Origin of the sequence: Variovorax atrisoli, assembly GCF_014195185.1 — a bacterium.
Lineage (GTDB): Bacteria > Pseudomonadota > Gammaproteobacteria > Burkholderiales > Burkholderiaceae_C > Variovorax > Variovorax atrisoli.
The window spans coordinates 166,887-388,746 of the sequence record NZ_JACIBG010000007.1 but is presented as its reverse complement, the minus strand read 5'-3'; the positions used below and the strand labels follow the sequence as shown (position 1 = coordinate 388,746).

Below are 221,860 nucleotides of genomic sequence, written 5' to 3'. Positions count from 1 at the left end.
CGAGCCCGTAGCGCTCCCGCATCGCGGCGATGCGCGCCGCGCCGGCCTTGCGGTCAAGCACGCCGCGCACCTGGCCGAGCAGCAGGTTGTCGAGCACCGTCATGTCGGGCACGAGGCTGAAGTGCTGGTGGACCATCGCGATGCCGTGCGAAAGGGCATCCGCCGGCGAGCGCGGGCGAAACGTCTCGCCGGCCAGCGTCATCTCGCCCGCGTCCGCGGCGTGCACGCCGAAGACGAGATTGCACAGCGTGGACTTGCCGGCGCCGTTCTCGCCCAGCAGGCAGTGGACCTCGCCGGGATGGAGCGCCAGCGAGACGTCCTGCAGCGCCTGCAGCGCGCCGAAGCGCTTGGACAGCCCCTCCAGCTTCAGCAGCGGCGCGGCGACCGGGGCTGCGGCAAGCCCCGGGCCGCCGTCGCTGATGCCGTCATGGAGGCCGATGGCTTGGCGCTCGTGCATCAGCCCTCCAGCACCTTGATCTTGCCGGACAGGATGTCCTTCTTGATCTGCTCGAGCTTGGCCTTCTGTTCGTCGGTCGCCCCGCAGATGACCATGTCCGACGCGTTCGGCCCCATGGCCAGTCCGAAGGGCTTGTAGCCGGCCTTCCAGGTACCGCCGACGGCCTCCTTGATGGCGTACTGCACCTGGTAGCCGACGCCGGTGATGCTGTAGGCGGGATAGAGCGGATCGGTGCCGCAGCGGTTGGTGTAGCTGCCGATGATCTTCGTGCCCTTCTCCTTGGCCGCCTGCTCCATGCCGCGCAGGCCGAGGTTCAGGATGTGATAGTGCACGTCGGCGCCCTGCGCGATGGCCGCCAGCGTGGCTTCCTTGGCCTTGGCCACGTTGTCGAAGTCGCCGGTGTAGTTCTCGAAGTACTTGATGCCGGGCTTGATGTACCTGGCGCCGTTGCCGAACTCCTTGCCGGCGTTGACGATGGACGGGATCTCCATGCCGCCCACGTAGCTCACCGCGCCGTTCTTCGAGAGCATCGCAGCGGCGGCGCCCGCGACGAAGGCGATCTCGGCCTGCTTGACGTCGTAGCCGGCCACGTTGGCCGTCTCCTCGGCCTTGTTGCCGCCGACGATCGAGAAGTGCGTCTTGGGGAAGCGCTTGGCCACCTTGAGCACGGCCGCCTGGGTCTGGCCGCCGACGCCGATCACGAGCGCGTTCTTGCTGGCCAGGTTGGTCAGCGCCTGCTCCATGTCGGCGTAGTTGATGTTCTCGATCATCTGCACCTTGATCCTGGCACCGTACTCCTTCTGTGCGGCCACGAGGCCGTCGTAGCCGGACTCCATCCATCCCTTGTCCGACTTGGAACCGGGAATGAGGATGCCGACCGCGATCGGATCGGCGGCCGAGGCCGGCAGGCTCAGCACGAGGGTGGTGAAGGCGCTGACGCCTGCGAGGACGGCGGCGCGGCGGGAGAGGGACGGAATCTGCATGGCATGCCTTTCGCTAGTTGGAGGGTTAAGTAACTAATCAATTACTTACCGACAACGCATCGCAATAACAGTGCCAGTGAATTCGCCGATTTTTTGCCGCATATCGGTGCGGCGACCGCAACGAATGCACCAGCCTGCGGCGATGCGCCCTTCGCCCGCACACCACCGGAGCCTTTGATGAAACGCCACCCCTATCTTCCCGATGCCCGGCCCGACGGCGCCCTGGGCCTGGGCCAGCAGTACTACTGGGTCGCCAGCGAGCGCGAGGTCGACATGTCCGTGGAGCCGCCCGCGCCGCTGCGCGCCCGGGTGCAGGCGCAGCCGCAGAACGTGGTGCTCGACCTGCGCCGCACGGCCATCGTCATCATCGACCTGCAGAACGACTTCTGCACCGAGGGCGGATGGGTCGACCACATCGGCGGCAACTACGCGGCGGACCGCACGCCGATCGCGCCGCTGCAGAAGCTGCTGCCCGGGCTGCGCCGTGCCGGCGTGCCGGTCGTCTGGGTCAACTGGGGCAACCGCCCGGACCTGGCCAACATGCCGCCCAACCAGATCCATCTGTACAAGAACAGCGGCACGGGCGTCGGCCTGGGCGACCCGCTGCCCGGCGGCAAGGGCCACGTGCTGCAGAAGGACTCGTGGGCCGCGGCCATCGTGGACGAGCTCGCACCGCACGAGGGCGACTTCCTGGTCGACAAGCACCGCATCAGCGGCTTCTGGGACACGCCGCTGGACAGCATCCTGCGCAACCTCGGGGTGCGCAGCATCCTCTTCGCGGGCTGCAACACCGACCAGTGCGTGCTGCACACGCTCACCGACGCCAACTTCCTGGGCTACGGCTGCGTGATGCTGAGCGACTGCTGCGCCACGAGCTCGCCGGACTTCTGCACCGAGGCGACGATCTGGAACGTCAAGAAGTGCTTCGGCTTCGTGACCGACTCGGCCGCCGTGCTCGCGGCGCTGCCCGCCTGATGCACACGGCGACAGCGCACGGATCGGGCGGCTGGATGCCCGGCCCCCGCTGCGAGCGGCCCGCCACCGGCAATGGCGCGCTGAATGGGGTGCGCCTGGGCGTGAAGGACCTGATCGACATCGCAGGCGCAGTCACCGGCGGCGGTAACCCGGACTGGGCCGCCAGCCACGCGCCGGCCGTGCACGACGCGCCCTGCGTGGCCGCGCTGCGTGGCGCAGGCGCGCGGGTCGTCGGCAAGACGATCAGCGACGAACTCGCCTTCAGCCTGGAGGGCGAGAACGCCCACTACGGCACGCCGCGCCATCCGCGCGACCCCGATCGGCTGCCCGGTGGGTCGTCCAGCGGCAGCGCCGCCGCGGTCGCATGGGCGGAGGTCGACCTGGCGCTGGGCACCGACACGGGCGGCTCGGTGCGCGTGCCGGCGGCGTTCTGCGGGGTCGCCGCGATGCGGCCCACGCACGGCCGGATCCCGCTCGACGGGGTTTTACCCTTCGCACCGAGCTACGACACGGTGGGGTGGTTCGCGCGCGATGCCGACCTGCTGCGCCGCGCCGGGCAGGCGCTGCTCGGCACCGAAGCCCGCATCGGCGGCGACCGGTCCGCGCCGCCCCTGCGCCTGTGCGTGGCCACGGACGCACTGGCGCTGGCGGAGCCCGCGGTGCGCGAGCCGCTGGCCGCGTGGGCCCGCCTGATGCGCATCGACAGCGAGCGCAGCGCCTATGGCGGCGGCGACTGGCGCGACTGGTTCGAAGCCTATGCCGTGCTCCAGGGCCTGGAGATCCAGGCCCACGTCGGCCCGTGGATCCACCGACGGCGGCCGCGTTTCGGCGCCGCCATCGCGCCACGCTTCGAGGCGGCACTGGCGCTCGATGCCGCGCAGGGAACGCGCTGGAGCGACTGGCGCGCGCAGGCCGCCGCGCGGCTGGCGCAGAGGATGGACCCCGACGAGGCATGGCTGATTCCCGCCGCACCCTGCCTTGCGCTGTCGCGCCGGGCCGATGCGGCTCAGCGCGACGCCTTCTACGAGCGCGCACTGGCGCTCGGCGCGGTGGCCGGCCATGCGGGCCTGCCGCAGGTGGTGTTTCCGCTGCCGGCTGCCGAGGGCCTGCCGCCTTGCGCATCCTTCATCTCGGCCAGGGGCAATGACGAACGGCTGCTCGAACTTGCCGCGACACTAGCGCCTGCATTCCCATCCACACCATGAGCAAACTTTCCCCACGGCAGGCGCCGGCCCAGGAGACGATCGCGCGGCGCGACGCCGCACTCACGCGCGCGAAGCTCCTGGAAGCCGCGATCGACGAGTTCTCGAACGAGGGCTACAGCGGCGCGCGCACCGAACGCATCGCACGGCTCGCCGGCACGAACATCCGCATGCTGTACCACTACTTCGGGAGCAAGGACGACCTGTACGTCGCCGTGCTCGAAGCGGTGATGGCCGACCTGCGGCACGAAGAACTCCGGCTGGACCCTGAGGCCGAGGAGCCGCTGACCGGCCTGCTGCACATCGCCGATTTCGTGGACCACCACTTCGCGACGCACCCGCGGCTGCGCAAGCTGCTGGCCTTCGAGAACCTCAACGAGGCGCGGCATCTCGCGCGCTCGAACCGGATCCCGGAGATGTCGTCGCCGGTGATCGCGCTGATCCGCCGCCTGCTCGTGCGCGGGGTGGCGGCCGGCGTCGTGCGCAGCGGCATCGATGCGCTGCACCTGTACGTGGCGATGGTGAGCCTGTCGTACTACGGCCGCGCCCATGCGTTCACGCTGTCGCGCATCTTCAACAAGGACCTGCAGGCCGCGGCCTGGCAGAAGGCGCACCAGAAGATGACCCGCCAGATGGTGGCGGCCTTCCTGACGCAGGCGCCATGAACGAACTTCCGCATGACTGCTTCCATGTCCGCTGAGCCCGCACACCAGCCCGCCGCCCCTGCTTCGGCCACCTCCCGGCGAGGCATGGTGACGAGCCCCCATCCGCTGGCCAGTGCGGCGGGCCTGGAGGTGCTGGCCGACGGCGGCAACGCCATCGAGGCCGCCATCGCCATGGCGGCGGTGCTGTGCGTCGTGTGCCCGCACTTCACCGGGCTCGGAGGCGACGGCTTCTGGCTCATCGCGCAGCCCGGTGCGCCGGTGCGCGGCATCTCCGGCATCGGGCAGGCCGCCGCAGCACTTCCGCCGCTGGCGGGGCCGGTCCCGCTGCGCGGCGGCGCGTCGGCATTGACCACGGCCGCGGCGGTGGACAGCTGGGCCCGGGCCTTCGACATCTCGGCGCGCGACTGGCAGGGCCGCCAGCGCTGGGCCTCGCTGCTGTCTCGCGCGATCGAGCATGCGCAGGAGGGCTTCGCCGTGTCGGCCTCGCAGCGCTTCTGGCACGAGATGCGGGCCGCGGAGGCGCAGCACTGGCACGGCTTCGACGCGGCGTTTCCCACCGGCTCTTTGCAACAGCAGCAGCAGCAACAGCCCGGGCTTGCACGCACGCTGTCGCGGCTCGCATCCCAGGGCCCGCGCGAGTTCTACGAAGGCGAAGTCGCGCACCGTCTCGCGGCCGGCCTGCAGGCCGCGGGTTCGCCGCTCACGCTGGACGACATGCGAAACACCCGCGCCCGGGAAGTGACGCCGCTGGCCGTGCCCTACCGCGGCGGCACGCTGCTGAGCCTGCCGCCGCCGACGCAGGGCTTCGCCACGCTGGAAGCCATGGGCATCCTCGGCGAGCAGGATTTCTCCGGCATCGCCGAAGGCAGTGCCGAGCACTTCCACCGGATGGTCGAGGCGATCAAGCTCGCCTTCGTCGACCGCGACCGCTTCCTCGCCGACCCCGATTTCGCCGAGGTGCCCGTGCAGCGGCTGCTCGACGCCGCCTACATTCGCCAGCAGGCGGCGCGGGCGCAGGCCGACGCACGGGCGATGCCCTGGCCCCAGCGGTTCCGCCAGGGCGACACCGTGTTCTTCGCGGCCGCGGATGCCTCCGGCCGCGGAGCGGGCGTGCTGCAGAGCATCTACTACGACTGGGGCAGCGGCGTCGTGGCCGGCGACACCGGCGTGCTGTGGCACAACCGCGGCGCGGCCTTCCACCACGATGCGAGCCATCCCAATGGGCTGCGCGGCGGCAAGCGGCCCTTCCACACGCTGAACCCCATCGCCTTCATGCGCGACGGGCGGCCCGAGCTGTTGCTGGGCACGCAGGGGGCGGACGGACAGCCGCAGACGCTGGTGGCGCTGCTCACGCGGCTGATCGACTTCGGCCTGGACCCCGCGCAGGCGCTGGCACGGCCCCGGTTCCTGCTCGGGCGGACCTTCTCCGACAGCCGCGACAGCCTGAAGCTGGAGGAGGACGTGGGAGCGCAGGTCATGGCAGCGCTGGCCGCGCGCGGCCACGAGATCGCGCCCATCGCCGCGCACAGCCCGCTGGCAGGGCTGCCCGGCGTGATCCGCTTCGAAGCCGACGGCAGCCTGGCGGGCGCGCACGACCCTCGCGGTGATGGGGTCGCACTGGGTCTCTGAATGCCGGGCTGCCGGCAGCCCGGCCCTCAGGCCTTCTTCGCCCAGGCGCTGCACCACCCCTTGGCGTTGACCTGCTTGCCGGGGAAGAGCGCGCAGTTGCCCTGCGGGTCGGTCGGCTTCGATTGCCACAGCGCGCAGCCGTTGCACAGCTGGGCGTTGTCGTGCTTCGGGAATTTCTTCGCGTCGGCCCTGGCCGAATCCGCGACATAGCCGAGCGCCACGGCCTGCGGGTCCTTCTCGTCGAGCTGGGCCTGCGCGAACGCACCGGAGGCGCAGGCGGCGGCGCCCGTCGCGGCGAGGGTCAGGATGAAGATGCGGCGGCTGGATGTCATCGTGGAACTTTCGTCGTGTGTGGAACGGGTGCAAGGCCGTCCGGCGCGGCGCTGCGCTCATTCAGCCCCGCCAGCACGAGAACGCCCGTGGCCAGCAGCGTGGCGATGCAGAACCCGACGACCTGCAGGATTGGGTTCGATGTGATGTTGTTCATGGGACGACCTCGCGTTGGATGTCTGGACTGGCCTGCGCTCATTCTTGAGCGGCCTGCTGCATGCGGCCTTGCGCAGGATCAACCGCGTGAATCGCGCGCGGGCCGACGGGCGCGGGCGATGCGTCGACCGGCCCCACCTCGTACAGCAGCTGCCCGTGGATGCCGGCCAGCGAGATCGCGCCGGTCAGCACCGCGACGAGGCTGGGCGCGCAAAGCAGCGGCAGCTGCTCGATGGCGGCCCAGCGGAATGCGTCCATCTCGGGGCGCCGCCGTCCTGAACGGTCGGTGTAGAAGCTGGAGCACACGCAGGTCTTCGCCTCGAAGTGATTCACCAACACCGCGAAGAGCCAGAGGTCCTTGTTGCTGCGGTAGCGAAAGCGTCCGAGCTCCCTCAGCTGCCGCGGCACGAGCCGCAGGCCGCATTCCTCGGCGGCCTCCCGCGCGGCCGCCTGCGCGCCGGGCTCCTCCCCTTCCCTCATGCCCTTGGGAATGTCCCAGTAGCGGCTGCCGCTCGCGTGGCAGAGCAGCAACCGGGCCGCCGCATCGAAGACGAGGACGCCGCAGCTGATCGATCGTTCCATCGCGAGAGCCTCAGGGGGTCGGCACGGCGGCTTCGCCTGCGCGCCTGGCCATCGGCGCACGCGCAGCGCTTCGCGGCAGGATCGCCACATAGCTTCGGGCCGAGCCGCGCACGACGAGCAGCGCGACCGTGTCGCTCTCGGCGACGGAGCGGATCGCCGCATCGAAGTCCGCGAGGCTGGCCACTTCCACGTCGTTGACCGCGATCAGCATGTCGCCGTATCGCAGCCCCGCGAGCTGCGCCGAGCCCGAGACCGACTGCACATAGAGCCCGGGCGATGGCAGGCTGATGCCCAGCACGCCCTTGCGCTCGGCGAGTTCCAGCCCGAAGCGCGTTTCCTGCGCGAAGGTGCGCCCGGCCGGCCGCGGCGGGTCGTCGGGCGGGTTCTCGAGCACGCCCACTTGCACCGTCAACGGCGCGCTGTGGCGCCAGATCTTCAGCGCGACGCGGCTGCCCTTGCGGGCGGCGGCCACGCGGTTCTGGATGTCGGCATAGCCCATCGGGGCATCGGCGTCGACGGCCAGCACCACGTCGCCGCTGCGCAGCCCTGCCTCCGCGGCCGGGCTGTCCGCGTCCACGCGCACCACCAGCGCACCCTGCGCGGCGGCGAGGCCGAAGGCCGGCGCCAGGTCGGCCGTCAGGGGTTGGGTGCGCACGCCGATGTGGCCCCGCCTCACGTGCCCCGTCGCGCGGAGTTCGTCGGCGACGCGCATCGCCGTATCGATCGGCAGGCTGAACGACACGCCGAAATATCCGCCGCCGGGCGAGTAGATCATCGAGTTCATGCCCACCACCTCGCCCCGCTCGTCGAACAGCGGCCCGCCCGAGTTGCCGGGGTTGAGCGCCACGTCGGTCTGGATCAGCGGCACGCCGCTTCCTCCGGGCATGTAGCGCGGATTGGCGCTCACCACGCCCGCCGTCACGCTGCGCTCGAACCCGAAGGGCGCTCCCATCGCCGCGACCCACTCGCCGGGGCACAGCACGCTGCCGCGCCCCAGCGCGACGACCGGCAGGCTGCGCGCCGACACCTTGAGCAGCGCGACATCGCTGAGGCGGTCGGCTCCGGCCACCTCGGCATCGAAGCGGCGCTGGTCGGCGGTGACGACGGAAATCGACCGGGCGCCGGCCACCGCGTGCGCGCTGGTCAGGATGTATCCGTCGCTGCCGATGATGAAGCCAGAGGCGAAGCCGCGGCTCCAGCCCCGGTCCCACGACATGGGCGAGCGGCCTTCGCCGGCGACCGGCCGCTCGCCGCCGGCTTCCGTGACCAGGATGCTCACCACCGCGGGCGATTGCCGCGCGGCCGCGGCCGCGAAGTCGGCGGCCTGCGACACCGACGGCCCCCGTTCCAGGCAGGAGGGCGACTGCGCCCCTGCCTCCACGGCAAACGCGAGCGTGAATGCGAATGCGCCGACGGCCAGCGCGAACGAGCCCCGCGCCAGGGCGACGGCTTTCATCAACGCACCAGCAGCACCGGCACCGTGCACGCAGCCAGCACCTTGGTGGCCACCGAACCCAGCACCAGGTTCGTCAGAGCGCCATGGCCGCGCGAGCCCATCATCACGAGATCGAACCGCCCCTTCTGCGCGAACGCGGCGATCTCCTCGGCGGGATGGCCGATGCGGTGTTCGAAGCGCGCCTCGATGCCGTTCCTGGTCAGCATGCCGCGCACCGGTTCGAGCACCATCCGCGCATCGTCCTCATAGTAGCCGTGCACGATCTCCGGCCCCGCGAACGCGGCGGCGCGATGCGGCACCGGCAGCACCACGTGGAAGACGGTGAATTCGTGGCCAGCGCCCGCCCACTCCTTGTGCGACGCCAGGTAGCTCAGCATGCGGGCGGTGTAGTCGCTGCCATCGACGGCAAGCAGGATCTTCATGATGGTTCCTTCAGCAGGGGGCATCCCCGATGCACGAATGCTCGCCGTGAAGGGTTCGCCTGCCCTTGATGCAGCGCAAGGCGATGCGGGCCTGCACTGCCTACATTGGCTCGACATCCATGCAGCAGAGGCCAACATGAGCAATGTCCTGGTGATCGTCTACTCCTACACCGGCACCTCCCGGCGCGTCGCGGAACTCCTTTGCAGCCAGCAGAACTGGCCGCTCGCGAGCATCACCGAGGTGCAGCCGCGCGCGGGCGGCCTCGGCAGCCTGCGCTGCGTGATCGATTCCCTCCTGCGGCGGCGCCCCGCCATCCGCTACGACGGCCCGCCGCCCACCGACTTCGATGCCGTGGTGCTGGTGTCGCCGATCTGGTTGCTGCAGCTCGCCAGCCCGATGCGCGCGTTCGTCGCGCGCCAGCGCGGCCGGCTTCCGGACGTTGCCGTGCTCTCGGTCATGGGCGGGCAGGGAGCACCGAACGCGGCGGCCGAAATCGCCCGGATCCTCGACCGCGCGCCGATCCTGAGTTCCTCGGTCACGATGCGCGAAGTGGACGACGGCAGCTGCGCCGCCAGGCTGCAGGCCTTCGGCACTGCCGTGCGCGATGCTGAAGCCTCGCACGATGTGGTTCGTCCCGTCACGCTGTCGCCGCAGTCGAGCTGAAGCAGGATCCGGATCGACCTGACCATGTTCGCCAATCGCCTCGCCTGGGCACTCGCTGCCGGCGCGTGCCTGCTGTGCGCATGCGCCGCGCCCGTCCCGACGCCCGGCCCTGCACCCGCGGACCTGCCCGCGTCGATGCCGCCCCCCAAGGCGCGCGTGGAGGCCACCTCTGGCGCGAGCGATTTCTCGTCGCTGCTCGCCAGCCGCAGCCGGTCGGTGGTCGACATCAGCACCCTGCGCATCGGACGCGACCTGAATCCGGAAGACATCGAGCTCGAGATCGCCCCCGAGCACGATTTCGCCGACCGCCTCGCATGGCCCCTGCCCGCGAGCGCACGCATCAGCCAGGTCCGTGACCTCGCTTCGGGCCTGATCATCCGCAGCGACGGCCTGATCCTCACCAGCGCGCACGTCGTCACGAACATCGACGAAGTGCAGGTCCAGCTGGACGATGGCCGCCGTTTCACGGCGAGCGTGGCCGGCGTGGACCGGCGCACCGACGTCGCACTGGTGAAGATCGATGCGACCGACCTGCCCGTGGCCGTGATCGGCGATTCCTCGTCGCTTGCGCCCGGCGACTGGGTGGCCGCGGTCAGTTCGCCCTTCGGCTTCCACGGCAGCGTGACCGCCGGCGTGGTGAGTGCCGTCGGGCGCGTCATGGCAGGTGCCGGCGAGATCCCGTTCATCCAGACCGATGTCGCGATCAATCCGGGCAGCTCGGGCAGTCCGCTGTTCAACAGCCGTGCGGAGGTGGTGGGCATCAACTCGATGATCTACAGCGGCAGCGGCGGCTACATGGGGCTGTCCTTCGCCGTGCCGATCAACCTGTCGATGCGCATCGCCGGCGAGCTGCAGGCGCATGGCAGCGTGCGCCGGGCCTACCTGGGTGCCGAGTTCCAGGAAATGACGCCCGCGCTGGCCCAGTCCTTCGGCCTGCCGGCCCCGACCGGCGCCCTGGTGGTCCGCGTCGAACCCGGCAGCCCGGCGCAGGCCGCCGGCCTCGTGCAGGGAGACGCCGTGCTCGCACTCGACGGTCGACCCGTCGAGCGGTTCGCCGACCTCCCGCAGCAGATCACGCAACGCCCACCCGGCAGCCGGATGCAGCTGCAGGTATGGCGCCAGGGCGCCCCCCGGATGCTGCGCGCGACGCTGGCGGTGCAGCCCGCCACGGCCGGCACCTCCTTCACCGCTGCACCCTCCGAATGGAACGACGGCCTGGGCCTGAGCCTCGGCGAGCTTTCTCCCGCCCAGCGGCTGCAGCTCCACGTTGACAGCGGCCTGATGGTGCGCGAGGCCGGCGGCCTCGCCCGCAGCGAAGGCATCCGGGCGGGCGACGTGGTCGTGGCCGTGAACACGACGAAGCTCTATCGCGTCGAGGACCTCGGGCAGGCGCTCGCCCACGTGCCGGGCGGGAACACGGTCGCGCTGCTGGTCATGCGCGACCGCCGGCTCGCCTACGTGGCGGTGCGCCTCCCCGCTTCGCGCCGGGGTCGCTCATGACCGCATGCCGCAGCCGGGAAACGTCGCGCGCATCCCATCCGCAATTCATTCACCGCAAGGACCCCGACCATGAAACACCTCGATGCCACCGACCGCCGCACCCTCCATCGGCAACTCGAGTCGATGAAGCGGCAGGTTCTCGATGAACTCCGCGCCTCGGCCCCCACGGCCGAACTGCTGTCCGCCGACGGCGGCCGCGAAGTGACGACCCATGCCGACGACGCCGAAGCGGAGCGCGCGGCCGACGTGCACCTGGCCGAGATCGAGATCGACCGCACCCGGCTGGAAGAGATCGAGCTCGCGCTCTCGCGCCTGTCGGACGGCCGCTACGGCGTCTGCGAGGACTGCCGCGCCGAGATTCCGCGCGCCCGGCTGTTCGCGCAGCCCACGGCGATCCGTTGCGCGGCCTGCCAGGCGGCCATCGAATCGCATCAGCGCCGCTGAAGCGGCGACCGGGCAGGCTGCCTCACCGCTCCTCGCCCGCCTTCTTCCCCTTTCCCTTCCTCGCCTTCCTGCCCTTGGCCTTGGCCTTGGGCTCGGACGAGGCCTTCGACTCCTTGACCTGCTGGCGATCCGTCGGGTGCAGCAGGGTCTTCTCGACATTTCCGGTCGATGCCTTGTCGCGCGCAAAGCTCACGACCCGGTACACCGAGCGCGTGGCCGCGCCGCTGCCCAGGTTGCAGATCACCGTGTCGTTGCCGCCCTCGCTCACGAACTCTGGCGCCTCGTGTTCGAGCCAGTCGTGGTTCTCGATGGTCGTTTCGATCCGGCACTCGCCGGGCACCACGATGCCGAGCCGGTGCAGGAACTCGCGTGGCCGGCCGAGGTAGGTCCGGAACTCGGCGGGCGAGCATTGCCAGAAGTGCATGTGGAAGGGTTCGTCCCGGATCACCTTGGACCGGGCGGAGAGATCGACGATCTTGATCGGCATGTTGCGCTCCGATGGGGTTGGGATGGCTTGAAACGGCAAGACGTCGGAAGCGTAGAAGCACCCCGTCGGCGCGACCTTGACGCTGCGCAAGGCGATCTGCGCGCGGCACAGCAGACTTCAGCGCGGCGCCCGCAATCCCCGGGGCGCGTTTCCCCAAAGGAGCTGGAGTGACCCGCCCACACAATGAATTCGACCGCCTGCTTCACGCTGCCTGGGGCCGGCTCGGCGGCGGCATGTCGCCGGCGGCGCTGATGCTGGCGTGGTCCGACTGGGCCATCCATTTCGCGACCCAGCCCGGGCGTGGCGCCAGCCTGGCGCTGCACCAGGCCCTGCCCTGCGCGCAGGCGCAGGCGCACGACCCAAGGCTGACCGGGGACGACTGGGCGCCGTGGCCCTTCTGCGCCTACCGCGAGGCCTTCGAAGCTGTCGGACGGCGGCTGCTCGAATTGGTTGGCGATGTGCCCGGCGTGGACCGGCACCACGGCCAGCTGGTGGCCTTCACCGTGCGGCAATGGCTCGAGATGGTGTCGCCGGCCAACTTCCCCGCGACCCATCCGCAGGTGCTGAAGAAGACCGCAGCCACCGCGGGCATGAACCTGTTCACCGGCGCACTGCAAGGCACGCAGGACCTGTTGCGAGGCGCTCTCGGGATGCCGCCGGACGGCGCGGAAAAGTTCAGGCCGGGGCACGAGGTGGCGCTCACGCCGGGCAAGGTCATCATGCGCAACGAGCTCGTCGAACTCATCCAGTACGCGCCTGCGACGCCGACAGTGCATGCAGAGCCGGTGCTGGTCATCAGCGCCTGGATCATGAAGTACTACGTGCTGGATCTCTCGCCACACAACTCGCTGATCCGCTACCTCGTCGGGCAGGGCCACACGGTATTCGCCGTCTCCTGGAAGAACCCCGATGCCTCGGACGCAGGCTTCGGGATGGACGACTACCTGCGGCTGGGCATCCGCGCCAGTCTCGACGCCATCGAGACCGTGATGCCCGGCCACCGCGTGCATGCGCTCGGCTACTGCCTCGGCGGCACGCTGATGGCCATCGCGACGGCGGCAATGGCGCGCGACCGGGACGACCGCCTCGCCTCGCTCTCGCTGCTGGCCGCGCAGACCGACTTCACCGAGCCCGGCGAGATCGGCCTGTTCATCGACGAGAGCCAGCTCGCCTTCCTGGAGAACATCATGGCGCACCAGGGTTTCCTCGGCGCTGCACAGATGGCAGCGGCCTTCCAGTCGTTGCGCCCCGGCGAACTGATCTGGGCGCCATGGGTGCGCACCTGGCTGCTCGGCGAACGCCCGGCGCTGAACGACCTGATGGCATGGAACGCGGACGGCACGCGCATGCCCTACCGCATGCACGCCGACTACCTGCGCAGCCTCTTCCTCGACAACGCGCTGGCCGAGGGCCACTACCTCGTCGACGGCCGGCCGGTATCGCTTGGCGACATCGACCTGCCTGTCTTCCTGCTCGGCACCCGCACGGACCACGTCGCGCCCTGGCGCTCCGTCTACAAGTTCAGCCTGCTGTGCGACGCCGAGCTGAGCTTCGTGCTCACCGAAGGCGGGCACAACGCGGGCATCGTGAGCGAACCCGGGCATGCGCACCGCAGCTTTCGCATGCTGCACCGGCCCAGGCATGGCGCGTACGTCGCGCCCGACGAGTTCCTCGACCGCTCGCGCGAAGTCGATGGGTCGTGGTGGCCCGCATTCCAGCAATGGCTCGCGGCGCGCTCGGGCCCCAGGCGCCGCCCGCCCACGATGGGCGCGCCGCGCCGCGGGCTCGCTGCGCTGTGCGATGCGCCCGGCACCTACGTGCTGGTGCGATGAGCAGCAGAGAAGAAGGCCGGAGAAATGGATGGAAAGGGCGGCCGGCCCTACAGCGCCGGCCCCAGCCCGATGGGCGCGGGCACGATGTTGACGATGCGGGTGAACAGCGCGTTGTATTCCAGGTCGGGCACGTGGCCGGTCATCGGGTCGCGGTTCTGCGCGAAAGCTTCGTCCAGGTCGCGCCAGTCGTCTTCGGTCAGCACCCGCTCGGCCAAGGGCAGAATCTCGCGCTCCTCCAGCGCCATGTGATCGAGGTAGAAGTCGACGTATTCGCCGACGGTCTTCTCGAACTCCTCGCGCCGCGGCTCGCCCAGCATCTCGAAGGCGAGCAGCGCGTGCTCCACGTTGCGGATCCGGCGTTCGCCCCTGGCATGGTCGCTGTCGAGCCTGTCGAGCAGTTCCCGCGAGATCGGCGTCCTGGCGCGCAGCTTGGGAAACAACAGCTCGGTCTCCTTGCGGTGGTGGCGCTTCTCCGGAAACTCGTCCACGTAGAACAGCATGGCCCTGAGCGTCGCGAAATCGGGCAGCGTGCCCTTCCTGCGGTGCTGCTCGAGCAGCATGACGATGGATCGGAGCATGGCGGCGAGCGCGGCGTGCTCCTGCCGGATGATGCGGACGGTGGCGTGGGGCATGAGAGTGTTCCTGTGCATGCTCCGAGGGTCGCGCTTTCGCCGCGCAAGGGCTTGTTCCATATCAAGTCCGGCCTGCCGCGGGTCCGTCCCTTGATCGACGTCAAGCCGCGTCGAACGTACGTCCGGATACTGGAGCAACCTCAACCAACAAGCCGGAGTCGTGCCATGTACCAGCGGATTCTTGTTCCCATCGACGGCAGTTCCACCTCCAGCCGCGGGCTGGCGGAAGCCATTCAGCTGGCCAAGCTCACGGGCGGGCGCCTGCGCCTGGTGCATGTGATCGACGAACTCTCGTTCGCGCTGACCATGGATGCCTACGCAGGCTATGCGGGCAACTGGTCGGAAGAGCTTCATGCCAACGCAAGGAAGCTGCTCGAGGAGGGCCAGAACCAGGCTTCCCAGGAAGGTGTCGAAGTCGATGCGATGGTGCTCGACAGCTTCAAGCGCAGCGTGCACGACCAGGTCATCTCCCAGGCGCAATCCTGGAAGGCCGACCTGATCGTGATCGGCACCCACGGCCGCCGGGGGCTCGGTCGCTGGGTCATGGGCAGCAGCGCGGAACACATCCTGCGCCTGTCGCCCGTGCCGGTGCTGCTGGTGCGCGCGCCCGAGAGTGCGAAGGCCGAGCACGAAAGGTTCAAGCTGCCCAGCGGAGAGCTGGCCAGCCAGTGAAGGGTCACCAGCCGAAGCCCGCCGAGCGCCATTGCGCCAGCAGCTGCGCGATGTCGACAGCCTCTTCGGTGGACACCTCTATCGCGGCCCGGCGTTCGTCCGCATCCAGCGGCTCGTGCGTGGCCAGCTGGCGCTCCAGCACGGCCAGCCCGGCTTCCGATGCGTCGGCGCCCGCGGCCTCCCGCTCGGTCACGCGGTGGCGCAGCGTGGCCGGCGTGGCGCTGCAGTCCAGGATCGAGAAGGGCACGCGCAGTTCCGTGGCCAGGGCCTCGAAGCTGCGCCGCTCCGCGCTGCGCAGGAACGCCGCGTCGACGATCGCCGGGTAGCCCGCGAGCAGGGCATCGCGGGCGCAGGCACGCAGCCTCTCGAAGGTCCGGCGGGTCGCCTCCGCGCCATAGATGTCCAGCCCTGCGGCGGCGGAGCGCTCCATCGGTGCGAGGCTGAAGAGGCGCTTTCGCTCCACGTCGGAGCGCACCCTCACGGCGCCGGCGGCGCACAGGAGCTGCCGGGCCACGCTGGACTTTCCTGAACCCGAGAAGCCGTGCGTGATCAGCAGCCGCGGGCCCGCTTCCGATGGCGCGGCCAGCTGCCGCGCGCATGCAAGGTAGTCGGGCCCCTTCCTCCTTGCGTCCGGATCGCCCGGCTCACCAGGTTCGCCTGGCATGAGGCCGGACGCCATAGCCCGAACCAGCGCCCTGTAGACCTCGTAGAACCGAAGCACCTGCAATCCCGCGTAGTCGCCGCTGTGCTGCAGCCATGCATCGAGGAAGCGGAACGCGAGCTCGCCATGGCCGTGGGCCTTCAGGTCCATAGCGAGGAAAGCGACGTCGCTCATGACGTCGATCCACCGCAGGGCCGGGTCGAACTCGATGCAGTCGAAGGGCGTGAGCGCGCCGTCGACCAGCACCACGTTGGCCAGGTGCAGGTCGCCATGGCATTCGCGCACGGCACCGGCCTGCTGCCGGGCGATCCAGGCCATGCGCAGCGCGTGGCCCTGGTCCTCGATCCAGCGGCCGATCTCGGCCAGCGATGCGGCACGAGCGCCCTCGTCCTTGCGGCCTTCGCCTTCGTGCACCTGGGCGCGCAGGGAGGCCAGCACCTCGGCCGCCGCCCGGACGATCGCATCGGGCGCGCCGAAGCCCGAGACAGGCGCCGCGCGCGGCGCCTGTCCATGCAGGCCGGCCAGCCGCTGTGCGAAGCCATCGAGCAACCGGGGCTCCAGCGCGTCCGCCGCCACCAGGTTGCGCAGCAGCGCGGACTCGCCGAAGCGCCGCATGCGCACCACATGGTCGATCGGCATGCCGCCGCCGCCGATGTGCGGCGACTCCGGGGTGCCGCAAACGGGCGCCACGTCGATGTAGAGCGACGGCGCGAAGCGCTGGTTCAGGCGCAGTTCCTCCTCGCAGAAGTGCCTGCGCGACTCCGGCGTGCCGAAATCGAGGAACGGCAGCCGCACCGGCTTCTTGAGCTTCAAGGCCTGCGTGGGCGTCAGCAGCACCCATGAAATGTGCGTCTCGACCAGCGCCACGGGCTGTCCGGTCTCGCGCTGCAGCTGCGCGCGCAGGGCGTCGATCAATGTGGTGTCCATGGGGCGGCTTCAGCCGGGTGGAGCCCGAAAGGGGATGACGGGGTGCAGGCGCAGTGCCGGAAGACCCCGCAGACCCCCGACTCAGTGCGCCATCAGCACGGGCACGGTCATCTGCGACAGGATCTGGCGCGTCACACCGCCCAGTATCCGCTCGCGAAGGCGCGAATGGCTGTAGGCGCCCATCACGAGGAGGTCGGCGCCGAAGTCGGACACCCGAGAAAGCAAGGCGTCCGCAATGCCGATCTCCGTGACTTCGGATTCGGCCCGCGCCTGCACGCCGTGGCGCTGCAGGAACTGGATCATGTCGTGGATCAGCAGGCGCTGCGCGCCGTCCTCGTCGCGCGGATGGCGCAGGGACAGCAGCGTGACGCGCGCACTGCGCAGGGCGGGCAAGGCCGCGTGCAGGGCCACGGCCGCCTCGCGCGAACCGTCCCAGGCGACCACGATGTTCCTCGGCACCCCATCGAACTCGCCGGCCGAAGGAACCACGAGCACCGGCCGGCCGACTTCCATCAGCACGTGCTCGGCGAGGGCGTGCACCGTGGTGTCCCGCCGGGACGAATCGTCGCCCTGCCCCACCACGACGAGATCGCTGGCATGCCCGTAGCGCACCACGGCGTCCTCCGTGACGCCATCGACCAGCTGCACCTCGTACGACAGCGGCCCCGTGGCTGCGATGTCCTGCCTGAACTCCCGCGCGATGGCCTCGGCGCGGCGGCGCAGGTAGTCGGCCGATTCGGCGATGTAGTCGGTCATGCCGGTGGCGATGGCATCGGCCGGAATAACGCCGTCGTAGAGGCCGGTGGGTATCAGGCCCGTCAGGTGGCTCTCGTGCGAACGCGCCCACCGGGCGGCCAGTGCCGCGCGCACCGGGCTGCGATCGGAACGGTCCAGGTGGACGAGGATGGTTCTGAAATTCATGTCTGCCCCGCAAGGTGGTGCGCCGGGTCGCGACGCGGAAATCGGAAGGAAATGCCGGAAGCAACTAGCGAAAGGAGATGCCGGCCCCGCGTCCATGTTCGCGCCCCGTGTGGGCACGGAGGTTGACGACGATCAAGTCCGCGTCGGCTCAGCGCCTGAGCACGCACTTCTCGTACAGGCGCGGCGCCCTCTCCTCGGGGTCGTAGCGCTGCTTGAGCGCCTCGTAGGCGGCCATGCCGTAGGCGCGGTCGAACTCCTCGCGCGTGAAGAAGCTGTCCGAATAGAGCGATTTGATGCCGCCCAGGCGGAGCACCTCCTGCTCCACCAGCCGGTTGAAATGCCCCTCTTCGTGCGCCTCCCGGCACTCGACCACGTCCCAGAAGCCGAAGTTGACGTACAGCGTGCCCGCGTCGAGCGGATAGAGCACGAAGGCCGCGCCCGGCTCGGGCACCCGCACCGGACAGATCCAGACCGGAAGGATGCCGATCTCGCGCAGCAGGAACGCCAGGAAGTCGCGCGCGCGGCCGATCGGAATGTCGACGTCCTGGATCACCGATTCCGTGTGCATCCCCCGCAGCGCGGACAAGCGCCTGGTCAGGCCCCAGCGTGCGTTCATGCGCATCAGCCGCGTGTAGGTGCGGGAGTTGAGATGGCTGCGGCCGAACAGTCGCCGTACCAGCGGGTTCTGCGCCGCGAAGTTGCGCGAGCACCAGAACCAGTCGGTGTCCCAGCGCCACAGGTAGTCGCGAACGGCGAGGTGATCGACGGGCATCTCAAGCAGCGAGCGGTAGTAGATGCGCTCGAATTCGTAGTTGCTCGCCCAGGGCGCGGCCTGCTCGAAGCGCGCGACATTCAGCACCATCGAACGGGAGCCGAACACCACGGCATCGACGAAGTCCGCATCGCCTTGTGCCGCCTCCGCCAGGGCCTCGAAGAATTCACTCGGATGCTCCCAGGCGATGTGCTCCACCCGCACGAACGGCAGCACGGGCTGCGTGCGCAACACCAGCCGCAGCGCGTAACCCAGCGAGCCATAGGAGTTGGGGAAGCCGAAGAACAGGTCGCGATGCTCGTTGTCGGGCGTGCATCGGACGATGCGGCCGTCCGGCAGCAGCACGTCGAGCTCCAGCATCGTGTGGTGGACCAGCCCGTGACGCATCGAGCTTGCCTCGATGCCCACGCCCGCCACCGCCCCGCCCGCCGTGATGGTCTTGAGCTGCGGCACCACCGCCGGCATCACGCCGCACGCCAGCATGGCGTCCACCAGGGTCTCGTAGGTCGCCATGCCTTCGACCTCGACGGTGCCGCGCGCCGCGTCGACATCGATGACATGGTCGAACTCGCCGAGGTCGATCCTTCGCCGGGCGCCGGCCTCGCGGTCGCGAAACAGGTTCGACGTGCGCTTGGTCAATGCGATCGGTGCCGCCGGGCCCGTGCCGCTCTCGCGCAGCGCATCGAGCAGGCGGCTCCTGCGTGCCTCGTGGGCCCGCGCTTCGCTGCCGGGGATCATGGCCCGGGCACGTACAGGTGTGCACGGTCCATCGGGTAGCTCCGCGGCGTCACGTTGCCCTTGCTGAAGACGATCTGGAAAAGGTGCGTATAGCCCGCGGGCGAGCGGAACATCTCGGCGCAGCCGACAAGGTAGGTGCGCCAGATTCGCCGGAATCGCTCGTCGAAGCGTTGCGGGTCGAGGCGCTGTATCGCGGGCCAATGCTTCTCGAAGCGCTCGGCCCAAGCATCGAGGGTGGGCGCGTAGTGCCTGCGCAGGTTCTCGATGTCCAGCACCTCCAGGCCGTTGCCTTCCATCTCCATGATCACGTCGGCGAGGCTGGGTATCCAGCCGCCCGGGAACACGTGCTTGCGGATGAAGAGTTCCGTCTCGAAGCGGCCCACGTGACCGATGAAATGCAGGATGCCGAGCCCGCCGGGCTTCAGGAACTGCGCATGGGCCCGGACCACCTCGGGCAGCTGGTCGCGGCCCGCATGCTCCAGCGTGCCGATGGAGACGACCTTGTCGTACTGCTCGTCGACGTCGCGAAAGTCGGCTTCGCGCACCTGCAGCGAGGCTTCGAGGCCGCGCCGCTCGATCTCGTCGCGCAGCCACTCGACCTGCTCGGTGACTGTGTTGAGCCCCATGCCCGTGGCGCCGACCTTCTCCTGGGCGCGGAACATGAAGCCGCCGAAGCCGCAGCCGATGTCGATGAAACGGTCCTCGGGCCGCAGGAGGATCTTGCGGCAGACGTGGTCGATCTTGCGGCGCTGCGCCTCCTCGAGGCTGCGCGTGCCTTCGGGCCAGTAGCCGCAGGTGTACATCATCAGCGGATCGTCGAGCCACAGGCGGTAGAAGCCGGTGCCCAGGCCGTAGTGCGCCCGGGCATTGGCCTTGGCATGGACGGGGTCCCGGTTCGAGTGCCGCAGCTCGTGCAGGCTGTTCTCGATGCCGTTGAGCGCGCCCGCCCGATGATCGAAGCCGGCCGCCATGCCCGCGGCCAGGGCGGCGCCGAAATCGCCTTCGACATCCACCTCCCGCTCGAAATAGGCTTCCATCAGGCCGATGTGGCCGCGCGTCGCGGTGGCGAACAGGGCCGCCTCGGTGTGGAAGACGACCGTGAAGGCCGGCGTGCCCTCGCCCACACGGTGGCGGCTGCCATCGGGCATCGCGATGGCGAAGCAGGCCGCGGACCGCCGGCCAAGGTCGTCGAGCATGTGGCGCAGCGGCGGCGACAGCGTCATGGGGCGCGTCCGGTCCCGCTTTCGCCTAGCCGTCCAGCGGCACGCCGCCGCCGAACCTGCAGATCCACTGGTCCGTGAGCTCGCGCTGCACGGCGCCGAAGGAGCGCTGCCAGTCGGTCATCAATTCCAGTTGCCGCAACTGCACCTGCAACGCGCTGCCCGCAACCGCGATCTGCCAGTTCACGAGGGCCTGGAGGTAGTTGCCGTCCAGGGGGACCGGCTGCGCCTGGATCAAAGGAAAGGGTTCCGCGGGCATGAGAGTTTTCTCCTTGGGTCTTCGAGAGCCGAGTCCATCCTAGGCACATGCCGCGGGTGCGGTTTGACACACATCAAGCCCGCGCAGCATGCCTTGCGCCTATTTCAGGCCGGCACGTCGCGCATCGCGCTGCGCAGCCGCGCCGCCGCCTGGCCGATCTGGGCCTCCACGGCCTGCCAATGATCGGCATCGGCGGCATCCATCTCGGCCACCTTCTGCTCCACCGCCTGCGAGGCCTGCCGCAGCACGAGGATCTGTCTTTCGAGGTTCGCGCGGGCCTTGCCGCCCTCGCCGAGCGCAAGCTGGCGCTCCAGCCGCGCGAGGGTCCGCCCCGCCCGGTCGACGTCCTGCAGCGCCTGCTCGACGATCGCACTCTGCGTGCGGGTGATCGGCGCATGGACGAACGCGGGTTGCAGTGCCAGTGCCTGGCGATCGGCATCGGGCAGCAGCAGGCGGGCGCCGCGCACCACCAGCTGCGAGGCCGGTACGGCGACCAGGTGCCGCGAACCCGAAGGGAAGTTCCCGATCTCGACGATCAGGAAGGTCACGCGCCTGTCCGGCGCGACGATCAGGTCGAGTGCCCTGCCGATGCGCTCGCCAGAGGCGTCGTACACGGCCTGCCCGAGGATGCTCTGCTTCGCGCTCCATCCCGAGATCAGCTGGCCGGTCTCCGTCAGGGTCGCACCCGCATGCGTGACGCCGGCCACCTGCGCGACCGCGATGCCTGTGCCCGCGGCGACGAGCGCCGGCACCAGTCCCAGCGTGGCGAAGTGGCGGATCTTCACGCCGCGCCTCCCGATCAACCCGCCTTCATGGGCGCGGCCATGCCCTCGTGCACCGCGAAATACCGGCGCGCCAGTGCGACGAGCTCGTTCGTGCTCATGCGCTGCACCGTCTCCCAGCCGACGATCTGCCGTGCCACTTCGGGCCTGTGCTTGTCGACATAGTGGCGAAAGTCGGCCTGCGCCGTGTGGGAACCGGTAACGAGCACCTGCGCGACCCCCTTCATGGCGTCGCAGACCTCGCCGAAGAATTCGTGTTCGCTGCGCACGCTGCTGCCGTGCTGGCGCGTGTAGCGGGCGTGCTCCCTGACCTGCTGCGCGAGGACCTGGGACGCATCGAACTGGAAGACTTGCGCGGCGTGGTGATCGACCCAGGCGACGGCGTGGAAAAGGGACATGGCTCGGATCCGTTCAGAGAAGTGAAGAGGCGAGAAAGGAAGGGCAAGGCCCCGGGCGCTATGCCTCGATGAGGACCTTCAGCGCATGCGTCTCGGCCGCGCGAGAGAAGGTGTCGTAGGCATCGATGACCTGGTCCAGCCTGAAGCGGTGCGTGATCAGCCTCGACGGATCGACCTTGTTCGACTGCACCGTCTTCAGCAGCATCGGCGTCGAGACGGTGTCCACCAGCCGCGTGGTGATCGCGATGTTCTGCGACCACAGGCGCTCCAGGTGAAGATCGGCCGCATGGCCGTGGACGCCGATGTTCGCGATGGTCCCGCCGGGCGCCACGATGTCCTGGCACAGCACGAAGGTGGCCGGGATGCCCACGGCCTCGATGGACACGTCGACACCGCGTCCGCCGGTCAGCGCGAGCACCGACTCCGCCGTGTTGCCGCCGGTGCTGTTGACCGTGTGCGTCGCGCCGAAGCGGCGTGCAACCTCCAGCCTTCCCTCGTCGAGGTCCACGAGGATGATCTGCGAGGGCGAGTAGAACTGGGCCGTGAGCAGCGTGGCCAGGCCGATCGGGCCCGCGCCGACGATGGCCACTGTGCTACCCGGCGCCACCTTGCCGTTGAGCACGCCGCACTCGAAGCCGGTGGGCAGGATGTCGCTGAGCATCACCAGCGCTTCCTCGTCCACGCCCGGCGGCACGGGGTAGAGGCTGGTGTCGGCGTGCGGTATGCGCACGTACTCCGCCTGCGTGCCGTCGATGGTGTTGCCCAGTATCCAGCCGCCGGTGGCGCAATGCGAATACATCCCGCGGCGGCAGTTCTCGCACTTGCCGCACGAGGAGATGCACGAGATCAGCACGTGGTCGCCGGGGTGGAACGCGGTCACGCCGGCGCCCACGGTCTCGATCACGCCCACGCCCTCGTGGCCGAGGATGCGTCCCGGCGTGCAGCTGGGCACGTCGCCCTTGAGGATGTGCAGGTCGGTGCCGCAGATGGTGGTCTTGAGAATCCGGACGATGGCGTCGCCCGGCGCCTGGATCTCCGGCTTCGGGCGGTCTTCGAGCGACTTCAGGCCGGGGCCCTGGTAGACGAGTGCTTTCATGCCCCGCACGTTAGGCCCCCGAAGAGGCAGCTGCCTTGATCCAGCGCAAGGGGCTGCGGCTCGCGCGCCTTGACGCGGCCAGGCGGGCGGAGAGACTGCGTGCATGAACTCGTCGGCCGCGATCGTCGGACTCGCCGTGGCCCTGGGCGTCGGCCTCGTGATCGGCATCGAGCGCGAGCGCCGCAAGGGCGACGGCGACCGCCGCGCGGCGGCGGGGCTGCGCACCTTCGCCATCGTGGCGCTGACCGGCGCCGTCGCGCAGATCCTCCCCGTCCCGTCATTGGTGCCCATCGGAGGCGTGCTGGTCGCCGCGCTGGCGGCGGTGTCGCACTGGAAGAGCCGCTCGCTGGACCCGGGCATGACCACCGAGATCGCCCTCTTCGCGACCTACCTGGTCGGCGTGCTGAGCGTTCTCGAACCGGCGCTGGGTGCCGCCTGCGGAACGGGCCTGGCGCTGCTGCTGGCGGCGCGCCGAAGGTTGCACCGGTTCGCCACGCAGCTGCTGAGCGAGCAGGAGCTGCACGACGGCGTGCTGCTGGCGGCGCTCGCCCTGATCGCGCTGCCGCTCATCCCCTCGCGGCCCATCGAGGTGCTTGGTGGCATCAACCCCCGGCCGCTGGCCTCGATGGTGCTGCTGATCATGGCGATGCAGGCCGCCGGGCAGGCGGCCGTGCGTTGGCTCGGCGTGCGCGGCGGCCTGCTGGGTGCCGGCTTCGCGTCCGGCTTCGTCTCCAGCACCGCCACCGTGGCCTCGTTCGGCAACCGCGCGCGGGCGCAGCCGCTGCATACCGGGCTGCTGGCCGGCGCCGCGGCGCTGTCGGCGGTGGCGACCTGGGTGCTGGCGATCGCGATGACGAGCGCACTGTCACCGCAGGCGGGGGCCGCCCTGGTGCCCGTGGCGCTGGCCGGTGCGGCGGGCGCCGTGGCCGCCGGCCTGTTGCCGCTGCTGACGTCGCGCGACGCCGCGGCCGTCGAGCCGCCCGCCACGCAGCGCAGCGCGCTGCGTCCGCGCGAGGCTCTGGCCGTCGCGCTCGCGCTGGCGCTCGTCGCGCTGCTGGTGGGCTCGGCGCAGCGGCACTTCGGCGATGCAGGGCTGCAGGCCGGCATTGCGCTCGCGGCCCTGGTGGATGCGCACGCTCCCGTGGCTTCGCTCGCATCGCTGCACGCCGCCGGCACATTGACGACGGACCTCTTCATCCAGGGTGTGCTGGTGGCGGTGGGAACCAACACGCTCACGCGGTGCGCGGTGGCGCTCGGCGCGGGCGGCCGCGCCTACGCGCTGCGCGTGGGCGCGGCACTGGTGACCAGCCTGGGCTGCGCATGCATCGCGGCCGCCTGGCTGCGGGCCTGAACCCCATCGAGCCGCATCGAGACCCACCAAGCCGTCTCAAGCCGCAGCCACCGGCGCCGCACAGCCGCTGCACGCCGGCCGCGTGCGCACTTCCAGCACCGAGCCCTGCGCCGCCGAGCCCGATCGGTAGGCGGCTAGGCCCTTGAGCCCCAGCTGCCAGGCCTGCATGTAGAGCTCCTCGAAGTCCTCGTAGGCGCAGTCGACCGGCACATTGACCGTCTTCGAGATGGCGGCATCGATGTAGGGCGCCACCGCCGCCACCATGTCCACATGCGCCTTCGCGCTCATCTGCAGTGCGGTGACGAAGGCCGGCCCGAGCGCTGCGCGCTCGCCCCTGCGCTGGCGATACAGCCTCAGCGCGTGATCCTCGACCTCATACTCCCGCGTCCCGCCTTCGGGCAGGCGCTTGCGCCGCGTGCAGCTCCACGCGAAGGCCGGTTCGATGCCGTTGCTCGCGTTGTCCGCGAAGGCCAGGCTGATGGTGCCCGTGGGCGCGATCGACAGCAGGTGCGAGTTGCGCATACCCCAGGCGCGGATGCGCATCTTCATCGGCTCGGACAGGCGCGACGCGAAGGTGCCCCACCCGAGGTACGTGCCGGCATCGAAGAGCGGGAACGCCCCGCGCTCGCGGGCCAGCGCGCACGAAGCGGCGTAGGCCGCATCGCGCAGCGTGCGCGCGATGCGCTGTGCGGTGGCGCGGCCCTGCGGCTCGTCGTAGCGCAGGTTGAGCATGACCAGCGCATCCCCCAGCCCGGTGAAGCCCAGGCCGATGCGCCGCTTCAGCAGCGCCTCGCGACCCTGGCGCTCCAGCGGCCAGGCGGTGATGTCCAGCACGTTGTCGAGCATGCGCACGGCCAGCGCGGCGAGCCGGGAGAAGGCGTCGTCGTCGAAGCGCGCCCCCGGTTCGAAGGGGTCCCTCACGAAACGGGTCAGGTCGATCGACCCCAGGCAGCAACTGCCGTAAGGCGGCAGGGGCTGTTCGCCGCAGGGGTTCGCAGCGGCAAGCGTCTCGCAGCTGTAGAGGTTGTTGTCGGCATTGATGCGGTCCAGGAAGAGCACGCCCGGCTCGCCGTGTGCATGGGCCGAGCGCATGATGCGGTCCCACAATGCCTTCGCGGGGCGGCGGCCGTACACCCACAGCCCGTCCTCGCGCCGGTGCTGCTGCGCGCTGCGGATGCGCGGACCGGGCTCGGCCCGGTGCACCAGCTCGACCTCCCTGTCGTCCAGCACGGCCAGCATGAAGGCGTCGGTCAGCGCCACCGACAGGTTGAAGTTGCTCAGCTCGCCGTCGTCCTTCGCGCCGATGAAGGCCTCGATGTCGGGATGGTCGCAACGCAGCACGGCCATCTGCGCACCCCGTCGCGCTCCGGCCGATTCCACGGTCCGGCACGAACAATCGAAGACGCGCATGAACGGCACGGGTCCCGAGGCGCTGGAACGCGTGCCGGCCACCCAGGCCCCGTGCGGGCGGATGCGCGAGAAGTCGTAGCCCACGCCGCCACCCATGCGCATGGTCTCTGCGGCTTCCGCCAGCGCGATGTAGATGCCCGGATAGCCCTCGTCGTTGCCGATGATCGAATCGCCCACGGGCTGCACGAAGCAATTGATCAGGGTGGCAGCCAGCGTGGTGCCCGCCGCGGCCTGGATGCGCCCCGCGGGCAGGAAGCCGTCACGCAGTGCCTGCAGGAAGCGCGCCGCCCAGGTCTCCCGCTCACCGGGCTTCTCGGCCTGGGCCAGCGCCCGCGCCACCCGACGATGAATGTCGTCGATGCCGTGTTCGCCCTCCTGCGCGTACTTCTCCATCAGCACGTCGCGGCAGATCGGCTGCAGCGGCAGTTCGGGCGGGCTTGGGCTGTCGGCGGGGTAACTGGTCATGGCCATCGACGCACGGGTGGAGCACCCATGATGGACACGCATCCGGGAACCGCCTTGATCCATCGCAAGACCCCGGCCGCCTCGAACTCCTAGATTCAACCGGACAGCCACAACCAGGAGAAGAAGCACCATGCCAAGCCACTATCGCCTTGCCGACATCACGGTCCGGATTCCCTCAGGCACCACCGAGCCGGGACGCATCGCCCTGCTCCAGGAAGCGGGCATTCCCGTCAACCTGTCCGGCGAGGTCGCACGGGGCTTCCTGTACGAGCGGCAGCCGCGGAGGCTGGGTGCCGATTCGATCTGCCGCTGGTTCGACACCGGCGAAGTCGCGCCCGCGCACGGCATTCCGGGCATGCCCGCCATGTCCACCATGTCCTCATCCATGGGACCGGCCGCCGACCGTACGTCCGCCGCTCGCACAGCCTGAGCACCCGAGATGAGCACGCTGCGTTCGATCCTCGTCCATCTCGATGGCACCGACCGTGCCGAGGTGCGACTGCGCCTTGCGCACCGCCTCGCGGCACTGCACGGGTCCGCCTTGACCGCGCTTTTCGCGGTGTCGCCCTCGGTGCTGGCGGTACTGCCGATGATCGGCGGCCTGCCTCCGATGCCGATGGCCGGCGACATCGACCCCGACCACCGCGCCCATGCGGCCGCGATGTTCGAGCGCCTGCTGCAGGATCACGCCAGCCGCAGCGACTGGCTCGAACTGCGTGGCGAGCCGGTCGTCGAGAGCTTCGTCCAGCATGCGCTGACCAGCGACCTCATGGTGCTGGGACAGCGCGATCCGCGCGACAAGGCCGGCTTCGACGTCCCGGCCGATTTCGTCGAGGCGGTGGTGCTCGCCAGCGGCAAGCCGGCGCTGGTCGTCCCGTTCGCGGGCAGGGTGTCACCGAACCCGGGCAGGGTGCTGGTCGCATGGCGCTGCGCGCGCGAGGCGGCCCGTGCGCTGGAGACCGCGCTGCCCCTGCTGCGCTCGGCGCAGGAGGTCCACCTGGTGGCCCCGGTGAGCGCCTCGGATCCCGAACACGGCACGACGATGTCGAGGCTGCGCGACTACCTGCGGCTGCACGGCGTCGGGCAGCTGCGGGAACACAAGGCGCCGGCGGAGGACAGGCATGCCGGCGAGGCGCTGCTCTCGCTCGCGCAGGAGACCGGCGCGGGCCTGATCGTCATGGGCGCCTACGGCCACAGTACGGCACGCGAGCTCATGCTGGGCGGCGCCACGCGCACGGTGCTGGAGCGGGCCTCGGTTCCGGTCTGGATGGCGCACTGAGCGCTGCCTTGGGGCCTGTTCCGCCGGAACTCATCCAGCCTCCTTCCACATCCGGACCAGCGATTCGGGCACCTGCTCCTCGGGCACCTCGAAGACCACAGCCGGGACCGGGCCGTCGCCGCGCTCCCCTGCTCCAACGTCGTCGCCGTCGTTGTCGTCCTCGTCGAGGAATATCTCGACGCGGTAGCGGCGCCGGTCGGCACCCTGCACGCCGGGGCCGCTTTCGCAGCCGCGCTCCGCGGCCTCCCGCAGCATCTGCATCAGGCGCTGACTCGTGGCCCCGCCGTCGCCATCGAGCCCCACGCTGCGCGGCCGCGAGAGACCTGGCGTCCAGGCAAAACCGCCTTCGCGCGCAATGCACACGGCCCGGATGCGGCGCGCTGGCGGCAGATCGATCATGGCGCTGCGGCACTGCGGCCCCAAGACGCTGCGGCGAACGCCGCGACGAAGCGCGGCAGCTCCCCGAGCGGCAGACTGTCGATGCCGGCTGCGCGCGCACGACCCGCGCCACCGAACCGGCTGCACAGCGCGTGGGCGCCGTGCGGGCGCGCCTGCGGCGCGCGGACGCTGACGACGTAACCCTCGTCCCGCGCCACGAGCACCGCATGCGCGAGCCAGGGTTCGCTGCTCGCCAGCTCGTTGGCCAGGCAGCCCTGCACGCGACGGCTCCAGGGCGCATCGGGCAGCACGCGAACGCTGCCCTCCTCCCCCTGCCAGATCGGCGCGGTGCCCACGGCCCGGCGCAGGTCGGCCTGGCGCACCGCATCGATCTCGTCGACGATGCTCTCGTGCGCCAGCATGTCGCGCGGGTCGCGGTAGCGCAGCATCAGCGCGTAGAGCAGGCGCGGCGGGATGCGGACGTCGCGCTCATGCTCGCCGTAGGCGTTGTAGTTGATCAGCATGCCCAGCCGGTGCAGCCCCGCACAATCGCCGGGCTCGAAGCCGCCGTCGAGCGCCAGCTGGTCGGCCACGGCCGCCATGTTGTCGCCATAGATCCCCACCAGCGCCCAGGCGCGGCATGCGCCGCCCAGGTGCCGATCCACGAGCAGGCTGGTGCAGACCGCGCTCGTCTCGTCGATGTGCGCCTCGAGCTGCGGATGCCGCGGCACCTCGCCCGCGGCGTGGTGGTCGAAGTAGCGCACGCGTGCGCCCTCGCCGAGCAGCCGCAGCAGGTCGGCGCGGTTGCGCAGCATCGAGAGGTCGAACACGTTGACCTCGTCACCGGGCCCCGCCGAGACGCCGCCGAGCAGTGCAATGTCGCGCTTGAGGCCCGTCACCAGCCGGACGGTGCCTGGCCGGTGCAGCCGCCATTGCACGGCCGCGCAGAGGCCGTCGGCATCGCCGTTGCAGACATCGAACCTCGTGGCCATCGTCCGGCCCTGCCTCTGCCTGTCTCAGGCCCCAGTGCGCCAGGAGCCGTCGGGCTGGCGGCACGCGCTGCCGGCGATGCCGTCGGGACGGCCGCCGACCACGACTTCGAGGCGGAATTCGCGGCAGCGGGCGCCGCTGCGCTCGAAGCTGCGCGTGGGCGTGAACACGAAGCTGTCGCCGGTGTCGCGGTTGTGCCAGGCCGACGACTCGCCGTTGCCCAGGCTCTCCAGCGCGCTCGCCGCGCGGCGGCGGTCGCTGTCGTCCATCGCGCGGGCCGCCACGCTGCCGGGCACGAAAGAAGCGATCGAGCCGGTGAGCATGGCGCCGCCCGGCGCTGCGGCCGGAAAGCCGCCGCATGCGGCTACCAGGGCAGCAGCCGAGACAGCGACGGCGAGGGACATCGGAGGCGCCGGGCAACGCTTCATTCGCAGCTCCTCGGCGCCGGCGCTTTCAAGTGCGTTCAGGCGTAGGAACGCAGCCGGCGCGAAAAATCCGCCAATGGCGCGATGCCGCTGGCCTCGGCACGCTGGCACCAGTCCTGCAGCTGCCTGGCCAGCTGCTCGCCGGTGGCGGTGGAACGGCTCCACAGTGCAGCCAGCTCGTCGCGCATCGAATACATCGTAGTCAGCGCCTGCGAGGCCTTCAACGCCTGCAGCATCTGCCGGTGCCGCGAGGTTCCGAGCAGGCCCTGGTCCTTGCCCAGCCAGGGCTTGACGGCCTTCAGGGCGCGCGCGGCCTCGGGCGAGACGCCGCGCAGGCGGTCGCGCTCGGCCACGCAGGCCTTCTTCAGCGAGCGCGTGTAGTTCGACAGCACGTCGTAGTGGCAGCGGATGATCGCCTGCACCGTGGCCAGATCGACGTTCGCCTTGGGCGCGACCAGCCGCGGCGTGGGCGCCACATGCTTCACGCGGGCCAGGCCCAGCGCCTGCAGCGTGCGGATGTAGAGCCAGCCGATGTCGAACTCGAACCACCTGCTCGACAGCTTCGCCGAGGCTGGAAAGGCGTGGTGGTTGTTGTGGAGTTCCTCCCCGCCGATCAGGATGCCGATGGGAAAGATGTTCGTGCTGGCGTCGCGCGCCGGCCAGTTGCGGTAGCCCCAGTAGTGGCCGATGCCGTTGACCACGCCGGCCGCCCAGAACGGGATCCACGCAATCTGGGTGAGCAGCACCAGCGCGCCGGGCACGACGCCGAAGAGCGCCATGTCGACCACGCCCATCAGCACGATGCCCAGCGTCTTGTGCTTCGCGTAGACGTGCCGCTCCAGCCAGTCGTCAGGCGTGCCGTGGCCGTAGCGCTCCAGGGTCTCGGCGCGCCTGGCTTCGCGCACGTAATAGAAAACGCCGCCCCAGAGCACGCGGTTGAGCCCGTGCACCTGCGGGCTGTGCGGGTCTTCCGGGGTCTCGCACTTGGCGTGGTGCTTGCGGTGCACCGCAGCCCACTCCTTGGTCGCCATGCCGGTGGTCAACCAGAGCCAGAAGCGGAAGAAGTGGCTCGCCACGGGGTGCAGATCGAGCGCGCGGTGGGCCTGGTGGCGGTGCAGGAATATGGTGACGGAAGCGATGGTGACGTGCGTGAGCGCGAGCGCGGCCAGCAGCACGCCCCACCACGGAAGATCCAGCACGCCGGAATGGAGCAGGGATTGCATTCGTACCTCTTGAACAGTGCCGGCGATTCTGCGTACTGCGGGGGCGCGCACCTTGATGCACGTCAACACGCATCGTCCGGTTTCGCGTTCAGCGAGATCACCCGCCGGAACTTGCCGCTGCGGCCGCATTGCGTGCTCTCCCCCGCGCGGCACTCGATGCGCACGCCCTTCGCGCCCTGCGTCTCGAGGAAAGCCGCGAGCGCCGCGCGCGCCTTGCGCAGGGTCCGCTGCATCTTCTGTCCCTGCCCGCGGGTTTTCAGCAGCAGCTCGCGCGGCCCCTGCTGCACCAGCTGGAAGTCGAAAAGTCCCGCCTCCTCCTCGAGGACGGTGCTCACCGCCAGCGGAACCACCCTCACCGGCGGCATGCCGACACCGGCCGCGAGGCACAGGGTGTCGTCGTCGCGCCCATGGACCTCGATGACCGGAAGATGCGATCCGCACCCGCAGGGCGCATCGAGCAGCCTGACCCTGTCGCCCAGGTCGTAGCGGATCACCGGTTGCAGGTGGTTGGCCAGGTTGGTCAGCAGGGTCGTGGTTCCGGCATGGCCGGCCGGCACCGCCCGGCCCTGGGCATCGACCGGCTCCAGGATCGCCCAGTCGCTGTTCAGGTGCAGCACGCCCAGCGAACATTCGAACGCCAGCGACAGAAACTCCGAGGCGCCATAACTGTTGGCGACCGGGCAGGCGAACGCCTCCTTCAGGAAGACGCGTCCGGCTGCAGAGAGCGTTTCCCCGCCGGTCCATATCTCGCGCGGCGCTGCCTTGAGCCGGCCAGCCTCCCGCTCCTGCGCGAGCACGATGGCGGCGCTCGGATAGGTGGCCAGCACCGTGGGATCGAAGGCATCGAGCTCGTCGCAGAGCCTGTCCAGCGGCTGCAGGAATGAAATGCCGCGCAGGCGGGACGCGAGGCCGGGCTGCAGGCGGCGCAGCCGCTCGACCGATACCGTGCTCGCGAAATGCCCGCCGGTCGCTCCCACGAAGGCGATGCGCTCCCCAAGGCTCCACGGATCGAGCAGCCGCTCGAAGGGCCGAAGCAGCGGTCGGCGCAACGCCTCCAGCGCGTCGTACACGGCCATCGCACGCGCGTCCTGCACGAAGATCGCGGGCTCGCCGGTGCTGCCGGAGCTTTCCCATGCCGTGTAGGGGCCCAGGCAGTCGGCCGCGATGTTCGCCGGTTCGGCGAGGAAGCGTCGCAGCGCCGGCAGCGACAACGCCGGGTCGCAGACCCAGCCTGCGAAGTCGCCCATCAGTTCCGCCTTGCGGGCCACCGGCAGCTCCTCCAGGCGCGCAGTGGCCGGATCGCAGCCGGCCAGCAGGCGCCGGTAGCGTGGCGAATGGGCCGCCGCCGCGGCGAGCAGCTCCGCCAGCCGCTGCGACCGCATCGCGGCGAGCGAGCTCGCAGCCGCATTCGTGGCCATCGATACCTCGGCCGCAACCACACAGGCCCGCCACGGATCAAAGATCGGCGGCATCGGGCGCGGCTCCGGGCGAACGGGTATCCATGGCGGGTTCCTCGGCCATGGAGCTTGCGCCCATGCCGGCGCGACGGGTTGACGTGCATCAAGCCGGCAGGTCGCGGCGGCCCGCACGATGGCATGTCCCGTCACTGCCGCGCCGTCTTCAATGCCATGACCATCCGTCATCTGGACCGCCTGCTGTCGCCGACCTCCGTCGCCGTGTTCGGTGCCTCGAACCGGCCCGCCAGCGTTGGCGCCACGGTATGGCGCAACCTGCGCGCCGGCGGCTTCAAGGGCGCGGTGCACGGGGTGAATCCGAAACATGCCTCGCTCGACGGGGTGCCCGTCTTCCCCGACGCGGCGCACCTGCCTGCCGCGCCCGACCTGGCGGTGATCTGCACGCCACCGGCCATGGTCGCGCCGCTGGTCGCCGAACTCGGCGCACTGGGCACCCACGCGGCGGTGATCATCACGGCCGGCCTGGAGCCGCGGCAAAAGCAGGCCGCGCTGGAGGCGGCGCGCCCCTTCACCCTGCGCCTGCTGGGGCCCAACTGCCTCGGCCTGCTCAGTCCGCACATCGGCCTGAACGCCAGCTTCGCGCACACCGACGCGCTGGCGGGCGACGTGGCCTTCGTCTCGCAGTCAGGTGCACTGGTCACGGCCGTGCTCGACTGGACCCGCAGCCGCGGCGTGGGCCTGTCGCACATGGTCTCGCTGGGCGAACACTGCGACGTCGACTTCGGCGACCTGCTCGACCACCTGGCCAGCGATGCGCACACCCGCTCGATCCTGCTGTACGTGGAATCCATCGAGTCGCCGCGCAAGTTCATGTCCGCCGCGCGCGCGGCCGCGCGCAACAAGCCGGTGATCGTGCTCAAGGCCGGGCGCGCCGGCCACGGCATTGCCGCCGCCACCTCGCACACGGGCGCACTGGCGGGATCGGACGCGGTCTACGACGCAGCGCTGCGGCGCGCCGGAATGCTGCGCGTCGACACGCTGCAGGAGCTCTTTTTAGCCGCAGAGACTCTGTCGCGCTTCCGGGGCAATGGCCACGGCAGGCTCACGGTCATGACCAACGGCGGGGGCGCCGGCGTGATGGCCGCCGACGCGGCGGCGCGCGAGGGCGTGGTGCTGGCCGACCCGGGCTCCGCGCTGCTCGCCCGCCTCGACGCAGCGTTGCCGGCGAACTGGTCCCGCGCCAACCCCATCGACATCATCGGCGACGCACCCGCCGAGCGCTATGCCGAGACGCTCGGCGCACTGCTGGCCGACACGTCGGCCGGGGCGGTGCTGTTCATGCATGCACCCACGGCCATCGTGCGCAGCGAGGACATCGCGCGCGCCTGCCTGCCGCTGGTGCGCGGCCAGGCCTCGCGCGTGATGAGCGCCTGGCTCGGCGACGCTGCGGTGACCCAGGCGCGCAGGCTCTTCGAGGAGGCCGGCGTGGCCGACTACGCCTCGCCCGAAGAAGCGGTGCATGCCTTTGCGATGCTGCAGACCTATCGGCGCAACCAGGAGATCCTGATGGAGACGCCGGGCGCCGCCCATGGCGCCGCGCCCGATGCCGATGCGGTGCGCACCACGCTGGACGCGGCGCTGGCCGAGCAGCGCGAATGGCTCGGCGAACAGGAGGCCAAGTCGCTGCTGCAGGCCTACGGCATCGAGACGGTGCCCACCGTCGCCGTTGCGCCGACGGCCGAGGCGGCGGTCGAGGCCGGCAAGGGGCTGGGATACCCGTTGGCGTTGAAGATCCTCTCGCGCGACATCACGCACAAGACGGACGTCGGTGGCGTGCGGCTGGGCCTGCGCGACGAAGCCGCGCTGCGCAGCGCAGCCGGTGAAATGCTCGAAGCGGTGAGGAACGCCCGGCCGCTGGCGCAGATCGACGGCTTCACCGTGCAGCACTCGCTGCACCGCCCGCACGCCCAGGAAATCATCGTCGGCGCCAGCATCGACCCTGTCTTCGGTCCCGTGATCCTGTTCGGCCAAGGCGGCACCGCGGTGGAGGCCGCCGCCGACACGGCCATCGCGCTGCCCCCGCTGAACCGCGCCCTTGCCGCGGAACTGGTGTCGCGTACCCGCGTGGCGCGCCTGCTGGCCGGCTTTCGCGACCATCCGCCGGCTCGCCTCGATGCGCTCCACGACGTGCTCGTCGCCGTCTCGCGCATGCTGGCCGATCTGCCGCGGCTGGCGGAGCTGGACATCAATCCGCTGTGGGTCGACGAGCATGGTGCGGTGGCGCTCGACGCGCGCATGCGGCTGTCGCGTACGCCGCAGCACGGCACCGCGCGCTTCGCGATCCTGCCCTACCCCGACCAGTGGGTGCGGACGCAGACCTGGAACGGGCGCGAAATCGTGGTGCGGCCGATCAGGCCGGAGGACGAGCCGCAGCACCGGCGCTTTCTGGAGTCGCTGGACGCGGAGGACATGCGGATGCGCTTCTTCTCGGTGCGCAAGGAAATGCCGCGCAGCGAGCTCGCGCGATTGACGCAGATCGACTACGACCGGGAGATGGCCTTCATCGCCGAGGACGTCGATGCGCAAGGCCATGCCCGCACGCTCGGCGTGGCGCGCACGGTGTGCGATCCCGACAACGTCGAGGCCGAGTTCGCGCTCGTCGTGCGCTCCGAGCTCAAGGGCCAGGGGCTGGGCAAGGTGCTGTTCGAGCGGCTGATCGAGCACGCGCGCAGCCGCGGCACCCTGCGGCTGGTGGGCATCGTGCTGCGCGAGAACACCCGGATGCTGAAGCTCACGGCCGCGCTGGGCTTCAAGGCCGATCCGGCCGAGCCGCCTTCGTCGGGCCTGCGTCGGATGGTGCTGCAACTGAGGGCTTGAGCAGGGTGGTCGCGCTCGGGGGCGCGAAGCCGTAGAAGCGGTCGTTCAGATAGCGGGCGACCTCCATGATGTCCTGGTCGCGCCAGCCCAGCGAGGAGGCCTGCTGCCAGCGCCGCACCTGCTCCTCGAGGCTGTCCCAGTCGTTGACCAGCTTCCTGCCGCGCCAATGCATCTTCTCGTTGTGGCAGGCGACGCAGTTGGCGTTGTAGAGCAGCTCGCCCCGGGATTGGGCTGGGGCGGGGCTGACATGCAGGCCCAGGCAGAGCGACAGGGCGAGCGCGGCCGCGGCACCGCACCCCGACATGCGGCCAGTCTTGCAGGCGATGGGAATCGGGCGCATGGAACTCTCCTTCGAGCGGTGTTGAACGTCGGCCTCGCATCCTCTCGCGTCGACAGCCGGCGCGCTTGATCCAGCGCAACGGAAATCCCGCCGCGCGCGCCTAGATTGAAGTTCCCTCAACCCACTCATGGAGTAAGCGCATGAACACCGCACTGTCCCGCCTGGACCGTATCGAGAACCTCTTTCCCGACATGCTGCGCCGCTGGGCGCGTCCGCTGCAGCTGATCGACGAGGCCGAACTACCGGCCGACATCCGGCTCGACATCAGCGAGAACGACAAGGAATACCTCGTCACCGCCGAGATCCCCGGCGCGAAGAAGGAAGACGTGCGCGTCTCCATCGACGGCAGCTACGTCTCGATCTCGGCCGAGGTCAGGAAGGACGAGGAAAAGAAGCAAGGCCGCTCCATCGTCCGGGAGACCTATCGCGGCAGCATGTCGCGCGGCTTCTCGCTGGCCAGCGAAGTCGACGACAAGACCGCCGTGGCCAAGCTCGAGGACGGCGTGCTGCACTTGACGCTGCCCAAGCGCGAAGGCACGGCCCGCACCACGCTGAAGATCCAGTAGCGACCGCGCCCTGGTGCCGCCGGCAGCGGGCTCCCCGCGCGGGCCGCCCCGCCTTCGAAGGAGAAAGGGAGCGAAGGAGCCCGCATGCTGAGCGCCTACATCACCCACGCGGACTGCACGCGCCACGACATGGGCGCGGGCCATCCGGAATGCCCCGAGCGGCTTGCCGCGATCCACGACCGATTGCTGATCTCGGGGCTGCTGGACTACATGGTCCCTCACGACGCCCCGCTTGCCACGGCCGCCCAGCTGGCGCGCGCGCACACGATGTCGTACGTGCGCGAACTAACGGCGATGGCGCCCACCGAGGGTCACCGCTTCGTCGACCCCGACACCATGATGAGCCCGCACACCCTGCAGGCCGCGCTGCGCGCCGCCGGGGCGGCAGTGCTCGCCACCGATCTGGTCCTGGCGGGCGAAGCGCCCACGGCCTTCTGCAACGTGCGTCCGCCCGGCCATCACGCCACGCGCGGCGCCGCCATGGGTTTCTGCTTCTTCAACAACGTGGCGGTGGGCATGCGCCACGCGCTCGATGCGCACGGCTTGAAGCGCGTGGCCCTGATCGACTTCGACGTGCACCACGGCAACGGCAGCGCCGACATCTTCCGCGACGACGAGCGCGTGCTCATGTGCTCCATCTTCGAGCAGGGCCTCTATCCGTTCTCGGGCGAGGACGACAACAGCCTGCGGATGGTGAACATCGGCCTGCCCCCGCGCTCGGGCGGCGATGCGTTCAGGGCGGCCGTCACGCAGCACTGGCTGCCCGCCCTCGACGCCTTCGCCCCCGAGCTCATCTACGTTTCTGCAGGCTTCGACGGGCACCGGGAGGACGACATGGGCAATCTCGGCCTGGTGGAAAACGACTACGCCTGGGTCACCCGCAGGATCATGGAGACGGCGCGGCACCACTGCGGCGGGCGGGTCGTGTCGTGCCTGGAGGGCGGCTACGCGCTGAGCGCCCTGGCGCGCAGCGCGGCCGCGCACGTCAAGGTGCTGATCGGCGCCGACTGATCGGACGGATCGGACGGAGCGGGCGACCTGGACACCGGCACCGAGGGCCGCGAGGCCCGGCGACGGGGCCCGGACTCAATGCCCGCTGGGCCCGTGCGCCCCGATGCCGGTTTCCGAGCGCACCTGCTGCGCGAGGAAGCCGCCGCGGTCGACCTGCGCGCGCGCGCTGCGGTCGAGCACCGAGAAAAGCCAGATGCCCGCAAAGGCGATGCTCATCGAGAACAGGCACGGCGAGGTGTACGGAAACAGCGAGGAGCCGGCCGGATGACCGAACGTGGCCTCCCACACCGAGGGCGACACCACGGTGAGGGCCACCGACGACACCAGCCCGAGGAACCCGCCGATCACCGCCCCGCGCGTGGTGCAGCCCTTCCAGAGCACCGACATGAAGAGGACGGGGAAATTGGCCGAGGCCGCGATGGCGAAGGCCAGCGACACCATGAAGGCGATGTTCTGCTTCTCGAACACGATCCCCAGCAGCACCGCCAGCGCGCCCAGCGCCAGCGTGGTGATCTTGGAGACTCGCAGCTCCGCCGCGCTGCCCGCGTCGCCTTTCCTGATGACGATGGCGTACAGGTCGTGAGAGACGGCCGATGCGCCCGAAAGCGTGAGGCCCGCCACCACGGCCAGGATCGTGGCGAAGGCCACCGCCGAGATGAAGCCGAGGAACACGTTGCCGCCCACTGCGCTCGCCAGGTGGATCGCAGCCATGTTGCCGCCGCCCTTGAGCGCGCCCTTCGCATCGAGGAAGTCGGGGTTCGTCAGGACGAAGGTGATGGCGCCGAAGCCGATGATGAAGGTCAGCAGGTAGAAGTAGCCGATCCATCCGGTCGCCCACATGACCGACTTGCGCGCCTCCTTCGCGCTGGGCACGGTGAAGAAGCGCATCAGGATGTGGGGCAGCCCGGCCGTGCCGAACATGAGCGCCATGCCGAAGGAGATGGCCGAGACCGGGTCCTTCACGAAATTGCCCGGCCCCATGATCGACTGGCCGATGCTCGCAGCCACCTCGGCGGCCTTGCCGTCCTTCAGCGCCAGGTCGGTCTTGACCTTGACCGCGCCCGCGAACATCGCCTCGGGGCTGAAGCCGAAGTGCCAGAGCACCGAGATCGCCATGAAGCTCGCGCCGCCCAGCAGCAGGCCGGCCTTGATGATCTGCACCCAGGTCGTGGCGGTCATGCCCCCGAAGAGCACGTAGACCATCATGAGCGAGCCCACGATGACGACCGCCACCCAGTACTCGAGGCCGAACAGCAGCTTGATCAGCTGCCCGGCGCCCACCATCTGCGCGATCAGGTAGAACGCGACCACCACCAGCGTGCCGGAGGCCGCGAAGATGCGGATCGGCGTCTGCTCGAAGCGGAACGCCGCGACGTCGGCGAAGGTGAACTTGCCGAGGTTGCGCAGGCGCTCCGCCATCAGGAAGGTGATGACCGGCCAGCCCACGAGGAAGCCGATGGAGTAGATCAGCCCGTCGTAGCCGGAGGCCATCACCGCGGCCGAGATGCCGAGGAACGACGCCGCGGACATGTAGTCGCCCGCGATGGCAAGGCCGTTCTGGAAGCCCGTGATGCCGCCGCCGGCCGTGTAGAAGTCGGCCGCGGAACGGGTGCGCGCAGCGGCCCACTTGGTGATGAAGAGGGTTGCCACCACGAAAAGGCCGAACATGCCGATGGCGGTCCAGTTGGTGGCCTGCTTCTGCAGCTGGCCGAGGTCGGCGCCGGCCGCGTGGGCTGCTGCGCCAACCGTCGACAGCACGCACAGGAGCGCGGCAAAGCGCGCGCGCAGGATGCTTGCGGAACGTGCGTTCATGGCTTGTTCCCCTTCACGGCCTCGACGACGGCATCGGAGAGCGCGTCGAACTCGGCGTTGGCGCGGCGGACGTAGTAGCCGGTGATCGCCACGGTGAAGACGATCACGCCGAACCCGATGGGCATGCCCAGGGTCATGACGCCGTCGCCGATGCGCCGCGCCAGGAAGTCCTTGTCGAAGGCTACCAGCAGCACGAAGCCGTAGTAGGCGACGAGCATCAGCGCCGCGAGGGTCCAGCCGAAGCGGTCGCGCCGGCGCTTGAGCTGCTGGTACTTGGGATCGGCCGCGATGCGCGCAGCCAGTTCGTCTTTCATGGCGTCTCCTTGTTGGCGATGGGCGCATTAGGAACGTCCGCATCGGCGCGAGGCTTGCGCTGGCGCAAGCTTTTCCCGCTGGGTGCCGGCAAAGATCTCGCACCCATCCAAGGACACGAGACATGAACGCTCCCGATCTCCAGCCCCGCCTGCCCACCTATGCGCCGCCGCCGGCCCTTGCGCGCAATGCCCATGTCGCGGGCCGCGCCGCCTACGATGCACTGGTGGCCGAAGCGCAAGCCGATTACGAGGGCTACTGGGCCCGCCTGGCACGCGAATTCGTCGCGTGGAAGACGCCTTTCACCAAGGTGCTGGACAGCAGCGACGCACCGCACTACCGGTGGTTCGAGGACGGCACGCTCAACGTCTCGTGGAACTGCCTGGACCGCCAGGTCACCAGTGGCCGGGGCGACAAGGTGGCGATCGTCTTCGAGTCGGACGACGGCCAGGTCACCCGCACGACCTACGCTCAGCTGCTGGCGCAGACCTGCCGCATGGCCAACGCGTTGAAGTCGCTCGGGGTGGGCAAGGGCGACCGAGTCGTCATCTACATGCCGATGTCGGTCGAAGGCGTCGTGGCGATGCAGGCCTGCGCACGGCTGGGCGCGGTGCATTCGGTGGTGTTCGGCGGCTTCTCCGCGCATGCGCTGCGCGACCGGGTCGCGGACACCGGCGCCACGGTGATCGTCACCGCCGACCAGCAGGTCCGCGGGGGCAAGCGGCTGCCGCTGAAGGCGCTGGTCGACGAGGCCCTCGCGCTCGGCGGCTGCGAGGCGGTGCGCTCGGTCATCGTCCATCGGCGCACCGGCGAACCCATCGACTGGACGCCGCGCGACGTCTGGATGCACGAACTCACCCAGACCCGCAGCGACATCTGCGAGCCCGCGTGGGTCGGTGCCGAGCACCCGCTTTTCCTGCTGTACACCTCGGGCTCGACCGGCAAGCCCAAGGGCGTGCAGCACTGCAGCGGCGGCTACCTGCTGCATGCGGCGCTCACCACGACGTGGACCTTCGACATGCACGACGACGACGTGTTCTGGTGCACGGCCGACATCGGCTGGGTCACGGGCCACACCTACATCGCCTACGGCCCGCTGGCCGTCGGTGCGACGCAGGTGGTGTTCGAGGGCGTGCCCACCTATCCCGACGCGGGGCGCTTCTGGCAGATGATCGAACGGCACCGCGTCACGGTGTTCTACACGGCCCCCACCGCCATCCGCTCGCTCATCAAGGCGGCCGAGGGCGACCCGGCCGTGCACCCCGATCGTCATGACCTCGGCAGCCTGCGCGTGCTGGGCTCGGTCGGCGAGCCGATCAACCCGGCTGCCTGGGAGTGGTACCGCCAGCACGTGGGCGGCGGGCGCTGCCCGGTGCTCGACACCTGGTGGCAGACCGAGACCGGCGGCCACATGATCACGCCGTTGCCCGGCGCCACCGATCTCGTGCCGGGCTCGTGCACCCTGCCCTTCCCGGGCATCGAGGCCGCCATCGTCGACGAGACCGGCAACGATGTGCCCGATGGCGAGAGCGGCCTGCTGGTCATCAAGAAACCCTGGCCGAGCATGATCCGCGCGGTGTGGGGCGACGACGCGCGCTACCGGTCGAGCTACTTTCCACCGGAGCTGCGCGGCTGCTACCTGGCTGGCGACGGCGCCGCGCGCGACAGGCTCACGCGCTACTTCACCATCGGCGGGCGCATCGACGACGTGCTCAACGTCAGTGGCCACCGCATGGGCACGATGGAGATCGAATCGGCGCTCGTGGCCTGTACGGCGCTGGTGGCCGAAGCCGCGGTGGTCGGCCGGCCCGACGAGACCACGGGCGAGGCGATCTGCGCGTTCGTGGTGCTCAAGCAGCCGCGCCCCGCCGGCAAGGAGGCGGACCGGCTGGCCGCAGAACTGCGCGCGTGGATCGGCAAGGAGATCGGCCCCATCGCCAAGCCCCGGGAGATCCGATTCGCCGAGAACCTGCCCAAGACGCGCAGCGGCAAGATCATGCGGCGCCTGCTGCGCTCGGTCGCCAGGGGCGAGGCGATCGCACAGGACGTGTCGACGCTGGAGAACCCGGCGATCCTCGATCAGCTGACCGAGACGCACTGACCCGCGCGGATGGCGGCGGACCGCTATCCGCCCGCCGGGTGCCGGTGCGCGGGAAGCGCGTTCACCGGGATGCGCAGGTACGCGACGCCGTTGTCGTCGGCAGGCGGCAAGCGACCGCCGCGCACGTTCACCTGGATCGAAGGCAGGATCAGCGTGGGCACGTCCAGCGTCGCGTCGCGCGCGGTGCGCATCGCCACGAACTCGTCGGCGCCGATGCCGTCGCGCACGTGGATGTTGTGCGCGCGCTGCTGCGCCACGGTGGTCTGCCAGCCGGGTTGCCTCGATGCCGGCGGGTAGTCGTGGCAGACGTACATGACCGTCTCGGGCGGCAGCTCCAGCAGCCTGCGCATCGACGCGTAGAGCTGGCGGGCGTCGCCGCCGGGGAAGTCGGCGCGTGCGCTGCCGAGGTCGGGCATGAAGAGCGTGTCGCCGACGAACACGGCGCCATCGACCAGGTAGGCCATGTCCGCGGGCGTGTGGCCCGGCACCAGCCAGGCGGTGACCTCGACCTCGCCGATGCGGAAGACCTCGCCGTCCTTGAAGAGGTGGTCGAACTGGCTGCCGTCGGGCAGGAAGGCGCGCTCGAAGTTGAAGAGCTTGCCGAAGGTCGCCTGGACGAGGCGGATGTTCTCGCCGATGGCGATCTTTCCGCCTGCATGCTGCTGGACATGGCGCGCGCCGGAAAGGTGGTCGGCGTGCGCGTGTGTTTCCAGGATCCACTCGAGCTGCAGCGCGTGCTCGCGCAGGTAGGCCAGCAGCCTGTCGGCCGAGGCGGTGCCGGTGTGGCCCGACCTGAAGTCGTAGTCGAGCACCGGATCGATGACCGCGGCATGCCTTCCCGCGTGTTCCCACACGGCGTAGGACACGGTGCCTGTGGCGGGATCGAAAAAACCCTGGATGGTTGTGCGTGCGGTCATGGCGGTTCCCGAGACAAACAATATATATTTAAATATAATATTCAAATCGAAAACGTCAACCCGTCCCGTGAAGAAATCCATCCTCGCCATCGATCCCGAAGTGCTGCGCGGCGCCGCCGGCAAGGCAGTCGCGGCGCTCAAGCTGCTGGCCAACGAAGACCGACTGCTGCTGCTGTGCCAGCTCTCGCAGGGCGAGATGTGCGTGAGCGACCTCGAGGAAACGCTCGGCATCCACCAGCCCACGCTGTCGCAGCAGCTGGGCGTGCTGCGCAACGAAGGCGTGGTCGACACCCGCCGCGAAGGCAAGAACATCTTCTACAGCGTGGCCGATCCTGCGCTCATGGAGATCCTGCGCGTGCTCTATCGCCTCTACTGCCCCCCGGAGAAATGATGTCCATCGACTGGAACCACTTCACGCCCCTCGCCTCGCTGGCAGGCGGCGCACTCATCGGCATCGCGGCGGCGATGTTCGTACTGCTCAACGGGCGCATCGCAGGCATCAGCGGCGTGCTGGGAGGCCTGCTCAGGCCCTCGAAGGGCGACATCGGCTGGCGTGCCGCCTTCGTACTCGGGCTCGTGGGCGCGCCATCGGTCTATTTGCTCTTCACGTCGCTGCCCCACCCGCAGATCGACGCCGGCTACGGCACGCTGGTGCTGGCCGGCCTGCTCGTCGGACTGGGCACGCGCTACGGCTCCGGCTGCACCAGCGGCCACGGGGTCTGCGGCCTCTCCCGTCTGTCGCCGCGCTCGCTGGTGGCCACGGGCGCGTTCATGGGCGCGGGCTTCGCCACGGTGTTCGTGGTGCGCCACTTGCTCGGCATCTGAGGAGAACGCCATGACCCTTTTCGTCTCGTTGCTTGCAGGCCTGGTCTTTGGGCTCGGCCTCATCGTTTCGGGCATGGCCGATCCGGCCAAGGTGCTCGGCTTCCTGGACCTGGCCGGACGGTGGGATCCATCCCTTGCCTTCGTGATGGCGGGCGCGATCGGCATCGCATCGATCGCATTCCTCGCCGCCAGGCGGCGCAGCGTGTCGCTGCTGGGCGCGGCGATGCGCCTGCCGTCCGCGCGCGAGATCGACCGTCGCCTGGTCCTGGGCAGCCTGGTCTTCGGGGTGGGCTGGGGCATCGCCGGCTTCTGCCCCGGTCCGGGCCTCGTCGCCCTGGGCATGGGCGAATCCAAGGCCTTCGTCTTCGTGCTCGCGATGCTCGCGGGCATGGGCCTCTTCGAACTCATCGAGCACCGCCCGCCACGGGCCTGACACTATCCTGGAGCTGTCTGCTCGCCTGCGGCCGCATGCACCAGCAGCACGGGAACGCCGGTGTCGCGCACGATCCGCTCGGTGCTGCTTCCCAGCAGCAGCTGCCCGAGGCCTCGCCGGCCTCGCGTGCCGGCAATGATCAGGTCGGCGTGCCATCCCCGTGCCTCGTCCGCGACGAGGCTGGCCACGGTGCCGTCCGCTTCGTTGTAGAGCACGGTGTCGACCTCGACGCCGGCGGAACGCACGCGCTCGGCGCTGCGCGCAAGCATGCGCGCGGCTTCGGCGCGCAGCTCGGGCGATCGGTCATGGGCGAAGCCGGCCCGTGAAACCGAGAGGTCGTCGATGGCGTGGAGCAGCCGCACCCGGCTTCTCATCGGCCGGGCAAGGCGGATCGCCTCCTCGATGCCCTGGGCCGATGCCGGGCTGCCGTCTATGGGAACGAGTATTCGTCGGTACACGGTGGCTCCTTGCCGGACAGGGCTGCGTCAGCAGCCCCAGTGCCTGCACGCTCTTCAACCATCCATTCTGGGCATCGCCGCGGCCTTCGGATTGACATGCATCAACCGCGGATCTTGCCGTCCACCACCTGGATGATGCGGTCGCAGCGCCCAGCCAGCTCGGGGTTGTGCGTAACGAAGAGAACCGCCATGCCGCGCTCGCGGTTGGCCTTGCGCAGCAATTCGAAGACGGCATCCGCCGACTTCGTGTCGAGGTTGCCCGTGGGCTCGTCCGCGAGCAGCAGCGGCGGATCCATCGCCAGGGAGCGCGCCACGGCCACTCGCTGCTGTTGGCCGCCGCTGAGCTGGGTGACCATGCTGTCGCGCCATTTCGCCAGGCCCACGCTCTCAAGCAGCGCGGACGCGCGCTGCGCCATGTCGTCCCTGAAGAAGCCGGCATCGCCGAGCATCGGCATCGCCACGTTCTCCAACGCGGTGAAGCCGGCGAGCAGGTTGTGGTACTGGAAGATGAAGCCGATGCTGTGTCCGCGCAGCCGCGTCAGCGCGCGCTCGTCGAGCAGACGGGTCTCCCGGCCGCCGATGCACAGCGACCCGCTGGTCGGCCGGTCGAGCAGCCCGACGATGTTCAGCAGCGTGCTCTTGCCCGAACCCGAGGGGCCCATGACCGCGCAGAACTCGCCGCGTGCCAGCGTGAGATCGATGCCGTGGAGCACCTGCGTCTCGTTCGGCAGCCCCAGGTTGAAGGCCTTGCGCACGTCGCGCAGGCTGACGACCGGTTCAGCCACGGATCGCCACCACGGGGTCGAGCCGCGCCGCGCGCAGCGCCGGCGCGAACGCCGCCGCCAGCCCTGTCAGCGTGGCCAGCAGCAGCGACGCCACGAACAGGCCCGGCTCGATGGCCAGCGGAAAGAGCGGCGTGCCGTCGGGGTTGAGTGCGTAGCGCTGCCACAGCAACAGCGCCATCAGCCCCATGCCGGCGCCACCCAGCGAACCGAGCAGCCCCAGCAGCCCGCCTTGCAGCAGGAACACCCGCAGCACCTGGCCGCGGGAGATGCCCATCGCGCGCAGGATGCCGATCTCCCGCGACTTCTGCACGACCGACACCACCAGCACGCTGGCGATGCCGAAGGCCACCGACAGCCCCACGAAGAAGCGGATGGTGGTGTTGGAGGTCTTCTGCGCCTGCACCGCAGTGAAGAACTGGGCGTTGGTGGCGATCCAGCTGTCGGCCTCGACGCCGGTGGCCGCGGTGATGCGCTGTGCGATGACATCGGCGGCGTAGATGTCCTTGACCTTCACCTCGAGGCTGGAGACGCCGCCCACGAGGCCCAGCAGGCTCTGCGCCGTGCGCAGCGCAACGAAGGTGGTGCGCTGGTTGGCGGGCTTGCTGCCCAGGTCGAACAGGCCAGTCACCATGAGCGTCTGGTCGCCGCCGCTGGCCGACGACACCCGCAGCTTGTCGCCGACGCCCACGCCCAGGTCGCTCGCGAGGTCGGTGCCGATCAGGATATCGCCCGGCGTGAGGCGCGTGCTGCCGCGCACGATCTTCTCGGGCAACGCCACGATCAGGAAGTAGAGCGCCGGATCGATGCCGTTGACCGAGACCGCGCGGCTCGCCTCGCCGCGGATCGCGAGCGCGGAACCGCTCGCGGTGGGCGCGACCACCTCCACGTCCGGCATCGCCCGAACCTGCGCCGCGACCGACTGCCACTGGTCGATCGACTTGAGTCTTTGCAGCGGTGCCTGCACCACCGCGTCTTCGAGCGCGCTGCCCGCGCCGAGCCGACGCGCCACCTCCTTCGGCGGCAGCAGCTGGATCTGCGACTGCGCCGTGAGCACGCGGCGCACGAAGTTGGACTGCAGCCCGGTGAGCAGCGCCGACATGAACACGATCACGGCCACGCCGATCGCGATGCCGGCCACGATGAACAGCGTCTGCATCCGCCCTTCGCGCAGGAAGCGGAGCGCCACGATCCATTCGAAGGGCAGCCAGCGGCTCTTCATGGCTTCAGCGCTTCACGGCGAGGGCGCGCGCGCGTCCGGCGGCTGCACGGCGACCGCGCGCAGGCGTGAGCCGCTCGCGATGCCCTGCGCCTTCGCCGACAGCACCAGGTCGCCAGGGCTCAGCCCGTCGAGCACCTCGGCGAAGCCGCCGCCACGAAGCCCCAGCCGCACCGGCTGGCGCCGAGCATGGCGGCCATCGACCTTCAGCACCCACGCCGAGGCGAGGTCCGCGTCGCGCAGCGCATCGGACGGAACCAGCACCGCCTGCTGCCGCTGCGCGACCTGGATGTCGACCGACACGGTCATGTCCTGGCGCAGGTAGGCCGGCGGCTGCGGGACGTCGAGCTTCACCTCGACCGAGCCGCGCTGCACGTCCACGCCTGGATTGATGTAGACCAGTTCGGCGAGCATTCGCTGGCCCGGGTAGGCGTCGGCCGAGGCAATGGCCTTCTGGCCCGGCGCGAGCATCTGGAGGTTCTTCTCGTCGATCTGCACCACCAGCTGCGTCTTGCCGGCCGGCGACAGCACCATCAGCGCCTTGCCCGGCTGCACCACGTCGCCGGGTTCCACCGCGCGGTCGATCAGCGTTCCCTCCACCGGTGCGGCGACCGTGGCGTAGACCAGGCGGGAGCGGGCCACGGCCGCGCCCGCCACCGCCTGCGCCAGCGCGGTCTCGGCCATCGCGTGGTCGCTGCCGCCCTCGCGCGCGCTTTGGAGCTGGCTGCGGCTCGCACGCAGCTGCGATTCGGCGAGATCCGCCGCCTTGCGCAGCTCGTCCAGCGCGGCCTGTCCCACGAAGCCCTGGCGGAACAGGTCCGTGTTGCGGCGCAGCTGAGCGCGCGCGTTTTCCAGGTTGACCTCGGCCTGCCGCACGGTCTGCGCCGCCACAGGCGCCTGCACCTCGCGCAACTGCCGCAGCCGCGCCCTCGCCTGGGACACGGCTGCCTCGGCCTGCGCGAGCGCGGCCGACCACTCCACGCTGTCGAGCTCGATCAGCACCTGCCCCGCGCGCACATGCTGGCCCTCCGCCACAGGCACAGCCCTCACGACACCCGTGACCTGGACGCCGATGTTCACGCGATGCGGCGCCTCCACATGCCCGCTCGCGACCACCGACTGCACGAAGTCTCGCCGCACCACCAACGTCGCCTCCACGCGCGGCCCGAGCAGGAACCGAGGCGCCAGCCACGCAACGGCCGCGATCGCGCCCAGCGCGACGAGGGCGATCGCGATGCGGGGCCTGACGGCCGTCCACAGCCGAGCAGTCCATGCGCGGCGTGGCGATTCAGGCGACGGCTGCGGCATCGTCTTGCGCCGGCACGCTGCCGGACTCCTTCATCGGCCGTGCCGCATGCACCACGAGCCGCACCGGGATCGTCGTGGCGGCCCGCACGGCGTTTCCGAGGCCACGGCGCCGCCCGTTCGTGCCGATCACGATGATTCCCGCCTTCCAGGCCCCGGCCTGCTCGACGACGAGGTCCGCGATACGGTCCGCCCCCGCCGTGAAGAGCAGGGTCTGCGCGGCGATACCGGCGGCCTCGGCACGTGCGCGGCCCAGTTGCAGAACCTGCATGCCGGCCTGCTCCATCCACGGGATCAGGTCTGCGCCCGCGGGCTTGCGGCGGCCGACGCATCTCGCGGTGTCCACGACGTGCACGAGCCGCAGTGCGCAGCCATCGCGCACCGCGAGACGGATGGCTTCGTCCAGTCCGCGCAGCGAAGCGGTGCTGCTGTCCAGCGGGACGAGGATACGGGCGGGCATGGCGGCTTCCGGTCGTGCGGCGGTGTGGCTCGGGTGGGGTCGGCTCGGCTGCAGTCTCCGTGCGCCGACGCCGGGCGGCTTGACGCACATCAAGCCGCCGGCAGCGCCATGGCGATGTTGATGTGGCGCAAGCCCGGGCCCGGCGCGCGACGGAAGAATCTGGCTGCCCGTCGCGCCGGGGCCGGCGGCAGGTGCCTGTTGCAGGCGGCCCCGAGGACCCGAGGAGAAACCCATGTCCGTCTACAAGCACGTGCTGGTTCCGGTGGATGGCAGCCCCACGGCCGACTGCGGCCTGCAGGAAGCCATCCGCCTGGCAGCCGAACTCGGGAGCAGGCTGCGCCTGCTCCACGTGATCGACGACTTTCCCATGCTGATCGAGATGTCGAGCGTCTCCAGTTTCGAGGCGGGCCTGCAGAAGGCGCGCGAATACGGCGAATCCGTCCTCGGGCGTGCCCAGGCCAGGGCGACCGCTGCCGGCGTGGAGGCCGAGACCGTGCTGCGCGAGATCACGCAGGGCCGCATCGCCGAGGTCGTGACCGAAGAGGCCGCCAAGGCGGCCTGCGACCTGATCGTCATGGGAACCCACGGCCGCCGCGGCTTCAGCCGGCTGGCACTCGGCAGCGACGCCGACCGCGTGGCGCGAAGCAGCCCGGTGCCGGTGCTGCTGGTGCGCGCCGCGGCGACGCCGAGCTGAATGCACAGGCCGCCCCACACCACCCTTGAACCAACGGAAGACGCATGAACTCCCACACACTTCGCAACCTGATGGCGTGCGCGACCCTCGCCGCCGGCGCCTGCGCATTCGCTGCCGACTACGCCGCACCCGGCCAGCTCAGCCCGCCCGAGAGCGCAACGCAACGAGCGGCGCAAGAGGCGGGCAAGGCGACGCGCGCAGCGGCCAGCCGGGCCGCACGCGATGCGGAAAAGGCGGCCCGCAAGGCAGCGGATGCCGCCAAGGCCGCCGCCGACATGGGCAAGGCCACCACCGGCAAGGTGTCGAGGGCTTTGGCCGAGGGCATCCGCCAGGCTGCACGCAAGGCGGCCCAGGCAGCGACACGCCTGGAGGAAAAGACCGCCCTGTCGGCCGCCAAGGCCATCGACGAAGGCAGGGACGCCGCGCAGGCCGCGCAGGAAGAAAGCCGGAAGGCAGCGCTGGCGTCGAAGGAGGCCCTTGCCCGGGCGGAGGAATCGGTGAGCCGGTCCGCGCAGGCCGGCAAGGAAGAGGCCGAGAAGGCGGCGCAAGCCACACGCGAAGCGCTCGAGAAGGCGGAGGAAGCGATGCGCTCGGCCGCCAGGGCCGCCGCCGACGCCTCTGCGCGCACCGTCGAGGCCCTGAAGCGCAAGCCCCCTGCCGCGGGCACCGAAGGAAAGTGACGCCGGCGCCCGTCGCCACAGAGGAAGACCCATGAATCCCGACATCCAACTCAGGCACGACGTCTTCGCCCAGCTCAACTGGGATCCGGCCGTCAACGGCTGCGACGTCGACGTGTGCGTCAAGGACGGCGTCGTGACCCTTCGCGGCCAGGTGGCCGACGAGGCGCACCGCGCCGCCGTCGAGCGGGCGGCACGCCGCACCGAGGGACTGACGACGCTGCTGAACAGGCTCGTCGTGCTGCCGCCGCGGTAGGCAGCGCAACCCTCCGGCTGTGAGCGCGAGCCCGCCCGACCGCGACGCGGCAGCGGCGCGCGCCCTGGTTAGGTTTTCAATGCGCCATCAGCAGGGGGATGCCGGTTCGCGTCAGCACGTCGCGCGTCACGCCGCCCAGCCACTGCTCCTGCATGCGGGCGTGGCCATAGCCTCCCATCACGAGCAGGTCGGTGCCGAGCACCTCGGCGCGGTCCAGAAGTGCGTCGCCGATGCGCAGCGGTGTCGCGAGGCGTTCGACGCTGGCCTGCACACCGTGGCGCAGCAGCCAGCCGCTCAGTGCCGCCGGGTGCGGCGCATCCGGCGCATGCGCCGGGGCCTCGGCCGAGTCCCCGCGTCGCAGGGTCAGCACCGTGACGTGCGCGGCGCGGCGCAGCAGCGGCATGGCCCCGCGCATCGCCATCGATGCCTCGCGGCCTCCGTCCCAGGCCACCAGGATCCTGTCGAAACCCGAAGAACGGCGGCACCCTGCGCACGGAACGATGAGCACGGGCCGCCCTGCATCCAGCATGACCTGCTCGGGCAGTCGGCGCGCGGCGTCGCTCACCGCCGCTGACACGTCGGCCTGGCCGACGACGATCAGGTCGCTGGCCCGTCCATGGTGGACCACGGCGCTCACCGGATCGCCGTCCACCAGCCTTGCGTCGCAGGAGAACGTCGCCGGCCTCGTCCGGCTGCGGAACACATGGGCGACGGTTTCGGCACGCCGGCGCAAGTACAGGGAGGCCTCGACGATCGCTTCGTCCAGCCGCCCTCCGCCACGGACGGCCGTGCCGGCGGCGGCTGTTGTCCATGTGGGCACGATGCCCATGAGATGGCTCCCGTGCAGCCTCGCAAGCTGAACCGCCAGGCGCGTGCGTGCCTCGCAGCACTCGGTGTGGTCCAGGTGCACGGAGATGGTCGACAGCGTCATGCGTGCCGCCTTGCCGCAGGTGCGCTGCGGCCTGCCGCGGCGCGGCGCGCGGCAGGCGCCGTGGCCAGAGCGTCGTGCAGGGTGTGCAGCGCCTGGTTCACCACGGCCTTTCGCGAGGGCGGTGCCTGTACCGGCGCGGGTTCGGCGGGCCGCGGCACGTGCGCGGCTTCGCCCGATTCCGAATGGCCGAATACCTGCATCGGCGCCATGGCCAGCGCGTACCAGTCCTCGGCGCGGATGACCGCATCGGTCTCGGCGCGGGTCAGCGCGATGCAGTCCTGCAGCAGCCGCGAGCCGATCGTCTCGAACATCGATACCGCGTGCAGACAGATGCCGTACTGGGCCTTGCACAGCGCCAGCGGGAAGGTGAAGTCGGTGCTCATCGCGTGTCCTCCAGCCCGAAGGGCTTCGCCCGGATGCTGACGCGGCGACGCCCTGCCCGGTTTGCGCGGGATCAAGACAACACAAATCCGCGGCTGCTGTATCGGTTGTTACCGGTTTGACGGACATCAACCCGATGCGCACCCATGTGCCCATACTGGAGCGTCGATCCATTCCGCAGGAAATCGACATGCCTTCTCCCCGCGAAACGGCGGTCCCGGACGACTTCACGCTGCTCGACGCCTGGTGGCGCGCCGCCAACTACCTGTCGGTGGGCCAGATCTACCTGATGGACAACCCGCTGCTGCGCGAGCCGCTCGCGCTGCGCCACATCAAGCCGCGCCTGCTGGGCCATTGGGGCACGACGCCGGGCCTCAACTTCGTCTATGCCCACATGAACCGCGCCATCAACGCCCGGGACCTCGACGCGATCTTCATCGCGGGCCCCGGCCACGGCGGCCCGGGCGTGGTCGCCAACACATGGCTCGAAGGCACCTACAGCGAGGTCTATCCGGAGGTCGGACGGGACGCTGCAGGCCTGCAGCGGCTGTTCACGCAGTTCTCGTTTCCCGGCGGCATTCCGAGCCACGCGGCGCCCGAGACGCCGGGCTCCATCCACGAGGGCGGCGAGCTTGGCTATTCGCTGCTGCACGCGTACGGCGCCGTGTTCGACAACCCGTCTCTGCTCGCCTGCTGCGTGGTGGGCGACGGCGAAGCCGAGACCGGCGCGCTGGCGGCGAGCTGGCACTCCAACAAGTTCCTGAACCCCGAGCGCGACGGTGCGGTGCTGCCGGTGCTGCACCTCAACGGCTACAAGATCGCCGGCCCGACCGTGCTGGCGCGCATCGGCGAGGAGGAGCTCACGCAGCTGCTGCGCGGCTACGGCCACGAACCGTACTTCGTGGTGGGCGACGAGCCCGCCGACATGCACAGGCAGATGGCGGCGGCGCTGGACACTGCGCTGGACGGCATCCGCGCCATCCAGGCCAATGCCCGCACGAACGGCTTCCACGTGCGCCCACGGTGGCCGATGATCGTGCTGCGCTCCCCCAAGGGCTGGACCGGCCCGCGCCACGTCGACGGCGTGCAGATCGAGGGCACGTTCCGTGCGCACCAGGTTCCGCTCGCCGACTTCTCGGCCAAGCCGCAGCACATCGAACTGCTGGAGCGGTGGCTGCTGAGCTATCGCCCGCAGGAGCTGTTCGACGCCGACGGCGCCCTGCGCCCCGAGATCGCCTCGATCGCACCCCGGGGCGATCGCCGCATGAGTGCCAATCCGCACGCCAATGGCGGGCTGCTGCTGAAGGACCTGGCGCTGCCGCCCTTTCGCGCGCACGCGGTTCCCGTGGCGGCGCCGGGAGGCTGCGACGCCGAAGCCACGCGCGTCGCGGGCACCTTCCTGCGCGAGGTCATGCGCGCCAACGAGCAGGCGTGCAACTTCCGCGTGATGGGACCGGACGAGACCGCCTCGAACCGGCTCTCGGCCCTGTTCGAGGTGACCGGGCGGACCACGACCGCGCAGGTGTGGCCGGGCGACGAGAACCTCTCGCCCGACGGCCGCGTGATGGAGGTACTGAGCGAACACCTTTGCCAGGGCTGGCTGGAGGGCTACCTGCTGACCGGGCGGCACGGCTTCTTTTCGTGCTACGAGGCCTTCATCCACATCGTCGACTCGATGTTCAACCAGCACGCCAAGTGGCTCAAGGTGACGCGCGGCATCGGCTGGCGCCGGCCGATCGCCTCGCTGAACTACCTGCTCACGAGCCACGTCTGGCGCCAGGACCACAACGGCTTCAGCCACCAGGACCCGGGCTTCCTCGACCATGTCGCAAGCAAGAAGGCGGAAGTCGTGCGCGTGTACCTGCCGCCCGACGCCAACACGCTGCTGTCGGTGGTCGACCATTGCCTGCGCAGCCGCGACTACGTCAACGTCATCGTGGCCGGCAAGCAGCCCGCGCCCCAGTGGCTGGACATCGAGTCGGCGGCCCGCCACTGCGCCGCGGGCCTGGGCATCTGGGAATGGGCGAGCAACGACGAAGGCGGCGCGCCCGACGTGGTGATGGCCTGCGCCGGCGACGTGCCCACGCTGGAGACGCTCGCGGCCGTCGACCTGCTGCGCGGGAAGCTGCCGTCGCTGAAGGTGCGCGTGGTCAACGTGGTCGACCTGATGGCGCTGCAGTCGCCGGACGCGCACCCGCACGGGCTGCCCGATGCGGATTTCGATGCGATCTTCACCACCGGCCGGCCGGTGATCTTCGCGTTCCACGGGTACCCGGCGCTGATCCACCGGCTGATCTACAAGCGGCGCAACCATCCCGGCTTCCACGTGCACGGCTACTGCGAGGAAGGCACCACCACCACGCCCTTCGACATGACGGTGCTCAACCGGCTGGACCGCTTCCATCTCGCCGCCGACGCGATCGCCCGCGTACCGGGCCTGTGCGACAGCGCCGGCCACGTGCAGCAGCACCTGCGCGACCGGCTGCTGGCGCACAGGGCCTACATCACACGCCACGGCAAGGACATGCCGGAGGTCGAGGACTGGCGCTGGCGCGGCCAGCCCCCGCGCGGCGAGGGTTGACGGCGCTGGCGGCGCGGCACCGGGCTACCGCGGGGGGTACCCTGGTGCAGGTGCTTTGGCGCTGCCTGCGTGCTACGCTCAGCGCAGGCCGGACCACCCATGCAGTCCGCGCCCCATCTTGTTGCCAGCGCATGAAAACCACGCCCCACATCGTTGTTCTGGACGACGAAATCGACATCACGCAGTTGCTGGCCAACTATCTCCAGGGCCACGGCTTCCGCGTCACCCAGGTGCATGAGGGCCGCGCCCTCATGGCGCTGATGGAGTCCGACCCCGCAGATCTCGTGCTGCTCGACCTGGGCCTGCCCGGCGAGGACGGCTTCTCCATCGCGCGGCGCATGCGCGAGAGCTGGCATTGCGGCCTCGTGATCGTGACGGGCCGTGGCGATGCGGTGGACAAGGTCGTGGGCCTCGAGGTGGGCGCGGACGACTACGTGACCAAGCCCTTCGACCTGCGCGAGCTGGCGGCCCGCGTGAAGGCGGTGCTGCGGCGGCTCGCGCCGGCCATGCCCGCTGCACCGGCTGCAGCGTCCGCCTCCCCCGACAAACTGTGCTTCGCCGGCTGGCAGCTCGACACCGCCGCGCGCAGCCTGATGAATCCGCGCGGCGAGCCGGTGACCTTGACCGGCGGCGAGTTCGACCTGCTGCAGGCCTTTGCGCGCCATCCGGGCCGCGTGCTGTCGCGCGACTTCCTGCTCGAACAGACGCGCGGGCGCGAGGCCGCGCCCTTCGACCGCACGATCGACGTGCAGGTGGGCCGGCTGCGCAAGAAGATCGAGGCCGACGCCGAGGATCCGCAGCTCATCAAGTCGGTGCGGGGGGCGGGCTACATCCTCGTCCCGCCGGTCTCCCATGGCTGACACGGCCGGCGAGGCGCGCCAACCCTCCGCCGGCAGCGGCCAGATCCTGCCGTCCGGCATCGACGAAGGCAGCGTCTTCCGCTCGCTCTTCTCCGCCTATCCCGACTCGCTGCTCGTGGTGGACCAGTCCGGCGGCATCGTGCTCGCCAACCCCTCGGCGGCCGCGCTGCTGGGCTATGTACCGGACGAGCTCCTCGGCCTCAACGTCGACGCGCTGGTGCCCGACAGCATCCGCCCGCGCCACGCCTCCTACCGCGAGGCCTACGGCCGGGCCCCGCGCCCGCGTCCCATGGGCACGCACATGGAGCTCGTGGCCAAGCGCAAGGACGGCAGCGAGGTGATGGTGGAGATCGCGCTGAGCCCGCTGCAGAACCATGGCCTGCCATTCGTCGTCGCGGCCATCCGCGACATCGGCGCCTACCCGCGCGTGAAGCAGGCGCTGCAACGCGCGCGCTACAGCGAGCACCTGGCCCAGCTGGGCCGCCTCGCTGTCGACACGCGCGACCTGCAGGCGGTGCTCGAGCACGTACCGGAGATCATCGCCAAGGCCCTGGAGGTGGAGGTCGCGATGGTGTGGCTGCTCGACGCGGGCCGCTCCGAGTTCCGCGTGGCCAGCGGGGTCGGGCTGGTCGCCGGCGAGGAGATCGGCGCGCGCCTGGCGAACCGTCCGGACACGCCGCCGGGCTTCGTTCTCTCGCAGAACCGGCCGGTGGTGGTGCAGGACTACCGCAAGGAGACGCGGTTCCGCGTGCCGGGGGCCTACCTCGATGCCGGGCTGGTGAGCGCACTTGCGGTGCCGCTGTCCGACCGGGGCCGCGTCACCGGGATGCTCTCGGTGCGCTCCAGGGAGTCCAAGCGCTTCGGCGACGAGGAGGTGCGCTTCCTTGAATCGCTGTCGAGCCTGCTCGCGACCAGCCTGCAGCGCATGCAGACGGAGGAGGCGCTCAACCATGCCCAGCGGCTGGAGAGCGTCGGCCAGCTCACCGGCGGCATCGCGCACGACTTCAACAACCTGCTCACCGTGATCCAGGGCAACCTCCAGGTCCTCGAGGAGCTGCCCGCCCTCGCGCACGACGGCTACGCCCAGCAACTGCTGGGCGCCGCCACCCGCGCTTCGCGGCGCGGTGCGGAGCTCACGGGCAAGCTGCTGGCGTTCTCGCGCCGGCAGGTGCTGCAGCCGGTGGCGGTGGACACGCACGCGCTGCTGCATTCGCTGGCCGACATGCTGCGCCGTACGCTGGACCAGCGCATCCGCATCGAGATCGCCACGGCGCCCGGCCGACCGCTGGTAGTGGCCGACCCGGGCCAGCTGGAATCCGCACTGCTCAACATCGCGATCAATGCGCGCGACGCCATGCCCGAGGGCGGCACGCTCCATTTCCGCACTGCCATCTGCGGCGCGCTGCCGACGGTCCTTCGCAACGAGCGCAACGAACCGCAGGCGGGCACCGCCGCGCACTTCGTCGCGATCTCCATCGCGGACAGCGGCAGCGGCATGTCCGACGAAGTCAAGGAACGGGCCTTCGAGCCATTCTTCACCACCAAGGAGGCGGGTCGCGGCACGGGGCTGGGGCTGAGCACGGTGTACGGCTTCGTCAACCAGTCGCGCGGCGCCGTCGCGATCGACAGCGAGATCGGTCGGGGCACCACGGTGACGCTCTACCTCCCGCAGCAGCAGGAGGCCTGCGCGCCCGCCGCGATGGAAGAGCATGGTGGCGACGCGCTCGCGCCCGGCCTGCGGGTGATGCTGATCGAGGACGACGCGGAAGTCCGCAAGGTGGTGGAGAACTTCCTGCACACGCTGGGCTGCGAGATCGTCATTGCGGCCCCCACCGCCGAACAGGCGCTGGCTGCACTGGATGCGGGCGCCGGCGACTTCGACCTGCTGCTCAGCGACATCGCGCTGGGCGCCGGCATGCGCGGCACGCGGCTGGCCGCCGAGGTGCAGCAGCGCCTCCCGGGGGTCGCGGTGCTGCTGATGTCGGGTTTCTCGTCGGAACTGCTCGATGCCGACCGCGAGGTGCCGCAGAGCTGGGAACTGCTTCGCAAGCCCTACACGCGATCGGAACTGGCGCAGGCCATGGCGAGGGTCCTGGCCGGCCGGGACTGAGCGCCGCCGCAGCCTACGCTACGGCGGCTACTGCAGCATCGCGGGCGCAGGCGCCAGGCAGCGCTGCACGAATGCGGAGAGGGCGCCCACATCGGGAATCTGTACATCGCGGCGCCCCTTGGTCGCGAACCCGATGACGTTGTCGCGCGCCAGGCGCGACAGCGCGCGGCTCACGCTCTCGAGGGTCATGCCCAGGTAGTTGCCGATCTCGGCGCGCGTCATGCGCAGCGTGATCTCGTCGGCGCGCATGCCGCGCTCCGCGAGCGACTCGGCCCAGTAGCGCAGGAAATCGGCGACCCGGGCATCGGCCGGAAGGGTGCACACGGACATCAGCGAATCCCGGTCGTGCGAGATTTCTCGGCTCATCGCGGCGTGCAGCACCTGCAGCAGCTCGGGACGGGTGATGCAGGCTGCCAGCAGCGCCTCGTACGAAACCACCCAGACCTCTCCGGTATCCATGGACACCGCGTCGCACGAATAGCGCCCGCCGGCGATGCCGTCGAAGCCGAGCCAGTCGCCGCGGAACTTCAGGCCCACCACCTGCTCGCGCCCGTCGGCCGACAGGTTCACGATCTTGAAGAAGCCCGAGTTCAGGATGTAGAGATTGCCGAAGCGCTCGCCGGCCTGGTAGATCGTGTCGCCCATGTGGACCACGCGGCGCTGCGGCCTGAGCTGCTCGCCGAGCAGCCGGAGCGTCTCGGCGGTGCTGCGGTTCCCGCAATCGCGGCCGGCGGCAGCGGGCATCCCCGGACATGGGGAAGAAGGAGCAATCTTCGAGGCGGCGGCGGTGTCGAGCATCTTCGTTCCTTGGTGGTTCTTGCGTGTCGATGGAGGAATGCTAGGAAGCCCTCGGCAATGCAATGACAACGGTCGGAATCGCTGCGTAACGCTCGGTGAACGCAATGTGTCCGGCGTGTATCAAGGGCCCGCGGCGTGCTGCAGTTCACACGCTGGCGTGCCATGGCTTGCGCTGCATCAAACAGGGGACCACCCGCCCCCCTACCCTCGGCAGGTCGCACATTGACACGCCCTATGCCGCCTACCCATACCGTCCGCAGTCCCGAGGCCGACCTCAAGCTCTCCCCGCTCAACGCGGCGAGCCTGCTGGCCCGCGCGCGCATCCTTCAGCAGGCCTGCGTCGACGGCACCACGCGCCCGCTGCTGCGCGGCAAGAACCTGGGGCTGGTCTACGAGGCGCAGCCCGCCGAATCGCTGGCCTTCTTCCGCCGCGCCGCCGAGGAGCTCGGCGCCCACGTGGCGGTGATGCGCTCGAGCCTGTCGGCGGCGAGCACGCCGCAGGAGGTGCAGCACACGGCCCGCATGCTCGGGCGCCTCTACGACGCCGTCGAATGCCAGGGGCTCGACCTCGCGCTCGTGCGGTGCATCGGGCAGCACGCCGGCATTCCGGTCTTCGAGGGTGCCGCGATGAAGACCCACCCGGCCAGCCAGCTCGCGGAACTGCTCTCGGACGCGACCCTGCCGGCCGACAACCGCCGCTTCATCCTCCAGGCGATGCTGCTCGAAGCGATCGGATGAGGTGCAAGGCCGGGTGCGCCCGCGCTTGATCCAGCGCAAGACGCCTTTCCCGCGCCCTTCCTACAGTGGATTCCACGGCCGCCAGGGCTGCGCCAGGACGACCGGCTCCATCCATCCAACGCAAGGAATCCCACCATGAAGACCGATACCCAATTGCGCAACGACATCCAGGCCGAGCTGAACTGGGCTCCCGAGGTCAAATCCTCCGACATCGGCGTGATCGTCAAGGACGGCGTGGTCACGCTCACCGGCCATCTCTCCAGCTATGCCGAGAAATACGCGGTCGAGCGCGCCGTGCAGCGCGTCTACGGCGTGAAGGCGCTGGCGGTCGAACTGACGGTGAAGCTGCCCTTCGACAACCAGCGCACGGACGCGGACATCGCGCTGGCGGCCGAACGCGCGCTCGAATGGAACGCGCTCGTGCCCGACGGAAAGATCCACCCGATGGTCGAGAAGGGCTGGCTCAGCCTGACCGGCGAGGTCGAGTGGGACTACCAGCGCAGCGCCGCCGAAGTGGCCGTGCGCGACCTGATGGGCGTGACCGGCGTGTCGAACCTCGTGAAGGTCAAGCCCAGGGTGAGCCCCGCCGACGTCGAGAAGAAGATCCACGACGCGCTCTCGCGCCAGGCCGACCGCGAGGCCCGCAAGCTTTCCATTGCGGTGGACGGCTCCCACGTCACGCTGCGCGGCACCGTCCATTCGTGGTCGGAACGCGACGCCGTGCAAGGCGCTGCCTGGTCCACGCCGGGCGTCACGGTCGTGGTGAACGACCTGCTCGTGGACGCCTGAGATGCGCGTCGCGCTCGTCACCGGCGGGACCTCGGGCATCGGGGCGGCCACGGCCGAGGCCCTGCAGGCGGCGGGCTATCGCGTGGCGGTGAACTTCGCCAACCGCACGCAGGCCGCGCAGGCCTTCGCCGCGCGCACCGGCATCCCGGCCTTCGCATGGAACGTGGCGGACCATGCGGCCTGCCAGGCCGGCGTCGCGCGCGTCGAGGCCGAGCTCGGTCCCATCGACGTGCTGGTCAACAACGCCGGCATCACGCGCGACACGATGCTGCACAGGATGAACCTCGAGCAGTGGCGCGAGGTGCTGGAGGTCAATCTCGGCGGTTGCTTCAACATGTGCCACGCCGTCATCGGCGGCATGCGCGAACGCCGCTTCGGCCGGATCGTGAACATGGGCTCGGTCAACGGACTGTCCGGGCAGGCGGGCCAGGTGAACTACGCGGCCACGAAGGCCGGGCTCGTCGGCCTCACCAAGTCGCTCGCGCTGGAAGGCGCCTCGCGCAACATCACCGCGAACGTGGTCGCGCCGGGCTACACCGACACCCCCATGGTGGGGGCGGTCGCACCCGAGGTGATGGCGAGGATCCTGTCGGACATTCCGGCCGGCCGCCTCGCCACGCCCGCCGAGATCGCGCGCGGCGTCGTGTTTCTCGTCGCCGACGAGTCCGCGTTCATCAACGGCATCACCCTGTCGATCAACGGCGGCAAGTACATGGCCTAGGCGGCGGCCCGGAACTTCGCCCATCACGAGCGCGAGCCCTCCATGCGCAACACCTCCGAGACGCGCGACATCGAGCCGGCCTGTGCAGTCGCGCCGACCATGCGGGCCATGGTGCTGAACGCGGCGCTGCTGCCGCTGCAGCTCGAGCGGCGCAACATCCCGCAGCCCGGCCCGGGCGAGCTGCGCCTGCGCGTGCTGGCATGCGCAGTCTGCCGCACCGACCTGCACGTGGTCGATGGCGAGCTGCCGCTGCCGGTGCTGCCCATCGTGCCGGGGCACGAGATCGTCGGCATCGTGGAGGCCATGGGTGCGGGCGTGCAGGGCCATCGCATCGGCGACCGCGTGGGCGTGCCATGGCTGGGCCACAGCTGCGGCTGCTGCGCCTTCTGCGCGGACGGCCGCGAGAACCTTTGCGACACGCCGCGCTTCACGGGCTATCACCGCGACGGCGGCTTCGCGAGCCATGTGATCGCCGAGGCGGCGTTCTGCCTGCCGCTTGCCATGCCCGAAACCGACGCCGCGCGCATCGCCCCGCTGCTGTGCGCGGGCCTGATCGGCTGGCGCAGCCTCAAGGCCGCGGGCGACGGCGCACACCGGCTGGGCATCTTCGGATTCGGCGCCGCAGCGCACCTGGTGACGCAGGCGGCGGTTGCGCAGGGGCGCGAGGTCTGCGCGTTCACCCGAGCCGGGGACACGGCGACACAGGCCTTCGCGCGCAGCCTGGGGGCCGCCTGGGCCGGCGGCTCGAACGAGCGCCCGCCCGAGCTCCTGGATGCCGCCATCATCTTCGCGCCCGCCGGCGAGCTGGTGCCCGCGGCGCTGCGCGTCGTGCACAAGGGTGGCCGGGTGGTGTGCGGGGGCATCCACATGAGCGACATTCCCGCCTTCCCGTACCGACTGCTGTGGGAGGAACGCAGCGTGGTCTCGGTGGCCAACCTCACGCGCGCGGATGCGCGGGAATTCCTCGACTTCGCGCAGACGCATCCACTGCAGGTCCACGTCAGAACCTATCCGCTCGCGCAGGCCAACGAAGCGCTGGCCGATCTGCGCGCCGGCCGCATCGAGGGCGCCGCGGTGCTGGTGCCCTGATGCACCGCCGCCGTGATCCTCGGCTCAGAGTTCCAGCGATTCGCGGTATTCGGGCACGGTGCACGGCCAGCCGTGGCGCTCCTCGATGGCCAGCCGCAACGCGTCCGCGGCCACCGGTTCTCCATGGGTGACGAACACGCGCCGCGGCGCCTGCTGGGCGTCGAGCCACGCGAGCAGCTCCTCCCGGTCGGCGTGGGCCGACAGCGTCTCCAGGTTCGCGACCTCCGCGCGCACCGGCACGTAGGCGCCATGGATCTTGACGGCCTCGGCACCGGCCACCATGGCGGCGCCGCGCGTGCCGGCCGCCTGGAAGCCCGCGAACAGGATCGTGTTGCGGGCATCGGGCGCGTAGGCCTTCAGGTGGTGGAGCACCCGCCCGCCGGTGGCCATGCCGCTGGCGGAGACGATGATCGACGGAAAGGCCAGGGTGTTCAGCCGTATCGATTCCTCGACCGTGTTGACGACGATGGTCTTCCCCAGCATCGTCGCGCACTGTTGCGCGCTCAGCCGATGCTCGTCGCAGTGCTTCCTGTAGATGCGCGTGGCGTCGGTCGCCATCGGGCTGTTCAGGTACACCGGCATGTCCGGGATGCGGTGCGCGTCCTTGAGCAGGTGGATGCAGTGCAGCAGCGTCTGTGCCCGTCCGACGGCGAAGGCCGGGATCAGCACGATGCCGCCGCGCGCGGCGGTGCGGTTGATCACGCCTGCGAGCTCGGTGAGCGTGTCGGCCACAGGATGCCTGCGGTCGCCGTAGGTGGATTCCACCACCACGTACTCCGCGGGGCGGGCTACTTCGGGCGGGCGCATCAGCAGGTCCTGGCTGCGCCCCAGATCGCCTGAGAAGAGGATGCTCGCGCCGCCCCAGCCGACGCGCAGGCTGCCCGCGCCGAGGATGTGGCCGCCCCTGGCCAGCTGCCAGGACCAGCCGGGCCACGGGGAACACTCCTGGCCGAAGTCCACGGCCTCGAAGCGCCCGAGCGCCGCGCGCGCCTCCTGCTCGGTGTACAGCGGCAGCGCGGGCTTGTGCTTCGAATGGCCGTGCCGGTTGGCATAGTCGGCATCCTCCTCCTGCAGGCGGCCCGAATCAGGCAGCAGCAGTTCGCACAGTTCCAGTGTGGCCTTCGTGCAGTACACGGTCCCCTTGAAGCCGAGCCGGACCAGCCGCGGCACGAAGCCGCTGTGGTCGATGTGGGCGTGCGTGAGCAGTACGGCATCGATGCTCGCGGGATCGACCGGCAGCACGTCCCAGTTGCGCAGGCGCAGTTGCTTGAGCCCCTGGAAGAGCCCGCAATCGACCAGCAGCCGCCGGCCGCCATGGCTCAGCAGGTACTTCGAGCCGGTGACGGTGCCCGTGCCACCGAGGAAGTCGATGCGCATGAAAGCCTCAATGGGACATCAGCACCGGCAGCGTCATCCACTGCAGCATGGACAGCGTGGCACCGCCCAGCACCCACTCGCGCGCCCTGCTGTGGCCATAGCAGCCCATCACCAGCAGGTCGGCGCTCAGGTCGGCAGCCAGCGAGAGCAGCCGGTTGCCGACGTCATCCTCCTTGTCGCCACCGGGATGCAGGCGGACCTCGCCCACGCCCTGCATCCGAAGGTAGGTCCGCAGGCTCTGCAGCGATTCGTTCGCGCCCTCGCCGTAGGCCACGGCATCCACCCGGCCCGCCTTGCGCAGCCATGGCAGTGCGGCGCTCACGGCGCGCGCGGCCTCGCGCGTCTCCTTCCAGGCCACCAGCACCTTGCTGCCGATCGGGCCGACCGGCCCCGCGTAGGGCAGCACCAGCGCCGGCCGGCCGCTTTGCACCAGCAGGCTGGGCAGGAAGTCGCCGGGGAGCTCGCCGTCCATCGGGTCGTTGCGGTCGCGCTGCCCCAGGACCAGCAGGTCGGCATACAGGGCGCGCCGGGCGAAGCCCCACGGACCGTCGCTCTCGGGCTCGGTCCAGTGCAGGCGCGGCGAGCCCGCGCCGTGCTGCATGAAGGTGGCGTGCATCTTGTCGCGCGCGTCCTTGTCGATCTCCTGCATGATCGCGACCGCCTCGGCGGCCGCTTCGATGGCGTACGGATAGCGCATGAGCGCGGACAGGGTGCACGGCTGCGCCGTGACCTCGGCCTCGAAGGTCTCGGCGAGCTCACGGGCCAGCTTGATGCGCTCCACCGTGCGGGCCGAGCCGTCGAGATGGAGCAGGATGGATTTGGGGGTCTGCATGGAGGCTCTCCTGGACAGGCGGTTTGCGATGGAAGCGACCTTAGGCCTGCGGGCCGCGCACGGGCTTGCGCTGCGTCAATCGGCCGCAGGACCGCAGCAGCCCGCACCGCGGCTTGATCCACCTCAACCCCCGCCACGGTCGCTGCGCGCAAGATTTGCTCCCATCGTGCAAAGGAGATGTCGCATGCCTTTCCTGACGAAGAATGTCGGAGTCCTCGACCGCGCGCTGCGCATTGGCGCAGGCCTTCTGATGATCGCCCTGGCGGTGCGGGGAACCATCGGGTTCTGGGGCTACATCGGCGTGGTGCCGCTGCTGACGGGCGTGGTGGGCAACTGCCCTGCCTACACGCTGTTCGGCGTCAGCACCTGCCCGCGCGACGGCCGCTGAGACTGGCGGATGCGAATCCGTCGAACGACGCAGGGCCGCATGTCCGTCCATCTGCTGCTGCTCATCGTGCTGTGTGCCGCGCTGGGTGGCGCAGTGCTGTGGTTCGCGTTCCAGCTCCTCATCAAGTGGCTCACGCTGGACTGAGCTTCGTACGGAGGCTGCGATGTGCATGAACCTGCTGCGCAGGCTGGCCGCCTCGCAACTACCTTGCAGCGAAGCGGATCCCGCGATGATCGACAGGCTGCGCGTGCTCCAGGCCGCCGGCCAGGTCGAGGCCCGCATTCCTCCCGCCGTCTCGCAGCCGGGCCATGGCACGGGCGGCTGTACGCACCAGGATGCGGCCACGGTGACCCGCATCACCCCTCGCGGGTGGGAGACCCTCGCCGCCGATGCGCCACCGGGCGAGGCCACGCGTTTCATCGGCACCAGGCATCGATCTGGCGGATGAGGTCCGAGCCCACGGCGTGCGCGGCGGCGCCGGCCAGCAGCACGCCCGCCAGCCGTGCGCCCCAGGCCTGGCGCGCCGCACCGCCGGCCAGGCGCAGGCGCTGCCACAGCCACGGACCTACCGCGAGCGAAAGCCCGCTTCCCACCGCGAACAACGCCATCAGCATGGCGCCTTCCCACGGCCCGCTGCCCAGGCCCGCCAGCATCAGCGCCGAATAGAGCAGCCCGCAGGGCAGCGCCACCCACAGCAGCCCGGCCGCGAACACGCCCATCCCCGTGCCTGCGGCATGCGGACGAAGACGCGCTTCGAGCGAGCGGCCGATGCGCCGTGCCCACAGCGGCTGCCGCCCCGTGACGGCCAGCATCGCGCCCCAGGCGAACACGAAGACATGCAGCAGCACCCACAGCGGCCGCAATGCGGCGACCTGGGCGCCGGCCAGCGCGAGGCCGTCGACGCTGGCGGCCGCGATGGCGCCCGCCGCCGCGTAGCTTGCGACGCGGCCCAGATGAAAGGCACCGGGCACGGCGAGTGACGGCACCGCGTCCCGACCCGTGGAGGCGAGCGGCACGATCCTTATCACCGCCGACGAGGCGGCACCGCACATCGCCACGCAGTGCGGCCCGCCGGCAAGGCCCATGAGCAGCGCGGCACCGGCGAGTGCGGCCTGCATGCTCAGACCACGCGCGAGAAGCGCGTGCGGTTGGCGCGGCAGTGTCGGTCGAACACCATCGCAACCGCGCGCACGAGGAACCAGCCCTCCTCGGTGACCACAAGGCCGTGGTCGCTCAGGCGCACCAGGCCGTCGGCGACCAGCGGGCCGAGCGCCGCGAACTCGGTGGCGAAGTAGCGCCGGAAGTCGACCGCGAAGGCTTCGCCGATGGCATCGAAGTCGAGCCGCCCCCGGCACATCAGCGCCATGATCACCTCGCGCCGCAGCAGGTCGTCGCGCGACAGCGCAAGGCCCCGCACCACCGGCAGGCACCCCTGGTCGAGCAAGGCGCGGTAGTCGTCCAGGCTCTTGGCGTTCTGGCTGTAGGTGGCGCCCACGCGGCCGATGCCGGACACGCCGAGCGCGATCAGGTCGCCTTCGGGCCGCGTGCCGTAGCCCTGGAAGTCGCGGTGCAGCCGCCCTTGCTTCTTCGCGACGGCGAGCGGATCGTCGGGCAGCGCGAAATGGTCCATGCCGATGTAGACATAGCCGGCGCCCGTGAGCCTCGCGATGGCGTTCGCGAGCATGCGCACGCGCGCGGCGGCGTCCGGCAGTTCCTCGGCATGGATGCGCCGCTGCGGCTTGAAGCGCTCGGGCAGGTGCGCGTAGGCATAGAGCGCGATGCGGTCGGGCCGCAGCTCGCAGACCTGCGCGAGCGTGCGCTCGAAGGAGGCGTCGTTCTGCCGCGGCAGGCCGTAGATCAGGTCCACGTTGATCGACTCGAAGCCCAGCGAGCGGGCCTCGTCCATCAGCGCGAAGACCTGCGATGCGGGCTGGATGCGGTGCACCGCCTCCTGCACGGCCGGGTCGAAGTCCTGCACGCCGAAGCTCAGGCGGTTGAAGCCGAGCGCCGCGAGGTTGGAAAGCCGTTGCGCGTCCACCGTGCGCGGATCGATCTCGATGGAGCGCTCGCCGCCGGGCACGAAGGCGAAGGCCCGGTGCAGCAGCGCCATGAGCTCGCCGAGCTCCGCATCGTCGAGGAAGGTCGGCGATCCGCCGCCCAGGTGCAGATGGGACACGGTGGCGCTGCGGCCGAGCTGCGCGACCTGCAGCTCGACTTCGCGCGCGAGGTACGCGAGGTACTGGCGGCCCCATTCGCGGTGGCGCGTCACGATCTTGTTGCAGGCGCAGTAGTAGCACAGCGACTCGCAGAACGGGATGTGGACGTACAGCGACAGCGGCGGCGCCTCGGGGCCGGCCGCGCGGCGCTGTGCCAGCGCACGCACGTAGTCGTTCTCGCCGAAGGACTCGACGAAGCAGTCCGCGGTGGGATAGGAGGTGTAGCGCGGGCCGGGCACGTCGAACTGCCTCAGCAGGTCGGTCGGCAGCGGGGCTTGCACGGTTCCGGTTTCGATTCCGGTGTCGGGAGCGAGGGCAATGGAAGTCATGGGGAGGGTGTGCGCATGGGAGCGTCGGGCTGGACGGGCTGCACGGGTGCAGGCGGCGCGGTCAGCAGCACCGTGCAGGCGCTCGAGGCCGCGGCCATCAGCCAGAAGACGAAGAAGGCACCGGTGTAGATGCCCTGCCGCGTCATGTGCAGCGCATCGGCGCCGCAGAAGGTGTTGATTGGATCGACCAGTGCGAAGACCAGCACCTCCATGCCGCAGGCCACCAGGAAGGAAGGCCAGAGGATGGCGGCGACCAGCCGCATCGCGGTCATGGCGCCGCCCTCGGACCCGCGGAGGGCACGTCTTCCGCGGGCGTCATCGCGTGGTTGCGGCCGGTCAGCGCGGGGAGGTGGCGCTTGCCGGCCAGCGTCTTGTTGATCTCGATGCCCTCGCGGTAGTAGTCCTCGGACACCAGCGCATCGGGGCTTCGCCAGGCCAGCCAGAAGGTCACGAAGCTCGCGATCATCACGGCCACCGGGCCGCCGATCACCATCCACAGCAGCGGATGGCGCCACCAGGGCTTGTGCGCCTCGAGCGCTTCGGCGGCCTGCGCGTTCATCGTCGAACCGGTTGCTGCATGCATTCCAGACCTTTCAGCGCGGCACCAGGAAGGCCGCTTTCTCGGAAACCTGCGCGCCGCTGCCTTCCTCGCGGATGCCGAAGTGCACCGTGTGCGATCCGGCGGGCACGCTGCCGTAGGGCACCTGAAGCCGCACCGCGACCCAGCGCGACTGGGCTGCATCGACGGCCACCGGCTCGTCCGGCGACACGCTGAGCCCTTCGAGCCCGCTGGCGGCGATGCGGTAGCGCTGCGGCTGCTCGGTGGCGTTCATGATCTGCAGCCGGTAGACGTTCTCGAGCCTTCCGCCCTCGGCGATGCGCGCCAGCGCGGCCCGGTCGCGCACCACGTCGACCTTCAGCGGCGAGCGCACCACCAGGCTGGCCAACAGGCCGGTCACCAGCAGCAGCAGGATCGCGGCGTAGACCAGCACCCGTGGGCGCAGCACGCGCCGCAGCAGCTGTCGGCGCGACCACCCGGCCTCCATGCCGTTCTGCGTGTCGTAGCGGATCAGCCCCGGCGCATAGGCCATCTTCTGCATGACCGTGTCGCAGGCGTCCGCGCACAGGCCGCAGCCGATGCATTCGTACTGCAGGCCCTTGCGGATGTCGATGCCGGTGGGGCACACCTGCACGCACAGGCCGCAGTCGATGCAGTCGCCGAGCGCCATCGACCGCGGATCGGGGCCCTTGCGGCGCGGCGCGCGCGGCTCGCCGCGCCGGGGGTCGTAGGTCACGATGAGCGTGTCGCGATCGAACATCGCGCTCTGGAAGCGCGCATAGGGGCACATGTACTTGCAGACCTGCTCGCGCATGAACCCGGCGTTGCCGTAGGTCGCGAAGCCGTAGAAGAACACCCAGAAGACCTCCCACGAGCCCATCTGCGTTCGCAGGAAGGCCATGCCGAGCTCGCGGATCGGCGTGAAGTAGCCCACGAAGGTGAAGCCGGTCCACATCGCGATGCCGATCCACAGCAGGTGCTTGGCCCACTTCTTCACCAGCTTCTCGAGCGACATCGGCTCGGCGTCCAGCCGCATGCGCGCGGCGCGGTTGCCTTCGATGCGTTGCTCCACCCACATGAAGATCTCGGTGTAGACCGTCTGCGGGCAGGCGTAGCCGCACCACAGCCGCCCCGCCACGGCGGTGAAGAGAAAGAGCGAGAGCGCGCTGATGACCAGCAGGCCCGAGAGGTAGATCAGGTCTTGCGGGTAGAGCACCAGCCCGAAGATGTAGAAGCGCCGCGCCACGAGGTCGAACAGCACCATCTGCCGCCCGCCCCATTCCACCCACGGCATGCCGTAGAACACGAGCTGCGTGAGAAAGACCAGCGCCCAGCGCCAGCGCGCGAACACGCCGCGCACGGTGCGGGGATAGATCTTCTTCGAGGCCTCGTACAGGCCGACCTCCTCGCCGCCTCCCGGGTTGGCGTTCGCGATGGGAATGATCCTGCGGGTCATGGCGGTCTGCCGGCTTCAGGGCGTGGCCGCAGGCGCATTGTTGGAGAGCCCCCAGACGTAGGACGCGACCATCCGGATCTGTGCCTCGGTGAGGCGGCCTTCCTGCGCGGGCATCTCGTTGTGCTTGCCCGAGTTGATCATCTGGATGATGGCGGCCTCGCCGTAGCCGTGCAGCCAGATCCTGTCGCTGAGATTGGGCGCGCCCAGGGCCTGGTTGCCCACGCCGCCGATGCCGTGGCATGCGGCGCATGCCGTGAACTTCGCCTTGCCGAGGCCGGCGCGCACCGAGTCGTGCGGCTCGCCCGACAGGCTCAGCACGTAGTTGGCGACGTTCTTCACATCGTCGGGCGTACCGACGGCGGCGGCCATGGGCGGCATCACGCCCACCCGCCCCCTGGTGATGGTCTCGATGATCTTCTCGGGCGTGCCGCCGTAGAGCCAGTCCTTGTCCGTCAGGTTGGGAAAGCCCTTGCTGCCGCGCGCATCGGAGCCGTGGCACTGGGCGCAATTGCCCATGAAGAGCCGCTCGCCGATGGCATGGGCCTGCGGGTCGCGCGAGATTTCCTCGACCGGCATCGCCGCGTACTTCGCATAGACGGGTGCGAGCTCCTGCGTGGCCCTGGCGACTTCCGCCTCGTACGCGCCGCGCGAAGTCCAGTCGGACTTACCGCGGAAGCTCCCCAGCCCAGGAAAGAGCGCGAGGTAGCCGAGCCCGAAGACGATGGTCAGCACGAACAGGCCGACCCACCACATCGGCAGCGGGTTGTTGGCCTCGCGCAGGTCTTCGTCCCAGACGTGGCCGGTCGTGTTGTCGGCGCTGGCGGCGACGCGCTTGCGGGCCGTGAGCCACAGCAGGATCACGCAGCCGAGGATGCCCAGCAGCGAGACCGCGGCCACGTAGTCGGACCAGAAACGGTGGATGAAATCGCTCATCGTGCTTATCCCTTCAGTCCTGCTCGAATGGCAGGCGTGCCGCTTCCTGGAAGCCGGGCGCGTTGCGGCGCGAATACGCCCAGATCACGATGCCGATGAACAGCGCGAAGCACACGACGGTGGCGGCGATGCGCAAGGTGGTGAGGTCGATCATGGTTTTGCGTCCTTTGCCGCTTGCCTACTTGAGCGCCAGGCCCAGCGACTGCAGGTAGGCCACCGTGGCCTCCATCTCGGTCCTGCCCCGGACGTCTTCCGCGGCCCCGGCGATCTCGGCATCGGTATAGGGCACGCCGACGCGGCGCAGCGCGCGCATGTGGGCAGGCAGCGATTCGGCATCGACCGGCGTCTTCTCCAGCCAGCTGTAGGCCGGCATGTTCGACTCGGGCACGACGTCGCGCGGGTTGTTCAGGTGGATGCGGTGCCACTCGTCGCTGTACTTGCCGCCCACGCGCTGCAGGTCGGGGCCGGTGCGCTTGCTGCCCCACTGGAACGGATGGTCGTAGACGAACTCGCCGGCCACCGAGTAGTGGCCGTAGCGCAGCGTCTCCGAGCGGAAGGGCCGGATCATCTGCGAGTGGCAGTTGTAGCAACCCTCGCGCAAATAGATGTCGCGGCCGGCCAGCTGCAGCGGCGTGAGCGGCTTGACGCCCTGCACCGCCTCGGTGGTCGACTTCTGGAAGAACAGCGGCACGATCTCGACGAGGCCGCCGACGGCCACCACCACGAGGATCAGCACGATCATCAGCAGGTTGTTGGTCTCGATCTTCTCGTGCGTGAAGCCGCCCGAGCTGGAAGTCTTGGAATTCATCGTGCGTCCTCAGGCATGGGCCATGGCAGGCGGCGGGATCTCGGCGCGAACCGCGCGCCCGGAGATGACGGTCATCCAGACGTTCCACGCCATCAGCAGCATCCCGCCGAGGTACAGGAGGCCGCCGATCACGCGCACCAGGTAGAACGGGAAGGTGGCCTTCACGCTCTCCACGAAGGTGTAGGTGAGCGTGCCGTCGGGGTTGATCGAGCGCCACATGAGACCCTGCATCACGCCGGCGATCCACATCGCGGCGATGTACAGCACGATGCCGATGGTGGCGATCCAGAAGTGCACCTCGATGGCCCGCACGCTGTACATGGCGGTGCGGCCGTACATGCGCGGAATCAGGTAGTAGAGCGAGCCCATGGTGATGAAGCCCACCCAGCCGAGCGCGCCGGAGTGCACGTGGCCGATGGTCCAGTCGGTGTAGTGGCTCAGGGCGTTGACGGTCTTGATGGACATCATCGGCCCCTCGAAGGTCGACATGCCGTAGAACGACAGCGCCACGATCAGGAAGCGCAGGATCGGGTCGGTGCGCAGCTTGTGCCAGGCGCCCGAGAGCGTCATCACGCCGTTGATCATCCCGCCCCAGCTCGGCGCGAGCAGGATCAGCGAGAACACCATGCCCAGCGACTGCGTCCAGTCGGGCAGCGCGGTGTAGTGCAGGTGGTGCGGGCCCGCCCACATGTAGGTGAAGATCAGCGCCCAGAAGTGCACGATCGACAGCCGGTACGAATACACCGGCCGTCCCGCCTGCTTGGGGATGTAGTAGTACATCATCCCGAGGAAGCCGGCCGTGAGGAAGAAGCCCACTGCGTTGTGGCCGTACCACCACTGCACCATCGCGTCCTGCACGCCGGCATAGGCCGAGTAGCTCTTCATCCATCCCGCGGGAACCGCCGCGCCATTGACGATGTGCAGCAGCGCGACCGCGATGATGAAGGCGCCGAAGAACCAGTTGGCCACGTAGATGTGGCGCACCTTGCGCGTGCCGATGGTGCCGAAGAACACGATGGCATAGGCCACCCAGACCACCGCGATCAGCAGGGCGATCGGCCATTCGAGCTCTGCGTATTCCTTGCCGCGCGTGTAGCCCATCGGCAGGCTGACGGCGGCCGCCACGATCACCGCCTGCCAGCCCCAGAACACGAAGGACGCGAGCCGGGGCGCGAAGAGCCGGACCTGGCAGGTGCGCTGGACCACGTGGAAGCTGGTCGCCATCAGCGCGCAGCCGCCGAACGCGAAGATGACCGCGTTGGTGTGCAGCGGCCGCAGGCGTCCGTAGCTGAGCCATGGAACGCCGAGGTTGAGCTCGGGCCACGTCAGCTGGGAGGCGATGACCACGCCCACCAGCATGCCGACCACGCCCCACACCACGGACATGAGCGCGAACTGCCGCACGACCGTGTCGTCGTATTCCGCGGCGGGGGGTCTGGGTTCCTGCATCGTCGTGCCCTTGATTGAGTTGCGGGCAGTTTCCGTGGGTAACCGGCCCGAGGGCTTGATGCATATCAATCGCCGTGCAGGATGCGTTCGCCTTCCATGTCGACGTCTTCGAACTGGCCGCGCTCGATGGCCCACCACAGTCCGCCGAGGATCGCGAGGACCAGCATCACGGACAGCGGCACGAGGAGAAAGAGGATGTCCATCAGCGCACGCCTTCTCCAGCGCCAGCGCGCGACAGCCGCGCGGCGTTGAGAACGACGACGAGCGAGCTCGCGGCCATGACGAGGCCCGCGAGCCAGGCCGGCAGCCAGCCGGCGACGGCCAGCGGCACGCACAGCGCGTTGTAGCCCGCGGCCCACACGAGGTTCTGCCGCACCACGCGCAAGTTCCTGCGAGCCTGCGCGATCGCCTGCGGGATGCTGGCGAGCCTGTCGCCGAGCACCACGAAGTCGGCGTGCGCGCGCGACAGCGGCACCGAGCGGCCGAAGGCGAACGAGGCATTCGCACGCGCCAGCGACGGGCCGTCGTTGAGGCCGTCGCCCACCATCGCGATCCGCCGCCCTTCGGCCTGCAGGCGCCACAGCGCGTCGAGCTTGTCTTCCGGCGTGCAGTCGCCCTGCGCGAAGTCGATGCCGCAGCGCGCGGCGATCTCCCTCGCGGCCGCGTCCCTGTCGCCGGAGAGCAGCCGCACCGTGACCCCTTGCGCGCGCAGCGTCGCCACGGCCTCGGCGGCATCGCCGCGAAGCTCCTCGGCCAGCACGAAGCTCGCGAGCCAGCCCTGCTCGTCGGCCAGGTGGACCTGCGCGGCCTCGACCTCCAGCGCGGCCACCTCGCAGAAGACCGCCGAGCCCAGGCGCACGCGCCGGTCCGTGCCGGCTGCTGCGCGCGTGCGGCGCAGGCGGCCCTCGATACCCTGGCCCGCCACCTCGACGATTTGCTGCGCGATCCAATCGGGTGGCGAGCGGAACTGCGCGTTCCAGGCATTCACCAGCGCCTGCGACACGGGGTGCAGCGACTGGCCGGCGAGTGCTGCCGCCATTTCGAGCGCGTCGCCGGGCCGCAGGCCCTGTCGGCAGTAGATGCGCTTCAGCCGAGGGACATCGCCTGTCAGCGTGCCGGTCTTGTCGAACACCACGGTGTCGACCGATGCCAGCGCCTCCAGCGCCTGCAGGTTCGAGGTCATCACGCCGCCGCGCGCCAGCGCGCCCGCACTGGCAAGCATGGCGGCCGGTGTCGCGAGCGAGAGCGCGCACGGGCAGGTCACGATGAGCACCGCGACCGCCACCATCAGCGCCCTGCCCGGGTCCGTCGGCCACCAGAACGCGGCTGCGATGGCCGCCGATGCCAGCACCGCGACGAGGAAAGGACGCGCCACGCGGTCCGCCAGCAGCGCGAGGCGCGGCTTGCGCGAGGCGGCGCTCTCCATCAGCCGGACGATCTGCGCGAAACGCGTGCCCTGGCCCACCGATTCGATGCGCACCCGCACCGGCGCCGACAGGTTGTGGCTGCCCGCGAGCACGCGGTCGCCGCATGCGCGGGGCACCGGCCGCGATTCGCCGGTCAGCAGGGCCTCGTCGGCGCTGGTGTCGCCTTCGACCAGCACGCCGTCGGCCGGAAAGGCTTCGCCGGGGCGCACCCGCACCACGTCCCCCACGGCGAGCCGGCGCACGGCCACGCGCTTCCAGCTGCCGTCGGCGGCGAGTCGGTCGATGGCATCGGGCAGCCGGTTCATCAGCGCATCGAGGGCGCCGGCCGTGCGCTCGCGCAGCCGCGCCTCCAGCCATCGGCCGGTGAGCAGGAAGAAGACGAACATCGTCAGCGAGTCGAAATAGACCTCATGACCGAATGGGCCGCCGGCGTCGAAGGTGGCGGCGCTGCTGACCGCGAAGGTGGCGAGCACGCCGAAGGCCACGGGCAGGTCCATTCCGATGCGGCCCATGCGCAGGTCGCGCCAGGCGCTGCGGAAGAAGGGCCCGCAGGAGAAGAGCACCACCGGCAGCGTCAGCACCCAGGAGGCCCAGCGCAGCAGTTGCGCCGAATCGGCGCCCATGTCGCCGGGCCGCGCGACGTACGCGGGGTAGGCGTACATCATCACCTGCATCATGCAGAGGCCGGAGACCAGCCACCGCCACAGGGCCAGCCGCGATTCGCGCCGACGCAGCTCCCTCGCGGAGCGGTCGCAGCCCGGCAGCAGCCGGTAGCCGGCCTTCGCGCTCGCCTCGAACCAGCGCGAGGGCCGCGTCTGCGCAGGCGACCAGACGACGCGCGCACGCCGGCTGGCCGCGTTGACCTGCGCCTCGCGCACGCCGGGAACCCTGCGCAGCGCGTCCTCGACGGTGAAGGCACAGGCCGCGCAGGTCATGCCCTCGACCATGACCTGCGACTCCCAGCAGCCGCCATCGGTGTCATTCAACTCGCGCCCGAACGCGGCCCACTCGGCGGGATCGTCCAGCATCTGCCAGGCGTCTTCACCGACGGGAGCTGGCAGAGCTGGAGCAACTGGAATGGCAGGGATCACGGCGCGATCCGGGGCGAGCGTGGCATTCATCGGGCGAGCCTAAGAGGCAGGCGCCGCGAGGCGCTTGATATGCATCAAGCCGCAAGGACCGTCGCCTGCCTAAGCTCGGGCGCACACTGTGTGGAGATCCTCAATGTTCAAGCGCATCCTCGTCGCCACTGACGGCACCGCCCTTTCGAAGAAAGCCGTCGACAGCGCCATCTCGCTGGCGGTGCAGAACGACGCCGACCTGGTCGCGATGACCGTCGTTCCCCGTTATCCGAAGAGCTATTTCGAAGGCTCGATGACCTTCTCCGCCGAAGACGTCGGCCGCATCGAGAAGCAGTGGGCCGAGAAGGCGCAGGTCATGCTCGACAAGGTGCGCGACCGCGCGCGGGAACGCGGCGTGCGGATCAAGACGGCACAGGTCAGCTCGGACCTGGTCGCCGAGTCGATCATCGCGGCGGCGAAGAAGCACCGCAGCGACCTGATCGTGATGGCCTCGCATGGGCGCAAGGGCCTCAAGCGCCTGCTGCTGGGCAGCGAGACGCAGCAGGTGCTGGTGCGCTCGACGCTGCCTGTGCTGGTGCTGCGCTGAAGCGGCGCCGCCCGTCTTCTTCAGGCACGGCGGCACGCTTGCCCTGCATCGGCGAAATGGCCAGCTTCATCCCGGCGCACATCGGCCCGGAAAACCGGGCGCGGGCGCCTGCCCTAGCGGAAGAACAGGGCGATGAGGATGATGATCGGGATCGGTACACCCAGGAAGTACAGCAGAAGTGAGCGCATGGGAATTTCCTTCGGGGTTGATGCGAGAACGCTGTCGGTCAGAGGTCGCGGCGGCGGCCACCGTAGGTTGCGGCGAAGCTTGCGACGAAGGCGCCGATCAGCAGCGAGACCACCAGCCACAACGAGGCATAGGCCGAGCTCTTGCGCGCGGTCTCGACGGCCTCCTTGGCCTTCGCCTGCGCATCCTTCAGCGCGGCCTGCGCCTTCGCATAGGTGTCGGTCACGCGCTTCTCCGCGTCCTGCTGGCTGAGGCCTGTGCGTTGCGCGGCCAGCTGTCCCAGATATCGCGTGTCCTCGGACGGCAGAGCGCCGGTGCGAATGCCGTTGAGCAGGATGCGGCTGGCTTCCGCATGGGCGGCCATTGAATTGCCGGCTGGCGATGTCGCCTGGTTCTCAGGGACCACGGTGGCGTCGCCTGACGGGGCACCGGGGGTGGCGGTCGCTGGCAGAGGCTCGCGGCGGAACAGCGAATCGACGAAGTAGTTCATCGAACTCATCGCACCCGCGTTGGCATCCGATGAACCTTGGGGGCCGGGAACGCTGGCGGCCGAAGACGCGGTGGCCGCGGCACCACCGAGCACCGTGGCACCGGCCTGGGTGCCCGCGCCGACGACCGAGCCGACGGCAGACGCCAGCAGCGAGGCCGTCAGCAGAGTGGCCACGGCCCACGCGAGGAATCCGTGCGCCGTGTCCCGGAAGTAGACCTCGTCGGTGTGCACGCCCGCCCACTTGGTTCGAAGCCGCCCTGCCAGATAGCCCCCTAGGCCGGAGGCTGCAATCTGCGTGAAGGCGAGCCACAGGATGGTGGCCATGCCGATCGCCGCGGGGCTGGGGCCCTGGCTGGCCCAGGGGCTGATCGACGACAGGCCCAGGCCCGCTCCGAGCAGAACGAGCACGAGCGACAGCGCTGCAGCGCCTGCCGCACCGGCAAAGATCGCTCCCCATGAAACGCCGCTGAGACTGGAGGATTCTTCGATGACGCCGACCGGTGGATGCACGTCGTACTGGGCCATGGCTGTTCCTTGTCGTTGTAGTGAAGCCTGGACTTTTCTGCGGCCGTTTCACCCCATCGGTCAGCGTCTTGCGTGTCGTCGGGTAGGTAACGATGCCGTGCGAGGTCGGTTCGTGCGGGTCTTGCTGCAGCCGCCGACCCGCTCCCGCCAGCGTGCTGGCGTGTTCGTTGGCGGAGTGAAGAAAGAAATAGAGCGCTGCGCCCGGCTGATGCAGGCGAGACTGTCGGCAGCGCGCTCGACTGCCGGACCTGCGCGGTCTCAGAGGATTCAGCGGATGTCTTGGGGCAGACGCAGCGTGGCTTCAGGGCCCTGCGCCGGTGTCGCCGGCGTTGCGGACAGCAACTGAAGATCGAACTGGAAAGCTCCTCCCGCGCGCTCTCGCTCCACGGCCAGATGCAGCAGGGCGATGGTGGCGATCATCACCGTGATCGTGAGCAGGAGCCAGAACTCTCCCCGCGGTGGCTGCGGCTGTGGCTGCTGGGTGTCTCGACGATTGCGACTTCTCACTTCTTTCCTCCGGTTGCTGGGCAGTGGAGTCTGCGTTCTGCGGGCTGGTCGGGGCTGTCGGACAAAGCTGGTGTGCGTTGTCTTCCGCTGCCGATAGCTCGGCGCGCAGCCCCTCGACACCCGGCAGTCTGGAGGCGGGATGAGGCCCGACGATCCTGGAGACCTGCCCTGCTCAGGACCGTGGCAGGTACATCGAGGTGGTGGACCTCGACGCGTGGCCCATGTTGTTCTGCACCGCCGCCAGGGGCATCGGCGCACGCCCTTCCCTTCCGCGCAAGGCGTGTGCCCCGTGCGAGTGCCGCAGCCAGTGCGTGCTGGCCTTTCTCAGTTGCGCGGCGTCGGCGGCGTCGAGTTCCTGCGCGGCGCGGGCAAGGAAAGCCTTGATGGCCTGGTACAGGCCCGACGCCGACCACCCAGTCGGGCGCTCGGCCCCCGTGCCGAAGCGCGCCAGCAGCGGGACGCTCCGATTGGCGGGCGCATCGACCTGGCGGTCGAAGCCGTGGCGCGCCAGCTCCTCGCCGAGCTCGTCGATCAGTTCCGGTGGCACCGGAACCTCGCGGCGCTCGCCGCGCTTGCCGGTCACGGACAGCAGCCAGGGGCAGCCGTCCGGGGCCGGCTGCCCGGGACGCAGGTCTCCGCAGCGCGCTTCGCTGATCTCGGACAGGCGCAACCCGGTGGCGTAGAGCCAGCGCATGCCCCTGCGCAGGCGGCGGCCGGGCTCGGTGTCCACGTGGCTGCGCAGCTGTCCGTCGACGTGGTCCCACTGCGCGAAGCTCAGCATGCGGTTCGCCCCGAGGCGGCCTTGCGCATCAGGCGGCAGCACCGACTGCGAGAAAGGATTGCCTGTCACGTAGCCCTGCGCCACCAGGAAGGCGAACAGGCTTCGCAGAATGATCAGCGACTGCCGCATCGCCGCCGGCGTCAGCGCGCCTTCGAGCGGTCGCCACATCGGCGACCAGCGCTGGTGATGACGCGCGCCGCACCATCGGGCGGGCGGCTGCGCGAGAAAGGCCTGGTAGGCCTGCGCGTCCTCGCCGGTGAGGGAGGACAGGGCCTTGCCGTGCTCCAGGACCGACCACAGCAGCAGCCGCTCCGCTTCCTTGCGGTAGGAGCGCTGGGTGGAGGTCATGGGCGCCCGGGGCCCGCCATTCCCCTTCGAGGCGAGCCATGCGCCGATGGCTTCGTGATCGTCTGCTGCCACCAGATTGCAGAGCTCACGTGGGGCCCGGCAGGCGCCCTCCCGGCCATTCAGGTTCGCGGGCAGCACGAATTTCTCGTAGGGCACCAGCGCGGTCGCGGACGGAACCACCGACGCCAGGGTGGATGGGTTCAATTGGGCTCGGGGTGCAGCAGCGTGAGCGTTCACTCGCAGACCCAGCACCTGCTCGTTGGCATGCAGCCAGTCGAGGATGCGTGCCGCCTTGCCCTGCCCCACGCCCTGCACCTCGACCCACCAGCGGGCGCCGCTGTCGTTGATGTGCACGACCAACTGGGCCAGCGTCGCCAGCCCCGAGCGTTCCAGCCGCTCGGCCAGCGCGGGGTGCAGCCAGGCGGCCACGCTGTCGCCGGGGCGCGGGTCCTGCGCGACCAGGCGCTCCAGCCAGTGCAGCGCCTCCAGTTGGCGCTCGATGACGCGCGCCCGGCGCGAGGGCGCCCCGTGCCGGCCTCCGGCCGAGCCGCCGCCTTGCCCGAGCGCCGCCTCATAAGCCTCGATCTGCTCGGCCTCGGAGAAATCTTCCAGGCCTTCGGCTTGTGCGAATTCGGCCAGGCTCGGCAACGCCGGCGTCGCGGTGAAACGTTCGGGATCTAGCAGGATCAGGCGCGCCGTGCCCGGCTTGTGCTCGCGGCGCGCGGCCGCGGCGAAGGCGTCGCGGATCCAGGCGATGGTGCGGCGCACCGTCCGCAGGTCGACATGCTCGCCTTCCAGCCGCAGATAACGGTCCCAACTGGCACGCTCGTCGACGCCCTGCGCGAGCGCGCGCATGAAGGCGAAATGGCCGCGGTGAAGCTTGCGCGGGGAGGTCGGCTTCACAGGGAAGAGGACGCCTCGGATGCTGGCCGGGTCTGCCAGAACTTCCACCAGCGGCGTGGCTCGACCACGGGCGGCGGCAATTCCTGGGCGCGGCTCACGCGGATGCGCTGGCGCCACTCGACCTCCAGCGCATGGGCCACGCCGTAGGCTTGCCGGGCACCGCGCGAAGCGCGGGCGCGCCACTCGATGGCCAGGCGCTCGAGTTCGTCGTCTTCCAGGCTGGCGAGTTCCTCACGGGTCGGAACGGGATGAGAGCTCATCGTGCCAGCTCCTCTGCACAGCTTCCGGCGGCAACCGCGCAGCATGCATGCCCAACGGGGGCCCCTCTCCAGATCCTCGTGCTCACTGCGACCTCCTTTGCATGACCTTTTCCTGAATGCTACCTGCCGCGCTGAACCGCGGACGCTCCGGATCATCGCTCGCTCCCCTTCTTGGCTTTGTAGGCGGATAGGCGAAGCGATGGCGACTCACATAATCATCAATGATAATTTGTGTTGTTCTCCCTGGCAATCTCGACAGGTCACTGCCGGACATGGGGCTAACTTGTTGATTCGCTTGGATATTTTTACGGGGCTTGCCGGTGATGGGCGCGCCGATGTGCGGACGAATGTGCCACCTACTGAGCATCAAGGTTCACTTTGTGCTGCAAGTGGTTGCCGTAGCAGCGTATTTGGGTTCAGGGCTACACGCTGCTTGGCGGCGGTTTGCTGTACGAAGTTGGGGGGATAAGACAGACGCTGGGTTGCTTACTGAGCGAGCCCGACGACAGCAAATGCTGCTCTGGTGAGCGAGCCGGTCTTAGGACCCCTCTTCGCCCCCAAGAACAATCCCACCTTCCACGTGCTTTAGCTCTCAATCTTTTCACGGCACGTGTTGCAGGCGCAGTGCTCAGGCCCAGCGACGGCGCAGCATTCACTCCCAACCTCGCCGATTTGAAATGTGTGGTTATTTGGGATTTAGGAATGCGCTGAGAAGTGGGCGCAAACATACTAAACAAAGCCACCGGACGAGCCAGCTTCGGAGGTTTTGCGCTATTGGTCCGGGAGCTGGTCGGCCGTGACTTATGTTCCGAACCGGGAAGCCGTGCTCTATCCACGGTGCGTGCAGATCTTCACGTCACGCGGCCCCACCTGAAGCGGCATGTTGAGCTCGCAGCTTGAGTTCGTGCGCTTTTCCAGAACCAGTGCTTTCATGTCTCGGAGTCCGTCGATCGATGTTGTCGGCGCAGCGCGGATGGGATGAACTCGGAGATATTGCGGTCGCCTTGATCGAGGTTCATTGGCACCTGGCTGCTGAGGCATTCGTGGCAGCGGAAGCGCGTTGACGGCTCGACTGGCCAGCGCATCTTTGGCATTGGCGGCACAGCCGGCAGGCATCGCCTCAAGATTAGATGGAGGGGTGCCACGAGTCGTCTGCTCGCATCCCTTCTGCACACAGGAACCAAAGCCCCCATGTTCCGCCCGATATGCCGTGGATGAGGACGGAGCGCCCCTGGTTGCGCGAATAGGCGCATTCGATTTGCTGGGAGCGTTATCGATGCGGCCAATGGCTGTGCCGGCCTTGCCCGCCCTCGCAGCCGAGCGATTCAGATGAAGAGAGGGCGGCGCCCTTCCCTCTCCTTCTGACATTCAGGCCCCGCTTCGTTTCCCAACGGGGCTCACATAGGGCGCAATGGCGCCCCGGTCAGCCCAGCAGGCGGACCCGCTGCAGGGTCTCCGCCACGGATCGGACCAGTGCATCCGATGCCACTTCAGACATGGCACCAGGCAGCAATGTCAGCGTCACGGTCCCGTCGACGGCGCGCTGGCATGAACCCACCGTCTTGCCATCGCTCTGGATCGCGAGCTTTTCCGGTTTCGCCGCCGCCTCCATGCCGAGCAGGCGTGCCACCACCGCAGCGGGTGCGAGCTTCAGGCCCCGGACCTTCTCGGCGCGCTTCAGGACGCTGCGGCGATCCTTGTCGAGGGCAGCATTGAGTTGCTCCGCATGGCGGTGCTGCACCTCCAACGGGCTGCGGAAGCACTCGAGCACGGCTGACGGCAGCTGAGCCACCATCAACGCCTTGCGCACCCAGGTGTGGCTGCGCCCCACTTTTTCAGCAAGCTGGCGCTGGGTCGGGAACAGCTGCTCGTCGAGCGCGCGCTGGTACATCACGCCCTGCTCGTACGCCGACAGGTCCGTGCGCTCGCGGTTCTCACGGTCCATGGCCGTGAACAGCTCGATGTCACCAAGCTCGTCGACCCAGATCGCCGCCAGTACAGGAATGCCGAGATCCAGGCATGCGCGATGGCGCCGATGACCGAACACCAGCTCGTACTGGCCAGGCTCGTCCGGCAGGGCGCGCACCAGGATCGGCTGCACGTTGCCTCCCGCCTGTTCGATGTCGGCCTTCAGCGCGGCGAATGCCGCTGTCTCGAACGAGGCCGGATGGCGGTTCGCCCATCGCGATGCACGGATGGTCTTGGGGTCGAGCTTGCGCGTCGGAGTCGATCCGTCATGCTGCTGGAGGCGCTCGCGCAAGGCCGCAAGTTCCCCTTCCACTGCCTGCATCTGGCCGCGGAATGCCAGCATCTGGCCCGGCCCCGTGCGTGGTGCCATCGCTCCGGTCTGGGCCGGTGGAAACCTGGTTTCCATGGGTGCAGCTGTTGCCGCACCTGGAAAGACCGGCGCCACCCCAACTGGGGCCGCGGGCGCCACCGATGCAGGCGCCGGTTCGGGAATCGACAATCCCGCGGTCAGGGCTTCGAGGCGTTTGCGGGTACTAGCCATTGGAATCTCCTTGGCGGTGGAAACCTGGTTTCCAGGTACCGCGCACCGCGCGCCCCTGGCTGGGTGCGGGCGGGCGAGCCGCCGGCACTGAATGGACTGAAAGGCTGGGTTCCAGATGGCAGGTCAGGATTGATGCCTGCCCGTGGAAACCCGGTTTCCACACCTGCATTGCGGTCGACAGACATTGGTGGACATCTGTCGCGCCGCCGAGATGTCGCCGCCAGACCATCCAACGGGTTCCGGTATGGATCGCCATACGACGGACAAGACATGCGAAGCTGGAAACCTGGTTTCCACGCCGCGCCCGCAACTTCGTGAATTGATGGATGGCCTGCCTCATTGCACCTGTGCCTTGTCTGCCCAGCTGCTCACCACGGACTGCTCGACCAGATCGACGAACGCGTCATAGGCGTCCGACGCGCGCTTGTAAGTCTTGGCAGCGCCTTCGTATTTCTGGACGTCATAGACGGTCGCAAACTCTGCCGCCTTGTTGCTCGTCACGCTGGTCTTCGGGATTTCGACGGGCAGCGTGTACTCGCCGTACGTCGCCTGGATCCACTGCCGCACCGCCGGCGTGGCGGGATCGCTCGGATCGACGCGGCTGAGCAGCACGTGCAGGAAATCGAAGGCCTTGCCGGCCATGTCGCCGCCTTGCGCATCGAGGTTCGCGCCCAGGTCCGCCAGCAGTGACCAGAACTGCGCCGAGGAAGCGAAGTCCAGCCCGGACGGCGGCACCGGCACCACGATCCCGTTGGCAGCCCACAGCGCATTGATGGTCACATAAGACAGGGAAGGAGGCGTGTCGATGATGATCACGTCGTAGAGATCGCGCACGCTCTCCAGGCCCGCGTTGAGCACGTCCCAGAACCGCGCACCCGGTTCCTGCATCTGCCGCGCGGGCAGTGCGAATTCGGCCGAGAAAAGGAAGGGGGCCGCAGCCACCAGGTCCAGCCCGTCCCAATAGGTCGAGCGGATCGCATAACGGATGTCGGACTGGCTGCCGTCGCAAAGCGGGGCAATGGTCATGTCCTCGCTGATCTCAGCCTCGGGCAGCAGACCGTGCAGGGTCGTGAGCGAGCCCTGCGGATCGGTGTCGATCGCCAGCACCCGGTGACCGCGCAGGCTCAGGCCCTGTGCCAGCACCATGGCGGTCGTCGTCTTGGCGACGCCGCCCTTGAAGTTACCCACCGCGATCGTGAATGCCTTCTTGCCCGCGGGTCGCATCTTGTCCGCGCGGTACGTGCGGGTCCAGGCGCGGAGTTCGCTGAGCTCGAAGTTGCGCTTGCCGCCAGCGGGCGTCAGCCGGCCACTGGGCAGATCCTCCTTGGTGATGCGGTAGGCCACATGTGCCTTGTCGACGCCGCACAGGGCCGCCAACTGAGCAGTGGAATACACCGGCGCAACCTTGCGCGCCTCGGGTGCCAGCAGGCGCCCACGGATCTGCTCGACCATGGAGCCTGCGCGGACAGCCAGCGCCGCGATGCGCGGCATATCGATGCGCGCGCGCTCGGGAGATGCAGCGACGGTGGAAGAGGGGGAGGGTGTGGAAACCTGGTTTCCAACCCCGGCGGGGACGGGCAATGCCATGAAGAACAGCCTTATTCGACAGAATTTAGCCATTCTATGGGATTCTGTCGAATGAACAAGAACTGCCGATACAGGCACCCCGAGCCGTACACCGATTGTGAGAACGTTTGGGGACCGAGGTGAGATCGATTGGGATTGTCCTCCCGCCGCCGCCTCTCGGGTGAACGGAATCGAGCTCGAGACAGCCATTCGGCGGCGATGAGAAGCACCGACCCCGTCAATTCACGGGCTTCAGGCCCCGGCAACCCCCAGCGTGGGTGCAACCACCCCCCAGTCCACTCACGCCAAATCCCAACCATCCACACGCCAAACATCCCAAAACCCCAATCGAGCTCACATTCAATCCCAAAACCTCTCACGTCAAATCCCAACGGTACTTACAGAAACGCTTCCAAACCCTTGTCAGGACTGAAAAAACAGCTCCCTCAATTCTTCAACCTCCTCAAGTGTTCTCTTTCAAAGTCTCAAGAGAGCTTTCGTAGCTTTGTAAATTGACCGATTCACAAAACAGCGGCATGATGTGAATCCGCATATCCCCGAACGAGGCCCCAATGGAAGACGGCGAAGTTACGCGACAGCCGCCCAAACCAGCGCAGGCCCCTGACGAACAGAGCGTGGCGAAGGCCAATGAGGCCATCGCCATCCGCCCCAAGCGCGGCCGGCTGACCTTGCTGTCCCGCCGCATCTACAACGCGCTGCTGTACCACTCGCAGCGCCAGGGGGTCGACGAACCCGTTTACAAGCTCGCGCTCAGCGAACTTATCGGCGACGCCCGCTTCAACTCGAACAACACCGAACTGCTGAAGTCCCACCTGCGCGACATGCAGGCGACCACCATCGAATGGTCGACCAGCGGCGCAGGCCTGAAACGCTGGGTGTCGTCACAACTGCTCGGCACCGTGACGATCGAGGAGCAGGGCAGGGGGCGGCCGTGCACGATCACCTGGCGCTACCCGGAAGAGATCCGCGAACGCCTGGTGAAACCGCACCAGTACACGCGCGTGCTGCTGGAGATCAGCGGCCAGATGCGCAGCTATCCGGCGGCCGTGCTCTACGAGATCGGCGCGCGCTATCTCACCTCGCCGAGCCGCCTGTCGATGCGCGAGGACGTCCTGTGGTGGGCCGCGGTTCTCACGGGGCGCAGCGACATCACCGAGGTCGACTACCGTTTTCTCAAGCGCGACGTGATCAGCAAGGCCCTCGCGGAGATCGACGCCCTGTGCGAGGACTTCAGTCTCGAACTGATCGAGCACAAGAGGGGGCGCCGCATCGAGGAGATCCAGTTCCGCGTTCTGCCCAAGGTGCAGCAGCGGCTCGGCGCCGCCGACGATCCCAGCCGCAACGTCTTCGACCTCGAACTGGTCGGCAAGCTCATCGCGCTCGGCATCAAGCAGGACGAAGCCCAGGACCTGTACGCCACCACCGACGAAGCGCAGTTGCGCGGCACGCTTGAGCATGTGGAGCAGCGTCTTCGCAGCCAGTCGCTGCCGGCGCTCAAGTCGCCGGCAGCGTACTTCAAGGACGCGCTCAAGAAGGGGTACGCAGGCGTGAAGGGCGCGATCGAAGTCTCCGAACCCGCGTCCGCGTCCGCGCCCGCCCTCGCGCAAGGACGCGCCGCGCCCGCTGCGAGCGGCGAGGACCGCATGCATCGCATCCGTGAACTGTGGGAGAACGACCGGATGCAAAAGGCCAAGGCGCTCTACAAGGAGATGCCCGAAGCGATGCAGGCCGAGATGCGCTCGCGCTTCGAGACCGAACGGCTCGCGCAGATCGCCACGCCCATTGCGCGGGCCTGGCGGCGCGACGGACCGGCCAGCCGCATCGCGGGAACGACCTTCCATCGTTGGCTCGCCCAGGTCACCTGGCCCGAGGAGCCTTCCGACCGCGTGCTGCTCGACTTCGCTCTGGCGCAGGGCGTCGCCGGCATGTGAGCGGTGCCGGCGGGCGCGAGCGGGCGCTCACTGAGCTGCTCGACGCCTGAATGCGATCACCCGGCTATGAGGTTCCGGATGTCGAACACGCAGATCAGAACCAGCCCCAGCACGATCGCTTGCATGACCCAGGCCCAGTGGACGCGCAAGGTCGAATCGAGCACCGCGCCTGTGAGCCAAAGCCCTGTGATGCTCGCGCCGAGCATCAGCGCATTGACTGCATAGGACGAGGGCTGAGCCTGCCACAGGAAAGCGAGGATGACTGCGAGCCAGAGCACGAGCTGGGAGATGGCCGTCCATTGCTGGGCCGGCGCGAGCACGGGGTCGTAGGGCGCGGCTGCGCCGCCGCTGCAATGGTCCGCGGGCACTTCGCCTGAAACATCGCCCGTGACCCCGCCCGGTTGCCAGCCGGGTGCCTTGAACCACAGCAGAAACTTGTCGCTCCACCGCGGCGTGCGCCATGCGGCGCTGGCGAGGGTCATGTACAGACCGAACAGGGCCCGCAACGGATTCCAGGTGTTGAGCGGCTTGAGCGTGCCGTAGACGCATGTCGCCCGCTCCTCGGCAAAGGTCCCGAACAGTTTGTCCCAGATCATCAGCAGGGCGCCGTAGTTGCGGTCGAGGTACTCGGCGTTGATGGCATGGTGCACGCGATGGTTCGAGGGCGACGAGAACACATGGTCGAACCAGCCGAGCTTTCCAATGTGCTGCGTGTGCACCCAGTATCCGTAGACGAGCAGCACGAGCGCCGCGATGCCGAAGTTCCTGGGCGGAACGCCGATCAGCGCCATCGGCAGGAAGAAGATCCAGCCGAGCAGGCTCACTGCGCTGCCCTGCCGCAGCGCGACCGAGAGGTTGAAGTCCTGGCTCTGGTGGTGGACGGCGTGCGCGGCCCAGAACACCGCGCACTCATGCCCTGCGCGATGGACCCAGTAGTTGCAGAAGTCGAACAGGATCACCGCGAGCCCGATGCCGGTCCAGCTCGACCAGAACTCCGGATTCGACCAGCGCGCGGCGAACGGGAACACCATCGTGTAGAAGCCGATCTGCAGGAACGGCGTGCACACGGCAACGACCTGGCTCAGCAGGCCGTGACTCAGATTGCTGACGAAGTCGTTGAGCCGATAGGTGTTTCGCCCGCGCAGGCACCCCCATGCGAATTCGCAGGCGATCAGCAAGGCGAACAGCGGTATGGCGTAGATGATCGTGCGGTACATGGCTGCTCCTGCGCGGATCAGGCGGGGTCGGAGGAGGGCGACAGCGGCCGCGATGCCGGCCGGTAGGTGGCGGCGAGTGTCCGCCGGATCAGCGGCGCCAGAAGTCGCGTGACCCAGCCGTGCCGGTGGCGCACGCCGATCCAGACCTCTTCCCGCTCGGCGCCGAACTTGCGCTTCATGCCGTGGTTGGTCGACCCGAGGTCGACGCTGCTGCATCCCTGGTCCAGCGCATGCTGGATGGAGTGAAGGACGATCAGGTACCACAGCTGCAGGTCCCGGGAGACCGCGTAGTCGAGCCCGATCACCATGCACTTGAGCTTGGCGTCGCGCTGCATCAGCAAGCCGAAGCCGACGGGCCTGCGGTCCTGCGAGATCGTCATCATTCGCGCGGCGCCGCCGGCCTTTCCGAGCGCCGAGAAGAGACTGCGCGGCAGCGCGGGCGTGCGCGCCTCGCTCGCCCTCGCGTTGACCGCCTGGTAGAGGCCGTAGGTCGCATCGACGAGGTGGTCGAAGTGCTCGTGCACCTCGACCTCCAGGTGCGCGGCCTCGCCGAGCGCCATCGCCTGGCGCAGTTGCCGCCGCTTCTTGGACGGCAGCTGCGCCAGGAAGCTCTGCATCCGTCCGTCCGGCGGCAGCGTCAGGCGGCTGCGGTCGTAGCACATCTGCGCGATGAAGCCGGCCTGGGTCATGGCGTGGATCGATTCGTCGTCGCTGCCTGCGGAGAACTCCTTGAACACCAGCAGGTCGCACTCCTTCCTGCGCCGCACGAAAGTCTGGAAGCCGGAAAGAAACTCCGCGAAATCGACCGCGGCGGCGTCGAACCAGAAGGCCTTGCCCGCGGCGATCATGCCGCCGAGCACCAGCACGCGCAGCGGAACGAAGCGAAGCAGGCGCATGCGGCTGATCGCATAGCAGGCGATGGCGCGAACTTGCCCGTCATCGTCCCTGGCCTGCACGAAGCGGTACGACGCCTCGGGCTGCGCCCCGGCGAGCAGGCGCAGGAAGTCGAGGTCCAGCGACAGCTCGCTGTGCGCCACACGTTCGCTCCACAGCGAGCGGAAGGTCCCCTCGAAGGGATCTTCGACCGGAAGAAAACTCAGGGGCATGACTTTGCGCTCGGCTGCGGCTTGCGGACCATGAGGTTGATCGTGTAGGGCCCCACGCTGTTGAAGCGCGAGGCGCCGAAGCGGTGCTCGCCGATCTTCTCGAAGCGGAAGTTGGAAAAGACACGCTGGTCGTTGGTCTCGGGGCTGCTGCTTTCCAGCCGGTACACGAGATCGAAGCGGTCGGCCAGCATCCGGAAGGGTTCGAACATGCGGCGGGAAACGCGCTGTCCCTGGTGCGCGGGGCGCACGCAGCCCATCTCGGCATGGATGCCGCGAACCGGGAAGCCCAGTCGGTCCATCGACTCCCGCGCGGCCCGTACCAGTGCATCGGCGGCGCCTGCGGCGGCGATCGCCCGACGCAGGCCATAGCTGCGCAGAGCCGCAGGAACGCCGAACGCAAAGAGGTGCCACCAGGGCTCGCGGCGGTGCACCGCGGCAGGCAGACGCCACAGCGATGCGCCGCGGACCGTGCGCCCGTCCGGCGTCTGCGCGGACTCCAGCAGCACGAGGCCGCCCTCGAACATCGACGCTGCGCACAGGTAGCCGATCACGCGCGCGATCTTCTCCTGTGCCCGCACCGTATCGCCTGCGCGGATGCGCGCGACCTCCGATGGCGGCAGCCATGCGAGCCAGCCCTTGTCATGGTTGTGCACGAAAGCCTGGGCCATGAGCTGCGCGGCCAGCGCCACCTGGGCCCTGGTCGTTGCGATCTCCACGAGGGGGCGGCCGGGCAGCAAGGCGTCGGCGGCATTCCGCCTTGCGATGAACTCGTGCAAGCCTTGCAAGAGCGCGGGCTCCACGTTGGGCGCCCGCAGGAGCGCGCGGTCTGGGCGCGGCGCCGGCATGGACGAGGTGCGCGTCATCCAGCCACCTGCATCGGCACCGCCACCGGCCGAAAGAGTCGCCCGTGCTCGGCGACGAGCACCATCGCGAGCGCCATCAGGCCGCAGGCCATCGACCCCAGCGTCATCGGCACCGCCGTGCCGTCGAAGCGCTGGCCGATCAGGATGCCGATCAGCGCGCCGCCGACATTGATCACCAGGCTCTGGACCGCGGACGCGGTGCCCGCGACGTGCGCGAGCCTGGCCATGGCGAGCGAGCCGAAGTTGGCGAGCATCAGGCCGAAGCAGAACATCAGCGCCGACTGTAGGACCGTGAACACCCACGGCCGCTCCAGCCCCGAGCAGGCCACGCCGGCGTGCACGGATGCGACCAGCAGATAGCCCATCAGCGCGGCATGCGACGTACGACGCGCGCCGAAGCGGCCGACCGCGCGTCCGTTGAGCAGCGCCGCGAGCGCGACGCAGCTAGCGACCGTCCCGAAGACCAGCGGAAAGACCTCGGGCGCGCGGAACACGTTCGCGAACAGCTGCTGCCCCGATGTGACGATGCCGAAGAGCGCCCCCACGAGCGCGGTGGACGCCAGCGTGTAGCCCAGCGATTCGCGCCGGCTCAGCACGTCGGCGAACGCCCGCGACACCGCCCGCGGCGACAGCGGCATGCGCCGTTCCGGCGGGAGCGTTTCGGGCAGGCGCAGCGCCACCCAGGCAAGCAGTAGCGCACCGAAGAGCGCGATCGCCGCGAACACCCACTGCCACGACGACAGCACAAGGATCGCATGCCCCAGCGAGGGAACGAAGATCGGCACGCCCAGGAACAGCAGGAAGGCCAGGGACATCACGCGCACCATCGAGTCGCCCGAATGGCGGTCGCGGATGATCGACACCGCGAGCACGCTGATGCCGCCGCCGCAGCCCTGCAGCACGCGCAAGACGATCGCGGTCTCGAAGCGGCCGGCGAATGCGCTCGCCGCAGCGAAGCACGCATAGATGGCCAGTCCCGCGAGCATGAGGGGCTTGCGGCCGTAGTGGTCCGACAGCGTGCCGTAGACCAGCTGCGAGATGCCGAAGCCGATCAGGTAGGCGGTGATCAGCCATTGCCTGCGGTTGTCCTCTCCCGCGTTCACCGCGGTCCCGATGGCGGCCAGCGCTGGCAGCAGGGCATCGACTGCCACGGCGTTCACCGACATCACGGCAGCGGCCAGCACGATGAACTCCCGGGGCGTGGGCCTGGCGATGGCAGTCGGGGTCAGCATGCGGCGGCCGTGTGCGCAACGGGGTGCGTGACAGGAGCCGCGGCCGGGTGCGCGACCGGGTTCTGCGCTTGCGCGAAATCGACCGCGCCCGAGCGCAGGTCCAGCTGCGCGTACCGGGCTTCGACGAAGTCTGCGCGGTGCGCGAGGAAGCGGCGCTGGTTGATCGTGCCCTTGTCCGTGAGCTCTCCGAGGGCTGCACTCGGCGGCTCCGCCAACACGCAGGCCTGGGCGATCGATTCGCTCGACCCCGTGTGGGTCGTGTTGTAGGCCGCCAGGGCGCCTTCGAGGAAGGCCCGCAGGGCCTCGCCGTGCGCGTTGTTCGAGCCTGCGCCGTCATCGTCGAAGTCGCGCCGCACCAGCTCCGCGTTCAGCCAGAGGAAGACGATCAGCCGCGTTCGACCGGGGCCCGCCACCACCACGTCCTGCACGAGCGGGCCGGTGTGCGACAGCAGGTTGGCCTTGATGCGCCCGGGCACCACCCAGATGCCGCTCGCCAGCTTGAACTCGTCGCTTGATCGCCCTTCGTAGCGCAGCCCCGCGTCGGGATTTGCCGGGTCCGCCAGCGAGACCAGGTCGCCGGTGCGGAAGAAGCCCTCGTCGTCGAAGGCTTCACGCGTGCGTTCCTCGTCGTCGAGGTAGCCCGGCGTGACGTTGGGTCCCTTCACCGCCACGGCATAGAGGCCGCGCCGCGGTGTGAGCCTGAAGCACATGCCCGGCAGCGGCACGCCGATCTCGCCCGTGCCGCCGGTCTCGAAATGCGTGATGGCCGAGGTGGAAGTGGTCTCCGTGAGCCCCCAGCCGCTGGCCCAGCGCGCACCACGGCCGGTGCTGCGGCGGCACAGCGCATCCATGCGGCGCCACAGGTCCGCAGGCAGCGGGGCGCCGCCATACACCAGCAGGTCGAGGCGACGGAAGAAGGCCTCGGTGAAGGAGGCGTCCGCCTCCAGATGCGGCAGCAGCGCCGCGTAGCCCAGCGGCACGTTCGTGTACCACGTGGGGGACACCTCGCGCAGGTTGCGCACGCTGCGCGCGATGTCCTTGAGCGTCGGGCGTCCGTCGTCGATGAACAGGGTGCCGCCGTTGCGCAGCGTCATGTTAAAGCTGTTGTTGCCGCCCGAGGTGTGGTTCCATGGCAGCCAGTCGCACAGCACGGGCGGCCGGTCTTCGAGGAACTGCCAGAGCTGCGCCATCTGCTGCTGCTGCGCGCAGAGCATGCGCTGCGTGTGGATCACGATCTTGGGCAGCCCCGTGGAGCCCGAGGTGAGAAGCAGCTTGGCGCGCGTGTCGCCGTCGATGCGCATCCTGCGTTCGCGAAAGAGCGCATGCAGGGTGTCGGCATGGTTGCGCGAGCCGGCATCGTCCAGCATCTGCGCAGACAGCCAACGGCAGGCGCCCGCGTCGCCGAGCGCGGGCCGGATCACCGCCGCATCGGCCATGTACGCGAGGCTTGGTCGCACGCGCCGCGCGATGCTCTCGATGCGTGCCAGGCCCTGTGCGCTGTGCAGGTGCACCGGCGATAGCGGAACGACCACCACGCCGATGGCCATCGCCGCGAGCGACAGCAGCGCGTGCGGTATCGAGTTGGCATCGATCAGCAGCAAGGTGCTGCCGGCCTGTGCGCCATCGTCCAGCAGCATGCGCGCGATGGCGTGCACGCGTTCGCGTGCAGCGGCATAGCGCACCGTGCACCACGCCGCACCATCGCGCTGCGCGAGGAAGACGCGTTCGGGTGTCTCGCTCGCCCATGCGTCGAGGTGCTCCAGCAGCGTCGGCGGATACGGCTTCAACGGCTGCCGGGTCGCGTAGCGCATGTCGTGCGCAGGGTGCGACGTCATGGACGTCGCCGCAGGCGCGAGACGTGGCGAACTCATGATTCCATTCCTCCTCGATCGGAACGGCCCGATGTCAGCGCGCGTTTTTACGTCAAGCGAAATGCGTTGTGTGTGCCCTGAATACTTTGTTCTGCTACGCCATCGGGCGTATGGCTTGCACCCTGCGCATGACAACACCATGACAGCCTGTTCATCGAGGAGTCACATGCTCATTGCGCAGTTGTCCGATCCGCACATCCGCCCGGAAGGCGTGCTCTACCAGGGCGTCGCGGCGTCGAACCGCATGTTCTCGGAAGCGCTTGCGCATGTGCACGCGCTCGATCGGCTGCCCGACCTGCTGCTGATCACCGGCGACCTCGTGGACGAGGGACGGCCCGAGGAATACGCGATGGTCCGCGAGCTGCTCTCGGCATCGCGCATTCCCTTCCTCGTGATCCCCGGCAACCACGATCACCGCGAGAACTTCCGCATCGCCTTCCGGGACCAGCCCTATCTGCCGGCCGAAGGCGCTCTGCACTGGTGCGTGGACGACCATCCGGTGCGCTTCATCGGGCTCGACTCGTGCCCCGTCGGAAAGCACCACGGACACGTCGACGCGCAGGCCGTCGAGTGGCTGGCGCACACGCTCGCGCAGGACACCGCCAAGCCCACCGTGCTCATGCTTCATCACCCGCCCTTCATCAGCGGAATCCCCTACATGGACATCTACCGCTGCATGGAGACACAGCAGCTGGAGGCGGTGGTTCGCCGCGCACCCAACGTCGAACTCGTGCTGTGCGGCCACGTGCATCGCACGATGCTGCGGCGCTGGGCCGGCACCGTTGTCTGTTCCTGCCCGAGCACCACCACCGAGATCGATCTGCAGCTTGCCGCCGACGCGCCGCCGCAGTCGCACATCGGACCGCGCGGCTGCATGCTGCACCTGTGGGACGAGGCCCATGGCATGGTCAGCCACGTGAGCCACATCGGCGCTTTCGCGGGTCCCTACGGATTCGCCTGAGCACGGCCATCGAAGACGTCGATCACCCTCGAACCAGCGGAGCCAGAAGACAGTGAACTACACGGATTTCGTCACCGCCAATGCCGCCGAGTTCCTGCGCAGCCGGAACATCGGCTTCGATCTGCTGCAGGCACTGGCCGAGGAGCAGGGCTTCGACGACGCGCTGGTGCTGCTCACGAGTTCGCCGGTGCACGGGATCGCCACGGCCACCAGCGACATCGACCTGGTCTGCGTGACGCCGCAGGCGGTGAGCAAGGGGCAGATGGCGACCCAGATCCATCGTGGCGGGCAGCACTGCGAGATCCTGCCGATGGGCGCCGACGATCTGGCGCGCGCCTTTGCCGATCTTGCATCGCTGTCGACGCGTGACTTGCCGCAGCGACTGGCCGGCTACCAGCGCTGGGACGCGGGCCACGCGGTGCGCAGGAAGTACCTGGAACGCGTCGTCTATGCGGTCGCCACAGACGGCCGCGCACATCACCTGTCCCACCTGGGCGCGTTGGTGCCCGTGGCTGCTGCGCAGGAGTACGACGCCTTCCACCAGAGCCGCGTCTGCGCCCTGTTGGCGCTGCGCGCCGGCGAGCTCGAGGCCGCGCGCGGCCATCTGGTCAATGCATGCCTGGCCGCGATGGCGGCCGCGCTCTCGCTCGGCGGCTGGGTGCTGTCGAACAAGAAGTGGACCCTGCGGCGCTGGCGCGAGGCCGCGAGCCCGCGCATGCGCGTGGTCGATCCGCAATTGCGGGAGCTGCTGGACGCCACGTGGTCTCGGACCAGCGATTTCCTGCACGCGATCACCGCGCGAGAGATCGACGCGCTGGGGGAGATCGATGCACGCCTCGGTGTGCTGGCTGGCGCGCCTACCGGCGAGATTTCGCCGCGTGCGGCACTGCCTTCCGCCCAGACCCCCTGCACGCAGGCGGCGCTCGACAGGCGTTCGGCCTTCCTCATCGGCGAGGACGATCGCGCGCGCCTCGCGCCGCTGACCGACATGCTCGTGCCGCCGGCGCACCTCGCGGACCTGGCCATGCTCGATATGGCGCAGGCCGCAGCGTTGCTGCGTGCCGCACACAGCGGCACGCTGAGCTTCTCGCTCGTGGCGGTCGCTTGCACCGATGATGAAACCAAGGAGGACGTCCATGCGCTCGCTGCCTGAGCCCTCGCCCTGCTCGCCGGCGACGCGCGGCATCCGCTGGCTCCCGCGCATCGATGCGGGCTACCGGTTCGCCGCGGGCGAGCATGTCACTTCCACGATCACCGCCGCGTGGCTGCTCATGACCGAACTGCGCGCCTACATCGAGGACCTGGCCGGCGCGCGCGACATCCCGGATGCGGCGGCGCTCGTGAAGATCAAGATCGCAGAACTGCTGCTGCAGGTGGATGCGGTGCTGGGCCGGGTGGCCGCACCGCCCGAGATGCACCGCCTGCCGATGCTCATGGCCTACGGGCTGGGCGACGTGGCGGCGATGGATGGCGCCACGGCCACGCGGGTGCTCGGACTGGACGTGGCCACCGACGCCGCAGAGGTCGATCGGCTCACCGCCGTGCTCGAGGAACTGCTCGCGGCGTTTCCGAGCGACCTCGTCGACGCCCTGCAGCCCGAGAACCAGGGCCACGTGCTGCGCTTCCTGCGCAGCGCCAACAAGGCTTGCGAGCGCGTGGGCTGCGACGCCGGCTTCCTTGCGCCCCTGATGACCTCGCTATGACCGACAACCCGCTCGCCATGGGGCGCAAGAACGCCTTCGCGGACCGCTACGGCACGGTCTTCGGCCGCCAGCAGGGCCTGATGCTCAAGATGGCCGGGCTCGCGAGTTCGGAGAGCAGCGCCAGCGGCGCCTGGATCGAGGACAGCGCGGGCAACCGCTGGCTCGATTTCGGCTCCTTCGGCGTGCACCTGCTGGGTCACGCCCATCCGCAGGTGGTTCACGCGCTCACGGCCCAGGCCGCGCGCATGGGGCTCTCCTCGAAGATCCTCGCCAACGAGCCGATCGTGAGCGCGGCCGAACGCCTGCTCGCATTGGGCGGTGCGCCGCTGGACAACCTCATCTTCGCCAACACCGGCTCCGAGGCGGTGGAGGCGGCGCTCAAGCTCGCGCGCATCGCCACGGGCCGGCGGCGCATCCTCGCGTTTCGCCACGCCTACCACGGGCGCACGCCCGGCGCGTTGAGCGTGAGCCACGGCTACGAGCGTCACGGCGCCTTGCTGACCGATGGACAGTCGAGCTTCGTCGAGGTGGGCGACCTCGCGGCCGTGGAGGCCGCACTCGCCAGCGGCACGTATGCCGCCGCGATCATCGAACCGGTGCAGGGCGAGGGCGGCATCCGCCCCGTGGACCCGGCCTTCCTCCAGGCCCTGCGGGCGCTCACGCGCGCCCACGGCACGCGGCTCGCGCTCGACGAGATCCAGACCGGCCTGGGCCGCACAGGAGAGCTCGTGTGCCCGGTCTCGCCCGACGTCCGCCTGCTGGGCAAGGTGCTCGGCGGCGGCATGTTCCCGGTGGCCGCGGCGCTGTTCGATACCGCGCAGTTCGGCGCCGCTGCGCGAGACCCGGTCGTGCATGCCTCCTCGTTCGCGGGCAGCCCGCTGGCGGGCGCCGTGGTCAACGCGGTGATCGACGTGGTCAACGAGGCGTCATTCGCGCCGCGCATCGCGCGGCTGGGTGCGCGCTGCCGCGAGGCGCTGGCCGCGCGCATCGGCGCGCACCCTGGCGTGGCGGCCATCCGTGGCCAGGGTTTCATGATCGGCGTCGAGTTCAAGGACACGGGCGATGCCGGGCAGATGATCATCGAGGCCGCCAAGCGCAAGCTGCTGGTCGCCTTCTGTCTCACGGCGCCGAACGTCGTGCGCGTGTACCCGCCCGCGGTCATCGACGAAGCAACGCTCGTGGACGGCATCGAGCGCTTCTGCGACAGCGTCGCCGCGCTTCCCGTCCGTCATTCCCCGCCCCAGAAGGAGCCTCTCGCCAATGCCTGACGTCAACTCATCGCTCGCCATGGGTCCGATGGACCGTGAACGCCTCTGGCTCACGCTGTGCGACTTCGAGCGCTATCCGGATTTCATGCAGGACGTGCTCGAGGTGCGCGTGGAGCGACGAACGGCCGGCGAGATCCTGAGCCACTGGCGGGTGCTGCTCAACGGCAGCGAGCTGTCGTGGACCGAGCGCGACCTCCTCACCGACGACCACCGCATCGTCTTCGAGCAGACCGACGGCGACCTGGAAGTGTGGCGCGGACAGTGGCGCGTGCTGGAGGCCGAGGACGGCAACCTCAGCGTGGAACTCGACGTGAGCTTCGATCTCGGCATCCCGTCGCTCGCCGAGGTGCTGCATCCCATCGGCGAACGCGCGATCCGCGCCAACAGCCGCCAGATGCTGGAGGGCATCCGCACGCGCATGGCCGTCGCCGACGGCCTGCTGGTCGGCTCATGAGAATCCTGCTCAGCGGCGCCAGCGGTACTGTCGGCATGCCGCTCGCGGCCGCCCTGCTCGTGCACGACGCCGGCCTGCGCTTGGTCTGCGTGCTGCGTTCGCACAAGGCACGCACGGCGCTGGAGGAGGGGCTGCCGGCCGCGCTGCGCCCGCGCCTGGAGGTCGTCGAGGCCGACCTGTCGGACGACGCGTCCGTCGATGCGGCGCTCGGCGCGATGGCCGCCGACGACATGCCGACCATCGGCGTGCACCTGGCCGCGGACGTGTCCTGGGACAAGAGCTGCGAGGAGATGCTGCAGCTCAACGTGCGGGGCACGCACAACTTCGCGCGCCTGCTGCTGGGCTGCTCGAAGCGGCCGCAGATGGTCTACGTCTCGACGGCCTACACGCGCACCCACGACTGGGAATACCGCAACGGCTACGAGGAGAGCAAGGCCATGGCCGAGCGCAGCCTGCGCGAGGCGTTCGGTGCCCGCCTGCCGATATCGACCTTCAGCTGCAGCCTGGTGGTCGGCGACAGCCGCACCGGGGAGATCGCGCGCTTCAACGGCCTCTATCCCCTCATCAAGTTCCTCGCCGCCTTCCACCCGCCCTTCCTCGTGGGCAACAAGGACGGGCTGCTCGACATCGTTCCGGTGGACTGGGTGGTCGCCGAACTGCATGCGATGGTGCTGCGCTGCGCGGCCGACGGCGAGCCGCGCGAATGCGTCGCCTCCGCCGGCGAGCAGCGCGTGCGCTACGAGGCCGTGGTGCGGCTCATCGAGGAGCGCATCGCGCTCGCGCGGCGCCGCCACGGGCTGCCGGAGGTTGCGCCGGTGCCCATCCTGCGCGATCGGCAGTGGGGCTTCCTGAAGCGCGCGCTGGCCGCGTGGCAGCCGCCGGGCATCTCGCGTTCGGACTTCCGCTACTTCGAGCGGCTGCTGCGTGTCTACGGCACCTATGCGAGCAGCGACCGCGTGCGCGCCCCCCTGCACGTGCGCGAGCCCGCGCCGGATCCGCTGGGCTTCCTGCCGCGCGTGGTCGACCATTGGATCGCATGCCATCCGCGCACGATGCGCGCGCAGTCCGCCGCCGATGCGGCCGTCCAGGAGCAGGTCGCATGACTGCGGCGCCGGGCATGAACACCACGATCGGCGGGAAGCCGTTGCGCCTGCCGTTCGGGCCGGGCACGCTGCAGGAGCTCGCCACCCTGCGGCCCTGGCGGTGCGCGCTGCAGATTCTTACGCAGTGGCTGGTATGCGCGCTGGCGATCGTGGCGGCCCAGCGCATCGGCCAGTGGCCGGCGACGATCGCCGCGATGCTGGTCATCGCCACGCGGCAGCATGCGATGCTGGTGCTCATGCACGAGGCGGCGCATCGCCTGCTCGCGCGCGACCGCCTCGTCAACGACATCGTCGGCAACCTGCTGCTGGCCTTTCCGCTGACCCTGAGCGTGGCGCGCTACCGCGCGCATCACTTCAGGCATCACCGCCATCTCAACGACGAGGGGGACCCGGATCTCGCCGACTCGGAGATTCCCGCCACGCGGGGGCGCTTTCTTGCGCTGCTGCTGCGCGACGCCTCGGGCCTCACCACGCTGGCGACGCTGCGCTCGGCCAACAGCTTCGGCATGCTGGGCCTGTTCTCCAGGCAGTCGCCCGGCACCGGGCTCGATCGCTGCCTGGCCGTGGCCTTCATCGCCGTGGTGGCCGCGCTGGTGGCGTGGTTCGGCGTGTGGCGCGAGTTCGTGCTGTACTGGCTGGCGCCCGTCCTCCTGTTCATGCCCGCGATCCTGCGCGTGCGCGGCATCGCGGAGCATGGGGGGCGGCTGAATCACCCGGCGCACACCGCGGCGCGCAGCCTGCGCGTCGGCTGGATCGAGCGCTTCCTCTGGGCGCCCTGCCACATCAACCGGCACTGGGAGCACCACAGTTGTCCGGCGGTGCCCAGCTACAACCTGCCGCGGCTCTCGCGCCTTCTCGCCGCCGGCGACGCGCGCTGCGCCGCGGCCAACCCGACGCGCGGCTACTTCATCGGCCCGCATTCGCTGATCCACGAACTCTATCCGGCCGCAGGCGAAGTGCCGGCGCGCGCTGCCGCGGAGAAAGGCGCACATGGTCCTCACGGGAAGTGAAATCCGCCGCATGCGCGAGGCGGGCTCGATCGTCATCGAGCCGTTCGACGACAGGCAGGTCGAGCAGAACTCGTACGGCTGCAGCCTGGGCGCGGAGATCCTCGAATACAGCTCGGACCAGATCGATCCCCACCTCGGGCTGCAGGTGATCCGCCACACCATCCCCGAGGAAGGGCTGGTGCTGCACCCCAACCGCTTCTATCTCGGCCAGACGGCCGAACGCATCGGCGGCGTGCACTTCGCCAGCGAGCTCTACGCGAATCTCTCGACCGCCCTGTGTGGCATGTTCATCCAGACCAGCGCGCCGCTCGGCCACACGGGCGCGGTGATCTGCTGGACCCTGGAGATCGTCGTCACGCAGCCGCTGCGCGTCTATGCGGGCGCGCGCATCGGCAAGGTTTGCTTCTGGACCAACCTCGGCGGAGAACTGAAGTATCAGGGCCGCTACGTGGGTTCGGAAGGTGTTGTTCCCTCGCGAATCATCATGGACTCCAAATGATCCTTACAGGCACCGAGATCTCCCGACGCGTTCATGACGGCGACATCACCATCTCGCCGTTCCTCCAGAAGAACGTCAATCCCAACAGCTACAACTTCAGGCTGGCGCCGCACATGAAGGTGTACCAGGAGGGCGTGATCGACATCAAGGAGGAAAAGCCCACCGAAGACATCCACATCGGCCCCGAGGGCTTCGTGCTCGAGCCGATGCGGCTGTATCTCGCCACCACCATGGAGACCATGGGCAGCACGAAGTTCGTGCCGACCTACGCGGCGCGCTCCTCGATCGCGCGGCTGGGCATGTTCATCAACCTGTCGGCCTCGCTCGGCGACATCGGCTTCGTGGGCAAGTGGACCATCCAGCTGCTGGCCATCAACCGCATCCGCGTCTATGCCGGCATGGACATCGGGCAGATGATGTTCTGGGAGGTGCAGGGCGACATCGACCTCTACGACGGCAAGTACCAGGGCGCGACGGAGGCCTTTGCCTCGCGCATCTTCATGGACTACCAGAAGAAGGCCATGCCGCTGCACGCGCCGATGCCCATGGCGGCGCAGCCTGCGCTGGAGATCGTCGACGCGCGCGCGGCCGAGCTCGACGGTGTCTGAGGGGAGCGCGCCCGATGTCTTCCAAGTACCGCACGCTCGTCGCGCTCTCGCACGCGGTGCCCGTGCCCGCGCTCTTCTCCCTCGACGACGCGCAGCTGGCTGCGCTGTGGGTCGACCACGGCGCCGTGCGCGCGCAGGCGCAGGAGGTGCTCGCGGGCATCCGCCTCACGGCGGGTGCCTTCCTGGACCGCGACCTCGATCGCCTCGAGGCGATCCCCTCGCCACGATGGGCGGACGATGCCGACGAGCGGCTCGCCGCCTGCATGCAGGCCGCGGAACTCTCGCCCGCGACGCCGCTGGCGGTGCGTTCCTCGGGCGGCATCGAGGACGGCGCCGCGCACAGCTTCGCCGGCATCTTCGAATCCGTGCTGCAGGTCGAAGGCATGGCCGCGCTGAAGGGCGCGATCTCCCGGGTGTGGCGCTCCGCCTTCTCGCGCCGCGCGGCCGTCGAGCGGCTGCGTTGCGGCCTGCTCGACGCACCGGTGGAAATGACGGTGATCGTGCAGCGGATGGTCGACGCCCGATGGGCGGGTGTCGCCTTCAGCCACGACCCGATCGACGGGCGCCCCGAGTTGCTGGTCGAGGCGGTGCAGGGGATCGGCGACGTCCTCGTGTCGGGTGCGGCCGTCTCGCAGTCGGTGCGATGGGGCACCGGGGGTCTGAGCGGTGATGCGCCGCTGCGCGACGCGCAGGAGATGCTGGTCGAGCTGGCCGCCATCGTGCGCACGGTCGAAGCGCAGCTGGGCACCGCGGTCGACGTCGAGTGGGCCAGCGACGGCGAGCGGGTGTGGGTCCTGCAGGGCCGGCCGATCACCTCGCTGGGCACGGCGACGGACGATGCGCCCGAGGCCGCGTGGACCGATCTCTATCTGGCTGCCGACGAGGACATCGCCGCCTTCCGCCCGCTGCCGGGTTTCGCGAACTACTTTCGCACCAAGCGCCGGCCGCTGGCGGTGCTGGCCCATGCGCACGGCGTGGCACCGGGCACCGCCTTGCTGGTGCGCGGCAATGCGGATGGCTTCGGCGCAGCCTCGCGAATGGAGGCACTGTGCAGCCGCTTCGGCGAGGACAGCGTCGTGCTCGATTTCTCCGATGGCCTGCGCCAGCAGGTGCTGCCCACGCGCGAACTCGCTTCGCGGCTTCGCGAGGTGCTGGGGGCGAAGGCGTCGACCTTCGTGATCCGCGACTACGTGCGCGGCGACTGGGGGCTCATCACGCAGCCTACCGCGGACGGCGGCGTGCTCTGCGAGTGCTCCGCCGACGGGCTGCTGGCGATCAACCGCGGTTCGGCGCAGACCCATACCTTCTTTCTGGGACGCGGCGGGCAGGTTGTCGGCGCGCAATCCGCCGCGGCGGCACCGTTCGGCACCAGGCAGCGCGAGCAGCTCTACGAGGCCACCCATGCGGCGGTGGCGCGCTTCGGTCCGGTCCAGCTCGAATGGGTGGCCGGGGCGGGGGGGTTGAGGCTGATCGACTTCTCGCCGATCCGCAGCCTGCATGCCGCGCAGCTGGATGACAGCCATGAGGAGGAGGGCCGCCGCACCATCTCGCCCGGCTTCGCGCAAGGCGCGGCGCTCGTGGTGTCGGCTGACGGGCACCTGGAGGACATCAGCATCGCCGCGACCGTGTCGATCAGCCACATGCCGAGCGCCGAGAGCCTCGGGCCGGCCATGGTGCGCCTGGCCGAGCGCGCGCGCGCAGGCGGTGGGGAGATGATCGTGGTGGCGCCGCGCCCCTATGCGGCACTGGCCGCGCTCATTCCCTACGTGCGCGGCTTCGTGTTCGAGCAGGCCTCCATGCTGTGCCACCTCGCGATCCTGCTCCGAGAGGGCCAGGTGCCCGCCATTGCCTCGCGCGCTCTCTATGCGCGCGGGCTCGACGGGGGCAGCCTCACGATCGAGGCGCGCACCGCGCCGCGTGCCGCGCGCACCAGCCCGGAGGCCGCATGAGCGAGGAGACGGTCTACTTCCTGGTTCAGGCGAACGCCGAGCCGCGCGCGCTCGCGGCCGTGCTCGTCTGCCGCGGCGCCGGGCTGCGAAAGGGGGCGAACAGCTTCTACGTGCGCGGCGGCGACCTGCGCCTGCATTCCGTGTGGCTTGCGGATGGTCGTCGCGAGGCGGCGCCGTCCGACTGTCCCGCCTTCGAGACCCGCAGCTTCAGTGCGCCGCAGCGCGCGCTCAGCCGAGGCTTCTGCGCCTGGCTCTGCGCAAGCCATCCGGCACTGGCCGCAGCGCTCGATGCCGGTGCCGGGCTGCCCGCGCGCATCGCGCCGGCTGTCGTGGCCACCGAAGAGGGAGGGACGCTCGCCTTCCATCACTTCGTCCAGCAGGGCGAACTCGCCAGCCTGTTCCTGCGCTATCGCGAGGAGGCGCCGCCCGCTGGCGGCACGCCGACATGGGCCGACTTCGAACGCCTGCTCGCGAGCCATGCCCCGGTGCTGGCCGCGCTGCGCCCGGCGCTGGGCGACGAGTGCTGGTACACCAAGTGGCGGCCCGACCTCGAGATGGAGCGCAAGTTCACGTTCCGCGGCATCCCCGACACCTGGCGGCTCCTGATCGCCTTCCACGACGTCATCGCCAAGGGTGATCTGCCCGACTTCGTGCCCGAGATCGATCGCGAGATCCAGGTGTGGGACTACGAGCAGCACATCTTCGAGGTGCTCGGCGGCAACGCCGAAAGCGGCTACATCGCCTATATCCCGCAGGCCGACGGGCGCATGACCGTCAAGCGCAAGTGGTTCATCGAGAACAGCGAGGTGCGCCGCGAGTCGCTGTGGGGCGACCTGTCGCTGGGCATGACCGACATTGAGGCGCACGTACGCACGCTGACACCCGAGGCCACGCGCCGGCTGCCGTCCTATCGGCGCAAGCGCTTCGACGCGCAGTTCGAGTCGCTCGCCACCGGCAACATCTTCGGCATCTACATGGACGTGTGCCGCACGCTCGACGATGCGCATGCCTTCTCGCAGTGCGAGGTCGAGTACTGCCGCACCCGCAGCTTCGGCGAGCTGCGAGGACTGGAGCAGGATTTCGACGCGATCTCGGGCTTCGTGGGCGCCTCGCTGGCGCGGTGGCGGCAGTCTCACCAGCAGGACCTCTACTCCAAGCTCGACTTCGTGCGCGAGATCGCGGACGGCGCGCCGGCGCGGCCCCAGCCCGTGCCCGCGCCCTTGCCTGTGGGGAGCACCGCATGAGCGCGGCACTGGACGAGGCGCTGATCGTGTTCGGCAACTGGCGCCTGCGCCATGCGGAGCCGTCGCCCGAGGGGGCCCGCCGCTTGCGCGTGCAGCGCGTGCGCGCACGCCAGGGTGCGCGCGCAGCCCAGGCGGACTGCCGCGGCGCGCACGCGGTCGTAGCGCATTGCGTGGAGGCTGCCTGGCAGCCCGTGGCGCCCGGCAGGCAGGAGCCCTGCCAGAGCCACAACGTCGACCCGGACTGGATGCCGTTGGCCCACGTGGACATCCGTGGCGGGCTGGTGCAACTGCGCCACCTCGTCGATCGGGCCGACCGCCACGTGACGCATTTCATCGCGCCGCCGCTGCCGGTGGCGCCTTTCGCGCCCGGGCTGCTGTACGAGCGCCTGTGGCAGGCCTTCCAGGCCAACCACCTGCAGACCAGCAACTACGAATGCCACTACGCGGTCCACGCCACCGTGGGCGACATGCACGTCGCGATCGATACGGCGGCGCCGCTCGATGTGCTCGCACTTGGCGATGCGTGGCTCGACGAACTGGCAGCCGGCACCGAGGCGGAGTCCGCCGTGGACTTCGTCGCGCAGATCGGCGACGAGCTGCAGCACTGCTGCCACGACAACGTCCTGTGCCGCGTGCTGCCCAACCTCGGCCATCGGCATGGCTGGGCGAACGCAGCGCTCTTCAGCCGCAAGCGCCGCGCGCAGGCGCTGGAACCGCTGGGCGAGTTCAGCACCTTGCTGCGCCAGGATGGCGACGCAGCCTGGACCGAGCGGCGCGAGTCCGACCGGCCATACGGCACGGCCGTCGAGGTCGATCTCGCACAGCACGTCGACCTGCCGCTGCAGCCCGTGGCGCGATGGCGCCGCACGGGGGCGAGCTCGGGCTGCGAATCGCTGGAGACGGGCAACCTGTTCAGCGTCGGCTTCCACCGCGCCCAGCCCGTATCGCCTGCCGGTTCTCCCGCCGTCGCCCCCGTCTTCCACTGCGTGATCGCCTACCTGCGCACGCGCGGCGAAGGCAGCGCCGCGCTCGTGGCGCGCGAGCAGGCGGCGCTGCGCGAGAAGGTCGTGCGCTTCCTGCAGCGCCGGGGCCTGCACGCCGCCGCCGACGACCAAGGCCTCGCCCGCGTCTACGAACGCATTTCCGAAGGAGTCGCCCACCGATGATGGACAGCCTGTTGACCAACTCCGTGTTCAGCCTGCGCCTGCGCGCCGGCGAAGCCTCGCAGTCGCTGGCGACGCGCCTGCGGACCTTCCTGTCGCCCTACTTGTGGATCGGCACGGGCGACGGCGAGCCCGACCTGACGGTGACGTTGCGGCCTGCCGATGGATTCCTGCCCGCTTGGCGCGAGCGCTGCGCCGTGGCGATGACCATCCGCGAAACCTACGCCATCGGCTTCACGCTGAAGGTCCGGCGTGGCACGCTGGACGATGGCTCCCAACTGGCCTGGGACGCCGACATGCGGGTGGGCTACCGCTACGACACCGCGCGCCGCGAGGTCGAGTTCCACGGCGACGAAACCACGTCGTTCATCCACCTGATCGAGCTGGTGCGGTACTTCGGCCTGCTGGTCGAACAGTCCAAGGGCACGGCCATCCTGCACAGCTCCGCCGTGCTCGACGCCGCGACCGGGGGCGTGGTCGCCATCGCCGGCATCAAGGGCGCGGGCAAGACCACCACCATGCTCGATCTCGTCCTCGGCCAGGGCCACGGCTATTTCTCGGGGGACAAGCTCTTGCTCGACGTGGTGGACGGCCGCTTGCGCGCGCGCGGCTGGCCCGACTATCCGCACATCGGCCTGGGCTCGCTGCGGCAGCATCCGGGGCTGGTGGAGCGGCTCGGCGACGAGGCCGCGGCGGCGCTGGATCCGTCGCGCGCCGATGCAGACAAGATCCTGATCACGCCCGAGGCCTTCGCCGCCGCCCTCGGCCGCAGCCCGGTCGGCAGCGGCTGGCTCGAACGCATCGTGCTGCCCGAGGTGGCGGTGGACGAGGCGCTGCGCAGCCGTGCGCTGCGCGGCGAGGAGATCGACGACGTGCTGCGCGACCCGCGCATCTTCGAGTGGCCGCACACCTTCGTCACCTCCACTTGGCACGGCATGCCGCCGGCCGACCGCGCGATGGAGCGCCGCGTGGCCGCGCCCGTGGCCGCCGCGCTGGGCACCTTGCCCTGGATCAGTACGCCGGGCCGCGCGGCGCTGGTTCCCGCCTGAGCGCGCGCAGGAGCACGACACCCATGCACACCCCATCCTCCCTCGCTGCAACTGCCGCCGCACGCCCGGCGCTGTGCCTGTGCCTGGTGGCGCCCAGCGGCTCGGGCAAGAGCACGACCGCGCAGCTGATCCGCAACTGGCTGCTCGCGCGCGGCCGCTCGGTCGAGGTCGTGAAGCTGGCCGAGCCGCTGTACCGCCTGCAGGCCATGTTCTATGCCGAGGCCGGCGTACGGCTCTCGCCCGAGACCCAGGACCAGAAGCTGCTGGAGAGCGTGGCCACGCATCTGCGCGCCATCCACGCGCGCGCGCTGGCCGACGGATTCCTGCGCCGGCTGGAGGCCTCGCGCGCCGACGTGGTGATCAACGACGACCTGCGCGACGACCGCGTCGACTGGCCCGCGCTGCGCGAAGCGGGCTTTCTCGTGGTGAAGGTGGCGGCACGCGCCGAGGTGCGTGCGCAGCGGCTGGCCGAGCGCCAGGACCTCAGCATCGTGAAGGACAGTCCGCTCGATCTGCAGATGGCACGCATCGAGGCCGACTACGTGCTCACGAACAACGGAAGCCTCGCCGCGCTCGAGGCGCAGGTCGACGGACTGTGCCGGTTGCTGGCGGGCGGACGCGTGGACGGGCGCGCGGGCAAGCACACCGACGAGCGCGCAGGGTTGGCGGCATGAGCGCCTGCAAGGGCCTCTTCTGGCTGCTGGTCGACGGGTTGTCGCACACGCTGTGGCAGCAGCTCGCGCCGAGGCTGCCCGTACGCATCGACTGCGTGGTGCCGCTGGAGCCGCTGTCGCCGAACTGCCAGACGCCGCCGTCGCTGTTCAGCATCTGGAGCGGGCTCGATGCGAGCGCGCATGAACTCACCGGCTACGAGATTCCGGATCCGCAGGCCGGCGATCCGCTGGCGGTCGCCGATGCCTTCGGCCGCTGGCCGCGCACGACCGCGATGGTGTGGGACCGCTGGGCGGCCGCAGGCGGGCGCATCCGCGCCAGCGCCGTGCCCTTCGTGCAGCCGGCGCGGCTGGCGGGCGCGCTGCTGTCGCACACCGAGGTCTATGCTCCTCTGGTGAGCGCGCCCGCCGTGCTGGCGCCGGGCGAGGTGCTGTCGGTTCCGGCGCTGCGGCTAGCCTGCCGGCTTTCGGTCTCGGCCGACGGCAGGGCGATGGTGCTGCACGAGGTGCCCATGGGCGGCGACCTGCGCATACCGTTCGGAAGCACGGCCCACGTGGCGCTGTCGGCAGCGCTGCCGGCCGCGGTGGCCGGCGACACCAACCGTGCGGTGGCCGTCCGTGCGGCGCTGGTCGAGGGCGAGCCGCGGCTGTGCTTCCTGGGCTTCCAGCCGGTGTTCGTGCACGGCCGCGATGCGGCGCTGCGCCGGCTCGCGCTGCGCCATCGCGCCTGCAGCGTGGGCAATTCGGCCCGGCTGCATGCCGCCGGCGCGCTGGGGCGCCATGTCGACCAGGGCGGTGACGGCGCGGCCGAGTTGCTGCTGCTCGACCTGCTCGACGTGATGCACCGCAGCTTCCTCGACGACATCCTCTGGAGCCTGCGGGCGGGCGAGGCAGAGCTGATCGTGGGCTACTACCCGGTGATCGATCTGGTGTCGCACCAACTGCTGCGCCACCTGCAACCGAGCGCGACCGCGACCCCGGCGCAGCTGGCCGTTGCCGACGCGATCCGCGCACGGCTCGCGCGCTGGCTGTTCGAATTGTTCGATGGTTGCGCAGCGCTGCTCGCGCCGGGCTGCCGCTTCGTGGCGCACTCCGACCACGGCATGCAGCCGCTGACGCACGACCTCGCGCCGAACCGCTGCTTCGCGCAGCGCGGATGGCTCGCGCTGGACGATGCGGGGCAGATCGATCCCGCGCGCTCGATGGTCTTCTACCACCCCGCCGAAAACGGTTGGCTGGCCCTGCACCCTGCGCGCATGGCCTCAGCCGGCGTGACGGCGCAGGCCCTGGTCGAGGCGCTGGACGCCGCGCTGCCCCCCGAGCTCGCCAAGGGCTTCCGGCTCATCGAAGGCCCGGTGGTGGAACTGGACGGCGGATGGCGCAGTCCCTGGTACCTGCAGCCGCCGACCGCATCGCGCCTGCTCAAGTCGCCCCGGCTGCCGTTCGCGGCGCCGAGCCGCAAGGGGGGCGACCACACCTGCTGGTCCGATGCGCCCTGGCTCAAGGGGGTGTTGCTGGAGCCCGCATGGCAGTCCGGGGCGGCGCCGTGGCGCACGCCCCTGACGCTGATGGACCTGGCGCCCGCGCTGATGGCGCACCTCGCACGGCCCGCGCAGGCGGCCACGGCACCGACGCCTGTATCCGCAAGTGCAAGTGCAAGTGCACAGGTGAAGGCGCAGGCATGGCATTGAAGGCGCTGTTGATCGACATCGACGGGACGCTGGTCTTTCGCAACGAAGCCATTGCCGGCGCGAACCTGGCGCTGCGCGAAGCGAAGGCGGCCGGCCTCGCGGTGCGGCTGCTGACCAACATCAGCGCGCGATTGCCGCATCAGATCGCCGCGGAACTGCGCGCTTGCGGCATCGATGTGGACGAGCGCGACATCCAGACGGCAGGCACTGCCTGCCGTGCCTACCTCCGGCGGCAGCCGGCCGCCTCGTGCCACCTGCTGGTGCCCGAGGCCATGGCCACGCTCTTCGAGGATGTGCCGCGCGACGACAGCAAGCCCGACTTCGTGGTGATCGGCGACGTGGCGCAACGTTTCGACTACGGGCTCCTGAACGGCGTCTTTTGCATGCTGCGCGAGGGCGCGCAGCTGCTGGTGCCGCACCGCAACCTCTACTGGTTCGACGGCAGCGGACCGCCCCGGCTGGACGCAGGCGCCTTCATCCTGGGGCTGGAGGCCGCAGCGGGCTGCAGCGCCATCGTCACCGGCAAGCCTTCCGCGGTGTTCTTCCAGGCCGCACTCGATGCCTTGGGGGTGCGAGCCGACGAAGCCATGGTGGTCGGCGACGACGTGCTCACCGACATCGCGGGCGCCAGGGCGGCAGGCCTGGCGAGCGCCCTGGTGCGCACCGGCAAGGGCGAAGCAGCCCCGCAGCCCGGCGCGGCGCAGCCCGACATGGCACTGCGCAGCATCGCCGAGCTGATGACCCGGCTGCGCGACGCCGGTCTTCTTTCCGCAGGCTGAAGCCGCCAAGACAACACGACAACGAGGGACCCCACGCCATGCAGTTCGCCGATGCCATCCGCACGACAGAGTTCGACGCGTTCTACACCTTCGACCCCGAGCGCCTCGCGCGCGCGACCACGGCCTTCGTGGAAGCCTTTCCGGGCAAGGTGCTGTACGCGGTGAAGGCCAACCCGCTGCCGCAGGTCCTGTCTACCGCGCGCGCGGCGGGCGTCGCGGGCTTCGACGTCGCCTCCATCGCCGAGGCCCTCCTGGTGCAGGCGCAGGTGCCGGGCGCGCGCTGCTGGTTCATGAACCCTGCCAAGTCGCGACGCGACATCGAGCGCAGTTGGCGCGACCTCGGGCTGCGGGACTTCGTCGTGGATTGCGCCGCGGAGCTCGACAAGCTGCTGGCGGTGTTGCCGACGCACGATGCTTCGGTGCGCGTGTACGTTCGCTTCCATTCGGGCGCGTCCGACGCGCTCTACGACCTCAACAGCAAGTTCGGCGCCTCGCACGAGGAAACGCTGAGGCTGCTGCAGCGCATCGCGGCGCAGACGGCCTGGTCCACGGGTCTCGCCTTCCATCCCGGTTCGCAGACGGTCAGCGTCGAGCCCTACCTGGGTGCGATGCAGACTGCCGCCAGGCTGATCGAGCAGGCGGACGCCTCGGTGTCCGCGCTGGACATCGGAGGCGGCTTTCCCGCTCCCTATGACAACATGCCGGTGCCGCCGGCCACCTCCATGCTCGCGCGGCTGGGCGAGTTCGTCGCCTCATCGGCGTCGCTGCGGCGCCTCGAGCTGATGTGCGAGCCGGGGCGCGCGCTCGTGTACGACTGCATGTCGCTCTTCGCGCGCGTGATCCTGCGCAAGGACGATGCCGTCTACTGCGGGGCCGGCATTTTCGGCGGCCTGCTGCCCGCGCAGCAGTTCTTCCGTTTGCCGGTGCGGGCATGGCGCGACGGCAGGCCGATCGCCAACACGGCGGCCGACGCGCAGCGCGAATTCATCGTCTTCGGCCCGACCTGCGACAGCAACGACCGGCTCGCGTTTCCGTACGCGCTGCCTTCGCAGCTGCAGGAGGGCGACTGGATCGAATTCCAACACGTGGGCGCCTATTCGGAGAGCGTGCGCTGCGCGTTCAACGGATTCTCGGTCGATCACATCGTGACGCTCGGCGCGCATGAGCTGGACTGAGCGCTCATGCGAGCCATCCGCTTCAATGTCGAGGCCGGCATCCTTCGAGACCTCGAGGACCTGATCGCGCAGCAGAACGCCGAGAGCGCCGCGGAACCCGGCAGGCCCCGCGTCCGTCTCGCGGCGACGCCGCAGGAAATCGCGCAGGCCGCAGGCGTGATGACCGAGGCCTTCGTCAGGAACCAGGACAAGGCCTGGCTGGCCTGGATGCAGCCCGAGGACGTGCGGCGCATCCGCGCCGGCGATGTCGTCCAAGCCGAGCAGAAGCTGTGTCGCGTGATCCACTACCTGCTGCAGGCCGCCCTTCGCACCGGCGGGGTGGTGGTGATCGAGACTGCGCAAGAGGACGAAGCTTCGACCGACGGCCCCAGGGCGATGCGCGGTGCCGCGCTGCGGACGCTGCCGGTCGCCGTGGCCGCCCGTAGCGGCCTGATGCACGAGCTCTTCGTAGGCGGCCATGCGGCCCTGCGGGCCTACGGGCTGCGCAGGACGCTCGCTGCGCAGAAGGCCTCCACTGCGCTGAAGCGCGCGACCGAGGCCATGCGTGTCCGGGAAGGCGTTCCCGAGCGCTGCATCCTGGGCGGCATGGTGTGCGTGCGGCCCGATCATGAACAGAAGCGAGTCGCCTCCCGCATGTCGAGGCCGTTCCAGCGCCTGGCCGACCTGCACGGGCTGCACTACCTGCTTCAAAGCAGCAATCCCGATCGCAACGACAGCCGCGTCTTCAAGCGCTTCGGCTTCAGGCACTCCGGGGAGCTCTACTACGGCGCCTCGAAGTTCAACAGCGTGGGCCCGTACCTCGTCAAGCTGATGATCAGGGACCCGGTACCGATCCCTTCGCGATGAGCGCCACTGCCGGCGCGGCGCGATTCGGCACGTACATATCCAGAGCCGGAGTCGCCGCGTTCTCGGGAGCCTTTGGCGCAAAAGTCAAGAGGCGATTGCCTCGAATACAGGCACTCTGGCGGCGACCCGCATGATTGCTGGCAACGCCGATGTTGTCCCTGTGTTATCCACAAAGTTTCCCACAGAGCCATGGGACAACTTTTTGCGGGGAAGACCCGTCTCGCCGGCCAAGCCGACACTCTGCTAGTGAGTGCTTTCCTGGTCGCGCACGTGAAGGATGGTGCCGTCCTGCGAAAACTCGAGCAGCAGGGGCGCATCGAGCATCTGGTACTTCTGCGCGAGCTGGAACAGCGCCTCCTTGAAGGACCCGCTGAAGCTGGCGGAACGGACCTCCGGCGTGATCGTGTAGTCGCGAGTGCTGTCCCACTGCACGCTGACGCCCACCGCGTTGCCCCAACGCAGGATCACGAGCCGCAACGATTCGTCCTCGATCGGCCAGTGGGCACGCACTGCGCGGACCCGCCGGTCGATCAACGCGGCGGCATCCGCTGCCGAGGTGTCGGTCGCGGCCTGCGCAGGAAGCACAGCTTCCGGCGCAGGCAGGGCAACGGCCGCGGGCATGTCCCGCCCGATCTTCTCCACCTGCACTCCCGCGGTGGCACCGGCGAGGGTGGTGAAGAGGCTCGCGCCGAGGGCTGCCCAGGTCGATGGATGGAGCAGGGCTCTTCCGAGCGTTGAATTCACAGATTGACGGTGTTCTGACAGTTCGATTCCGGGGCCACCGCGCGCAGCCACCATGTCGCAGCCGGCCACCATTTCTGATGGTATCCGGCTCGCGAGGTCGCGATCTGCTTCGGACCAGTTGAACCGCGCTGCCGATGGGCATCCGTGGGCGCCTCGTGACCCTGCTGAAACAGCCATCCCCGACAGCAAAGCGCTTGGGGCCTGACCCACCATGCGCTGACCTGCTTCCCACAAAAAGAAAACCCGCCGAAGCGGGCCAAATGGACAGCCGGTGGAGGGAGGAGGGAGAGAATGGCTGTCCGGGGTGGAGTTTAATCCTTTTGTACTCAATATAAAACCCCGGTCGGGGACGCGGTGTCCGTGGCAGCTGACCTGTCCGGAGGCCGCATGCCGTGGGGCCCTTGCGTTTCTTGAACTGGCGGGGCCGATCCCTATGTTCCGCCTCGGAGTGAACTGTTGAGGAGTTGCAATGCCGATGGACTTTCTGCGGCGCATCGAGGAGGCTTCCTTTCCACTGGCCATCCACGAAGAGGCCGACATACAGCGGGCCGCCGTGCTGGTGGCCGCCCAGTTGATCGAGGCCAACCTTCCCGAGCCCGGCAAGGGCGAGGGGCGCGGCGCGGTGATCCTGCGCATCACGCCGTTGGGGCGGGCGGAGCTCTCTCGGCTTCGGCCGCAGTGAGGGCGAGGCATCAGGTTCGTTTCGCGCTGGCTCGGCGCTCACACCCCCGCCGGTAGCAACGCGGCAAGCGCGTCTCGCATCAGCCGCGCGATCAGCTGCTGGCGCTCGCGCGGCATGCGCTCCAGGGTCGATGCCACGCTGATGGCGGCCGAGGGTTCGCCGTCGGCGTTGTGCACCGCCATGCCCACTGCGAGAACGCCATCGGTGGCATGGTTGCCGATGACCGACCAGCCCCGTTCGCGCGTGGCCTGCACCAGCAGCGCCATCCGCTCGGGCGTCATCCCGCCGTAGCGCGGCAGGCTTGTCGCGTTGGCTGCGATGGCGGCCTTCACCTGATCGTCGGGCAGTGCCGACAGCAGGGCCAGCCCCGCCGCGCCCACGCCGAGTGGCTGGCGGGTTCCGACCTGGATCACGAGGATCTGTATCGGGTGCGTTCCGACGTGCCTCGCGATGCATCGCGAGGCGGCGCCCTCGCGCACGATGGCGAAGGCCGCGTCTCCGCATGCCGTGCTCACCCGTTCCAGCACGGGGCGCAGGCGCGCCGCCAGGTTCGGCGCCGCATCGTTCAGCGCCAGGGCGGCCAGCCGCTGCCCCGCCACGTAGCGGAAGCGCCCGCGCTGCGCCACGTAGCCGCTCTCCACCAGCGTGGCGATCAATCGGTGGACCGTCGCGCGCTCCAGCTGCGCGATGCGGCACAGGTCCACCACGCGGAGTCCCTCGCGGTCGGCCGCGAGCACGGCGTCCAGCAATTGCAGGCCGCGACGAAGCGTCCGGCCGCCGCCGTCCTCCGCTTGCTCGCTGCCGGATCGGCCGCGCGCCGGGGTCGTCGAAGCGGGCTTGGGATCGAGGTTGGTGGAGGGGCGGCGGGTCGGCATGCGGTGGATCTCGGGGCGGGAGCGGGACCTCCGAGTGTGCCCAAAACGTCCGCCTGCCGGACGTTTCGATTGGTGCGTTGGTCGGGCCTGCCGAAGAATTCCCCGCTGACGCATCGGCCGCCTGCGAAATGCAGGGCTGTTGGCAGGGGCCATCGCCGACGTCGAGACCTCGAAGGAGACAACACGACATGATTCCCCCCACCGCATCCCGCCGGCGGCTGCTGGCACTTGCCACCGCGCTGCTTTGCAGCGCGGCCCTTCCCGCACGGGCCGAGCCCGCCGCCTGGCCGTCCAAGCCGATCAAGCTCGTGGTCGGCTATGCCGCGGGAGGCGCCACGGACGTGGTCGCGCGCCTGGTCGCGGTGCGGCTCGGCGAGCAGCTCGGACAGCCCGTGCTCGTGGACAACCGCACGGGCGCCAACAGCAACGTGGGCGCAGAGGCCGTGGCGCGCGCCCCGGCGGACGGCTACACGCTCTACGTCTACACCATCGCCAACACGATCAACGCTTCGCTCTATGCGCGACTCGGCTACGACCCGGTGAAGGACTTCGAGCCGGTCGGCCTGATCGCGAAGATTCCCAACATCCTGGTGGTCAACCCCAAGCTGCCCATCAGGAGCGTGGCCGACTACCTGCGCTTCGCGAAGGAGCAGCCCGACGGCATCACCTTCGCCTCCTCGGGCAGCGGTTCGTCCATCCACCTGTCCGGCGAGATGTTCAAGATGAAGGCGGGCCTGAAGATGCTGCACGTGCCCTACAGGGGGAGCGCGCCCGCGATCACCGACCTGCTGGGCGGGCAGGTGCAGTCGATGTTCGACAACATGCCCTCGGCACTGCCCCACGTGCAGGGCGGACGCCTGCGCGCGATCGCCATCACGAGCGCGCAGCGTTCGCCGCTCTTGCCCGACGTCCCCACGGTGGCGGAGTCGGGCTACCCGGGCTTCGACGTGCAGTCGTGGTTCGGGCTGGCCGCACCGGCGGGTACGCCGCATCCGGTGATCGAGCGCCTGAACGCCGCGCTGGACAAGGTGATGGCCGCACCCGAGGTGCGCCAGCGCCTGAGGGACCTGGGCGCCACGCCCGAAGCCGGCACGCCCGAGCAGATGCGCGCCCTCGCCGCGGCGGAGATCAAGCGCTGGCGCGAGGTGGTCAAGGCCTCGGGCGCCAAGGCCGAATAGATCGCAGCCAAGGCAACGCCCAAGCTCAACCCCGACAACGCCGACAAGGAGCTTCCACCGCATGTTTCCGATCGACTTCTTCTGGCGTGCTGCCCAGCGCTGGCCCGAGCGCATCGCCATCGATGCCCCCGAGGGCCCGATCCGCTACGACGCGCTCGCCGCGCAGGTGGCCGCGCTCGCCGCCGCACTGAATGCCCTCGACCCCGAACCGCAAAGCCGCGTGGGCATCTGCGCGAACAACAGCGCCGGGCACATCGCTGCACTGCTGGCCGTGCTGGCCTGCGGCAAGGTGTGGGTGCCGCTCAATCCGAAGAGCACCCGCCCCGAGTTGCGCCGCATCGTCGACGCAACGGAGCCTTCGATCCTCGTCGTCGAGCCAGGCTGCGCCGGCCTGCTCGAAGGCGCGCCGGGCGCGCGCATCCATTGCGGCGAAGCAGCGGCCGGCGAACCCACCGTCGCGTCGCTGACGGCGCGCCATGCCGGTGCCGCACGGCCATCGTTCCATCTGCCGCCCGAGGCTGCGCAGGCGATCAAGTTCACCGGGGGCACCACCGGCGCGCCCAAGGGGGTGATCCAGCCGTACCGCGCCTGGATGGCCACGATCGTCAACCAGATCCATGCCTGGGGCTTCGACGCGAACGACCGCTACATCGTGGCCGCGCCCATCACGCACGGCACTTCGACCTATCTCCTGCCCATCCTGGCGCAGGGCGGCTGTCACGTGCTGCTGGCGGAAGGCGGCGCGCAGGCGGTGCGCACGGCCTTCCGCGAGCGCGGGGGCACGGTGTGCTTCATGCCGCCCACCCTGGTCTACATGCTGATGGCGCTGCCGGGCGCATCGCGCGCCGACTTCCCTCAGCTGCGCCGGCTGATCTACGGCGGAGCGCCGATGCCGCCCGAGAAGATTCGCCAGGTGCGCGACTTCTTCGGTCCGGTGCTCGGCACCACCTACGGCCAGACCGAGGCGCCGCAGATCCTGACCGTGATGCGGCCCGAGGACTTCGAGGACGAGCGCAACTGGGCGGCCGTGGGCCGCGCCACGTGGTACAGCGACGTGGCCATCATGGCGCCCGATGGCCGGCTGCTGCCTGCAGGCGAGGTCGGCGAGGTGGTGGCGCGCGGCGACCTGGTGATGAGCGGCTACTGGCGCCTGCCCGACAAGACCGCCGAGACGCTCGTGGGCGACTGGCTGCACACCGGCGACCGCGGCCTGATCGACGATCGCGGCTATCTGTACCTCAAGGACCGGCTCAAGGACCTCGTCATCACCGGCGGCTTCAACGTCTATCCCGTGGACGTCGAGAACGCGCTTGGCCAGCACCCCGCCGTGCACGAGTGCGCCGTGTTCGGCATCCCCGACGACAAGTGGGGCGAGGCGGTGCAGGCCGCCGTGCAACTGCGCCCCGGCGCGCAGGTCTCGGCCGCCGAGCTGATCGCCTTCGTGCGCGAACGCCTGGGGCCCGTGCAGACGCCTAAGCAGGTCCACTTCTACGAGAGCCTGCCTCGCTCGCCCGTGGGCAAGGTGCTCAAGGCGGCCGTGCGCGAACGCGCGGTGGCCGGCGGGGCCGCTACCTCGGCCACCTCTTCTTCCTCTTCAACCGCCACCGTCCAATGAAAGACCACGCCATGCCCGACGCTCCAGCCACGCCCGTGACAGGCCTTTGCACCCATACGCTCACCAGCCTCCACTACCGGGACGACGACCTCGTCGAGGACCTGCTCGGCAAGAAGACCTTCACCGAGGCGCTGCTCAAGCAGATCCTGAACCGCACGCCGCGCGGCGTGGACCTGCGCATCACCGACGCCGTGTTGATCGTGCTGATGGAGCACGGCCTCACGCCCAGCGCCATCGCCACGCGCCTGGTCTACATGAGCGCGCCCGAGAACCTGCAGGGCGCCGTCTCTGCGGGGCTGCTCGCGGTGGGCAGTTCCTTCGTCGGCACGATGGAGAACTGCTCGGGCCTGCTCGATCGCATCGGCGCAGCCGCCGATGCGGACGCCGAAGCGCTGGAGATCGCGCGCGAGCACAAGGCGCTCAAGGCGGCGGTGCCCGGCTTCGGCCATCACCTGCACAAGCCGGTCGATCCGCGCGCCTACAAGCTGCTCGACATGGCACGTGCCGAGCCCGAACTGCCCGGAGACAAGGTGCGCGCGCTCGAGCGCCTGTCGGCGGCCGTGGACGCGGTGGCGGGGCGCCCGATCACGATCAATGCCACGGGCGCCGTGGCGGCCCTGCTCGGCGAGATCGGCGTGCCCACCGCCGTGATGCGCGGCTTCGCGGTCATCTCGCGCGCGGCGGGCCTGGTGGCGCACATCGTCGAGGAGCAGCAAAGCCCGTCCGGCCGCTTCATCTGGGACACGGTCGAGCACGCGATCCCGTTCGTGGCTGCAGCCGAGGCGCCGCGATGAAGGCGCCGACATCGGCGTGCGGCCGAGCCTGCGGGGCGGTGGTCACCGTGGAGCGACGACCTCGAATTCGAACTGCACGGGGGCGGAGCCTTCGACGTAGACGCTGATCAGGTAGCGGCCGGGAGGGTCGCCCTTGACCACGTCCCAGGCCTTCGAGATGGTGCCGTCGTAGACGGTCAGGGTCGCGTCCAGCGAAAGCGTCTTTCGGTCCGCCGACATGCCGTGAGCCTGGCCGCCGGTGCCCCATGTCTTCGGGGCTTCCGGCAACGTCATGCGTTCGAGCACGCGCACCTTGCCGTTCTTGCGGTTGAGCTTCAGGGCCCATCCGTAGCCCTGGCCGACCGCCAGGGGGACGGTGTTCGAGACCCTGAAGTCCAGCACTTCGTTGTTCGGCGCGAGCCGGACGAGGCCGAAGGTCGCGTCGAGCGGACACGCGGCGTTCGATGCCGCAGCCTCGGCGCAAGCCTTGAACACGGCGGCGTTGGATTCGGCGACGGCGCTGCGCGATGCGGCGCCCGTCGTCTGAGCGCCCGCGTGGGTGCAAGCGGCTGCGGCGAGTAGAACGAGAAGGTGGCGAATGCGTTTCATGGGATATGAACTCGGTCGGCGACGGGCGAGAGATTAAGCCATCGGACGCGCGTGCCGGCATGCTTCGAAGGCCGATCGATCGAGGGCTTCAGGCGAAGGGATCGATCTAGAAAAGATGTTCTAGAATATTTGTTCTAGATAAACATCGACCCGCCCCGTTGGCGGATTCCATGCCCAAGTCAAATCGCCCGATCAAGCCCACGCCGGCCGAACTCAACCTGCTTCGCGTCCTCTGGGAACTCGGCCCCGCGACGGTGAAGCAGGTTCATCTGGCCGTGCAGGCCGACCGGCCCGAAGCAACCTACGCCACCGTGTTGAGGCAACTTCAGCTCATGCATGCCAAGGGGCTGCTGCGGCGCGACGAGAGCGAGCGGTCCCATGTCTATGCGGCGGCCCAGAAGAAGAACGCGCTTCAGACCAATCTGCTCAAGGAGCTGATCAACAAGGCCTTCGCCGGCTCAGGGAAGGCGCTGGTTCTGGCCGCATTGCGAGGACACGTGACGCAGGAGGAGCGTGCCGAGATACGGCAGATCCTGCACGGAGAGGACCAGTGAGCGATCTGCCCCTCGGCGTCGTCGACGCCCTGGGTCACGCGCTGCTGCATTTCGTGTGGAAGGGCGCTCTGCTCGGCATGGCAACCGCCGTCCTGCTGAGATCGCTGCGCCACGGCAGACCGCAAACCCGCTATGCGCTGCTTCTTGGAGCGTTGATGCTTTGCGTCGCCATACCCGCCCTCGACGCGTACCGGTACCTCGGCACCGGCGCGGCAGCCCCTGACGCATGGGGCGTCAGGAACTGGGATGGATGGCCGGCCGCTTTCCCGAGCGGCTTCATGCCCTGGCTGGTGGCGGCCTGGCTGCTTGGCGTTGTCGCCATGTCGATACGCCTCGCCTCCGGGCTGCTCTGGGTCGCTCGCGCAGCCGCCTGCCATCGTGGCCGGGAAGATGCGAAATGGCAGACGCACGTGTTGCGCATGGCCGCGCACTGGGGCATTCGCCGCCACATCTCGCTGCGCATCGTGCCCCGGCTCGAACGGCCGCTCACCGTGGGCTGGTGGCGCCCGGTCATCCTGCTGCCCGCCGCATTGCTGACGCAGATGCCGGCCCCTTTGCTCGAGGCCTTGCTGGCGCATGAGGTTGCCCACATCAGGCGCTTCGATTACCTGTTCAACCTGCTGCAGGTTGCCGTGGAAGCCCTGCTGTTCTACCACCCGGTCGTGTGGTGGTTGTCCCGCGAGATCCGCATTGAGAGGGAAAAGATCGCGGATGAACTCGCAGCCAGCTATCTCGGTGAACCTCGCCGGCTCGCGTTGGCGCTGGAGCAATTGAGCCATCTCGATCCCGGCTCTGCGCCGACGCCGTTCCTCGGGCAATTTGCCGGCAGAGGCGAGCTTTCGGACCGCATTCGGCAACTGGTGCGTCCAGGTCATCGCTCGCCGCATTGGAGGGCCGTTGTTCCTGCCGCCACCTTCGCGGTGCTGGCGGCAGGCGTTGCGCTCGGCACGCTCCGGGCGGAACCCGTCCACGATGCGGTTGCGCACGCCCCCGATGACGCGATCAAGGCACTTGGTGGCTCGATCCGATCGAATCACGCCTTGTTGATCGACGACAGCTCGGGAAGCGTGCTGTTGCAGAAGAACGCTTCAGAAGTCGCGCCCGTCGCCTCGCTGACCAAGCTGGTCACCGCCATGGTGGTACTCGACGCGAGGCCCAACATGGAAGCCATGGTCAGCATCGACGCGATCGATGCCGGCGGGGCGGATCGCGAGCGCGTGGGGATTCCCGTGGGAACGAACCTGCCCTTCAGGGAGGTCGTGCGGCTTGCGCTCATGTCTTCGGACAATCGTGCGACCTATGCGCTCGCCAGGCGGTATCCCGGAGGCATGGCCGCGTTCGAGGCCGCGCTGCGAGCCAAGATATCCGCACTGGGTCTGGCGCATACCAGTTTGAGCGAGCCCACGGGACTTTCCGCGCGCAACACTTCCACTGCGGCCGACATGGCTGTGGTGGCCCTTGCAGCCTCGCGCTATCCGGCCATCGCGCAGGGAACCACGATCGCCGCCGACACCATCGACATCGACGGCAGGAAGATCGAATACCGCAACACCAATCCCCTCGTCGGCCAGCGAGGCTGGGACATCCAGTTGTCCAAGACGGGATTCATCAATGCGGCAGGGCGCTGCCTGGTCATGCGCCTGCGCTCTTCGGGACGCAGCTTCACGATGGTGCTGCTCAACTCCAGCGGGACGGCAGCACTGGCCGAAGACACCACCAACATCCGAAACGCGCTCCAGGGCATTGCCGCAGGGCATCGTGCCTGACGGCCGGTTCACGTCGCCATCATCCAACCCTTTGCGAACTCGACATCGAATGAAGACACTGCGTCGCCTTGCTCCCACCGTTCCCCTCTGTATTGCCGCGCTGCTTGCGGCTCCCGTGGCGCATGCCCGGACGCTATGTACCGTGATCGCGGATGCCGACACCGGTGAGTTCGTCGTCAAGCAGGGGCGGTGCGACGAAAGGGTCACGCCTGCGTCCACCTTCAAGATCGCGCTTGCCCTGATGGGCTTCGATTCCGGATTCCTGAAGAACGAGCACGCGCCCGTGTTGCCCTTTCGCGAAGGCTATCCCGCCTGGAACGAGAGCTGGAAGCAGCCGACGGATCCACAGCGCTGGCTGAAGTACTCGGTGTTCTGGTTCTCGCAGAGGGTGACGTATGCACTGGGCAAGGAGCGATTTGCACGCTATGCCGAGGAGTTCGCGTACGGCAACGCCGACGTATCGGGCGACCCAGGGAAAGGCAATGGACTGGAGCGGTCCTGGGTCTCGTCCTCCCTGAAAATCTCGCCCCTGGAGCAGATCGGCTTCGTGAGAAAGCTGATCCACGACCAGTTGCCCGTATCGCGCGGCGCGTCCGAGATGACGCGCCGGACCATCGAGGCCATCGAACTGCCGGACGGATGGACTGCGCACGGAAAAACCGGCACGGCCTACCCCAAGATGCCCGATGGTTCGAGCGACGAGGCGCATGGATACGGCTGGTACGTGGGCTGGATCGCCAAGGGAAAGAAATCCTTCGTGTTCGCACGGTTGGACCAGGACGAGAAGAAGGCATCGCCGCCCACCGGCTTGCGTGTACGTGATTCGCTCCTGCCGACGCTGCCTGCACTTCTCGGTCCCACGGCGAAGTGACCGCCGTCGACGACGATCGACGCAGCGCGCGGATCGATGTGCTGCGGGGCATTGCGATCCTGCTCGTTCTGCTGCATCACTTCAACATCGCCTATCGGCTCGAGGACACGCTCCTTGCACGTGCCATAGGCTGGGAGGCAGTGCGAGCGCTGGTTCGCAACGGTAACTACGGCGTGACGATGTTCTTCGTCATCTCCGGCTTCCTGATCACATCGAATGCCAAGAGGCGGTGGGGTGCCCTCGAAAAGATCAGGCCGCTGGAGTTCTACGGCATGCGCGTGGCCCGAATCGTGCCGTGTCTCCTGCTTCTGCTGGTGGTCGTCAACCTCCTGGCTTGGGCGGGCATCGCGATCTTCGAGAACCGCCCGGCCTCGGGAGCGCCGGTCTCCCTCTGGCTCGTCAACCTGGCCTCCTTGACCTTCTGGATGAACGTCCTGCTGGATCGTTACGGGTGGGTCAACTATGCGCTGGGCGTGCTTTGGTCCCTGTCGGTCGAGGAAGTGTTCTACCTCTGCTTTCCGATTCTTTGCGTGGCGATGCGCCAGGAACGCCGCCTGCTGTTGTTCTGGACGACGCTGATCGCGTTCGCGCCGGTCTACCGCCTGATGCACCAGGGCGATGAAGCCGGATTCCTCTACGCCTACTTCGCATCGTTTGACGGCATCGCTGTCGGCTGCTGCATGGCCTTGCTCGCCGAACGTGTGACGCTCACTGCGCGTGCAAGAGGATTGCTTCAGATCGGCACGGCAGCCTCCATGGTCTTCCTCTACCTCTACTGGCCCATCTCGCAGAGCAATGTCCTGGGCGTTACTGCGATGTCCTTCGGCACCGCCATCTTGCTGCTCGGTACAAGCGATCGATCAGGGGGAGAGACTAGCACTCGCATGGGATTGGGGCGTGCATTCGAATGGCTTGGGCGGCGCAGTTATGAGCTTTACCTGTTCCACCTCGTCTTGCTGGGAGGCTTGCGGACCATGTTCCCGCCCCGGCTGGCCGATGGCGACGAGAAGATGTTCCTGCTCAGCGCCTTCCTGATCCTGACGCTGGGAGTGGGCGAAGGCATCGCTCGTTTCTACAGTGAGCCTCTCAACTCGCGGATTCGCCGCCGCATCGCGGCCTCGAACCCCATGAGGGGAACGGGAGATCCAGCGAGCAGCTCGAAGAACTGACAGGGCTCGCAGGCCCGCTGCCACTGGGGGTGATGGTTGCAGCTCGGGAGCGGGAGCGGCGTGCGCCTCAGCTAGCTGCTCGACCTGCCCTTGACCCCCTTCGAAGCAAACAGCGCTTCGCAAGACGCGCGCAGCCAGCGGCTGGCCGGGTCCTGGTGATAGCGCGCATGCCAGTGCTGCTTGACGGTGAAGGGCGGTACCGGCACCGGGCAATCGTGGACTTTCAGGACGCCGGGATTCGAGTTCGCGAGGGTCTCGCCGATGTGGCGCGGCACGGTAGCGATCAGGTCGGTCGTGGACACGACGGCCGCAAGCCCGAGAAACCCCGGCAGCTCCAGCAAGACACGCCGCTCGACCTTCTGCCGCTGCAGTGCCGCCTCCAGCAGCAGCACGCCGGTGCCCCCGACGATGCCGACATGGGCCTCGGCCTTGTACTCGCGCAGGCCCAATCCCTTGGCGCCGATGCGCGGATGGCGCGCGTTCACCAGGCACACCCAGTCCTGTGGATAGAGGACCTGCTGGTAGAAGCCCGATTCCAGCTGGGGCACCAGGCCGATCGCGAGGTCCGCCTCGCCCGATTGCAGCGCCTGGGCGGTTTGCTCGTCGATGCGCGCGGCCTCCAGGCGAACGCCGGGCGCGACTGCCCGCACGTGCGCCAGCAGGCGCGGCAGCAGGGTGATGTGGCTGGCGTCCGTCATGCAGATGCGAAAGCGCCGTGTCGCGATCGACGGGTCGAAGGGCTCTGCAGGCGCGGCCACGCGTCGCAGTGCGGCCAGGGCTTCCCGCACCGGCACGATCAGCTCCTGCGCGCGCGGTGTGGGCTGCATGCCCGTGGGGGTGCGAACGAAAAGATCGTCGCCCAATTGCCGGCGCAGGCGGCCGAGCCAGTTGCTCACGGTCGGCTGGCTCTGGCCCATGGCCTCGCCCGCCCGCGTCACGCTGTTCGTGCTGTAGAGCAGGTCGAACAGGCGCAGCAGCCTGATGCTGAGAAGGGACGCGTCGCCTTCGATGTCGTCGTCATGGTCCAAGCCGCACCTCCATTTCAATATGAAATGTAGATCATGGCGGGCATGCTATGGGCAACATGGGGGCCGGAGCCTATCGTCGGGTCATTCCGAACGGAGACTCACATGAAGATCTATTTTCTCGGCGCCGGCGCCCTGGGTTGCGCCATCGGCGGGACCCTTGCCGCCGCGGGGTCCGACGTCACACTGATCGACCCCTACCAGGCCCACGTCGACGCGATCAACCGCGACGGCCTGCGCATGAAGGTCGGCGATTCGGAGCGCGTCGTCAGGGTACGCGCCGCGCTCGACGCCGCGAAGCTGGAGGCCCCGGACCTCCTCATCGTGCTGGTCAAGTCCTTCCACACGCGAGCAGCCATCGAAGGGGCACGAAACATCGTGGGGCCCGACACGGCCGTGATGTCGCTGCAGAACGGCATGGGCCATGAAGAAATCCTCTCGGAGGTGGTGGGCGCCGGGCATGTGCTGGCCGGCAAGACCTACGTCGGCGGCGTGATGCTCGCTGCGGGTCATGTCATTGCCGGCACGCAGGGCAAGCGCACGGTGATCGGCGAGATCGACGGCCGCATCAGCGAACGCGCCAAGGCGATCGCCGCCGAGTTCGAGCGCGCCGAGCTGCCGTGCGAGGTCAGCGGCAACATCCTCGGCGCGATGTGGGACAAGCTCCTGATCAACGTCGCGACCGGTGCGCTCAGCGGCATCACCGGCCAGGTCTACGGAAGCCTCTACGCGGTGCCGGAGATCGAAGCCACGGCCATCGCCGCGGTGGCCGAAGCGATGACGGTTGCCGAGGCCGGCGGGGTGAAGCTTTCGATCAAGGCCCCGCGCGACGCATGGGTGATGGCTGCCGAGGGTCTGCCCTACGAATTCAAGACCTCGATGCTGCAGAGCCTGGAGAAGGGCTCGATCACCGAGATCGACTTCATCAACGGCGCGGTCGTGCGCATCGGCCGGAAATACGACATACCGACGCCCGTCAACCAGACGCTGGTCGCCGCGATCAAGGGCATCGAACGCCGCATGGAGGCGAAATGAACACCCGTGCCATACCGAAAGCCTACGTCGAGCACGTCGCCATCTGGGTGCGCGACATCCATTGGCACATCAAGTTCTTCCACGACGTGTGCGGCATGACCATGCGGGAGGTGCAGGGCACCGTGGAGGAGCCGATCCAGTACTGGACGCTCGGGGGCATGCAGTTCATGGCCAAGCCCGATCACGACGGCCCCGAGGGGCGGCTGGGCCATCTGGGCGTGATGTGCGAGGACCTCGAGGCCGCACTGGCGGCTGCAAAGGCCTTCGGCGTCACCGAGATGCCGCAAGGCCGCAACTGGCTGCGCCTGCCCGATGGCCTGGCCGTCGAATTCATCCAGGCCAGCCCCGGCGCCGTGGCCAAGGCGCTGGCGATCGATCCACGCGCCTGAACCTGATCGAACCGGAGACCTACGCAATGAACACACTCACCATCGAAGACAAGTACTGGGACGACGCCGTCGTCGGCGAGGAATGCATCAGCCCGCCGTACGAAGTGACGGAAGCCCGCGTGATGGCCTACGCCGATCTCACGGGCGACCACACGCCCGTGCATACCGACGAGGCCTACGCCCGCACCACGCCTTTCGGCACCCGCGTGGCCCACGGACTGTTCGGCCTCTCGATCGCCGACGGCCTGAAGACGAAGAGCGACATGCGCTTCATGCCCGGCATGTCGCTGGGCTGGGAGTGGAGCTTCGTCGCGCCCATCAAGCTCGGCGACACGGTGCGGGTGAGATTCCGCGTCGAGTCCAAGCGCGAATCGAAGAGCAAGCCCGGCTGGGGCATCCTGGTGCTGCCGTCCGAACTGATCAACCAGCGCGACGAAGTCGTGCAGAAGGGCGAGCATCGCGTGATGGTGCCCAGGAGGCCCGCGTGAACGCGGCGGCACAGCAGGCATTGCCCCTGGCGGGAATGCGCGTCATCGACTACAGCCACTTCCTTGCCGGTCCCTACGTGGGCCGGTGCCTGGCCGCGCTGGGCGCCGAAGTCATCAAGGTGGAGCGCCCCGGCTCCGGCGATGCCGGCCGGCAGCATGCCTGGTTCGTCGGCGACCACAGCGGCTACTTCCTGCAGCAGAACATGGGCAAGAAAGGCCTGTCGGTCAACACCAAGGACCCGCGCGGCCGCGCGCTGATGAAGAAGCTGGTCGACAGCGCCGACGTCTTCGTCGAGAACTACCGCCCCGGCGCGCTGGAGAAGCTGGGCCTGGGCTATGCGGAACTGGCCGAGACCAACCCGGGCCTCGTCTACTGCTCGATCTCCGCATACGGCCATACCGGGCCGGACTCGCATCGCGCCGGCTTCGGTCTCATTGCGGAAGCCAAGAGCGGCATCATGCAGATGGTCGGCAATCCCGGCGAGGCGCCGCCGCTGCTGCGCATCTCGCTGGGCGACATGTACACCGGCATCCACGCGGTGGCGGCGATCAACGCCGCGCTGCTGGGCCGCGTGAAGTCGGGCCGCGGACAGCACATCGACATGGCGCTGTACGACACGCTGGTGTCGATGCACGAATACGCGGTGCAGTGCTACACCCTGTCGGGCGGCAAGGAGGTACCGGTGCAGACCGGCCACGACATGCCCAATTCGACGCTGTACGGCGTGTTTCGCGCGCAGGACGGCGACCTCGTGATTGCGGCGCAGGTCGACGATGCATGGAAGCGCTTCGCCGCTCTCGTCGAGCAGAACGGCGGACCCGCGGGCTTCGGGAGCGACACGCGCCTGCACGATGCGGCGGGACGCAACGCGAGCCGCCTGGAGATCCTCGAAGTGGTTCGTCCTTGGGTGGCGCAGCGCCCCGTGGCCGAGATCCTGAAGATGCTCGACGGCATCGACGTGCCCTGTGCCAAGGTTCAGCGCATCGACGAGGTGCTGGCCGATCCGCAGATCCAGGCGCGCGGCATGGTGGTGGAGCAGGAGCACCCGGTGCTGGGCAAGATCCGCCTGCCCAATCTGCCCTTCCGCATGTCCGGCGGCGACACCTCGATCACGCAGGTGGCACCGGAACTCGGCGAGCACAACGCCGAGATCGCCGCGAGCATGGGCTACGACGCCGCCCAGATCGCCGAGATGCAGGCCGACGGCGTCCTCTACAGCGCATGAGCAGGAGGGCAGCATGACCGACCGCTACGCCGTCATCGGCAATCCCATCGGCCACACCAAGTCGCCGTTCATCCACGGCAGCTTTGCGCAGGCGACCGGCCAGGACATCGAATACGGCGCCATCGAAGGCTCCCTCGAGCGCTTCGCGGACGACGTGCACGCGTTTCGCAAGGCGGGCGGGCTGGGCCTGAACGTGACCGCGCCGTTCAAGCTGCAGGCACTGGCCCTGGCGACCGAGCGCCTGGAGCGTGCCGAGCTGGCCGGTGCCACCAATGCACTCAAGTTCGAAGGCGACCGCATCCTTGCCGACAATTTCGACGGCGTGGGCTTGACCAGGGACATCCAGAGCAACCTGGGTTTCTCTCTCAAGGGCGCGCGCATGCTGGTGCTCGGTTCGGGTGGTGCGGTGCGCGGAGCCCTGCTGCCCTTTCTCGCGCAGCAGCCGGCCGAACTGGTGCTCGCGAACCGGACCTTGCCGAAGGCGGTCGACCTCGCTGCGCAGTTCGCAGCGCATGGCCCCGTGCATGCCTGCGCCTATGCAGACCTGGCCGGGGAGCGATTCGACATCGTCATCAACGGCACCTCGGCCAGCCTCAAGGCCGAGTTGCCACCGGTGCCCGCGGAGACCTTCCAGAACGCCAGGCTCGCCTACGAACTGGCCTACGGCAAGGGCCTGACGCCCTTCCTGCGGCTGGCCCAGAACGCAGGCGTGCCCAAGCTCGCCGACGGCGTGGGCATGCTGGTCGAGCAGGCGGCGGAAGCCTTCCTGTGGTGGCGCGGCGTGCGCCCCGACACCCGTCCGGTCATCGAACGAATGACCATCCCGCTGGTCTGAGGCCGCGACAACAAGGAGAGACCCGATGAAGATCCTCATGCTCCACGGCATCAACCACAACATGTTCGGCAAGCGCGATCCGAAGCAATACGGCACCACGACGCTCGCCGAGATCGACGCGAAGCTGCAGGCGCTCGGCAGGGAGCTGGGCGCGGAGGTCGAGAGCTTCCAGACCAACAGCGAAAGCGCCATGTGCGAGCGCATCCACCAGGGCTTCGCCGACGGCGTCGACGCGGTCCTGATCAACGCGGGCGCATGGACGCACTACAGCTACGGCATACGGGACGCGCTGGCGATCCTCACGGTACCGGTGGTCGAGCTGCACATGTCCAACATCCATGCGCGCGAGGAGTTCCGGCACCACTCGGTGTTCGCCGACATCGTGAAGGGCCAGATCTGCGGCTTCGGGCTGGACAGCTACCTGCTTGCACTGCGTGCTGCCGTGTCGGCAGTGCGCGGCGTGAGCTAGCGCGGGAGCGCGGCTATCGGGCGCTGCGGTCGGCGCTGTCCGCGCGCGGGAAGCTCGCCCGCACCACTTCCTGAAGCTGGCGCGCCGAGGGCAGCTTGCCTTTCATCTCGGCGGGCAGTCTGCCCTGGAGGTGGTACTCGGCCACACCGATGGGGTTGGACTTGCTCTTGAGCGCGAACTCCACTTCGAGGTTGTCCTTCTCGGCGCAAAGGATGATGCCGATGGACGGGGCATCGTCGGGTGCGCGCTCCTTCTCGTTGAGGAGGTTCAGGTAGAAGTCCATCTTGCCGGCGTATTCGGGCTCGAAGGGGCCAATCTTGAGTTCGATCGCCACCAGCGCCTTGAGGAAGCGGTGGTAGAAGAGCAGGTCGATGAAGTACTCCTTGCGCCCGAGCGTCAGCCGGTACTGGCGTCCGACGAAGCAGAAGCCATAGCCGAGCTCGAGGATGAAGTCGCGCAGCTTGTCGATCAGCTGATCCTCCAGATCGCGCTCCCGGATTTCGCGCCGGATGCCAAGGAACTCCAGGTTGTAGCTGCTCTTGAGCGCCTCCTCGGCCTGCTCGGCCAGCTGTCCGGGCAACGCGAGCGCGAAGTTGTGCACCTTGCCTTCGGCCAGCGAGCGCTCGTACGCCTGCGCCTTGAGCTGGTTGAGCAGCACGTTGCGGCTCCAGCCGAAGCGGGCCGTGGCCCTGAGGTAGAAAAGCCGCTGGGCCGGGTCGTCGAGCTTGGACAGCAGGTTCACGTGGTGGCCCCAAGGCACGGCCTCCACCATTTCTCGCACAGCCTGTGCGAGTTGTGGCTGGCCTGCGGCCGCCATCGCCTTCGAACCGCGTGGGCGCGGTGCATCGCGGCCCTTTTCTCGCACAAGCTGTGCGAGAAATTCCGGCTCGGTGTAGGTCTCGTGGAACTGGCGCATGCGCCACAGGCTCGCTGCCGAAAACCCGGCGGTCCCGGGGAATGATGCCCGGAGATCCCGCGCCAGCCGGTCGACCACCGCGTCGCCCCAGCCGCGACGTGCCTGCTGCTCGCGGATGGCCTGTCCGATGTCCCAGTACAGCCCCACCAGCTCGCGGTTGACCGCGCGTGCGGCGGACAGCCGCGCACCGTCGATGCGATGTTTGAGATCCTCGACGAAACGGGCGTAGTCGAACGGGGTGGAAGCGGTGGAGGCAGGCACCGGGCAAATATAGTGCCTTGAGTGCCTGTGGGAGGTGCTGCGCGCGTTCAGTGATGGGCTTGCATCCCAGGCAAGGGCATGACGCACATGCGGGATGGGCGTTGCTTGCCGTGCTGCGCAGGGGTTTCGTGGCTTCGGTGCCCCGGTGCTCTAAGGCCGGCGCCTGCCCGATGGCAGGCGCAGACCATGGAGATCGAGAAAGAGAAAGGGGCTACGCCCGCTTCCTGAAGAGCGCCGATCCACCGCTGGCGCGCGCGACATCGGCGGCAGCCTGCATCAACGTGGAACCGAGCTCCTCCATGCGCTGCGGCGTGAGCCGTACGGCCGGACCCGCGATGGTGATCACGCCGATGGCCTGACCTGCGTTGCCCCAGACGGGTGCCGCCATGGCCGTCATGCCGGGAGCGAACACTTCGTTGATCATGCTGAAGCCGCGCTGGCGCGCGGCCTTCACGTAGGTCATCACGGCCTTGAGGGTGGTGGGTGCCTTGGGGCCGAAATCCTCGGGCTTGCCCAGGCCCTTCTTTGCGACAAGTGCCATCGCATCGTCATCGGCCAGGGTAGAGAGCCACGCGTGCCCCGCGGCGCTGCACGACAGCGCCACCGACAGGCCCATGTCGGGGTCGTAGCGCAGGCCGTGCGTCGCCCCCTGCGCCTTGGCGACGAAGGTGAGGTCGTCGCCGTCCACCACCGCGAGCCGCACGAGTTCGCCCGATGCCTTTGCGAGCTGGTCGAGCAAGGGCTGCGCCACGTCCACGACGCCCGAGTTGCTGAGGAAGGACAGGCCGATGGAGACGAGCTTGATGGTCAGGACATAGTGGCCGTCGCGCGCCTCCTGCCGCACGTAGCCGTATCGGATCAGCTCGGTCAGCAGGCGATGCGAGGCGCTCAGCGGAATCTGCAGGTCGGACGCGAGCGTGGACAGCGCCACGCCTTCCGGATGGTTCGCCAGATATTCCAGCACCTTGAAGCTGCGCCCTAGCACTTCGCTCATATGAATCTCCCGGTTGCACGTCGCGGCGTCCTTCGCGACGGAGTGAACTCTAGCAGAAGCAGGGAAGGGATTTCCATAGTGGAAATGTTTTCCGGAAATTTCTAGTATTCGGGCACCACGGTCCACGCACCGCCTCTCTGTTTCCTTCCTGGAGTCAACCTCGTGAAACTTCTTCGCACCCTCGCCATCGCTGGTTTCTGCATCGGCCTTGCCGCGCCCTCGTGGGCCCAGCAGGAGCGCACCATCCGCTTCGGCCACCTCAACAACACCGACCACCCGGTGAGCCTTGGCGTGAAGCGCTTCGCCGAACTGCTCGCGGCCAAGAGCGGGGGCAAGATGAAGGTGCAGGAATTCCCGGCCAACCAGCTGGGCAACGAGATGCAGCAGCAGTCGGCGTTGCAGGGCGGCGTACAGCAGATGTCGGCACCGGCGACGACCTCGCTCGCGGGGATCGTCAAGGAGTTCGGCCTGATCGACTTTCCCTTCGCCGTCGCGAACTTCGAGCAGGCCGACCAGCTGCTCGACGGCCCCCTCGGCCAGGCGCTGATCGCCAAGCTGCCCGAGAAGGGACTGGTGGCGCTCGGCTACTGGGACCTGGGTTTCCGCAACGTGACCAACAGCAAGCACCCCATCACCAAGGCCGAAGACCTCCAGGGGCTGAAGATCCGCGTGATCCCGAACCCGGTGTTCCTCGACACCTTCAAGGCGTTCAAGGCCAACCCCGTCCCGATGCCCTTCGCCGAACTCTACGGCGCGCTCGAATCGAAGGCGGTCGACGGCCAGGAGAACCCGTTCGCCGTGATCCTCTCGAACAAGTTCTACGAAGTGCAGAAGTTCGTGAGCGCCACCAACCACGTGTACGCGGCCAACATCGTGCTCGTGAGCAAGAAGTTCTGGGACCAGCTCACCCCCGCTGAACAGAAGTGGATGCGCGAGGCGGCCGACGAGGCGCGCAGCTACCAGCGGCAGGTCAGCCGCGCCGCGGCGCAGAAGGCGGTCGGCGAGCTGCAGGCCAAGGGGTCGCAGTTCAACGAAGTGAGCCCGAAGGAACAGGTGCGCATGCGCGAGATCACGCAGCCGGTGATCGACAAGTTCGCGACCCAGTACGAGCCTGCGACGGTCAAGCTCTACAACGACGAGCTCGCGCGCATCCGGGGCGCGAAGCAGTGAGCGAAGGGAACCGGTCGAACATCATGAAATTCCTCGTCCTTCACGGCCCCAACCTCAACCTCTTCGGTCGTCGCGAGCCTCACATCTACGGCAGCACGACGCTGGCCGAGATCAACGCGCGCATCGACAAGCTCGCGCGCGAACTCGACATCACGGTGGAGACGATCCAGTCGAACCACGAAGGCGCGCTGGTCGATTTCCTGCACGAGCACATCGACGACGCGCAGGGCGCACTGGTCAACCCTGCCGGGCTGACCCAGCACGGCGTGCCGCTGCACGACGCGATCAAGGCCATGCCGTTCCCGGTGGTGGAGGTCCACATGTCGAACATCGCGGCCCGCGAGACCTGGCGTGCGCACTCGATCATCTCGCCGGCCGTGCGCGGCACGGTGCAGGGGCTCGGACCCCAGTCCTACCTGGCCGCGCTGCGCGCGCTGGTCGAGATCGTCCGCGACGCGAAGCAGTAGGCCACACCCACCCACCCACAACCCGCCCGCCCGCCGCGGGCGGGTTTCCTTCGACAAGAAGAAACAACATGAATCGATGGATCGACCGTGCCTGCCGGGCCGTGGAGGCGCTCATCGCGGCCTGCCTCGCGGTGATGGTGCTGCTGGTGTTCGGCAACGTGGTGCTCCGCTATGGCCTCAACTCGGGCATCACCGTGTCCGAGGAGGTCTCGCGCTGGCTCTTCATCTGGATCACCTTCCTCGGCGCGCTGGTCGCGCTGCGCGAACGCGCACACCTCGGTGTGGACATGGTGGTCGCCAAGTTGCCGCCGTTGGGCCGCAGGCTGTGCCTCGGACTGAGCCAGCTGACGATGCTCTACGTGTTGTGGCTGTTGTTCGAAGGCTGCCTGGCCCAGACGAAGATCAACTGGGACGTGGAGGCCCCCGTGACGGGCGCTTCGATGGCCGTGGTCTACGCCTCGGGCCTGGTGTTCTCCGTGCTGGCGGCGCTGCTCCTGGTCTTCGAGCTGGTGCGCCTTCTCACCGGCCGCGTTTCCGATGACGAGCTCGTCGCGATCCAGGAGTCCGAGGAGGCGACCGTGCTCGCACAGGTGCTCGCCGAAGGCTCTCCCGCAGCGGCGCATGTCTCGCCGAAGGAGCGCGGCAAATGACCATCGCCGTCTTTCTCGGCTCGCTGCTGATCGCGATGGCGATCGGCATGCCCATCTCCTTTGCACTGCTGGTCAGCGGCGTGGCGCTGATGTGGCAGCTCGACCTGTTCGATGCGCAGATCCTGGCGCAGAACCTGATCGGCGGCGCCGACAGCTTTCCGCTGCTGGCGGTGCCCTTCTTCATGCTCGCCGGCGAGATCATGAACGTGGGCGGCCTCTCGCGCCGCATCGTCGATCTCGCCCTCGCGCTGGTGGGCCATGTGCGCGGCGGCCTGGGCTACGTGACGATCATGGCCGGCTGCCTGCTGTCGGCGCTGTCGGGCTCGGCGGTGGCCGACGCGGCCGCGCTCACTGCGCTGCTGCTGCCGATGATGGTCTCGGCCGGACACGAGAAGGCACGCTCCGGCGGCCTGATCGCGGCCACCGGCATCATCGGGCCGGTGATCCCGCCGAGCATCGGCCTGGTGATCTTCGGCGTGGCGGCCAATGTCTCGATCTCCAAGCTCTTCCTCGCGGCGATCGTGCCGGGCCTGCTCATCGGCGGGGCGCTCTGGGTCACCTGGGCCTGGCTGGTGCGCCACGAGAAGATCGATCCGCCGCCGCGCAAGTCGGCGCGCGAGATCGCGACGGCCGCACGCTCGGCCGGCTGGGCGCTGATGTTGCCGGTGATCATCCTCGTGGGCTTGCGCATGGGCGTGTTCACGCCCACCGAGGCGGCCGTGGTGGCCGCGGTCTACGCGCTGTTCGTGGCGACCGTCATCTACCGCGAGCTGAGCTTCGCCGACCTCTACAAGGTGTTCGTGAGCGCCGCGAAGACCAGCGCGGTCGTGATGTTCCTGATCGCGGCGGCGATGGTCAGCGCGTGGCTGATCACGGTGGCTGACCTGCCTTCGAAAGTGGTGGCGCTGCTCGAGCCGTTCATGGGCAACAAGATCCTGCTGATGATCGCGATCATGGTGCTGGTGATGGCCGTGGGCACCGCGATGGACATGACGCCCACCATCCTCATCCTCACGCCGGTGCTGATGCCGGTGGTGAAGGCGGCGGGCATCGATCCGGTCTACTTCGGCGTGATGTTCATCATCAACAACTCGATCGGCCTGATCACGCCGCCCGTGGGCGTGGTCCTGAACGTGGTCGCGGGTGTCGGGCGAATGCGCATGGACGACGTCACGCGCGGCGTGCTGCCGTTCATGGCGGCCGAGTTCGCCGTCATGTTCCTGATGGTGCTCTTCCCGCCGCTGGTGACGGTGCCGGCGCGCTGGTTCGGGGGCTGACATGCGGATGCAGTCGTCCATCCACCTGGCACGCCCTGTCTTTGCGCTGTGCGTCGCGTTCTCGCTGCTGCTGCCGTGCGTCGCGCAGGCACAGGACCCGACGCGCGAGGTGCTGCCCGAGCAGAAGCAGGCGCGCGCCTTCGTTTCTCCGACCGGCCTCGCGCGGCTGGGTTCGCGCATGCTCTTCACGGCCTTTCACGTGGACACGGGCCAGGAGCTCTGGAGCACCGACGGCACCACGGCCGGCACTTTCCTGGTGAAGGACATCCACCCCGGCTTCCGCGGCGCGTTCCCGACCTGGCAGACCCGCTTCGGTCCGCATGTGTACTTCACGGCCACCGACGGCGACAGCGGCCTCGAGCTCTGGCGCAGCGACGGCACCGCCAAGGGCACGCAGCGCGTGGCCGACCTGAACCCGGGCAGGGCCGATGCGTTGCCATCCGAGCTGACCGTGTGGCGCGACGCGTTCTACTTCGTCGCGAACGACGGCAGCCATGGCTTCCAGCTCTGGAAGACGCAGGGTGACGCGCAGAGCACCCGGCGCGTGTCCTCGGTCGACGCCGGACCCGGTACGGTGGTGCGCCAGCTCACAGCGGCCGGCCGCAGGCTGTTCTTCACCGCGACCAGCCGCGCCCAAGGCCATGAGCTGTGGGTCACCGAGGGCACGCCGGAGAGCACGCGGCTGGTGAAGGACATCCGTCCGGGCGCCGAGGATGCCGGCATCGCCAACCTCACGGCGCTGGGCGACGAGGTCTGGTTCACCGCGAGCGACGGTCGTCACGGCGTCGAGCTCTGGAAGAGCGATGGCACCGAGGCGGGCACGGCGATGGTGAAGGACATCCGGCCTGGCGAGGCCTCCTCGCGGCCGGCGCATCTCACTGCCGTCGGGCGCACGCTGTACTTCGCCGCCGAGGACGGCGCGCATGGCATCGAGCTTTGGAAGAGCGACGGCACCGCCAAGGGCACGGTCCTCGTGAGGGATGTGCGCGCCGGCGCGGCGAGTTCGGTGCCCGGGCCTCTCGCCGCGTTCCGAGGCCGGCTCTACTTCGCGGCCACCGACGGCGAATCGGGCGTGGAGCTGTGGACCAGCGACGGCAGCGCCGCCGGTACGCGGCTGCTCAAGGACCTGGGCCCCGGCCCGGGCAGCGGGTCGCCCGCTCGCTTCGCGGTGGCGGGGCAACGTCTGTGGTTCTCGGCGAACAACGGCGTGCACGGCGTGGAGCCCTGGATCACCGACGGGAGCACTGCAGGCACGCGCCTGGCTGCCGATGTGGCCCCAGGGCCGCGCCATGCGATGCCGCTGGGCTTCGTCGAGCTGGGCGGCGCCGTGTTGTTCGTGGCAGGCGACGGACTGGGCAACGAGCGCCTGTGGTCGGCGAGGCCGGGCGCACGTGCCGCAACGCTGATCGGCGATCCGCTCAGGGAACGCCTGCGCTGAAGCCGGCACAGGCATACAGCGCCCGCTGCCAGGCGGCAGCAAGCGCCGGATGCGCGGGGTCGTGCCCCGCGCCCGGCACCATTTCCAGGGTTGCCCGATCGCCGAGCGCCTGCGCCAGTGCCTGAGCCCCGTCCGGCGGGCACAGGGCATCCTGGGCACCCTGAACGATGTGGACCGGCACGGCAGCTGGCGCGGCCGCGCAGCGTTGCAGCAGCGTGGGATCGTCGAGCCAGCATCCGTGACGCAGGTAGTGGCTCATCACGCGGTAGCGCGACACCAGCCCTCGCAGCCAATCGGCGTCGTCGTCGGGGACCGGGGCATTCGAGCCCGCGAGGCGCTGTTCCCACGCGAACCAGCACTTCGCCGTCTCGCACTGCTGTTGCGGCGTGCCGCCGGCGAAGATCTCGGCGAGCAGAAGCGGCATCGGGCAGTGCCGTTGCCGGGCCTGCTCCCACAGCGCGTGCCAGCCCGGGCCGCCTTGGTGCGCGGTACCGTCGAAGAATTCGCGGATGTCGCAGTCGCGCGCGAGAAAGGGATTGCGCAGCACGAGGCCGGAGACGGCCTGCGGCTGGTCCACGGCGTGCACCAGCGCGAGCGTCGCACCCCAGGAGCCGCCCGCCACCAACCACTGCGCGATGCCCAGATGCGCGCGGAGAAGCCGCAGGTCGGCGAGCAGGTCGGCCAGCGTGTTCGACGTGATGGCGCCGGCAGGCGTGCTGCGGCCCGCGCCGCGCTGGTCGGGGCAGATGATGCGGAAACGCTCCGGATCGATGCCGCTGCGCAGCGCGGGCGAACACCCGGAGCCTGGGCCGCCGTGCAGCAGCAGCAACGGACGCCCGCGTGGATTGCCATGCTCCTCGACGTGCATCCGGTGCCCGCCGCCGAGCTGCAGGCCATGGACCTTCGTCATCCGAGCGCGTTCTCGTCGCTGCGAAAGACGAGCTGGCCGGCACGCCTCGCACCGGGCACGAAGCGGATCGGTGCGGCGTCGCTGCGAAGATCGGTCGCGGCATCGACCATCGCTTCGACCTCATGATGGTGCGGGCTGCGCGGGCACACCGGGTCGGTGGCGGCCGCATCGCCGGTCAGCAGGAAGGCCTGGCAGCGACAGCCGCCATGGTCCTGCTCGCGCTGCTCGCAGCTGCCGCAGGTGGGGCTCATCCAGCCGGTGCCGCGGTAGGCCTGGAATGCGGCGCTGTCCTGCCAGATGTCGCGCACCGGATGCTCGCGCACGTTCGGAAAGTCGAGGCCGGGCAGCATCCGGGCGCTGTGGCACGGCAATGCCACGCCGTCGGGCGCCACCACGAGGAAGACGCTGCCCCATCCCGCCATGCAGGGCTTGGGCTTGCCCTCGGCATAGTCGGGCACCACCCAGAGAATGCGCATGCGGCCCTCCAGGCGCGGCCGGTGCGCATCGACCACGGCCTCGGCCTGTGCGAGCGCGGCGCGCGAGGGCATGAGCATCTCGCGGTTGCGCCACGCCCAGCCGTAGTACTGCACGTTGGCCAGCTCGAGGAAGTCGGCCTCCATGGCCTCGGCCATCCGGACGATGCGATCGACATGCGGCAGGTTGTAGCGGTGCATGACGCAGTTCAGCACCATCGGATAGCCGAGTTCCTTGATCGTGCGCGCCACGCGTTGCTTGAGATCGAAGGTGCGCGTGGAACTCAGGAAATCGTTGAGCTCGCGGCTGGAATCCTGGAACGAGAGCTGGATGTGGTCCAGGCCGGCCTGGCGCAGCGAGGCGGCACGCTGCGGCGTGAGGCCCACGCCGGAGGTGATCAGGTTGGTGTAGAAGCCCAGCTCGTGCGCCGCCGCGACCAGCTCGCTCAGGTCTTCCCGCAGCAGGGGTTCGCCGCCCGAGAAGCCGAGCTGCACGGCACCCATGGCACGCGCCTCGCGGAACACGCGGATCCAATCGGCCGTGGCGAGCTCCTCGCGATAACGCGTGTAGTCGACGGGGTTCGAGCAGAATGCGCAATGCAGCGGGCAGCGGTAGGTCAGCTCGGCCAGCAGCCACAGCGGTGGCCTTGCGCCTGCGTGCTGGCGCTCACCGGATCCAGTGGCGTCCACGAGCCTGCTCCAGGAATTCGAGCACGTCGGCGTGCAGGTCGGCTTCGCCGAAGGTGCGCTCCAGGTCGGCCACGAGATCGGCGACCGCCGTCCGGCCGTCGCAGCGCCTGAGGATCTCCGCGGCCGGCATGTTCAGCCTGACCATGCCTTCGGGGAACAGCAGCACATGGCACTGCTGCGTCTCCTCCCACTGCAGCCGGTACATCGTGGAAAGCGCGGGCTGCGCGCTGTCGGTCCATGCGGTCATGGCTGCTGCTCCTTGGGAAGGTTGTCGGGATACGCTTTCTCGATCGCGTCCAGCATTGCCCAGAGGATGTCGAGCTTGAACCCGAGGATCTGCAGCGCGCGTTCCTGCCGCTCGCGCGTGGTGCACCATTGCTTCGCCACCTCGAGGCCGTGCTCCACGTCGCGGTCGGCCAGCGGGATGCGGCTGCGGAAGTAGTCGAGCCCGGAAGCGTCGATCCACGGGTAGTGCGAGGGCCAGCCGGCCAGGCGGTCCTGATGGATGCGTGGCGCGAACATCTCGGTCAGCGAAGAGATCACGGCCTCCTGCCACGGCGCGTGGCGCGCGAAATTGACATACGCATCCACCGCGAAGCGCACGCCGGGGACCACGAGCGCATGGGAGTCCAGCGTTTCGCGCCGCAGGCCGGTCGCCAGGCCGAGCCGGGTCCATATCTCGATGCCCCCGGCGTTGGTCCCTTCGTGATCGCCGTGGCCGTCGTGGTCGAGCATGCGCACGATCCAGCGGCGGCGGGTCGCGCGGTCGTCGCAGTTGGAGAGGATGGCCGCATCCTTGATCGGAATGCGGCACTGGTAGTAGAAGCGGTTCGCGACCCAGCCGCGCACCTGGAAAGGCTGCAGCTCGCCCGCGTTGAGCCGTCGGTTGAAAGGGTGCCGGCTGTGATAGCGCGACTCCATGGCCCGCAGGTGCGATTCGAAGACATCGGGCGGCCACGGGGCCTGTTGTTCCTGCTCTTGCGTCTGCATCATCCGGTCAGACCTCCAGTTCCATGCCGTCGAACGCCACTTCGATGCCGCGCCGCGCGAGCTCGGCACGCTGCGGACCGTCTTCATCGAGGATGGGGTTGCTGTTGTTGATGTGGATGAGAACCTTGCGCCGTGCCGCGCAGCCATCGAGCGCCCGGAGCATGCCGGGTCCTCGGGGGCCGTCGCATTGCGGCAGGTGGCCCATGTCGGCGGCGAGCTTGCGGCCCAGGCCCGCTGCGACCATTTCGTCCTCGGTCCAGAAGGTACCGTCGATGAGCACGCAGTCGCAGGCGTCCAGGTACCCGCGCTCGGCATCGCCCACCTGTGCCATCCCCGGCGCATAGAGCAGCCTCCGGCCGCTGGCGGGGTCTTCGATCTGCACCGCGGCGTTGTGGCCGGCGGCTGCGGCCTGCCGGCGGGGCGAATATGGCGGTGCCTTGCCGGGCACGGGCAGTGCCCGCATGCGAAGGCCGGCCACCTCGTGCCACGCGTCGCCGTGCGGGGCAAGGGGCATGGCATGCCAGCTCACGCCGCAATAGTTCTGGAGGGCCTTCAGCAGCGGCAGGCTGCTGCTGAGGTCCTCGTGCGTCTCGGGCGTGCAGTACAGCTGCAGCGTGCTGCCTTCGCGCAGGCTCAGCAGGCCCGTGACATGGTCGATCTGTGAATCCATCAGCACCACCGCCTCGATCGGCGAGTGGCGCAACCCGTGGCGCGGCCAAAGGGCCGGCGACGCGCGCAGCTGGGCCCCCAGGTCGGGCGATGCGTTCAACAGGAGCCAGCGCTCTCCATCGGCCGACACCGCGATGGAGCTCTGGGTGCGGGGGCTGGCCCGGATGCGCCCGGCACGCTGGCCTGCACACAGGCGGCAATTGCAGTTCCATTGAGGAAAGCCTCCACCCGCTCCCGAACCGAGAACCAGAATCTTCATGGGGAAAAAAGAAAAGGCACCGGCGCGGAGCCGGTGCCTGGGTGACCCGCGCTCAGCGGGTGGAGATGTACATCGTGATCTCGAAGCCGAAACGCAGCTCTTCGAACTCAGGCTTGCACCATTTCATCGTATTGCTCCTTCACTGGTTGGGGGATTGAGGACGGAATCAGTACACGACAACCTTGCCCGTCGGGCGCGGGCTGTGGCAGTCGTTGTAGAAGTATTCGCCGCGCGTGTCAAAGGTGTGGGTCGCGGATTGGCCCGGCGCGAGCCTGAAGTCGAACCTGCCTTCGAAGAACTGCGTGGCGCAGTGCGTGTTGGCGTTGGTCGCCGGATTGGTGAAGGTCACCGTGGTGTTCACCGGCACGCGCATGAAGGTCGGCGTCATCGCGTTGACGGCCGTGGACTCGGCAGTGCCGGGCTCGTTCGTCGCGGTCTGCACGCGCGCGAGGAACACGGTGTTGGGGGTCGGCAAGGCGGCTCCTTCCACCGGATCGCCCGACACCGGCCGGCGCACTTCGGGCGGCTGCGGTGTCGGCGCGGGGGCCACGGTGCCGCCCACCTTGAAGGCCCACAAGTAGTCGCCGCGCGGTGCCGAGTTGCCGTAGGGAATGCTCGTGCCGCCGGCGAACACCGCGATGTATTGCTCGCCGTCGATCTCGTAGGCCACCGGGCTCGCGCTGATCGCGGCGCCGGTCTGGAAGCGCCACAGCTCGCTGCCGTCGCCCGCGTCGAGCGCGAGCAGGTTGCCGTCGGGCTGGCCGATGAACAGCAGGTCTGAGGCCGTGCTCAGGATGCCGTTGCCGTGCGCGAGCGAGTAGGGCATGGGCTTCTTCCACTTCACGAGGTTGGTGGAGGGGTCCACCGCCACCACGGCGCCGGTCATGTAGGTGCCCGGCGGACGCAGCCCGTTGCTGGCCTCGGACAGCGAGTGCGCGGCGGACACATAGCCCATGCCGGTGTAGACCAGGCCGGTGCGGGGGCTGAAGGACTGGTGGTTCCAGTTGGCGCCCCCGCCGTGGCCCGGGATCGACAGCAGCGGAATGTCCCAGTGCGCATCGAACAGGCAGCCCTTGAGGTAGTTGGGCACGGCGCGGTTGGGATCGCCCGGGACCGCGGTACCCAGCGGCTGGTCCACGATGCAGGTCTCCGTCCATGCGCCCTGGCGCGGGATGGGCTGGGTCGGCCAGCTGGCCTGGCGTGCGTCCTGCTTGACCGGCATCTCGTCGATGCCCAGCGGCGCGCTGCCGTCCTTGCGATCGAGGATGTAGTACATGCCGGTCTTGCTGCCGTAGATCACGACCTTGCGGTCCTCGCCGGAGATCTTCACGTTGGCGAGCACCGGCGACATCACGTTGTCCATGTCCCAGATGTCGTGGTGCACCGACTGGAAGTGCCACTTGTATTCACCGGTCTTGAGGTCGAGCGCGACGATCGAGTTGGCGAACAGGTTGAGCCCCGGCCGCGTAGACCCGTTCTGCGAGGAACCGCCGCGCACGTTGCCGAAGGTCCAGTACACCAGGCCCAGCTCGGGGTCCACCGCAGGGTGGACCCAGGGAGTGGCGCCGGTGCGGTCCGATTCGGGTGCGCCGCCCCATGTGTCGTAGCCCCGCTCGCCTGCGCGCGGCACGCCCCAGAAAGTGGTCAGCACCTTGCCCGTGGTCGCGTCGGCCGAGAAGGCAGCGCCCCGGTTGCCGTCGTTGGTACCCACGTACAGGCGCTTGTCGTGATAGACCAGCGCCACCTTCTGCACCGAGCCCTGGTAGTCGGGGTCGGTGGTGCTGCTCGGGTACTGCTTGATCCAGACGACCTTGCCCGTGTCCTTGTCGAGGGCGATGAGCCGGTTGCCCGTCGCCACGGTGTAGACCAGTCCGAGGTCCTTCGCCACCGCCACGCCGCGGCGCGTGATGGCGCCATAGGGCGTGGTCCATTTCCATTTCGTCACGCCCGTCTTGCCGTCCACGGCGATCAGGTTGCCGACGGCAGACTCGATGTAGAGCACGCCATCGACCACCACCGTGGTGCTCTGGTTGTTGCCGGTGTTCGTTCCACCTTCGATGCGGTTGACCCATGCGCCGCCGAGCTGGCCCACGCGTGCCTTGTCGATCTTCGCGAGCCGCGAGTAGTTCTGGTTGCCGAGGTTGCCGCCGACCTTCGGGAAGTCGCTGTCGCCCGCGGTGCAGCAGTCCGCGAGATCCGCCGCCGCGGGGCCGGGGCCGGATGCGGGCGGTCCGGGCGGAGGCGCGGAAGGGCTCGGGGCGGGCGCCGGTGCAGGCGGCGGCGAGATCCAGGGCAAGCTGCCGCCGGAGTCGCTGCCGCCGCAGCCCGCGAGCAGCAGGGGCGAGGTGATCACGCCGCAGGTCAGCAGCATCGCTGCCATCGATTTGAGTCGCATGATGAAGGTCTCCACTCCAGGTTTTGGTTGTCTGCGATACGAAGGAGGCGCCGAACCACCACGTGCATGTCATGCACGCGGGGCTCGCTGTCGTTCGAAAGGGACGGGGCCGCCGACTACGGCGTGGTGCAGAACGGGGTCAGGCCCATGGCCGACTTCACGCCCTGGACCACCAGCTTCTGGAACACGTCCGCGCCGGGTCCGGTGGAATTCGCGGTGAACGAATGGTCGTTGTGGCCGAGCGTCGTCAGCCATGCGCGGCCGCCGTCGTAGTACTGGCACCAGGCCACGGGATGGAAGTCCGCATGGCCCGGGTGCGGCGCGGAGGTCAGCGGCTTGAGCGTGGAGGTGTCGACCTTCGCGATGAACTTCACCTTCGTCGGGAAGGGCGCGAGGTTGTACCACTCGTCCTGGAACGTGAAGCGCTTGGGCAGGTCGGCCGTGGAAGGATCGTCGGCGACGATCTCCACGTCGCCCGAGCGGTTCGGCCCGTGGTTGTAGAAGTTGGCGTTGCCCAGCAGGCCTTCGTAGTAGGGCCAGTTGTATTCGGCGCCGAAGGCGTTGTGCAGCCCCACGAAGCCACCGCCGCGGCGCATGTAGTTGCGCAGCGCGGTGCGCGCGGCGTCCTGGCTCGTGGTCACCGCGCCGTTCCACAGCGTGTCGCGGTTCGAGCTCGCGAAGATCACGGCCTTGTAGTTGTTGATGCGGCTGCCGAGCACCGACACGTCCTCGGTCCAGTCGGCCGTGATGCCCGCATCCTTGAGCATGCGCACGAGTCCCGCCTGCATCACGTTGTCGGGATTCATCGTCGGGTTGAGGCCCGTGCCCATTGGCGTGCCGAGGTTGGCGTGGCGCGGGCCGGCCGTGCGCGAATAGATCAGCACGCGATCGGGCGTGGAGGCGAAGGCGCCCCAGTCGTTGTAGCACTTCGGGTCGGTGCCCCTGCAGACGTTGTAGTAGGTGTCGAAGCTGTCGTCGGGCGCCTCGGCGACAGGATCGGTGGGGTTCGAGGGCGTCTGGCCGGCAGGCGCCGGCTCGGTCGGCGTGCTCGAGGGCGCAGGTGCGGCCGCGACAGGAACGGGGACGAAGCCCCCACCGCCGCCGTCGCCACCGCCGCAGGCGGCCAGGGTCAATGCAAGGATCGCGCTCGACGCGAGACCGAGAGTCAATGAAGGGGCTGATTTCAACGAAGTCTCCTTTTTGTGATCTGAGGCCAAGATCGCGCGAGCGCGCTCTGCCGGAATGTGTCGACTGCCCCTTGCTGGCCGGCGGGAGCAGACGACGGCGAACGGAAGCGCCGGCCCATGGAAACAGGAAAGGACGCTGCTCTTGGCTCCTGCATGCGAGCGGGCAGCAGCAGTCCACCCTCCCGACCCGCGGGAGGTGCTGACTCAGGAAGCAATGAAGACGGAACGCGCGAGCGAGCTCAGGACGGCGCGTTGGGCACGCGCCGGAGATCGTGTGCGGACGGTGGACGGAACAGTGGCACGGATCGACTCCAGAACAGGCGGACGAGGGCGTTCAGGCCCGATGGAGAAAGATCATAAGCAGGATTGGAAAGTATTTCCATAATAGAAATCCCTTCCTTTTGCGTGCGGAAGATGCCTTGCTGCGAAGGGCTCCGACCGCCATGCGGGCGGGGCATCTCGATCAGATTGGTGATTCGGGGCCCAACCACAGCCATGCCTGCGATGGCAGCTTCGGCGCTCCCGCGAGCGTGTGGTCGGTTCCGACCGTGTCCTGCAGCGCCGCGATTTCGCCATGGCCATCGGCCCCGAGCCGACACCGCGCAGGCGGTGATACTCGGGCCAGACCGATTTATCGTCGGAGCCGCGCATGGGGACACGGTCCGGATCGCTTCCTGCAATACCTCCCCGCCGCGGCATGGCATCCTGGAGGAAATCACGTGCCGGAAAAATCCATGTCCAGCCTGGGACGCATGCTGGGTGTTCTCGATCTCTTCGACGACACGCACCTGACGCGCACGGCGGACGACATCGCGGTGGCGCTCGACGTGTCGCTGCCCACGGGCTATCGCTACGTGCGCATGCTGCTCGAAGCCGGCCTGCTGCAGCGCGTGGAGGACTCCCACTACGCGCTGGGGCCGCGCATCATCCTGCTCGACCACTACATCCGCAAGGCGGACCCGGTGCTGCGCGAGGGCATTCCCGTGATGCGCGAGCTGGTCGCGGCCACCGGCTTCGACTGCGTGCTCTCAGGCCTCTTCGGGATGCAGGCGCTCGATACCCACCGCGAGATGGGCGGCGCTCCGGCAACGCTGGCCTATGGACGCGGACGGCCCCGTCCGCTGTTCCAGGGTGCCGCACCGAAGGTGCTGCTGGCGAATTTCACGCCGGCCCAGCTGCGCAAGGTCTTCGACGCGCGCCACGACGAGATCGTTCGCAGCGGCCTGCCCGCCGACTGGAGCGAATTCCGCAAGGGCTATGCGGCGATCCGCAAGGCAGGCCACTACGTTTCCATCGGCGAACTCGAGCCCCAGCTCGCGGCGGTGGCCGCGCCGATCCTCAAGGCCGATGGCGGCGCATGGGCTGCGATCTCGCTGGTCTTCGACACCTCGCGCCTGGCCATCGTCGATCTCGACAAGATCGTCCAACTGGTCACCGAGGGGGCGTCGCGCATCGGGAGCCGGCTCGCCTAGCCCGCGTCGATCTCGGGCCCGCTGATCATGGGCCATGCGCGCCGATCAGTTTCCGGAAGGCGTGAGCGGTCCTCGCTTGACGAGGTCGAACAGCACACCGCGGCTGACCCGCAGGAGTTCGGCGCTACGGATCTGAAGCGTCGAATCATTTCGCCCGGTGCCGCAATAGATGGTTTCCATTGCGGTCACTCCAGAGTCGATCACCACCTGCGCCTCATTGATTGGCAAGGGCGCGACGCCGCCCGGGACCATCGCGAGGAACTGTGCCAGCTCCGTGTCGGTGGCCATCTGCAGGTCCGCCCTCCGCACGCAGAGGGCATCGGCGATCTTCTTGTAGTCCGCGCGCTCGGGCGCCTGCATGGCGGCGATCGCGTAGCGATCTCCCGGAAGGCGAAAGGCCAGGCTCTTGACCATGGCATCGGGGTCGAAGGGAAGCAGTTGCCGTGCGTCGCTGAAGCTCACCACGGGGGCGTGGCTGTGCACTTCGAAGATCGCATCGCACGACGTCAGGAAGGCGCGTATGGTGGGGCTCATCGCATGGGGTTGGAGGAACTGTGGCGCCGCGGCGGGCTGGTCCTGTTGCCATGCATTCGCGTACTCATGGGACAGCTGCCATGCCGAAGCCAAGACGCAGCAGGGCCACCGCCACAACGCCCACGATGATCGTCACGAACATGGCGGGCGGTATCCGGACGTAAAGACGCGGGCATCGTCCCGGACCGCGTCGCGCAATCGGCGGCTGGCGGCTCCTGCTGCCGCTTCTTCTTCAGGATGTGCGTCTTCTCGCATGAGGCCATTCTTGCAGCGCAGTAAACGCCTGTCTTGAAGAAAATTGACATGCCCGATCCGGCATGAGGGCTCGATAGTCGAGACTCGCAACGCAACCCACGTCACCGGTTCTCGCGCGGCAGCGCAATGGCGAAGATGGAAGCGCACCGAATCGGATGGCCACTCACGGAGAAGAACTCCTGAAAGCCTTCGAGCAGCCGCATTTGTGTCAGCCGCGCTCGCTTCCGCGTTCCTGGTCCTGCGGGCCTCGCGGGAGGATCGTCTGCTGCGGACAGAACTTTCCGGATATGCGGACTATGCCCGTCGCGTGCGCTGGCGGTTGATTCCGGGCCTCTGGTGAGACTGTTCTCTTGGGAAATGGATCGCCTGCTTTTCTCAGCCGTGTTTGAGCGCCATCACCATGCTCTTCAGTCCGATGCTACCGACAGGCCTGGCAAGACGCAGACCGCTGCGTTGCGACTCACCGAATCAGGATGTCGTTGATGACTTCGCTGACCCCCTTGACGGAACGAGCGATCTCGCCGGCCCGATCCTTTTGGTCTGGCGTCTTCACGAAGCCACTGAGTTGCACTCGACCCTTGAAAGTCTCGACTTTGACTTCCACGGTGCTCAGGTCTTCATGAATCAGAAGATTGGTCTTCACGCGCGTGGTGATGCTCGTATCGTCCAGGTACTCGCCCGTGCTTTCGCGCACCGGTGTCGCCACACAGCCGACCAGTGTTGCGGCCAGCAGGCTCGTCGCCACACAGCGAAACCTAAGAGGAAGGTGGTGAATCATCGCGGTCTCTCTTCGGCAGTGGCATGGGCGCCTAAGCTAGTCATCCCGATGCGCCGCCATGTTGAGGCAGCTCAAACCGCTGGGCGGCTTCGGCTTGGAGAGATCTGGCGGGAATGCATGCCGGTGGTTTTGTGAAACCTCGCTGGTCGATCAGTGCGACAGCATGAGCATGGGTCTCAGCGAAAGATGGGGCCTGCGCGATGGATGCGAACGCAGATCCATCGAACCGCGAGGCCGCGCGATCCCGAGGTTGTGACAGGCGACCGCGACTCAGGGCTGCACCCGTTGCGCTAGGTCAAGCGTACTCGCCGTCTCCGGGGCAAACTCCGAACCGACAGTCAGCCGGCGCTGGTAGAGGTGCTTCGGCAGCCAGCCGTCTGGTAAGACGGCGTCCTCGATGCTGGCGGCTGTCCATCTACGTTTCTGCGACGACTGGTGGATTTGCGCCAGCATCCTTCGCTGGTCTGCAGGCGGAAGCATCGGTCTGGAATCTGCGAGGGCTTGACGAATCGAAAGGACTGGCGTCGTTCACGCTCGGCGGCTGCGTCGGTCGCTGGCTAGCTTCGACCCTGGCAGCATGCGCAAGAGCGTCGTGTCCCGCACGATGTAGTGGTGCACCAGTGCCGCCAGCGCATGCAGGCCGATGAGGAAATAGCCGACGCTGGCCAAGGATTCATGGATCTCCTTCAGCCGCTCGGAAAGCGCCTTGTCTGGCCCCACCAGTGACGGCACATCCATCCCGAACAGGATGATCGGCTTGCCTTCGGCACTCAGCGCCAGCCAGCCCAGGATCGGCGTAGCGACCATGAATACATAGAGCACCAGGTGCATCAGTTGCGCCAGCTTCTCTTGCCAGGCCGGAACGGGTGGCTGCACTGAGGGGGTCGGCCCCGCGTGCCATCGAAGGGCAAGACGAGCCATCACGAGAACCAGCACGCTCAAACCCAGCAGGAAATGCAACGCCTTGAGGCCGACACGCAGGTCGCTGCCCCGGGGTGCGAGCCCGCGCAATTCCATGCAGGCATAGACAGCGGCGAGGAGTGCCAGCATCAGCCAGTGCGCAGCAATGACCGATGCGTGGTAGCGGGTATCCGAGTTCCTGAGTGCCATGGTCGTTCCTTCGAGCGAAGACGCTCGTCACCTGGATCTTTCGTACGTCATCCGGTGTTCAGTGGGTCAACAGCTCTGTGCTCCGTCTCTTCTTTCCACGAGCCTCGGCCTGGGTTGCGCACCCGGCCTGGCAGCCTTCGCAGACGAATGGGTCACGGTGGTGCGCGCTCGCGGATGGAGAGCAACCAATCTAAACGTGGCACGCGCTGCATCAAGCACCCGGTTGATGCTTCGGAGCCACACCAGCTTGCCGAATCGCCTATTCCAGGCCCTCCTGGGATGGTGCCCCGACGACTTGCTCGCACGGTACGGTCCTCGGCCAAGGAGTCGGGCGTGGTGCCCGTTGCGAATGGCCGGCTGCCCAGGGTGCGGGGGCACAACTGCGCGATGAACCGCCCACGAAAAGGGCGGGCCCGCCCGTGGTCAGGCCGTGGCGTGAGCGGCCGGTCGGCGCCGCATGCTGGCCTGCCGAACCGCATCGGCGAAAGCCCGCATCGCGGGGCTCTGCTGCTGGCCGTCACGCCGAAAGAACAGACCGAAGGAGGGCAGTGGCATCTTCGGCGTCACGTTGAGGCGGCGCACCCCGCCGCGTGCGAGTTCATCGCTCGCGTGCTCCCGGCGCACCACGCACACCAGGGTGGGATCGTGGCGCAGCAGCGTGCCGATGGTCACCGAGGAGATGGCCTCGATGACCGGCACGGGCGGCGTCACGCCGTCGTCGAGAAAGGCGGTCATGAAGGCCTGCCGGACGAGCGTTTCCTTCGGCGGCACCATCCATGCCGCCGCCTGCAGGTCCGCCCACCGCAGCCGTCCGCGGCGATGGAGCTTGTTGGCGTTCGCAGTCAGCACGCAGAGCTCGTCCTTGAGCATCACCACCGGCTCCAGCAGGCGCGCGGTGTCTCCGGCCAGCAGCTCCGGTGTCACGGCGCCGAAGACACCATCGAGTTCGCCTTCGAGCAGCCGCTGGATGAGTTCCTGCACGCGGCCCTCGCGCAGCTGCACCGACACCCCGGGCATCTGCCGGCGCAGGGCCGCCACGGCGGCGGGCACGGTCGCCGTGACCGAGGGCGCGCCGATGCGCAGCATGGCCAACGCGCCGCTCTGCATGGCCTCCACGTCTTCGGTGGCGCGCTCGAGCTGGTTGAGCACCGCGCGGGCGTGGAAGACTGCGCCGGCCCCGAGGGCGTTGGCATGGATGCCCTGGTGGCTGCGCTCGAACAGCCTCGCACCGAAGCAGGACTCGATCTCGCCGAGCATCTTGCTGATCGCCGGCTGGCTCAGGTGAAGCCGCGCCGAGGCGCCGCGCATCGTGGCCGTTTCCGACAGCGCGACGAGCAGTTCCAGGTGGCGCAAACGCAGCTTGCGCACGAGGTGGTCGGTCTTGCTGTCCATGGGAGGGCTCCGGTTGGCGATTTCGATTCGTGATCACTCCCTCACGATTATCGAATTTTCAAGAATCGCCCAGGCCGATAAGGTCCGGGCGATGAATTCCACGAACAAAGAGACAGGCACGAGCACGGAGGTCCACCGCCCCGCGGCTCCGCTCGAAGGTGTGCGCGTCCTCGACATGGGGCAGTACATCGCCGGTCCGGGTGCGGCCATGGTGCTGGCCGAGCTCGGCGCCGAAGTGATCAAGGTCGAGCCGCTCGCAGGCGACCAGGCCAGGCACATCGGCCGCTACGGCGAGTCGATGATCCGCGCCTACAGCCGGGGCAAGCGCTCGATCGCGCTGGACCTCAAGAGCGAGGCCGGCCTGGCCGTCGCCTGGCGTCTCATCGAGGCCAGCGACGTCGTCATCCAGAACCTGCGCCCGGGCGCTGTCGAGGCACTGGGGCTCGGACCGGACACGGTGCGCACGCGCTTTCCGCAGATCGTCTTCCTGTCGATTTCTGGCTTCGGCACTCAGGGGCCTTCGGCCCTGCGGCCCGGCTACGACATCGCGGCGCAGGCCGAGAGCGGGCTGATGTCGCTGACCGGCGAGCCCGACCGCCTGCCGCAGAAGGTGGGTGTTCCCGTCATCGATGCGGCGGCGGCCCACCTGGGTGCGCAGGCCGTGCTGGCGGCCCTGTATGCGCGTGCGCGCACTGGCCGCGGCGAGACCGTGCGCACCTCGCTGCTCGAAGTGGCGATGCACCTGCAGGCCACCACCTGGTGCGACTACCTCGGTGGCGCGCCCGAGCCCACCCGCATCGGCGACGGGCAGCCGCACAACGCACCCGCGGCCGAGGTCGTGCCCACGCGCGACGGCCACATCGTGCTGTCGGCGTACGCGGACGAGCACTGGGCACGCTTTTGCCGCGTGATGGGCCGCGAGGCGCTGGCAAGCGATCCGCGCTTTCGTACCAACGCATTGCGCGTGCAGCACCGCGAGGCGCTGCGCGGCGTGCTGCGCGAGTGCCTGTCTTCCTTCACCAGCGAGGAGTGCGTGGCGCTGCTCAGCCGCAACCAGATCGTGGTCGGCGCCGTGCGCAGCTACCGCCAGGTGCTCGACAGCGCCGACGTGCAGGCCAGCGGCATGCTGGTCGACGCCGTGGCGCCCGACGGCAGCCGCTATGCCTCGCTCGCGCTGCCCTACACGCTCGGCCACGCACCGCGGCCGACGCCGTCCGCAGCGCCTGCCTGTGGCGCGGACACCGACCTCGTGCTCGGGGCGCTGGGCTTCGACGCCGACGAGATCGCGCGGCTGCACGGCATCGGCGCCGTGGCCTGAGCGCGGCTGCATTTCCTTCGACCGCTTGAGAAATCCATGACCATGCATACCGATGCGGCCATCGACTCGGCCCTCGACTCGGCCGCCGACGCGCAAACCGCGACCGAAGCCGCAGTGATCCAGACCTTGCCGCTCTACGAGACGATGCGCATGCGGGCGGCCACCACCGCGCGCCGGCATCCTGTCCTGGGCTTTGCGGCGCCCGAGCGGGACTCGCGCATGCGCTGGGTCAACCAGTTCACCCATACGCACCGCCGTCTCGGACCCCAGGACAAGGAGGTCGTGAGCCCCAACAACGACACGGTCTACAGCAACGCCTGGCTCGACCTGTCCGAAGGCCCGGTGGTCATCGAGTCGCCCGAGATGGGTGAGCGCTACTGGACGCTGGGCCTGCTCGACGCCTGGACCAACCCCTTCGCATACGTCGGGCGTCGCACCACCGGCAACCGGCCGCAGCGCACGCTGGTGCATGCGCCAGGCTGGCATGGCGAGGTGCCGCAAGGCATCACGCACAAGATCGCGGCGGGCGGCAGCGACGTCTGGCTGATCGGCCGCCTCCTGGTGGAGGACGACGGTGCCGACGCGCAGCGCGTGCGTGCGAGCCAGGCCGCCTTGCGCATCGTGCGTTCGGACGGCAGCGACGCGGCGATGCGCGTCGACACCTGGATCGACGGCCTGGACACGCGCGTTCCGGAGCCGTCGCGTTTCCGTGCGGTGGTGGACGAGGCGCTGCGCCGCAATCCGCCGCCGGCGGGCGAATCGCTCGACTGGCCGCCACCGACCGCGATGTTGGAGGCGGCCCTGCCCGCGGTGTACGAGCGACTGCGCCATGCGGGCCAGCCGCACGACCTGGGCGGCGGCTGGGCCATCCCGGTGATGGTGCGTACGCACTGGGGTGACGACCACCTCACGCGCGCGCGCATCGCCCGCAACTTCATCGGTGCGCTCGGCGTGGAAGAAGCCATGTACCCCACGGCCGAGGTGGACGCGGACGGCGACGTGCTGCATGGCGGGCGCCGCTACGAACTGCGCTTCGCGCCAGGGCGCGGCCCGCAGGTGGATGCGTTCTGGTCGCTCACGATGTACCGGCGCAGCGACTGCCTGTTCGTGGCCAACCCCATCGACCGCTACTCTATCGGCGACCGCACACCGGGCCTGCGTCACGAGCCGGACGGCGGCGTGGCGATCCGGCTGCAGGCCGATGATCCGGGCCCCGGCGTGAACTGGCTGCCGGCGCCGGCCGGCGAGCCGTTCTATGTCGTGCTGCGGCTGTACCAGCCCGGAGCCGATCATCTCGCGCTGCGGTTCGACTACCCCCCGATCCGCGCGCTCTGAGTCCCTGCCACCCACAACAACGACGGAGACAACCACCATGGCCATCCAACGCCGACACCTGCTCGCCTCGGCTGCCGCCGGGCTCGCACTTCCCTGGAGCGTGCCCTCGCTCGCGCAGCCCTGGCCGCAGCGGCCGATCCGCATGGTCTCGCCATACGGCGCCGGCGGGTCGAACGACATCCTCACGCGCGTGCTCGGCGACTACCTCTCGCGCCGCCTGGGCCAGGGTATCGTGGTCGAGAACAAGGCCGGCGCGGGCACGCGCATTGCCAACGACTACGTGGCCAAGGCAGCGCCCGACGGCTACACGCTGCTGCACGCGGCCGCGCCGATCGCCATCGGCGAGGCGCTCTACAAGGACCTGCCCTACGACGTGCACAAGAGCTTCGCCGCGATCGGCAGTACCGCCATCGCGCCGCTGTTCCTCGTCGTCAACGCGCAGGCGCCGTACAAGACGCTGGCCGAATTCATCCGCTACGCCAAGGACAACCCCAAGGGCGCGACCTTCGGCTCCCCCGGCGCCGGCTCGGCGCCGCATCTCACCGCCGAGCTGCTGCTGCGCGCGGCCGGCGTGAAGGGCATCGTGGTGCAGTACCGCGGCGATGCGCCCGCCTACACCGAACTGCTGGCCGGCCGCATCGACGGCACGCTGACGGCCATCTCTACCGCCGTGCCCCACATCCAGGCCGGCAAGCTGCGCGTGCTGGGTGTGGCCAACGAGGAACGCACGCAGCTTTACCCCGACGCGCCGACCTTGCGCGAACAAGGCCTGGCGAACGTGGTGGGCTATGGCTGGTATGGCCTGCTCGCGCCTGCGGGCACGCCGGCCGACGTGATCGGTCGTCTGAGCGCGGATCTCCGCGCCGCCCTGGCCGATGCCGACGTGCGGCGCAAGGCCGAGGCCGTGGGCCTGCAGTTGCGTGGCAGCAGCCCCGCGGAATTCACCGCCTTCATGGCTGGCGAGACGCGCAAGTGGGCGCAGATCATCGAAGCCGCCCACATCACGGCCGAATGATGCGCACGCTGTTTCGCATCGTCGGCGGGCCGGCCAGGCTTGCCCGCCTGATCGTCCTGCTGGCGTCGGGGCTGCTTTGCGGCTGCGCGGCCATTGCGCCGGGAGACGGCGGCGGACTGCGTCGGCTGACGAGCTACGGGCCGGTCATCGGGCTCGACGACGCGGCCGCGAACGGCACCTGGAGCTGGAAGGGCGTGCCTTATGCGCAGCCGCCGGTCGGTGCATTGCGCTGGCGTGCGCCGCAGGATCTGCAGCCCTGGACCGCCGCAAGGCGCGCGACCGCCTTCGCGCCGGCCTGCGTGCAGACGCAGCGGCTCTACGGCCCGGGCCTGAACAACCGCTACGACGAAACCGTCGGCACTGCCCTGGGCCGCACGGTCGGCTCGGAGGACTGCCTGTACCTCAACATCTGGACCCCCGCGTCGCGCGCCACCGCGCCGCGGCCGGTGATCGTGTTCGTGCACGGCGGCAGCAACATCACCGGCTACACGGCCGACCCGGTGTACGACGGCGCGGAACTCGCCCGCCACGAGGACGCCGTCGTGATCTCGGTCAACTACCGCCTGGGCATCTTCGGCTTCCTCGATGCTGCAGCCCTCAAGACCGGCCGGCGCGACGAAGACTCGGGCAACTTCGCGCTGCTGGACATCGCCAAGGCGCTCGAATTCGTGGCCGGCAACGTCGCGGCATTCGGCGGCGATCCGAGCCGCGTCACGCTCATGGGGCAATCGGCGGGTGCGGTGAATGTCTATGCGTTGTTGACTTCCCCGATGGTGGCGGCGCGCCCGCAGCCGCTGTTTCATCGCGTCGTGGCGATGAGCGGCGGCCTGTCGACGGCTGCAACCTTGCCGCGTGGCGGCATCCCCGCCGTGCTGCCCGCGCCCGTGTGGGCCGCTCGCGGCGAGGCCCTGGTGCTCGATGCGCTGATCGCCGCTGGTCGCGCGGCTGACGAAGCACAGGCGCGTCGCCTTGTTGCCGCCGAAGGCGCCGCATCCACGGCGGCATGGCTGCGCACGCTTGCGCCGGATGCTTTGCTCGAGGTGGTGCGCACGCGCCTGACCGCTCGCGGCATGGCCGCCTCCAACCCGATCCCCGACGGCTGGGTGCTGGCCTCCGACCCGATCGCCGCCGTGCGCGAAGGCCGTTACCTGCGGGTGCCCGTGCTCGCCGGCCACACGCGCGACGAAACCAAGCTGTTTCCCCAACTCTTCGCGCTGAGCGCTGACCTGGGTGGCCGCAGCGGCCGGCTGCTGAGCGACGCGCAGGTGTTCTCCCTTGCATGGCGCTACGACCCGGAGGCCCCACCGCAGACCACGGTGGCCGAATGGATTCCCGCGGCCTTCCTGCCGGTGGACACCCCGGCCACCGGCTTCGACGCACGCGCCGCGCAGCTCGATCGCCTCTGGTTCGCAGCCATCCGCGACGACGTGCTCAATGCATTGCGCACGCGGCAGGAGGCCGTGTGGGCCTACGAGTTCGAGTGGGACGAGCTGCCAGCGCCCTTCGACCGGATCTTCGGCGCCGCCCACACCTTCGATCTGCCCTTCATGTTCGGCAACTTCGGCCCGTCGCTGTATGCACGCTTCGCGTTCACGCGTGCCAACGCGCCGGGCCGGCTCGCGCTCTCGGACGCGATGATGCGCAGCCTCGGCGCCTTCGCGCGCCAGGGCAGACCGGACGATCCGGCCCTGGGCGTGGTTTGGCCGGCGTGGCCGTCGCGGCTGGTCTTCGATGCGGGGCCGATGCGGAAGGTGATCTCCGTGCGCACGCCGTGAAGACGCGGACCCTCGGGATCGACTGGCGCTTGGCCGGCGGGATTTGCGTGGCGGCCGGCGATCGGCCTTTCAGGGCGCAATGCCTTTGCACCAATCGAAGAACAGATCGAGCTCCCTGGACTTGTCGAACAATGCATCGGCGCGCAACTCCGCGCATCGGCGTCGCATCTCAGGCGTCGGGTAGTTCGTGAGAACCACCATGCGCTGGTGCGGACGTCGGGCCTGGCCTGCTCGCAGCACCGTCAGGCCGGATCCCTCCCGCAGGAACAGGTCGACCACCGCCAGTTGCCAGGCATCGCCCAGGTCTTCCAGAAGCGCAACGGCTTCGCTCGCGGTTTCGGCAACGCCGACGACCTCGGCGTCCGCGAGCTCTTCCAAGGCGGGGATCAGGTTTTCCCTGATCGTGATGCTGTCCTCGACGAGCACGGTGGAAAGCGGCATCACGGTGGCGCGGGGAAGCGCAGATGAGGTTGTGGGCATCAATAGGACTGACTGCCCGCAATTGGTACCTATAAGTCTCACATGGCGTGTAGGCCGTCGTCGCGACTTGGCCTGCCTGTCTTTACCTTCGGCCTCTTTTGAATAGGATCAAGGAGTGTTGAACGACTAGGAGCCGCATGACATCCCAGACCTCCAGGCCTGCGCAGGAAGATCCTTCGCGCATCGCGAAGGCCTTGCAAGAAAACACGCAGGCGACAGATGCCGTTCAGGAAGTTGCAGAAGAACTGGCCGTGGTGCACGCGGTGCTCAACAGCGACATTCCCAAGGAAACGCTGACACCGGAAGTCGACAGGGCCGTCGAGCGGACAGAGCAGCTCGAGAAGCAGCTCAGTGAATCCGCGGCCGACCTCCAGAAGGTGAACGAGACATTGCGCGAAGAGCTGTCCAGGCGTTCCACCGCGTAGCGCCTCGCGAGCCGCTGTGCCCCTGCGGCACGCGGCACGGGCTCCAGATGTGCCCTGAGCTCGGCATGAAGCACGAATGCACGTCGTTTCTCGACCGCGCCCACTTCTCATCTTTCGATACGTCGCAGCCGACCTACTCGGTCCCGGGAGAACTGCGGTAACGTCCTCGGGGATCACTTCATGTACAAACTCTGCGATCGCCGATGGACTATCTCGCCGAACTTCGCCAGCAGGGCTTCCACCCAGCCGATGACGAGCCCGACTCCGATGGGCGCCGGGAATTCAACGCCGATCTCTTTCGCGGATCGGAGAACGAGGTCACGGTTCAGGTGTATGCCGTTGATCGAGAAGAGTTGGAGCGCGCGGTCATGCCCACGCTGGAGGCCGTGCTGCCGCACGTCGATGCGATGGTTGACGCACTCGGCGAGATCGATGCCGACCTGGCGCAGGTCATCCTCTATCGAGGACGCCTCGGGCTGCACTTCTGGTCCCGGGGCGTGAACAACGAGTTCACGGCCGTCTACACGCACAACGACGGCCGCTGGGATTTCCAGGCGTTCGCAGACATCTTCAGCGCGAGCTAGGCGGGCGTCGCGCCGATGCAGACGGCGCGTACGCGTTCGCCCTGGGGCACTCCGGGTGCCAGGGCCGCCTCAGACCTGCGCCATGCCGCCGTCGACGAACAGCTCGATGCCGTTGACGAAGCTCGCGGCGTCGGAAGCGAGGAAGGCGACGGCCTTGCCGATCTCGCCAGGCTCGCCCAGGCGGCCCAGTGGCACCTGTGATGCCAGGTGGTCGAAGAGTCCCTGGCGCGCCTCCTCGGGCACGAGGCCGCCCAGGCCGGGCGTGCGGACCGGGCCGGGGCTCACGGCGTTCACGCGGATGCCGCGGTCCTTGAGGTCCAGGGCCCAGGAGCGCGCGAAGTTGCGCACCGCCGCCTTGCTCGCGCTGTAGACGCTGAAGCTGGCCGTGCCCTGGATGGAGGTGGTGGAAGAGGTGAGGATCACCGAGGCCCCGTTGCTCAGCAAGGGCAGCGCCTTCTGCACCGTGAACAGCACGCCCCGCACGTTGGTGCCGAAGATTCGGTCGAAGTGCTCTTCGGTGATCGCGCCCAGCGGCATCATGTCGCCGCCGCCGGCATTGGCGAACAGGATGTCCAGCCGCCCGGCCGTCTTCGCGATGTGGGCATAGACGGCATCGAGGTCCGACAGCACCGATGCGTCGGCGCGCAGCGCCGTGGCCGAGGAGCCGATCTGTGCGACCGCCGCGTCCAGTTCCTGCTGGCGACGGCCGGTGATGAAGACGCGCGCGCCCTGCGCCGCGAGCTCCTTCGCGGCACCGAGGCCGATGCCGCTGCTGCCGCCGGTGACGAGGGCGATCTTGCCTTCGAGTTGCTTGTTCATGGTGTGCTCCGTTTCGTGAATGGATGAGGATGGAATCGATGCCTCGCGACGTTGCGCTGCACTTCTGCAGCGGCTCTTCGCTGGGGCATGGAGGAAATGTAGGCTTCGCTCATTGAATGAAAAAGTGCACGGAATGGAATGACTATCCATGTACATGGATAATCGAAGGCTTGTTCCGCAGCAAGGAGTGCCCATGGACCAACTGCTGGCGATGCGCGCCTTCGCCCGCGTGGTGGAAGCCGGCGGGTTCACGCGCGCGGCCGACTCGCTCGACATGCCCATCGCCACGGTGAGCAAGCTGGTGCGCGAGTTGGAGGCCCATCTCGGGGTGTCGCTGCTGCAGCGCACGACCCGCCGCGTGACGGTGACGCCCGAAGGCCAGGACTACCACGCCAAGTGCACGCGCATCCTGCGCGACCTCGAGGACATCGATGCCTCGTTCAATCTCGCCCGAGGCAGGCCGCGCGGCCATCTGCGCATCGACGTCGGTGGCTCCACCGCGCGCGACGTGCTCATTCCGCTGCTGCCGGATTTCGTGGCGCGCTATCCCGACATCCGCATCGACCTGGGCGTGTCCGACCGCCCGGTGGACCTGATCGGCGACAACGTCGACTGCGTGATCCGCGGCGGCCCGCTGGACAGTTCATCGCTCGTGGCCCGGCACCTGGGCAATGCAGAGCTCATCACCTGCGCCACGCGAAGCTATCTCAAGCAGTTCGGCACGCCTGCCTACCCGGAAGAGCTCAAGAACGGCCACCGCCTGGTGAGCTATGTGTCCAGCCAGACGGGCCGTGCCATGCCGTTTCGCTTCGAGCGCGCCGGCGAGAAGATCGAGATCAAGGTCGAGCATCGCATGGGCGTCAACGAAAGCAACGCACACCTGGCCGCCTGCGTGGCCGGTCTGGGGATCGTGCAGACATTCACCTATGCGGCCGATGCGTCGCTGCGCGACGGCTCGCTGGTGGAGATCCTGAAACCCTGGCGACCGGCGCCCTATCCCTTCCATGTCGTCTACCCGCAGACCCGGCATGTCACCCATCGGCTGCGGGTCTTCATCGATTGGCTGGTCGAGGTTTTTCCTTCGCGGCTGAAGGGCGCAAGGTCCCTTGCCGATACGGCATCCTCGTCCTCCGCCTCTTCCTCGGGGGCGCGCACGCGGCACGCGATGCGCGCTGGCCAGCGTCCGGCCACGTGATCCGAGTGCGCGTACGGAGCTTTCACCGCCCGTCTGCGGCCGGCCGCGTTCGTGCTGCTCAGCCAGGCTCGCTTGCGGCGTGTGCAGTAACCGTTCTCAAGGCGTCGACGAGCAGTTGCGCGGAAGGGGACAAGCCAGGATCGGTGCGCCACCAGACGCCGAGCGGGCGCTCCGTCTGGGCCAGCTCGAGCGGCAGGATCTTGACCAGTCCCGTGCGAGCTTCCACTTCGGCAAGGTGCTGCGGCCACACGGTGATCAGGTCCGACGCAAGCACCAGGGCACGGTTGGTCAGGAAAGACATCGACTCCACGGTGGCCGCCGGCGCATCCAGGCCGGCCTCCCGGAAGGTGGCTTCGAGCTGCCGCCGCATGGACGTTTCGTGTGGAGGCAGGACCCATCCGAAGCCGCCGAGTGCTTCCAACCCGATGCGCGGCCTTCTGCTCAACGGATGACGGGCACGAACGATCAGCCGTGCGCGATCGATGCCGAGCACTTCCTGGGTGATGTCTGCCGGCAGGCGCCGCCGCGGCAGCCGGCTCGTCATCAGGTCGAGATCGCCGCGGCGCAGCAGCGTCGTCAGCCAGTCGTGCTGGCCTTCGACAACCGTGACTTGCAGATGAGGCTGGCGCTTCAACACGATGCTCAACGCTGACGGAAGAACGCCGCCGGCTGCGGATGGAAGGGTTCCGACCTTGACGCTGCCATGGCCCTCGCGCAGCTCCATCACCTCGCGATCTGCGTTGCGCAGCTGCGCGATGATGGCGCGTGCGTGGCGCACCAGTACTTCACCGAAAGGCGTCGGTACAGAGCCACGACTGGTGCGTGTGAAAAGTGCGGCTCCGGTCAGCGCCTCCACTTCCTGAAGCGCCTTGGTCACGGCCGATTGCGTCATGTTCAGACGCTCGGCTGCCCGCACGAGGCTGCCTTCACGCTCTATCGCATCCGCCAGACGCAGATGGCGCAGGGAAATGCGCTGTTCCCAGCTTGGCATGAGGACCCCTTCGAGAGAGAAAAAAGCAGGCGCCATCTGCGTCGCTGCCATCACTTATTTTCAAGTCGATGGTAGTCGAATTCACTTTTTGGAAATTCACGGGACTGCCATAGTGCCCTCGGAAGAATGAACTTCCGTCTTTCAAGGACCGACTTCTATGATCGAATACCCCGACCTCCAGCTCTACATCGGTGGCGCCTGGCGCAAGACCCGCAGCGACATGCCGGTGGTCAATCCGGCGACCGAAAAGGAGATCGGTCGCCTGCCGCGCGCAGCGACTTCGGACCTGGACGACGCGCTCAGCGCCGCCGACGAAGGCTTTCGCGTATGGCGCCGCACCGCCCCCAGTGAACGCGCCGAGGTTCTGCGACGTGCCGCGCGGCTGATGCGCGAGCGCATCGATGAGATTGCCCACTCGATCACGCTCGAGCATGGCAAGCCGCTGCCGCAGGCGCGCCTGGAAGTGATCCGGGGCTGCGAGTTCTTCGAATGGGACGCAGGCGAAGCCGTGCGCACCTATGGCCGCGTGATCCCGAGCGCCCACGGCACGCGCTACATCGTGCATCACCAGCCCATCGGCACCGTGGCCGCCTTCTCGCCGTGGAACTTCCCGATGAGCCAGCCCGCTCGCAAGATCGGCGGCGCCATCGCCTCGGGCTGCTCGATCATCCTCAAGGCAGCGGAAGAAACACCGGCCGGCGCCTTGCACATCGCTCGCGCGTTCCACGATGCGGGCCTGCCGCCCGGGGTGCTCAACCTGGTCTTTGGCGATCCGGCCGAGATCTCCGGCTACCTCATTCCGCAGGATCAGGTGCGCCTCGTTGCCTTCACGGGTTCGACCAACGTGGGCCGTCATCTCACGACGCTCGCATCCCAGCACATGACGCCGGTGCTCATGGAGCTCGGCGGCCACGCGCCGGTGATCGTCTGCGATGACGTGGATGTGCGGGACGCGGCGGTGATGTCCGCGAACCGCAAGATGCGCAATGCAGGCCAGGTGTGTACATCGCCGACCCGCTTCTTCGTCGACGAGAAGGTCTTCGATGAATTCGTGGGGATCTTTGCCGAGCGCGCCCGGGCCCTGCGTGTGGGCGACGGCATGGCCGCCGGCGTCGAGATGGGTCCGCTGGCCAACGGCCGCCGTGTGCAGGCGCTGGCCGAACTCGTGGACGACGCCACGGATTGCGGCGCTCGTCTGGTCGCGGGCGGCAGGCGCATGGATCGTGCCGGCTACTTCTTCGAGCCCACCGTACTGGCGAATGTGCCCTCCCATGCGCGGGTCATGGGCGAGGAGCCCTTCGGCCCCCTCGCCGTCATCAACCCGGTGAGCTCGCTGGACGAAGCCATCGCGCAGGCCAACGCAGTGCCCTTCGGCCTGGCAGCCTACGGCTTCACCCACAACGCAGCCAGGGCCGACCGGATGGTGGAGGAGGTCGAGTGCGGCAACTTCTCGATCAACACCCTGGAAGCGTCGCTGCCGGAGACGCCGTTCGGCGGGGTCAAATCCAGCGGCTACGGGCGGGAAGGCGGCTCGGAAGGGCTCCATCACTACATGACCGTCAAGAACGTCTCGCACTTCATGCAGATCGAGGCGGCATCGTCGAAGGCCTGAAAGGGCCGTGCCGGGTCCGGGGCGGCAGGCGACTGCTGCGGTCCCGGAGTGCTTCGCGGTGGGGTGACCGGCCGGCCGGGCCCCGGTCGATGGTTGCATCTTGCGATGCAACTCGGATGCGCATCATGACCCCGGAAGAATCTGGTCGATCGTCGCGTAGTGAGGGCCGGCGAGCCGGGAGATCGGGTCGAGCAGGGCCGTGTCGATCTTGCCCGCCGCAAGCAGCGAGTCACGGACGTGAAAACACTGCACTTCTCCGATGAACAGTCTCGTGGGCCCCGTCCCCAATTCGATGCAGCGATGAAGCCGGCATTCGACGGCGACGGGTGCATCCGCCAGGCGAGGCGTGCCGATTCGTGACGCCGGCAAGGTGCGCAGGCCGAGCACCTCGATCTCGCTGATTTCGGTCGGATACTCCTCTGCGCTCGCATGGAGCGGCGGCAGCAGCGATCGATCGGCGATGTGGACGACGAACTCCTGCGTCTCGAGTATGTTCCGCGCCGTGTCCTTCAGCCCTGTGCCATCGGGCTTCGTGTCGACGCCAATGGCAAGCATGGGCGGTGAGTGGCTGACGAAGGTGAAGGAGGAGAAGGGTGCGAGATTCACGACTCCTGTGCGCGAGATCGTGGTGACCCATGCGATGGGCCTGGGGACCACGATGCCGGTCATGATTTTGTAGATGTCGGTGGCGGGCATCTCCCGGGGATCAAGGTACGTCATCTGAGCTTGCGCCATGTCAATGCCACCGATGGTGGGGAAGGGGGATTTGCTGCGAGGAGCAGCTTGACCTCGCCTGGCACTTTTCGAGCCAGGCGAAGCTTTCTTGGAAAGAAGGGATCGGTCCGCCGTGAAGCGCCGGTGCGGGCCGTGTGAGCAATCGGCCGGAGCCCGGCCTGCTCGATCATTCAATCGATACACCGGCCTCGACGATCACCGGCTTGATCTTGCTGGTTTCGGCGCGCACCGCGCTGTCGAACTGCTCGGGCGTCATCGAGACGCGGCTGTAGCCCAGCTCGGAGAACTTCTTCCAGTTCTCAGGGTTGGACACGGCTTTCTCGAAGGCGTCGTGGATTCGATTGATGAGTTCCCGCGGGGTGCCCTTCTTCACCGCGACCCCGATCCAGAAGTCCATGACGAGAGAAGGCAGCCCGATCTCTGCCGTCGTCGGAACGTTCGGCAGGTGGCTGTTGCGGCTGGAGTCCGCGACGGCCAGTGGAACGACCTTGCCGGTTCGCATCATGTTGAGGGTGCCGGGGACGGCATCGAACAGCAGATCGATCTCCTTCGTCATGATCGCCTGCATGGCCGGCGGGAACCCCTTGTACGGGATATGGGTGAACTTCGCCCCCGAAGCACTTCGCGAGAGGATGTGTCCCAGAAGATGCGGTGCCGTGCCGGGTCCGAAGGAGCCGTAGAGGACGATCCCGTCGGGCGATGACATCGTCTGCTTCAACGACTGGAGGCTGTTGATCTTGCCGGAGACGTTGGCCAGCATCACCTGCGGCGCACGTACGAGCATGGAGACGCCATCGAAATCCCGAGCGGGGATGTAGGTGATGTTCTTGTACAGGATCGGGTTGACACTGAAGTCCCCGGTCTGCCCGACGAACACGGTGTATCCGTCGGCAGGTGACGACAGCACGTCGGCCGCGGCGATCTGCGACCCGCCACCCGGCTTGTTCAGGATGACGATCGGCTGCCCCATCTGCGTGGTCAGTTCCGGGCCGATGATGCGCACGAACGTGTCCACGGCCCCTCCTGCAGGAAAGGGAACCACGACGCGAATGGGCTTGTTCGGATACGCAGCTTCGGCGTGCGAGGCCGAAGCCGCTGCGCCAAAAAGACAGGCTGCGGTTGCAAGAAGGACAGTCTTGAGGATCAGGCGCTTGGAGTCGTGACCAGTCATGAAATTCTCCGTGAGTTGAATGAGTGGGCGGCGACGTCTTCGAGGTGAAGTCGCTCTTGTCGGCTTGGTGAAGGTTTGCGTCGATCGGTCGGATGCGCGTCAAAGCCGCTGCCGCAGGCAACTCCAGGAGACCTTGTGGTTGCCCGGCGGGACACGTCCGGCTCCGACGCTCGGAGGGTTCGGTGTACTGCGCTGAATGCTCAGGATCCCTTCGCAGCGGGCACGGCCGCATCGGGATGATGGAGGGCCAGGTCCGCGTGCCACTTGCCCCAATCCCTCGCAGGGTGGACGGTGCCGCACGACTTGCATGTGCGCTCCGCTTCGCTTGTCTCGTAGAACTGCGCGAAGACCTTGGGCAGGTCGCTCACGATGCTCTGCAGCTGCAGCTCCTTGCGCACGATGAGCGAACCGCATTTCGCGCAGACCCACTCGAACGCGTCCTTCTCTCCTATCGGACGAGATCGCTCGATGACTGTGCACAGGCTGCCGGGCTCGGGACGCTGCGGCGAGTGGCGCACGTGAGCGGGCAACAAGAAGGTGTCGCCCTCCTTGAGGTTCACGCGCTCGAACCGGCCGCGGTCCCAAAGAAGAAGATGCGCGCTCCCTTTGAATTGGTGGAAGTACTCCTCGAAGGGATCGTCGTGGAAATCCGAGCGCTGATTGGGTCCGCCGACGACCGTGCAGATCAGGTCCGAGTTGGCCCATATCTGCTTGTTCCCCACGGGAGGCACGAGGCTTGCTGCGTTCTCGGCCAGCCAGTTGTCAAAATTGATGGGCTCACCATACTGAAGGTTCATATTCACCTCGCCATGAAAAAAGAGAACAGAAACATCTCGTTGAAGCAGATGCGTGCTTTCGTTGCGGTGGCACACGCGGGTAGCTTCACGCGGGCTGCAGAGCAACTGTTCATCACGCAATCAGCGCTTTCTTCGTTGATTCGCAACCTCGAGGCGGAGCTCGAACTCCGCCTGCTGGACCGGACGACGCGGCGCCTGGAGCTCACCGATGCGGGGCAGGAACTGCTGCAATCGCTGGAACACCTGCTTGGCGACATCGACCGGATGACTTCCAATCTGCGGGACGTGGGCGCCGTTCGGCGTGGCCGCGTGCGTGTCGGTGCCACGCCGCTGCTGGCCTCGACCTTCCTGCCGGTGGCGATCCAGGCTTTCCGCCAGAGGTATCCAGAGGTCACCGTCCGCGTCTGCGACGACTCTTCCGCCAGCCTTCTGCGATCGTTGGAAGACGGAGACATCGATCTGCTCGTCGCCACTCTGGATGGAGAGCATCCGGAACTCGTCTCGACGGTGCTGTTGACGGATGTCATGGTGCTGGTCTGCCGTCGTGAACATCGGTTGGTGAACGCACAGCAGGTGACGTGGAACGACCTGCTGTCCGAACCCGTCGTCGCAATGTCGAAGGGCAGCGGGCTGCGCGCGATCATGGATTCGGCCATGGAGTCGATCGGGGCGAGCATCACTCCTTCCCAGGAAGTCAACCATGTGGCGACAGCGGTGGCCATGGTTGCCGCCGGCATGGGAGTCGCCGTGCTGCCGGCCTATTCGGTCCGGTTCAGCGAGGCGAACCCGGTGCAGGCGGTTCCACTGACGTCTCCCACCGTCGAGAGATACGTGAGCCTGGCGACGCTCAAGCGCAGGACTTCTTCCGCGGCGACTCAGGCGATGAGCGGCCATCTGCTGGAGTTCGCACGCGGCTAGCGGCATTGCCGGACTCACTGGCACACGTCGCCCCAATGAGAGGCCACGGCGTCCAGCACGCTGAAGGCCGTGATCCGGGACGATTTCGGATTGCTTGCCATGGGCCGGTTCTCGACCACGATCCGCATCATTCCCGCTTCCCCGTGAGCCGTCACCTCGTGGCTGTTCGATTCGGATTCCGGGTCCGCGACGAGCTCGACGCTCACGGCCTGAGGATCTCCGACGGCGAGCGCAAGGGCCGCGACGACATTGGCGTTCTGAGGGAATCGAGTTGCCGCTTCTTCGGCATCTCCGCGAAAGAAGACGGTGCGCTTGTCCAGGGCCCGGAGGTCTGTCAGCTTCTCTGCAGCGGTGCCGTGCCATGCGGCCACCGGCTTGCTTCCTCGATACTCCACGTGGACCTCACCGACGCGCCGTGCCGCCCGCAGATAGTCCAGTCCTCCGAGTGCACCCGACGGAACGAGAAGCCGGCTCTTGCCCAGGCGAGCCGAGTCCCACAGCCGGGCGCGCAGCAAAGGATCCATCAGTGCGCCGACCGAGGCCGCGACGAGATCGCACCCCGCCTCCAGACAGCGTGGCGCGTGACTCCCGAGGGCGGCATGGCCAGCGACCTCCACGACCAGATCGGGACCGGCGGCGAGCAGGTCGTCGACGGAATGCCAGCTTCGATCGAGTTCGGCATGCGTCGAGGCAGGGGGCACAAGGGCACCCAGGAATTCCACGCCGGGCAGGTGCCCGGCCTTCAACTCACGGGCAACGGCCTGCCCCAACGCACCGAAGCCGATGAGCGCAATGCTGCGGCAATTTCGGGATACCTTCATCATCTTCCTTCTTGAGGCGAACTGCCGCGCCGCGTGTTGAATGTGAGCACGAGCCGAAGCGACTTCGTTCAGCTGCCCGAGAGGCCGCTTTCGATGAACATCCGGCGCGTCAACGCCTTCTGCTCTTCGGTCAGACCGAGCAGCGGTCGGCGCACCGGGCCGCCCGCCTGTCCCAGCAATTCCTGCCAGTACTTCGTGTGCGCCTGCGGCGTGCCGGCCGGGCGGCTCTTGCGGAACGCCTGTCGCGCAGGCTCCAGGCTGTCGCGAACAGCACGAGCCTCGGCGTAGCGACCTTCGAACGCGAGCTTCGTGTACTCGTGAATGCGGTGGTCCTTGGCCGTCTGCAGGAGAAGGGGCGGCGTCGAACACAGGTACAGGCGCCATCCGAGATCGATGATGTTGTCCAGCCATTCCTCTTCGGAGGCCGTGCTCACCTGGATCCGGTCGCCGACGAGCCGCGTGAGCTCCGCGTACTGCTCACGGGGAACGCTGTACTTGATGGCCACGATGTTCGGAAGCTCGGCGATACGGGCGCAGAGCTTGGGCGACATGATGTACCCGCAATCGGGGTGGTTCCACATGGCGATGCCGATGTCCAGCGTTTCGCTCAGGTGTCGGTAGTACTCGTAGACGGTGTCTTCGACATCATTGGCGAAATGCAGCACGGGGCTGTGCACGATGATCCAGTCCGCGCCGTGCTTTTCGGCATGACGCGCGAGATCGATGACGACATCGAGATTGGTGTCGGAGCAGGACATCACCGTGCGAGCACGTCCTTCGCAGACCTGCGCAGCGATCTCGAAGCTGCGCTTTCGCTCCGGCACGGACATGGAGAAGAACTCGCCCTGTTTCCCGGTGATGAAGAGGCCGGCCACCTTGAGCGCTCCGATCCAGTGATCGATGTTCCGCGCGAACGCCTCCTCGTCGAACGAGAGATCCGGACGGTACGGAGTGGTGCTTGCGGCCCAGACGCCGGTGAAGTGTTCCTTCGCGTAATGCTGTGCGTTGTCCTTCGTGTACTTCATGTGTTCCTTTTGTTGCAGCGGTTCGACCATGTCGTTGATTACAGGTCGCACGACCATCGGGAGCAAACGCGAAATTTCGAACGACCCAGCAAGCAAGTTTCTGAATCCGTCGAAGAGGCGCACGGCAGCGCGCGGATCGTCATGCGGTTGGCTCTTTGACTGAGGAAGGAGGAGGGGCGGCGCATTTGTCGAGGTCCGGCGATGGCCGGCGATTTCCGATGAGTCGTGATCCGGATGCGGAGCGAGCCGCTTGTGGGCGTGAGTGATCCCCGGCACCTCTGAGCGGCGCCGGTCGGCGGTGGAAGGAATTCGCAAGGAGCGCGACGCCGGAGCGCTTTTGACGGCGTCGCTCTCCTTGCGAGGCTCAGGAAGAGTTCTGCACCAGCTCTGCGAAGTCGCGTTGCGCTCCGAGCACGAGTCGAAGCATGGCATCGTGGGCGGTGATGCTGTCGTGCCGTGCAAAGGCACTTCGCAGATCCTGGTAGCCGGCGATGACAGCGAGTCGACGCTCGAAATTGCCCAGCGTCATTCGCCTTACGAGTGCCACCTGATCCGCATACCGGGCGATGCCCGATGCAAGCCTCTTGTTTCGTACTGCGGCGAGCCAGGCATCGCGGAAGTGGCGTCCGGCGCTGAACGCGCCCGATGCGTCATTCATGTCGTGCGCCCGTTCTGCTTCGGACACTGCGAGGCCCACGCGCTGCAGCTGCTCGGCCGTGATGTCGCGGGCGGCGAGGGCTGCGGCTCGAGGCTCGAGAAGGAGCCTCAGCTCGAAGACATCCTCGACGTCTTGCGGCGTGAGCGTGGGGACCTTGTAGCCGCGTGGCGTGCTGACCAGGTAGCCCTCGGCAACGAGCTGAAGAAGCGCCTGGCGCACGGGCACCCGCGACACCCCCAGCTGATTTGCGATGTCGGCTTCAACCAGCTTGTCGCTGGCCCTCAGAAGGCCGCTGCGCAAGCGCGCCAGCAGGTAGTCGTATGCCGAGGCGCTCAAGCTCGGCTGGTTGGCTGCGGAGTTTTCTTCACTGACTTGCATGTTGGCGATCAAGGGGCGAAGGCGTGAGCTTAAAGCGCGCTCCCCAGGGCGCTCGATCCTGGGCCTGCGGCGCCGACACCAGAACACGCCGATGGCAAATCAGTATACCGAAAAGATCGTAAATCTCCCTAGATAAAGCGCACTGCTAGACAGAATCCATTGGTAAAACATCAAATTCTTCTTGCCGGGGATCGGCATATAGGTATACTTAACATTCCACTTCTTGATATCACGATGATCTTGGAAGAACTTGGTCCCGCACGGATCGCCGCACTCGTGCAGGGCGACAGGGTGCACAAAGACCTCTATCTGAGCGAAGAGCTGTTTGCGATCGAGCAGCGAGAGCTGTTCGGCAACACCTGGTCGTTCCTCGGGCACGCGAGCCAGATCGCCCAGTCGGGCGACTTCTTCACCGTCGAGATCGCGGGCCAGTCGCTGATCGTCCTGCGGGACGAGGCTGGCGAGATCCGTGCGCTGCACAACCGTTGCGCGCACAAGGGTGCGCAACTGCTCACCACGGAGTCCGGGCGATTGAAGGGGCGCTTCGTGCGTTGTCCGTACCACGCCTGGTCATACAGGCTGGACGGCACCCTGTTGTCGTATCCGCTTCGCTCCGGCTATGAGAACACCGGACTCAAGGCCTGCGAGTCGGGCCGCGGTCTCGCGCCGGTCGCCGGCCTGCATGTGTACCGTGACTTCATCTTCGCGCGGCTGAATGCCGGAGGCCCGGGTTTTCACGAGTACTTCGGCGACGTCCTGCCGATGATCGACCTCATGGTCGACCGCTCGCCCGTCGGGCGCCTGGAGGTTGCCGGCGGGGTGCTGCGCAACGTGGTTCACTGCAACTGGAAGCTGTACCTGGAGAACGTCAACGACTCCGTGCATCCGGTCTCCACGCACGAGTCGGCGGTGCGCGCGGCGCAGGCGGTCGCGCGCGACCATCAGCCGGATCCCATGCCGCTGGCTCTGGAGCAGATCCTCCCCTTCGGCGAGAAGTACGAGTTCTTCGAAGGCATGGGCGGCAGGGTCTTTCCGAACGGCCACAGCATTTCCGGGACGCGCTTCAGCGTGCACTCCGGCTACGGAAACCTTGGCGAGTACGTGAAGGACCTGCAGGCCGCGCACGGCGAGGAGCGTGCAAGGCAGGTGCTCGAACAGGCGCCTCAGAACACGGTGCTCTATCCGAGCCTTGCGCTCAAGGGCTCGCCCCAGACCATCCGGGTGATTCGGCCCATCGCCGTGGACAGGACCGTCATCGAGGCCTGGAACTTCCGTACCGTCGGCGGGCCCGAGATGCTGCTGGATCGCGCGCTCTCCTACAGCCGGCTGATCTTCTCGCCCATGTCGGTGGTCGCCCATGACGACCTCCATCTCTTCGAGTCCCAGCAGAAGGGCTTGCGGTCGGGGCCCAACGAATGGGTGAGTCTGCATCGAGAACACGATCCCCGGGAAGTCGACCATCCGACGCGCGAGACGAGCGGCACGAGCGAACTGCTGATGCGGAACCAGTATCGCGCCTGGGCCAAGTTCATGACCATGAACATGAAGGACGAATGAGATGTCGGTGGCTGAGTGTGTCGATCTGATCTACCGAGAGGCGTTCCTGCTTGACGAGGGCCGCTATGAAGACTGGCTCCAGCTCTTCACGTCGACCGGGCGCTACTGGGTGCCGCTGAGCAAATCCCAAGAAGAAGGCGATGCGCAGCTTTCGATTGCGGACGAGGACATGAATCTGCTGCGGCTGCGCATCGACCGGCTCGCGTCCGGCCGGGCCCATTCGCAGCAGCCCCCGAGCTCCATGCAGCACGTGCTTCAACAGCCGATGCTGATCGAGCGGAGCGCCGACGCGAACGAGTACGGCTTTCGAACCGCATTCACCTATGCGGAGTGCAGGGGTGATGAGGTCCTCACGCTCCACGGCCACTACGTTCACCGGCTCGTTCGGGCCGGGGAGCAATTCCATATCCAGCTCAAGCGGGTCAACCTCGTCAATGCCGCGAGCCGCTTGCCGATGATCCAGCTCTTTCCCTGAGGGATCGAAGATGACAGCGTTGGCGCTTCACGAGCGACTGCGATACGACATCGCGAACGGGCAGGTCCTCGATGCAGACCGGCGATACGTCCTGCTCCGGGCCGACGTGCTCATGGGCATCTTCGAGGGCTTGTCTCCGGGCGCTTCTCAGGATGCGATGAATGCCTTCCGGGATTCCGTGAGCCGCTATGGAAGCGCCAGTGTCCGCGCGTACAAGAATCCCGCGGACACCGACGGCTCGCAGCTGCTCTCCACCGTTGCCGCAGGTGCCGCATCGCTCGGTTGGGGCCGCTGGGAGATCGAGTCCGACGGCGACACCTGCCGGCTGCGCGTCCACAACAGTCCCTTTGCCCAGGCGCACCTGGCCCAGGAGAAGGCATGCGCGCCGATCGTCGGCATGTTCTCCGCTGTCTGCAGCCAAGTCTGGCAAGAGCGCGTTCTCGCGCGAGAGCTGCGCTGTTTTGCGTGCGAATCCCCCTCTGCGCGCGCAGCGACGGGAGTCTGCACGTTCGAAGCCACCCGTCAACGATCAACCTGAGTACTCGATGAGCACCGTCTACAACCGATTCCGCGCAACCGCCCTGCAAAGAGGCGACTCCGATTTCCTCTGTGTCGAAGAAGTCACCGCGGCCAACTACGGCATCGAGCCGGAAACATTCTCCTGGCGCGATGCCGCGCAGCGGATCGAGACCCTGAGAGCCGCATACGCATCGGCGGGGTACGGGCACGGGCATCGCGTCGGCCTCCTGCTCGAGAACCGGCCCGATCATCTGTTCCATTGGCTCGCGCTCAACGCGCTGGGCGCTTCGGTCGTTCCCATCAGCGCCGAGATGCGCTCCGCCGAACTGCAGTATCTGATCGGACACGCGGAACTCGCACTCGTCGTCGCGCTGCCGAGCAGGCTCGATGCGGTGCAAAGTGCTGCAGCGGCGGTCGGCATCCAGACGAAGGTCACCACGGCGGACGTCAGGGATTTTCCGCGCCCTGCATCGAAGGCGCCGTCAGAGGAGCATCCCGGTGCGGACAGCGAGTGCGCGCTGCTCTACACGTCGGGCACCACAGGCCGGCCCAAGGGCTGCCGCCTCTCGAACGACTATTTCCTGCATATCGGCGACTGGTACACGACGCTGGGCGGATGGTGTCCCGTGCGTCCGCATGAAGAGCGGATCGTCACGCCGCTGCCCATGAATCACGTCAATGCCATGGCCTTCACCGCCATGGCCGTGATGACCTCCGGCGGCTGCCTCATCCAGCTGGACCGCTTCCACCCCAAGACCTGGTGGAAGACCGTGCGCGCAACGCGCGCCACGATCTGCCACTACCTGGGTGTGATGCCGGCGATGCTGCTCGGGGCCGAACCCTCCGAGCTGGACCGGGCTCACTCCTTGCGCTGGGCCTTCGGCGCGGGCGTGGCCCGCCAGGACCATGCCCGTTTCGAGGAACGGTTCGGCTTCCCGCTGGTCGAAGGATGGGCCATGACGGAAACCGGTGCCGGCGGCGCCATCCATGCCAATCAGGGGCCGCGAGAAATCGGCGTCAACTGCTTCGGAGCCGCGAGCGCAGACATCGAAGTGCGGTTGGTGAATGACGAAGGCAAAGACGTCGATCACGGTACGCCGGGTGAACTGCTGGTCCGCGCCAAGGGAGCGGATCCACGTCGCCACTTCTTCTCCGGCTATCTGAAGGACGAAGCCGCCACGCAGCAGGCCTGGGCGGGCGGATGGTTCCATACGGGCGACATCGTGCGCCGCGCGGCCACAGGAAGCATGTACTACGTCGACCGGAAGAAGAACGTGATCCGGCGCAGCGGAGAGAACATCTCCGCAGTCGAAGTCGAGGGCGTCCTGGCGCATCACCCTGCCGTCAAGACGGTCGCGGTCGCGGCGACCCCCGACGCAGTCCGGGGAGACGAGGTGCTTGCATGCATCGTCCCCGCCGAACCGATTGCGCACGAGATGCAGGAGCAGGTCGCGCGCAGCATCGTCGAGCTTGCCCTGCGGGAACTGGCCTACTACAAGGCACCCGGCTACGTCGCGTTCGTGGAAGCGTTGCCGGTGACCGGTTCCCAGAAGATCCAGCGCGGCGAACTTCGCCAACTCGCTGCGACCTTGCCGGGCACCGCGAGCTGCGTGGACACGCGGGCCATGAAGACCCGACAGTCATGAGAGCGAACCGCACCGGCTACGAGGGAGTGGTCCTCGTCGCGCCGTTCACGGTGCCCTACGAGCGCTACAGCATCCGCAACGCGCAGTGGTTCGCCGCACAGGCCTTGCGTGGACTCCTCAAGGAAGCCAGCCTGGACAAGGACCAGATCGACGGCATCAGCCTCAGCAGCTTCCTGCTCGGCCCGGACACCGTGGTCGGTCTCACGCAGCAGCTGGGCATTTCGCCGCGCTGGATGGACCACGTGCCGACGGGAGGGGCCTCGGGCGTCATGGCCCTTCGCCGCGCGGCGAGAGCCGTGCAGTGCGGCGATGCCGACATCATCGCGTGCATCGGCGCCGACACCAATCACGTCGAATCCTTCCGCCAGGGACTTGCGAACTTCAGCTCGTTCGCGCGCGATGCCACCTATCCCTACGGTGCGGGCGGACCGAACTCGATGTTCGCGCTGATCACCGACAACTACATGCGTCAGTTCGGAGCGACCCGGGCCGACTTCGGCCGGATCGCCGTCAGCCAGCGAGCAAATGCGGCGCTCAACCCGAACGCGATGCTGCGAAAGCCGATGAGCCTGGACGACTACATGCGGGCGCGCCCCATTGCAGCGCCGATCCATCTTCTCGACTGCGTCATGCCGTGTGCCGGCGCCGAGGGATTTCTCGTCATGCGTGAAGAGCGCGCGGAGGCGCTGTCGCTGCCGCACGTGAAGCTTCGCGCGGCCATCGAGCGCCACAACGCCTATGCGGAAGATCCGGTCATGGTCCTCGGCGGCTGGCTTCGCGACCGCGACGAGCTGTACGCACAAGCGGGCATCTCGCCCAGCCAGATCGACGTGATCCACACGTACGACGACTATCCGGTGATCGTGCTCATGCAGTTCGAGGGCCTCGGGTTCTGCGAGCCGGGCGGCGGACCGGAGTTCGTGAGGGAGAACACCTTCACCTACGACGGCACGGTCCCGCACAACACCAGCGGTGGCCAGCTTTCTGCCGGGCAGGCGGGCGCCGCGGCAGGGTTTCTGGGACTCAACGAAACGATGCGGCAGCTGCTTGGAACCACGGGCGCAAGGCAGGTGAAGGACGCCCGGTGGGGGCTCGTGAGCGGCTTCGGCATCGTGAACTTCGATCGGTGCGTCTGCACCGGCGCCGTCGTCCTGGAGAGCGCGCAATGACATCCTCCGTCTTTCCCCTGAAGAACCCCGTGCTGCGTACGCAGCGCATGAATCTTCCCCCGATGGGGCGCGGGCGCGTGGCCCACGGACTGACCAGAGCCGCGGCGCTCAGCGACCATCTCGAGCTCCAGGTGTGCGAGGAATGCGGGACCGTCCAGTATCCGCCGCGGGATGCTTGCGGGAAATGCCTGTCCCCTGAACTCGACTGGCGCAAGCAGAGCCCGTGCGGTGAACTGCTCAGCGTCGCCACTCTGCATCACAGCAACCACCTCTACTTCCGCGAGCGCCTGCCATGGCGGATCGGGGTGGTGCGTCTCGACTCGGGCGCCACCGTGATCGCCTTTCTGACCGACAGCGTGGCCCCGCCCACCGGCCTTGCCGGCTCGGAACGCACGAGAGTCCAGGTCCTGCTGCGGCTCGACCGTGCCGGACAGGCTGTGCTCGTGGCACAGCCGATCGAAGAACTGAACATCGACGCAAAGGACAAGCTCCAGATGGAAACCGGATGCAGCCCCCGTGGGCGGAAGATACTCGTGACGGACGGCAAGACCGCCGTGGGCCAGGCCATCGTGCTCGCGCTGCTCGAAGCAGGTGCGGAGACCGTCTGGGCAGGCTATTCGGAGCCGTGGAAGCGCTCGTCGGAACTGGCAAGGCTGAAGGACATCCCGGGTGTCGTACCGGTGCCGCTCGACCTCACCGATGCGCGTTCGGTGAGTGCACTGGGCGCCGAGCTCGGAGGAAAGGTCGACATCGTCGTCAGCAATGCCGAAGTGCATCGAACCGAGGGCATCTCGTCCCGGCCGGGTACGGATGTCGCGCGCGCCGAGATGGAAGTGAACTACTTCGGGTTGCTTCGCCTGGCGCAGGCCTTCGCTCCTGCATTGAAGGGTCGCGCCGCCGACGGGCCCGGTCACGCAGTCGCGTGGGTGAACCTGCTGTCGGTGTTCGCGCTGTCCAACTTCCCCTCGCAGGCCACCTATTCGGCGTCGAAGGCGGCCGCCTTGTCGCTCGCGCAGTGCCTGCGCGCCGAGATGCTGCCCCACGGGATTCGCGTGCTGAACGTCTTCCCGGGCCCCATCGACGATGAATGGAATCAGAACGTGCCGCCACCCAAGCTGTCTCCCGGCGCGCTGGCAGGGGCGATGGTCAGGGCGCTGACCGACGGGCTGGAGGACCTGTATCCGGGGGACGTCGCCCGGGAGTGGCTCGCGCGCTGGCGAGACAACCCCAAGGCGCTCGAGAGAGAGCTCGTCCTGGGAGGACTGTGATGACTACCACCGGCATCCTCCAGACGCTCGCACATGCGCTGAAGACCCGCGCGATCCGCGTGGTCGACCTCACGCAGACCTTGTCCCCTGATTTCCCGACGATCTCTCTGCCGCCGGAGTTCGGCCAGGCATGGCCCTTCCGCATCGAAGAGATCTCCCGCTACGACGAGCGCGGTCCAGGCCAGTACTGGAACAACTTCTCGTGCAGCGAGCACACCGGTACTCATCTGGACGCGCCGGCGCACTGGATCTCGGGCCGTCATCTTCCGAACAACACGGTGGATACGCTGCAGGTGCAACACCTGGTTGCGCCGGCATGCGTCATCGATTGTTCGGCCGCTTCAGCGAAAGACGCCGACTATCTCCTCAGTGTCGAGGACATCCTCGCGTTCGAAGCACAGCATGGCCGCATCCCCGCAGGGGCCTGGGTGCTGATGCGTACGGACTGGAGCAAGCGCGGCGATGCGGTCGCCTACCAGAACTTCGACGAGACGGGTCAGCACACGCCGGGCCCGGGCACGGACGCCGTCAGGTTCCTGGTGGAGGAGAGAGACGTTCTCGGCTTCGGTTCGGAAGCGATCGGGACCGATGCAGGGCAGGGCTACCACCTGAAGCCGCCCTATCCGTGCCATTCCCTGATGCACGGCGCCGGAAAGCTCGGCCTCCAGTGCCTGACCAACCTGGACCTCCTGCCGCCGACCGGGGCACTTCTTCTGACCCCTCCACTGAAGATCCTGAACGGTTCGGGAAGCCCCCTGCGGGTGCTCGCGCTCGTGGAAGGCCAGCCCTAAGGATCCGAGGGTCCGCCCTTTCCGAAGCGCATTCAACATGAACACACTGCAGCTGCTTACCGAATCCCTGGGGTCTCGCAAGATCCGCGTCATCGATCTGACCCAGACCTTGAGCGAGAGTTTTCCCTCTTTGCGATTGCCTCCCGAGTTCGGTCAGGTGCAAGGCTTCAGGCGGGACCGTATCTCCAGATACGACGAGGCGGGCCCGGATTGGTACTGGAACAACTTCAGCTGCGGGGAGCACACGGGGACCCATTTCGACGCCCCGGCGCACTGGATCACGGGGCGTGCGCATGACGCCAATACGGTGGATGCAATCGCCGTCGAAGACTTCCTCGCGCCCGCGATCGTCGTCGACGGCAGTGCCCAGGTCGCCGAGGACAGCGACTGGTTGCTCACCCGGGAGTTCCTCGAGCAGTGGGAGAGCCGGCACGGCCGGATCCCCGCGAAGAGCTGGGTGCTGTTCAGAACGGACTGGTCCAAGCGCGTCGACGACGCGGCCGCGTTCCTGAACGTTCGCGAAGACGGCGCGCACACGCCCGGCCCCACGCAGGAAGCGATCGAATGGCTCATCCGTGAGCGCGACGTGCATGGATTCGGCGTCGAAACGCTCAACACGGATGCGGGCCAATCCTTCAAGTGGCCTCTGGCCTATCCATGTCATTCACTCATGCACGGTGCGGGGAAATACGGTCTCCAGTGCCTGACCAATCTCGATCTTCTCCCGGTCACCGGAGCCTTGATCTTTTCGGCGCCGCTGAAGATTCTCGAAGGCTCCGGCAGCCCGTTGCGAGTTCTTGCGCTTGTCGAAGGTGTCGAAGCGGTCAAGCCTTCGGAGTCCCCGACGCCCTGAGAGCCGCCCGGAGTGAAGGGCCGGGCAACTGAACCTGCACTCTTGTTCTACCCATTCAATCCAGACATCCGAGAATCTCCATGGCAGAACGTTCTTTCAAACACGAAGTCGAGAAACTGAAAATCGCGCCCGGTGCGGAATTCGAGGGCGAAGGCATTCTCGCGGTCACCAAGGCCCTGTTGCAGTCCGGTGTGGCGTATGTCGGGGGCTATCAGGGTTCTCCGGTGTCCCATCTCATGGACGTTCTCGCGGATGCGAGCGAAACCCTGGAGGAACTCGGCGTCCACTTCGACAGCAGTGCAAGCGAGGCCACCGCCGCGGCGATGCTGGGGGCTTCGGTCCACTATCCGCTGCGCGGTGCCATCACCTTCAAATCGACCGTCGGCACCAACGTCGCGTCGGATGCGCTTTCCAATCTCGCTTCTGGCGGCGTGACGGGAGGCGTCCTGGTCATTCTCGGCGAGGACTACGGAGAGGGGTCCAGCATCATTCAGGAGCGCTCATATGCGTTCGCAATGAAGTCGCAGATGTGGCTGCTGGATCCGCGCCCCAATCATGCGTCGCTGGTTCGCTCGGTCGAGAAGGCGTTCGAGCTGTCGGAAGCCAGCAGGACGCCCGCCATGCTGACGATGCGCGTGCGCGCGTGCCACTCCCATGGACGCTTCGTCGCGTCGGAGAACCGCAGGCCGGCATTCACCGTGAAGGACGCTCTCGACGAGCCGCGCCGTGACATCGATCGCATGGCGCTCGCCCCGGCGACGTTCGTGCACGAGCACGAGAAGATCGCCGATCGCTGGCCCGCCGCGCAGGCCTTCATCAAGGAGCACCGACTCAATGAAGTCTTCCAGAACGAGAACCTCAACATCGGGCTGATGGTTCAAGGGGGGCTGTACAACTCGCTGATGCGCGCCCTGGAGCTGCTGGGACTGGCAGACACCTATGGCACTACGGCGCTCCCCGTCTATGTGATGAACGTCGTCTATCCGGTCGTCGATTCCGAAGTCGAGGAATTCTTTGCAGGCAAGGACGCTGTCCTGATGCTCGAGGAAGGCCAGCCGGAGTTCATCGAGCAGATCCTGCACACCACCGTGAACCGGATGGCGTTGACCACGCGGGTTCACGGAAAGGACATGCTGCCGAGGGCCGGCGAGTACACGACGATGGTATTGCTCAAGGGCCTGCGAAGGTTCCTTCAGAAGTACGCGCCGTCGATGCTCGAGCAGGAAAGAATTCCCGAGGGCGTCAGGCAGATGCTGGCGCCGAAGGTCACGCCGATCGTTCCTTCCATGCCCGGCGCCGCGCTCGACGATGGCGGTCCCGTCCTTCCCAGGCCGCCTTCGTTCTGCACGGGCTGCCCGGAGCGGCCCGTCTTTACCGCATTGAAGATGGTGGAGAAGGAGACGGGCAAGCACCACATCAGCGCCGACATCGGCTGCCACCAGTTCGCCGCTCTTGCCCCGTTCGATATCGGCGCCACGTCCATGGGCTACGGTCTTGGCGCTGCGGGTGCTGCGGCTTTGAATGTCGCTGATGCGGACAGGCGCAGCGTGAGCATCATGGGCGACGGCGGCTTCTGGCACAACGGCCTGACTTCCGGCATTGGAAATGCGGTCTTCAACCAGAGCGACAACGTCATCGTCCTCGTGGACAACGGCTATTCGGCGGCCACGGGAGGGCAGGACATTCTGTCTTCCAGAGGTGCCGGACCGACAAGGACGGCTTCGCTGCCGATCGTGGCGGCCGTGCGTGGCATCGGGGTCAAATGGATTCGCTCCGTCTCTCGCACCTACGACCTGAAGGCAATGAAGCAGGCTTTGCTCGAAGCGCTGACTTCGAAGGAGTCGGGTCCGAAGGTCGTCGTGGCGCAATCGGAGTGCATGCTCAACAAGCAGCGCCGCACCAAGCCCCAGGTTCGACAGCGCCTGAAGGCCGGCGAACGCGTGGTGGTGGAGAAGTTCGGCGTCGATGCGCAGACCTGCACCGGAGACCACTCGTGCATCAGGTTGTCGGGGTGCCCCTCGCTGACCATCAAAGACAACCCCGATCCGCTGCGGCGCGATCCCGTCGCCACGGTCGAGTCCAGCTGCGTCGCATGCGGGCATTGCGGGGAGGTTTCCCATGCAGCGGTGCTGTGCCCATCCTTCTACCGCATCCAGTGGGTGCGCAATGCGGGCTGGTTCGAGAGACAGAGGAACCGACTGGCGAATGCCATCATCGGCTCCGTCCAGCGCCGCCTCGCCGCTCGTGAGATTCGATATGCAGCCTGAAGCACGTATGCGGCCTCTGAAGATTGCCATCCTGGCGATGGGCGGCGAAGGCGGTGGCGTTCTTGCGGACTGGATCGTCCAGGCCGCGGAACGCCAGGGCTTCCACGCGCAATCCACATCGGTCCCCGGTGTGGCGCAACGCACCGGTGCGACGATCTACTACGTCGAGATACTTCCCGTCATCCGCGGCACCGTGGAGGCGCCGATCCTTGCGCTGATGCCCACGCCCGGGGACGTCGACGTGGTGATCGCCTCCGAGCTCATGGAGGCGGCACGCGCTGTGCAGCGCGGCCTGGTGACGCCCGACCGGACGCTCCTGATCGCATCGTCCCACCGTGTCTATGCGTTGCAGGAGAAGATGGCGATGGGCGACGGCCGCATGGACTCGGCCGCCTTCCGAACTCAATGCGAGAGGGCTTCCCGCCAGCTCGTGCTGCACGACTTTTCCGATCTCGCCGAGAAGGCGGGCAGCGTCATCAGCGCCAGCCTTTTCGGCGCACTGGCAGCCGCCGGACTTCAGAGCTTGCCCCGTGAGCTGTGCGAGGAGGCCATCCGGGAAGGAGGCGTGGGCGTTGCTGCGAGCCTGAAGGCATTCGCCTCGGGCTTCGCTGCAGGCACGCAAGGGCTCCCCACGGCCTCGGAAGCGAGCTTCGACGCACCCGGCCGGATGGACCCACGACTTGCGGATCTCGCCGCGCGCATTGCACGGGACTTTCCTGCGGCGACCCACGCGATGCTGAACGCGGGCATCGCAAAGACCTCCGACTACCAGTCCAGAGACTATGCCGAACTCTATCTTCGCAAGATGGACGAGGTCCATGGGCTCGAAAGGAATCGAGGTGACGGGACTTTCAGGCTGACTAACGAAGTTGCGCGCCACCTCGCGCTCTGGATGACTTTCGAGGATCTTCCCCGCGTCGCGGAACTGAAGATCCGCGCGTCGAGGTTCGACCGGGTCCGCCAGGAGATCGGCGCTGCGCCGGACCAGGTCGTGCGCATCAACGACTATTTCCATCCAAGACTCGATGAAATAGCCGACACGCTTCCTCCCTCGCTGGGACGGTTTGTCTCCCAATCCAGAATCGCCAGAGCATTGCTGGGACCGTTCACCAGGAACGGTCGGGTCGTGCGCAGTTCCAGCTTCGTCGGGTTCTTCCTTCTGTACGGCGTCTCGCGCTTCAGAAGTATTCGACGGTATTCACTTCGCTATCGCCGCGAAATGAGCGAAATGTCCGACTGGCTGAGCCACGTCGGGAAGGCGTCCGATCAAGACTACGGCCTGGCCTGCGAGATCGCTGAATGCCAGCGCCTGATCAAGGGCTACAGCGACACCCATGCGCGCGGCACGCGCAACTTCAGGACCATCATGTCCGTCCTTGCGCACCTGCCTGCACCGGGTGTGGCAGCGAAGGTCAGGCAGCTGCGGGAAGCAGCGCTTTCCGATGAAAGCGGCGCCGCGCTGGAGGAACTGGTGCGAGGCATCTTGTTGCGGGCTTCGCCCCCCGCGAGTGGCGGTTCTGCGGGCGCTCTGCAAGCTTGACGAAGTGGATGGATATGAGTCGGCACCAAATGAATGTGGAGATCGGATTCAAGCACTGCGATCCCGCGGGGATCGTGTTCTATCCGCGTTATGCCGAGATGGTCAACGACGTCGTCGAGCACTGGTTCAAGCACGGGCTCGGCGTCGACTTCGATCGCCTGCATCGAGTGCGCCGTGTTGCGATTCCCACGGTGAAGCTCAACTGCGAGTTCAGGGCACCGAGCCGATTGAGCGAGACCCTGGTCGCTTCGTTGAAGGTCGTGGCTGCGGGTCGCAGTTCCCTGGCTCTCCGGGTGGACTTCGACGGGCAGGACGAACAGCCCAGGGTAGAGGCAGAGGTCAAGCTTGTCTTCGTCGACATCGAGACGATGAAGCCCATGGAAATACCTGCAGACTTGAGGCAGTCGATGCAGGCCTATTCAGCCTGTTGAGCTGATCGATTCAGCCGCCACGTCGGTTCGCAGGGCAGGGCGCGCCCGCGTCGACGGTCTCCGGGAAGCGGGAAAGACAGGGTCATGGCTGCAGCACTCCTGCCCGGGGCGGCGGCTCACGCATGAAAAAGCCGCCTCGAGGGCGGCTTCGTGAATGTGGTCGTGAACTCTTACGCGGTCCACGCTACGGCAAATTCTTTTGCATGAAGTCATTGTTGTTTTTCTCGTCGTAGTGACTTCGACGCGCTGCCGTGAGATTCGGCTTGCCTGGCCAGGCAACGCTCAACAGGTGTGAGCGAGCCGCCATTGTATCAGGCGGCGCCACGTCGGCAGACGCGCCCACTTCCAGGGGCTGCGGGCGTCGTCCCCGGGCAGCCCGAAGCAATCTGCGCACGGAACTCCTTGTGGACGCTCGAACAAGAGCACTGACGAAGCGGCTGCAAGGTATGGCGGGCATGCGGTGCCCACGATGGCGATCAGTCCCACGGCGGGGACGGGTCGCGGCCACGCAGTCCGACGTCGATCGCGGCATGAACGGCTCCTCCACTTCGCTGAGGCCCCTTGGAACGCTGGCCGGACGAAATTACCGAGGGTAATCACCCGGGGCAGGGTTCTTGTTGGCGACGTCCTGTTGTTATTAGAATATGATGACATCATGACAAATCCTCTTCTCGAGCATCGACGGTCGCTGAGAGACTTGATCTCTCAGCCGGGCATGGTCGTGGCGCCCGGCGCCTATGACGGCATCGGAGCCAGGCTGGTTGTCCAGGCCGGGTTTCCCGCGGTCTACATGACCGGGGCAGGCACGGCGATGGCCCGCGGCTTTCCGGACTTCGGCCTGCTGACGCAAACGGAGATGGCCGACAACGCCGGTGTGATGGCGCGGTCGGTCGATGTCCCGGTGATCGCCGATGCCGACACGGGCTACGGCAATGAACTGAACATCACGCGCACCGTGCGCGAGTACGAGTCGCGAGGCGTCGCGGCGGTCCACATCGAGGACCAGGTGTCGCCCAAGCGATGCGGTCACCTCGAAGGCAAGGAAGTAGTCACGCGCGACGAGTTCGTCTCGAAGATCCGCGCTGCCGTCGAGGCGCGCCGCTCCAACGAGTTCCTGATCATCGCCCGTACCGATGCGCGCGCCATGCTGGGCCTGGACGAGGCCATCGACCGTGCGAATGCGGCCATCGACGTCGGTGCCGACATCGCATTCGTCGAGGCGCCGCAGACGAACGAGGAGGTCGAGCTGGTGCCGAGGCGGGTGCGCGGCGCATGTCTTCTCAACATCGTCGGAGGCGGACGCACGCCGGTGCTCGACGTGTCGGTTGCGGAAGCGATGGGCTACAAGCTCGCGATCGTGCCGGGCCTGCTGCTGAGCGCTGCCATCGAAGCCGGGGACGCCGCACTTGCTGCACTCAAGTCCACGCGCGTCGTGCCGCCGGTCGCCGCCGCCGTCGCGGAAACGTTCCGGCGCTTTGGTGCAGACGACTGGGATGCCTTGCGCCGTCGCTTCAATGCCGGCGCGGGAGCGATCGATCCCTCCGCGCCTGCCGTGGGCGTGCTCGGCTGCGCCGGAGGCACCGCGTGATGGCCGGGCGGACTCTTTTCGACAAGATCTGGGACGCGCACGTCGTACGCGACCTCGGGGACGGATGGGCGCTGCTTCACATCGACCGGCACCTGCTGCACGACCTGTCCGGCTCGGCGTCGCTCGCGGACATGGCCGAGCGCGGACTCGCGGTGCACGACAGCGATCTCGTGTTCGCGACGCCCGACCATGCCGTCTCCACCCGGCCCGGTCGCGACGGCACGACCTACCTCGCGGGCAGCAAGCTGTGGTCGGCGCTCAGGCAGGGTGCGCAGCGGTTCGGCATCCGGCTCTTCGACCTTGGCGAGCGGGGGCAGGGCATCGTGCATGTGATGGGGCCGGAGCAGGGCATCGTGCTGCCGGGCCTGACCATGATCTGCGGCGACAGCCACACCTGCACGAACGGTGCGCTTGGCGCACTGGCACTGGGGGTCGGCTCCAGCGAGAGCACGCATGCGCTCGCGACGCAGACCTTGCGCCTGCAGCGGCCCAGGCACATGCGCATCCGCTGTGAAGGAGCCCTGGGCTTCGGCGTCACCGCCAAGGACTTGGCGCTGCACATCATCGCCAAGCTGGGCGCCAATGCCGGGGTGGGTCATGCGGTCGAGTACGCGGGCTCCACGATCGAGTCACTCGATGTCGAGGCGAGACTGACCTTGTGCAACCTCACGGTGGAACTCGGCGCCCGTTCCGGCGTGATCGCCCCGGATGATCGGACGATCGAATATGTGAAGGGGCGCCGATTCGCGCCGAAGGGCGCCGACTTCGACGTGGCGGTTTCTGAGTGGCGCGAGCTGAAGACTGATGCCGACGCGGTCTTCGACCGCGAGGAGTTCATCGATGCGCGCCTGGTCGTGCCCACGGTCACCTGGGGTACGAGCCCGGAGCAGGCGATCGCGATCGACGCGCGGATTCCCGCTCCGCGCGTTGCGGCAGGCGACGGCGCCGATGCGACGTCGCAGGCGCTCGACTACATGGGCCTGGAGGCGGGGGCGCCCATCGCCGGTACGCCGATCGACTGGGTGTTCATCGGCTCGTGCACGAACGCCCGACTTTCCGACCTGCGCGCGGCAGCCGACGTGGCCCGCGGCCGCCACGTCGCGCCTCACGTGCGTGCATGGGTGGTCCCGGGTTCGGAGGACGTCAAGCGCGCTGCGGAAGCCGAGGGGCTGCACCAGGTCTTTGCCGCCGCCGGCTTCGAGTGGCGCGAACCCGGTTGCGGCATGTGCGTCGCGGCCAACGGCGAGCAGGTGCCGCCCATGGCACGTTGCGTCTCGACGTCGAACCGCAACTTCGTCGGCCGCCAGGGCCCGCAGGCGCGCACGCACCTGGCCAGCCCCGCGATGGCGGTGGCGGCGGCCCTCACGGGCCGCCTGAGCGACGTGCGAGCACTTGCCTGACCCGGAGCACCCAGCCATGCAACCTTTCACGATCGTCAGTGGCGCAGCCATCCCCTTCATGCGCGCGAACGTCGACACCGACGTCATCGTGCGGATCGAGCGCCTCACCAGCCTGCCGAAGGACCAGCTCGGCCCGTTCGCGTTCGAATCGCTGCGCTACCTGCCCGACGGCAGCGCCGATCCGGCGTGCATCCTGAATGCGGAGCGCTTCCGCCACGCGCCGTTCCTGCTGGCCGGCGACAACTTCGGCTGCGGATCGTCGCGCGAAGGCGCGGTGTGGGCCTTGATGTGCCTGGGAGTTCGCGCCGTCATCGCGCCCAGCTATGGCGACATCTTCTATGCCAACTGCTTCCAGAACGGCATGCTGCCGATCCGGCTGCCCCTGGACCGCATCGAGGCGCTGGCTGCACGGTGCGCCGACGGTTCCGCGCTGACGGTCGACCTGCGGACGCAGACGATCCAGTGCAGCGACGGCGGTCCCCAACCGTTCGCCATCGACGCGACCCGCCGCGAAGCGCTGCTCAGCGGCCTGGACGCCATCGGCCTGACGCTGCGCGACGACGCCTTGATTCGCGCATGGCAGGACAAGGATCGCGTGCAGCGCGCCTGGGCCTGGAATTCGGTGCGCGCCTAGTTTTCATGCCTTCGACAACTTCCACCAACCCTCAGGAGACTTGCATGCCCACCCTCGACATCGCGGGCGACGCCCGCCGCATCATCGACGTCGTCAAGAACGGCGGTATCGCGCTCGTGCCGCAGCACACAGGCTACGCCATGTGCGGCGCCTCGATGGAGCCGCTCAGGAAGATCTTCGACACCAAGCAGCGCGGCGGCCACAAGCGCAACGCCATGGCCGCCGACCTGGAGACGCAGCGCGACATGATGGCCCTCGGCAAGCGCGAGCAGGAGATGGTCGAGGCGATCGTCCTCGACTACGACCTGCCGCTCGGCGTGATCGGGCCGTTCCGGGCGGACCATCCGTTGCTCATGAAGCTGGGCGACGACGCCTTGAGGGCCTCCTCGGCCGGAGGCACGATCGGCAACCTGCTCAATGCTGGCCCCCTGCACAGGGAGTTGACGCGGCTCTCGCGCGAAGAGCTGGTGCCGCTGTTCGGCTCGTCGGCCAACATCTCGGGCACGGGATCGCGGTTCAGGCTGGAAGACGTCCAGCCCGAGCTGCACGAGATCGCCGACATCAGGATCGATCACGGCCTGTGCCGCTATCACATGTACGGCCGCTCCGGCACGCTGATCAATTTCCAGACGATGCAGGTGATCCGCTTCGGCGCGTGCTACGACCTGATCGCGGACGTCCTCAAGCGCTGGTTCCGGGTCGAGCTGCCGCGCGACCCCGGCATGGCCGCGCTGCCCTCGGGCCACGTCAACGAGTTCGCCTTGCAGAACGTCGCCTGAATCGGCGAGGGCAGGCGTGCAGGCCCGCCCTCGCCAGCCGCCTCGCCCGGAGCGGCGTCCACGCAAATGCCGGCGCGGGCGAGGAAGTGACGGTTGTCCGATGCGATCAGGTCGCCGGGGTGCTTACCGGGCGCGCCATCTGATTCTGAAAAAAAGCGAAGGAGACAAGCATGGCTATCCATTCCCCGAAGCCGCCCAGCCGGGTGTCGCGCCGCGGCGTGCTCGCACTGGCTGGCGGCCTCCTGGCCGCGCCCTGGGCGCGGGCGCAGAAGTCCTCATGGCCGCAGCAGCCGATCAAGTTCGTCATCGGCTATCCGCCGGGCGGCGGAGGCGATGGCGTCGGGCGGCCGCTGGCCCTTGGCCTGGAACGCCACCTGGGCGTGCCCGTGGTCCTCGACTACCGCCCCGGCGCGGGAGGCGCCATCGCCGCCCAGCTGGTCGCCAACGCGCCCTCGGACGGCTACACCCTCTACCTGGCGGACAACGGCGCGATCTCCGTGACGCCGGCCTACCGGGCCGTGGGCTACCGGCCGACCGACTTCAGCTACATCGGCGGCATCGGAGAACTGCCCATGGTGCTGGTCGTGCACCCCGATGTGCAAGCCAGGGACATCCGGGAGCTGGCGGCGCTTTCGCACAAGCGGCCCAAGGGGCTGTCGTATGCATCGGGCGGGGTGGGAAGCATCCCGCACCTGGAGGCGGAGATGATGCGGCTGGAAGCGCGCATGAACACCGTGCACGTGGCCTACAAGGGATCGGGACAGGCGAGCACGGACCTCATCTCCGGCGTGGTCGACTTCGCGTTCTTCGCTCCCACCGGCGTGGCGCAGCACGTGCAGTCCGGCCGCCTCAAGGCGCTCGCCGTCACCACGCGCCAGCGGATCGCGGCCCTGCCATCCGTGCCGACGGTGGGAGAACTCGGCTTTCCGTCGCTCGAGGCGACCTACATGAGCGGCGTGCTCGCAGCCAGGAACCTGCCGCCCGCGGTGTTCGATCGCCTGGCTGCCGCACTCTCCACGGTGCTGGCCGACCCCGAGGTCGTGCGAAACCTGGAGACCAGCGGCCTCGTGGTGGCGCATCGAGCGCCGGCACCCGCTCGTGAGGCCTTCGAAAAGGACCTGGACAGATGGCGCAACCTGATCAAGGCTGCGAACCTCAAGCTGGACTGAACGCCACCGACGCTCGCTGCCTGCGGCTGTTGCGGGCGCCGAGCAGCAGATCACGCCAATCATTTCAAGAGACAAGATGAGAGACAAGACCGTGCGACACACAGGACAGAACGCAGGGCGCCGCGCCGCGCTGGTCGCGACCCTTGCCGCGATGGCATGGCTGGCGCCATCCGCCGCCTGCGCGCAAGACGCGCCATGGCGCCCCGCCAAGCCCGTGACCATCGTGGTGCCCTACGCCCCCGGCGGCGGGACGGACACGGTGGCGCGTGCGGTGGCCCGTCAGCTCGGTGTGTTCTGGAAGCAGCCGGTGATCGTCGAGAACGTGCCGGGCGCCGACGGGCTCATCGGCACGCGCCGCGTCATGGATGCCCACCCCGACGGCTCCACGCTGCTGCTGCAGGTGCCATCCATCGCCTTGACGCGCTATACCCCCGGGCTGAGAGGCGTCGATCCGCTCCAGCGGCTGCAGCCCGTCACGGCGGTGGCCCAGGCCTCCAACGCGATCGTGGTGAGCGGCAAGATGCCGGTCAAGACGCTGGCCGAGTTCGTGGCCTACTGCCAGCGCGCAGGGCAGCGGTGTTCGCTCGGCACCACCGACAGCCAGTCGCGCCTTCTCTCGCATCAGTTCGTCGCGGAGTCGAAGCTTTCCGATGCGGTCGTCGTCAACTATCGCGGCACCAGCGCCGTCGTGTCGGACCTGGTCGCCAATAACGTCAACCTGTCCTTCACGGGCATCGCGGCGGCACTGCCCCATGCCAGGGCGGGCACGCTGCGGTTCCTCGCGACGACCGGCGACAGGCGCAGCGCGGTGCTGCCCGAGGTGCCGACGGCGAAGGAGGCCGGCTTCGGGCAATACCGCTCGATCAACTGGTTCGGCGTCTTCGGCCCCCTGGGCATGCCGGCTCCCGTGACGCAGGCCATCGTGGCCGCGCTGCGCGACGCGGTGAAGGACGGCGACGTGCAAAGAACGATCGCGGCGGCGGGAGCGGAGCCCGTCGTCAATTCACCGGCCGAGTTCGCAGCGCAAGTGCGTGAAGAGAGCGAGCGCCTCGGCTCGCTCGTCAAGCGTCATCCGCTGGAGTGAGCAGGCCGGCTGCAGGCATGCCTGTGCCGGGCCGGTCCCACCCATCCGAGCCAGGGTGCCGCAGCGACCCGGTCGGAACGGTGCCGGGGGAGCGCCGGGATTCCGGACGCCGCGGACACGGGCGTGTGCATGAATGCTGTCGCCGGCTGTCCTGTTGCTATCAACACCCGACCATCGACAGGCTATGCTCGCGCCTTCCACAAGCTCCCTGCCACCGACGTTGATGAAACCCGCGAAAGCCCAGGTCGAACTCGCCGCATCCCCCTTGCCCCGGGCGCCGGGCACATCGCTGCACCGCCAGCTCTTCGTGGTCCTTCGCGACGAGATCGTGCGCGGCGTGTATTCGGCTTCGGGGCTGTTGCCGAAGGAGGAGTCGCTGTGCGAGCGTTTCGGCGTCTCGCGCATCACGGTGCGGCGGGCCCTGGCGGACCTGGCCGCGCAGGGCCTGGTGGAGCGGCGGCATGGCCGCGGCACCTTCGTGCTGCAGGACCGCTTGCCGCTGGTGCGGGCGCGACCCAGCCTCTCCCTGATCGACAGCCTGCGTCAGACGGCGAGCGAGACGCAGGTGCAGGTGCTGCGCGTCGAGCGGGTCGAGGCACCTTCGGACGTGGCCGCACTGCTGCAGCTCGCGCCGGGAGAAAAGGCGGTGCATGCGCTGCGCCTGCGCAGCATGAACGGCACGCCGGTCATGCTGTCCGATGCGTGGGTGCCCGAACAGCTGGGCAAGCAGGTCACGGCCACCTCGCTTCGCAAGCAGGCGCTCTACGAGATCCTGATGGCCCAGGGCGTGAAGTTCGGCCGCGTGATCCAGGAAATCACGGCCGAGCTGAGCGATCCGGTCCGAGCGAAGCTCATGCAGACGGAAGTCGGAGCGCCCCTGCTGAAGATCGTTCGCGTGCTGCACGATCCCGCCGCGAGGCCGGTCCAGTACATCACCGTCACCATGACGCCCGAACGCAGCCGCATCCTGATGGACATCCCGGGTGAGACCGTCAACACGCTGAGCGCGGGGCAATTCGTGCACGAGGTCGCCGGGTAGGCCGCCTGCTGCGCGAGTGCGGTTTCACGAAGGTGACGCGGTCGCCCTGATCCGCGGGACAAGCAAGACGGAGCTCTGAAGGCCGATTCGCTTCAGGGTGGCAGGAAGAGTCCCTCTCCGACGCACAGTGCCATCTGCTCCTCGACGGCATTGCGGAAGACCTTCGCTGCCAGGCTCACGGGCCGCCCCTTGGCGACCGCGAGCATGCGGGTCACCGCGAAGCCGCGGACGGGCACCGCCACCAGGCCTTGCCAGATGCTGGATGTTCGTACCACGGATCTGGGCAGAACGGCGACGCCAAGGTCCGCGCGGGTCAGTTGTGCGGCCCCTTCGTTACCGTCGATCTGTATGACCGGCTGCATCACCCCATGCTCGGTCTCGAGGCTGTGCCGCAGGCCGAGGGAAATGATGATGGGCAGCTTGCGCAGTTCGCGCGCCTGCACGCTCGAACGGGCGGCGAGCTTCGAGCCCGGAAGACAGAAGACAGCGATCTCCTGGCGCACGAGCGGCGTGAAATGGACGTGTTCCTGATTTCCGGGATTCGACACGATGGCCAGGTCGATGGTGCCCGCGGTCAATCGATGCAGCGCGTCGTCGGTGGGGCTCTCGGTCAGCTCCAGCCGGACTTGAGGAAAGCGATGGCGGAAGTCCAGCGCGAGGCGCCCGTGAATCGCCTGTCCGACCGTGGGTGCCGAAGACATTCGCACCGTGCCGCGCACGTCGCGATGAAAGCCTCGCATGCCACGGTTGAAGTTGGAGACGTCCGTGGTCGCGCTTTCGACTTCTCGCACGATGAAGCGGGCGCGCTCCAGGAACATCAGGCCGCCGTCGGTCAGTTGCACCCCCGCGATGCTGCGATGGAAGAGAGGGCCGCCGAGATCGTCTTCGAGCAGGCGCATCTGCCGGCTGATCGCGGACTGCGCCACGTGCAACACAGCTGCAGCCGCGCTGATGCTTCCCTTTTCCGCCACCGTCAGGAAGTAGCGTACCTGTCGCAGATCCATGGTGCATCTCCAGAGCCATCCAGCGAAATTTTAGATGGATGGCAGCTGAAATCTCTTCTTTTGCGTTGGTCTCGGCACATCCAGAATTGCGCATGCCGGACCGGGGCGTGATCACCGCAGCCCCCGCCGGCCAGACAAAAAAGACGGAGACAAGAATGATCAAGACCACGGAAGTGTCCGCACGGTCCGCGCACCGTGCCGTCCAGGCAGTGACTGGCGTGCCGGCCTTGCTGCGCTGCGCCGCCATGGTTCTTGCGGCGCTTTTGGTGGGAACCCTGGCGCATGCCGGCTATCCGGAAAAGCCGGTGCGCATCGTCGTTCCGTTCGCCGCGGGCGCGGGGGCGGATGTCGCCTCCCGCTTCATGGCGGGCAAGCTCGCGCAGCGCTGGGGCCAGGGCACCGTGGTTGACAACCAGGTCGGCGCCAACAGCATCATCGGCGCGCAGCAGGTCGCACGCGCACCGGCCGACGGATACACGCTGCTGGTGCCGAACGACACCACGCTGGCTGCGAACCCGGCGTTGTACGCGAAGCTTCCCTATGACCCCCTCAAGGACTTCGCGCCGATCGCGCTGATCGGCGAGACGCCTTTCGTGCTGGTCGCATCGCCCCGGCTGCATGTGCGTTCGGTCAAGGAACTGGTGGATGCGGCCAGGGCAAGCCCCGGCGAAATCAACTTCAGCACCAGCGGCGTCGGCAGTGCCCAGCATCTTCCGATGGAGATCCTGATGAGCAGCGCGGGCATCCGGATGCTGCACGTGCCCTACAAGGGCGCGGCGGAAGCCGCCACGGCGGTGGTGGGCGACCAGGTGCAGGTGATGTTCGCCGGCGTCTCCGCAGTACTGCCGTTCCTTCGGTCGGGCCGGCTCGTGCCCCTGGCCGTCGGCACCTCGCGGAGGCTCGCCGTGCTGCCCCAGGTTCCGACGATGTCCGAGTCCGGCTTCCCGGGGTTCCGTTATGGCGCATGGCTGGGCTTCGTGGCACCGGCCGCGACGCCCGCGGCGATCGTCGACAAGATCAACAGCGACATCGGCGAGATGCTGCGCCAGCCCGAGGTGCGCGAGAAGCTGCTGGCCATGGGCTTTCTCCCGGCCGAACCGGCCGGACCGGAAGTCTTTCGCAAACACATCGAGGATGAACTTGCTCGCTACGGCAAGTTCATCCGGGCCGCCGGCATCGAGCCGTCACGCTGAGCCCGCCCGGGGAAGAAGTTTCAGGACACACAGAAGGCACCATGCGGATCATTGACCTCCAGGAAGCGGCTTTTCCGGTGCAGAGCACCATGCGCAACGCCGTGTTCTCCTTCGCGGAGATGACTACCTCCATCGTCGCGGTACGGCTGGATCCCGGCGCCGGCAGCACACCGGTCACGGGGTATGCGTTCAACTCCACCGGACGCTATGCCTGCGGACAGCCCATGCGCGAGCGCTTCTTCCCGCGGCTGTTGCGGGCGCAACCTGAGTCGCTGCTCGACGCAGCCGGGGTGCTCGACCCTGCCAGGGCGGTGGAGGCGATGCTCGTCGGCGAGAAGCCGGGTGGCCATGCCGAGCGTTCGATCGCCATCGGGACCATCGAGACCGCACTGTGGGATGCCATCGGCAAGGCCCAGGAGCTGCCCACGGCGGAAGTGCTGGCCCGGCGCTATCGCGGCGGGACCATGCAGCGCAAGGTCTCCGTGTACGTGGGTGGAGGCTGGTACCGCCCGGGCGGTGTCGCGAAGGACGTGGCCGACGAGATTCGCAGCCACCAGGCCGGCGGCTACACCCATGTGAAGATCAAGGTGGGAGGGGCTTCGTTGGACGAGGACCTGCGCCGGATCGATTGCGCCTTGAGTGTGCTGCCCGACAGCGGCCACCTGGCGGTGGATGCCAATTGCAAGTTCCAGCGGGAGGAAGCCCTGCGCTACGCAGAGGCATTGGCACCTTATGGCCTGCGCTGGTTCGAGGAGCCTTGCGATCCCAACGACTACTCGCTGATGGCCGAACTCGCCTCCGTCTATGCACCGCCGCTGTCCGCCGGCGAAAACCTCTACGGCATGCAGGACGTGACCAACCTGGTGCGCCTGGGCGGTTGGCGCAGCGAGAAGGACCTGATCCAGGTCGACCCTCCGCAGTCCTACGGACTGCATGCCTTTGCCAGCATGGTGCGGGCCCTGGAGGCGCAGGGCTGGCCTGCGGGCAGCCATTTTCCGCACGGCGGCAACCAGATGTCCTTGGCCCTGGTGGCCGGCCTGGGCCTGGGCGGCTGCGAGGCCTACCCCGGCGTGTTCGGCTCCTTCGGCGGCTTTGCCGACGACACGCATGTCGAGGGCGGCTTCGTGCACCCGCCGCAGCGCCCGGGCATCGGCTTCGAGGGCCACAGCGCGCTGCATGCGCTGATGAGCTCGGTCGGTGCCGGGCTGAAGGCCCACTGAGTGCCCACCGCGCACAGGACCGTAGCTCCTCCACCTCCTTGGTTCCACTGCTGTTCTCAGTCCAACCCATGAACTTTGTCACCTTCCGTACCGACTCCGATCCGACGCCTCGTTTGGGCGCGGTCGTGGATGGCGCCATCGTCACCCTGCCGGGAGACATGGTGGCTCTTTGCACCGGCGGTGCCGCCGGCTTTGCCGCCGCAGCAAAGCAGGCCGCCTCAGCGCCTGCGGCTGCCCGCGTTCCGCTCGGTGCCGCGAGGCTGCTGCCCGTGGTGCCACGGCCCGGCAAGATCATCTGCATGGGGCTGAACTACGCGGACCACGCCGCCGAAGGCGGCAACCAGCGGCCCGACTATCCCAGCTTCTTTCTGCGCGGCCCGTCCTCGCTGACAGCGCACGGTGGACCGATCCAGCGGCCGCGCGTATCGACCCAGCTCGATTTCGAGGCCGAATTGGCCGTCGTGATCGGCAAGGCTTCACGCCACCTGACCGAGGCCGATGCGCTTGAGGCCGTCGCCGGCTACGCCTGCTTCAACGACGCGACGGTGCGCGATTACCAGCGCAAGACGGCCCAATGGACCATCGGCAAGAACTTCGATGCCACGGGTGCCTTCGGCCCCTGGTTGGTGCCGGCGTCCCAACTCCCTCCTGGCGCTGCGGGGCTGAAGATCGAGTCGCGCCTGAACGGCACCGTCATGCAGAGCAGCAACACGGCCCGGATGCTGTTCCCCGTTGCGGAAACGCTGTGTTTGATCACCGAGGCCCTCACGCTCGAACCGGGCGACGTGATCATCATGGGCACGCCCGCGGGCGTCGGCTATGCACGCAAGCCGCCCGTGTGGATGAAGGAAGGGGACACGGTCGAAGTCGAGATCGAAGGCATCGGGGTCCTGTCGAACTCCGTCGAGAACGAGAAGTAGGGCTGTTCGATATGCATCGCCCGCAAGACCGTGTCGACTTCGGCCTGCAGCCGGCCCGCACCTGCCATCCACATCGACCTGCAAGGTGGCCATGATCTTCGAGCTCAGAACCTACACCGCCGAAGCCGGGCGCACCGCCGACTTCCTGAAGCTGTACGAGAGCATGGCGCTGCCGCTGCAGAACAGGTACCTGGGCGGTCTCGTGGGCTTCTACGTCAGCGAGATCGGCCCCTTGAACCAGATCGTGCACTTGTGGCGATTCGCCAGCCTGGCCGATCGCGAGCAACGTCGCTCGGCGATGGAGGCCGATCCGGCCTGGCAGGCATACAGGGTGCGATCCAGGGAGCTGGGCGCCATACGGCAACAGGAATCGAAGATCCTGAAGCCGACATCGTTTTCGCCCTCGTAGCAGTCCATCGGACGGCGATGCATGTGGAACGCGACTGGTTCGAACTGGCACGGCCTGAGGGTGTCCTCCGACGCGCCGGGCCCTCCCCGACACACCAATCCGGAGACAAGAGCATGAGCAACATCAACCGCAGGACACTCATCAGCGCAGCACTCGGCAGCGCCTTGCCCGCGATCGCCCAGCCAAGCAAGCCGGATGTCCTGCGAATCGTCGTTCCCTTTCCCGCGGGCTCCGGGATGGACGTCACCGGGCGGCTGCTGGCGCACACGCTCGAAACCACGAGCGGCCGCACCGTCGTCATCGACAACAAGCCGGGCGCTGGTGCCGTGATCGGATCGCTCGATGTGTCACGCTCCAAGCCCGACGGAAACACGGTATTGCTGAACTCCGCCGGCCATACGACGAACGCGGCCCTGTACAAGAGCCTGCCCTTCGACTCGAAGGCGGACTTCACGCCCATCACCCGTTTGGCCACCTACTACGGATGGGCATTGCTCGTCGGGGCGAACTCCCGATTCAAGACCATGCAGCAGTTCGTCGATGCCGCGAAGGCATCGCCGGGAAAGCTCACCATCGCGAACTCGGGCCTGGGCAATCCCACACACATCATGGCCTCGCTGTTCTGCAAGAACGCCGGCGTGGAACTGGTGCACGTCCCGTACAAGGGTGCGCCGAGCAACGACCTGATCTCGGGTCTGGTCGACTGCACATTCCTCGCACCGGTCTCCGCGCAGGGCTGGATCCAGGCCAGGCAGATGCGCGCGCTCGGACTCTCCGGCAACGTGCGCTCGCCCATCATTCCCGACACGCCCACCTTCGCCGAACTCGGCCTGGACGTGCCGGAAATTCCTGCGTGGTCGGGCATCTGGGGGCCGAAGAACATGAGCGAGGCGGCGGTCAACTCGCTTCACGCCATGTTCGTCAAGCTCGGCCAGGACCCCAAGTACCGGCAGTACATCCAGGAAGGCGGTGGCGTGGTCGAGGCGATGGCGCCGCGCGAGTTCAAGGCCTATGTCGATTCGGAGATCGACCGCTTCGGAAAGATCCTGCCGCCATTGGGAATCCAGATCAGTTGAGCATCAAAGGAAAGATCAGAATGAACCAAGCGAACCCGACCCAGGGGAGCGTAGACCACGCGCTCTCCAACGACATGCCCGAGCCCGTCCATGCCGACGGCATGCGCATCCTCTGGGATGTGCCGATTCCGATGACCGATGGCATCGTTCTGCGTGCGGATGTCTTTCTGCCGGAGGCACCTGGGCGCTACGCGGCACTGATTTCCTATGGGGCCTATGGCAAGGGCGTCCCGATGCAGGTCGGATACAAGAGCGCGTACGCCCGCATGGTGCGCGACTTCCCCGACATCGCCGAAGGCTCATCGAACAAATACATGAACTGGGAGGTCGTCGATCCCGAGAAGTGGGTGCCCGACGGCTTCATCTGCATCCGCGTCGACAGCCGCGGGGCGGGGCGCTCCCCGGGCGTGCTCGATCCCACGTCGGAGCAGGAAACGAGGGACCTGTACGAATGCATCGAATGGGCGGCGGCGCAGCCCTGGAGCAACGGCAAGATCGGGATGAACGGCATCTCGTATTACGCGACCAACCAGTGGTACGTAGCCGCCTTGCAACCTCCCCACCTCGCGGCCATCTGCGTGTGGGAAGGGTTCGTCGACCGCTACCGGGATGCGGCCCGACACGGCGGCATCTACTCGCAGTTCGGCGAAGGCTGGTATGAGCGCCAGGTGTTGCGCATCCAGCACGGCTACGGCGAGCGCGGCTCTCGCAATCCGAACAACGGCGAGCTGGTCTGCGGTCCGGAAACCCTGTCGGACGAGGAGCTGGCGGCGAACCGCGCTCCGAAGATGTCCAACGAGTCGCTGAATCGACCGCTGGACGACGAGTTCTATGCCGGGCGCAAACCCGACCTTAGCCGTGTCAAGGTGCCTCTACTGTCCGCTGCGAACTGGGGCGGCATGGGTGTCCATCCGCGCGGCAATTTCGAAGGCTATATGGCGGCGGCTTCCAGCCAGAAATGGCTGGAGGTGCATGGCAACAGCCACTTCAGCCCTTTCTACCGCGCCGAGGGCGTTGCATTGCAGAAGCGTTTTCTCGGGCACTTCCTGCAAGGCAAGGACACGGGCTGGGACCGGCAGCCGCCGGTGCAGCTGCAGATCCGCCGGCCGGGGGAGCACTTCACGATCCGCGACGAGCAGGAATGGCCGCTGGCACGTACACAGTGGACCAGGTACTACCTCGAACCCGCCAGCCGCAGCCTCGGCACTACGCCGGCCACCGGCGCCAGCATCACCTACAACACCATGGACGACGGGCTCATGTTCAGGCTCCCGCCGGCCGAGGAAGAGTTCGAGATCACCGGCCCCGTCGCGGCGCGACTGGTGATCTCCTCGAGGACCACGGATGCCGACATCTTCCTGGCGCTGCGGCTGTTCGCGCCGGACGGCAAGGAAGTCCTGTTCGTCGGCTCCAACGATCCGCGCGTGCCCATCGCCCTGGGTTGGCTGCGTGCCTCGCACCGCAAGCTGGACGAGGCCAAGTCGCTGCCGTACCGCCCCTACCACACGCATGACGAGTTACAGCTGCTCGTGCCAGGCGAGCCGGTCGTCCTCGACATCGAGATCCTGCCGACCTCCATCGTGGTTCCGCCCGGCTACACGCTGGCCCTCAACATCCGCGGTTGCGACTACGACCACGGCCTGGGTGACGCCGGCTTCTCGGACCAGCCGTACCCGATGACGGGCGTGGGCCCCTTCCGCCATGCAAATCCGCAGGACCGGCCGCCGGAGATCTTCGGCGGCCAGAACACGCTCCACTTTGACAGGGGCAACGAGCCCTTCATCCTGCTGCCCATCATCCCAGCCAAGGGCGATTGAGCGGCCGGACCGCAAGGACGAGACGCGAAATGAGAGATGCCTTTGACTCCGCGGCTGGCTTCATCCCGGCCACGGGCGGCCCCGCGTTCGTTCCGAGGCGCTGCACCTGCGACGACCGTGTCATGTGGATCACGAAGGACCGTGTCTTCTATGCCGGCCTTCTCGGATCCCCGAGCATGCAGACGCAGGGTTCGATCATCGTGTACGTGGCGATCGACGGCCGACTGCGCGTGCGGCTGGGCGGTGGCGAATGGCATTCGACCGAAGTCGCCGTCGTTCAGCCCTACGTTCCCTACGAGATCGCGTGCGAAGGCCGCAACGTGCTCAACATTCTGGTCGAGCCCGAAACGGTCGATGCAAGCAGGCTGCCACCGCTGCTGCGCGGGAGCGGAGCGGTGCATGCGCCGGGATTCGCGGCGCACGTGCGCGAGGTCCATGGTCGGCTCGCTTCGCCGGGCGGCGCGCTCGCCTTGCGCCCGTGCGATTTCGACCTCGCGTTTTTCGGTGCACCTCTTCCCGCGCGTCCCCTCGACCGGCGCATTGCGACCGTGCTGGACGGCATCAAGAACGATCCCTTCGGCACTGCGGCCTCCGACGAATGCGCATCGCGGGTGAACCTGTCGATTTCGCGCTTTCGGCATCTGTTCAAGGAGGAGGTGGGTGTGTCGTTTCGCAACGTGCGTGCCTGGAAACGCGCCCGGAGCCTGCTTCACCGCGTGCACACGGTCGACAGCCTGGTGAACGTCGCCCTCGACATCGGCTATCCGGACTCGACGCATTTCAGCCACTCGATCCGCCAGGTCTATGGCCTCAGGCCCAAGGACATCATCGCGGGCTCTCGCAAGCTGCGGATCATCGCGCAGGCGCCTGCCCTCTAGCTACCTCGCGCGGACGCCGAACGCGCCAGCCAGCCCGCGGCCGGTTGCAACTGCGCTCGGCCGCGCTTCGATTCCACGCGAATGGAACGATGGAACGACAACGGAGACGACAAGATGCCGAAATTCATGCCCCGCAGCGACGCAAACGCCGCTTCGAATGAGGCGGTCCCTTCTGCGGCCGATAGCAGGATCGACCTCGGCGATCGGTTGGACAACTCGCCCGTGCGGCGCGGCCACGTCCTCACCGTGGCGGCACTGTTCCTCGTGCTGCTGATCGACGGCTACGACCTCGCGGTGACCGGCCAGATCCTCCCCGTGATCGCCTCGACGCTCGGCGTGCCCACCGCCAGCCTGACCGGCGCCTTCGCGCTGCAGCCGATGGGGCAAGCGATCGGCGGCCTGCTGTTGTCGTCGCTGGCGGATCACTTCGGCCGCAAGCGCATGCTGATCGCCTTGCTGGCGCTGTTCTCGATCGCCACGCTGATGAGTGTGTTCGCCACTTCGGTTGCCGGCTTTGGAGCCACCCGCTTCATCGCCGGCGTCCTGGGCGGCGGCTTGCTGCCCGCAGCCGCAAGCCTCGCTGCCGACATCTCGTCCATCAAGCGCCGTTCGACCCTGGTCGGAATCGTCTATGCGGGCGTGGCGATAGGCGCGGTGGGCGCCAGCGGACTCGTGGCCCTGGCGCTCGACCGCATCGGCTGGAAAGGCATGTACCTGATCGGTGCGCTGGCGCCGCTGCTGATGATCCTGCCGATCCTGCTGCTGGTGCCCGAGTCGCCGCTCCATCTGGCTCGCATCGGCGCGCCATCGACGGACATCGTGGGCGCGCTGCGCAAGCTGGGTATCGAGGTGGAGCCGGGCCGCCGGTTCAAAGAAGCGGAGCGGCGCTCCGGCTCGCGCATCTCGCTCATCGACATCTTCGGTGACCATCGTGCACTCTTCACCGCCGTGCTCTGGTTCACCTGCATCTGCGGCCAGATCTGCGTGAACCTGTTCGGCATCAGCGCGGCCTTCTTCCATGAATTCGGGGGCGTCTCGGTCGCCAGCTATGCGGGCTACGCCTCGATGGCCGGCGGGGCATCCATCGTCGCCGGACTGTCGACCGGCTTCGTGATAGACCGCTTCGGCCGCTACCGCGTGACTGCCGCGTATGCGCTGCTGGGTGCGCTGTCGCTCGTCGGGCTTGGCGTTTTCCCGTTCGGCACCGCGGCCTTCGTGGCGGCGATCGTCAGCGCCGGCTTCTTCGTCGTTGGCACCTACCAGTCGCTCAACATCATCACGCCCGTCGTCTATCCGGCTGCGCTGCGCAGCGCAGCGGTCGGCTGGAAGGGAGCCGTCTCGCGCTTCGGCAGCAGTGCTGCGCCGCTCATCGCTGCAGCACTGCTGGCCCGGCAGATGGGCGTGACGGTCGCCATGTGTGCCGCGGCGGTGCCGTTGCTGATGGTGGTCCTGCTGGCGCCTGTGCTGGCCGTGCTGGAGCGCCGGATGCGTGCGAGGGCATCCGCTTTGCCGGCGCGAAGCGATGAGTAGGGCGTCGCATGCCGATGGCCGCGCACATTGGCTGCGAAGGCTCCGCTGTGTACGGCTGCGAGCAGGTGGATCGGTTCGTCGCGGTGCGAGCTGCGGCGGCATGGAATTCCTCGCCAGCCGGTCATCGCAAGCCATGTCGCAGGTGCAGGCCTACCCTTCGCCAGCCAGTCCGGGTTCGTTCGGCGCGAATGTGCCGCCTGCGGCTTGCACGGACTGCGCGGCGTCGCTGTGCAGGCCGACCCGCTCCCCATGACGGTTATGGAAAGAGACAAGCGTATGTCCGATGAAGAGAAGCGCAGACTACGGTCGCAAGCCTGGTTCGAAGGCAGCGGGGCCAGGAACTTTGCGAACCGAGGCTGGGTTCGCAGCCGCGGCGTGCCCCCCGATCACTTCGACGGGCGGCCCGTGATCGGGATCTGCAACACCTGGTCCGAACTCACGCCCTGCAATTCGCACTTCCGCGACCTGGCCCTGCAGGTGCGCGAAGGCATCCTGGAAGCCGGCGGCGTTCCGATGGAGTTCCCGGTCATCTCGCCCGGCGAGATGCTGACCCGGCCGACGGCCATGCTGCTGCGCAACCTGTGCAGCATGGACGTCGAGGAGACGCTGCGGTCCAACCCGCTCGACGGCGTGGTTCTGCTGATGGGGTGCGACAAGACGACGCCGGCGTTGCTGATGGGTGCCGCCAGCGTCAACCTGCCGACCATCGGCGTGTCCGGAGGTCCCATGCTCAACGGCAGCTTTCGTGGCAAGGACTTCGGCGTCAAGGACGCATGGAACCTGGCGGCGGAACTGCGCGCCGGCCGTGCGAGCAACGAGGACTTCGAGGAAGCCGAAGGCTGCCTCACCCGCTCCGTGGGCGTGTGCAACGTGATGGGAACGGCATCGACGATGGCGTGCATGGTCGAAGCGCTGGGCATCGGGCTGCCCGACAACGCGTCGATCCCTGCCGTGGATGCGAGGCGCCGGGTGTTGGCGCGCATGGCGGGCCGACGCATCGTCGGCATGGTGCGCGAGGATCTCACGCTTGACAGGCTGCTGACGCGCAAGGCCTTCGAGAACGCCATCGCGGTCAATGCGGCGATCGGCGGGTCGACCAATGCGGTGATCCATCTGACGGCGGTGGCACGGCGCATGGAAGTGCCGCTGGACATCGAGGACTGGCACCGAGTCGGGCGCGAGGTGCCCACGCTGCTCAACCTCCAGCCCTCGGGCAGCTACATGATGCAGGACTTCCATGAAGCCGGCGGGCTGCCCGTGATCATTCGCGACATGTGCGAGTCCGGCCTTCTCCATGCCGACGCGCTGACTGTGACCGGCAAGACGCTGGCCGAGAACAACGCCACTGCCTTGTGCAGGAACCCGGACGTGATCCACCGTGTGGCCAAGCCGTTCATGGCGAACTCCGGGGTTGCCGTCCTGCGCGGCAACCTCTGCCCTGACGGTGCCGTCATCAAGCCTTCGGCCGCCGAGCCGCGCCTGCTGAAGCACAGGGGGCGCGCGGTGGTGTTCGAGAACCAGGACGACCTCAACCTGCGGGTGGATGACCCTGCGCTGAAGATCGACGCCGATTCGGTCATGGTTCTCAGGAACTGCGGCCCTCGGGGATTTCCAGGGATGCCCGAGCTGGGCATGCTGCCCATCCCCGCGAAGCTGCTGAAGCAGGGCGTGAGAGACATGGTCCGCATCTCCGATGCCCGCATGAGTGGCACCTCGTTCGGTGCCGTGGTGCTGCACGTGTCCCCAGAAGCGGCGGCAGGCGGCGCACTCGCCCTGGTGCGCGACGGAGACCTGATCGAGCTCGACGTCGAGGCGCGACGGCTCGAATTGCTCGTTCCTGAAGATGAGCTGCAGCAGCGCCAGGCCGCGTGGAGGCCGCCCGTCGCGGCGGCCGCCCGAGGCTACATGAAGCTGTACGTCGATACCGTGAACCAGGCCCACGATGGCTGCGACCTGCAGTTCCTGGTGGGCCGAAGCGGCAGCGACGTGCCGGCCGCCCAGCACTGACATTCCATGAGGAGAGAAATCTTGGAGACCGCACTGGTTCGCGACGTCGCAACCCTCGATGACCGCTACCGCATCGACGACGGCTGGGTGTACATGACGGGCATCCAGGCACTGGTGCGCCTGCCGCTGCAGCAGCGCGCCCGCGACGCCGCCGCCGGATGGAACACGGCCGGCTATGTTTCTGGCTACCGCGGCTCTCCGCTGGGCCGCTATGACATGGAGCTCTGGGCCGCCGAGAAGGCGCTCAAGGCCGCCAACGTCGTGTTCCGCCCGGGCCTCAACGAGGACCTGGCGGCCACTGCGATCTGGGGCTCGCAGTACGTCGGCACTTTTCCGGGTGCCCGCGTCGATGGCGTCTTCGGCATCTGGTACGGCAAGGGTCCGGGTGTAGACCGTTCGGGCGATGTGCTTCGCCACGCCAACCAGGCCGGTACCTCGCCCAAGGGCGGGGTGCTCTGCCTGGCAGGGGATGACCACGGAGCCAAAAGTTCCTCGGTCGCCAACTTCTCCGATCCGGTCTTCATGGCGGTCGGCATGCCGGTGCTCTACCCGTCCAATACGCAGGAGTTGCTGGACTACGGCCTGCACGGCATCGCCATGAGCCGATTCTCGGGCTGCTGGGTGGGCATGAAGGTGGTGACCGACGTCGTCGAAGGCGGCGGTTCCGTGTATGTGGGGGCCGACGGGCCCGCGATCACCGTGCCCGAGGCGCCGAGCCGACCGACCGACCCGTTTGGGACGGGCTATCAGATCCGGCCTTTCGATCTGCCGCTTCCCCAGGAGGATCGGCTCTATAACCATAAGCATGCTGCGGTGCTGGCCTATGCCCGGGCCAATGGACTCAACCGCATCGTGGCCGCACCGGAGCGCGCCGGAGTCGGGGTCATCGCCGCCGGCAAGGCGTGGCAGGACGTCCTGCAGGCCCTGGGACGCGAGGCCGCGGAGGGCGGACCCGCACGGTTCGCCGACCTCAGGCTCTTGAAGATCGGCCTGGTATGGCCGCTGGATCCGCTGATCGTGCGCGAGTTTGCGCGCGGGCTGCACACGATCGTCGTGGTCGAAGAAAAGCGCCCGATCCTGGAAGACCAGCTGCGAACCATCCTCTACGGCAGCGCGAACGCGCCGCGCCTCGTCGGCAAGCAGTTTGAGGGCGGATGGTTCGATGCGGTGCCCGCGGATATCGCCTTTGCGAACGCCAGCGAAATCTCGCCGGTGCGGGTGGCGGAGGTGCTGGCCCGCGTGATGGGCCATGAAGGGCCGATGCCTGCGCCGGCGGGCGGTTCACCACTGAAGGGGCCGGGCCCGACGCGCGTGCCCGGGTTCTGCTCGGGCTGCCCGCACAACCGGTCGACAAGGGTGCCCGAAGGCAGCCGCGCGCTGGCCGGCATCGGATGCCACAGCATGGCGCTGCTGGTCAACCCGCAGCAGACCACGACATGGTCGCACATGGGCGCCGAAGGGGTCATGTGGCTCGGCCAGCAGCCCTTTACCGCCGAACGACATGTGTTCGCCAACATCGGCGACGGCACACTCGCGCACTCGGGCTATCTCGCGATCCGCCAGGCGGTGGCGGCGAAGGTGCCCATCACGTACAAGGTCTTGTACAACGGCTTCGTCTCGATGACGGGCGGGCAGCAGGTCGAGGGCAACCTCAGCCCGCAGCAGATCCTCGCGGGCTTCGCGGCCGAGGGCATCGGCAAGATGGCGGTCGTGACGGACGAACCGCAGCGCTATGCCGCGGTGTCCCTGCCCGAGGGCGTCGCAGTGCATCACCGCACCGCACTGGACGTCGTGCAGCGGGATTTTCGCGAGTATCCCGGAGTCTCGGTGATCCTCTACGACCAGGCCTGTGCGGCGGAACGGCGCCGGTTGCGCAAGCGCGGCAAGCTGCCCGACCCCGACCGGCGCCTATTCATCAACGCGGCGGTCTGCGAAGGCTGCGGCGACTGCGGCACGGCATCGAACTGCATGTCGATCGAACCGCTGGAGACCGAGCTCGGCCGCAAGCGCCGCATCAACCAGGGAAGCTGCAACAAGGATTACTCCTGCGTGGAGGGCTTCTGCCCGAGCTTCGTGAGCGTGGAGGGGGCAAAGCCACGCCGTGCCGCGGCGAGCGCGGCAGGGGCCGCATCGACGCATCCCTACACGCAGCCCCTGCCCGAGCCCGTCTTCTCGCCGCTGCAAAGCGCCTACAGCGTGCTGATCTGCGGCATCGGCGGCACGGGCGTCGTGACCATCGGCCAGACCCTGGCCGTTGCCGCGCATCTGGAGGGCCGGTACAGCTCCAACCTCGATGTCACGGGGTTCTCGCAGAAATACGGCGCCGTGACCTCGCATGTGCGATTCGCACCCGAGGCACGGATGCTGCACGCCACGCGCATTGCCGAAGCCGAGGCCGATGCGCTGATCGGCTGCGATCTGGTCGTTGCGGCATCGGACGAATCGCTTTCGCGGCTGCCGGCCGGTCGCGGGCGTGCAGCGGTGAGCACGGGCCTCGTGCCGACCAACGAGTTCGCGCGCAATCCCGACTGGCAGCTCGATCCGCAGATGCTCATCGAACGCATCGAGGCTGCGGCAGGAAAGGCCGACCTCGTGTTGGTAGATGGTGATCGCCTGGCCACCGCGCTGGTCGGCGACCCGATCGGCATCAACATGTTCATGCTGGGCCTGGCATGGCAGCGCGGGTTCATTCCCCTGGGAAGGGCGGCCATCGAGCGAGCCATCGAGCTCAACGGCGTGGCCGTGGAGATGAACAAGGATGCGTTCCTCTGGGGACGGCGTGTCGCCCACGACCGGCCGGCGGTCGAGCAGCACCTGAAGGCCCGGCAACCGGCGCAGATCATCACCTTCGTGCCGCGGCAGAACCGGGGCCTGGACCAGACGGTCGCGCATCGCATCGAGCACCTGCGCGCCCACAGCGGGGAGCTCCACGTGCAGAGGTACCGCACGCTGGTGGAGCAAGCGCGCCGGCTGGAAGCCGATCTGCATGGGGGCGACGCCCTGGCCAGGGCCGTCGCGCACAACTATCACCGGCTGCTGGCGACCAAAGACGAGTGGGAAGTCGCGCGTCTCTTCACACACCCCGACTTTCGGGCGGCGCTGGAGCGGGAGTTCGAGGGCCCGATACGGCTGCGCTTTCACATCGGGGTGTGGCCGTTCGCGCGCAAGGATCCCCATAGCGGCAAACCCGTGAAGGGCGAAGCGGGCCCCTGGGTGCTTCTGGCGATGAAGTGCATGGCGCGGATGCGCGGCCTGAGGGGGAGCTGGCTCGATCCGTTCCGCAACACGGCGGAGCGCGCACTGGACCGCCAGCTGCTGGCGCAGTACGAAGGCGACATGCGGGCTGCACTGTCAGGCCTGCGTGCCGAGACCTTGCCCATCGTGACCAGGCTGGCCTCGCTGCCCCAGACCATCCGTGGTTACGGGCATGTGCGAGAAGCGCAGGCACAGAAGGCGGCCGTCGCGCGGCAGACGCTGATGCAGGAGCTCGAGCGGGCCGGCGAGCAGCCGGCGCGCGCCGCATGACGACCAGCTCCGATGGGCGCCGAGGTCTCGCTCAGCACGCAAGCGAGTCCCTTGGCATGGCAAGGAAGAAGTGCGCTGGCCCCCTCAGTGCGCAGCCACATACACCGCGTGCGGCGAGGGGTCCGGCGCCGCGAAGGCCTGCCGCATGCGGAAGGCCTCCTCGGCTGGGCCGCGGCCGAACATGCGCTTGAACTCCCGGCTGAATTGCGAAGGGCTTTCGTAGCCCACCTGGGCACTCGCCTGCGCGGCGGTGATCTGGTTCCTGGCCATGATCAGCCTGGCCTGATGCAGGCGGGTCGTCTTCAAGTACTGGATCGGCGACGTCGAGGTGATGGCCTTGAAATGGGCGTGGAACGAGGTGGGGCTCATGCCTGCCTCATCGGCGAGCCGGTCGATGTCGAGCTTCTTGTGGAAGTCCGCATGAATGGTCCGGATCGCCTTGGCGATCTTGCCGAAATGTCCCTGGCGGGTGAGCGAAGCCCGGATGACGCTTCCCTGCTCGCCGGTGAGAACGCGGAAGTAGATCTCGCGAACCAGGCCCGGCCCCAGGATCGGGGCTTCGAGGGGCGAGTTCATCACCTCGAGGAACCTGAGGACGGCGCGAGCCAGGCGTTCGTCCATCGGCGTCGACGTCAGGCTCCTGGGAGCCGCTTCCTTGGCGGAACCGTGCTCGTCGAGCTGCATCATGAGGTCGGCCGCGACCTTGAAGTCGAGGCGAAAGTAGATCGCCAACAGCGGCTCTTGCGCCGACGCGTCCGTGTCCATCGAGAAGGGAACAGGCACGGAAACGGCGAGGTAGTGCTGCGCGTCGTAGAGATAGACCTCGTCGCCGAGGAACCCGCGCTTGCGGCCCTGGAGAACGATGACGATGCCGGGCTCGTAGAGCACCGGCGCGCGGGCCAGCGGCCGGTCGGACCTGAGAATCCGGACATCGGGAAGTACGGTGAGGTTGTAGCCCTCCGACGGCGAGAGCGGCTCTGCCAGCTCGACCATCCGACGCTGCATGTCCGGGATTTGCAGAGATTCGTTCGGGGCCTTGTTCGGCGTCTTGTCTGGCGTTCGGGCGTCGTTCATTTCGGTCGCCAATCTGCCATGGTGCAGCCTGCCAGTCCATGGGTTTGTGGTTTTAGGCAATCCAAGCGTGCGACTTGGCATTTCGGGTCTGCTCACCGGCTCCTAGGATCGATCCATCACTTCCAAGGAGCCGACAATGAGCCAGACCGTGCGCAAAACCTTCCTCGTCACGGGCGTCACTTCGGGATTCGGAAAGGCATTCGCCGCAGCCGCCCTTGCCGAGGGGCTCACGGTCCTCGGGACCGTGAGGAACGAGGACAGCGTGGCGGCATTCGAGCGAAGCGCTCCCGGACGTGCGCATGCCGTCGTGCTCGACGTCACCGACTTCGAGGCGATCGAAAGACTCATCCCGCAGCTGCTTGCCAGGCACGGGCAGGTCGATGTGCTGGTGAACAACGCCGGCTATGGGCACGAAGGGACGCTCGAGGAGTCCAGCCTGGAAGAAATGAGGCGGCAGTTCGACGTCAACGTCTTCGGCGCCGTCGCGATGATCAAGGCCGTCCTGCCATCGATGCGCACGCGTCGCAGCGGGCACATCATCAACATCACCTCCATGGGCGGCTTCATCACGATGCCGGGGATCGCGTACTACTGCGGCAGCAAGTTCGCGCTGGAAGGCATCTCCGAGGTGCTCGGCAAGGAAGTCGCGGGCTTCGGGATCAAGGTCACGGCGATCGCGCCCGGGTCGTTCCGCACGGACTGGGCCGGCCGCTCGATGGTGCGGTCGGCGCGCACCGTCGAGGACTACGACGCGCTCTTCGATCCGATCCGGCAGGCCAGGCAGGCCAAGAGCGGTTCGCAGATCGGCGATCCGGCCAAGGCGGCGCGGGCGCTCCTGGCGATCGTCGACGCCCCGAACCCGCCTGCGCACCTGCTCCTGGGCACGGATGCGCTGGGGCTCGTGCGGGCCAAGCTTGCCGCGCTGTCCAGCGAGATCGATGCATGGGAGACGGTGACGCGGTCCACCGATCACGCGTGAGGCTCGAATTGCTTCGTCGCTAGGAATGGCCGGCCGCTCCATCCTGCCGCAGCTGAGCCTCGATGGCCGTCTTGTCGATGACGGACCACACGGCGATGATCCTCGCGTCGTGGAATTCGTAGAAGACGTTTTCCGAGAACGAGATCTTCGCCCCGTTCACGGCAAGACCAAGGAAATTCGCCTTTGGCGTGCAGTCGAATCGAAGCCGGCTCGCCACGAACGGCGGCTGGCAGACCAGCAGTTCGATGTCGAAGCGGAGGTCGGGAATGTCGGTGAAGTCCTTCTGCAGCATCAGCCGATAGCCCCCGACCCCCAGCTGCCGCCCGTTGTGCCGGACTTCGTCGTGAACGTAGGCCCCGAGGTCGTCGAGGTCGCGCCTGTTCAGGCACGCGATGTAGTCCCTGTAGAGACCGGCGAGCGCATCGGCATTCATCTTGCCTCCTGATTCTGTGGGAGCGGGAACGGTACCTCATGCAAGGGCATGACGCGTACGTGCGGGGTCGCGGGGGCGTGTGGATCAGATCCCGGCATACCACTCGTAGCCGCGGTCTTCCCAGAAGCCGCCCTTGCCGCCGAACAGCGTCGAGAAGCCATCGACGACCTCGATGCGCATCAGGTACTTCGCCTGCTTGTAGCCGAGCTGCCGTTCGACCCGCAGTCTCAGCGGTGCGCCATGCTGGACGGGAAGATCCTTTCCATTCATGCCGTAGGCCAGGATCGTCTGAGGGTGGTAGGCATCGATCAGGTCGAGGCTCTCGTAGTAGCGCCCGTTGCCGTCGAGCGTCTTTTCAAGCTCGTCTGCGCAGTGGAGCACGACATAGCGGGCGCCGGGCTTCAATCCTGCGGCGTCGAGAACATGGGCGAGCGGTACGCCCTGCCACTTGCCGATGGCGCTCCATCCCTCGACGCAATCGTGGCGCGTGATCTGGGTGCGGGAAGGAAAGCGTTTGAGTTCGGCGAGCGACAGGCTCTGGGGGCGCTCGACCAAGCCGTCCACCTGCAGCCGCCAGTCCGTGAAGCTTCCTTCCAGAAGCCGGGCGTACTCGTTCGAGTCCGGCATCTGCGTGCCGTTGGCGCGAAAGACCGGCGAGAGGTCCGCTTCGGTGTATTCCCGTGCCAGCGCGTGCCTGGAGAGCAGGGCCCTCTGGCCTGCCAGCGTCAGCTTCTCGGTCTGGCGCAGCAACGCATCCAGGTTGTCGTCTTGAACCAGGCGGTCGCAGCCGGTCAGTGCGAGGGCGCCTGCCCCCGCGGCAAGGCGCGCAAGGAAGTTTCGGCGCGAAGACTGCCGCGTCATGGTCTGATTCCTTCATCGGTGATGGCGTATTTGCCGTTGAGCATCGAGCGCAGGTTGTTCCACAGGCCCGACGCGATGACCATCACGACGTGAACGACGACGAACGACACCAGCAGGAATGCGGTGACGAAGTGGATCGTGCGAGCCGATGCGCGCCCACCGAAAAGATCGGACAGGAAGTGGAAGGCAGCGTCGAGGCCGGGCGACATCGTCAGGCCGGTCAGCACCATCAGCGGTAGCAGGCCGAACACCACCACGAGGTAGCTGAGCTTCTGCAGGGCGTTGTACTGGCGTGCCTTTTCGCCGCGCGCGAAGCGCAAGCGGGCGTGATCGAGGATCTCGTGCCACAAGTGCCGAGGTGCAAGCTGGCTTCCGTTCGGCAAGAGGTCTCGGCGGAAATGGCCTCGCCAGAATCCATGGGCCAGGTACAGCAGGCCATTGAGGACGAGCAGCCATGCAAAGAAGAAGTGCCAGCGTCTGCCGGCTCCCAGGTCGTGGTACGAAGGAATGGTCAGCCAGGTGGGGAAGGCTCTCGGGGTCGCGCTGCCGCCTTCGTCGGAGACGCCGAGAAAACCGGTGGTCACGACATGGAGCGGGCCGATCTGGAGGAAGCCTTGGGACGCGCTGCCGATCTGCCTCGTGCCGATGGACAGCAAGGCTGCATCCGGGTCGGCGCCGTACTGCCCCCAATACAGCCGCGGATGGGCATTGAAGATCTGCAGCCCGCTCAGCAGCAGGAACGAAAGGCACAGCACGTTGAGCCAGTGCGTCGCCCGCACGGTGAGCGAATGCCGCCGTATGAAGCTTCGGCGCGCAGCGGGCGGCGTCGTGTCGGGGATGGAGGGTGAGGATGTGCTCATGAAACATCCCGGCCGGCCAGGCGCGGACGCTGGCCGGCACGGGACTCCTTACATGGGAGGAACGACACCGTCCTTGCCGACGATCAGCTGGCCCGCTGACAGGCCGTCACCGCTTTTTTCCGCGGGAATGAACACGACGGCGCCTGGCTTGACGTCCTCTGGCGTTGCCGGCACCAGCGTGACGATCGGGGTGCCCTCGGGGATCGAGATCTTCTTTTCCTTGCCGTGGTAGTTCACCGTGACGGTGCTGCCGTTGACCGACTTGACTGCGTCGGCGACGGTGGCGTTGGTCATGGTGCTGTTGGGTTTCAGGTCCCACCCATAGCTGCCTTCGCCCATGCCCTTGAGTTGGGGCGGCAGGATGAGAACTTCCAGGGCGCCGTCGCCGCCTTCGGAGCGGGGGAGCGATGCGATGCCGACGAAATCTCCCGGCTTGATGTCGCTCATGTTGGCCTTCGCGACCGCCGATGCCTTCCAGCCGGCCTTGAGCGTCACGGTGACCGGCTTTCCTTCGCGTGAGTTGACCTGCAGACGGTCGCCGCTGAGCGAGACGACGGTGCCGCGGATGCGCACCTGGTCGGCAGGGCCTGCGGCGACGGCCGCCGTGAGACTGCCGATCGCAAGCAGCACGCTGGTTGCGCCTGCGGCAAGGAGCTTGGAAGCTTTGGGGAATTGCATGGTGATTTCCTGTGCGACGTGCGTCGCGGATGAAGGGCGCGTGGTGGATGGCATCGAAAGCCGCGCCGCAGAGGCTTCCGATGAAACTCTTATCTATCTACTAGTTGATAGACAAAAGGGTTAAAAAATGACCGTGCCAAGGCTCGGGGCCTGGCGGTCAGCGTCGGGCTTTGGGCGCCAGCAGCTGTTCGACGCCCTGCTGCACCACGTTCGCGAACGCGGCCGGGTCGCCGTAGACGCGGGCTGCCAGCATTCCACCGTGGACGGTGGCCATGAGGGCCATGGCCTCGGACTGCGCATCGCTTCGCAGCTTGAAGGTCCCCTGTGCGGCACCGTCCTTCAAGACACCCGCCAACCACGTGGCGAGATCGCTGAAGTGCCCTCGAACCTCATCGGCGACTTCCTTGGGGATCGCGGGCAATTCCGACCCCAGCATCGCGCAGATGCAGAACGGCGCCGTCTCGTCGCGGATGCACGTCTCCCAGTAGCCGGTGTATGCACGGATGCGGGCCAGCGGATCGGCGACTTGCTTCGCCAGCGCGGCCAGGCCTTCGCGACCTTGTTCACGGTATCTTCGCAGGACGGTTTGCACGAGTTCGGCCTTGCTCGGGAAGTGATGGTGGATGCTTGCCTTGCTGATGTGCACGGCCTCCGAGATGTCGGCGTAGCTGAAGCCGTTGTACCCCTTGGTCGCGAGGAGCCCCTGAGCGCAGTTGGCGATCTCGGCTGCCTTGGGAGAGAGGTCTGGAAGGTTCATGGCCTCAGTCTATCTACTAGTTGGTCGACAAGTCAAGGGCCCCGAAGCCCATGGCGTGTGCAAGGACGCGCCGTGGACCGATGCGGCTGCATGCAGCGAAAAGCAGTGGCGCAGCCGCCGCGAGAAGAGCGCATGGGATTCCTTTGTCGAGCCGACAGCGGCCGAACGTCAGCGCGGCACGGGCCTTGGAGCGGCCTGGATGCCCGACCTCGAAGCGACGACGGAGAGCACGGCAGCGAGGGACAGGCTGGCTCCGGTGCACAGCATGGCCGCGATCAATCCCTTCGCCATGGACATCGGGTCGGGTGAATCGCCCGCGATGCTGAAGAAGATGCCGCCGATGACAGCGACGCCCAGGGCTGCACTGATCTGCAAGGCCGAATTCGTGAGGCCGGCAATCATCCCCGAACCGGTCGCCGGCGCGCGATCGATGACCGAGCGCACGAGGGTCGGCAGCGCCCAGCCCTGTCCGAAGCCGAGGAGACCGACTGCGACCATCAACGGCAGTTGAGCAGGCATTTGCGCGGGCGTCTGGGCCACCAGCGCGGCGAGGTACAGGCAACCCGCCACCTCGAACAGCATGCCGATCGCAGGAACCCAGCTGCCGAAGATGCGCACAGCCAGTGGTGTCGTCAAGGGCCCGATGAAGAAGCCGACGCCGAAGGGCAGGAACACCAATCCGGTCTCCAGGGGACCCAGGCCGAGCGCCGATTGAAGGTAGACCGAGAACACCAGGAAGAACGCGGAGACGACGTAGAAGAACAGCACGCCCGCGAGACCGCTGATCAGGCCGGGCATGCGGACCAGGTCCACGCTGACGAGGGGCACGCCGCCTCTTCGGGCGAATGCCCTCTCGTAGCGCCAGAAGCAGAGGCCGGCCAAAGGCATCGCGATGAGCATCGCGCATGCCCACCATGGCCACCCGCGCTCGCGTCCCTCCACCAGAGGCACGATCAGCAGACCCAGCGTGAGGGCGCAAAGCAGCACGCCGCCCCAGTCGATCGGCGCCGGGCTGTCGCCGCGGGCATCGGGCAGCAGTGGCAATCCTCCGATCAAGACGGCGGCCACCACCGGCAGGTTGATCAGGAAGATGATGCGCCATTGAAGGTTCAGGATGTCCGCGGAGATCAACGCGCCGCCCAGTGCCTGCGCGACCACTGCTGCGAACCCGACAGCGGCGCCGTAGAGTCCCAGTGCGCGCGAGCGCTCCTGAACCGGGAACAGGGCATGGATGGACGCCAGCCCCTGGGGCGCCATGGCCGCGGCGCTCAAGCCCTGAAGCACGCGCCCGACGATCAGCATCGAAGGCGAGGTCGCGAGGCCGCACAGCAGGGACGTCAGGCCGAAGCCGCTGATCCCCGCGAGGAACACCCGTCGCCGGCCGAAGAGGTCGCCGAGCCGTCCCCCGGTGATGAGGAACACCGCGTAGGCTGCGGCATAACCGGAAATCACCAGCTGCAGTTCCGCTGCGCTTGTGCCGAGGTCGCTGCGGATGGACGGCAGGGCGACGTTGACGATGAAGAAGTCCAGCGGGGGCAGGAACGCCCCCACCAGCAGCACTGCGAACGCCAGCCAGCGGCGCGTGTCGGAGTTGTTCGTCTGCATGGTTCGAGCTGCTGGAGCGCCCATCAGGCGGGACGGCCGAAGCGTTCGGTTCCCGCAACAGGAACCCAGTTCTGCAACGGCGTGGCGAAGTGCGTCTCGAACACGCGCTCCCGGAACGCCCACCGGCCGCTTCTTCGTTCATAGATGTCCCGGTACTGGCCGCTGACCTGCAGCGGGCCTTTCTCGATGTCGTAGAAGAGGCAATTCGCCGCGACCACGCCGTGGCCGTGGTCGCCGTCCACCGTGATCAGCGCATTCGCCATCCAGTGGTGCATGTGCGGCATGCGCCTCATGTTGACGCGCGCCTGCGCCAGGATGGCATCGAGCCCCTCCGCGTCTCCGTTCGCACCGAGCAGCAGCCGCGAGTCGGGGTGCCACAAGGTCGCGAGCAGCTCCTCGTTCATGGTGTCGAAAGCCTCCGCGTAGTTGGCGATCAGTGCATCGATGGCAAGTCGGCTTTCGATGGCATCCAGGCGTGCTTCAAGTTCTTTCGACATACAGGTTCTCCGTGGGTGGTTGGCACGAACCGTCCGTGATCGCACCAGGAAATATACCGATCGGTACACAAATAAGGAAAAAAAGAGCAGCTCGTGCTGCGGGGAGGATCTGGGCCTTCTCAATGTCGGTGCGAAGGTCCCGAGGCCCGTCTTCGACCGGCCAGGTGCCGTTGTCTACGCATCGCGCAAATTAAGTATCGATCGGTACAAATATACGGATGCGGGAGACGCATGTCAACCGCATTGAGCGTCGGCGAACGCGGAAGGCTCCGCCTTGTCCGGAATTTATGTATCGATTAGTATGTAAATTTTCGACTGGCGGAGATCTTCATGGCTCAAAGGGGCCGACCACGCACTTTTGACCGCGATGCGGCACTCACCTCGGCCATGCACCTGTTCTGGGAGCATGGCTTCGAATCGACTTCGTTGTCGCAGCTGAAAGCGGCCATCGGCGGGGGAATCGCCGCGCCGAGCTTCTATGCGGCCTTCGAGTCGAAGGAGGCGTTGTACAAGGAAGCGCTCGAGCGCTACATGAGCCTCTATGGCAATGTGACCCGCAGCCTCCACGATCCTTCGATCTCGCCGCGAGAGGCGGTGTACCTTGCGTTGCACCGATCGGCCAAGATGCAATGCGAGGCAGGGCATCCCAAAGGCTGCATGGTCGCGCTGGGCGTCATGGGCGCATGCTCCTCCGGCAGCGAGGCCATCACTGAACTGCTCCGGAACATCCGCAGCCGCACCCGCGGCGGATTCCGTTCGTGCGTGGAACGAGGCATCGAGAGCGGCGAACTGCGCCAGTCCACGAACGCGCCTGCGCTGGCCGCGGCTTTCGACAGCTTCTTTCTGGGCATCTCGGTCCTTGCCCGCGATCGCGTCCGGTACTCGGTCATCGAGAACGCCGTGATCGACGCCATGGGGATCTGGGATGCAGCGTCGGATCGATCGGATCCAAGCCATTGATTTCTTCTCATCGCGCTGCCGGCATCGATCGCGGGACGAGGGTGGCGGCGCAGGCTTGAGCCTGACTCCTCCGATGCAGCCGGCATGACTCGACTTCAGCAGCTGCTGCCAGGGCCTATGCTTCGTTGAAGGGCATCGGCCGCTCGGTGCCGTGATAAGCGAAGACGCCCTGTGCCGCCTGCGATTCCCAAGCGAAGCCCACCCCATAGACCGAGCGGATCCAGTCATGCGCGGTCGAGACGGTCGCCAGCTTCTTCCTGAGGTTCTTGATGTGCGTGTCGACCACGCGCTCGTTGACTTCCAGTGCTTCCGGAAATGCGGCTTCCAGCAGCTTGGAGCGCGTCATCACCTTGCCGGGCTCACTGGACAGCGCTCGCAGGAGGAGCGACTCGCGGCGCGTCAGCGGCAGGTGGTGACCGTCCAGGATCGCACAGCCGCGGACTGTGCCGAACGTGATCGGCACGTATGCCTGCTGCGCTCGCTGACGCTGCGCGCAGCGGCGCAGCACGGTGTCGATGCGCACCGCCACTTCCCTGGGGAAGAAGGGCTTGCACACGTAGTCATCGGCGCCGAGCTCGAAGCCGCGCAAGCGGTCCGACTCCTGCGCGAGCGCGGTCAGCACGATGACCGGATGGTCGCTGCGCGCGCGGATCTTCTCCAGGATCTGCAGGCCGTCGACGCGCCGCAGCGCCACGTCCAGCAGGGTCAGCGCAGGCGGCGAGGTCAGGATGCGCTGCAGTGCGACCGCACCATCCTCGATGTGTTCTGTCTCGTGCCCGGCGCGGTGCAATTCGTCCAGCAGCACGGAGGCGGCGTCGTGCCCTTCCTCCACCAGCAGGATGCGGCTCATCGCGTCACTGGAGTTTCAGCGGGCCGGGGTGCGCGGCCCCTATCGGGGCTCGTGCGATCTTCGCGGCGTGCGTGCTGCGGTCGCGGCAGTTGCGCATGTGGTCGTCCACCGTGAGCTCGCCCTGCAGATCGGTCAGCAGCTGCAGCGTGCGATCGATGGCAGCGTTGTCGAGCATGGGATAGCCCTGCTCGCTGCGGCCGTTGTTGCGTGCCACGCGCGCGATGTAGGGCAGGTCCTGGGGCGTGATGACGACGGTGGGCATCACGCCTTCGAGCTCCACGCCTTCGAAGGGAAGCAGGACGAAGTACTGCACGCGTAAGTCCGCGGGCATGAGGCTGCGCAGATGCGTGGTCTTGCGGCCGCACTGCCACGCCGGGTCTTTCACCTCGCGTGCCAGGGAATGCCCGTGCTGGCGCAGGAACCAGCGCGGCACCGTGTGCGTGGAGGTCTTGCGATAGACCACCGCGTTGCGCCAGCCCTTCACTTCGAACAGGTACACGCCTGCCTCGCACACCAGCGCCACGTCGAAGCGAGCGGTGGGAACGGCACTGCCTTCGTACATGGGAATCACGAGGTCGCGCAGCATGTGCATGCGGCTGAAGGCGGGCTGGAAGGCAGCGGCGAGCTGTTGCATGGCCAGCGCGGTCGCGGCGTTGGTCTCCTGTTCGCCGCCGGGGGCGCAGATGCCGCGCGCGAGCGCCACCACGTCCGTCTTCTTGTGTCCGTGGCTGGCCAGTGTCAGCACGGGACGGGCAGGAACCTTGTGCAGGGCTGTGGTCATTCGATGCTCCTTCAAGACTCAAGGATTGCGCAACTTCCGGGAGACTTCGTGCAGAAAAGGCGATGGCCGGATCCGCCCGGTCCATGGGGTCTGCTCCGCCTGCGCGGAGCGCGGGGCGGCGATGGCGTCCATCGAGGCGCCGCCGCCCATGTTTCCCATGAGGACGATCCACGCAACCGCGAGTTCGCCCCTGGCAACGGCCAGTGCGTGGAGGTCCAGCAGGAGGCCCTGGAAATCCTCCATCAGCTGCACCTCGGAAATCTCGCCGCGGTCGCGCCGCAGCTTCGACGCTTCGAAACTCGCGCGCGCCATCTCGGCGTGCGCGGAGGCGGTGTCGGCAATGTCGCTTCGGATCTGCAGGCGGCGCAATGCTTCGGCGATCTGCTCACGGGCCCGCCCGATCGCGCTTGCATAGCGGGGCTCGGCGCGCACGTCGACGTCCTGCGCCTCGCCGGTTGCAGCCTCGCCGATGGTGCCCGAAGGCATCGCCATCGGATCTGCGCCGTACAGCGCAGCGGCCAGCCTGATGTCGCTCCTGTTGGCAAGCACCGTCATCGGCAGCTCGCGCGGCACCTTGGCCGCGAAGCGGGGCAGCGATCTGTCCTGCAATGCATCGGCGAGCATCTCGCCGAGCGCTTCTTCGCTCGTGCTGTACTGCCTTGCCAGATAGGCGATGTAGCTCGCGCGTTGCGCCTGCAGCTTCTGGATGGTCGCCTGGGCGTCGGACTGGCGCTGCGCCAGCTGCTTCGCGAAGTCGTCGTACGGCAGCTTCGCGTCCTTCATGAGTGCCATCTGCCGGGAGACGGCCGCATGCGCGTTCTCCAGGTAGCTCGACTCCCGCGCATTCACCTTGAGTGCGGTGTAGGTCGCGGCGATGCCCGCCTGCGCATTGCTGCCGAGCGATGCGGCCATCAACCTGTCGAGTACGGGGTCTTCGAAGGCGGACCACCACGAGCGCGAATCGGCCTGCGCTCGTGTGGATGCGGATGGCATTCCTTGCCTCGTGTGGTCGATGAGCATGCCTGCGGCCAGCTGTCGCGAAGTGCGATCGACCATCGCGATGCTCGTGCTGGCACACGCGATGGCGAGTGCGCCGCACACGGCCGGCAGCAGGATTCGTGAACGCATCACCTTCGGGGCTCCAGCTTCGTCATGCACGCATCTTTTCAGGCGATCTGGGAGAAATTTGAATGACCGTGTAAAGCCGCCAGCGCACAGCCATGACGTGCGCGCACAACACTCGACGCGCTGGAAAACCAAACCACCAAATTCCTCCCGAATTGGACGAAACGATGCGTACAGCCGGTCGATACCGAGCGGCCGCATCAGACCTGAAACTGGAGAACCCTGAATGAAGAAAACCCTCACGGCACTCGCTGCCCTGGCCGTCTGCGGCCTGGCCTCTGCCCAATCGTCGGTCACGCTGTTCGGCGTCGTGGACGCCGGCCTGACCTACCAGTCGAGCACCGCGCGCGACCCCATCACCGGCGCGTCCGTCAAGCAAAGCAAGACCAGCCTGGGCAACTCCGCCTACAACTCCAGCCGCATTGGCTTTCGCGGCACCGAAGACCTCGGCGGCGGCCTGGCCGCCAGCTTCTGGCTCGAGGCGCCCATCAGCAACGACGACGGCGCCACCGGCATCTCCACCTTCAGCCGCCGCTCCACCGTGAGCCTGTCGGGCGGCTTCGGCGAGCTGCGCCTGGGCCGCGACTACACGCCCACCTTCTGGAACGACACCGTCTTCGACCCGTTCGGCACCAACGGCTCGGGCAGCAGCGTGATCAACACCGTCAGCGGCAACACCACCATCAACAACGCCAACTACGTGCGCGCGAGCAACTCGATCGGCTACTTCCTGCCGCCGAACCTGGGCGGCTTCTACGGCCAGTTCCAGTACAGCCTGCACGAGAACGCCAGCACCGGCGCCACCAGCACGACGGCAGCGACCAGCAGCAGCGCAGGCCGCTACGTCGGCGGGCGCTTCGGCTACGCCAACGGGCCGCTGGACATCGCGCTGGGCGTGGGCCAGAGCATCGCGGTGGACACCACCACGCTGGAGCGCAAGGTGCAGACGATCAACCTGGGCGCGTCGTACGACTTCGGTCCGGTGAAGCTGTTCGGTGAGCTGTCGAACGTGAAGAACAAGTTCGACTACGCGGCGCTGGGCAACACGCACGACAGCTACAACGGCTACCTGATCGGCGCGACCGTGCCGGTGGGCGCGGGGCTGATCCGCGCGTCGTACTCGCAGGTTCGCTACAACGAGGGTGGGGCGGGCATCACGGGCGAGGACCCGCTGGCGCGCAAGTTCGCGATCGGCTACGTGCACAACCTGTCCAAGCGCACGGCGCTGTATGCGACGGTGGCGCGGGTGAACAACCGCAACGACGTGAACTACACGGGCGGCCTGGTGTCGGCGAGCACGACCGGCTACGGCAGCACGGGCACGGGCTACAGCGGCCTGCCGCGTTCGTCCACAGGCTACGACTTCGGCATCCGACACGCGTTCTGAGCGTGTAAGGAATCGAGGGGGCAGCGCGGCCGCCACGAAGGTGCCGTGCTGCCCGTTCCCGCCGCGCGCAACGGCTTGCGCGGTCCGCGGAAGGCGCTGCACTCGGGAGGGAAGCTCAGGGCAGCGAGGAGAAGGTGCCGAATTTCAAGGCAGTCAAATGAACAAACAGATAGTCGCGTTCGCGTGCCGGTTGCGCGCGGCCGTGTTCCTGCTCGCTGCCTTCGGGCCGCTCGCGGCGGCGCAGGCGCAGAACAGGATCGAGTCGGTCACGGGGTCCTTGCAGGCAGGCAGTGAAGTGCTGCGCGTCGACTTCTCCGAGCCGCTGGCCTCCGTGCCCGACGGCTTCGCTATCCAGTCACCCGCGCGCATCGCGCTCGACTTCATGCGCATGGGCAGCAGCCTGGGCCGTGAGGCCATCGAGATGAACCAGGGCAACCTGCGTTCCGTGAATGTGGTGCAGGCGGGGGAGCGCACGCGTCTCGTACTTAACCTGAAACAGGCGACCACCTACAAGACCGAGGTGCGCGGCAAGTCGCTGCTGGTGTCGCTGCAGGCCGCGGCAGGGCCCGCGCTGGTGACTGCCACCTCCATCGAATTCGCGGAGAACCGCAATCGCGACGTGCTGCCGCTGCGCGACGTCGACTTCCGCCTGGGTACCGAGGGCGCGGGCCGCGTAATCGTGAGCCTGCCCAACGACCAGGTCGGCGTCGACATCCGCCAGCAGGGCAGAAACCTCGTCGTCGAATTCACGAAGTCGCAGCTGCCCGAGGGCCTGAATCGCAAGCTCGACGTGGCCGACTTCGGCACGCCGGTGCAGACGGTGAGCTTGCAGCAGGCCGGTGATCGCGTGCGCATGCTGATCGAGCCGCGCGGTGACTGGGAGCACAGCGCCTACCAGAGCAACAGCCAGTTCGTGGTGGAAGTCCGCCCGCGCAAGATCGACCCTGCCAAGCTGACGCAGGGGGTCGGCTACAACGGCGAGAAACTGTCGCTGAACTTCCAGAACATCGAGATCCGCGCATTGCTGCAGGTGATCGCCGACTTCACCAACTTCAACATCGTCACCTCCGATTCGGTCAACGGCACGCTGACGCTGCGGTTGAAGGACGTGCCGTGGGACCAGGCGCTGGACATCATCCTGGAGGCGAAGAACCTCGGCATGCGCAAGAACGGCAGCGTGCTGCGCATCGCGCCGGAGGACGAGCTCAACGCCAAGGACAAGATCAAGGCCGAAGCCCAGGCCACCCTGCAGGGACTGGAGCAGCTGCGCACGCAGTCGTTCCAGCTCAACTATGCGAAGGCGGCCACCGTGGCGCAGGGGCTCATGGGCAGTGGCAGCGGGGCCGGGGGCGGCTCCGGCGGCACGACGCGCATCCTGAGCACGCGCGGCAGCGTGCTGGCCGAGGTGCGTACCAACCAGCTCTTCGTGACCGACATCCCCTCGCGCCTGGCTCAGGTGGCCGAGCTCATCCAGAAGCTGGACGTGCCGATCCGGCAGGTGCTGATCGAGGCGCGCTTCGTCGAGGCGACCGACACCTTCAGCAAGTCGCTGGGCGCCAAGCTGGGCGGCGGCTTCGTCAATTCGAACTCGTCGGTGGGCGTGACGCCTTCGGTGAGCTCCAGCACCACCGGCGGCGTGACCACCACCACCAGCACCAACACCTATTCGAGCACCAGCTTCGTCAACCTGCCCGCGACCAGCAGCACCGGCGACGCGGTCGGAACGTTCGCGCTGTCGCTCTTCAACTCGGGCCTCACGAAGATGCTCAACCTCGAGATCTCGGCGCTGGAGGCCGACGGCAAGGGCAAGGTGGTGTCGAGCCCCCGCGTGGTGACGGCCGACCAGACCAAGGCGCTGATCGAACAGGGCACGGAGCTGCCCTACCAGGTGGCCACATCGAGCGGCGCGACCTCCATCGCGTTCCGCAAGGCAAACCTGAAGCTGGAGGTGACGCCGCAGATCACGCCCGAGGGCAACATCATCCTGGCGCTGGAAGTGAACAAGGACACCGTGGGCCAGTCGACCACCGCGGGCTATGCCATCAACACCAAGCACATCCAGACCGAGGTGCTGGTGGAGAACGGCGGCACGGTCGTCATCGGCGGCGTCTTCGAGCTCACCGATACCAACTCGGAATCGCGCGTGCCGGTGCTCGGCGAACTGCCCATGGTCGGCCCGCTGTTCCGAACCCGCAGCCGGGTCAACAACAAGACCGAGATGCTGATCTTCATCAGCCCGAAGATGATCTCGGATCGCAACGCGGCGCGATGAGTGATGGATGGCCTCAGGCGGCCTTCGTGCGCAGCCGCCCGGAGCCGGCGCGGCCGCGCCGGCAGCTGCTCTCGCGCAGGCTCGGGCTCGTGGAGCCGGTTGCAGTGATCGGCATGAGGGTGGACTGGCTGTAGCTGCCCGCCGCGGTCGATTCGCCGTGGGCGCAGGTGTCTCTGTTCGCCACGATGATGCCGAGAACCAGCGCACCAAATGCCAGCAAGCCGGCGAAGCGCGGAGCCCAGGACGGCTTGCGGTAGCGCGCCATGGCCACGGAAGAAAGCAGCATGCCGCTGCCCCATCGGGCCTGCCCGAGGGGTTCCGGGAAGCCGCCTCGTGTGTGTGCCGGTGCCGCCAGGCCGTCGTGATGCAGGCCCTGCAGTGCGCCACGTGATGCGTGCGATGCGCGCCATGTGCCTTCTGGGCTTCGATACCGGTGACTGTTCATGCCGGTATCGTGGACTTCAAAGCGGGAGAAAAATGGGATGGCTGCGCTCGCTCGCAGTCGCCTTCCGCGCCGGGGCCTTCCCGGGATGAGGTGGTTGTCCGTTCCTCGGGTCGCGGCTACAGCTCAGTCCGGAGCCGGGGCCTCCCACGCAAAGCCAACGCCGTACACCGACCGTATCCAGTCGTGCTGCGGAGTCACCGCGCCGAGCTTGCGGCGCAGGTTCTTCACATGGCTGTCGATGGCCCGCTCGGTCACGTCCACCGTGTCGTCGTAGGCCAGTTCGAGCAGGCGGGCGCGCGAGAAGATGCGGCCCGGGTGCCGCGACAGCACCTGCAGAAGCCCGAACTCGCGCCGCGTGAGGTTCAGCGGCGTGCCTTCCAGCGAAGCGCGCCAGTGCACGTCGTCCAGCAGCAGTCCCGTCGCGTGACCCGGCGGCGAGGAGCCCTGTGCGGCGTTCGGCGCGGTGCGCCGCAGCACGGCGCGCACGCGCGCGACCAGCTCGCGCGGCGAGAAGGGCTTGCACACGTAGTCGTCGGCGCCGAGCTCCAGGCCCAGCAGGCGGTCGACTTCCTCGATGCGCGCCGTCAGCATGATGATCGGGTGCGGCGTGTGCTCGCGCGCGCGGCGCAGCACCTCGATGCCGTCGAGGCGCGGCAGCATGATGTCCAGCAGCGTGAGGTCGGGCGGCGAGGCGACGATGCTGTCGAGCGCGCTCTGCCCGTCCGCGAAGTGCTCGGTCTCGTAGCCCGCGTGGCGCAGGTAGTCCTGCACCACCGAGGCGATGTCGGTTTCGTCTTCGACGATGACGATGCGTGTCATGACGTTGCTGCCAGTGGAAGGGTGAGGGTCAGGCGCAGACCTCCCAGCGGCGAGGCCGACGCGTCGATGGTGCCGCCGTGCGCTTCGATGGTCGCGCGGCAGATGGAGAGGCCCAGCCCGGAGCCGCCGTGTTCGCGGCTGCGCGAACTCTCGCCGCGGAAGAGGCGGTCGAACAGGCGCGGCAGTTCGGCCTCGGGAACGCCGGGCGCGCTGTCGTCGAACACCAGCGTGAGCCGGTTGCCCGTCCATGCGCCTTCGACGGCGACGTCGATGCGCAGTTCGCCGCCCTCGTCGGTGTAGGCCAGCGCGTTCTCCAGCAGGTTCATGAAGACCTGATGCAGCCGGTGTGCGTCGCCCTCGACCACAGGCTGTGCGGAGGCGTCGATGCGGTCTACCGCACGGCGGTCCACGGTGATGCGGCGCGCGGCGAAGCGATCGCGCGTGTGGTCGAGCGCCTCCTTGAGCAGCGAGATCGGGAAGACCGTGGCCGTGAGCAGGTCGTTCTGCGGCTCGCGCATGCTGCTGCGCAGGTCGTCGACGAGCTGGCCCAGGCGGATCACCTGGCGGTGCAGCCGCAGCGCGGTGCGTTCGTCGAAGGTGCGCACGCCGTCCTGCAGCGCCTCGATCTCGGCGCGCATCGCGGCCAGCGGCGTGCGCAGCTCGTGGGCGGCGTCGGCCAGCCAGGCGCGGCGCGAGGCCTCCATCGTGTCCAGCCGTTGCGCCATGTCGTTGAAGGTTCGACCCAGCAGCGCCAGTTCGTCCGAGCCCTGGACCGCCACCCGGGTGGAAAGCCGGCCGCGTGCCACGTCCTGCGCGGCCTGCGTGAGCTCGTCGATGGGCCGGAACCAGCGGCGCGCGAGCAGCCACGACAGCACCAGCGCGAAGCCGAGGCCGCACAGGCCGGTGAGCACGATCACGCCCGACTGCCGCGCGACGAAGGCCCGGTCGGCTTCGCTCTCCAGGCCCTGCAACGGCATCAGCGCGAGGTAGCCGATGACGCTGCGGTCGCGCCGGATCGGCACGCGCGCCGCGTTGGCGAAGTCACCTTCGGCGCCGACTACGCGCGCACCGCGCGCGTCGAGCACGGCCAGCCGCTGGAAGATGGAGTCCGGCATCTCGCGCGGATCGCGGAAGAACCAGGGCGGGGGCATGGTCGGGAACCGGCGGGGCACCAGCTCGAGATGCTGCGATCCGAAGCCGGGCTCGGGCGGCGGCGGAGGAGGCGGGCTGCCATCGCCCGCCGGGAAGCCGTTGGTCTTGCCGTCCGGCGCAGGGTTGCCCTGCATCGCGCGGTCCTCGTACCACGGCGGCAGCCGCCGTTCGTCCGAACTGCTGCCGGTGCCGTTGTCGAGCGCGGCGGCCAGCCGTCCCATCTGCAGGCGGCGCCACACCTCGTCGTTGTTTTGAAGGCTCTTCCAGTCGCCGTGGGCCGCGTAGTACTTCAGGAGGGTCTGGGAAAGCCAGTCCATGCGCCGGATCTCGATCTCGGCCACGTAGGAGCCCAGCCCGCGCTGCAGCGCGATGATCGACAGCCCGGCGAAGCTGATCAGCAGGACGATCAGCAAGGCGGCCAGCGCCAGGAAGATCTTTCTGGAAAGGGTCAGGTGCGGCATGGGCTCGAAGGGGCAATGCCCCATTCTGCGGCATGCACGGCGGGCGGGCTGACAGTCAGACAGGCAGGCAAAGACGGGAGGCGGACCGGGTGGGAGGGCACCCGATCATTGCGGCCGAATGTGGAGGAATATGGGAGAACCGCTTTTCCTGCGTTCTCCATGATTTCTCCCCGTTGCGCCCCCACGATGCCGGCCATGACCCCTCCCACGGCTCACACGGACCTGCCGCTGCTGCTGGCGATCACGGTGTTCTTCTGGCTGCTCGCGCAGGCCTGGGCACTGATCGTCTTCTGGGCGGAGAGCCGGGCCACACGACCCTCGTCGCCCGATGCGGCGGAAGAAAGAAGGAATCCATGACCTCCACCCCCCATCCGCGCGCATCCATCGGACGCCGCGGCCTGCTGGCCGCCTTCGGCGCGGCGGGCCTGTCGGCAGCCGCGAACGCTGCACCTGCCGCAGCGCACCGGCTTGCGCTGACGGCACAGACCACGGAAGGCCCGTACTACCTCGATCTCGCGCTGGAGCGTTCGGACATCGCCGAGGGATTGGAGGGCGTGCCGCTGGAGGTGCGCTTCAACGTGTGCGACGCGACTGGCCGGCCGCTTCCGAAACTGCGCGTGGACCTTTGGCATTGCGACGCGCAGGGCCGTTACTCGGGCTTCGGCGAGCAGGGCGACGACCGCTCGCTCACCTTCGAAGGCAAGACCTTCCTGCGCGGCAGCCAGTTCACCGACCGGGACGGCGGCGCAGCCTTCGCCACCATCTATCCGGGCTGGTACGCAGGGCGGACGACGCACATCCATTTCAAGGTGATCCATGGCGTCCGCGCCGTTCTCACGTCGCAGTTCTTCCTGCCCGATGCGCTGAGCGAGTTCCTCTACACGCAGGTCTCCTCCTACCGGCGTGCGCGGCTTCGCGACACGCTCAACAGCGCCGATGGCATCGCGCTGAAGGCCGGTGCCACGGTGCTCGGCTCGGTGCGCGAGGAACGGCAACGCTACGTCGCGACGCTCGCGCTGGTGGTCGATCCGGCGGCGAACCCGGCGGTCGACCGGCCGCCCCGCCCCGGCAGCCCGCCGCCCGGAAAGATGCCTTCCGAAGGGCCGGGCCTTTCGCACCCGCGCTCGCCGGAGGGCGCAGCGCGCGTCCGCGCGATCGTGCCGCCTCGCGCGGAGGGCTGAGCGGCCGGCGCCTGGCTCGCCCAGCGTGGGCGCCGCACGAAGAAGCCCGCTCGCACTCAGAACGAGGTTCCGATCTGGAACTGGAAGCGCTGTGTGCGGTCGGCCGAGATGTTGTTCGCGGTGTCGGCCTTCTGGTAGACCAGCGGAACCGCGTAGGCCAGCCGCAGCGGGCCCAGCGGCGAGATCCAGCTGATGCCGATGCCGGTGGAGGCGCGGATGCGGTTCTGCGCCTTCCATTGCGCGTCCGTCATGCTTGCGGTGCGATCGGCGAACACGTTGCCCGCGTCGAGGAAGGTGTACAGGCGCAGCGTCTTGTCGTTGCCCGCGCCCGGGAAGGGCGTGCTGAACTCCATGTTGAAGATCGCCTTGCGCGTGCCGCCGAGCGCGCCGCCCGTGACCGAGTCGGCCGGGCCCAGCGAGTTCTGCTCGAAGCCGCGGATCGAGCCCAGGCCGCCGGCGTAGAAGTTCTTGAAGATGGGGTAGGTGCTGTCGCCCAGCGCGCGCGCATAGCCGAGCTGGCCGTTGATGGCCAGCGTGTATTGCTTCGACAGCGGGAAATACTGCTGGTACTGGTAGTTGGTCTTCAGGTAGCGCAGCTCGCTGCCCACGCCCATCTCGAGGTTGGCGCTCTGCAGACGGCCGCGCGTGGGCACGAGCGCACTGTCGCGGTCGTCGCGTGACCAGCCCAGCGTGGCGGGAATGGCGATCATGCTCGACGTGGCGCAGCTCACGCTCGGCGCAGTGCCCGTGCATTTGAAGTAGTCGAGGTACGCCTGTGGCGTGGCGGTGTACACGTACGAGCCGTCGACGAGCGTGTAGGCGCCGTTGGTGCCCGGCGTGAAAGACCAGCGCTCCAGGCCGATGCCCAGGAACACCGTGTCCTGCTCGCCCACCGGGAAGCCGAAGCGGACGGAGCCGCCGTCGCTGGCGAGCTTGTAGTTGCCGTCGGCCTCGTAGTAGGGCCGCGTGGTGGTGTGGAACACGTTCAGCGTGCGCGAGATGCCGTCCTTGGTGAAGTACGGGTCGGTGGCCGTGAGCGAGATGGTGCGGTTGTACGAGCTGGTGTTCACGTTCAGGCCCAGGTAGTTGCCGCTGCCGAACACGTTCTCCTGCGTGATGCCGAAGGTCAGCGATACCTTGTCGGTCGACGAGTAGCCCGCGCCCAGCTGCAGCGAGCCGGTGGGTTTCTCGGCCACCGTCACCGCCAGGTCGACCTGGTCGGGCGAGCCGGGCACGTCGACGGTATCGACGTTCACGTCGGTGAAGAAGCCCAGGCGGTCGATGCGGTCGCGCGAGGCGCGGATCTTGTTGCCGTCGTACCAGGCGCCCTCGTACTGGCGGAACTCGCGGCGGATCACCTCGTCGCGCGTCCTGGCGTTGCCGCCGATGTTGATGCGCCGCACATAGGCGCGCCGCGAGGCCTCCGCCTTGAGCACCAGCGTCACGCGGTTGTTCTGCCGGTCGATCTCTGGCTCCGCCTTCACGCGAGCGAAGGCGTAGCCGAAGGTGCCGAAGTAATCGGTGAAGGCCTTGGTGGTGGCGGCCACGTCCTCGCCGTTGTAGGGCTTGCCGGGGCGGATGGTCACGAGCGTCCTGAACTCGTCCTCGCGGCCCAGATAGTCGCCCGCGAGCTTCACGCCGGCCACCGCGAACTTCTCGCCCTCGGTGATGTTGATCGTGAGGGTCAGCGTCTGCCGGTCGGGAGAGATGGCGACCTGCGTCGAGTCGATGCGGAACTCCAGGTAGCCGCGCGTGATGTAGTAGGAGCGCAGCGTCTCCAGGTCGCCGTTGAACTTGCTGCGCGAGTACTGGTTGGACTTGGTGTACCAGTCCAGCCAGCCGCCCGTGTCCTGGTCGAACAGGTCCAGCAGCGTGCTCTCGCTGAAGGCCTTGTTGCCGACCACGCGCACTTCCTTGATGCGTGCGGGTTCGCCTTCGGTCACGGTGAAGGTGATGTTCACGCGGTTCCTCTCCAGCGGCGTGACGGTGGTGACCACCTGCGCGTTGTAGAGGCTGCGGCCGATGTACTGCCGCTTGAGCTCCTGCTCGGCGCGGTCGGTCAGCGCCTTGTCGTAGGCCTGCCCCTCGGACAGCCCCACCTCGCGCAGCGCCTTCTGCAGCGCCGCCTTGTCGAACTCCTTGGTGCCCGCGAACTCCACGTCGGCGATGGAGGGGCGCTCCTCCAGCACGACCACCAGCACGTTGCCGTTCACGTCGATGCGCACGTCCTTGAAGAGGCCCAGCTTGAACAGCTCGCGGATGGCAGCGCTGCCGCGCTCGTCGCTGTAGGTATCGCCGGCTCGCAGGCCCATGGTGGCGAAGACGGTGCCGGGCTCGACGCGCTGCAGGCCTTCGAGCCTGATGTCGCGCACGGTGAAGGGCTCGACCGCCCAGGCGGAAGAAGCGGCGGTGAAGGCAAGCAGCGCGGCGGCGGCTGCCAATGGCTTGGGAAACTGCATCGCTGCATGGTTTCCGCCAAAGTCGGAGAAATTTGGGACCTTGACCGGGCTGCCCCGGCGCGGCCGGGGTCTTTGCCTGCGGCCTACTGCAACCCCATCGCGTTCGAAGCCGCCCATGCCGATGCCCTGGCGGCTGCGGCAGGCTGGGTACTTCCTTCGCGGCAGTTGCGAAGGTGATCCTCCAGCGTCAGCCCGCCCTGGATCTCGAGCAGTCGCTGGACGGTCCTGTCGATTCCCTGCTCGTCCAGCAGCGGGTAGTTGCGCGCGAGGCGGCCGTTGTTGCGAACCAGGCGTGCGATGTAGGGCAGGTCATGCTGCGTGATGATGGCCGCCGGCATCACGCCTTCGAGTTCGATGCCGTCGCAGGGCAGAAGCACGAAGTACTGCAGCCGCAGCTCGTCGGACAGCAGGCTTCTGAGCTGCGTTGTCTTGCGTCCACCCTGCCATGCGGGGTCTTTCACCTCGCGCGCGTTCTTGTCGCCGTGCAGGCGCAGAAACCAGCGCGGCGGCGACTGCTGCGCCTTCTTGCGGTAGACGAAGGCATTGCGCCATGCCTTGATCTCGAAGAGATACACGCCGGTCTCGCACACCAGCACTGCGTCGATGCGTGCGGTGGGCACGGTGTGGCTCTCGGGCATCGGGATGATGAGGTTGCGAAGGATGCGCAGGTACGAGAAGGCGGGACTGAATGCGCTGGCGAGCTGCTGCACGCCCAGCGAGGTGGCGGTGTTGCCTTGCAAGGCCAATGTCATGGGTGACTCCTTTCGGCAGGAGCATCGCGCCGCTTCTGGGAGACTTCTTGCACGAGGCGTTTCCGTCGGTGGACCTTCGAGGTTTGCGTGCAAACAACAACTGCCGTCCGGCGAGGGCCAACCACAAGATTCCTCCGAATTTGAACGGGACCATGCGTGCCTGCTGCTCGATGTGGAGCCGCTGCAACCGGAGAACCCTGAATGAAGAAATCCCTCACGGCACTCGCTGCCCTGGCCGTCTGCGGCCTGGCCTCTGCCCAATCGTCGGTCACGCTGTTCGGCGTCGTGGACGCCGGCCTGACCTACCAGTCGAGCACCGCGCGCGACCCCATCACCGGCGCGTCCGTCAAGCAAAGCAAGACCAGCCTGGGCAACTCCGCCTACAACTCCAGCCGCATCGGCTTTCGCGGCACCGAAGACCTCGGCGGTGGCCTGGCCGCCAGCTTCTGGCTCGAGGCGCCCATCAGCAACGACGACGGCGCCACCGGCATCTCCACCTTCAGCCGCCGCTCCACCGTGAGCCTGTCGGGCGGCTTCGGCGAGCTGCGCCTGGGCCGCGACTACACGCCCACCTTCTGGAACGACACCGTCTTCGACCCGTTCGGCACCAACGGCTCGGGCACCAACGTCATCAGCACCGTCAGCGGCAACACCACCATCAACAACGCCAACTACGTGCGCGCGAGCAACTCGATCGGCTACTTCCTGCCGCCGAACCTGGGCGGCTTCTATGGCCAGGTGCAGTACAGCCTGCACGAGAACACCAGCACCGACGCGACCAGCACCACCGCAGCCTCGAGCAGCAGCGCGGGCCGCTACGTCGGTGGCCGTTTCGGCTACGCCAACGGTCCTCTGGACATCGCACTGGGCGTGGGCCAGAGCATCGCGGTGGACACCACCACGCTGGAGCGCAAGGTGCAGACGATCAACCTGGGCGCGTCGTACGACTTCGGTCCGGTGAAGCTGTTCGGGGAGCTGTCGAACGTGAAGAACAAGTTCGACTACGCGGCGCTGGGCAACACGCACGACAGCTACAACGGCTACCTGATCGGCGCGACCGTGCCGGTGGGCGCGGGGCTGATCCGCGCGTCGTACTCGCAGGTTCGCTACAACGAGGGCGGTGTCGGCATCACGGGCGAGGACCCGCTGGCGCGCAAGTTCGCGATCGGCTACGTGCACAACCTGTCCAAGCGCACGGCGCTGTATGCGACGGTGGCGCGGGTGAACAACCGCAATGACGTGAACTACACGGGCAGCCTGGTGTCGGCGA

The 221,860-nt window shown here is 68.0% G+C and carries 219 protein-coding genes (2 of these 219 only partly in view); 116 read left to right on the top strand and 103 right to left on the bottom strand.

Annotated features, from left to right (window positions below; all coding sequences use genetic code 11):
• Both FHY06_RS24935 and FHY06_RS24930 read right to left on the bottom strand, forming a co-directional pair.
• Nucleotides 1–457, bottom strand: the 5' end (the start) of a protein-coding gene (locus FHY06_RS24935) for an ABC transporter ATP-binding protein (RefSeq protein ID WP_184606636.1). 1,178 nt of this gene lie to the left of the window's left edge; the window shows 457 of its 1,635 coding nt (coding positions 1–457); its start codon is at nt 455–457; the stop codon falls past the left edge of the window.
• Nucleotides 457–1,440: a BMP family protein gene (locus FHY06_RS24930; RefSeq protein WP_019657321.1), complete on the bottom strand. Its 984-nt coding sequence runs from the start codon at nt 1,438–1,440 to the stop codon at nt 457–459. The genes FHY06_RS24935 and FHY06_RS24930 overlap by 1 nt, the downstream gene beginning before the upstream one ends.
• 177 nt (nt 1,441–1,617) lie before the next feature.
• Here FHY06_RS24930 and FHY06_RS24925 point away from each other — a divergent pair, with 177 nt between their 5' ends.
• The 4 genes from FHY06_RS24925 to FHY06_RS24910 are packed head-to-tail and all read left to right on the top strand — an operon-like array spanning nt 1,618 to nt 5,911.
• On the top strand, nt 1,618–2,415 hold the full coding sequence (locus FHY06_RS24925) for a cysteine hydrolase family protein (protein ID WP_019657322.1): 798 nt from the start codon (nt 1,618–1,620) through the stop codon (nt 2,413–2,415).
• Entirely contained in the window at nt 2,415–3,620 is a 1,206-nt protein-coding gene (locus FHY06_RS24920) for an amidase (RefSeq protein WP_260310647.1), read from the top strand. Before FHY06_RS24925 ends, FHY06_RS24920 begins: the two co-directional genes overlap by 1 nt.
• Nucleotides 3,617–4,282, top strand: coding sequence for a TetR/AcrR family transcriptional regulator (locus tag FHY06_RS24915; protein WP_019657324.1), 666 nt, complete (start codon nt 3,617–3,619; stop codon nt 4,280–4,282). The genes FHY06_RS24920 and FHY06_RS24915 overlap by 4 nt, the downstream gene beginning before the upstream one ends.
• Nucleotides 4,283–4,306: 24 nt before the next feature.
• Entirely contained in the window at nt 4,307–5,911 is a 1,605-nt protein-coding gene (locus FHY06_RS24910; RefSeq protein ID WP_260310646.1) for a gamma-glutamyltransferase family protein, read from the top strand.
• A gap of 26 nt (nt 5,912–5,937) precedes the next feature.
• Here FHY06_RS24910 and FHY06_RS24905 read toward each other — a convergent pair whose 3' ends face one another.
• The 5 genes from FHY06_RS24905 to FHY06_RS24885 are packed head-to-tail and all read right to left on the bottom strand — an operon-like array spanning nt 5,938 to nt 8,857.
• Entirely contained in the window at nt 5,938–6,243 is a 306-nt protein-coding gene (locus tag FHY06_RS24905) for a high-potential iron-sulfur protein (RefSeq protein WP_019657326.1), read from the bottom strand.
• Nucleotides 6,240–6,398: a hypothetical protein gene (locus tag FHY06_RS24900; RefSeq protein WP_019657327.1), complete on the bottom strand. Its 159-nt coding sequence runs from the start codon at nt 6,396–6,398 to the stop codon at nt 6,240–6,242. The genes FHY06_RS24905 and FHY06_RS24900 overlap by 4 nt, the downstream gene beginning before the upstream one ends.
• 38 nt (nt 6,399–6,436) lie before the next feature.
• Nucleotides 6,437–6,979, bottom strand: a complete 543-nt coding sequence (locus tag FHY06_RS24895) for an NUDIX domain-containing protein (RefSeq protein ID WP_184606635.1) — start codon at nt 6,977–6,979, stop codon at nt 6,437–6,439.
• A gap of 10 nt (nt 6,980–6,989) precedes the next feature.
• Complete coding sequence (locus tag FHY06_RS24890) at nt 6,990–8,435, bottom strand: trypsin-like peptidase domain-containing protein (protein ID WP_184606634.1); 1,446 nt, start codon at nt 8,433–8,435, stop codon at nt 6,990–6,992.
• Nucleotides 8,435–8,857 carry a universal stress protein gene (locus tag FHY06_RS24885; RefSeq protein ID WP_184606633.1) on the bottom strand — a complete coding sequence of 141 codons (423 nt, stop codon included), beginning with the start codon at nt 8,855–8,857 and terminating at the stop codon, nt 8,435–8,437. Before FHY06_RS24885 ends, FHY06_RS24890 begins: the two co-directional genes overlap by 1 nt.
• Before the next feature lie 136 nt (nt 8,858–8,993).
• Between FHY06_RS24885 and FHY06_RS24880 the strand changes: the two genes are divergently transcribed.
• The 3 genes from FHY06_RS24880 to FHY06_RS24870 all read left to right on the top strand — a co-directional run bounded on the left by FHY06_RS24880 (nt 8,994) and on the right by FHY06_RS24870 (nt 11,465).
• Complete coding sequence (locus tag FHY06_RS24880) at nt 8,994–9,521, top strand: flavodoxin family protein (protein ID WP_026346694.1); 528 nt, start codon at nt 8,994–8,996, stop codon at nt 9,519–9,521.
• A gap of 24 nt (nt 9,522–9,545) precedes the next feature.
• The gene (locus FHY06_RS24875) at nt 9,546–11,021 is read left to right on the top strand and encodes a trypsin-like peptidase domain-containing protein (protein ID WP_184606632.1); all 1,476 of its coding nucleotides are present in this window, start codon (nt 9,546–9,548) and stop codon (nt 11,019–11,021) included.
• A gap of 69 nt (nt 11,022–11,090) precedes the next feature.
• Nucleotides 11,091–11,465 carry a TraR/DksA family transcriptional regulator gene (locus tag FHY06_RS24870; RefSeq protein WP_019657333.1) on the top strand — a complete coding sequence of 125 codons (375 nt, stop codon included), beginning with the start codon at nt 11,091–11,093 and terminating at the stop codon, nt 11,463–11,465.
• Nucleotides 11,466–11,487: 22 nt separating this feature from the next.
• On the opposite strand, the gene FHY06_RS24865 is transcribed toward FHY06_RS24870, so the two are convergent.
• The gene (locus FHY06_RS24865) at nt 11,488–11,952 is read right to left on the bottom strand and encodes a hypothetical protein (RefSeq protein ID WP_184606631.1); all 465 of its coding nucleotides are present in this window, start codon (nt 11,950–11,952) and stop codon (nt 11,488–11,490) included.
• A 167-nt stretch (nt 11,953–12,119) separates the two neighbouring features.
• On the opposite strand from FHY06_RS24865, the gene FHY06_RS24860 reads away from it, so the two are divergent.
• A complete protein-coding gene (locus FHY06_RS24860) occupies nt 12,120–13,784 on the top strand; it encodes a PHA/PHB synthase family protein (protein WP_184606630.1) in 1,665 nt (554 codons plus the stop codon).
• Between the two features lie 47 nt (nt 13,785–13,831).
• Here FHY06_RS24860 and FHY06_RS24855 read toward each other — a convergent pair whose 3' ends face one another.
• A complete protein-coding gene (locus tag FHY06_RS24855) occupies nt 13,832–14,416 on the bottom strand; it encodes a hemerythrin domain-containing protein (protein ID WP_019657336.1) in 585 nt (194 codons plus the stop codon).
• A gap of 165 nt (nt 14,417–14,581) precedes the next feature.
• Between FHY06_RS24855 and FHY06_RS24850 the strand changes: the two genes are divergently transcribed.
• Nucleotides 14,582–15,088, top strand: coding sequence for a universal stress protein (locus FHY06_RS24850; RefSeq protein WP_019657337.1), 507 nt, complete (start codon nt 14,582–14,584; stop codon nt 15,086–15,088).
• A gap of 4 nt (nt 15,089–15,092) precedes the next feature.
• Here FHY06_RS24850 and FHY06_RS24845 read toward each other — a convergent pair whose 3' ends face one another.
• The 8 genes from FHY06_RS24845 to FHY06_RS24810 form a co-directional block, all read right to left on the bottom strand.
• A complete protein-coding gene (locus tag FHY06_RS24845) occupies nt 15,093–16,676 on the bottom strand; it encodes a bifunctional aminoglycoside phosphotransferase/ATP-binding protein (protein WP_184606629.1) in 1,584 nt (527 codons plus the stop codon).
• An 81-nt stretch (nt 16,677–16,757) separates the two neighbouring features.
• Complete coding sequence (locus FHY06_RS24840) at nt 16,758–17,597, bottom strand: universal stress protein (protein ID WP_184606628.1); 840 nt, start codon at nt 17,595–17,597, stop codon at nt 16,758–16,760.
• Nucleotides 17,598–17,745: 148 nt separating this feature from the next.
• Complete coding sequence (locus FHY06_RS24835) at nt 17,746–19,107, bottom strand: FAD-binding oxidoreductase (protein ID WP_184606627.1); 1,362 nt, start codon at nt 19,105–19,107, stop codon at nt 17,746–17,748.
• Nucleotides 19,104–20,330: an SAM-dependent methyltransferase gene (locus FHY06_RS24830; protein WP_184606626.1), complete on the bottom strand. Its 1,227-nt coding sequence runs from the start codon at nt 20,328–20,330 to the stop codon at nt 19,104–19,106. The genes FHY06_RS24835 and FHY06_RS24830 overlap by 4 nt, the downstream gene beginning before the upstream one ends.
• Nucleotides 20,331–20,355: 25 nt before the next feature.
• Nucleotides 20,356–20,586, bottom strand: coding sequence for a hypothetical protein (locus FHY06_RS24825; RefSeq protein ID WP_020723310.1), 231 nt, complete (start codon nt 20,584–20,586; stop codon nt 20,356–20,358).
• Nucleotides 20,587–20,690: 104 nt separating this feature from the next.
• Nucleotides 20,691–21,371, bottom strand: coding sequence for a PRC-barrel domain-containing protein (locus tag FHY06_RS24820; RefSeq protein WP_184606625.1), 681 nt, complete (start codon nt 21,369–21,371; stop codon nt 20,691–20,693).
• Between the two features lie 14 nt (nt 21,372–21,385).
• On the bottom strand, nt 21,386–21,766 hold the full coding sequence (locus FHY06_RS24815) for a hypothetical protein (RefSeq protein ID WP_145760001.1): 381 nt from the start codon (nt 21,764–21,766) through the stop codon (nt 21,386–21,388).
• 58 nt (nt 21,767–21,824) lie between these two features.
• A complete protein-coding gene (locus FHY06_RS24810) occupies nt 21,825–22,862 on the bottom strand; it encodes a zinc-dependent alcohol dehydrogenase family protein (RefSeq protein ID WP_184606624.1) in 1,038 nt (345 codons plus the stop codon).
• A 103-nt stretch (nt 22,863–22,965) separates the two neighbouring features.
• On the opposite strand from FHY06_RS24810, the gene FHY06_RS24805 reads away from it, so the two are divergent.
• The gene (locus tag FHY06_RS24805) at nt 22,966–24,213 is read left to right on the top strand and encodes an MgtC/SapB family protein (protein ID WP_184606623.1); all 1,248 of its coding nucleotides are present in this window, start codon (nt 22,966–22,968) and stop codon (nt 24,211–24,213) included.
• A gap of 36 nt (nt 24,214–24,249) precedes the next feature.
• Here the strand turns inward: FHY06_RS24805 and FHY06_RS24800 are convergent, their stop codons facing one another.
• Entirely contained in the window at nt 24,250–26,094 is a 1,845-nt protein-coding gene (locus FHY06_RS24800; RefSeq protein WP_184606622.1) for an adenosylcobalamin-dependent ribonucleoside-diphosphate reductase, read from the bottom strand.
• 124 nt (nt 26,095–26,218) lie between these two features.
• Between FHY06_RS24800 and FHY06_RS24795 the strand changes: the two genes are divergently transcribed.
• Together FHY06_RS24795 and FHY06_RS24790 are read left to right on the top strand one after the other, a co-directional pair.
• On the top strand, nt 26,219–26,518 hold the full coding sequence (locus FHY06_RS24795; RefSeq protein WP_019657347.1) for a hypothetical protein: 300 nt from the start codon (nt 26,219–26,221) through the stop codon (nt 26,516–26,518).
• 9 nt (nt 26,519–26,527) lie between these two features.
• Nucleotides 26,528–27,367, top strand: coding sequence for a universal stress protein (locus FHY06_RS24790; RefSeq protein ID WP_184606621.1), 840 nt, complete (start codon nt 26,528–26,530; stop codon nt 27,365–27,367).
• A 30-nt stretch (nt 27,368–27,397) separates the two neighbouring features.
• On the opposite strand, the gene FHY06_RS24785 is transcribed toward FHY06_RS24790, so the two are convergent.
• From FHY06_RS24785 to FHY06_RS24765, 5 genes are all read right to left on the bottom strand, one after another.
• Nucleotides 27,398–27,766: a protealysin inhibitor emfourin gene (locus FHY06_RS24785; RefSeq protein ID WP_184606620.1), complete on the bottom strand. Its 369-nt coding sequence runs from the start codon at nt 27,764–27,766 to the stop codon at nt 27,398–27,400.
• The gene (locus FHY06_RS24780) at nt 27,763–28,737 is read right to left on the bottom strand and encodes a hypothetical protein (protein WP_145759998.1); all 975 of its coding nucleotides are present in this window, start codon (nt 28,735–28,737) and stop codon (nt 27,763–27,765) included. The genes FHY06_RS24785 and FHY06_RS24780 overlap by 4 nt, the downstream gene beginning before the upstream one ends.
• Nucleotides 28,738–28,761: 24 nt before the next feature.
• A complete protein-coding gene (locus tag FHY06_RS24775) occupies nt 28,762–29,139 on the bottom strand; it encodes an RT0821/Lpp0805 family surface protein (protein ID WP_145759997.1) in 378 nt (125 codons plus the stop codon).
• A gap of 59 nt (nt 29,140–29,198) precedes the next feature.
• Complete coding sequence (locus tag FHY06_RS24770; RefSeq protein ID WP_184606619.1) at nt 29,199–30,383, bottom strand: DesA family fatty acid desaturase; 1,185 nt, start codon at nt 30,381–30,383, stop codon at nt 29,199–29,201.
• A gap of 62 nt (nt 30,384–30,445) precedes the next feature.
• Nucleotides 30,446–31,801 carry a phenylacetate--CoA ligase family protein gene (locus tag FHY06_RS24765; RefSeq protein ID WP_184606618.1) on the bottom strand — a complete coding sequence of 452 codons (1,356 nt, stop codon included), beginning with the start codon at nt 31,799–31,801 and terminating at the stop codon, nt 30,446–30,448.
• Nucleotides 31,802–32,011: 210 nt separating this feature from the next.
• Here FHY06_RS24765 and FHY06_RS24760 point away from each other — a divergent pair, with 210 nt between their 5' ends.
• The gene (locus FHY06_RS24760; protein WP_184606716.1) at nt 32,012–34,675 is read left to right on the top strand and encodes a bifunctional acetate--CoA ligase family protein/GNAT family N-acetyltransferase; all 2,664 of its coding nucleotides are present in this window, start codon (nt 32,012–32,014) and stop codon (nt 34,673–34,675) included.
• Here FHY06_RS24760 and FHY06_RS24755 read toward each other — a convergent pair.
• A complete protein-coding gene (locus FHY06_RS24755; RefSeq protein ID WP_020723314.1) occupies nt 34,608–35,015 on the bottom strand; it encodes a c-type cytochrome in 408 nt (135 codons plus the stop codon). The genes FHY06_RS24760 and FHY06_RS24755 overlap by 68 nt on opposite strands.
• A 140-nt stretch (nt 35,016–35,155) precedes the next feature.
• Here FHY06_RS24755 and FHY06_RS24750 point away from each other — a divergent pair, with 140 nt between their 5' ends.
• Nucleotides 35,156–35,581, top strand: coding sequence for an Hsp20/alpha crystallin family protein (locus tag FHY06_RS24750; protein ID WP_019657355.1), 426 nt, complete (start codon nt 35,156–35,158; stop codon nt 35,579–35,581).
• A gap of 84 nt (nt 35,582–35,665) precedes the next feature.
• Nucleotides 35,666–36,592, top strand: a complete 927-nt coding sequence (locus tag FHY06_RS24745) for a histone deacetylase family protein (protein WP_184606617.1) — start codon at nt 35,666–35,668, stop codon at nt 36,590–36,592.
• Nucleotides 36,593–36,667: 75 nt separating this feature from the next.
• Here the strand turns inward: FHY06_RS24745 and FHY06_RS24740 are convergent, their stop codons facing one another.
• Nucleotides 36,668–38,404, bottom strand: a complete 1,737-nt coding sequence (locus FHY06_RS24740; protein ID WP_184606616.1) for a cation acetate symporter — start codon at nt 38,402–38,404, stop codon at nt 36,668–36,670.
• Nucleotides 38,401–38,718, bottom strand: coding sequence for a DUF485 domain-containing protein (locus FHY06_RS24735; RefSeq protein ID WP_019657358.1), 318 nt, complete (start codon nt 38,716–38,718; stop codon nt 38,401–38,403). The genes FHY06_RS24740 and FHY06_RS24735 overlap by 4 nt, the downstream gene beginning before the upstream one ends.
• A gap of 122 nt (nt 38,719–38,840) precedes the next feature.
• Here FHY06_RS24735 and acs point away from each other — a divergent pair, with 122 nt between their 5' ends.
• Nucleotides 38,841–40,817: an acetate--CoA ligase gene (acs, locus tag FHY06_RS24730; RefSeq protein WP_184606615.1), complete on the top strand. Its 1,977-nt coding sequence runs from the start codon at nt 38,841–38,843 to the stop codon at nt 40,815–40,817.
• A gap of 23 nt (nt 40,818–40,840) precedes the next feature.
• Here acs and FHY06_RS24725 read toward each other — a convergent pair whose 3' ends face one another.
• Nucleotides 40,841–41,734: an MBL fold metallo-hydrolase gene (locus tag FHY06_RS24725; RefSeq protein WP_184606614.1), complete on the bottom strand. Its 894-nt coding sequence runs from the start codon at nt 41,732–41,734 to the stop codon at nt 40,841–40,843.
• 67 nt (nt 41,735–41,801) lie between these two features.
• On the opposite strand from FHY06_RS24725, the gene FHY06_RS24720 reads away from it, so the two are divergent.
• From FHY06_RS24720 to FHY06_RS24710, 3 genes are read left to right on the top strand one after another with little or no spacing between them, the layout of a single operon-like run.
• Nucleotides 41,802–42,125, top strand: a complete 324-nt coding sequence (locus FHY06_RS24720; RefSeq protein WP_019657361.1) for an ArsR/SmtB family transcription factor — start codon at nt 41,802–41,804, stop codon at nt 42,123–42,125.
• Nucleotides 42,125–42,559 carry a YeeE/YedE family protein gene (locus FHY06_RS24715; RefSeq protein WP_020723315.1) on the top strand — a complete coding sequence of 145 codons (435 nt, stop codon included), beginning with the start codon at nt 42,125–42,127 and terminating at the stop codon, nt 42,557–42,559. Before FHY06_RS24720 ends, FHY06_RS24715 begins: the two co-directional genes overlap by 1 nt.
• A 10-nt stretch (nt 42,560–42,569) precedes the next feature.
• Nucleotides 42,570–42,992 carry a YeeE/YedE family protein gene (locus FHY06_RS24710; RefSeq protein WP_132752787.1) on the top strand — a complete coding sequence of 141 codons (423 nt, stop codon included), beginning with the start codon at nt 42,570–42,572 and terminating at the stop codon, nt 42,990–42,992.
• Between the two features lie 2 nt (nt 42,993–42,994).
• On the opposite strand, the gene FHY06_RS24705 is transcribed toward FHY06_RS24710, so the two are convergent.
• From FHY06_RS24705 to FHY06_RS24685, 5 genes are all read right to left on the bottom strand, one after another.
• Nucleotides 42,995–43,450: a universal stress protein gene (locus FHY06_RS24705; RefSeq protein ID WP_132752788.1), complete on the bottom strand. Its 456-nt coding sequence runs from the start codon at nt 43,448–43,450 to the stop codon at nt 42,995–42,997.
• A 101-nt stretch (nt 43,451–43,551) separates the two neighbouring features.
• Nucleotides 43,552–44,235 (bottom strand): ABC transporter ATP-binding protein, encoded by a 684-nt coding sequence (locus tag FHY06_RS24700; protein ID WP_132752789.1) that lies wholly within the window; start codon nt 44,233–44,235, stop codon nt 43,552–43,554.
• On the bottom strand, nt 44,228–45,454 hold the full coding sequence (locus tag FHY06_RS24695) for an ABC transporter permease (RefSeq protein ID WP_184606613.1): 1,227 nt from the start codon (nt 45,452–45,454) through the stop codon (nt 44,228–44,230). The genes FHY06_RS24700 and FHY06_RS24695 overlap by 8 nt, the downstream gene beginning before the upstream one ends.
• A 12-nt stretch (nt 45,455–45,466) precedes the next feature.
• Nucleotides 45,467–46,759, bottom strand: a complete 1,293-nt coding sequence (locus tag FHY06_RS24690; RefSeq protein WP_184606612.1) for an efflux RND transporter periplasmic adaptor subunit — start codon at nt 46,757–46,759, stop codon at nt 45,467–45,469.
• A complete protein-coding gene (locus FHY06_RS24685; protein WP_019657368.1) occupies nt 46,740–47,216 on the bottom strand; it encodes a universal stress protein in 477 nt (158 codons plus the stop codon). Before FHY06_RS24685 ends, FHY06_RS24690 begins: the two co-directional genes overlap by 20 nt.
• A 232-nt stretch (nt 47,217–47,448) precedes the next feature.
• On the opposite strand from FHY06_RS24685, the gene FHY06_RS24680 reads away from it, so the two are divergent.
• From FHY06_RS24680 to FHY06_RS24670, 3 genes are read left to right on the top strand one after another with little or no spacing between them, the layout of a single operon-like run.
• Nucleotides 47,449–47,910 carry a universal stress protein gene (locus FHY06_RS24680; RefSeq protein ID WP_132752792.1) on the top strand — a complete coding sequence of 154 codons (462 nt, stop codon included), beginning with the start codon at nt 47,449–47,451 and terminating at the stop codon, nt 47,908–47,910.
• Between the two features lie 44 nt (nt 47,911–47,954).
• Entirely contained in the window at nt 47,955–48,590 is a 636-nt protein-coding gene (locus FHY06_RS24675) for a hypothetical protein (protein ID WP_184606611.1), read from the top strand.
• 31 nt (nt 48,591–48,621) lie between these two features.
• Nucleotides 48,622–48,843 (top strand): BON domain-containing protein, encoded by a 222-nt coding sequence (locus FHY06_RS24670; protein WP_132752794.1) that lies wholly within the window; start codon nt 48,622–48,624, stop codon nt 48,841–48,843.
• A 76-nt stretch (nt 48,844–48,919) separates the two neighbouring features.
• Here the strand turns inward: FHY06_RS24670 and FHY06_RS24665 are convergent, their stop codons facing one another.
• Both FHY06_RS24665 and FHY06_RS24660 read right to left on the bottom strand, forming a co-directional pair.
• A complete protein-coding gene (locus tag FHY06_RS24665; protein WP_184606610.1) occupies nt 48,920–49,774 on the bottom strand; it encodes a universal stress protein in 855 nt (284 codons plus the stop codon).
• The gene (locus FHY06_RS24660; protein ID WP_132752796.1) at nt 49,771–50,157 is read right to left on the bottom strand and encodes a hypothetical protein; all 387 of its coding nucleotides are present in this window, start codon (nt 50,155–50,157) and stop codon (nt 49,771–49,773) included. The genes FHY06_RS24665 and FHY06_RS24660 overlap by 4 nt, the downstream gene beginning before the upstream one ends.
• Nucleotides 50,158–50,345: 188 nt before the next feature.
• On the opposite strand from FHY06_RS24660, the gene FHY06_RS24655 reads away from it, so the two are divergent.
• The 3 genes from FHY06_RS24655 (at nt 50,346) to FHY06_RS24645 (ending at nt 55,706) form a co-directional block, all read left to right on the top strand.
• On the top strand, nt 50,346–52,736 hold the full coding sequence (locus tag FHY06_RS24655; protein WP_184606609.1) for a phosphoketolase family protein: 2,391 nt from the start codon (nt 50,346–50,348) through the stop codon (nt 52,734–52,736).
• 131 nt (nt 52,737–52,867) lie between these two features.
• A complete protein-coding gene (locus FHY06_RS24650) occupies nt 52,868–53,596 on the top strand; it encodes a winged helix-turn-helix domain-containing protein (protein WP_145759980.1) in 729 nt (242 codons plus the stop codon).
• Nucleotides 53,589–55,706 (top strand): PAS domain S-box protein, encoded by a 2,118-nt coding sequence (locus tag FHY06_RS24645; RefSeq protein ID WP_184606608.1) that lies wholly within the window; start codon nt 53,589–53,591, stop codon nt 55,704–55,706. The genes FHY06_RS24650 and FHY06_RS24645 overlap by 8 nt, the downstream gene beginning before the upstream one ends.
• A gap of 27 nt (nt 55,707–55,733) precedes the next feature.
• Here FHY06_RS24645 and FHY06_RS24640 read toward each other — a convergent pair whose 3' ends face one another.
• Nucleotides 55,734–56,504, bottom strand: a complete 771-nt coding sequence (locus tag FHY06_RS24640) for a Crp/Fnr family transcriptional regulator (RefSeq protein WP_260310641.1) — start codon at nt 56,502–56,504, stop codon at nt 55,734–55,736.
• A 234-nt stretch (nt 56,505–56,738) separates the two neighbouring features.
• Between FHY06_RS24640 and FHY06_RS24635 the strand changes: the two genes are divergently transcribed.
• From FHY06_RS24635 to FHY06_RS24620, 4 genes are all read left to right on the top strand, one after another.
• Nucleotides 56,739–57,242 (top strand): Rossmann-fold NAD(P)-binding domain-containing protein, encoded by a 504-nt coding sequence (locus FHY06_RS24635; protein WP_184606607.1) that lies wholly within the window; start codon nt 56,739–56,741, stop codon nt 57,240–57,242.
• 135 nt (nt 57,243–57,377) lie between these two features.
• Nucleotides 57,378–58,031: a BON domain-containing protein gene (locus FHY06_RS24630; RefSeq protein ID WP_019657379.1), complete on the top strand. Its 654-nt coding sequence runs from the start codon at nt 57,378–57,380 to the stop codon at nt 58,029–58,031.
• A gap of 1 nt (nt 58,032) precedes the next feature.
• Complete coding sequence (phbB, locus tag FHY06_RS24625) at nt 58,033–58,752, top strand: acetoacetyl-CoA reductase (RefSeq protein ID WP_132752798.1); 720 nt, start codon at nt 58,033–58,035, stop codon at nt 58,750–58,752.
• Nucleotides 58,753–58,851: 99 nt separating this feature from the next.
• The gene (locus FHY06_RS24620; protein ID WP_184606714.1) at nt 58,852–59,841 is read left to right on the top strand and encodes a zinc-dependent alcohol dehydrogenase family protein; all 990 of its coding nucleotides are present in this window, start codon (nt 58,852–58,854) and stop codon (nt 59,839–59,841) included.
• A gap of 24 nt (nt 59,842–59,865) precedes the next feature.
• On the opposite strand, the gene FHY06_RS24615 is transcribed toward FHY06_RS24620, so the two are convergent.
• Together FHY06_RS24615 and FHY06_RS24610 are read right to left on the bottom strand one after the other, a co-directional pair.
• Nucleotides 59,866–61,218 (bottom strand): MBL fold metallo-hydrolase RNA specificity domain-containing protein, encoded by a 1,353-nt coding sequence (locus FHY06_RS24615; RefSeq protein WP_184606606.1) that lies wholly within the window; start codon nt 61,216–61,218, stop codon nt 59,866–59,868.
• A gap of 7 nt (nt 61,219–61,225) precedes the next feature.
• Nucleotides 61,226–62,050, bottom strand: a complete 825-nt coding sequence (locus FHY06_RS24610; RefSeq protein WP_184606605.1) for a universal stress protein — start codon at nt 62,048–62,050, stop codon at nt 61,226–61,228.
• Between the two features lie 184 nt (nt 62,051–62,234).
• On the opposite strand from FHY06_RS24610, the gene FHY06_RS24605 reads away from it, so the two are divergent.
• The gene (locus FHY06_RS24605) at nt 62,235–62,438 is read left to right on the top strand and encodes a YgaP family membrane protein (protein ID WP_019657384.1); all 204 of its coding nucleotides are present in this window, start codon (nt 62,235–62,237) and stop codon (nt 62,436–62,438) included.
• A gap of 169 nt (nt 62,439–62,607) precedes the next feature.
• Nucleotides 62,608–62,886: a hypothetical protein gene (locus FHY06_RS24600; RefSeq protein WP_221404375.1), complete on the top strand. Its 279-nt coding sequence runs from the start codon at nt 62,608–62,610 to the stop codon at nt 62,884–62,886.
• Here the strand turns inward: FHY06_RS24600 and FHY06_RS24595 are convergent.
• The 11 genes from FHY06_RS24595 to FHY06_RS24545 all read right to left on the bottom strand — a co-directional run bounded on the left by FHY06_RS24595 (nt 62,855) and on the right by FHY06_RS24545 (nt 72,736).
• A complete protein-coding gene (locus FHY06_RS24595; RefSeq protein ID WP_184606603.1) occupies nt 62,855–63,556 on the bottom strand; it encodes a sulfite exporter TauE/SafE family protein in 702 nt (233 codons plus the stop codon). The genes FHY06_RS24600 and FHY06_RS24595 overlap by 32 nt on opposite strands.
• Before the next feature lie 2 nt (nt 63,557–63,558).
• On the bottom strand, nt 63,559–64,983 hold the full coding sequence (hemN, locus tag FHY06_RS24590) for an oxygen-independent coproporphyrinogen III oxidase (protein ID WP_221404374.1): 1,425 nt from the start codon (nt 64,981–64,983) through the stop codon (nt 63,559–63,561).
• Nucleotides 64,980–65,255 (bottom strand): hypothetical protein, encoded by a 276-nt coding sequence (locus FHY06_RS24585; protein ID WP_184606602.1) that lies wholly within the window; start codon nt 65,253–65,255, stop codon nt 64,980–64,982. Before FHY06_RS24585 ends, hemN begins: the two co-directional genes overlap by 4 nt.
• Complete coding sequence (locus FHY06_RS24580; protein ID WP_184606712.1) at nt 65,252–65,542, bottom strand: FixH family protein; 291 nt, start codon at nt 65,540–65,542, stop codon at nt 65,252–65,254. The genes FHY06_RS24585 and FHY06_RS24580 overlap by 4 nt, the downstream gene beginning before the upstream one ends.
• Nucleotides 65,543–65,576: 34 nt before the next feature.
• Nucleotides 65,577–66,998, bottom strand: a complete 1,422-nt coding sequence (gene ccoG, locus FHY06_RS24575) for a cytochrome c oxidase accessory protein CcoG (RefSeq protein WP_184606601.1) — start codon at nt 66,996–66,998, stop codon at nt 65,577–65,579.
• 15 nt (nt 66,999–67,013) lie between these two features.
• Nucleotides 67,014–67,931 (bottom strand): cytochrome-c oxidase, cbb3-type subunit III, encoded by a 918-nt coding sequence (ccoP, locus tag FHY06_RS24570; RefSeq protein WP_184606600.1) that lies wholly within the window; start codon nt 67,929–67,931, stop codon nt 67,014–67,016.
• 13 nt (nt 67,932–67,944) lie between these two features.
• A complete protein-coding gene (locus FHY06_RS24565; protein ID WP_132752802.1) occupies nt 67,945–68,085 on the bottom strand; it encodes a cbb3-type cytochrome oxidase subunit 3 in 141 nt (46 codons plus the stop codon).
• 24 nt (nt 68,086–68,109) lie between these two features.
• Entirely contained in the window at nt 68,110–68,739 is a 630-nt protein-coding gene (gene ccoO / locus FHY06_RS24560) for a cytochrome-c oxidase, cbb3-type subunit II (RefSeq protein WP_019657394.1), read from the bottom strand.
• A 9-nt stretch (nt 68,740–68,748) separates the two neighbouring features.
• A complete protein-coding gene (ccoN, locus tag FHY06_RS24555) occupies nt 68,749–70,188 on the bottom strand; it encodes a cytochrome-c oxidase, cbb3-type subunit I (protein ID WP_126186061.1) in 1,440 nt (479 codons plus the stop codon).
• A 65-nt stretch (nt 70,189–70,253) separates the two neighbouring features.
• Nucleotides 70,254–70,391, bottom strand: a complete 138-nt coding sequence (gene ccoS / locus FHY06_RS24550; protein ID WP_019657396.1) for a cbb3-type cytochrome oxidase assembly protein CcoS — start codon at nt 70,389–70,391, stop codon at nt 70,254–70,256.
• Nucleotides 70,391–72,736: a heavy metal translocating P-type ATPase gene (locus FHY06_RS24545; RefSeq protein ID WP_184606599.1), complete on the bottom strand. Its 2,346-nt coding sequence runs from the start codon at nt 72,734–72,736 to the stop codon at nt 70,391–70,393. The genes ccoS and FHY06_RS24545 overlap by 1 nt, the downstream gene beginning before the upstream one ends.
• A gap of 103 nt (nt 72,737–72,839) precedes the next feature.
• Here FHY06_RS24545 and FHY06_RS24540 point away from each other — a divergent pair, with 103 nt between their 5' ends.
• Nucleotides 72,840–73,283 (top strand): universal stress protein, encoded by a 444-nt coding sequence (locus tag FHY06_RS24540; RefSeq protein ID WP_184606598.1) that lies wholly within the window; start codon nt 72,840–72,842, stop codon nt 73,281–73,283.
• Nucleotides 73,284–73,339: 56 nt separating this feature from the next.
• On the top strand, nt 73,340–73,465 hold the full coding sequence (locus FHY06_RS34930) for a hypothetical protein (RefSeq protein WP_260310640.1): 126 nt from the start codon (nt 73,340–73,342) through the stop codon (nt 73,463–73,465).
• A gap of 44 nt (nt 73,466–73,509) precedes the next feature.
• On the opposite strand, the gene FHY06_RS24535 is transcribed toward FHY06_RS34930, so the two are convergent.
• The 6 genes from FHY06_RS24535 to FHY06_RS24510 all read right to left on the bottom strand — a co-directional run bounded on the left by FHY06_RS24535 (nt 73,510) and on the right by FHY06_RS24510 (nt 81,379).
• Nucleotides 73,510–74,484: a hypothetical protein gene (locus FHY06_RS24535; protein ID WP_184606597.1), complete on the bottom strand. Its 975-nt coding sequence runs from the start codon at nt 74,482–74,484 to the stop codon at nt 73,510–73,512.
• A gap of 267 nt (nt 74,485–74,751) precedes the next feature.
• Nucleotides 74,752–74,904, bottom strand: coding sequence for a hypothetical protein (locus FHY06_RS24530; RefSeq protein ID WP_165924540.1), 153 nt, complete (start codon nt 74,902–74,904; stop codon nt 74,752–74,754).
• Between the two features lie 259 nt (nt 74,905–75,163).
• Entirely contained in the window at nt 75,164–77,023 is a 1,860-nt protein-coding gene (locus FHY06_RS24525; RefSeq protein WP_184606596.1) for a site-specific integrase, read from the bottom strand.
• Nucleotides 77,020–77,283 (bottom strand): hypothetical protein, encoded by a 264-nt coding sequence (locus tag FHY06_RS24520; RefSeq protein ID WP_019657403.1) that lies wholly within the window; start codon nt 77,281–77,283, stop codon nt 77,020–77,022. Before FHY06_RS24520 ends, FHY06_RS24525 begins: the two co-directional genes overlap by 4 nt.
• Before the next feature lie 1,423 nt (nt 77,284–78,706).
• Entirely contained in the window at nt 78,707–79,792 is a 1,086-nt protein-coding gene (locus FHY06_RS24515; protein ID WP_184606595.1) for a ParB/RepB/Spo0J family partition protein, read from the bottom strand.
• A 336-nt stretch (nt 79,793–80,128) separates the two neighbouring features.
• The gene (locus FHY06_RS24510) at nt 80,129–81,379 is read right to left on the bottom strand and encodes an AAA family ATPase (protein WP_026346703.1); all 1,251 of its coding nucleotides are present in this window, start codon (nt 81,377–81,379) and stop codon (nt 80,129–80,131) included.
• A 614-nt stretch (nt 81,380–81,993) separates the two neighbouring features.
• Between FHY06_RS24510 and FHY06_RS24505 the strand changes: the two genes are divergently transcribed.
• Nucleotides 81,994–83,310 (top strand): RepB family plasmid replication initiator protein, encoded by a 1,317-nt coding sequence (locus FHY06_RS24505; protein WP_311733727.1) that lies wholly within the window; start codon nt 81,994–81,996, stop codon nt 83,308–83,310.
• A gap of 56 nt (nt 83,311–83,366) precedes the next feature.
• Here FHY06_RS24505 and FHY06_RS24500 read toward each other — a convergent pair whose 3' ends face one another.
• The 5 genes from FHY06_RS24500 to FHY06_RS24480 are packed head-to-tail and all read right to left on the bottom strand — an operon-like array spanning nt 83,367 to nt 89,599.
• Nucleotides 83,367–84,527: a sterol desaturase family protein gene (locus FHY06_RS24500; protein WP_184606593.1), complete on the bottom strand. Its 1,161-nt coding sequence runs from the start codon at nt 84,525–84,527 to the stop codon at nt 83,367–83,369.
• Between the two features lie 17 nt (nt 84,528–84,544).
• The gene (locus FHY06_RS24495; protein WP_184606592.1) at nt 84,545–85,633 is read right to left on the bottom strand and encodes a GNAT family N-acetyltransferase; all 1,089 of its coding nucleotides are present in this window, start codon (nt 85,631–85,633) and stop codon (nt 84,545–84,547) included.
• Entirely contained in the window at nt 85,624–86,496 is an 873-nt protein-coding gene (locus FHY06_RS24490) for a hypothetical protein (RefSeq protein ID WP_184606591.1), read from the bottom strand. The genes FHY06_RS24495 and FHY06_RS24490 overlap by 10 nt, the downstream gene beginning before the upstream one ends.
• A complete protein-coding gene (locus tag FHY06_RS24485) occupies nt 86,493–87,728 on the bottom strand; it encodes a multidrug effflux MFS transporter (RefSeq protein ID WP_184606590.1) in 1,236 nt (411 codons plus the stop codon). Before FHY06_RS24485 ends, FHY06_RS24490 begins: the two co-directional genes overlap by 4 nt.
• The gene (locus tag FHY06_RS24480) at nt 87,722–89,599 is read right to left on the bottom strand and encodes an AMP-binding protein (protein WP_184606589.1); all 1,878 of its coding nucleotides are present in this window, start codon (nt 89,597–89,599) and stop codon (nt 87,722–87,724) included. Before FHY06_RS24480 ends, FHY06_RS24485 begins: the two co-directional genes overlap by 7 nt.
• A gap of 166 nt (nt 89,600–89,765) precedes the next feature.
• On the opposite strand from FHY06_RS24480, the gene FHY06_RS24475 reads away from it, so the two are divergent.
• From FHY06_RS24475 to FHY06_RS24390, 18 genes are read left to right on the top strand one after another with little or no spacing between them, the layout of a single operon-like run.
• Nucleotides 89,766–90,560 carry a phosphodiesterase gene (locus tag FHY06_RS24475; RefSeq protein WP_184606588.1) on the top strand — a complete coding sequence of 265 codons (795 nt, stop codon included), beginning with the start codon at nt 89,766–89,768 and terminating at the stop codon, nt 90,558–90,560.
• Between the two features lie 52 nt (nt 90,561–90,612).
• Nucleotides 90,613–91,713: a DUF6001 family protein gene (locus tag FHY06_RS24470; protein WP_184606587.1), complete on the top strand. Its 1,101-nt coding sequence runs from the start codon at nt 90,613–90,615 to the stop codon at nt 91,711–91,713.
• Nucleotides 91,697–92,263 (top strand): DUF6031 family protein, encoded by a 567-nt coding sequence (locus FHY06_RS24465; RefSeq protein ID WP_184606586.1) that lies wholly within the window; start codon nt 91,697–91,699, stop codon nt 92,261–92,263. Before FHY06_RS24470 ends, FHY06_RS24465 begins: the two co-directional genes overlap by 17 nt.
• Nucleotides 92,260–93,531 (top strand): aspartate aminotransferase family protein, encoded by a 1,272-nt coding sequence (locus FHY06_RS24460; RefSeq protein ID WP_184606585.1) that lies wholly within the window; start codon nt 92,260–92,262, stop codon nt 93,529–93,531. Before FHY06_RS24465 ends, FHY06_RS24460 begins: the two co-directional genes overlap by 4 nt.
• The gene (locus FHY06_RS24455) at nt 93,524–93,985 is read left to right on the top strand and encodes an aromatase/cyclase (protein WP_184606584.1); all 462 of its coding nucleotides are present in this window, start codon (nt 93,524–93,526) and stop codon (nt 93,983–93,985) included. The genes FHY06_RS24460 and FHY06_RS24455 overlap by 8 nt, the downstream gene beginning before the upstream one ends.
• Nucleotides 93,982–95,088, top strand: a complete 1,107-nt coding sequence (locus FHY06_RS24450) for an SDR family oxidoreductase (RefSeq protein WP_184606583.1) — start codon at nt 93,982–93,984, stop codon at nt 95,086–95,088. The genes FHY06_RS24455 and FHY06_RS24450 overlap by 4 nt, the downstream gene beginning before the upstream one ends.
• Nucleotides 95,085–96,098, top strand: coding sequence for a fatty acid desaturase family protein (locus FHY06_RS24445; RefSeq protein WP_184606582.1), 1,014 nt, complete (start codon nt 95,085–95,087; stop codon nt 96,096–96,098). Before FHY06_RS24450 ends, FHY06_RS24445 begins: the two co-directional genes overlap by 4 nt.
• Nucleotides 96,079–96,597: a dCTP deaminase gene (locus tag FHY06_RS24440; protein ID WP_184606581.1), complete on the top strand. Its 519-nt coding sequence runs from the start codon at nt 96,079–96,081 to the stop codon at nt 96,595–96,597. The genes FHY06_RS24445 and FHY06_RS24440 overlap by 20 nt, the downstream gene beginning before the upstream one ends.
• Nucleotides 96,594–97,205 (top strand): dCTP deaminase, encoded by a 612-nt coding sequence (gene dcd, locus FHY06_RS24435; protein WP_184606580.1) that lies wholly within the window; start codon nt 96,594–96,596, stop codon nt 97,203–97,205. Before FHY06_RS24440 ends, dcd begins: the two co-directional genes overlap by 4 nt.
• A gap of 14 nt (nt 97,206–97,219) precedes the next feature.
• The gene (locus tag FHY06_RS24430; RefSeq protein ID WP_184606579.1) at nt 97,220–99,154 is read left to right on the top strand and encodes a PEP/pyruvate-binding domain-containing protein; all 1,935 of its coding nucleotides are present in this window, start codon (nt 97,220–97,222) and stop codon (nt 99,152–99,154) included.
• Complete coding sequence (locus FHY06_RS24425) at nt 99,151–100,398, top strand: hypothetical protein (protein ID WP_184606578.1); 1,248 nt, start codon at nt 99,151–99,153, stop codon at nt 100,396–100,398. Before FHY06_RS24430 ends, FHY06_RS24425 begins: the two co-directional genes overlap by 4 nt.
• Nucleotides 100,395–101,564 (top strand): hypothetical protein, encoded by a 1,170-nt coding sequence (locus tag FHY06_RS24420; protein ID WP_184606577.1) that lies wholly within the window; start codon nt 100,395–100,397, stop codon nt 101,562–101,564. The genes FHY06_RS24425 and FHY06_RS24420 overlap by 4 nt, the downstream gene beginning before the upstream one ends.
• Nucleotides 101,561–102,610: a hypothetical protein gene (locus tag FHY06_RS24415; RefSeq protein ID WP_184606576.1), complete on the top strand. Its 1,050-nt coding sequence runs from the start codon at nt 101,561–101,563 to the stop codon at nt 102,608–102,610. The genes FHY06_RS24420 and FHY06_RS24415 overlap by 4 nt, the downstream gene beginning before the upstream one ends.
• A gap of 23 nt (nt 102,611–102,633) precedes the next feature.
• On the top strand, nt 102,634–103,284 hold the full coding sequence (locus tag FHY06_RS24410; RefSeq protein ID WP_221404373.1) for a hypothetical protein: 651 nt from the start codon (nt 102,634–102,636) through the stop codon (nt 103,282–103,284).
• A complete protein-coding gene (locus tag FHY06_RS24405) occupies nt 103,281–104,972 on the top strand; it encodes an alkaline phosphatase family protein (protein WP_184606575.1) in 1,692 nt (563 codons plus the stop codon). The genes FHY06_RS24410 and FHY06_RS24405 overlap by 4 nt, the downstream gene beginning before the upstream one ends.
• Nucleotides 104,963–105,751, top strand: coding sequence for an HAD-IIA family hydrolase (locus FHY06_RS24400; protein ID WP_184606574.1), 789 nt, complete (start codon nt 104,963–104,965; stop codon nt 105,749–105,751). Before FHY06_RS24405 ends, FHY06_RS24400 begins: the two co-directional genes overlap by 10 nt.
• A gap of 38 nt (nt 105,752–105,789) precedes the next feature.
• Nucleotides 105,790–106,926, top strand: a complete 1,137-nt coding sequence (locus FHY06_RS24395) for an alanine racemase (RefSeq protein WP_184606573.1) — start codon at nt 105,790–105,792, stop codon at nt 106,924–106,926.
• Nucleotides 106,927–106,932: 6 nt separating this feature from the next.
• Nucleotides 106,933–107,772, top strand: coding sequence for a hypothetical protein (locus FHY06_RS24390; protein ID WP_184606572.1), 840 nt, complete (start codon nt 106,933–106,935; stop codon nt 107,770–107,772).
• A gap of 243 nt (nt 107,773–108,015) precedes the next feature.
• On the opposite strand, the gene FHY06_RS24385 is transcribed toward FHY06_RS24390, so the two are convergent.
• Nucleotides 108,016–108,588: a TcpQ domain-containing protein gene (locus tag FHY06_RS24385; protein ID WP_184606571.1), complete on the bottom strand. Its 573-nt coding sequence runs from the start codon at nt 108,586–108,588 to the stop codon at nt 108,016–108,018.
• Nucleotides 108,589–108,985: 397 nt separating this feature from the next.
• On the opposite strand from FHY06_RS24385, the gene FHY06_RS24380 reads away from it, so the two are divergent.
• Complete coding sequence (locus tag FHY06_RS24380) at nt 108,986–109,198, top strand: hypothetical protein (RefSeq protein ID WP_019657409.1); 213 nt, start codon at nt 108,986–108,988, stop codon at nt 109,196–109,198.
• A 38-nt stretch (nt 109,199–109,236) separates the two neighbouring features.
• Here the strand turns inward: FHY06_RS24380 and FHY06_RS24375 are convergent, their stop codons facing one another.
• Nucleotides 109,237–110,073 (bottom strand): IclR family transcriptional regulator, encoded by an 837-nt coding sequence (locus tag FHY06_RS24375; RefSeq protein ID WP_126186074.1) that lies wholly within the window; start codon nt 110,071–110,073, stop codon nt 109,237–109,239.
• 188 nt (nt 110,074–110,261) lie between these two features.
• Between FHY06_RS24375 and FHY06_RS24370 the strand changes: the two genes are divergently transcribed.
• The 3 genes from FHY06_RS24370 (at nt 110,262) to FHY06_RS24360 (ending at nt 113,660) form a co-directional block, all read left to right on the top strand.
• Nucleotides 110,262–111,251, top strand: coding sequence for a tripartite tricarboxylate transporter substrate binding protein (locus FHY06_RS24370; protein WP_019657411.1), 990 nt, complete (start codon nt 110,262–110,264; stop codon nt 111,249–111,251).
• A gap of 61 nt (nt 111,252–111,312) precedes the next feature.
• Nucleotides 111,313–112,866 carry a class I adenylate-forming enzyme family protein gene (locus FHY06_RS24365; protein ID WP_145759956.1) on the top strand — a complete coding sequence of 518 codons (1,554 nt, stop codon included), beginning with the start codon at nt 111,313–111,315 and terminating at the stop codon, nt 112,864–112,866.
• Between the two features lie 11 nt (nt 112,867–112,877).
• Nucleotides 112,878–113,660 (top strand): citryl-CoA lyase, encoded by a 783-nt coding sequence (locus tag FHY06_RS24360; protein ID WP_020723321.1) that lies wholly within the window; start codon nt 112,878–112,880, stop codon nt 113,658–113,660.
• 42 nt (nt 113,661–113,702) lie between these two features.
• Here FHY06_RS24360 and FHY06_RS24355 read toward each other — a convergent pair whose 3' ends face one another.
• The gene (locus FHY06_RS24355) at nt 113,703–114,248 is read right to left on the bottom strand and encodes a PM0630 family protein (RefSeq protein ID WP_019657414.1); all 546 of its coding nucleotides are present in this window, start codon (nt 114,246–114,248) and stop codon (nt 113,703–113,705) included.
• A 170-nt stretch (nt 114,249–114,418) separates the two neighbouring features.
• Between FHY06_RS24355 and FHY06_RS24350 the strand changes: the two genes are divergently transcribed.
• The 4 genes from FHY06_RS24350 to FHY06_RS24335 are packed head-to-tail and all read left to right on the top strand — an operon-like array spanning nt 114,419 to nt 118,608.
• The gene (locus tag FHY06_RS24350) at nt 114,419–114,802 is read left to right on the top strand and encodes a BlaI/MecI/CopY family transcriptional regulator (protein WP_019657415.1); all 384 of its coding nucleotides are present in this window, start codon (nt 114,419–114,421) and stop codon (nt 114,800–114,802) included.
• Nucleotides 114,799–116,568: a M56 family metallopeptidase gene (locus tag FHY06_RS24345; RefSeq protein WP_184606570.1), complete on the top strand. Its 1,770-nt coding sequence runs from the start codon at nt 114,799–114,801 to the stop codon at nt 116,566–116,568. Before FHY06_RS24350 ends, FHY06_RS24345 begins: the two co-directional genes overlap by 4 nt.
• A gap of 49 nt (nt 116,569–116,617) precedes the next feature.
• Nucleotides 116,618–117,439 carry a class D beta-lactamase gene (gene blaOXA / locus FHY06_RS24340; protein WP_184606569.1) on the top strand — a complete coding sequence of 274 codons (822 nt, stop codon included), beginning with the start codon at nt 116,618–116,620 and terminating at the stop codon, nt 117,437–117,439.
• Nucleotides 117,436–118,608, top strand: coding sequence for an acyltransferase family protein (locus tag FHY06_RS24335; RefSeq protein WP_184606568.1), 1,173 nt, complete (start codon nt 117,436–117,438; stop codon nt 118,606–118,608). Before blaOXA ends, FHY06_RS24335 begins: the two co-directional genes overlap by 4 nt.
• Nucleotides 118,609–118,679: 71 nt before the next feature.
• On the opposite strand, the gene FHY06_RS24330 is transcribed toward FHY06_RS24335, so the two are convergent.
• Nucleotides 118,680–119,636: a LysR family transcriptional regulator gene (locus tag FHY06_RS24330; RefSeq protein ID WP_184606567.1), complete on the bottom strand. Its 957-nt coding sequence runs from the start codon at nt 119,634–119,636 to the stop codon at nt 118,680–118,682.
• A 102-nt stretch (nt 119,637–119,738) separates the two neighbouring features.
• On the opposite strand from FHY06_RS24330, the gene FHY06_RS24325 reads away from it, so the two are divergent.
• The 6 genes from FHY06_RS24325 to aroQ are packed head-to-tail and all read left to right on the top strand — an operon-like array spanning nt 119,739 to nt 124,075.
• Nucleotides 119,739–120,668: a ketopantoate reductase family protein gene (locus FHY06_RS24325; RefSeq protein WP_132801929.1), complete on the top strand. Its 930-nt coding sequence runs from the start codon at nt 119,739–119,741 to the stop codon at nt 120,666–120,668.
• A complete protein-coding gene (locus tag FHY06_RS24320) occupies nt 120,665–121,057 on the top strand; it encodes a VOC family protein (protein ID WP_132801926.1) in 393 nt (130 codons plus the stop codon). Before FHY06_RS24325 ends, FHY06_RS24320 begins: the two co-directional genes overlap by 4 nt.
• A gap of 26 nt (nt 121,058–121,083) precedes the next feature.
• Nucleotides 121,084–121,545, top strand: a complete 462-nt coding sequence (locus FHY06_RS24315; protein WP_019657422.1) for a MaoC family dehydratase — start codon at nt 121,084–121,086, stop codon at nt 121,543–121,545.
• Between the two features lie 35 nt (nt 121,546–121,580).
• Complete coding sequence (locus FHY06_RS24310; protein ID WP_184606711.1) at nt 121,581–122,771, top strand: CaiB/BaiF CoA transferase family protein; 1,191 nt, start codon at nt 121,581–121,583, stop codon at nt 122,769–122,771.
• A gap of 13 nt (nt 122,772–122,784) precedes the next feature.
• Nucleotides 122,785–123,606 (top strand): shikimate dehydrogenase, encoded by an 822-nt coding sequence (gene aroE, locus FHY06_RS24305; RefSeq protein ID WP_184606566.1) that lies wholly within the window; start codon nt 122,785–122,787, stop codon nt 123,604–123,606.
• 25 nt (nt 123,607–123,631) lie between these two features.
• Nucleotides 123,632–124,075 (top strand): type II 3-dehydroquinate dehydratase, encoded by a 444-nt coding sequence (gene aroQ, locus FHY06_RS24300; protein ID WP_019657425.1) that lies wholly within the window; start codon nt 123,632–123,634, stop codon nt 124,073–124,075.
• Between the two features lie 13 nt (nt 124,076–124,088).
• On the opposite strand, the gene FHY06_RS24295 is transcribed toward aroQ, so the two are convergent.
• Nucleotides 124,089–125,252 carry a PDDEXK nuclease domain-containing protein gene (locus FHY06_RS24295; RefSeq protein WP_126186085.1) on the bottom strand — a complete coding sequence of 388 codons (1,164 nt, stop codon included), beginning with the start codon at nt 125,250–125,252 and terminating at the stop codon, nt 124,089–124,091.
• 211 nt (nt 125,253–125,463) lie between these two features.
• Entirely contained in the window at nt 125,464–126,246 is a 783-nt protein-coding gene (locus FHY06_RS24290; protein WP_184606565.1) for an IclR family transcriptional regulator, read from the bottom strand.
• Between the two features lie 162 nt (nt 126,247–126,408).
• On the opposite strand from FHY06_RS24290, the gene FHY06_RS24285 reads away from it, so the two are divergent.
• The 5 genes from FHY06_RS24285 (at nt 126,409) to FHY06_RS24265 (ending at nt 131,248) form a co-directional block, all read left to right on the top strand.
• A complete protein-coding gene (locus FHY06_RS24285) occupies nt 126,409–127,416 on the top strand; it encodes a TRAP transporter substrate-binding protein (RefSeq protein WP_019657428.1) in 1,008 nt (335 codons plus the stop codon).
• Between the two features lie 23 nt (nt 127,417–127,439).
• Nucleotides 127,440–127,883, top strand: a complete 444-nt coding sequence (locus tag FHY06_RS24280; protein WP_026346707.1) for a type II 3-dehydroquinate dehydratase — start codon at nt 127,440–127,442, stop codon at nt 127,881–127,883.
• A gap of 68 nt (nt 127,884–127,951) precedes the next feature.
• Nucleotides 127,952–128,533 (top strand): TRAP transporter small permease, encoded by a 582-nt coding sequence (locus FHY06_RS24275; RefSeq protein WP_184606564.1) that lies wholly within the window; start codon nt 127,952–127,954, stop codon nt 128,531–128,533.
• Nucleotides 128,530–129,810, top strand: coding sequence for a TRAP transporter large permease subunit (locus tag FHY06_RS24270; protein ID WP_184606563.1), 1,281 nt, complete (start codon nt 128,530–128,532; stop codon nt 129,808–129,810). Before FHY06_RS24275 ends, FHY06_RS24270 begins: the two co-directional genes overlap by 4 nt.
• 1 nt (nt 129,811) lies before the next feature.
• Entirely contained in the window at nt 129,812–131,248 is a 1,437-nt protein-coding gene (locus FHY06_RS24265; RefSeq protein ID WP_260310638.1) for an ELWxxDGT repeat protein, read from the top strand.
• Here FHY06_RS24265 and FHY06_RS24260 read toward each other — a convergent pair.
• From FHY06_RS24260 to FHY06_RS24225, 8 genes are all read right to left on the bottom strand, one after another.
• Entirely contained in the window at nt 131,229–132,158 is a 930-nt protein-coding gene (locus FHY06_RS24260) for an alpha/beta fold hydrolase (RefSeq protein ID WP_184606562.1), read from the bottom strand. The genes FHY06_RS24265 and FHY06_RS24260 overlap by 20 nt on opposite strands.
• A complete protein-coding gene (pqqE, locus tag FHY06_RS24255) occupies nt 132,155–133,321 on the bottom strand; it encodes a pyrroloquinoline quinone biosynthesis protein PqqE (RefSeq protein ID WP_184606561.1) in 1,167 nt (388 codons plus the stop codon). Before pqqE ends, FHY06_RS24260 begins: the two co-directional genes overlap by 4 nt.
• A complete protein-coding gene (gene pqqD / locus FHY06_RS24250) occupies nt 133,299–133,568 on the bottom strand; it encodes a pyrroloquinoline quinone biosynthesis peptide chaperone PqqD (RefSeq protein ID WP_019657435.1) in 270 nt (89 codons plus the stop codon). Before pqqD ends, pqqE begins: the two co-directional genes overlap by 23 nt.
• Nucleotides 133,565–134,314, bottom strand: a complete 750-nt coding sequence (gene pqqC, locus FHY06_RS24245; protein ID WP_184606560.1) for a pyrroloquinoline-quinone synthase PqqC — start codon at nt 134,312–134,314, stop codon at nt 133,565–133,567. Before pqqC ends, pqqD begins: the two co-directional genes overlap by 4 nt.
• A gap of 4 nt (nt 134,315–134,318) precedes the next feature.
• The gene (pqqB, locus tag FHY06_RS24240) at nt 134,319–135,239 is read right to left on the bottom strand and encodes a pyrroloquinoline quinone biosynthesis protein PqqB (RefSeq protein WP_145759943.1); all 921 of its coding nucleotides are present in this window, start codon (nt 135,237–135,239) and stop codon (nt 134,319–134,321) included.
• Nucleotides 135,240–135,291: 52 nt separating this feature from the next.
• Nucleotides 135,292–135,366 carry a pyrroloquinoline quinone precursor peptide PqqA gene (gene pqqA, locus FHY06_RS35170; RefSeq protein WP_019657501.1) on the bottom strand — a complete coding sequence of 25 codons (75 nt, stop codon included), beginning with the start codon at nt 135,364–135,366 and terminating at the stop codon, nt 135,292–135,294.
• A 39-nt stretch (nt 135,367–135,405) separates the two neighbouring features.
• A complete protein-coding gene (locus FHY06_RS24230; protein WP_126186093.1) occupies nt 135,406–137,634 on the bottom strand; it encodes an outer membrane protein assembly factor BamB family protein in 2,229 nt (742 codons plus the stop codon).
• Nucleotides 137,635–137,750: 116 nt separating this feature from the next.
• Nucleotides 137,751–138,803, bottom strand: coding sequence for a ThuA domain-containing protein (locus FHY06_RS24225; RefSeq protein ID WP_260310637.1), 1,053 nt, complete (start codon nt 138,801–138,803; stop codon nt 137,751–137,753).
• A 737-nt stretch (nt 138,804–139,540) separates the two neighbouring features.
• On the opposite strand from FHY06_RS24225, the gene FHY06_RS24220 reads away from it, so the two are divergent.
• Entirely contained in the window at nt 139,541–140,293 is a 753-nt protein-coding gene (locus tag FHY06_RS24220) for an IclR family transcriptional regulator domain-containing protein (RefSeq protein WP_311733726.1), read from the top strand.
• Between the two features lie 45 nt (nt 140,294–140,338).
• On the opposite strand, the gene FHY06_RS24215 is transcribed toward FHY06_RS24220, so the two are convergent.
• The 4 genes from FHY06_RS24215 to FHY06_RS24200 form a co-directional block, all read right to left on the bottom strand.
• A complete protein-coding gene (locus tag FHY06_RS24215) occupies nt 140,339–140,827 on the bottom strand; it encodes a YbaK/EbsC family protein (RefSeq protein WP_184606559.1) in 489 nt (162 codons plus the stop codon).
• Between the two features lie 715 nt (nt 140,828–141,542).
• Complete coding sequence (locus tag FHY06_RS24210; protein WP_184606558.1) at nt 141,543–141,860, bottom strand: BON domain-containing protein; 318 nt, start codon at nt 141,858–141,860, stop codon at nt 141,543–141,545.
• A gap of 528 nt (nt 141,861–142,388) precedes the next feature.
• Entirely contained in the window at nt 142,389–142,970 is a 582-nt protein-coding gene (locus FHY06_RS24205) for a cytochrome b (protein WP_184606557.1), read from the bottom strand.
• A 423-nt stretch (nt 142,971–143,393) separates the two neighbouring features.
• Nucleotides 143,394–144,362 (bottom strand): LysR family transcriptional regulator, encoded by a 969-nt coding sequence (locus tag FHY06_RS24200; RefSeq protein WP_184606556.1) that lies wholly within the window; start codon nt 144,360–144,362, stop codon nt 143,394–143,396.
• A 91-nt stretch (nt 144,363–144,453) separates the two neighbouring features.
• Between FHY06_RS24200 and FHY06_RS24195 the strand changes: the two genes are divergently transcribed.
• The 4 genes from FHY06_RS24195 to FHY06_RS24180 are packed head-to-tail and all read left to right on the top strand — an operon-like array spanning nt 144,454 to nt 149,805.
• Nucleotides 144,454–145,680 carry a CaiB/BaiF CoA transferase family protein gene (locus tag FHY06_RS24195; RefSeq protein WP_184606555.1) on the top strand — a complete coding sequence of 409 codons (1,227 nt, stop codon included), beginning with the start codon at nt 144,454–144,456 and terminating at the stop codon, nt 145,678–145,680.
• 36 nt (nt 145,681–145,716) lie between these two features.
• Nucleotides 145,717–147,015 (top strand): DUF1254 domain-containing protein, encoded by a 1,299-nt coding sequence (locus FHY06_RS24190; RefSeq protein ID WP_184606554.1) that lies wholly within the window; start codon nt 145,717–145,719, stop codon nt 147,013–147,015.
• Between the two features lie 37 nt (nt 147,016–147,052).
• Nucleotides 147,053–148,030, top strand: coding sequence for a Bug family tripartite tricarboxylate transporter substrate binding protein (locus FHY06_RS24185; RefSeq protein WP_184606553.1), 978 nt, complete (start codon nt 147,053–147,055; stop codon nt 148,028–148,030).
• Nucleotides 148,027–149,805: a carboxylesterase/lipase family protein gene (locus tag FHY06_RS24180; RefSeq protein ID WP_184606552.1), complete on the top strand. Its 1,779-nt coding sequence runs from the start codon at nt 148,027–148,029 to the stop codon at nt 149,803–149,805. Before FHY06_RS24185 ends, FHY06_RS24180 begins: the two co-directional genes overlap by 4 nt.
• A 69-nt stretch (nt 149,806–149,874) precedes the next feature.
• Here the strand turns inward: FHY06_RS24180 and FHY06_RS24175 are convergent, their stop codons facing one another.
• A complete protein-coding gene (locus FHY06_RS24175; RefSeq protein WP_184606551.1) occupies nt 149,875–150,246 on the bottom strand; it encodes a response regulator in 372 nt (123 codons plus the stop codon).
• A 176-nt stretch (nt 150,247–150,422) separates the two neighbouring features.
• Between FHY06_RS24175 and FHY06_RS24170 the strand changes: the two genes are divergently transcribed.
• Together FHY06_RS24170 and FHY06_RS24165 are read left to right on the top strand one after the other, a co-directional pair.
• Nucleotides 150,423–150,710 (top strand): hypothetical protein, encoded by a 288-nt coding sequence (locus FHY06_RS24170; protein ID WP_132752876.1) that lies wholly within the window; start codon nt 150,423–150,425, stop codon nt 150,708–150,710.
• A 203-nt stretch (nt 150,711–150,913) separates the two neighbouring features.
• Nucleotides 150,914–151,294 carry a hypothetical protein gene (locus FHY06_RS24165; protein WP_184606550.1) on the top strand — a complete coding sequence of 127 codons (381 nt, stop codon included), beginning with the start codon at nt 150,914–150,916 and terminating at the stop codon, nt 151,292–151,294.
• A gap of 69 nt (nt 151,295–151,363) precedes the next feature.
• On the opposite strand, the gene FHY06_RS24160 is transcribed toward FHY06_RS24165, so the two are convergent.
• On the bottom strand, nt 151,364–152,113 hold the full coding sequence (locus FHY06_RS24160) for a glucose 1-dehydrogenase (protein WP_184606549.1): 750 nt from the start codon (nt 152,111–152,113) through the stop codon (nt 151,364–151,366).
• Between the two features lie 193 nt (nt 152,114–152,306).
• Here FHY06_RS24160 and FHY06_RS24155 point away from each other — a divergent pair, with 193 nt between their 5' ends.
• A complete protein-coding gene (locus tag FHY06_RS24155; RefSeq protein ID WP_184606548.1) occupies nt 152,307–153,308 on the top strand; it encodes a LysR family transcriptional regulator in 1,002 nt (333 codons plus the stop codon).
• Between the two features lie 58 nt (nt 153,309–153,366).
• Here the strand turns inward: FHY06_RS24155 and FHY06_RS24150 are convergent, their stop codons facing one another.
• On the bottom strand, nt 153,367–154,350 hold the full coding sequence (locus tag FHY06_RS24150; protein WP_184606547.1) for a LysR family transcriptional regulator: 984 nt from the start codon (nt 154,348–154,350) through the stop codon (nt 153,367–153,369).
• Between the two features lie 106 nt (nt 154,351–154,456).
• Here FHY06_RS24150 and FHY06_RS24145 point away from each other — a divergent pair, with 106 nt between their 5' ends.
• Nucleotides 154,457–155,911: an NAD-dependent succinate-semialdehyde dehydrogenase gene (locus FHY06_RS24145; protein WP_126186233.1), complete on the top strand. Its 1,455-nt coding sequence runs from the start codon at nt 154,457–154,459 to the stop codon at nt 155,909–155,911.
• Nucleotides 155,912–156,034: 123 nt separating this feature from the next.
• On the opposite strand, the gene FHY06_RS24140 is transcribed toward FHY06_RS24145, so the two are convergent.
• The 3 genes from FHY06_RS24140 to FHY06_RS24130 form a co-directional block, all read right to left on the bottom strand.
• Nucleotides 156,035–156,646, bottom strand: coding sequence for a flavin reductase family protein (locus tag FHY06_RS24140; RefSeq protein ID WP_240650242.1), 612 nt, complete (start codon nt 156,644–156,646; stop codon nt 156,035–156,037).
• A 166-nt stretch (nt 156,647–156,812) separates the two neighbouring features.
• Entirely contained in the window at nt 156,813–157,817 is a 1,005-nt protein-coding gene (locus tag FHY06_RS24135; RefSeq protein WP_132752888.1) for a Bug family tripartite tricarboxylate transporter substrate binding protein, read from the bottom strand.
• Between the two features lie 200 nt (nt 157,818–158,017).
• Nucleotides 158,018–158,614 carry a 3-hydroxyanthranilate 3,4-dioxygenase gene (locus FHY06_RS24130; RefSeq protein WP_184606546.1) on the bottom strand — a complete coding sequence of 199 codons (597 nt, stop codon included), beginning with the start codon at nt 158,612–158,614 and terminating at the stop codon, nt 158,018–158,020.
• A gap of 12 nt (nt 158,615–158,626) precedes the next feature.
• Between FHY06_RS24130 and FHY06_RS24125 the strand changes: the two genes are divergently transcribed.
• Nucleotides 158,627–159,532, top strand: a complete 906-nt coding sequence (locus tag FHY06_RS24125) for a LysR family transcriptional regulator (RefSeq protein ID WP_184606545.1) — start codon at nt 158,627–158,629, stop codon at nt 159,530–159,532.
• A gap of 14 nt (nt 159,533–159,546) precedes the next feature.
• Here FHY06_RS24125 and FHY06_RS24120 read toward each other — a convergent pair whose 3' ends face one another.
• From FHY06_RS24120 to FHY06_RS24110, 3 genes are all read right to left on the bottom strand, one after another.
• Entirely contained in the window at nt 159,547–160,356 is an 810-nt protein-coding gene (locus FHY06_RS24120; protein WP_184606544.1) for an aspartate dehydrogenase, read from the bottom strand.
• Nucleotides 160,357–160,421: 65 nt separating this feature from the next.
• Nucleotides 160,422–161,408: a dihydrodipicolinate synthase family protein gene (locus FHY06_RS24115; RefSeq protein ID WP_260310636.1), complete on the bottom strand. Its 987-nt coding sequence runs from the start codon at nt 161,406–161,408 to the stop codon at nt 160,422–160,424.
• Nucleotides 161,409–161,742: 334 nt separating this feature from the next.
• The gene (locus FHY06_RS24110; protein ID WP_126186228.1) at nt 161,743–162,426 is read right to left on the bottom strand and encodes a GntR family transcriptional regulator; all 684 of its coding nucleotides are present in this window, start codon (nt 162,424–162,426) and stop codon (nt 161,743–161,745) included.
• Nucleotides 162,427–162,648: 222 nt separating this feature from the next.
• Here FHY06_RS24110 and FHY06_RS24105 point away from each other — a divergent pair, with 222 nt between their 5' ends.
• From FHY06_RS24105 to FHY06_RS24020, 18 genes are all read left to right on the top strand, one after another.
• On the top strand, nt 162,649–163,971 hold the full coding sequence (locus FHY06_RS24105; RefSeq protein ID WP_184606707.1) for an aromatic ring-hydroxylating oxygenase subunit alpha: 1,323 nt from the start codon (nt 162,649–162,651) through the stop codon (nt 163,969–163,971).
• 1 nt (nt 163,972) lies between these two features.
• The gene (locus FHY06_RS24100; RefSeq protein ID WP_184606543.1) at nt 163,973–164,446 is read left to right on the top strand and encodes an aromatic-ring-hydroxylating dioxygenase subunit beta; all 474 of its coding nucleotides are present in this window, start codon (nt 163,973–163,975) and stop codon (nt 164,444–164,446) included.
• A 10-nt stretch (nt 164,447–164,456) separates the two neighbouring features.
• The gene (locus tag FHY06_RS24095; protein WP_184606542.1) at nt 164,457–164,984 is read left to right on the top strand and encodes a hypothetical protein; all 528 of its coding nucleotides are present in this window, start codon (nt 164,457–164,459) and stop codon (nt 164,982–164,984) included.
• 7 nt (nt 164,985–164,991) lie between these two features.
• Entirely contained in the window at nt 164,992–166,611 is a 1,620-nt protein-coding gene (locus tag FHY06_RS24090) for an AMP-binding protein (protein WP_184606541.1), read from the top strand.
• On the top strand, nt 166,608–167,780 hold the full coding sequence (locus FHY06_RS24085) for a thiolase family protein (protein WP_184606540.1): 1,173 nt from the start codon (nt 166,608–166,610) through the stop codon (nt 167,778–167,780). The genes FHY06_RS24090 and FHY06_RS24085 overlap by 4 nt, the downstream gene beginning before the upstream one ends.
• Nucleotides 167,777–169,048 carry an SDR family NAD(P)-dependent oxidoreductase gene (locus FHY06_RS24080; RefSeq protein ID WP_126186223.1) on the top strand — a complete coding sequence of 424 codons (1,272 nt, stop codon included), beginning with the start codon at nt 167,777–167,779 and terminating at the stop codon, nt 169,046–169,048. Before FHY06_RS24085 ends, FHY06_RS24080 begins: the two co-directional genes overlap by 4 nt.
• A complete protein-coding gene (locus FHY06_RS24075) occupies nt 169,048–169,839 on the top strand; it encodes a cyclase family protein (protein WP_126186222.1) in 792 nt (263 codons plus the stop codon). Before FHY06_RS24080 ends, FHY06_RS24075 begins: the two co-directional genes overlap by 1 nt.
• A gap of 37 nt (nt 169,840–169,876) precedes the next feature.
• Nucleotides 169,877–170,692 (top strand): cyclase family protein, encoded by an 816-nt coding sequence (locus FHY06_RS24070; RefSeq protein ID WP_184606539.1) that lies wholly within the window; start codon nt 169,877–169,879, stop codon nt 170,690–170,692.
• A gap of 80 nt (nt 170,693–170,772) precedes the next feature.
• Nucleotides 170,773–172,959: a thiamine pyrophosphate-dependent enzyme gene (locus FHY06_RS24065; protein ID WP_184606538.1), complete on the top strand. Its 2,187-nt coding sequence runs from the start codon at nt 170,773–170,775 to the stop codon at nt 172,957–172,959.
• Nucleotides 172,949–174,499, top strand: a complete 1,551-nt coding sequence (locus FHY06_RS24060; protein WP_260310635.1) for an indolepyruvate oxidoreductase subunit beta family protein — start codon at nt 172,949–172,951, stop codon at nt 174,497–174,499. The genes FHY06_RS24065 and FHY06_RS24060 overlap by 11 nt, the downstream gene beginning before the upstream one ends.
• A 29-nt stretch (nt 174,500–174,528) precedes the next feature.
• On the top strand, nt 174,529–174,930 hold the full coding sequence (locus FHY06_RS24055) for an acyl-CoA thioesterase (RefSeq protein WP_260310634.1): 402 nt from the start codon (nt 174,529–174,531) through the stop codon (nt 174,928–174,930).
• Between the two features lie 697 nt (nt 174,931–175,627).
• Complete coding sequence (locus FHY06_RS24050; protein WP_311733725.1) at nt 175,628–176,518, top strand: isocitrate lyase/PEP mutase family protein; 891 nt, start codon at nt 175,628–175,630, stop codon at nt 176,516–176,518.
• Nucleotides 176,518–177,918, top strand: coding sequence for a 3-isopropylmalate dehydratase large subunit (gene leuC / locus FHY06_RS24045; protein WP_184606535.1), 1,401 nt, complete (start codon nt 176,518–176,520; stop codon nt 177,916–177,918). The genes FHY06_RS24050 and leuC overlap by 1 nt, the downstream gene beginning before the upstream one ends.
• Nucleotides 177,919–177,934: 16 nt before the next feature.
• The gene (leuD, locus tag FHY06_RS24040; protein WP_184606534.1) at nt 177,935–178,552 is read left to right on the top strand and encodes a 3-isopropylmalate dehydratase small subunit; all 618 of its coding nucleotides are present in this window, start codon (nt 177,935–177,937) and stop codon (nt 178,550–178,552) included.
• Between the two features lie 44 nt (nt 178,553–178,596).
• The gene (locus tag FHY06_RS24035) at nt 178,597–179,331 is read left to right on the top strand and encodes a Sua5/YciO/YrdC/YwlC family protein (RefSeq protein WP_184606533.1); all 735 of its coding nucleotides are present in this window, start codon (nt 178,597–178,599) and stop codon (nt 179,329–179,331) included.
• 170 nt (nt 179,332–179,501) lie between these two features.
• Entirely contained in the window at nt 179,502–180,500 is a 999-nt protein-coding gene (locus FHY06_RS24030) for a Bug family tripartite tricarboxylate transporter substrate binding protein (RefSeq protein WP_184606532.1), read from the top strand.
• Between the two features lie 91 nt (nt 180,501–180,591).
• Entirely contained in the window at nt 180,592–181,584 is a 993-nt protein-coding gene (locus tag FHY06_RS24025; RefSeq protein ID WP_311733724.1) for a Bug family tripartite tricarboxylate transporter substrate binding protein, read from the top strand.
• Nucleotides 181,585–181,807: 223 nt separating this feature from the next.
• A complete protein-coding gene (locus tag FHY06_RS24020) occupies nt 181,808–182,623 on the top strand; it encodes a GntR family transcriptional regulator (RefSeq protein ID WP_126186213.1) in 816 nt (271 codons plus the stop codon).
• A 92-nt stretch (nt 182,624–182,715) separates the two neighbouring features.
• Here the strand turns inward: FHY06_RS24020 and FHY06_RS24015 are convergent, their stop codons facing one another.
• Nucleotides 182,716–183,627: a LysR family transcriptional regulator gene (locus FHY06_RS24015; protein WP_019657477.1), complete on the bottom strand. Its 912-nt coding sequence runs from the start codon at nt 183,625–183,627 to the stop codon at nt 182,716–182,718.
• A gap of 155 nt (nt 183,628–183,782) precedes the next feature.
• On the opposite strand from FHY06_RS24015, the gene FHY06_RS24010 reads away from it, so the two are divergent.
• From FHY06_RS24010 to FHY06_RS23965, 10 genes are all read left to right on the top strand, one after another.
• On the top strand, nt 183,783–184,820 hold the full coding sequence (locus FHY06_RS24010) for a Bug family tripartite tricarboxylate transporter substrate binding protein (protein WP_184606530.1): 1,038 nt from the start codon (nt 183,783–183,785) through the stop codon (nt 184,818–184,820).
• A 41-nt stretch (nt 184,821–184,861) separates the two neighbouring features.
• The gene (locus tag FHY06_RS24005; protein WP_184606529.1) at nt 184,862–186,040 is read left to right on the top strand and encodes an enolase C-terminal domain-like protein; all 1,179 of its coding nucleotides are present in this window, start codon (nt 184,862–184,864) and stop codon (nt 186,038–186,040) included.
• Nucleotides 186,041–186,108: 68 nt separating this feature from the next.
• Nucleotides 186,109–186,960: a fumarylacetoacetate hydrolase family protein gene (locus tag FHY06_RS24000; protein ID WP_184606705.1), complete on the top strand. Its 852-nt coding sequence runs from the start codon at nt 186,109–186,111 to the stop codon at nt 186,958–186,960.
• Between the two features lie 91 nt (nt 186,961–187,051).
• Nucleotides 187,052–187,369, top strand: a complete 318-nt coding sequence (locus FHY06_RS23995; protein ID WP_019657481.1) for an NIPSNAP family protein — start codon at nt 187,052–187,054, stop codon at nt 187,367–187,369.
• A 113-nt stretch (nt 187,370–187,482) separates the two neighbouring features.
• Nucleotides 187,483–188,445 (top strand): Bug family tripartite tricarboxylate transporter substrate binding protein, encoded by a 963-nt coding sequence (locus FHY06_RS23990; RefSeq protein ID WP_184606528.1) that lies wholly within the window; start codon nt 187,483–187,485, stop codon nt 188,443–188,445.
• Nucleotides 188,442–190,262 carry a CocE/NonD family hydrolase gene (locus FHY06_RS23985; RefSeq protein WP_311733723.1) on the top strand — a complete coding sequence of 607 codons (1,821 nt, stop codon included), beginning with the start codon at nt 188,442–188,444 and terminating at the stop codon, nt 190,260–190,262. Before FHY06_RS23990 ends, FHY06_RS23985 begins: the two co-directional genes overlap by 4 nt.
• Nucleotides 190,263–190,291: 29 nt before the next feature.
• The gene (locus FHY06_RS23980) at nt 190,292–191,140 is read left to right on the top strand and encodes a helix-turn-helix transcriptional regulator (RefSeq protein WP_019657484.1); all 849 of its coding nucleotides are present in this window, start codon (nt 190,292–190,294) and stop codon (nt 191,138–191,140) included.
• Nucleotides 191,141–191,347: 207 nt separating this feature from the next.
• Nucleotides 191,348–192,670, top strand: a complete 1,323-nt coding sequence (locus FHY06_RS23975) for an MFS transporter (protein ID WP_157773808.1) — start codon at nt 191,348–191,350, stop codon at nt 192,668–192,670.
• A 276-nt stretch (nt 192,671–192,946) separates the two neighbouring features.
• The gene (locus FHY06_RS23970; protein WP_026346717.1) at nt 192,947–194,677 is read left to right on the top strand and encodes an IlvD/Edd family dehydratase; all 1,731 of its coding nucleotides are present in this window, start codon (nt 192,947–192,949) and stop codon (nt 194,675–194,677) included.
• A gap of 21 nt (nt 194,678–194,698) precedes the next feature.
• Complete coding sequence (locus tag FHY06_RS23965; protein ID WP_184606527.1) at nt 194,699–198,202, top strand: indolepyruvate ferredoxin oxidoreductase family protein; 3,504 nt, start codon at nt 194,699–194,701, stop codon at nt 198,200–198,202.
• Nucleotides 198,203–198,286: 84 nt separating this feature from the next.
• Here FHY06_RS23965 and FHY06_RS23960 read toward each other — a convergent pair whose 3' ends face one another.
• Nucleotides 198,287–199,276, bottom strand: coding sequence for an AraC family transcriptional regulator (locus FHY06_RS23960; RefSeq protein WP_409327466.1), 990 nt, complete (start codon nt 199,274–199,276; stop codon nt 198,287–198,289).
• A 136-nt stretch (nt 199,277–199,412) separates the two neighbouring features.
• Here FHY06_RS23960 and FHY06_RS23955 point away from each other — a divergent pair, with 136 nt between their 5' ends.
• Nucleotides 199,413–200,255 (top strand): oxidoreductase, encoded by an 843-nt coding sequence (locus FHY06_RS23955; RefSeq protein WP_184606526.1) that lies wholly within the window; start codon nt 199,413–199,415, stop codon nt 200,253–200,255.
• Between the two features lie 19 nt (nt 200,256–200,274).
• On the opposite strand, the gene FHY06_RS23950 is transcribed toward FHY06_RS23955, so the two are convergent.
• The 7 genes from FHY06_RS23950 to FHY06_RS23920 form a co-directional block, all read right to left on the bottom strand.
• Nucleotides 200,275–200,688, bottom strand: a complete 414-nt coding sequence (locus FHY06_RS23950; protein ID WP_184606525.1) for an ester cyclase — start codon at nt 200,686–200,688, stop codon at nt 200,275–200,277.
• Nucleotides 200,689–200,772: 84 nt separating this feature from the next.
• Nucleotides 200,773–201,549: a molybdopterin-binding protein gene (locus tag FHY06_RS23945; protein WP_184606524.1), complete on the bottom strand. Its 777-nt coding sequence runs from the start codon at nt 201,547–201,549 to the stop codon at nt 200,773–200,775.
• Nucleotides 201,546–202,409, bottom strand: coding sequence for a cytochrome b/b6 domain-containing protein (locus FHY06_RS23940; RefSeq protein ID WP_184606523.1), 864 nt, complete (start codon nt 202,407–202,409; stop codon nt 201,546–201,548). The genes FHY06_RS23945 and FHY06_RS23940 overlap by 4 nt, the downstream gene beginning before the upstream one ends.
• A gap of 48 nt (nt 202,410–202,457) precedes the next feature.
• A complete protein-coding gene (locus tag FHY06_RS23935) occupies nt 202,458–203,087 on the bottom strand; it encodes a hypothetical protein (protein ID WP_184606522.1) in 630 nt (209 codons plus the stop codon).
• A 157-nt stretch (nt 203,088–203,244) separates the two neighbouring features.
• Complete coding sequence (locus FHY06_RS23930; protein ID WP_126186208.1) at nt 203,245–203,844, bottom strand: TetR/AcrR family transcriptional regulator; 600 nt, start codon at nt 203,842–203,844, stop codon at nt 203,245–203,247.
• 168 nt (nt 203,845–204,012) lie between these two features.
• Nucleotides 204,013–205,449, bottom strand: a complete 1,437-nt coding sequence (locus FHY06_RS23925) for an MFS transporter (protein WP_184606521.1) — start codon at nt 205,447–205,449, stop codon at nt 204,013–204,015.
• Nucleotides 205,450–205,472: 23 nt separating this feature from the next.
• Entirely contained in the window at nt 205,473–205,946 is a 474-nt protein-coding gene (locus FHY06_RS23920) for a nuclear transport factor 2 family protein (RefSeq protein ID WP_019657496.1), read from the bottom strand.
• Between the two features lie 387 nt (nt 205,947–206,333).
• On the opposite strand from FHY06_RS23920, the gene FHY06_RS23915 reads away from it, so the two are divergent.
• Complete coding sequence (locus FHY06_RS23915) at nt 206,334–206,906, top strand: TetR/AcrR family transcriptional regulator (protein WP_260310631.1); 573 nt, start codon at nt 206,334–206,336, stop codon at nt 206,904–206,906.
• 115 nt (nt 206,907–207,021) lie between these two features.
• On the opposite strand, the gene FHY06_RS23910 is transcribed toward FHY06_RS23915, so the two are convergent.
• From FHY06_RS23910 to FHY06_RS23900, 3 genes are read right to left on the bottom strand one after another with little or no spacing between them, the layout of a single operon-like run.
• Entirely contained in the window at nt 207,022–207,756 is a 735-nt protein-coding gene (locus FHY06_RS23910) for a response regulator (protein ID WP_184606519.1), read from the bottom strand.
• 4 nt (nt 207,757–207,760) lie between these two features.
• Complete coding sequence (locus FHY06_RS23905) at nt 207,761–208,537, bottom strand: nuclease-related domain-containing protein (protein WP_184606518.1); 777 nt, start codon at nt 208,535–208,537, stop codon at nt 207,761–207,763.
• An 18-nt stretch (nt 208,538–208,555) separates the two neighbouring features.
• Nucleotides 208,556–209,905: a TolC family protein gene (locus FHY06_RS23900; protein WP_184606517.1), complete on the bottom strand. Its 1,350-nt coding sequence runs from the start codon at nt 209,903–209,905 to the stop codon at nt 208,556–208,558.
• Between FHY06_RS23900 and FHY06_RS23895 the strand changes: the two genes are divergently transcribed.
• Together FHY06_RS23895 and pilQ are read left to right on the top strand one after the other, a co-directional pair.
• A complete protein-coding gene (locus tag FHY06_RS23895; RefSeq protein ID WP_184606516.1) occupies nt 209,889–211,049 on the top strand; it encodes a porin in 1,161 nt (386 codons plus the stop codon). The two genes, FHY06_RS23900 and FHY06_RS23895, sit on opposite strands and share 17 nt — an antisense overlap.
• Before the next feature lie 157 nt (nt 211,050–211,206).
• Entirely contained in the window at nt 211,207–213,321 is a 2,115-nt protein-coding gene (gene pilQ, locus FHY06_RS23890) for a type IV pilus secretin PilQ (protein WP_184606515.1), read from the top strand.
• A gap of 13 nt (nt 213,322–213,334) precedes the next feature.
• On the opposite strand, the gene FHY06_RS23885 is transcribed toward pilQ, so the two are convergent.
• From FHY06_RS23885 to FHY06_RS23875, 3 genes are all read right to left on the bottom strand, one after another.
• Nucleotides 213,335–213,607: a hypothetical protein gene (locus FHY06_RS23885; RefSeq protein ID WP_184606514.1), complete on the bottom strand. Its 273-nt coding sequence runs from the start codon at nt 213,605–213,607 to the stop codon at nt 213,335–213,337.
• A 282-nt stretch (nt 213,608–213,889) separates the two neighbouring features.
• Nucleotides 213,890–214,585 carry a response regulator gene (locus tag FHY06_RS23880; RefSeq protein ID WP_019658728.1) on the bottom strand — a complete coding sequence of 232 codons (696 nt, stop codon included), beginning with the start codon at nt 214,583–214,585 and terminating at the stop codon, nt 213,890–213,892.
• The gene (locus tag FHY06_RS23875) at nt 214,582–216,198 is read right to left on the bottom strand and encodes an ATP-binding protein (RefSeq protein WP_184606513.1); all 1,617 of its coding nucleotides are present in this window, start codon (nt 216,196–216,198) and stop codon (nt 214,582–214,584) included. The genes FHY06_RS23880 and FHY06_RS23875 overlap by 4 nt, the downstream gene beginning before the upstream one ends.
• A 195-nt stretch (nt 216,199–216,393) precedes the next feature.
• On the opposite strand from FHY06_RS23875, the gene FHY06_RS23870 reads away from it, so the two are divergent.
• Nucleotides 216,394–216,555, top strand: coding sequence for a hypothetical protein (locus tag FHY06_RS23870; RefSeq protein ID WP_157773887.1), 162 nt, complete (start codon nt 216,394–216,396; stop codon nt 216,553–216,555).
• Nucleotides 216,552–217,379 carry an intradiol ring-cleavage dioxygenase gene (locus FHY06_RS23865; RefSeq protein WP_184606512.1) on the top strand — a complete coding sequence of 276 codons (828 nt, stop codon included), beginning with the start codon at nt 216,552–216,554 and terminating at the stop codon, nt 217,377–217,379. Before FHY06_RS23870 ends, FHY06_RS23865 begins: the two co-directional genes overlap by 4 nt.
• 56 nt (nt 217,380–217,435) lie before the next feature.
• Here the strand turns inward: FHY06_RS23865 and bamA are convergent, their stop codons facing one another.
• Complete coding sequence (gene bamA / locus FHY06_RS23860; protein ID WP_184606511.1) at nt 217,436–219,838, bottom strand: outer membrane protein assembly factor BamA; 2,403 nt, start codon at nt 219,836–219,838, stop codon at nt 217,436–217,438.
• Between the two features lie 83 nt (nt 219,839–219,921).
• The gene (locus FHY06_RS23855) at nt 219,922–220,590 is read right to left on the bottom strand and encodes a nuclease-related domain-containing protein (protein ID WP_184606510.1); all 669 of its coding nucleotides are present in this window, start codon (nt 220,588–220,590) and stop codon (nt 219,922–219,924) included.
• Nucleotides 220,591–220,791: 201 nt separating this feature from the next.
• Here FHY06_RS23855 and FHY06_RS23850 point away from each other — a divergent pair, with 201 nt between their 5' ends.
• Nucleotides 220,792–221,860: the 5' portion of a porin gene (locus FHY06_RS23850; protein ID WP_184606509.1), read on the top strand. The gene runs 92 nt beyond the window's last position; only the first 1,069 of its 1,161 coding nucleotides appear in the window; its start codon is at nt 220,792–220,794; the stop codon falls past the right edge of the window.

Coding starts and splice junctions, on each gene's coding strand:
- FHY06_RS24930 (WP_019657321.1), bottom strand. CDS start 1,440: ATGCAGATTCCGTCCCTCTCCCGCCGCGCCGCCGTCCTCGCAGGCGTC.
- FHY06_RS24925 (WP_019657322.1), top strand. CDS start 1,618: ATGAAACGCCACCCCTATCTTCCCGATGCCCGGCCCGACGGCGCCCTG.
- FHY06_RS24920 (WP_260310647.1), top strand. CDS start 2,415: ATGCACACGGCGACAGCGCACGGATCGGGCGGCTGGATGCCCGGCCCC.
- FHY06_RS24915 (WP_019657324.1), top strand. CDS start 3,617: ATGAGCAAACTTTCCCCACGGCAGGCGCCGGCCCAGGAGACGATCGCG.
- FHY06_RS24910 (WP_260310646.1), top strand. CDS start 4,307: ATGTCCGCTGAGCCCGCACACCAGCCCGCCGCCCCTGCTTCGGCCACC.
- FHY06_RS24905 (WP_019657326.1), bottom strand. CDS start 6,243: ATGACATCCAGCCGCCGCATCTTCATCCTGACCCTCGCCGCGACGGGC.
- FHY06_RS24900 (WP_019657327.1), bottom strand. CDS start 6,398: ATGAACAACATCACATCGAACCCAATCCTGCAGGTCGTCGGGTTCTGC.
- FHY06_RS24895 (WP_184606635.1), bottom strand. CDS start 6,979: ATGGAACGATCGATCAGCTGCGGCGTCCTCGTCTTCGATGCGGCGGCC.
- FHY06_RS24890 (WP_184606634.1), bottom strand. CDS start 8,435: ATGAAAGCCGTCGCCCTGGCGCGGGGCTCGTTCGCGCTGGCCGTCGGC.
- FHY06_RS24885 (WP_184606633.1), bottom strand. CDS start 8,857: ATGAAGATCCTGCTTGCCGTCGATGGCAGCGACTACACCGCCCGCATG.
- FHY06_RS24880 (WP_026346694.1), top strand. CDS start 8,994: ATGAGCAATGTCCTGGTGATCGTCTACTCCTACACCGGCACCTCCCGG.
- FHY06_RS24875 (WP_184606632.1), top strand. CDS start 9,546: ATGTTCGCCAATCGCCTCGCCTGGGCACTCGCTGCCGGCGCGTGCCTG.
- FHY06_RS24870 (WP_019657333.1), top strand. CDS start 11,091: ATGAAACACCTCGATGCCACCGACCGCCGCACCCTCCATCGGCAACTC.
- FHY06_RS24865 (WP_184606631.1), bottom strand. CDS start 11,952: ATGCCGATCAAGATCGTCGATCTCTCCGCCCGGTCCAAGGTGATCCGG.
- FHY06_RS24855 (WP_019657336.1), bottom strand. CDS start 14,416: ATGCCCCACGCCACCGTCCGCATCATCCGGCAGGAGCACGCCGCGCTC.
- FHY06_RS24850 (WP_019657337.1), top strand. CDS start 14,582: ATGTACCAGCGGATTCTTGTTCCCATCGACGGCAGTTCCACCTCCAGC.
- FHY06_RS24845 (WP_184606629.1), bottom strand. CDS start 16,676: ATGGACACCACATTGATCGACGCCCTGCGCGCGCAGCTGCAGCGCGAG.
- FHY06_RS24840 (WP_184606628.1), bottom strand. CDS start 17,597: ATGAATTTCAGAACCATCCTCGTCCACCTGGACCGTTCCGATCGCAGC.
- FHY06_RS24835 (WP_184606627.1), bottom strand. CDS start 19,107: ATGATCCCCGGCAGCGAAGCGCGGGCCCACGAGGCACGCAGGAGCCGC.
- FHY06_RS24830 (WP_184606626.1), bottom strand. CDS start 20,330: ATGACGCTGTCGCCGCCGCTGCGCCACATGCTCGACGACCTTGGCCGG.
- FHY06_RS24825 (WP_020723310.1), bottom strand. CDS start 20,586: ATGCCCGCGGAACCCTTTCCTTTGATCCAGGCGCAGCCGGTCCCCCTG.
- FHY06_RS24815 (WP_145760001.1), bottom strand. CDS start 21,766: ATGTCCCTTTTCCACGCCGTCGCCTGGGTCGATCACCACGCCGCGCAA.
- FHY06_RS24810 (WP_184606624.1), bottom strand. CDS start 22,862: ATGAAAGCACTCGTCTACCAGGGCCCCGGCCTGAAGTCGCTCGAAGAC.
- FHY06_RS24805 (WP_184606623.1), top strand. CDS start 22,966: ATGAACTCGTCGGCCGCGATCGTCGGACTCGCCGTGGCCCTGGGCGTC.
- FHY06_RS24800 (WP_184606622.1), bottom strand. CDS start 26,094: ATGGCCATGACCAGTTACCCCGCCGACAGCCCAAGCCCGCCCGAACTG.
- FHY06_RS24795 (WP_019657347.1), top strand. CDS start 26,219: ATGCCAAGCCACTATCGCCTTGCCGACATCACGGTCCGGATTCCCTCA.
- FHY06_RS24790 (WP_184606621.1), top strand. CDS start 26,528: ATGAGCACGCTGCGTTCGATCCTCGTCCATCTCGATGGCACCGACCGT.
- FHY06_RS24785 (WP_184606620.1), bottom strand. CDS start 27,766: ATGATCGATCTGCCGCCAGCGCGCCGCATCCGGGCCGTGTGCATTGCG.
- FHY06_RS24780 (WP_145759998.1), bottom strand. CDS start 28,737: ATGGCCACGAGGTTCGATGTCTGCAACGGCGATGCCGACGGCCTCTGC.
- FHY06_RS24775 (WP_145759997.1), bottom strand. CDS start 29,139: ATGTCCCTCGCCGTCGCTGTCTCGGCTGCTGCCCTGGTAGCCGCATGC.
- FHY06_RS24770 (WP_184606619.1), bottom strand. CDS start 30,383: ATGCAATCCCTGCTCCATTCCGGCGTGCTGGATCTTCCGTGGTGGGGC.
- FHY06_RS24765 (WP_184606618.1), bottom strand. CDS start 31,801: ATGGCCACGAATGCGGCTGCGAGCTCGCTCGCCGCGATGCGGTCGCAG.
- FHY06_RS24760 (WP_184606716.1), top strand. CDS start 32,012: ATGACCATCCGTCATCTGGACCGCCTGCTGTCGCCGACCTCCGTCGCC.
- FHY06_RS24755 (WP_020723314.1), bottom strand. CDS start 35,015: ATGCGCCCGATTCCCATCGCCTGCAAGACTGGCCGCATGTCGGGGTGC.
- FHY06_RS24750 (WP_019657355.1), top strand. CDS start 35,156: ATGAACACCGCACTGTCCCGCCTGGACCGTATCGAGAACCTCTTTCCC.
- FHY06_RS24745 (WP_184606617.1), top strand. CDS start 35,666: ATGCTGAGCGCCTACATCACCCACGCGGACTGCACGCGCCACGACATG.
- FHY06_RS24740 (WP_184606616.1), bottom strand. CDS start 38,404: ATGAACGCACGTTCCGCAAGCATCCTGCGCGCGCGCTTTGCCGCGCTC.
- FHY06_RS24735 (WP_019657358.1), bottom strand. CDS start 38,718: ATGAAAGACGAACTGGCTGCGCGCATCGCGGCCGATCCCAAGTACCAG.
- acs (WP_184606615.1), top strand. CDS start 38,841: ATGAACGCTCCCGATCTCCAGCCCCGCCTGCCCACCTATGCGCCGCCG.
- FHY06_RS24725 (WP_184606614.1), bottom strand. CDS start 41,734: ATGACCGCACGCACAACCATCCAGGGTTTTTTCGATCCCGCCACAGGC.
- FHY06_RS24715 (WP_020723315.1), top strand. CDS start 42,125: ATGTCCATCGACTGGAACCACTTCACGCCCCTCGCCTCGCTGGCAGGC.
- FHY06_RS24710 (WP_132752787.1), top strand. CDS start 42,570: ATGACCCTTTTCGTCTCGTTGCTTGCAGGCCTGGTCTTTGGGCTCGGC.
- FHY06_RS24695 (WP_184606613.1), bottom strand. CDS start 45,454: ATGAAGAGCCGCTGGCTGCCCTTCGAATGGATCGTGGCGCTCCGCTTC.
- FHY06_RS24690 (WP_184606612.1), bottom strand. CDS start 46,759: ATGCCGCAGCCGTCGCCTGAATCGCCACGCCGCGCATGGACTGCTCGG.
- FHY06_RS24685 (WP_019657368.1), bottom strand. CDS start 47,216: ATGCCCGCCCGTATCCTCGTCCCGCTGGACAGCAGCACCGCTTCGCTG.
- FHY06_RS24680 (WP_132752792.1), top strand. CDS start 47,449: ATGTCCGTCTACAAGCACGTGCTGGTTCCGGTGGATGGCAGCCCCACG.
- FHY06_RS24675 (WP_184606611.1), top strand. CDS start 47,955: ATGAACTCCCACACACTTCGCAACCTGATGGCGTGCGCGACCCTCGCC.
- FHY06_RS24670 (WP_132752794.1), top strand. CDS start 48,622: ATGAATCCCGACATCCAACTCAGGCACGACGTCTTCGCCCAGCTCAAC.
- FHY06_RS24665 (WP_184606610.1), bottom strand. CDS start 49,774: ATGACGCTGTCGACCATCTCCGTGCACCTGGACCACACCGAGTGCTGC.
- FHY06_RS24660 (WP_132752796.1), bottom strand. CDS start 50,157: ATGAGCACCGACTTCACCTTCCCGCTGGCGCTGTGCAAGGCCCAGTAC.
- FHY06_RS24655 (WP_184606609.1), top strand. CDS start 50,346: ATGCCTTCTCCCCGCGAAACGGCGGTCCCGGACGACTTCACGCTGCTC.
- FHY06_RS24650 (WP_145759980.1), top strand. CDS start 52,868: ATGAAAACCACGCCCCACATCGTTGTTCTGGACGACGAAATCGACATC.
- FHY06_RS24645 (WP_184606608.1), top strand. CDS start 53,589: ATGGCTGACACGGCCGGCGAGGCGCGCCAACCCTCCGCCGGCAGCGGC.
- FHY06_RS24640 (WP_260310641.1), bottom strand. CDS start 56,504: ATGCTCGACACCGCCGCCGCCTCGAAGATTGCTCCTTCTTCCCCATGT.
- FHY06_RS24635 (WP_184606607.1), top strand. CDS start 56,739: ATGCCGCCTACCCATACCGTCCGCAGTCCCGAGGCCGACCTCAAGCTC.
- FHY06_RS24630 (WP_019657379.1), top strand. CDS start 57,378: ATGAAGACCGATACCCAATTGCGCAACGACATCCAGGCCGAGCTGAAC.
- phbB (WP_132752798.1), top strand. CDS start 58,033: ATGCGCGTCGCGCTCGTCACCGGCGGGACCTCGGGCATCGGGGCGGCC.
- FHY06_RS24620 (WP_184606714.1), top strand. CDS start 58,852: ATGCGGGCCATGGTGCTGAACGCGGCGCTGCTGCCGCTGCAGCTCGAG.
- FHY06_RS24615 (WP_184606606.1), bottom strand. CDS start 61,218: ATGCGCATCGACTTCCTCGGTGGCACGGGCACCGTCACCGGCTCGAAG.
- FHY06_RS24610 (WP_184606605.1), bottom strand. CDS start 62,050: ATGCAGACCCCCAAATCCATCCTGCTCCATCTCGACGGCTCGGCCCGC.
- FHY06_RS24605 (WP_019657384.1), top strand. CDS start 62,235: ATGCCTTTCCTGACGAAGAATGTCGGAGTCCTCGACCGCGCGCTGCGC.
- FHY06_RS24600 (WP_221404375.1), top strand. CDS start 62,608: ATGAACCTGCTGCGCAGGCTGGCCGCCTCGCAACTACCTTGCAGCGAA.
- FHY06_RS24595 (WP_184606603.1), bottom strand. CDS start 63,556: ATGCAGGCCGCACTCGCCGGTGCCGCGCTGCTCATGGGCCTTGCCGGC.
- hemN (WP_221404374.1), bottom strand. CDS start 64,983: ATGACTTCCATTGCCCTCGCTCCCGACACCGGAATCGAAACCGGAACC.
- FHY06_RS24585 (WP_184606602.1), bottom strand. CDS start 65,255: ATGACCGCGATGCGGCTGGTCGCCGCCATCCTCTGGCCTTCCTTCCTG.
- FHY06_RS24580 (WP_184606712.1), bottom strand. CDS start 65,542: ATGAACGCGCAGGCCGCCGAAGCGCTCGAGGCGCACAAGCCCTGGTGG.
- ccoG (WP_184606601.1), bottom strand. CDS start 66,998: ATGACCCGCAGGATCATTCCCATCGCGAACGCCAACCCGGGAGGCGGC.
- ccoP (WP_184606600.1), bottom strand. CDS start 67,931: ATGAGCGATTTCATCCACCGTTTCTGGTCCGACTACGTGGCCGCGGTC.
- FHY06_RS24565 (WP_132752802.1), bottom strand. CDS start 68,085: ATGATCGACCTCACCACCTTGCGCATCGCCGCCACCGTCGTGTGCTTC.
- ccoO (WP_019657394.1), bottom strand. CDS start 68,739: ATGAATTCCAAGACTTCCAGCTCGGGCGGCTTCACGCACGAGAAGATC.
- ccoN (WP_126186061.1), bottom strand. CDS start 70,188: ATGCAGGAACCCAGACCCCCCGCCGCGGAATACGACGACACGGTCGTG.
- ccoS (WP_019657396.1), bottom strand. CDS start 70,391: ATGGACATCCTCTTTCTCCTCGTGCCGCTGTCCGTGATGCTGGTCCTC.
- FHY06_RS24545 (WP_184606599.1), bottom strand. CDS start 72,736: ATGAATGCCACGCTCGCCCCGGATCGCGCCGTGATCCCTGCCATTCCA.
- FHY06_RS24540 (WP_184606598.1), top strand. CDS start 72,840: ATGTTCAAGCGCATCCTCGTCGCCACTGACGGCACCGCCCTTTCGAAG.
- FHY06_RS34930 (WP_260310640.1), top strand. CDS start 73,340: ATGGCCAGCTTCATCCCGGCGCACATCGGCCCGGAAAACCGGGCGCGG.
- FHY06_RS24535 (WP_184606597.1), bottom strand. CDS start 74,484: ATGGCCCAGTACGACGTGCATCCACCGGTCGGCGTCATCGAAGAATCC.
- FHY06_RS24530 (WP_165924540.1), bottom strand. CDS start 74,904: ATGATCGCCACCATCGCCCTGCTGCATCTGGCCGTGGAGCGAGAGCGC.
- FHY06_RS24520 (WP_019657403.1), bottom strand. CDS start 77,283: ATGAGCTCTCATCCCGTTCCGACCCGTGAGGAACTCGCCAGCCTGGAA.
- FHY06_RS24515 (WP_184606595.1), bottom strand. CDS start 79,792: ATGGCTAGTACCCGCAAACGCCTCGAAGCCCTGACCGCGGGATTGTCG.
- FHY06_RS24510 (WP_026346703.1), bottom strand. CDS start 81,379: ATGGCATTGCCCGTCCCCGCCGGGGTTGGAAACCAGGTTTCCACACCC.
- FHY06_RS24500 (WP_184606593.1), bottom strand. CDS start 84,527: ATGTACCGCACGATCATCTACGCCATACCGCTGTTCGCCTTGCTGATC.
- FHY06_RS24495 (WP_184606592.1), bottom strand. CDS start 85,633: ATGCCCCTGAGTTTTCTTCCGGTCGAAGATCCCTTCGAGGGGACCTTC.
- FHY06_RS24490 (WP_184606591.1), bottom strand. CDS start 86,496: ATGACGCGCACCTCGTCCATGCCGGCGCCGCGCCCAGACCGCGCGCTC.
- FHY06_RS24485 (WP_184606590.1), bottom strand. CDS start 87,728: ATGCTGACCCCGACTGCCATCGCCAGGCCCACGCCCCGGGAGTTCATC.
- FHY06_RS24480 (WP_184606589.1), bottom strand. CDS start 89,599: ATGAGTTCGCCACGTCTCGCGCCTGCGGCGACGTCCATGACGTCGCAC.
- FHY06_RS24475 (WP_184606588.1), top strand. CDS start 89,766: ATGCTCATTGCGCAGTTGTCCGATCCGCACATCCGCCCGGAAGGCGTG.
- FHY06_RS24465 (WP_184606586.1), top strand. CDS start 91,697: ATGCGCTCGCTGCCTGAGCCCTCGCCCTGCTCGCCGGCGACGCGCGGC.
- FHY06_RS24460 (WP_184606585.1), top strand. CDS start 92,260: ATGACCGACAACCCGCTCGCCATGGGGCGCAAGAACGCCTTCGCGGAC.
- FHY06_RS24455 (WP_184606584.1), top strand. CDS start 93,524: ATGCCTGACGTCAACTCATCGCTCGCCATGGGTCCGATGGACCGTGAA.
- FHY06_RS24450 (WP_184606583.1), top strand. CDS start 93,982: ATGAGAATCCTGCTCAGCGGCGCCAGCGGTACTGTCGGCATGCCGCTC.
- FHY06_RS24445 (WP_184606582.1), top strand. CDS start 95,085: ATGACTGCGGCGCCGGGCATGAACACCACGATCGGCGGGAAGCCGTTG.
- FHY06_RS24440 (WP_184606581.1), top strand. CDS start 96,079: ATGGTCCTCACGGGAAGTGAAATCCGCCGCATGCGCGAGGCGGGCTCG.
- dcd (WP_184606580.1), top strand. CDS start 96,594: ATGATCCTTACAGGCACCGAGATCTCCCGACGCGTTCATGACGGCGAC.
- FHY06_RS24430 (WP_184606579.1), top strand. CDS start 97,220: ATGTCTTCCAAGTACCGCACGCTCGTCGCGCTCTCGCACGCGGTGCCC.
- FHY06_RS24425 (WP_184606578.1), top strand. CDS start 99,151: ATGAGCGAGGAGACGGTCTACTTCCTGGTTCAGGCGAACGCCGAGCCG.
- FHY06_RS24420 (WP_184606577.1), top strand. CDS start 100,395: ATGAGCGCGGCACTGGACGAGGCGCTGATCGTGTTCGGCAACTGGCGC.
- FHY06_RS24415 (WP_184606576.1), top strand. CDS start 101,561: ATGATGGACAGCCTGTTGACCAACTCCGTGTTCAGCCTGCGCCTGCGC.
- FHY06_RS24410 (WP_221404373.1), top strand. CDS start 102,634: ATGCACACCCCATCCTCCCTCGCTGCAACTGCCGCCGCACGCCCGGCG.
- FHY06_RS24405 (WP_184606575.1), top strand. CDS start 103,281: ATGAGCGCCTGCAAGGGCCTCTTCTGGCTGCTGGTCGACGGGTTGTCG.
- FHY06_RS24400 (WP_184606574.1), top strand. CDS start 104,963: ATGGCATTGAAGGCGCTGTTGATCGACATCGACGGGACGCTGGTCTTT.
- FHY06_RS24395 (WP_184606573.1), top strand. CDS start 105,790: ATGCAGTTCGCCGATGCCATCCGCACGACAGAGTTCGACGCGTTCTAC.
- FHY06_RS24390 (WP_184606572.1), top strand. CDS start 106,933: ATGCGAGCCATCCGCTTCAATGTCGAGGCCGGCATCCTTCGAGACCTC.
- FHY06_RS24385 (WP_184606571.1), bottom strand. CDS start 108,588: ATGGTGGCCGGCTGCGACATGGTGGCTGCGCGCGGTGGCCCCGGAATC.
- FHY06_RS24380 (WP_019657409.1), top strand. CDS start 108,986: ATGCCGATGGACTTTCTGCGGCGCATCGAGGAGGCTTCCTTTCCACTG.
- FHY06_RS24375 (WP_126186074.1), bottom strand. CDS start 110,073: ATGCCGACCCGCCGCCCCTCCACCAACCTCGATCCCAAGCCCGCTTCG.
- FHY06_RS24370 (WP_019657411.1), top strand. CDS start 110,262: ATGATTCCCCCCACCGCATCCCGCCGGCGGCTGCTGGCACTTGCCACC.
- FHY06_RS24365 (WP_145759956.1), top strand. CDS start 111,313: ATGTTTCCGATCGACTTCTTCTGGCGTGCTGCCCAGCGCTGGCCCGAG.
- FHY06_RS24360 (WP_020723321.1), top strand. CDS start 112,878: ATGCCCGACGCTCCAGCCACGCCCGTGACAGGCCTTTGCACCCATACG.
- FHY06_RS24355 (WP_019657414.1), bottom strand. CDS start 114,248: ATGAAACGCATTCGCCACCTTCTCGTTCTACTCGCCGCAGCCGCTTGC.
- FHY06_RS24350 (WP_019657415.1), top strand. CDS start 114,419: ATGCCCAAGTCAAATCGCCCGATCAAGCCCACGCCGGCCGAACTCAAC.
- blaOXA (WP_184606569.1), top strand. CDS start 116,618: ATGAAGACACTGCGTCGCCTTGCTCCCACCGTTCCCCTCTGTATTGCC.
- FHY06_RS24325 (WP_132801929.1), top strand. CDS start 119,739: ATGAAGATCTATTTTCTCGGCGCCGGCGCCCTGGGTTGCGCCATCGGC.
- FHY06_RS24320 (WP_132801926.1), top strand. CDS start 120,665: ATGAACACCCGTGCCATACCGAAAGCCTACGTCGAGCACGTCGCCATC.
- FHY06_RS24315 (WP_019657422.1), top strand. CDS start 121,084: ATGAACACACTCACCATCGAAGACAAGTACTGGGACGACGCCGTCGTC.
- FHY06_RS24310 (WP_184606711.1), top strand. CDS start 121,581: ATGCGCGTCATCGACTACAGCCACTTCCTTGCCGGTCCCTACGTGGGC.
- aroE (WP_184606566.1), top strand. CDS start 122,785: ATGACCGACCGCTACGCCGTCATCGGCAATCCCATCGGCCACACCAAG.
- aroQ (WP_019657425.1), top strand. CDS start 123,632: ATGAAGATCCTCATGCTCCACGGCATCAACCACAACATGTTCGGCAAG.
- FHY06_RS24290 (WP_184606565.1), bottom strand. CDS start 126,246: ATGAGCGAAGTGCTAGGGCGCAGCTTCAAGGTGCTGGAATATCTGGCG.
- FHY06_RS24280 (WP_026346707.1), top strand. CDS start 127,440: ATGAAATTCCTCGTCCTTCACGGCCCCAACCTCAACCTCTTCGGTCGT.
- FHY06_RS24275 (WP_184606564.1), top strand. CDS start 127,952: ATGAATCGATGGATCGACCGTGCCTGCCGGGCCGTGGAGGCGCTCATC.
- FHY06_RS24270 (WP_184606563.1), top strand. CDS start 128,530: ATGACCATCGCCGTCTTTCTCGGCTCGCTGCTGATCGCGATGGCGATC.
- FHY06_RS24265 (WP_260310638.1), top strand. CDS start 129,812: ATGCGGATGCAGTCGTCCATCCACCTGGCACGCCCTGTCTTTGCGCTG.
- FHY06_RS24260 (WP_184606562.1), bottom strand. CDS start 132,158: ATGACGAAGGTCCATGGCCTGCAGCTCGGCGGCGGGCACCGGATGCAC.
- pqqD (WP_019657435.1), bottom strand. CDS start 133,568: ATGACCGCATGGACCGACAGCGCGCAGCCCGCGCTTTCCACGATGTAC.
- pqqC (WP_184606560.1), bottom strand. CDS start 134,314: ATGATGCAGACGCAAGAGCAGGAACAACAGGCCCCGTGGCCGCCCGAT.
- pqqB (WP_145759943.1), bottom strand. CDS start 135,239: ATGAAGATTCTGGTTCTCGGTTCGGGAGCGGGTGGAGGCTTTCCTCAA.
- FHY06_RS24230 (WP_126186093.1), bottom strand. CDS start 137,634: ATGCGACTCAAATCGATGGCAGCGATGCTGCTGACCTGCGGCGTGATC.
- FHY06_RS24215 (WP_184606559.1), bottom strand. CDS start 140,827: ATGAGCCCCACCATACGCGCCTTCCTGACGTCGTGCGATGCGATCTTC.
- FHY06_RS24210 (WP_184606558.1), bottom strand. CDS start 141,860: ATGATTCACCACCTTCCTCTTAGGTTTCGCTGTGTGGCGACGAGCCTG.
- FHY06_RS24205 (WP_184606557.1), bottom strand. CDS start 142,970: ATGGCACTCAGGAACTCGGATACCCGCTACCACGCATCGGTCATTGCT.
- FHY06_RS24200 (WP_184606556.1), bottom strand. CDS start 144,362: ATGGACAGCAAGACCGACCACCTCGTGCGCAAGCTGCGTTTGCGCCAC.
- FHY06_RS24195 (WP_184606555.1), top strand. CDS start 144,454: ATGAATTCCACGAACAAAGAGACAGGCACGAGCACGGAGGTCCACCGC.
- FHY06_RS24190 (WP_184606554.1), top strand. CDS start 145,717: ATGACCATGCATACCGATGCGGCCATCGACTCGGCCCTCGACTCGGCC.
- FHY06_RS24185 (WP_184606553.1), top strand. CDS start 147,053: ATGGCCATCCAACGCCGACACCTGCTCGCCTCGGCTGCCGCCGGGCTC.
- FHY06_RS24180 (WP_184606552.1), top strand. CDS start 148,027: ATGATGCGCACGCTGTTTCGCATCGTCGGCGGGCCGGCCAGGCTTGCC.
- FHY06_RS24175 (WP_184606551.1), bottom strand. CDS start 150,246: ATGCCGCTTTCCACCGTGCTCGTCGAGGACAGCATCACGATCAGGGAA.
- FHY06_RS24170 (WP_132752876.1), top strand. CDS start 150,423: ATGACATCCCAGACCTCCAGGCCTGCGCAGGAAGATCCTTCGCGCATC.
- FHY06_RS24165 (WP_184606550.1), top strand. CDS start 150,914: ATGGACTATCTCGCCGAACTTCGCCAGCAGGGCTTCCACCCAGCCGAT.
- FHY06_RS24160 (WP_184606549.1), bottom strand. CDS start 152,113: ATGAACAAGCAACTCGAAGGCAAGATCGCCCTCGTCACCGGCGGCAGC.
- FHY06_RS24155 (WP_184606548.1), top strand. CDS start 152,307: ATGGACCAACTGCTGGCGATGCGCGCCTTCGCCCGCGTGGTGGAAGCC.
- FHY06_RS24150 (WP_184606547.1), bottom strand. CDS start 154,350: ATGGCAGCGACGCAGATGGCGCCTGCTTTTTTCTCTCTCGAAGGGGTC.
- FHY06_RS24145 (WP_126186233.1), top strand. CDS start 154,457: ATGATCGAATACCCCGACCTCCAGCTCTACATCGGTGGCGCCTGGCGC.
- FHY06_RS24140 (WP_240650242.1), bottom strand. CDS start 156,646: ATGGCGCAAGCTCAGATGACGTACCTTGATCCCCGGGAGATGCCCGCC.
- FHY06_RS24135 (WP_132752888.1), bottom strand. CDS start 157,817: ATGACTGGTCACGACTCCAAGCGCCTGATCCTCAAGACTGTCCTTCTT.
- FHY06_RS24130 (WP_184606546.1), bottom strand. CDS start 158,614: ATGAACCTTCAGTATGGTGAGCCCATCAATTTTGACAACTGGCTGGCC.
- FHY06_RS24125 (WP_184606545.1), top strand. CDS start 158,627: ATGAAAAAAGAGAACAGAAACATCTCGTTGAAGCAGATGCGTGCTTTC.
- FHY06_RS24120 (WP_184606544.1), bottom strand. CDS start 160,356: ATGATGAAGGTATCCCGAAATTGCCGCAGCATTGCGCTCATCGGCTTC.
- FHY06_RS24115 (WP_260310636.1), bottom strand. CDS start 161,408: ATGGTCGAACCGCTGCAACAAAAGGAACACATGAAGTACACGAAGGAC.
- FHY06_RS24105 (WP_184606707.1), top strand. CDS start 162,649: ATGATCTTGGAAGAACTTGGTCCCGCACGGATCGCCGCACTCGTGCAG.
- FHY06_RS24100 (WP_184606543.1), top strand. CDS start 163,973: ATGTCGGTGGCTGAGTGTGTCGATCTGATCTACCGAGAGGCGTTCCTG.
- FHY06_RS24095 (WP_184606542.1), top strand. CDS start 164,457: ATGACAGCGTTGGCGCTTCACGAGCGACTGCGATACGACATCGCGAAC.
- FHY06_RS24090 (WP_184606541.1), top strand. CDS start 164,992: ATGAGCACCGTCTACAACCGATTCCGCGCAACCGCCCTGCAAAGAGGC.
- FHY06_RS24085 (WP_184606540.1), top strand. CDS start 166,608: ATGAGAGCGAACCGCACCGGCTACGAGGGAGTGGTCCTCGTCGCGCCG.
- FHY06_RS24080 (WP_126186223.1), top strand. CDS start 167,777: ATGACATCCTCCGTCTTTCCCCTGAAGAACCCCGTGCTGCGTACGCAG.
- FHY06_RS24075 (WP_126186222.1), top strand. CDS start 169,048: ATGACTACCACCGGCATCCTCCAGACGCTCGCACATGCGCTGAAGACC.
- FHY06_RS24070 (WP_184606539.1), top strand. CDS start 169,877: ATGAACACACTGCAGCTGCTTACCGAATCCCTGGGGTCTCGCAAGATC.
- FHY06_RS24065 (WP_184606538.1), top strand. CDS start 170,773: ATGGCAGAACGTTCTTTCAAACACGAAGTCGAGAAACTGAAAATCGCG.
- FHY06_RS24060 (WP_260310635.1), top strand. CDS start 172,949: ATGCAGCCTGAAGCACGTATGCGGCCTCTGAAGATTGCCATCCTGGCG.
- FHY06_RS24055 (WP_260310634.1), top strand. CDS start 174,529: ATGAATGTGGAGATCGGATTCAAGCACTGCGATCCCGCGGGGATCGTG.
- leuC (WP_184606535.1), top strand. CDS start 176,518: ATGGCCGGGCGGACTCTTTTCGACAAGATCTGGGACGCGCACGTCGTA.
- leuD (WP_184606534.1), top strand. CDS start 177,935: ATGCAACCTTTCACGATCGTCAGTGGCGCAGCCATCCCCTTCATGCGC.
- FHY06_RS24035 (WP_184606533.1), top strand. CDS start 178,597: ATGCCCACCCTCGACATCGCGGGCGACGCCCGCCGCATCATCGACGTC.
- FHY06_RS24030 (WP_184606532.1), top strand. CDS start 179,502: ATGGCTATCCATTCCCCGAAGCCGCCCAGCCGGGTGTCGCGCCGCGGC.
- FHY06_RS24020 (WP_126186213.1), top strand. CDS start 181,808: ATGAAACCCGCGAAAGCCCAGGTCGAACTCGCCGCATCCCCCTTGCCC.
- FHY06_RS24015 (WP_019657477.1), bottom strand. CDS start 183,627: ATGGATCTGCGACAGGTACGCTACTTCCTGACGGTGGCGGAAAAGGGA.
- FHY06_RS24010 (WP_184606530.1), top strand. CDS start 183,783: ATGATCAAGACCACGGAAGTGTCCGCACGGTCCGCGCACCGTGCCGTC.
- FHY06_RS24005 (WP_184606529.1), top strand. CDS start 184,862: ATGCGGATCATTGACCTCCAGGAAGCGGCTTTTCCGGTGCAGAGCACC.
- FHY06_RS24000 (WP_184606705.1), top strand. CDS start 186,109: ATGAACTTTGTCACCTTCCGTACCGACTCCGATCCGACGCCTCGTTTG.
- FHY06_RS23995 (WP_019657481.1), top strand. CDS start 187,052: ATGATCTTCGAGCTCAGAACCTACACCGCCGAAGCCGGGCGCACCGCC.
- FHY06_RS23990 (WP_184606528.1), top strand. CDS start 187,483: ATGAGCAACATCAACCGCAGGACACTCATCAGCGCAGCACTCGGCAGC.
- FHY06_RS23980 (WP_019657484.1), top strand. CDS start 190,292: ATGAGAGATGCCTTTGACTCCGCGGCTGGCTTCATCCCGGCCACGGGC.
- FHY06_RS23970 (WP_026346717.1), top strand. CDS start 192,947: ATGTCCGATGAAGAGAAGCGCAGACTACGGTCGCAAGCCTGGTTCGAA.
- FHY06_RS23960 (WP_409327466.1), bottom strand. CDS start 199,276: ATGAACGACGCCCGAACGCCAGACAAGACGCCGAACAAGGCCCCGAAC.
- FHY06_RS23955 (WP_184606526.1), top strand. CDS start 199,413: ATGAGCCAGACCGTGCGCAAAACCTTCCTCGTCACGGGCGTCACTTCG.
- FHY06_RS23950 (WP_184606525.1), bottom strand. CDS start 200,688: ATGAATGCCGATGCGCTCGCCGGTCTCTACAGGGACTACATCGCGTGC.
- FHY06_RS23945 (WP_184606524.1), bottom strand. CDS start 201,549: ATGACGCGGCAGTCTTCGCGCCGAAACTTCCTTGCGCGCCTTGCCGCG.
- FHY06_RS23940 (WP_184606523.1), bottom strand. CDS start 202,409: ATGAGCACATCCTCACCCTCCATCCCCGACACGACGCCGCCCGCTGCG.
- FHY06_RS23935 (WP_184606522.1), bottom strand. CDS start 203,087: ATGCAATTCCCCAAAGCTTCCAAGCTCCTTGCCGCAGGCGCAACCAGC.
- FHY06_RS23930 (WP_126186208.1), bottom strand. CDS start 203,844: ATGAACCTTCCAGACCTCTCTCCCAAGGCAGCCGAGATCGCCAACTGC.
- FHY06_RS23925 (WP_184606521.1), bottom strand. CDS start 205,449: ATGCAGACGAACAACTCCGACACGCGCCGCTGGCTGGCGTTCGCAGTG.
- FHY06_RS23920 (WP_019657496.1), bottom strand. CDS start 205,946: ATGTCGAAAGAACTTGAAGCACGCCTGGATGCCATCGAAAGCCGACTT.
- FHY06_RS23915 (WP_260310631.1), top strand. CDS start 206,334: ATGCACCTGTTCTGGGAGCATGGCTTCGAATCGACTTCGTTGTCGCAG.
- FHY06_RS23910 (WP_184606519.1), bottom strand. CDS start 207,756: ATGAGCCGCATCCTGCTGGTGGAGGAAGGGCACGACGCCGCCTCCGTG.
- FHY06_RS23905 (WP_184606518.1), bottom strand. CDS start 208,537: ATGACCACAGCCCTGCACAAGGTTCCTGCCCGTCCCGTGCTGACACTG.
- FHY06_RS23895 (WP_184606516.1), top strand. CDS start 209,889: ATGAAGAAAACCCTCACGGCACTCGCTGCCCTGGCCGTCTGCGGCCTG.
- pilQ (WP_184606515.1), top strand. CDS start 211,207: ATGAACAAACAGATAGTCGCGTTCGCGTGCCGGTTGCGCGCGGCCGTG.
- FHY06_RS23885 (WP_184606514.1), bottom strand. CDS start 213,607: ATGCTGCTTTCTTCCGTGGCCATGGCGCGCTACCGCAAGCCGTCCTGG.
- FHY06_RS23880 (WP_019658728.1), bottom strand. CDS start 214,585: ATGACACGCATCGTCATCGTCGAAGACGAAACCGACATCGCCTCGGTG.
- FHY06_RS23875 (WP_184606513.1), bottom strand. CDS start 216,198: ATGCCGCACCTGACCCTTTCCAGAAAGATCTTCCTGGCGCTGGCCGCC.
- FHY06_RS23870 (WP_157773887.1), top strand. CDS start 216,394: ATGACCCCTCCCACGGCTCACACGGACCTGCCGCTGCTGCTGGCGATC.
- FHY06_RS23865 (WP_184606512.1), top strand. CDS start 216,552: ATGACCTCCACCCCCCATCCGCGCGCATCCATCGGACGCCGCGGCCTG.
- bamA (WP_184606511.1), bottom strand. CDS start 219,838: ATGCAGTTTCCCAAGCCATTGGCAGCCGCCGCCGCGCTGCTTGCCTTC.
- FHY06_RS23855 (WP_184606510.1), bottom strand. CDS start 220,590: ATGACATTGGCCTTGCAAGGCAACACCGCCACCTCGCTGGGCGTGCAG.